General features: G+C 63.2%; 206 protein-coding genes, 2 tRNA genes and 1 other RNA gene (2 of these 209 cut by a window edge). 104 read left to right on the plus strand and 105 right to left on the minus strand.

Features of this window, described 5'->3' with window-relative positions:
- Positions 1 to 71, plus strand: the 3' portion of a protein-coding gene (locus JAB4_RS23855; protein WP_139143601.1) for an MHFG family PEP-CTERM protein. 865 nt of this gene lie to the left of the window's left edge; 71 of the gene's 936 nt are visible here — the last part of the coding sequence; the start codon falls outside the window, past its left edge; its stop codon occupies positions 69 to 71.
- A gap of 57 nt (positions 72 to 128) precedes the next feature.
- Positions 129 to 914, plus strand: a complete 786-nt coding sequence (locus JAB4_RS23860) for a hypothetical protein (RefSeq protein ID WP_070224553.1) — start codon at positions 129 to 131, stop codon at positions 912 to 914.
- Between the two features lie 27 nt (positions 915 to 941).
- Here JAB4_RS23860 and rmuC read toward each other — a convergent pair whose 3' ends face one another.
- Both rmuC and JAB4_RS23870 read right to left on the minus strand, forming a co-directional pair.
- Positions 942 to 2303 (minus strand): DNA recombination protein RmuC, encoded by a 1362-nt coding sequence (rmuC, locus tag JAB4_RS23865; protein WP_070224552.1) that lies wholly within the window; start codon positions 2301 to 2303, stop codon positions 942 to 944.
- 4 nt (positions 2304 to 2307) lie between these two features.
- Entirely contained in the window at positions 2308 to 2703 is a 396-nt protein-coding gene (locus JAB4_RS23870; RefSeq protein ID WP_070224562.1) for a group II truncated hemoglobin, read from the minus strand.
- Between the two features lie 132 nt (positions 2704 to 2835).
- Between JAB4_RS23870 and JAB4_RS23875 the strand changes: the two genes are divergently transcribed.
- The 3 genes from JAB4_RS23875 to JAB4_RS23885 are packed head-to-tail and all read left to right on the plus strand — an operon-like array spanning position 2836 to position 4989.
- Positions 2836 to 4104 (plus strand): MFS transporter, encoded by a 1269-nt coding sequence (locus tag JAB4_RS23875; protein ID WP_227742021.1) that lies wholly within the window; start codon positions 2836 to 2838, stop codon positions 4102 to 4104.
- A 12-nt stretch (positions 4105 to 4116) separates the two neighbouring features.
- On the plus strand, positions 4117 to 4464 hold the full coding sequence (locus JAB4_RS23880; RefSeq protein ID WP_070224550.1) for a GIY-YIG nuclease family protein: 348 nt from the start codon (positions 4117 to 4119) through the stop codon (positions 4462 to 4464).
- A 57-nt stretch (positions 4465 to 4521) separates the two neighbouring features.
- Positions 4522 to 4989: a MarR family winged helix-turn-helix transcriptional regulator gene (locus JAB4_RS23885; protein WP_205602278.1), complete on the plus strand. Its 468-nt coding sequence runs from the start codon at positions 4522 to 4524 to the stop codon at positions 4987 to 4989.
- A gap of 6 nt (positions 4990 to 4995) precedes the next feature.
- On the opposite strand, the gene cqsA is transcribed toward JAB4_RS23885, so the two are convergent.
- The gene (gene cqsA, locus JAB4_RS23890) at positions 4996 to 6240 is read right to left on the minus strand and encodes an alpha-hydroxyketone-type quorum-sensing autoinducer synthase (RefSeq protein ID WP_070224548.1); all 1245 of its coding nucleotides are present in this window, start codon (positions 6238 to 6240) and stop codon (positions 4996 to 4998) included.
- A gap of 132 nt (positions 6241 to 6372) precedes the next feature.
- On the opposite strand from cqsA, the gene JAB4_RS23895 reads away from it, so the two are divergent.
- Together JAB4_RS23895 and JAB4_RS23900 are read left to right on the plus strand one after the other, a co-directional pair.
- The gene (locus tag JAB4_RS23895; RefSeq protein ID WP_227742022.1) at positions 6373 to 7725 is read left to right on the plus strand and encodes a HAMP domain-containing sensor histidine kinase; all 1353 of its coding nucleotides are present in this window, start codon (positions 6373 to 6375) and stop codon (positions 7723 to 7725) included.
- 3 nt (positions 7726 to 7728) lie between these two features.
- Positions 7729 to 8736, plus strand: a complete 1008-nt coding sequence (locus tag JAB4_RS23900) for a response regulator (RefSeq protein WP_070224546.1) — start codon at positions 7729 to 7731, stop codon at positions 8734 to 8736.
- Here JAB4_RS23900 and JAB4_RS23905 read toward each other — a convergent pair.
- Both JAB4_RS23905 and JAB4_RS23910 read right to left on the minus strand, forming a co-directional pair.
- Complete coding sequence (locus JAB4_RS23905) at positions 8733 to 11264, minus strand: FtsX-like permease family protein (RefSeq protein WP_070224545.1); 2532 nt, start codon at positions 11262 to 11264, stop codon at positions 8733 to 8735. The genes JAB4_RS23900 and JAB4_RS23905 overlap by 4 nt on opposite strands.
- Positions 11265 to 11300: 36 nt before the next feature.
- Positions 11301 to 12332, minus strand: coding sequence for an adenosine deaminase (locus JAB4_RS23910; RefSeq protein ID WP_070224544.1), 1032 nt, complete (start codon positions 12330 to 12332; stop codon positions 11301 to 11303).
- Positions 12333 to 12902: 570 nt separating this feature from the next.
- On the opposite strand from JAB4_RS23910, the gene JAB4_RS23915 reads away from it, so the two are divergent.
- From JAB4_RS23915 to JAB4_RS23950, 8 genes are all read left to right on the plus strand, one after another.
- Entirely contained in the window at positions 12903 to 14825 is a 1923-nt protein-coding gene (locus JAB4_RS23915) for a PrkA family serine protein kinase (RefSeq protein ID WP_034754154.1), read from the plus strand.
- A gap of 72 nt (positions 14826 to 14897) precedes the next feature.
- Positions 14898 to 16166: a YeaH/YhbH family protein gene (locus JAB4_RS23920; protein ID WP_070224543.1), complete on the plus strand. Its 1269-nt coding sequence runs from the start codon at positions 14898 to 14900 to the stop codon at positions 16164 to 16166.
- Positions 16166 to 17767 carry a SpoVR family protein gene (locus JAB4_RS23925; RefSeq protein WP_070224542.1) on the plus strand — a complete coding sequence of 534 codons (1602 nt, stop codon included), beginning with the start codon at positions 16166 to 16168 and terminating at the stop codon, positions 17765 to 17767. Before JAB4_RS23920 ends, JAB4_RS23925 begins: the two co-directional genes overlap by 1 nt.
- Before the next feature lie 539 nt (positions 17768 to 18306).
- A complete protein-coding gene (locus tag JAB4_RS23930) occupies positions 18307 to 18963 on the plus strand; it encodes an energy transducer TonB (protein ID WP_034754161.1) in 657 nt (218 codons plus the stop codon).
- Between the two features lie 86 nt (positions 18964 to 19049).
- Positions 19050 to 19982, plus strand: coding sequence for a MotA/TolQ/ExbB proton channel family protein (locus JAB4_RS23935; RefSeq protein WP_166448878.1), 933 nt, complete (start codon positions 19050 to 19052; stop codon positions 19980 to 19982).
- A gap of 5 nt (positions 19983 to 19987) precedes the next feature.
- The gene (locus tag JAB4_RS23940; protein ID WP_034754165.1) at positions 19988 to 20416 is read left to right on the plus strand and encodes a biopolymer transporter ExbD; all 429 of its coding nucleotides are present in this window, start codon (positions 19988 to 19990) and stop codon (positions 20414 to 20416) included.
- A gap of 105 nt (positions 20417 to 20521) precedes the next feature.
- A complete protein-coding gene (locus JAB4_RS23945) occupies positions 20522 to 20953 on the plus strand; it encodes a biopolymer transporter ExbD (RefSeq protein ID WP_176741207.1) in 432 nt (143 codons plus the stop codon).
- A 78-nt stretch (positions 20954 to 21031) separates the two neighbouring features.
- Positions 21032 to 22243, plus strand: coding sequence for a hypothetical protein (locus JAB4_RS23950; RefSeq protein ID WP_070224541.1), 1212 nt, complete (start codon positions 21032 to 21034; stop codon positions 22241 to 22243).
- A 33-nt stretch (positions 22244 to 22276) separates the two neighbouring features.
- Here JAB4_RS23950 and JAB4_RS23955 read toward each other — a convergent pair whose 3' ends face one another.
- Positions 22277 to 22423: a hypothetical protein gene (locus JAB4_RS23955; protein WP_175444724.1), complete on the minus strand. Its 147-nt coding sequence runs from the start codon at positions 22421 to 22423 to the stop codon at positions 22277 to 22279.
- Positions 22424 to 22432: 9 nt separating this feature from the next.
- Here JAB4_RS23955 and JAB4_RS23960 point away from each other — a divergent pair, with 9 nt between their 5' ends.
- From JAB4_RS23960 to JAB4_RS23985, 6 genes are all read left to right on the plus strand, one after another.
- Positions 22433 to 23404 carry a bifunctional riboflavin kinase/FAD synthetase gene (locus JAB4_RS23960; protein ID WP_070224540.1) on the plus strand — a complete coding sequence of 324 codons (972 nt, stop codon included), beginning with the start codon at positions 22433 to 22435 and terminating at the stop codon, positions 23402 to 23404.
- A 67-nt stretch (positions 23405 to 23471) separates the two neighbouring features.
- Positions 23472 to 26372: an isoleucine--tRNA ligase gene (gene ileS / locus JAB4_RS23965; RefSeq protein ID WP_070224539.1), complete on the plus strand. Its 2901-nt coding sequence runs from the start codon at positions 23472 to 23474 to the stop codon at positions 26370 to 26372.
- A gap of 195 nt (positions 26373 to 26567) precedes the next feature.
- Complete coding sequence (gene lspA / locus JAB4_RS23970; protein WP_070224538.1) at positions 26568 to 27077, plus strand: signal peptidase II; 510 nt, start codon at positions 26568 to 26570, stop codon at positions 27075 to 27077.
- Positions 27078 to 27094: 17 nt separating this feature from the next.
- A complete protein-coding gene (coaBC, locus tag JAB4_RS23975) occupies positions 27095 to 28315 on the plus strand; it encodes a bifunctional phosphopantothenoylcysteine decarboxylase/phosphopantothenate--cysteine ligase CoaBC (RefSeq protein WP_070224537.1) in 1221 nt (406 codons plus the stop codon).
- 32 nt (positions 28316 to 28347) lie between these two features.
- Positions 28348 to 28797, plus strand: a complete 450-nt coding sequence (gene dut, locus JAB4_RS23980; RefSeq protein ID WP_070224536.1) for a dUTP diphosphatase — start codon at positions 28348 to 28350, stop codon at positions 28795 to 28797.
- 60 nt (positions 28798 to 28857) lie between these two features.
- Positions 28858 to 29913, plus strand: a complete 1056-nt coding sequence (locus tag JAB4_RS23985; RefSeq protein WP_343216237.1) for a M48 family metalloprotease — start codon at positions 28858 to 28860, stop codon at positions 29911 to 29913.
- A 31-nt stretch (positions 29914 to 29944) separates the two neighbouring features.
- Here JAB4_RS23985 and JAB4_RS23990 read toward each other — a convergent pair whose 3' ends face one another.
- The gene (locus tag JAB4_RS23990; protein ID WP_162995759.1) at positions 29945 to 30085 is read right to left on the minus strand and encodes a hypothetical protein; all 141 of its coding nucleotides are present in this window, start codon (positions 30083 to 30085) and stop codon (positions 29945 to 29947) included.
- Between the two features lie 98 nt (positions 30086 to 30183).
- On the opposite strand from JAB4_RS23990, the gene JAB4_RS23995 reads away from it, so the two are divergent.
- The 5 genes from JAB4_RS23995 to JAB4_RS24015 all read left to right on the plus strand — a co-directional run bounded on the left by JAB4_RS23995 (position 30184) and on the right by JAB4_RS24015 (position 33926).
- Complete coding sequence (locus tag JAB4_RS23995) at positions 30184 to 31191, plus strand: XdhC family protein (RefSeq protein ID WP_070224534.1); 1008 nt, start codon at positions 30184 to 30186, stop codon at positions 31189 to 31191.
- Between the two features lie 66 nt (positions 31192 to 31257).
- Positions 31258 to 32169: a DNA-3-methyladenine glycosylase 2 gene (locus JAB4_RS24000; protein ID WP_070224533.1), complete on the plus strand. Its 912-nt coding sequence runs from the start codon at positions 31258 to 31260 to the stop codon at positions 32167 to 32169.
- A 57-nt stretch (positions 32170 to 32226) separates the two neighbouring features.
- Positions 32227 to 32598: a hypothetical protein gene (locus JAB4_RS24005; RefSeq protein WP_070224532.1), complete on the plus strand. Its 372-nt coding sequence runs from the start codon at positions 32227 to 32229 to the stop codon at positions 32596 to 32598.
- Between the two features lie 21 nt (positions 32599 to 32619).
- Positions 32620 to 33141 carry an RNA polymerase sigma factor gene (locus JAB4_RS24010; protein WP_070224531.1) on the plus strand — a complete coding sequence of 174 codons (522 nt, stop codon included), beginning with the start codon at positions 32620 to 32622 and terminating at the stop codon, positions 33139 to 33141.
- The gene (locus tag JAB4_RS24015; RefSeq protein WP_070224530.1) at positions 33138 to 33926 is read left to right on the plus strand and encodes an anti-sigma factor; all 789 of its coding nucleotides are present in this window, start codon (positions 33138 to 33140) and stop codon (positions 33924 to 33926) included. Before JAB4_RS24010 ends, JAB4_RS24015 begins: the two co-directional genes overlap by 4 nt.
- Here JAB4_RS24015 and JAB4_RS24020 read toward each other — a convergent pair.
- Entirely contained in the window at positions 33923 to 35149 is a 1227-nt protein-coding gene (locus JAB4_RS24020) for an MFS transporter (RefSeq protein WP_070224529.1), read from the minus strand. The two genes, JAB4_RS24015 and JAB4_RS24020, sit on opposite strands and share 4 nt — an antisense overlap.
- Before the next feature lie 110 nt (positions 35150 to 35259).
- Between JAB4_RS24020 and JAB4_RS24025 the strand changes: the two genes are divergently transcribed.
- Complete coding sequence (locus JAB4_RS24025) at positions 35260 to 36060, plus strand: helix-turn-helix transcriptional regulator (RefSeq protein ID WP_070224528.1); 801 nt, start codon at positions 35260 to 35262, stop codon at positions 36058 to 36060.
- A 46-nt stretch (positions 36061 to 36106) separates the two neighbouring features.
- On the opposite strand, the gene JAB4_RS24030 is transcribed toward JAB4_RS24025, so the two are convergent.
- A tRNA-Met gene (locus JAB4_RS24030) sits at positions 36107 to 36183 on the minus strand.
- A 196-nt stretch (positions 36184 to 36379) separates the two neighbouring features.
- On the opposite strand from JAB4_RS24030, the gene JAB4_RS24035 reads away from it, so the two are divergent.
- The 3 genes from JAB4_RS24035 to JAB4_RS24045 all read left to right on the plus strand — a co-directional run bounded on the left by JAB4_RS24035 (position 36380) and on the right by JAB4_RS24045 (position 38500).
- Complete coding sequence (locus JAB4_RS24035; protein ID WP_070224527.1) at positions 36380 to 36958, plus strand: NUDIX hydrolase; 579 nt, start codon at positions 36380 to 36382, stop codon at positions 36956 to 36958.
- Between the two features lie 30 nt (positions 36959 to 36988).
- Positions 36989 to 37705, plus strand: coding sequence for a leucyl/phenylalanyl-tRNA--protein transferase (aat, locus tag JAB4_RS24040; protein WP_070224526.1), 717 nt, complete (start codon positions 36989 to 36991; stop codon positions 37703 to 37705).
- A 72-nt stretch (positions 37706 to 37777) separates the two neighbouring features.
- Complete coding sequence (locus JAB4_RS24045) at positions 37778 to 38500, plus strand: arginyltransferase (RefSeq protein WP_070224525.1); 723 nt, start codon at positions 37778 to 37780, stop codon at positions 38498 to 38500.
- Positions 38501 to 39086: 586 nt separating this feature from the next.
- Here the strand turns inward: JAB4_RS24045 and JAB4_RS24050 are convergent.
- Positions 39087 to 42410, minus strand: a complete 3324-nt coding sequence (locus JAB4_RS24050; RefSeq protein WP_070224524.1) for a S41 family peptidase — start codon at positions 42408 to 42410, stop codon at positions 39087 to 39089.
- A gap of 203 nt (positions 42411 to 42613) precedes the next feature.
- Here JAB4_RS24050 and JAB4_RS24055 point away from each other — a divergent pair, with 203 nt between their 5' ends.
- Positions 42614 to 43663 (plus strand): quinone-dependent dihydroorotate dehydrogenase, encoded by a 1050-nt coding sequence (locus JAB4_RS24055; RefSeq protein ID WP_070224523.1) that lies wholly within the window; start codon positions 42614 to 42616, stop codon positions 43661 to 43663.
- A 9-nt stretch (positions 43664 to 43672) separates the two neighbouring features.
- On the opposite strand, the gene JAB4_RS24060 is transcribed toward JAB4_RS24055, so the two are convergent.
- The 4 genes from JAB4_RS24060 to JAB4_RS24075 all read right to left on the minus strand — a co-directional run bounded on the left by JAB4_RS24060 (position 43673) and on the right by JAB4_RS24075 (position 47166).
- Positions 43673 to 44119: a cupin domain-containing protein gene (locus JAB4_RS24060; protein ID WP_070224522.1), complete on the minus strand. Its 447-nt coding sequence runs from the start codon at positions 44117 to 44119 to the stop codon at positions 43673 to 43675.
- Between the two features lie 127 nt (positions 44120 to 44246).
- Entirely contained in the window at positions 44247 to 44816 is a 570-nt protein-coding gene (locus JAB4_RS24065; RefSeq protein WP_175444723.1) for a cyclophilin-like fold protein, read from the minus strand.
- A gap of 25 nt (positions 44817 to 44841) precedes the next feature.
- Positions 44842 to 45984 (minus strand): MFS transporter, encoded by a 1143-nt coding sequence (locus JAB4_RS24070; RefSeq protein ID WP_070224521.1) that lies wholly within the window; start codon positions 45982 to 45984, stop codon positions 44842 to 44844.
- Between the two features lie 90 nt (positions 45985 to 46074).
- Positions 46075 to 47166 carry an alpha/beta hydrolase gene (locus JAB4_RS24075; RefSeq protein ID WP_070224520.1) on the minus strand — a complete coding sequence of 364 codons (1092 nt, stop codon included), beginning with the start codon at positions 47164 to 47166 and terminating at the stop codon, positions 46075 to 46077.
- Positions 47167 to 47387: 221 nt separating this feature from the next.
- On the opposite strand from JAB4_RS24075, the gene JAB4_RS24080 reads away from it, so the two are divergent.
- Positions 47388 to 48302, plus strand: a complete 915-nt coding sequence (locus JAB4_RS24080; protein ID WP_070224519.1) for a LysR family transcriptional regulator — start codon at positions 47388 to 47390, stop codon at positions 48300 to 48302.
- 289 nt (positions 48303 to 48591) lie between these two features.
- Complete coding sequence (locus JAB4_RS24085) at positions 48592 to 51015, plus strand: TonB-dependent receptor (RefSeq protein ID WP_070224518.1); 2424 nt, start codon at positions 48592 to 48594, stop codon at positions 51013 to 51015.
- A gap of 84 nt (positions 51016 to 51099) precedes the next feature.
- Here the strand turns inward: JAB4_RS24085 and JAB4_RS30795 are convergent, their stop codons facing one another.
- The gene (locus JAB4_RS30795; protein WP_227742023.1) at positions 51100 to 51657 is read right to left on the minus strand and encodes a PEP-CTERM sorting domain-containing protein; all 558 of its coding nucleotides are present in this window, start codon (positions 51655 to 51657) and stop codon (positions 51100 to 51102) included.
- Between the two features lie 338 nt (positions 51658 to 51995).
- Here JAB4_RS30795 and JAB4_RS24095 point away from each other — a divergent pair, with 338 nt between their 5' ends.
- Complete coding sequence (locus JAB4_RS24095; protein WP_070224516.1) at positions 51996 to 52607, plus strand: DUF2185 domain-containing protein; 612 nt, start codon at positions 51996 to 51998, stop codon at positions 52605 to 52607.
- A complete protein-coding gene (locus JAB4_RS24100; protein WP_070224515.1) occupies positions 52604 to 52957 on the plus strand; it encodes an MmcQ/YjbR family DNA-binding protein in 354 nt (117 codons plus the stop codon). Before JAB4_RS24095 ends, JAB4_RS24100 begins: the two co-directional genes overlap by 4 nt.
- Here the strand turns inward: JAB4_RS24100 and JAB4_RS24105 are convergent.
- From JAB4_RS24105 to JAB4_RS24140, 8 genes are all read right to left on the minus strand, one after another.
- Positions 52954 to 53886, minus strand: coding sequence for a CysB family HTH-type transcriptional regulator (locus JAB4_RS24105; RefSeq protein WP_070224514.1), 933 nt, complete (start codon positions 53884 to 53886; stop codon positions 52954 to 52956). The genes JAB4_RS24100 and JAB4_RS24105 overlap by 4 nt on opposite strands.
- 13 nt (positions 53887 to 53899) lie before the next feature.
- Positions 53900 to 54970 (minus strand): sulfate ABC transporter ATP-binding protein, encoded by a 1071-nt coding sequence (locus JAB4_RS24110; protein ID WP_034747519.1) that lies wholly within the window; start codon positions 54968 to 54970, stop codon positions 53900 to 53902.
- Position 54971: 1 nt separating this feature from the next.
- Complete coding sequence (cysW, locus tag JAB4_RS24115; RefSeq protein ID WP_070224560.1) at positions 54972 to 55898, minus strand: sulfate ABC transporter permease subunit CysW; 927 nt, start codon at positions 55896 to 55898, stop codon at positions 54972 to 54974.
- Positions 55895 to 56704, minus strand: coding sequence for a sulfate ABC transporter permease subunit CysT (gene cysT / locus JAB4_RS24120; protein WP_070224513.1), 810 nt, complete (start codon positions 56702 to 56704; stop codon positions 55895 to 55897). The genes cysW and cysT overlap by 4 nt, the downstream gene beginning before the upstream one ends.
- Before the next feature lie 279 nt (positions 56705 to 56983).
- Positions 56984 to 57622 carry a peroxiredoxin gene (locus tag JAB4_RS24125; RefSeq protein WP_070224512.1) on the minus strand — a complete coding sequence of 213 codons (639 nt, stop codon included), beginning with the start codon at positions 57620 to 57622 and terminating at the stop codon, positions 56984 to 56986.
- Between the two features lie 43 nt (positions 57623 to 57665).
- The gene (locus tag JAB4_RS24130) at positions 57666 to 58232 is read right to left on the minus strand and encodes an alpha/beta hydrolase (protein ID WP_070224511.1); all 567 of its coding nucleotides are present in this window, start codon (positions 58230 to 58232) and stop codon (positions 57666 to 57668) included.
- A gap of 44 nt (positions 58233 to 58276) precedes the next feature.
- On the minus strand, positions 58277 to 59281 hold the full coding sequence (locus tag JAB4_RS24135) for a sulfate ABC transporter substrate-binding protein (protein WP_070224510.1): 1005 nt from the start codon (positions 59279 to 59281) through the stop codon (positions 58277 to 58279).
- A gap of 130 nt (positions 59282 to 59411) precedes the next feature.
- Entirely contained in the window at positions 59412 to 59795 is a 384-nt protein-coding gene (locus JAB4_RS24140) for a diacylglycerol kinase (protein ID WP_070224509.1), read from the minus strand.
- Between the two features lie 153 nt (positions 59796 to 59948).
- Between JAB4_RS24140 and JAB4_RS24145 the strand changes: the two genes are divergently transcribed.
- Positions 59949 to 60728, plus strand: coding sequence for an IclR family transcriptional regulator (locus tag JAB4_RS24145; RefSeq protein ID WP_046685991.1), 780 nt, complete (start codon positions 59949 to 59951; stop codon positions 60726 to 60728).
- A gap of 104 nt (positions 60729 to 60832) precedes the next feature.
- Here the strand turns inward: JAB4_RS24145 and pbpG are convergent, their stop codons facing one another.
- The 3 genes from pbpG to JAB4_RS24160 form a co-directional block, all read right to left on the minus strand.
- Positions 60833 to 61906, minus strand: a complete 1074-nt coding sequence (gene pbpG, locus JAB4_RS24150; protein ID WP_070224508.1) for a D-alanyl-D-alanine endopeptidase — start codon at positions 61904 to 61906, stop codon at positions 60833 to 60835.
- 177 nt (positions 61907 to 62083) lie between these two features.
- Positions 62084 to 62803 (minus strand): nitroreductase, encoded by a 720-nt coding sequence (locus JAB4_RS24155; protein ID WP_070224507.1) that lies wholly within the window; start codon positions 62801 to 62803, stop codon positions 62084 to 62086.
- 14 nt (positions 62804 to 62817) lie between these two features.
- Entirely contained in the window at positions 62818 to 63669 is an 852-nt protein-coding gene (locus tag JAB4_RS24160) for a DMT family transporter (protein WP_070224559.1), read from the minus strand.
- Positions 63670 to 64095: 426 nt separating this feature from the next.
- Here JAB4_RS24160 and JAB4_RS24165 point away from each other — a divergent pair, with 426 nt between their 5' ends.
- Positions 64096 to 64662 carry a phasin family protein gene (locus JAB4_RS24165; RefSeq protein ID WP_070224506.1) on the plus strand — a complete coding sequence of 189 codons (567 nt, stop codon included), beginning with the start codon at positions 64096 to 64098 and terminating at the stop codon, positions 64660 to 64662.
- Between the two features lie 153 nt (positions 64663 to 64815).
- Here JAB4_RS24165 and JAB4_RS24170 read toward each other — a convergent pair whose 3' ends face one another.
- From JAB4_RS24170 to JAB4_RS24195, 6 genes are all read right to left on the minus strand, one after another.
- On the minus strand, positions 64816 to 65535 hold the full coding sequence (locus JAB4_RS24170; protein WP_070224505.1) for an ABC transporter ATP-binding protein: 720 nt from the start codon (positions 65533 to 65535) through the stop codon (positions 64816 to 64818).
- Complete coding sequence (locus tag JAB4_RS24175) at positions 65532 to 66305, minus strand: ABC transporter ATP-binding protein (RefSeq protein WP_034747484.1); 774 nt, start codon at positions 66303 to 66305, stop codon at positions 65532 to 65534. The genes JAB4_RS24170 and JAB4_RS24175 overlap by 4 nt, the downstream gene beginning before the upstream one ends.
- Positions 66306 to 66317: 12 nt before the next feature.
- Entirely contained in the window at positions 66318 to 67535 is a 1218-nt protein-coding gene (locus JAB4_RS24180; RefSeq protein WP_070224558.1) for an ABC transporter ATP-binding protein, read from the minus strand.
- 31 nt (positions 67536 to 67566) lie between these two features.
- Entirely contained in the window at positions 67567 to 68496 is a 930-nt protein-coding gene (locus JAB4_RS24185; protein ID WP_070224504.1) for a branched-chain amino acid ABC transporter permease, read from the minus strand.
- Positions 68497 to 68795: 299 nt separating this feature from the next.
- Positions 68796 to 69743 (minus strand): 4-hydroxy-3-methylbut-2-enyl diphosphate reductase, encoded by a 948-nt coding sequence (gene ispH, locus JAB4_RS24190; protein ID WP_070224502.1) that lies wholly within the window; start codon positions 69741 to 69743, stop codon positions 68796 to 68798.
- Between the two features lie 9 nt (positions 69744 to 69752).
- A complete protein-coding gene (locus tag JAB4_RS24195; RefSeq protein WP_070224501.1) occupies positions 69753 to 70208 on the minus strand; it encodes an FKBP-type peptidyl-prolyl cis-trans isomerase in 456 nt (151 codons plus the stop codon).
- A 120-nt stretch (positions 70209 to 70328) separates the two neighbouring features.
- On the opposite strand from JAB4_RS24195, the gene radC reads away from it, so the two are divergent.
- The 3 genes from radC (at position 70329) to rpmG (ending at position 71677) form a co-directional block, all read left to right on the plus strand.
- Positions 70329 to 71003 (plus strand): DNA repair protein RadC, encoded by a 675-nt coding sequence (radC, locus tag JAB4_RS24200; RefSeq protein WP_070224500.1) that lies wholly within the window; start codon positions 70329 to 70331, stop codon positions 71001 to 71003.
- Positions 71004 to 71250: 247 nt separating this feature from the next.
- Entirely contained in the window at positions 71251 to 71487 is a 237-nt protein-coding gene (rpmB, locus tag JAB4_RS24205; protein WP_010400928.1) for a 50S ribosomal protein L28, read from the plus strand.
- A 22-nt stretch (positions 71488 to 71509) separates the two neighbouring features.
- Positions 71510 to 71677 carry a 50S ribosomal protein L33 gene (gene rpmG, locus JAB4_RS24210; RefSeq protein ID WP_010400929.1) on the plus strand — a complete coding sequence of 56 codons (168 nt, stop codon included), beginning with the start codon at positions 71510 to 71512 and terminating at the stop codon, positions 71675 to 71677.
- A gap of 148 nt (positions 71678 to 71825) precedes the next feature.
- Here rpmG and JAB4_RS24215 read toward each other — a convergent pair whose 3' ends face one another.
- The 5 genes from JAB4_RS24215 to JAB4_RS24235 form a co-directional block, all read right to left on the minus strand.
- Positions 71826 to 73034, minus strand: coding sequence for a fatty acid desaturase (locus JAB4_RS24215; RefSeq protein WP_070224499.1), 1209 nt, complete (start codon positions 73032 to 73034; stop codon positions 71826 to 71828).
- 133 nt (positions 73035 to 73167) lie between these two features.
- Positions 73168 to 74526, minus strand: coding sequence for a mechanosensitive ion channel domain-containing protein (locus JAB4_RS24220; protein ID WP_070224498.1), 1359 nt, complete (start codon positions 74524 to 74526; stop codon positions 73168 to 73170).
- A 122-nt stretch (positions 74527 to 74648) separates the two neighbouring features.
- A complete protein-coding gene (locus JAB4_RS24225; protein ID WP_070224497.1) occupies positions 74649 to 75968 on the minus strand; it encodes an RsmB/NOP family class I SAM-dependent RNA methyltransferase in 1320 nt (439 codons plus the stop codon).
- Positions 75969 to 75989: 21 nt separating this feature from the next.
- Entirely contained in the window at positions 75990 to 76598 is a 609-nt protein-coding gene (gene purN / locus JAB4_RS24230) for a phosphoribosylglycinamide formyltransferase (protein ID WP_070224496.1), read from the minus strand.
- 156 nt (positions 76599 to 76754) lie between these two features.
- On the minus strand, positions 76755 to 77153 hold the full coding sequence (locus tag JAB4_RS24235) for a barstar family protein (protein ID WP_034747450.1): 399 nt from the start codon (positions 77151 to 77153) through the stop codon (positions 76755 to 76757).
- Between the two features lie 401 nt (positions 77154 to 77554).
- Here JAB4_RS24235 and JAB4_RS24240 point away from each other — a divergent pair, with 401 nt between their 5' ends.
- The 6 genes from JAB4_RS24240 (at position 77555) to JAB4_RS24265 (ending at position 84706) form a co-directional block, all read left to right on the plus strand.
- Entirely contained in the window at positions 77555 to 78067 is a 513-nt protein-coding gene (locus JAB4_RS24240) for a glycine zipper 2TM domain-containing protein (RefSeq protein WP_070224495.1), read from the plus strand.
- Positions 78068 to 78164: 97 nt separating this feature from the next.
- Entirely contained in the window at positions 78165 to 78953 is a 789-nt protein-coding gene (locus JAB4_RS24245) for a spermidine synthase (protein WP_070224494.1), read from the plus strand.
- Between the two features lie 47 nt (positions 78954 to 79000).
- Entirely contained in the window at positions 79001 to 80767 is a 1767-nt protein-coding gene (locus JAB4_RS24250; protein ID WP_070300276.1) for a GspE/PulE family protein, read from the plus strand.
- 68 nt (positions 80768 to 80835) lie between these two features.
- Positions 80836 to 80911 (plus strand) — tRNA-Lys (locus JAB4_RS24255).
- A 707-nt stretch (positions 80912 to 81618) separates the two neighbouring features.
- A complete protein-coding gene (locus JAB4_RS24260; RefSeq protein WP_139143598.1) occupies positions 81619 to 84006 on the plus strand; it encodes a BACON domain-containing protein in 2388 nt (795 codons plus the stop codon).
- A gap of 295 nt (positions 84007 to 84301) precedes the next feature.
- Positions 84302 to 84706 carry a hypothetical protein gene (locus tag JAB4_RS24265; protein ID WP_139143597.1) on the plus strand — a complete coding sequence of 135 codons (405 nt, stop codon included), beginning with the start codon at positions 84302 to 84304 and terminating at the stop codon, positions 84704 to 84706.
- 14 nt (positions 84707 to 84720) lie between these two features.
- On the opposite strand, the gene JAB4_RS24270 is transcribed toward JAB4_RS24265, so the two are convergent.
- Positions 84721 to 85224 carry a hypothetical protein gene (locus JAB4_RS24270; RefSeq protein WP_070223729.1) on the minus strand — a complete coding sequence of 168 codons (504 nt, stop codon included), beginning with the start codon at positions 85222 to 85224 and terminating at the stop codon, positions 84721 to 84723.
- Between the two features lie 3 nt (positions 85225 to 85227).
- On the minus strand, positions 85228 to 86274 hold the full coding sequence (locus JAB4_RS30800) for a lysozyme inhibitor LprI family protein (RefSeq protein WP_083287049.1): 1047 nt from the start codon (positions 86272 to 86274) through the stop codon (positions 85228 to 85230).
- A gap of 174 nt (positions 86275 to 86448) precedes the next feature.
- On the opposite strand from JAB4_RS30800, the gene JAB4_RS24280 reads away from it, so the two are divergent.
- Positions 86449 to 88608: a S9 family peptidase gene (locus JAB4_RS24280; protein WP_070223731.1), complete on the plus strand. Its 2160-nt coding sequence runs from the start codon at positions 86449 to 86451 to the stop codon at positions 88606 to 88608.
- Positions 88609 to 88666: 58 nt separating this feature from the next.
- Here JAB4_RS24280 and JAB4_RS24285 read toward each other — a convergent pair whose 3' ends face one another.
- The 5 genes from JAB4_RS24285 to JAB4_RS24305 form a co-directional block, all read right to left on the minus strand.
- Complete coding sequence (locus tag JAB4_RS24285; RefSeq protein WP_070223732.1) at positions 88667 to 89959, minus strand: MFS transporter; 1293 nt, start codon at positions 89957 to 89959, stop codon at positions 88667 to 88669.
- 154 nt (positions 89960 to 90113) lie between these two features.
- Positions 90114 to 90845, minus strand: coding sequence for a BON domain-containing protein (locus tag JAB4_RS24290; protein ID WP_070223733.1), 732 nt, complete (start codon positions 90843 to 90845; stop codon positions 90114 to 90116).
- Positions 90846 to 90949: 104 nt separating this feature from the next.
- Positions 90950 to 91654, minus strand: coding sequence for a hypothetical protein (locus tag JAB4_RS24295; RefSeq protein WP_070223734.1), 705 nt, complete (start codon positions 91652 to 91654; stop codon positions 90950 to 90952).
- 153 nt (positions 91655 to 91807) lie between these two features.
- Positions 91808 to 93538 carry a hypothetical protein gene (locus JAB4_RS24300; RefSeq protein WP_070223735.1) on the minus strand — a complete coding sequence of 577 codons (1731 nt, stop codon included), beginning with the start codon at positions 93536 to 93538 and terminating at the stop codon, positions 91808 to 91810.
- A 94-nt stretch (positions 93539 to 93632) separates the two neighbouring features.
- Positions 93633 to 94232, minus strand: coding sequence for a short chain dehydrogenase (locus tag JAB4_RS24305; RefSeq protein ID WP_070223736.1), 600 nt, complete (start codon positions 94230 to 94232; stop codon positions 93633 to 93635).
- 112 nt (positions 94233 to 94344) lie between these two features.
- Between JAB4_RS24305 and JAB4_RS24310 the strand changes: the two genes are divergently transcribed.
- Positions 94345 to 95262 carry a LysR family transcriptional regulator gene (locus JAB4_RS24310; protein WP_070223737.1) on the plus strand — a complete coding sequence of 306 codons (918 nt, stop codon included), beginning with the start codon at positions 94345 to 94347 and terminating at the stop codon, positions 95260 to 95262.
- 9 nt (positions 95263 to 95271) lie between these two features.
- Here JAB4_RS24310 and JAB4_RS24315 read toward each other — a convergent pair whose 3' ends face one another.
- The 3 genes from JAB4_RS24315 to JAB4_RS24325 form a co-directional block, all read right to left on the minus strand.
- The gene (locus tag JAB4_RS24315) at positions 95272 to 96732 is read right to left on the minus strand and encodes an efflux transporter outer membrane subunit (RefSeq protein WP_070223744.1); all 1461 of its coding nucleotides are present in this window, start codon (positions 96730 to 96732) and stop codon (positions 95272 to 95274) included.
- Between the two features lie 74 nt (positions 96733 to 96806).
- The gene (locus tag JAB4_RS24320; protein ID WP_070223738.1) at positions 96807 to 98405 is read right to left on the minus strand and encodes a DHA2 family efflux MFS transporter permease subunit; all 1599 of its coding nucleotides are present in this window, start codon (positions 98403 to 98405) and stop codon (positions 96807 to 96809) included.
- Positions 98406 to 98411: 6 nt separating this feature from the next.
- Positions 98412 to 99611, minus strand: a complete 1200-nt coding sequence (locus JAB4_RS24325; protein ID WP_070223739.1) for an HlyD family secretion protein — start codon at positions 99609 to 99611, stop codon at positions 98412 to 98414.
- Between the two features lie 144 nt (positions 99612 to 99755).
- On the opposite strand from JAB4_RS24325, the gene JAB4_RS24330 reads away from it, so the two are divergent.
- Entirely contained in the window at positions 99756 to 100475 is a 720-nt protein-coding gene (locus JAB4_RS24330) for a TetR/AcrR family transcriptional regulator (RefSeq protein WP_070223740.1), read from the plus strand.
- 23 nt (positions 100476 to 100498) lie between these two features.
- On the opposite strand, the gene JAB4_RS24335 is transcribed toward JAB4_RS24330, so the two are convergent.
- Complete coding sequence (locus tag JAB4_RS24335; RefSeq protein WP_139143596.1) at positions 100499 to 101668, minus strand: hypothetical protein; 1170 nt, start codon at positions 101666 to 101668, stop codon at positions 100499 to 100501.
- A gap of 858 nt (positions 101669 to 102526) precedes the next feature.
- Between JAB4_RS24335 and JAB4_RS24340 the strand changes: the two genes are divergently transcribed.
- A complete protein-coding gene (locus tag JAB4_RS24340) occupies positions 102527 to 103690 on the plus strand; it encodes a hypothetical protein (RefSeq protein WP_139143595.1) in 1164 nt (387 codons plus the stop codon).
- Positions 103691 to 103950: 260 nt separating this feature from the next.
- On the opposite strand, the gene lpdA is transcribed toward JAB4_RS24340, so the two are convergent.
- The 3 genes from lpdA to aceE form a co-directional block, all read right to left on the minus strand.
- A complete protein-coding gene (gene lpdA, locus JAB4_RS24345) occupies positions 103951 to 105738 on the minus strand; it encodes a dihydrolipoyl dehydrogenase (RefSeq protein ID WP_070300275.1) in 1788 nt (595 codons plus the stop codon).
- A gap of 10 nt (positions 105739 to 105748) precedes the next feature.
- The gene (gene aceF, locus JAB4_RS24350; RefSeq protein WP_070308424.1) at positions 105749 to 107431 is read right to left on the minus strand and encodes a dihydrolipoyllysine-residue acetyltransferase; all 1683 of its coding nucleotides are present in this window, start codon (positions 107429 to 107431) and stop codon (positions 105749 to 105751) included.
- A gap of 94 nt (positions 107432 to 107525) precedes the next feature.
- Positions 107526 to 110222: a pyruvate dehydrogenase (acetyl-transferring), homodimeric type gene (aceE, locus tag JAB4_RS24355; protein ID WP_070221909.1), complete on the minus strand. Its 2697-nt coding sequence runs from the start codon at positions 110220 to 110222 to the stop codon at positions 107526 to 107528.
- 651 nt (positions 110223 to 110873) lie between these two features.
- On the opposite strand from aceE, the gene folD reads away from it, so the two are divergent.
- From folD to JAB4_RS24380, 5 genes are all read left to right on the plus strand, one after another.
- A complete protein-coding gene (gene folD, locus JAB4_RS24360) occupies positions 110874 to 111719 on the plus strand; it encodes a bifunctional methylenetetrahydrofolate dehydrogenase/methenyltetrahydrofolate cyclohydrolase FolD (RefSeq protein WP_070221908.1) in 846 nt (281 codons plus the stop codon).
- Between the two features lie 94 nt (positions 111720 to 111813).
- On the plus strand, positions 111814 to 113883 hold the full coding sequence (locus JAB4_RS24365; protein WP_070221966.1) for a M3 family metallopeptidase: 2070 nt from the start codon (positions 111814 to 111816) through the stop codon (positions 113881 to 113883).
- Positions 113884 to 113891: 8 nt separating this feature from the next.
- Positions 113892 to 114317 (plus strand): DNA polymerase III subunit chi, encoded by a 426-nt coding sequence (locus tag JAB4_RS24370; RefSeq protein ID WP_070221964.1) that lies wholly within the window; start codon positions 113892 to 113894, stop codon positions 114315 to 114317.
- Positions 114314 to 114682, plus strand: coding sequence for a hypothetical protein (locus JAB4_RS24375; protein WP_070221907.1), 369 nt, complete (start codon positions 114314 to 114316; stop codon positions 114680 to 114682). Before JAB4_RS24370 ends, JAB4_RS24375 begins: the two co-directional genes overlap by 4 nt.
- A 391-nt stretch (positions 114683 to 115073) precedes the next feature.
- The gene (locus JAB4_RS24380) at positions 115074 to 116216 is read left to right on the plus strand and encodes a branched-chain amino acid ABC transporter substrate-binding protein (protein ID WP_070221906.1); all 1143 of its coding nucleotides are present in this window, start codon (positions 115074 to 115076) and stop codon (positions 116214 to 116216) included.
- Here JAB4_RS24380 and JAB4_RS24385 read toward each other — a convergent pair.
- Complete coding sequence (locus tag JAB4_RS24385) at positions 116209 to 117111, minus strand: LysR family transcriptional regulator (RefSeq protein WP_070221962.1); 903 nt, start codon at positions 117109 to 117111, stop codon at positions 116209 to 116211. The genes JAB4_RS24380 and JAB4_RS24385 overlap by 8 nt on opposite strands.
- A 108-nt stretch (positions 117112 to 117219) precedes the next feature.
- Here JAB4_RS24385 and JAB4_RS24390 point away from each other — a divergent pair, with 108 nt between their 5' ends.
- Entirely contained in the window at positions 117220 to 118227 is a 1008-nt protein-coding gene (locus tag JAB4_RS24390) for an NAD(P)H-binding protein (protein ID WP_070221960.1), read from the plus strand.
- 21 nt (positions 118228 to 118248) lie between these two features.
- Here the strand turns inward: JAB4_RS24390 and JAB4_RS24395 are convergent, their stop codons facing one another.
- Entirely contained in the window at positions 118249 to 118560 is a 312-nt protein-coding gene (locus JAB4_RS24395; protein ID WP_070221905.1) for a c-type cytochrome, read from the minus strand.
- Positions 118561 to 118780: 220 nt separating this feature from the next.
- Positions 118781 to 120646 carry a dihydroxy-acid dehydratase gene (ilvD, locus tag JAB4_RS24400; RefSeq protein WP_070221904.1) on the minus strand — a complete coding sequence of 622 codons (1866 nt, stop codon included), beginning with the start codon at positions 120644 to 120646 and terminating at the stop codon, positions 118781 to 118783.
- 173 nt (positions 120647 to 120819) lie between these two features.
- On the opposite strand from ilvD, the gene JAB4_RS24405 reads away from it, so the two are divergent.
- Together JAB4_RS24405 and lgt are read left to right on the plus strand one after the other, a co-directional pair.
- Entirely contained in the window at positions 120820 to 121731 is a 912-nt protein-coding gene (locus JAB4_RS24405) for a LysR family transcriptional regulator (RefSeq protein ID WP_070221903.1), read from the plus strand.
- Between the two features lie 79 nt (positions 121732 to 121810).
- Positions 121811 to 122635 carry a prolipoprotein diacylglyceryl transferase gene (gene lgt / locus JAB4_RS24410; RefSeq protein WP_070221902.1) on the plus strand — a complete coding sequence of 275 codons (825 nt, stop codon included), beginning with the start codon at positions 121811 to 121813 and terminating at the stop codon, positions 122633 to 122635.
- Positions 122636 to 122643: 8 nt separating this feature from the next.
- Here the strand turns inward: lgt and JAB4_RS24415 are convergent, their stop codons facing one another.
- The 5 genes from JAB4_RS24415 to JAB4_RS24435 form a co-directional block, all read right to left on the minus strand.
- Positions 122644 to 123108 carry an EVE domain-containing protein gene (locus JAB4_RS24415; protein WP_070221901.1) on the minus strand — a complete coding sequence of 155 codons (465 nt, stop codon included), beginning with the start codon at positions 123106 to 123108 and terminating at the stop codon, positions 122644 to 122646.
- Between the two features lie 91 nt (positions 123109 to 123199).
- Positions 123200 to 123377, minus strand: a non-coding RNA gene (gene ssrS / locus JAB4_RS24420) — 6S RNA.
- Between the two features lie 189 nt (positions 123378 to 123566).
- Positions 123567 to 123878, minus strand: a complete 312-nt coding sequence (locus tag JAB4_RS24425) for a cell division protein ZapA (protein ID WP_034747344.1) — start codon at positions 123876 to 123878, stop codon at positions 123567 to 123569.
- Entirely contained in the window at positions 123878 to 124141 is a 264-nt protein-coding gene (locus JAB4_RS24430) for a hypothetical protein (RefSeq protein ID WP_034747342.1), read from the minus strand. The genes JAB4_RS24425 and JAB4_RS24430 overlap by 1 nt, the downstream gene beginning before the upstream one ends.
- A gap of 156 nt (positions 124142 to 124297) precedes the next feature.
- A complete protein-coding gene (locus JAB4_RS24435; RefSeq protein WP_070221900.1) occupies positions 124298 to 125044 on the minus strand; it encodes a hypothetical protein in 747 nt (248 codons plus the stop codon).
- A 524-nt stretch (positions 125045 to 125568) separates the two neighbouring features.
- Between JAB4_RS24435 and groES the strand changes: the two genes are divergently transcribed.
- From groES to JAB4_RS24450, 3 genes are all read left to right on the plus strand, one after another.
- Positions 125569 to 125859, plus strand: a complete 291-nt coding sequence (groES, locus tag JAB4_RS24440; RefSeq protein WP_010400979.1) for a co-chaperone GroES — start codon at positions 125569 to 125571, stop codon at positions 125857 to 125859.
- A 50-nt stretch (positions 125860 to 125909) separates the two neighbouring features.
- Positions 125910 to 127559: a chaperonin GroEL gene (groL, locus tag JAB4_RS24445; protein ID WP_070221899.1), complete on the plus strand. Its 1650-nt coding sequence runs from the start codon at positions 125910 to 125912 to the stop codon at positions 127557 to 127559.
- A gap of 183 nt (positions 127560 to 127742) precedes the next feature.
- Positions 127743 to 128252 (plus strand): hypothetical protein, encoded by a 510-nt coding sequence (locus tag JAB4_RS24450; protein WP_227742024.1) that lies wholly within the window; start codon positions 127743 to 127745, stop codon positions 128250 to 128252.
- A gap of 4 nt (positions 128253 to 128256) precedes the next feature.
- Here the strand turns inward: JAB4_RS24450 and JAB4_RS24455 are convergent, their stop codons facing one another.
- Both JAB4_RS24455 and JAB4_RS24460 read right to left on the minus strand, forming a co-directional pair.
- Positions 128257 to 129495 (minus strand): MFS transporter, encoded by a 1239-nt coding sequence (locus JAB4_RS24455; protein ID WP_070221898.1) that lies wholly within the window; start codon positions 129493 to 129495, stop codon positions 128257 to 128259.
- Complete coding sequence (locus JAB4_RS24460; protein ID WP_070221897.1) at positions 129492 to 130031, minus strand: PadR family transcriptional regulator; 540 nt, start codon at positions 130029 to 130031, stop codon at positions 129492 to 129494. The genes JAB4_RS24455 and JAB4_RS24460 overlap by 4 nt, the downstream gene beginning before the upstream one ends.
- A 113-nt stretch (positions 130032 to 130144) precedes the next feature.
- On the opposite strand from JAB4_RS24460, the gene JAB4_RS24465 reads away from it, so the two are divergent.
- Both JAB4_RS24465 and JAB4_RS24470 read left to right on the plus strand, forming a co-directional pair.
- A complete protein-coding gene (locus tag JAB4_RS24465) occupies positions 130145 to 130702 on the plus strand; it encodes a GNAT family N-acetyltransferase (RefSeq protein WP_070221896.1) in 558 nt (185 codons plus the stop codon).
- 82 nt (positions 130703 to 130784) lie between these two features.
- Positions 130785 to 132359: an oligopeptide:H+ symporter gene (locus tag JAB4_RS24470; protein ID WP_070221895.1), complete on the plus strand. Its 1575-nt coding sequence runs from the start codon at positions 130785 to 130787 to the stop codon at positions 132357 to 132359.
- Positions 132360 to 132470: 111 nt separating this feature from the next.
- Here JAB4_RS24470 and JAB4_RS24475 read toward each other — a convergent pair whose 3' ends face one another.
- On the minus strand, positions 132471 to 134102 hold the full coding sequence (locus JAB4_RS24475; protein ID WP_070221894.1) for an alpha-D-glucose phosphate-specific phosphoglucomutase: 1632 nt from the start codon (positions 134100 to 134102) through the stop codon (positions 132471 to 132473).
- 168 nt (positions 134103 to 134270) lie between these two features.
- Here JAB4_RS24475 and JAB4_RS24480 point away from each other — a divergent pair, with 168 nt between their 5' ends.
- The 8 genes from JAB4_RS24480 (at position 134271) to JAB4_RS24515 (ending at position 144045) form a co-directional block, all read left to right on the plus strand.
- Positions 134271 to 134765: a sigma-70 family RNA polymerase sigma factor gene (locus tag JAB4_RS24480; RefSeq protein WP_175444722.1), complete on the plus strand. Its 495-nt coding sequence runs from the start codon at positions 134271 to 134273 to the stop codon at positions 134763 to 134765.
- An 8-nt stretch (positions 134766 to 134773) separates the two neighbouring features.
- Entirely contained in the window at positions 134774 to 135868 is a 1095-nt protein-coding gene (locus tag JAB4_RS24485; RefSeq protein ID WP_070221956.1) for a FecR domain-containing protein, read from the plus strand.
- An 85-nt stretch (positions 135869 to 135953) separates the two neighbouring features.
- The gene (locus tag JAB4_RS24490) at positions 135954 to 138377 is read left to right on the plus strand and encodes a TonB-dependent receptor (RefSeq protein ID WP_070221892.1); all 2424 of its coding nucleotides are present in this window, start codon (positions 135954 to 135956) and stop codon (positions 138375 to 138377) included.
- A gap of 275 nt (positions 138378 to 138652) precedes the next feature.
- Positions 138653 to 140914, plus strand: a complete 2262-nt coding sequence (locus tag JAB4_RS24495; protein WP_175444721.1) for a TonB-dependent siderophore receptor — start codon at positions 138653 to 138655, stop codon at positions 140912 to 140914.
- Between the two features lie 59 nt (positions 140915 to 140973).
- Positions 140974 to 141720 (plus strand): DUF4198 domain-containing protein, encoded by a 747-nt coding sequence (locus JAB4_RS24500; RefSeq protein ID WP_070221891.1) that lies wholly within the window; start codon positions 140974 to 140976, stop codon positions 141718 to 141720.
- Positions 141721 to 141722: 2 nt separating this feature from the next.
- The gene (locus JAB4_RS24505; RefSeq protein ID WP_083287045.1) at positions 141723 to 142058 is read left to right on the plus strand and encodes a DUF3649 domain-containing protein; all 336 of its coding nucleotides are present in this window, start codon (positions 141723 to 141725) and stop codon (positions 142056 to 142058) included.
- Complete coding sequence (locus JAB4_RS24510) at positions 142055 to 143677, plus strand: PepSY-associated TM helix domain-containing protein (protein ID WP_070221889.1); 1623 nt, start codon at positions 142055 to 142057, stop codon at positions 143675 to 143677. The genes JAB4_RS24505 and JAB4_RS24510 overlap by 4 nt, the downstream gene beginning before the upstream one ends.
- Positions 143677 to 144045, plus strand: a complete 369-nt coding sequence (locus JAB4_RS24515) for a DUF3325 domain-containing protein (RefSeq protein ID WP_070221888.1) — start codon at positions 143677 to 143679, stop codon at positions 144043 to 144045. The genes JAB4_RS24510 and JAB4_RS24515 overlap by 1 nt, the downstream gene beginning before the upstream one ends.
- Here the strand turns inward: JAB4_RS24515 and JAB4_RS24520 are convergent.
- The 12 genes from JAB4_RS24520 to JAB4_RS24575 form a co-directional block, all read right to left on the minus strand.
- Positions 144032 to 145840 carry an EAL domain-containing protein gene (locus JAB4_RS24520; RefSeq protein WP_083287044.1) on the minus strand — a complete coding sequence of 603 codons (1809 nt, stop codon included), beginning with the start codon at positions 145838 to 145840 and terminating at the stop codon, positions 144032 to 144034. The two genes, JAB4_RS24515 and JAB4_RS24520, sit on opposite strands and share 14 nt — an antisense overlap.
- A gap of 168 nt (positions 145841 to 146008) precedes the next feature.
- On the minus strand, positions 146009 to 147637 hold the full coding sequence (locus JAB4_RS24525; protein WP_070221887.1) for a methyl-accepting chemotaxis protein: 1629 nt from the start codon (positions 147635 to 147637) through the stop codon (positions 146009 to 146011).
- 226 nt (positions 147638 to 147863) lie between these two features.
- On the minus strand, positions 147864 to 149339 hold the full coding sequence (gene xylB / locus JAB4_RS24530; RefSeq protein WP_070221886.1) for a xylulokinase: 1476 nt from the start codon (positions 149337 to 149339) through the stop codon (positions 147864 to 147866).
- Positions 149340 to 149356: 17 nt separating this feature from the next.
- Positions 149357 to 150247: an AraC family transcriptional regulator gene (locus JAB4_RS24535; RefSeq protein WP_070221885.1), complete on the minus strand. Its 891-nt coding sequence runs from the start codon at positions 150245 to 150247 to the stop codon at positions 149357 to 149359.
- Positions 150248 to 150282: 35 nt separating this feature from the next.
- Positions 150283 to 151419 carry a sn-glycerol-3-phosphate ABC transporter ATP-binding protein UgpC gene (gene ugpC, locus JAB4_RS24540; protein WP_083287043.1) on the minus strand — a complete coding sequence of 379 codons (1137 nt, stop codon included), beginning with the start codon at positions 151417 to 151419 and terminating at the stop codon, positions 150283 to 150285.
- A gap of 2 nt (positions 151420 to 151421) precedes the next feature.
- Positions 151422 to 152462, minus strand: coding sequence for an NAD(P)-dependent alcohol dehydrogenase (locus JAB4_RS24545; protein ID WP_070221884.1), 1041 nt, complete (start codon positions 152460 to 152462; stop codon positions 151422 to 151424).
- 10 nt (positions 152463 to 152472) lie between these two features.
- On the minus strand, positions 152473 to 153300 hold the full coding sequence (locus tag JAB4_RS24550; RefSeq protein WP_070221883.1) for a carbohydrate ABC transporter permease: 828 nt from the start codon (positions 153298 to 153300) through the stop codon (positions 152473 to 152475).
- The gene (locus JAB4_RS24555) at positions 153288 to 154184 is read right to left on the minus strand and encodes a sugar ABC transporter permease (protein ID WP_217494571.1); all 897 of its coding nucleotides are present in this window, start codon (positions 154182 to 154184) and stop codon (positions 153288 to 153290) included. Before JAB4_RS24555 ends, JAB4_RS24550 begins: the two co-directional genes overlap by 13 nt.
- Before the next feature lie 114 nt (positions 154185 to 154298).
- A complete protein-coding gene (locus JAB4_RS24560; RefSeq protein ID WP_070221882.1) occupies positions 154299 to 155579 on the minus strand; it encodes a sugar ABC transporter substrate-binding protein in 1281 nt (426 codons plus the stop codon).
- Positions 155580 to 155716: 137 nt separating this feature from the next.
- Positions 155717 to 156247 carry a GNAT family N-acetyltransferase gene (locus JAB4_RS24565; protein ID WP_227742025.1) on the minus strand — a complete coding sequence of 177 codons (531 nt, stop codon included), beginning with the start codon at positions 156245 to 156247 and terminating at the stop codon, positions 155717 to 155719.
- Between the two features lie 8 nt (positions 156248 to 156255).
- On the minus strand, positions 156256 to 156774 hold the full coding sequence (locus tag JAB4_RS24570) for a GNAT family N-acetyltransferase (RefSeq protein ID WP_070221881.1): 519 nt from the start codon (positions 156772 to 156774) through the stop codon (positions 156256 to 156258).
- Positions 156775 to 156810: 36 nt separating this feature from the next.
- The gene (locus tag JAB4_RS24575) at positions 156811 to 158085 is read right to left on the minus strand and encodes an amidohydrolase family protein (protein WP_070221880.1); all 1275 of its coding nucleotides are present in this window, start codon (positions 158083 to 158085) and stop codon (positions 156811 to 156813) included.
- A 384-nt stretch (positions 158086 to 158469) separates the two neighbouring features.
- On the opposite strand from JAB4_RS24575, the gene phaP reads away from it, so the two are divergent.
- From phaP to JAB4_RS24600, 5 genes are all read left to right on the plus strand, one after another.
- The gene (phaP, locus tag JAB4_RS31045) at positions 158470 to 159330 is read left to right on the plus strand and encodes a TIGR01841 family phasin (protein ID WP_070300461.1); all 861 of its coding nucleotides are present in this window, start codon (positions 158470 to 158472) and stop codon (positions 159328 to 159330) included.
- 165 nt (positions 159331 to 159495) lie between these two features.
- Positions 159496 to 161247, plus strand: coding sequence for an ATP-binding cassette domain-containing protein (locus JAB4_RS24585; protein WP_070218015.1), 1752 nt, complete (start codon positions 159496 to 159498; stop codon positions 161245 to 161247).
- Complete coding sequence (locus JAB4_RS24590; protein ID WP_070218017.1) at positions 161237 to 163045, plus strand: ABC transporter transmembrane domain-containing protein; 1809 nt, start codon at positions 161237 to 161239, stop codon at positions 163043 to 163045. The genes JAB4_RS24585 and JAB4_RS24590 overlap by 11 nt, the downstream gene beginning before the upstream one ends.
- A 126-nt stretch (positions 163046 to 163171) precedes the next feature.
- Complete coding sequence (locus tag JAB4_RS24595; protein WP_070218019.1) at positions 163172 to 164872, plus strand: methyl-accepting chemotaxis protein; 1701 nt, start codon at positions 163172 to 163174, stop codon at positions 164870 to 164872.
- 173 nt (positions 164873 to 165045) lie between these two features.
- Complete coding sequence (locus JAB4_RS24600) at positions 165046 to 167109, plus strand: tetratricopeptide repeat-containing diguanylate cyclase (protein ID WP_306532449.1); 2064 nt, start codon at positions 165046 to 165048, stop codon at positions 167107 to 167109.
- Between the two features lie 57 nt (positions 167110 to 167166).
- On the opposite strand, the gene JAB4_RS24605 is transcribed toward JAB4_RS24600, so the two are convergent.
- Positions 167167 to 167496 (minus strand): hypothetical protein, encoded by a 330-nt coding sequence (locus JAB4_RS24605; protein ID WP_070218021.1) that lies wholly within the window; start codon positions 167494 to 167496, stop codon positions 167167 to 167169.
- A gap of 149 nt (positions 167497 to 167645) precedes the next feature.
- On the minus strand, positions 167646 to 168911 hold the full coding sequence (locus tag JAB4_RS24610) for a cytochrome c peroxidase (protein WP_070218029.1): 1266 nt from the start codon (positions 168909 to 168911) through the stop codon (positions 167646 to 167648).
- 167 nt (positions 168912 to 169078) lie between these two features.
- On the opposite strand from JAB4_RS24610, the gene acpA reads away from it, so the two are divergent.
- The gene (gene acpA, locus JAB4_RS24615; protein WP_070218023.1) at positions 169079 to 171199 is read left to right on the plus strand and encodes an acid phosphatase; all 2121 of its coding nucleotides are present in this window, start codon (positions 169079 to 169081) and stop codon (positions 171197 to 171199) included.
- Between the two features lie 56 nt (positions 171200 to 171255).
- On the opposite strand, the gene JAB4_RS24620 is transcribed toward acpA, so the two are convergent.
- Positions 171256 to 172047 carry a hypothetical protein gene (locus JAB4_RS24620; RefSeq protein WP_070308422.1) on the minus strand — a complete coding sequence of 264 codons (792 nt, stop codon included), beginning with the start codon at positions 172045 to 172047 and terminating at the stop codon, positions 171256 to 171258.
- Between the two features lie 294 nt (positions 172048 to 172341).
- Here JAB4_RS24620 and JAB4_RS24625 point away from each other — a divergent pair, with 294 nt between their 5' ends.
- Positions 172342 to 173214, plus strand: a complete 873-nt coding sequence (locus JAB4_RS24625) for a hypothetical protein (protein WP_070224414.1) — start codon at positions 172342 to 172344, stop codon at positions 173212 to 173214.
- Positions 173211 to 174713, plus strand: coding sequence for a hypothetical protein (locus JAB4_RS24630; RefSeq protein WP_070224415.1), 1503 nt, complete (start codon positions 173211 to 173213; stop codon positions 174711 to 174713). Before JAB4_RS24625 ends, JAB4_RS24630 begins: the two co-directional genes overlap by 4 nt.
- Positions 174714 to 175034: 321 nt before the next feature.
- On the opposite strand, the gene JAB4_RS24635 is transcribed toward JAB4_RS24630, so the two are convergent.
- Positions 175035 to 175481, minus strand: a complete 447-nt coding sequence (locus JAB4_RS24635; RefSeq protein WP_070224416.1) for a hypothetical protein — start codon at positions 175479 to 175481, stop codon at positions 175035 to 175037.
- A 276-nt stretch (positions 175482 to 175757) separates the two neighbouring features.
- On the opposite strand from JAB4_RS24635, the gene JAB4_RS24640 reads away from it, so the two are divergent.
- On the plus strand, positions 175758 to 176828 hold the full coding sequence (locus JAB4_RS24640; protein ID WP_070224417.1) for a hypothetical protein: 1071 nt from the start codon (positions 175758 to 175760) through the stop codon (positions 176826 to 176828).
- Positions 176829 to 176831: 3 nt separating this feature from the next.
- On the opposite strand, the gene JAB4_RS24645 is transcribed toward JAB4_RS24640, so the two are convergent.
- Positions 176832 to 177791: a LysR family transcriptional regulator gene (locus JAB4_RS24645; RefSeq protein ID WP_227742026.1), complete on the minus strand. Its 960-nt coding sequence runs from the start codon at positions 177789 to 177791 to the stop codon at positions 176832 to 176834.
- A gap of 109 nt (positions 177792 to 177900) precedes the next feature.
- Between JAB4_RS24645 and JAB4_RS24650 the strand changes: the two genes are divergently transcribed.
- Both JAB4_RS24650 and JAB4_RS24655 read left to right on the plus strand, forming a co-directional pair.
- Positions 177901 to 178740 (plus strand): phytanoyl-CoA dioxygenase family protein, encoded by an 840-nt coding sequence (locus tag JAB4_RS24650; protein ID WP_070224419.1) that lies wholly within the window; start codon positions 177901 to 177903, stop codon positions 178738 to 178740.
- Positions 178740 to 179561, plus strand: coding sequence for a xylose isomerase (locus JAB4_RS24655; protein WP_070224420.1), 822 nt, complete (start codon positions 178740 to 178742; stop codon positions 179559 to 179561). Before JAB4_RS24650 ends, JAB4_RS24655 begins: the two co-directional genes overlap by 1 nt.
- Here the strand turns inward: JAB4_RS24655 and JAB4_RS24660 are convergent.
- Positions 179546 to 180484, minus strand: coding sequence for a LysR family transcriptional regulator (locus JAB4_RS24660; protein ID WP_070224421.1), 939 nt, complete (start codon positions 180482 to 180484; stop codon positions 179546 to 179548). The two genes, JAB4_RS24655 and JAB4_RS24660, sit on opposite strands and share 16 nt — an antisense overlap.
- Before the next feature lie 130 nt (positions 180485 to 180614).
- Between JAB4_RS24660 and JAB4_RS24665 the strand changes: the two genes are divergently transcribed.
- The 12 genes from JAB4_RS24665 (at position 180615) to JAB4_RS24720 (ending at position 196071) form a co-directional block, all read left to right on the plus strand.
- Positions 180615 to 181490: an aldo/keto reductase family oxidoreductase gene (locus JAB4_RS24665; RefSeq protein ID WP_070224422.1), complete on the plus strand. Its 876-nt coding sequence runs from the start codon at positions 180615 to 180617 to the stop codon at positions 181488 to 181490.
- A 21-nt stretch (positions 181491 to 181511) separates the two neighbouring features.
- Positions 181512 to 181973, plus strand: coding sequence for a MarR family transcriptional regulator (locus JAB4_RS24670; RefSeq protein WP_070224423.1), 462 nt, complete (start codon positions 181512 to 181514; stop codon positions 181971 to 181973).
- Positions 181974 to 182148: 175 nt separating this feature from the next.
- The gene (locus tag JAB4_RS24675) at positions 182149 to 183117 is read left to right on the plus strand and encodes an IS1595 family transposase (protein WP_070223533.1); all 969 of its coding nucleotides are present in this window, start codon (positions 182149 to 182151) and stop codon (positions 183115 to 183117) included.
- Positions 183118 to 183381: 264 nt separating this feature from the next.
- A complete protein-coding gene (locus JAB4_RS24680) occupies positions 183382 to 183870 on the plus strand; it encodes a DUF6702 family protein (protein WP_070223486.1) in 489 nt (162 codons plus the stop codon).
- Positions 183871 to 183884: 14 nt separating this feature from the next.
- The gene (locus JAB4_RS24685) at positions 183885 to 185921 is read left to right on the plus strand and encodes a TonB-dependent receptor (protein WP_070223488.1); all 2037 of its coding nucleotides are present in this window, start codon (positions 183885 to 183887) and stop codon (positions 185919 to 185921) included.
- Between the two features lie 103 nt (positions 185922 to 186024).
- On the plus strand, positions 186025 to 186759 hold the full coding sequence (locus tag JAB4_RS24690; RefSeq protein ID WP_070223489.1) for a 2OG-Fe dioxygenase family protein: 735 nt from the start codon (positions 186025 to 186027) through the stop codon (positions 186757 to 186759).
- A 142-nt stretch (positions 186760 to 186901) separates the two neighbouring features.
- Entirely contained in the window at positions 186902 to 188263 is a 1362-nt protein-coding gene (locus JAB4_RS24695) for a response regulator (protein ID WP_070223490.1), read from the plus strand.
- Positions 188264 to 188525: 262 nt separating this feature from the next.
- The gene (locus JAB4_RS24700; protein WP_070223491.1) at positions 188526 to 189248 is read left to right on the plus strand and encodes a CerR family C-terminal domain-containing protein; all 723 of its coding nucleotides are present in this window, start codon (positions 188526 to 188528) and stop codon (positions 189246 to 189248) included.
- Entirely contained in the window at positions 189245 to 190660 is a 1416-nt protein-coding gene (locus tag JAB4_RS24705; protein ID WP_227742027.1) for an efflux transporter outer membrane subunit, read from the plus strand. Before JAB4_RS24700 ends, JAB4_RS24705 begins: the two co-directional genes overlap by 4 nt.
- A 13-nt stretch (positions 190661 to 190673) precedes the next feature.
- Positions 190674 to 191843: an efflux RND transporter periplasmic adaptor subunit gene (locus tag JAB4_RS24710; protein WP_070223492.1), complete on the plus strand. Its 1170-nt coding sequence runs from the start codon at positions 190674 to 190676 to the stop codon at positions 191841 to 191843.
- Between the two features lie 8 nt (positions 191844 to 191851).
- Entirely contained in the window at positions 191852 to 194968 is a 3117-nt protein-coding gene (locus JAB4_RS24715; RefSeq protein ID WP_070223493.1) for an efflux RND transporter permease subunit, read from the plus strand.
- Between the two features lie 131 nt (positions 194969 to 195099).
- The gene (locus JAB4_RS24720) at positions 195100 to 196071 is read left to right on the plus strand and encodes a hypothetical protein (RefSeq protein WP_070223494.1); all 972 of its coding nucleotides are present in this window, start codon (positions 195100 to 195102) and stop codon (positions 196069 to 196071) included.
- Between the two features lie 30 nt (positions 196072 to 196101).
- Here JAB4_RS24720 and JAB4_RS24725 read toward each other — a convergent pair whose 3' ends face one another.
- From JAB4_RS24725 to JAB4_RS24755, 7 genes are all read right to left on the minus strand, one after another.
- The gene (locus JAB4_RS24725; protein ID WP_070223495.1) at positions 196102 to 196842 is read right to left on the minus strand and encodes a hypothetical protein; all 741 of its coding nucleotides are present in this window, start codon (positions 196840 to 196842) and stop codon (positions 196102 to 196104) included.
- 95 nt (positions 196843 to 196937) lie between these two features.
- Positions 196938 to 198332, minus strand: a complete 1395-nt coding sequence (locus tag JAB4_RS24730) for an efflux transporter outer membrane subunit (protein WP_070223497.1) — start codon at positions 198330 to 198332, stop codon at positions 196938 to 196940.
- Positions 198329 to 199435: an HlyD family secretion protein gene (locus JAB4_RS24735; RefSeq protein ID WP_343216316.1), complete on the minus strand. Its 1107-nt coding sequence runs from the start codon at positions 199433 to 199435 to the stop codon at positions 198329 to 198331. Before JAB4_RS24735 ends, JAB4_RS24730 begins: the two co-directional genes overlap by 4 nt.
- A gap of 55 nt (positions 199436 to 199490) precedes the next feature.
- Positions 199491 to 201185, minus strand: a complete 1695-nt coding sequence (locus JAB4_RS24740) for an MFS transporter (protein ID WP_070223501.1) — start codon at positions 201183 to 201185, stop codon at positions 199491 to 199493.
- A 188-nt stretch (positions 201186 to 201373) separates the two neighbouring features.
- Complete coding sequence (locus JAB4_RS24745) at positions 201374 to 203785, minus strand: catalase (RefSeq protein ID WP_070223503.1); 2412 nt, start codon at positions 203783 to 203785, stop codon at positions 201374 to 201376.
- A 241-nt stretch (positions 203786 to 204026) separates the two neighbouring features.
- Positions 204027 to 204380, minus strand: coding sequence for a hypothetical protein (locus JAB4_RS24750; RefSeq protein WP_070223505.1), 354 nt, complete (start codon positions 204378 to 204380; stop codon positions 204027 to 204029).
- A gap of 332 nt (positions 204381 to 204712) precedes the next feature.
- Positions 204713 to 205126, minus strand: coding sequence for a DoxX family protein (locus tag JAB4_RS24755; RefSeq protein ID WP_217494569.1), 414 nt, complete (start codon positions 205124 to 205126; stop codon positions 204713 to 204715).
- Between the two features lie 184 nt (positions 205127 to 205310).
- Between JAB4_RS24755 and JAB4_RS24760 the strand changes: the two genes are divergently transcribed.
- From JAB4_RS24760 to JAB4_RS24770, 3 genes are all read left to right on the plus strand, one after another.
- Entirely contained in the window at positions 205311 to 206291 is a 981-nt protein-coding gene (locus tag JAB4_RS24760; RefSeq protein ID WP_083287040.1) for an alpha/beta hydrolase, read from the plus strand.
- Between the two features lie 156 nt (positions 206292 to 206447).
- Entirely contained in the window at positions 206448 to 207209 is a 762-nt protein-coding gene (locus tag JAB4_RS24765) for a sensor histidine kinase (RefSeq protein WP_070223507.1), read from the plus strand.
- Positions 207210 to 207217: 8 nt separating this feature from the next.
- Positions 207218 to 207862, plus strand: a complete 645-nt coding sequence (locus tag JAB4_RS24770; RefSeq protein WP_070223509.1) for a response regulator transcription factor — start codon at positions 207218 to 207220, stop codon at positions 207860 to 207862.
- A 23-nt stretch (positions 207863 to 207885) separates the two neighbouring features.
- Here the strand turns inward: JAB4_RS24770 and JAB4_RS24775 are convergent, their stop codons facing one another.
- Both JAB4_RS24775 and JAB4_RS24780 read right to left on the minus strand, forming a co-directional pair.
- On the minus strand, positions 207886 to 208167 hold the full coding sequence (locus tag JAB4_RS24775) for a XapX domain-containing protein (RefSeq protein WP_070223510.1): 282 nt from the start codon (positions 208165 to 208167) through the stop codon (positions 207886 to 207888).
- Positions 208168 to 208239: 72 nt separating this feature from the next.
- Positions 208240 to 208926 (minus strand): hydrolase, encoded by a 687-nt coding sequence (locus tag JAB4_RS24780; protein WP_035828118.1) that lies wholly within the window; start codon positions 208924 to 208926, stop codon positions 208240 to 208242.
- Positions 208927 to 209124: 198 nt separating this feature from the next.
- Here JAB4_RS24780 and JAB4_RS24785 point away from each other — a divergent pair, with 198 nt between their 5' ends.
- A complete protein-coding gene (locus tag JAB4_RS24785) occupies positions 209125 to 209757 on the plus strand; it encodes a response regulator transcription factor (RefSeq protein ID WP_070223512.1) in 633 nt (210 codons plus the stop codon).
- Here JAB4_RS24785 and JAB4_RS24790 read toward each other — a convergent pair.
- Complete coding sequence (locus JAB4_RS24790; RefSeq protein WP_070223514.1) at positions 209731 to 212805, minus strand: sensor histidine kinase; 3075 nt, start codon at positions 212803 to 212805, stop codon at positions 209731 to 209733. The two genes, JAB4_RS24785 and JAB4_RS24790, sit on opposite strands and share 27 nt — an antisense overlap.
- A gap of 8 nt (positions 212806 to 212813) precedes the next feature.
- On the minus strand, positions 212814 to 213512 hold the full coding sequence (locus JAB4_RS24795; protein WP_070223540.1) for a YoaK family protein: 699 nt from the start codon (positions 213510 to 213512) through the stop codon (positions 212814 to 212816).
- Positions 213513 to 213756: 244 nt separating this feature from the next.
- Here JAB4_RS24795 and JAB4_RS24800 point away from each other — a divergent pair, with 244 nt between their 5' ends.
- The 4 genes from JAB4_RS24800 to JAB4_RS24815 all read left to right on the plus strand — a co-directional run bounded on the left by JAB4_RS24800 (position 213757) and on the right by JAB4_RS24815 (position 218137).
- Entirely contained in the window at positions 213757 to 215631 is a 1875-nt protein-coding gene (locus JAB4_RS24800; RefSeq protein WP_070223517.1) for an amidohydrolase, read from the plus strand.
- Positions 215632 to 215640: 9 nt separating this feature from the next.
- Positions 215641 to 216729 (plus strand): porin, encoded by a 1089-nt coding sequence (locus JAB4_RS24805; protein WP_070223542.1) that lies wholly within the window; start codon positions 215641 to 215643, stop codon positions 216727 to 216729.
- Positions 216730 to 216827: 98 nt separating this feature from the next.
- On the plus strand, positions 216828 to 217649 hold the full coding sequence (locus JAB4_RS24810) for an AraC family ligand binding domain-containing protein (RefSeq protein WP_070223520.1): 822 nt from the start codon (positions 216828 to 216830) through the stop codon (positions 217647 to 217649).
- A gap of 77 nt (positions 217650 to 217726) precedes the next feature.
- Positions 217727 to 218137 carry a cupin domain-containing protein gene (locus JAB4_RS24815; protein WP_070223522.1) on the plus strand — a complete coding sequence of 137 codons (411 nt, stop codon included), beginning with the start codon at positions 217727 to 217729 and terminating at the stop codon, positions 218135 to 218137.
- Between the two features lie 261 nt (positions 218138 to 218398).
- Here JAB4_RS24815 and JAB4_RS24820 read toward each other — a convergent pair whose 3' ends face one another.
- A complete protein-coding gene (locus JAB4_RS24820) occupies positions 218399 to 218791 on the minus strand; it encodes a hypothetical protein (RefSeq protein WP_139143593.1) in 393 nt (130 codons plus the stop codon).
- Between the two features lie 572 nt (positions 218792 to 219363).
- Here JAB4_RS24820 and JAB4_RS24825 point away from each other — a divergent pair.
- Positions 219364 to 220245, plus strand: a complete 882-nt coding sequence (locus tag JAB4_RS24825) for a nucleotide-binding protein (protein WP_070308421.1) — start codon at positions 219364 to 219366, stop codon at positions 220243 to 220245.
- A gap of 552 nt (positions 220246 to 220797) precedes the next feature.
- On the opposite strand, the gene JAB4_RS24830 is transcribed toward JAB4_RS24825, so the two are convergent.
- The 3 genes from JAB4_RS24830 to JAB4_RS24840 form a co-directional block, all read right to left on the minus strand.
- A complete protein-coding gene (locus tag JAB4_RS24830; protein WP_070223523.1) occupies positions 220798 to 222099 on the minus strand; it encodes a Y-family DNA polymerase in 1302 nt (433 codons plus the stop codon).
- 1 nt (position 222100) lies between these two features.
- Entirely contained in the window at positions 222101 to 222574 is a 474-nt protein-coding gene (gene umuD / locus JAB4_RS24835; protein ID WP_070223525.1) for a translesion error-prone DNA polymerase V autoproteolytic subunit, read from the minus strand.
- A 71-nt stretch (positions 222575 to 222645) separates the two neighbouring features.
- Entirely contained in the window at positions 222646 to 223329 is a 684-nt protein-coding gene (locus tag JAB4_RS24840; RefSeq protein WP_070223527.1) for an SOS response-associated peptidase family protein, read from the minus strand.
- A gap of 174 nt (positions 223330 to 223503) precedes the next feature.
- Between JAB4_RS24840 and JAB4_RS24845 the strand changes: the two genes are divergently transcribed.
- Positions 223504 to 224580, plus strand: coding sequence for a ParA family protein (locus JAB4_RS24845; protein WP_071650250.1), 1077 nt, complete (start codon positions 223504 to 223506; stop codon positions 224578 to 224580).
- Between the two features lie 72 nt (positions 224581 to 224652).
- Here the strand turns inward: JAB4_RS24845 and JAB4_RS24850 are convergent, their stop codons facing one another.
- From JAB4_RS24850 to JAB4_RS24895, 10 genes are all read right to left on the minus strand, one after another.
- Positions 224653 to 224913: a hypothetical protein gene (locus JAB4_RS24850; protein WP_070223528.1), complete on the minus strand. Its 261-nt coding sequence runs from the start codon at positions 224911 to 224913 to the stop codon at positions 224653 to 224655.
- Entirely contained in the window at positions 224910 to 225221 is a 312-nt protein-coding gene (locus JAB4_RS24855; RefSeq protein WP_227742028.1) for a hypothetical protein, read from the minus strand. The genes JAB4_RS24850 and JAB4_RS24855 overlap by 4 nt, the downstream gene beginning before the upstream one ends.
- Before the next feature lie 80 nt (positions 225222 to 225301).
- Positions 225302 to 225742, minus strand: a complete 441-nt coding sequence (locus JAB4_RS24860; RefSeq protein ID WP_254670575.1) for a D-Ala-D-Ala carboxypeptidase family metallohydrolase — start codon at positions 225740 to 225742, stop codon at positions 225302 to 225304.
- A 20-nt stretch (positions 225743 to 225762) separates the two neighbouring features.
- Entirely contained in the window at positions 225763 to 226092 is a 330-nt protein-coding gene (locus JAB4_RS24865; RefSeq protein WP_227742029.1) for a hypothetical protein, read from the minus strand.
- A gap of 163 nt (positions 226093 to 226255) precedes the next feature.
- Positions 226256 to 226750 carry a hypothetical protein gene (locus JAB4_RS24870; protein WP_070217954.1) on the minus strand — a complete coding sequence of 165 codons (495 nt, stop codon included), beginning with the start codon at positions 226748 to 226750 and terminating at the stop codon, positions 226256 to 226258.
- 12 nt (positions 226751 to 226762) lie between these two features.
- Entirely contained in the window at positions 226763 to 227398 is a 636-nt protein-coding gene (locus JAB4_RS24875) for a hypothetical protein (RefSeq protein ID WP_070300232.1), read from the minus strand.
- 11 nt (positions 227399 to 227409) lie between these two features.
- Positions 227410 to 228003 carry a putative phage tail protein gene (locus JAB4_RS24880; RefSeq protein WP_071650128.1) on the minus strand — a complete coding sequence of 198 codons (594 nt, stop codon included), beginning with the start codon at positions 228001 to 228003 and terminating at the stop codon, positions 227410 to 227412.
- A 4-nt stretch (positions 228004 to 228007) separates the two neighbouring features.
- A complete protein-coding gene (locus tag JAB4_RS24885; protein WP_070217950.1) occupies positions 228008 to 229123 on the minus strand; it encodes a baseplate J/gp47 family protein in 1116 nt (371 codons plus the stop codon).
- A complete protein-coding gene (locus JAB4_RS24890) occupies positions 229123 to 229569 on the minus strand; it encodes a phage GP46 family protein (protein ID WP_070217948.1) in 447 nt (148 codons plus the stop codon). The genes JAB4_RS24885 and JAB4_RS24890 overlap by 1 nt, the downstream gene beginning before the upstream one ends.
- Positions 229566 to 229632, minus strand: partial view of a phage baseplate assembly protein V gene (locus JAB4_RS24895; RefSeq protein WP_070217946.1) — the 3' portion only. It continues 440 nt past the right edge of the window; the window shows 67 of its 507 coding nt (coding positions 441–507); the start codon falls outside the window, past its right edge — the gene reads right to left on this strand; its stop codon occupies positions 229566 to 229568. Before JAB4_RS24895 ends, JAB4_RS24890 begins: the two co-directional genes overlap by 4 nt.

Consider the following 229632-nt stretch of genomic DNA (forward strand, 5'->3'; position numbering starts at 1 on the left):
TGCTGCTGGCGGGACTGGCGCTGACGGCCTTCGCCGCCAGAAAACGCCGGGCCGGCAAGCATGCCGCCTGATGCGTAGCCAGCCGGGTGCGGACTTGTTACTATGATGCATTCCAGACAAGGACCGCCATGCCCGATATCGATAGCCGCTTAACACGTCTCATTGCGCTGCGCGCGGAAGGCCGGCATGCGCAAGCGCTGCCGCTGCTGCAACAGCTGTTCGCCGACGGCGGACGAGTCGTGAATCCGGCAAGGTCGAGCTATTTCATCCCCATGCTGGAGTGGAAGTTTTTGGCCGAGGCCTACGCGCCGGCGTACACCGCGCTGCAGGTGGAGCGTGACGCGCAAATACGGCTGCTGCTGTCAGGCGAGCACGTTTTCGGACGCCACGACAGTAGCGTGCCGCCGGCAAGCAACGCGTTCGGGCGCGCATCGCGTTTTTCTCTTATCGTCGAAATGAACGAGACGCTGGGCGATGTCCGCTCCACCGCCGACCTGTTCGCCCGGCTGGACGTCAGCGCCCCGGAACTGGCGCGCCGGTACGCCTGGCAAGCGCTGCCGGCCGTCGTCGAAGTGGGCAATTTTGCGCTGGCGGAGCGCTACCGCTGCCCCGCACCGCTGGCACACCTCGAGACTGTCAATACTCTGGCCGCCAGCCAGCCCCTGCTTCCTGCGCCGGGCACGGCACCGCGCCTGGCGGCGGAGTTGATGAATCTGGTGAAAGACGTGCGGATCGCCGCTGCCGTACTGCGCGGCCAGGGACAGGCCGCCGAGGCCGACGCGCTGTGCGCCGCCTTGCTGGCCGGCCTGGCGAATGACGCCATGCGCACGCTGGCGCAGCGCGAGCTCGATGCGCCCGGCAGCATCACCGCTGCCATCGTCAAGCGCCAGATGGATGAGGAACAACAGGCCTAGCCGGCCGCCGCGGCGAACAGGGCGGCGCTATTCGCCGTCCGCCTTACCCAGCAGCAAGGCGGCCGCCTCGCCCGGCAAGGCTTCCACGGATTTCAATTTGCGCGCCATCTGCCGGCTGCGCACTTCCGCGCTTTCGATATTCTTCGCCGCCTTTTCCAGGGTCAGCCGGGTTTGCGACAGCACGTCGCCGAACTTGCCGAACTCCGTCTTGACGGCGCCCAGCACTTGCCACACTTCGGACGAGCGCTTTTCCAGCGCCAGGGTGCGGAAACCCATCTGCAGACTGTTGAGCAAGGCCGTCAGGGTGGATGGCCCGGCAATGCTGACCCGGTGCACGCGCTGCAATTCGTCGGCCAGGCCCGGGCGGCGCAGCACTTCCGCATACAGGCCTTCCGTGGGCAGGAAGAGGATGGCGAAATCCGTCGTCAGCGGCGGCGCCAGGTATTTCTCGGCGATGGTTTTCGCTTCGCCCCGCACGGCCCGCTCCAGTTCGCGGCCGGCCAGGGCCACGGCGTCCGCATCGGCCCGCTCGGCCGCCTCGACCAGGCGCTCATACTGTTCCTTGGGAAATTTCGCGTCGATGGGCATCCACACGGGCGGACCGCCATCGACCATGCCCGGCAGTTTCAGGGCGAATTCCACGCGCGCGCCGCTGCCCGGCAACGTTTCCACGTTCTTCGCGTACTGGTCGACAGTGAGTACCTGCTCCAGCAGCATTTCCAGCTGCACTTCGCCCCAGGTCCCGCGCGTCTTGACGTTGGTAAGCACCCGCTTCAAATCGCCCACGCCCAGCGCCAGCTGCTGCATTTCGCCGAGACCCTGGTGGACTTTTTCCAGCCGCTCCGACACTTGCTGGAACGAGGCGGAAAGGCGCGTTTCCAGGGTGGCGTGCAGTTTCTCGTCGACCGTCTTGCGCATTTCTTCCAGCCGCGCGCCATTGTCGGCCTGCAAGTCGCGGATCTTGTTCTCCAGGGTGGCGCGCACTTCCAGCATGCGCTGCGCATTCGATTCCGTCAGCTGGGCCAGGGTCTGATTGGTGCTCTCGGCAAAGCGCGCCAGGCTTTGCGCCTGCTCTTCGCGCCCCACTTTCCCCTGCGCCTGCATCTGCGTGCGCAGGCTGTCGAGCTGCTGCAGGGTCGCCGCCTGGAATTGCGCCAGGCCGGCGGCCAGGTCTTGCCGCGTGGCTTGCGCCGATGCCTGCAGCTGCAGCCGCACTTCGCGCTCGACCCGGTCGATGCGTTCCAGGCTTTGCTGCTGGTGCTGCTGCACCAGCGCCAGGGTGGTGGCGCCATCGCCGGCCGCGCCACGGGGGCGCAGCAGCAACAAGAGCAACAGGACGATGGCGGCGATGGCGGCGCCCAGCAGGCTGTAGAACTCGATTGGGCTCATGGGATCAGTCAGCTTTGTTGCGCATCCAGTCGGCCGTCTGATAGAACGATTCCATCAGGCGCACGCGCAAGGATTCTTCGATGCCCGTGTCTTCCATGGCCCAGGCCATGGCGCGCAGCCACTGGTCGCGCTCGCTGGTGCCGATGGCATACGGCAAGTGACGGGCGCGCAGGCGCGGGTGGCCGAATTTCTCGATATACAAATCCGGGCCGCCCATCCAGCCCGTGAGGAAGAAATACAGCTTGTCGCGCGAGCCGTCCGTCGAGGGCGGATGCATGACGCGGATGCCGGCGAACTCGGCTTCGAGTTCCATCAAGTCATAAAAACGGTCGACCATTTCACGCAGCACGGGGGCGCCGCCGATGGTCTCGTACAGGGTGGGGGCAGTGGTATCAGTCATGGCCGCCATGATAGCGCAAGCATCGGCGCTCCATGCAGCGCCAGCGCTCCATGCCGCAATAAATGGCAATATACTTGACTGCTCAAGCTTTCATCAACTACTATGCAATTTTAAAACAGGGACAAGATGAATATGCCAACCGCCACAGACACTGATTTGCTACGCAATACCAACTTCCGCTGGCTGCTGGGCGGCGGACTCGTCTCCATGCTGGGCGACCAGTTCAGCATGCTGGCCCTGCCCTGGCTGGTGCTGAGCCTGACGGGCGATAGCCTCAGCCTCGGCATCGCCGTGGCCCTGATGGGGGCGCCGCGCGCCGTGCTCATCTTGCTGGGCGGCACCATCGCCGACCGTTATTCGCCCCGGCGCGTGCTGCTGCTGAGCAAATATGCGAACGCCGCCATCCTGCTGGCACTGGCGGGGCTGCTGGTGCTGGACCTGGCCAGCCTGGCGCTCGCGTATGCGGCCGCGCTGGCGCTCGGCGTCGCGTCCGCCTTCGGCATTCCGGCCGGCACGGCCATCCTGCCGCAAGCCGTGCCTGCACCTACGTTGCAGAAAGCCAATGGCTTGCAGATGGGTGCGCGCCAGTTGTCCTTGCTGGCCGGTCCGCTGCTGGCGGCGCTCGTGCTGGGTGCCCACGGTAACGGGCAGCACACCTCCATGGCGGCGCTGGCCGCCGCCTTTGCCATCGATGCGCTGACGTTTGTGTTTTCCGCGTGGACCTTGCGCCAAGTCAAGCTGCGGCCCCTGGCTGCGGCTGCGGCGCCGCAAGGCATGTGGCGCGACATGGCGGCGGGCCTGGCCATGGTGTGGCGCGACTTGCCCCTGCGCAGCTGTTATGCCTACTGGGCCGTGGTGGCATTCTTCGTCATGGGTCCGCTGCAAGTCGCCTTGCCCGTGCTGGCCAGCGAGCGCCTGCACGGCGCCGCGGCGCTGGGCATGCTGATGGGCGCGCACGGCGCCGGCACCCTGGCCGGCATGCTGGCGTCCAGCCTGGGCGGCGCCTGGCTGCGCCGCCATTTCGGCGCCACCCTGCTGGCCGCCGACGCCATCGTGGCTTGCCTGTTGATGGCGCTGGGACAAATCGGCGCGGCCTGGCACGGCGCGGCCCTGCTGGCCGTCACGGGAGTGCTGGGCGGCTATGTGCAGGTGGCCATCTTTACGTGGATACAGCAGCGCGTGGCGCCCGCCATGCTGGGCCGGGCGATGGCTGTGTTCATGGGCATCTTCCTGGGACTGGCGCCCCTGTCGGCGGCGGCCACGGGTGCGCTGCTGCGCCACGTGAGCGTTGGCGAGCTGTTCTGCGTCGGCGGCGCTCTGCTGCTGGCCGCCGCCATCGCCGCCGCCCTGTTCACGGATATTGCCCACATCGCAAGCACCGATTACGTCACCCAAGCTTAAGGAAATCACAACATGGATAAAACACAGCAAGCAGCCTTGAAAGCAGCTTACCGGCAACAAGCGCCCGCGCTGGGCATCATCGCGCTGCGCCACCTGCCCAGCGGATGCACCCTGCTCGAACGCAGCCGCAACGCGCCCGGCGCGCTGAACCGCCACCGCTTCGAACTGAACCTGGGCAAGCACCGCAACGCCCGCCTGCAGGCGGACTGGCGGCGCGACGGTGCGGCGGCTTTCCGCTTCGACATCATCGACACCGTCGATCAATCCGCCGATCCCGCCTTCGATGCGGATGCCGAACTGGACGCCCTGCTGGCGCTGCACCAGGCGCAGCTGCTGGAACAGGGACAGGCACGCTATTGAGCGGCCATGCTTTATACTTGCGCACTCACGCACTGCGCAGCAAATGAAAAGGATGTCATGACCGAACACACTCTCCCGATGCCGGACGGCGGCGGCGCGCTGGACTTTTGCCTGCGCCTGGCGCGCGCCCAGGCGCTCATCGTGCGCCGCTTCGACAGCATCCTGGGCAATCTGCACGGCCTGAGCTTCAGCGATTACCAATTGCTGTACCACTTGCAGCGGGCGCCCGGCGGACGCCTGCGCCGCATCGACCTGGCCGAGCGCCTGGCGCTGACGGCATCCGGCATCACGCGCTCGCTGATGCCGCTGGAAAAAATCGGCCTGGTGGCGCGCCAGGCCGATGCACGCGATGCGCGCGTCGGCTACGCCGCCATCACCGAGGCGGGACTGGCATTGCTGGCGCACGCGAATACGACGGCGCAGGCGCTGGGACAGGAATTGCTGGGCAATGCCAGCGCGGACCAGCTGGCGCCCCTGTCCATGCTGCTGGGCACGATCGCCGGCAACCAGCCCGCCAACGGCTGACGCGCGCTACACCAGCGCCAGCTTGCGCAGGCGCCGCGTCGAGGGCCAGCGCGCCATGCCCGTCTCGTCGCGGATGGCGGCGCAGGCGGCCAGCACTCTTGCGCACTCGTCCTCGCGCAAACCCGCATTCAGGGTCAGGCGCACCAGCGAACGGTTCTTCGGCGTGGCTGGCGCACAGAAGACGGCGCCGTAGATGCCGTGCCGTTCCAGCGCCTTGCGCAGGATCAAGGTATCGGGTTCGCTGCCCGCTTCCAGCGCGATGATCTGCTCGGTGCCGTCGCTGACGTTGTAGCCGAGATCCGTCAACCCCTGGCGCAGCTGCACGCTGTGGCGGTGCAGCGCGGCGCGGCGGCCATCGGCGGCGCGGATGAAGTCGAGCGCCGCATCGAACCACGCCAGCTCGTGTTCGAGCAGGCAGGAACTGAAGATGGCTGGCCGCGAAGCGGACAAAAAATAGCCCTTAAAACGGGCCGAACAGGTAATCAGCCCGGCCCGGCCCGCGAACGCCTTGGCCAGCGACGCCGTGCGGAAATGCACGCGCTCGGCCAGGCCCAGCTCCGCCACCAGCCCCGCGCCCTGCGGGCCGTGCGTGCCCAGCGAGTGCGACTCGTCGACGATCAGCATGCTGCCGCTGCGTTCGGCAATTTCCACCATGTCCAGCAGCGGCGCCACGCTGCCGTTGGTGCTGTACAGCGCATCGACGATGATGATGCCGGGGCCATGCTTGTCGAGCTGGCGCTGCAGGTGGGCGCCATCGTTGTGCAGGAAGGCGACGGGCACGGCTTGCGCCGATTGCACGCCTTCCCACAACGACGCATGCGCCTGCATGTCCAGATACACGGGAATGCCAGGTCCGGCCAGGCTTTGCAGCAAGCCCACGTTGGCAGCCCAGCCCGACTGCGCCAGCACGCACGCCTCGCTGCCGAGAAAATCCGCCAGCTTGTGTTCCAGCCGGTGCTGGCGGCTGCCTTCCTGCAGGAACACGGACGACATCAGCATGGCGCCGCCGCCCTGCAAGACGCGCGCCTGGGCCGCCAGCAGCGCCGCCTCGCCGGCGATGTTCAGGTAATCATTACCTGCCAGCATGACCGCACCGGCCGGCACGGCTTGCCATTCATGCAGGTGTTCGCCGCCGAGCAGCTTCTCGATGCGCTCGACATAGTGCTCATCCATGCGCGCGCGCACGAAGGCGGGCATCCTTTGCTCGGCATGGATGGCGCGGGACGACAGAGGGGAAAGGGCGTGTGACATAGGGACTCCTGATTGGTTGCGGTGGGAACTACCGCGTCCAACATGCGCGAGTCATCCGGCAAGAGTTTGATACAGCTCAACAGTTGTGCCGATATTGTGCTGATACAGAGGGAACCCGCCGATCATGTTGCATTGATAAGCCTCAACGAACACGCCCCCCTGATCATGATGCATGCGCAGTCCCCTTCCGGAAAACGGTGGCAAGGCAAGCTGCTCCAGCCTTTCCTGCATTTCCACGACGCCATCGAACACACGCCCGTGCGGCGTGCGCAGGTGCGCACCCTGGCGCTCATCGGTGCACTGGGCATGCCCCTGTACTACGCGCTGTGGCATTACTTCTTTCCGCAAGAATACGAATCGCCGCTGCTGCGCACGGTGGCGGCGCTGCTGTTCCTGCCCGCGCTGTGGCCCGGCCGCTTCAGCAATACCTGGTTCAGCGTCTACCTGTTCCTGGGGCTGACCTTCGAACTGCCGTTTTTCTTTACATATATGTTCCTGATGAACCACGCCTCGACGCTGTGGATGCATTCACTGCTGGTGGCGCTGGTCGTGCTGTTTCACTTCGATACGCGCATCGCCGTGCTGGCCTACCTGGGCGGCACCCTGCTGGCTTGCCTGGCGTTTGCCGTGGCCGGCGATCCCGCCTTCCTGCTCAGCCGCGACGTCTTGCAGCAATTGCCCGTGCACTGGTTCACGATTGCCGTGCTGTCCGTCGTCAAGGTGGGCCGCAACGTGGGCGCGCAGGAGAAACTGGCCGGGCTGGCGGCCGGCCTGGGCAGCGTGGCGCACGAATTGCGCACGCCCCTCGTCAGCGTCGAGGCAAACGTGCGCGGCCTGCAGCGCGGCCTGCAGCAAAACCTGCAAGGACAGCCGCCGGACGAGGCCAGCCGGGAAGCGCTGGCGCGCATCCAGTTCGAAGTGCGCCATATGCACCACATGATCGATCTGTTCCTGCTCAGCGCCAGCGCCGTCAACCGCAAGCTCGAAGCCAACGAGGCGGTGGCCATGCACGACAGCGTGACGGCCGTGCTGCGCCGCTACCCATTTACCAGCACGGCCCAGCGCGACATCGTCAAGGTCGACGTGCGCGCCGATTTCACGTTTCCCGGCCAGTCCGAGCTGTGCGTGGTCATCCTGCTGAACCTGCTGCGCAATGCCTTGAAAAGCATCCACCGCGCCGGCAAGGGAAGAGTGCGCATCATCATCGATGGCGCCCATCCCGTGCCGCGCCTGCTGTTCATCGATACGGGCTGCGGCATCGCGGCCAGCCGCTTGCCGCTGATCTTCGACCGCTTCTATTCGTATCCCTCGCATAACGGCAGCGGCATCGGCCTGGCCCTGTGCCGGCAAATCATGCAAGCCTGGCAGGCGCGCATCCGCTGCGTCGCGCGCGAAGGCGCCTACGCCATCTTCGTGCTGGAATTTCCCCAGCCCCTGCCCGTGCCCACGCACAACCGTTTTCCATCCATCCACCGCGCGAGGTGACGCATGCAACTGCCCGTCTACACCCATCCGACCCTGACCGTATTGATCGACGACAGCGATTCCTTCCTGAAAAGCCTGGCGTTCCAGCTCGATCCCGGCCTGGCGCGCAAGACTTTCCACGACACGAGCAGCGCGCTGCACTGGCTGCGCCAGAGTACGCAGCCGGGCGAGACGCCGCTGCACGTCAATTTCGACACGCAAAACCTGCCGCCCGACCAGTGCAACGTGGCACTCGACATCGAACGCATCTGGCGCATCAGCGGCCAAGCGCAGCGCTTTGCCGTGCCTTCCGTGCTGGTGGTCGATTATTCGATGCCGCAGATGAATGGCCTGGAATTCTGCCAGGCCGTGCGCGACTTGCCGTGCAAGAAGATTTTATTTACGGGCGCGGCCGATGAAAAGGTGGCCGTGACGGCCTTCAACCGGGGCTTGATCGACCGCTACATCAAGAAGAGCGACGACGATGCGCTCGACATCCTGGAACAGGAAATCGTTGCCCTGCAGCGCGAATTCTTCCTGCAGCAATCGGAAACCGTGCGCGATCTGCTGATGCTGCACGACTACAGTTTCCTGCAAGACGAGGCGCTGGCCGCCGTCGTGCACGAGCTGTGCCAGCGCCACGGCTTCGTCGAGTTTTATATTTTCCCCAATCCCAGCGGCATCCTGTTCTTCACGCGCGACGGCCACGCCAAGCTGATGATCATCGAGACGGAACGCAGCCTGCACACGCAGTATGAAATGGCGCGCGACAGCGACGCGCCCGATTCATTGCTGCAGGCCCTGCTGGAAATGCGCGTGATTCCCTACTTTTCCGACGCCGACAGCGACGGCATGTACGCAGCGCAGATAGGCGAGAACTGGTTTCGCTACTGCGCCGCGCCCACCATCTGCCTGGGCGGCGTGACCTATTTCTGGGCCCTGTTCGACGTGCCGGCGCACCAGCTGGGACAACCGGTGATGTCCTACGCGCAATTTCTACGCGCGGGCGCGGGCGACGGCGTCAGTGTTTAGCCTTCCCTTAAGGTCTGTAGCGGCGGATGTTTCAGGACATTGCGCAAGCCCAGCCAGCCGCCGGCGATCGCGCACAGGGCGCCGGCCAGCAGGCCGAAGGCCCACACGCCCGGCGCGAAGCTCCAGGCGAACTTGAACTGGTACGTCGCCAGCGCCCAGCCCATGGCCGCCGCGCCCGATGCCGCCAGCAAGCCGGCCAGCGCGCCGACGAGGGAAAACTCGATCAGCTGCGCCTGCGCCAGCTGGCGCCGCGTGGCGCCCAGGGCGCGCAGCAGTCCCGCTTCGCGCGTGCGCTCGTCCTGCGAGCCCATCAAGGCCGCATACAGCACCAGCAAGCCCGAGGCCAAGGTAAAGGCAAACAGGAATTCGACGGCCGTCACCACCTGGTCCAGCACGCCCTGAATTTGTTTGAGCACGCCGCCCACGTCGACCACCGTCAAATTCGGATAGTCGCGCAGCAGGGCGTTGCCCAGGTCCGCCTGCGCAGGCGGCAGGTGGAAGGCCGTGATCCACGTCTGCGGCGTGTCCGCCATGGCGGCCGGATTGATGATGACAAAGAAATTGACGCGCATCGAACCCCATTCCAGCTTGCGCAGACTCGTGATCGCCGCTTCGACGCTCTGGCCGGCGATGTCGAAGCGCAGCTTGTCGCCCAGCTTCAGCTTCAATGTCTTGGCGATGCCCTCCTCCACCGACGCTTCCGCCGGCGCGCCGGGCTTGTCGCTGAACCACTTGCCGGCCACGAGCTTGTTTTCTTCCTGCATCGTGGCCATCGTCGACAGATTGAATTCGCGGTCGGCCAGGCCCTTGGCGCGGTCATCCTCGTACGTGCTTTCCGTGATGGCGTTGCCGTTCACGGCCACCAGGCGCCCGCGTATCATCGGATACAAAGGCGCATTAGCCACGCCCGCCTGCGCCAGGCGCGCGGCGATCGGGTCTTTCTGCTCGGGCAAGATATTGATCATGAAGCGGTTCGGCGCATCGGGCGGCGTGGCGTTGCGCCAGGCCACCATCAGGTCGCCGCGCACCACGGTCAGCAGCAGCAAGGCCATCAGGCCCAGGGCCAGCGACACCACCTGGATGACGGTGGCGCCCGGGCGGCGCTGCAATGACGTGACGGCAAAGCGCCAGCCCTGATGCTTGAAGGCGCCGCGCAGGCTTTTCAGCGACTTGATGCCCAGCCAGCCGGCCAGGCCGAACAGGGCGAAGCCGCCGAGGAAGCCGGCCGCCGTCAGCAAGGCCAGTTTCACGTCGCCCGCCTGCCACAACAGCAGCACGACGAAGGCGGCAATGCCGAGGCCGTAGGTGGCCAGGGCCAGCGCCTGCGGCGGCTCCTGCTCGCGGCGGATCACCCGGTTATGGGGCACATTGCGCAACTGCAAAATCGGCGGCAAAGCAAAACCGAGTAACAGCAACATGCCGGTGGCCACGCCCTGCAGCGCGGGCAGCAGGGACACGGGCGGCAAGTCGCTCTGCACGAGCTTGCCCAACAGCTCCAGCAGCACCAGGTGGCCGCCGAAGCCCACCATCACGCCGATCAGGCTGCCCACCAAGCCCACCAATAAAAATTCGATCACGTACATGGCCGTGACCTGGTTTTGCGTCAGGCCCAGGCAGCGCAGCATGGCGCAGGCGTCGAGGTGGCGCAGCATGAAGCGGCGCGCCGCCATGGCCACGGCGACGGCCGCCAGCATGGCCGACAGCAAGCCGACGAGGGACAGGAAACGGTCGGCGCGGTCCAGGGTCGATTGCATCTGCGGGCTGCCCGATTCCAGCGATTCGATGCGCACGCCTTTGATGGACTGCGCCTTGATCTGGCTTTCCAGCAAGGTTTGATATTGCGCAAGCTCGGCCGCCTTGGCGGGCGGCGCCGACAGCAGCAGCCGGTACGACACGCGCGAGCCGTTCTGCACCAGCGCCGTGGCGGCCAAGTCGCCGAGGGGCAGCATCACTCTCGGGGCGAAATTGAGGAACGATGCGCCGCGGTCCGGTTCGCTGGCGATCAGTTGCGTGACCGTAAAGGCCTTGTCGCCCAGGGTCAGGGTGTCGCCCAGCTTCGCGTTCAGGCTGGACAGGATAGCCGCATCGACCCACACGGTGCCGGGCGCAGGCACCTGATCCGTGGGCCGCCCCACGGCATCCTGCGCTTCGCTCGGTTTGGTCGTGATTTTCAGCTTGCCCCGCTGCGGGTAGCCGGGCGAGACGGCCTTGATGGACGCCAGTTGCGACAGCGATCGCTCGCCCTCGCCCGCCTGCGCCATGCTGGGAAACGTCACCGTGTCGGCCAGGATAAAACCGCGCTTCTGCGCTTCGGCGCGCCAGGCCGCATTGACGGGCTGGTCGGCGCTGATGACGAGGTCGGCCCCCAGCAGCTGGTGCGCGTCGCGGTTCAGGCCCGCGCGCAGGCGGTCGACGAAGAAGCCGACGGCCGACAGGGCCGCCACGGCGACGATCAGCGCGACGAGCAGGAAACGCAGTTGCCCGGCGCGCCAGTCGCGGCCGGTCATTTTCAGGGAGAGGCGGAACATGGGCGGCGGGTCTTTATGCGAGTTGGTTGTGATGCGTTATTGCGCGATGCCGTGGGCGGCCGCGTGCTGCGCGAAATACGCATCGACGGTGGCAAGAAACGCGTCTTTTTGCGCCTGCGGCAGGAAGGCGGCGATGAAACCGTTGCGCGCCAGGCGTTGCGCGTGGGACAGGCCCAGCGGCAAGGCATCGAAGATGGCGTCGAAATTGTCATTCATGTAGCCGCCGAAATAGGCAGGATCGTCCGAGTTCACCGTCACCAGCAGACCGGCGTCGAGCAGTTGCACCAGGTTATGGTCATGCATCTGGTCGAACACGCGCAGCTTGGTGTTCGACAGGGGGCAGACGGTGAGCGCGATCTGTTCGCGCGCCAGGCGGGCCGTCAGTTCCGCGTCTTCCAGGCAGCGCACGCCATGGTCGATGCGCTCGACTTTCAAGTCGTCGAGCGCCGTGCGGATGTAGGCCGGCGGGCCTTCCTCGCCCGCGTGGGCCACCAAGTGCAGGCCCAGCTCGCGGCAACGGGCAAACACGCGCGAGAATTTCTCGGGCGGATTGCCCACTTCCGACGAATCGAGGCCGATGCCGATGAACTTGTCGCGGTGCGGCAGCGCGTCTTCCAGGGTCTCGAACGCCTCTGCCTCGCTCAGGTGGCGCAGGAAGCACAGGATCAGGGCCGCGCTGACGGGGCTATCCTGGCAGGCGCGGTGGATGCCGTTGATCACGTCGGCCATCGGCACGCCGCGCGCCGTGTGCGTCTGCGGGTCGAAGAAGATTTCCGTGTGCAAGACGTTATCGGCTTCGGCGCGGCGCAGGTAGGCTTGCGTCATGTCATAGAAATCCTGCTCTTTCAAGAGCACGCTTGCGCCAGCGTAATAAATGTCGAGAAAAGACTGTAAATCCGTAAAAGCATAGGCGCTGCGCAAGTGTTCCACAGATTCATAGCCCAGCGGCACGCCATTGCGCTCGGCCAGTGCGAAAATCAGTTCTGGCTCCAGCGAGCCTTCGATATGGATATGCAATTCGGCTTTCGGCATGCCGCGGACGATCGCGCGCAATTGGGGGTTCATCATGGGTGTTCCTTATAGGGTGACGATAAAAATGCTGGCGCGCGCGCGCGGCGCGCAGTGCCATCAGACATGCAGGCATCTTAGCGCAAGATGGCCGGCCTCACCGGCGCCCGGCCGCCGTGGCGCCGGCAACGGCAGCGCCACGGCACGCACCGGCACGCGCTGGCGAATTGTCGTATGATGATTTAAAAGGGACAAAAAGGTTCATTGAAATCGATGGAAAATTTGATGGTTTATCCAATTAAATCAACAATTTACAAACAAGTATTAAGGATATGCTGACATATCTTTTGACTTCCTGATCCTTTAGAGCAATAATAAATTTCATGGGGTAATGGTAGGTGCAACAAGCGCTATCAACAGTGAAAAAAAAGCCGGCTGGCCACGTCAGCGCACGGCATCAAGCGCCAGTTTTTTGGTCCGGGCAATCCGGACTCGCAAAGACAGCCGGGCTTGAAACAACAATAAAAATCGGTACGAGGTACAGGAAAAGTTCAGACGGCAAGCCCAGGCGAGTGCCAGGCGGGCGGCCATGGTGACTGGCAGTTCAGGTTTACATTAAAGGACATTGACATGACCATTTTTGATAACTATGCAGCACGCTACGAGCGCACCCGCGAAGAGGAAATGTCGCTCACCGAGTACCTGGCCCTGTGCAAGAAGGACAAGCTGACGTATGCCAGCGCGCCCGAACGCATGCTGGCCGCCATCGGCGAGCCGCAGCTGGTCGACACGCGCAACGACACGCGCCTGTCGCGCATCTTCGCCAACAAGGTGATCAAGATCTATCCCGCCTTCCGCGAGTTCTACGGCACCGAGGAAGTCATCGAACAAGTCGTCTCCTACTTCCGCCACGCGGCGCAAGGCCTGGAAGAACGCAAGCAGATCCTGTACTTGCTGGGGCCCGTCGGCGGCGGCAAGTCGTCGATCGCGGAAAAACTCAAGTCGCTGATGGAACACGTGCCCTTCTATTGCCTGAAAGGCTCGCCCGTCAATGAGTCGCCGCTGGGCCTGTTCAACGAGGAAGAGGACGGCACCATCCTCGAAGAGGATTACGGCATCCCGCGCCGCTACCTGCGCAACATCCCCAGCCCGTGGGCCGTGAAACGCCTGCATGAATACAATGGCGATATCAACCAGTTCCGCGTCGTCAAGCGCTATCCGTCCGTGCTCAAGCAAATTGCCATCTCGAAAACGGAGCCGGGCGACGAAAACAACCAGGATATTTCCTCGCTGGTGGGCAAGGTCGACATCCGCAAGCTGGAAGACTATGCGCAGGACGACCCCGACGCCTACAGCTATTCGGGCGGCCTGTGCCTGGCCAACCAGGGCTTGATGGAATTCGTGGAAATGTTCAAGGCGCCGATCAAGGTGCTGCATCCGCTGCTGACGGCCACGCAGGAAGGCAACTACAAGGGCACGGAAGGCTTCGGCGCGATACCGTTCGACGGCATCATCCTCGCGCACTCGAACGAGTCGGAATGGAAGACGTTCAAGAACAACCGCAACAACGAGGCATTTCTTGACCGTATCTATATCGTCAAGGTGCCGTACTGCCTGCGCGTCTCCGATGAAATCAAGATCTATGACAAGCTGGTGGCCAATTCCTCGCTGGTGAAAGCCCCGTGCGCGCCCGGCACCCTGCGCATGATGGCGCAGTTCGCCATCCTGTCGCGCCTGAAAGACCCGGAAAACTCGAGCATTTTCTCGAAGATGCTCGTCTACGATGGCGAAAACCTCAAGGATACGGACCCGAAAGCCAAGTCCATGCACGAATATGTCGATTACGCGGGCGTGGACGAGGGCATGAACGGGCTGTCGACGCGCTTTGCCTTCAAGATCCTGTCGAAAGTGTTCAACTTTGACAATTCCGAAGTGGCCGCCAATCCCGTGCACTTATTATATGTACTGGAACAGCAGGTAGAGCGCGAGCAGTTCGCGCCGGAACTCGAGCAGCGCTACTTCTCCTATATTAAAGAGCACCTGGCGCAGCGCTACGTGGAATTCATCGGCAAGGAGATCCAGACGGCGTACCTGGAAAGCTATTCGGAATACGGGCAGAATATTTTCGACCGCTATGTGACGTTCGCCGATTTCTGGATACAGGACCAGGAATACCGCGATCCAGACACGGGCGAAAGTTTTGATCGCGAATCGCTGAACAATGAGCTGGAAAAGATCGAGAAGCCGGCGGGTATTTCCAATCCGAAGGATTTCCGCAACGAAATCGTCAACTTCGGGCTGCGTGCGCGGGCCTCGAACGGCGGCAAGAATCCCGCCTGGACCAGTTATGAAAAGTTCCGTACGGTGATCGAAAAGAAAATGTTTTCGAATACGGAGGAATTGCTGCCCGTGATTTCCTTCAATGCCAAGGCCAGCGCCGACGATGCCAACAAGCACGCCGACTTCGTGGCCCGCATGGTGGAAAAAGGCTATACGGCCAAGCAGGTACGCCTGTTATGCGAATGGTACTTGCGAGTACGCAAGTCATCCTAGCGCGGACAGCGGAGGCGCGCTCCGGCCTGACGACCGGCGGGGCGCGCAAGACGAGAAGCAAGGAGGCACCCTTTGACATACCTTATCGACAGGCGCTTGCAAAGCAAGAATAAATCCGCCGTCAACCGCGAGCGTTTCCTGCGGCGTTACAAGGGCCAGATCAAGGATGCCGTGGGGCGCGCCATCAAGGGGCGCTCGATCACGGACGTCGAGAATGGCGAGAAGGTCAGCATCCCCGTCAAGGATGTGGGCGAACCGTCGTTTGGCCACGCGCATGGCGGCGTATGGGAAGTGGTCAATCCCGGCAACAAGGAATACCTGAAGGGCGACCAGATCGCCCGGCCGAAAGGCGGCGGTGGCGGCGGGCGGGGCAAGGCGGGCAATAGCGACGAGACGACGGAAGACGATTTCATCTTCGAATTGTCGCGCGAAGAATTCATGAATTATTTCTTCGAAGACTTGGAATTGCCGCACATGGTGAAAACCCAGCTGACGGCCACCACGGAATTCAAGAACCAGCGCGCCGGCTACAATATGTCGGGCACCCCATCGAACATCCACGTGCTGCGCTCCCTGCGCGGCGCGCTGGGCCGGCGCATCGCCGTCGGCGGCGGCGCCCGCAAGCAGCTGGCGCAGGCCGAGGAAGACCTGGCCGTCCTGCTGCACGAAGGCGCGCCCGACAGCGACCCGCTCGTCACGGAACTGCGCCGCCTGATCCACCACCTGCACACGCGCCTGCTGGCGATTCCCTTCATCGACCCGTTCGACTTGCGCTACAGCAACCGCATCAAGGTGCCCAAGCCGATGACGCAAGCCGTCATGTTCTGCATCATGGACGTCTCCGGCTCCATGGACGAATCGCGCAAGGACACGGCCAAGCGCTTCTTCATCCTGTTATATCTGTTCCTCAAGCGCGTCTACGACAAGATCGAGGTGGTCTTCATCCGCCACCATACGGCGGCGGCGGAGGTCGACGAGCATGAATTCTTCAATTCGCGCGAGTCCGGCGGCACCGTCGTGTCGTCCGCGCTGCACTTGCTCAACACCATCATCGACGAACGCTATGGCGCCGGGCAATGGAACAGCTATGTCGCGCAGGCGTCCGACGGCGACAACTGGGACAACGATTCCATGCTGTGCCGCCAGTTGCTGATCAATACCATCATGCCCAAGGTGCAGTACTACACCTATGTCGAGATCACCGACGGCCCGCAGCAAAACCTGTGGGAGCAATATGCGGGCGTGCTCGACCATCACGCCCATTTCGCCATGCAAAAGATCGTCACGCCGGCCGATATCTACCCGGTCTTCCGCGAACTGTTCAAGAAACAGGTGAAATGATGAGTGCAGCCTTTGACCGCGCCAGCAATACTCCGGGCGAACCGTTCGTGCGCCTGCGCCACCCGAACGCCCTGCCCGAGCAGTCGGAATGGACGTTCGAGCTGATCGAGCAAATCCACGAGGAAATCCGCCGCGTGGCGAAACAGTTTGGCCTCGACACCTATCCGAACCAGCTGGAAATCATTACGGCCGAACAGATGATGGATGCCTACACCTCGGTCGGCATGCCCGTCTCCTACAACCATTGGTCGTTCGGCAAGCATTTTTTATCTACCGAGAAAAGCTACAAGCGGGGCCAGATGGGCCTGGCCTACGAGATCGTCATCAACTCCAATCCGTGCATCGCCTATTTAATGGAGGAAAACAGCCTGACCATGCAGTCGCTGGTAATCGCGCATGCGGCCTACGGCCATAACTCCTTTTTTAAAGGCAATTACCTGTTCCGCGCCTGGACGGATGCGGACGCCATCATCGACTATATGGTGTTTGCCAAGAATTACATCGCCGAATGCGAGCAGCGCCATGGCGTCGATGCCGTGGAATTGCTGCTCGACTCGTGCCACGCCATCCAGAACTATGGCGTGGACCGCTACAAGCGCCCGGCGAAACTGTCGATGGCGAAGGAATATGCGCGCCAGAAAGAGCGCGAAGCCTATGTGCAGTCGCAGATCAACCAGCTGTGGCGCACCCTGCCCCGGCGCGACGAGGACGACGACGAGGACGACCAGCGCAAGGCCGCCGCCCGCTTTCCGCCCGAACCCGAGGAAAACCTGCTGTACTTTATCGAGAAGTACGCGCCGCTGCTGGAACCGTGGCAGCGCGAGATGGTGCGCATCGTGCGCAAGATTTCCCAGTATTTCTATCCGCAGCGGCAAACCCAGGTCATGAATGAAGGCTGGGCCACCTTCTGGCATTACACGATATTGAACCAGCTCTACGACGAAGGCGTGGTGGGCGACGGCTTCATGATGGAATTTCTGAAAAGCCATACCAACGTGGTCTACCAGCCGCCCATCGACAGCCCGTATTACAGCGGCATCAACCCGTATGCGCTGGGTTTTGCCATGATGAGCGACATCCGCCGCATCTGCGAGCATCCGACGGACGAAGACCGCGCCTGGTTTCCCGACATGGCCGGCAGCGACTGGCGCAAGAGCCTGGACTTTGCCATGCGTAATTTCAAGGATGAAAGCTTCATCGCCCAGTATTTATCGCCGCGGCTGATCCGCGAATTCCATTTCTTTGCCGTCCTCGACGACGACAAGAATGAAAAGCTGGCCATTTCCGCCATCCACGACGATGCCGGCTACCGCTACGTGCGCCAGCAGCTGGCCGAGCAGTACAACCTGGGCAACCGCGAGCCGAATATCCAGGTGTGGTCCGTCAATACGCGCGACGACCGCGCATTGACCTTGCGCCACACGCAATTCCAGCGCCGCCCGCTGAACCAGCAGGCGGCCGAGGTGCTCAAGCACGTGGCGCGGCTGTGGGGCTTTGATGTCCACCTCGATACGGTCGACCCGCAGGGCGTCGTCCTGGGCACTCTGAATTGCCGGCGGGAAAAGCGCAACCGGCGCGACGACCCTGCCGTCCGGCCATGAAATGATTTATTGATAATAATCAATGGCAAGAATATAAGCGTTTCCTATGCCTACATAGGAATTCCGTATGGCCTGGCGGCGTCAAAAGGGCCGCCGGGACCGCCTTTTTTGACCTGGATAAAGTCCCTTCCGCACCCGTTTGGTGCGCGCGCGCCGCTAAGTGGTCTGGTTCCGAGCTAAAACATTTCCAAAAGGAAAGATTTTCCTCCAAATTTAGCGGTTTCCATATTGAATATCACGAAATATAATTCCGCCAGATGGGCACATCGGAGAACTTAGCAGTGGTAGCCCAAAACGGCTGTAAAAAACCGATAAGACCGCCTTTTTTTATGTCCGAAAGCGTGCAAAGATGACATAAGCAAGTACGTTTTCAGGGCGCAAAAGCGCTAAAAATTTAACCGGTTTTAGGCGTTAAAAATCTGTGTAAAATAAAGAATTCGTATGTATAATTCGGCGACGTCCCGGATACGGCTGGAGCTTTGTGTCGTCATTTTGGGGTTCAGTTGCAAGACAAGAGATGGTATTTGGAGAAAGCAGGCATGAATTTTTCGAACGAGAAAAGTCCCAAGAACTACACAGGCATCACTATCGTTGTCCTGCTGCACGTTCTCGCGGCTTACGGGATCGTGACGGGCTTGGGCAAGCGGTTGGTCACCAAAATGATGGAACCGGTTGAAACCAAGATTATCGAGGAAGTCAAACCGCCTCCACCGAAGGATCTTCCACCGCCACCACCGCCGCCAGAAATGAAAGCGCCACCGCCGCCATTCATTCCGCCAGTCGAGGTGAACGTGCAGCAGCCGCCGCCACAGCAGAACGTGATTGCAAATACGACTGCCGTGAAGCCAGCCACGAATGTATTGGCACCGCCAGCACCGCCTGCACAGCCTGCGCCAACTCCTGGACCAGCCAAATCGGTGCGTACGCCGGCCGTGGTTGACTTCAGTGTCTGCGAAAAGCCGGCTTATCCAAAGTCGTCGCAGCGCAATGAGGAAACCGGTGTGGTGACACTGTCGTTCCTGATCGGTGTAGACGGCAAGGTCGCTGATTCGAAGATCGTGAAGTCCAGCGGCTTCAGAGACCTGGACAAAGCCGCAGTGCAAGGTATTAGCCGCTGTACATTTAAGCCGGCAACAGTTGACGGCAAGCCGGAACAAGGCTGGCAGCAAATGCAATACGTTTGGTCGCTGGATTAAAACCCGAGGCAGTTATCCCCTGTCTCACACTATGATTTCGTTGTCATTACGTTCAGCGATCTGTTATTTTTAATTTTGGAGGAAGCATGTTTAAGAATACCCGTTTGTCCGCATTTTTTGCCGCGGTTCTGTTGTCCGTTACCGCTACTACCGCTCTGGTAGCAGCTCCGGCATTCGCTGACGCGCCAGCATCGGCTGCCGCTTCGGCTCCAGCGGCAGACGCTGCAGCAGCACCAGCACCAGCTGCTGACGCAGCCGCTCCAGCAGCAGACGCAGCAGCTCCAGCCGCTGACGCAGCAGCTCCAGCCAAAACCGAAGAAGTCCACAACCCGTTCGGCCTGCAAGCAGTGTGGGACGGCGGCTTCGTGCCACGCGCCACCCTGATCATCCTGGCCATCATGTCGATCGGCAGCTGGTACATCATCATCACCAAGCTGATGGATCAAATGAAGATCTTCAAGCAAGCGAAAGAAACCGCTGCCAAATTCTGGAAAGCTCCTTCGATCGCTGCTGGTTCGGCAACCCTGACCGAAGGCTCGCCATTCCGCTTCATCGCTGAATCGGGCACCAAGGCAACGGCTCACCATGACGGCGCCCTGCTGGAACAAATCGACCTGTCGACCTGGGTGACGATGTCGATCCAGCGCGCTTCGGACAAAGTCCAGTCGCGTCTGCAAGATGGCCTGTCGTTCCTGGCAACCGTTGGTTCGACCGCACCGTTTATCGGTCTGTTCGGTACCGTTTGGGGTATTTATGGCGCGCTGACCAACATCGGCATGACCGGTAACGCGTCGATCGATAAAGTTGCAGGTCCAGTTGGTGAAGCACTGATCATGACCGCTTTCGGTCTGCTGGTCGCCGTTCCTGCCGTTCTGGGTTACAACTGGCTGGTGCGTCGTAACAAAACTGCAATGGAAGACGTACGCTCGTTCAGCGCCGACGTTCACTCGGTACTGATCTCCGGCGCAATGTCGACCAGCGAAGCTGGCCGTGCTGCCGGCGCTAAAAAGATCGGATAAGAATCATGTCGATGTCCGTCGGCTCCGACAGCGGAGATGAAGATCAAGTAATGTCAGAAATCAACACGACGCCGCTCGTCGACATCATGTTGGTTTTGCTGATCATTTTCTTGATCACCAGTCCGGTTGTCCTCAAATTGCAGAAAATCGATCTGCCGATCGAGGCCAACCAAGCCCTTCAAAGCAAGCCAGAAAACGTCAACATCGTTGTCAACAAGGATGGCGAGATTTATCTGGGCCAGAAGAAACTGAAAGATACGAGCGAACTGTTCGATTATCTGAAAGTTGAAGCAGTGAAAGTACCGCAGCCGGAAGTACACGTTCGTGGCGACCAAGAAACACGCTACGAATCGATCGGCCGGGTTATTTACACGACCCAACGTGCCGGGATCCAGAAGGTCGGCTTCATCACCGAACCACCTGACAAGGGCTGATAGCGACTGGCAGCGGCGTCCCGGCAACACGGGGACGCCACTGCCGGAAGCTGACCGGGCGGCAGTTTCGCCCGGTGCTTCGTTGGACTTCTTAAAGGAAACACTATGAGTATGAATGTCGGTTCGGGAAGCGCTCCAGGCGCGGATCCGGAACCAATGATGGAACTGAACATGACGCCCCTCATCGACGTGATGCTGGTGCTGATTATCATGTTGATCATCACGATTCCTAAGCAAAACCACTCGGTGAACTTGAACATGCCGGTCGGCACCCCGCCGCCACCGACAACCGAACCAGTGGTCGTCACGATCGATGTCGATTTTGACGGTACGATCTTGTGGGACAATCAGGTCGTTCCTGACCGCGCTTCGCTGGAAGCCAAGCTGAGCAACGTTGCTGCGCAAGCAGACCAGCCGGAAGTGCATCTGCGTCCGAACAAGCTGGTGGAATACAAAGTCGTCGCCGGTGTGATGGCGTCGGCGCAGCGTCTGGGCGTGACCAAAATCGGTCTGGTCGGCAACGAGCAATTCCAGTAAGCTGCAGCAATCAGGTTCTCTTTACATCCGAATAGGCAGGACTTCCTGCCTATTCGCTTTTTACTGAAAGACTTTCTTATGTCCAAGTTTCGTCTCGCTCATCTCGGCCTCGTCATGGCCGCTATCGGTTTTACCGCAGCAACTCCCGTAATCGGCCTGGGCTCGCTGGCATACGCCGCGGACACCGTGCGTGCCGAAGTGGGCAAGCCACTGCAAGAAGCGCAAAAACTCGCTAGCAGCGGCAAAAACAAGGAAGCGCTGGCCAAGCTGCGCGAAGCTGACAGCGTCGGCGGCAAGACCGCCTTTGAAAGCTACCAGATCGAGCGCGTGCGCGCCTCGGCCGCTGCTGCCGCCGGCGACAACGGCACCGCCATCAAGGCTTTTGAAGCCGTCATCAATTCCGGCCGCCTGAGCGCCGCCGAAGCTCCCAAATTCACGCAAGCGCTGGCAGGCATGTACTACCGCGCCAAGGATTGGCCGAATACCATCACCTGGATCAAACGTTCGCTGAAAGACCGCGAAGATCCACAGATGCGCGAACTGCTGATCCAGACCTACTACGTCAGCGGCAACTACGCCGAAGCGGCGAAAGAACTGCAAGCGCGCGGCGGCAACTCGGAAGCGAGCCTGCAAATGCTGGCCAACATCCAGTTGAAGCAAAACGACAAGGCCGGCTATGTGTCGACCCTGGAAAAACTGGCGTCGAGCTATCCGAAAACCAGCTACTGGGCCGACCTGCTGAACCGCGTTTCCGGCAAGCCTGGCTTCTCGCAACGCCTGGGCCTGGACGTCCAGCGCCTGCGCCTGGCCAACGGCCTGTTCACCAAGCCTTCCGAATACATGGAAATCAGCCAGTTGGCCTTGCAAGCAGGCAATCCTGGCGAAGCGCTGAGCATCATCGAGCAGGGCTACAAAAAAGGCGTGCTGGGCACCGGCGCCGATGCCGCCCGTCACCAGCGCCTGAAAGACCTGGCCCTGAAGACCCAGGCTGACCTGAAGGCCAACGCCGCCAAGTCGGAAGCGGAATACGTCAAGAACAAGGACGCCGACAGCTTGAGCAAGCTGGGCTTCGCCCTGGTCTACGATGGCCAGGCAGAAAAAGGCCTGGGCTTGATGAATGACGCCGTGAAACTGGGCACCGCCAAGTATCCGGAAGAAGCCAAGCTGCACCTGGGCATCGCCTACATCCACGCCGGCAAGAAAGCCAACGCATCGACAGCACTCAAAGCCGTCAAGGGCACGGATGGCGCGGCTGACCTGGCACGCTACTGGGCATTGATGAATAAATAAGATAATATCGTCAAGATATTGTCGGGCAGCTAGTCAATTGCCCATCACTAAAGCGTTGCCAGCACCCTTGCCGGCAACGCTTTTTATCATTTCAGCAGGGAAATTGCCCGTGCGGCCGCCCTGCCGGGTGTGCATCCCTGAAACAGTCCGTATAATCCCCCTTTTGGCACAGTTTTTCATCAGATTCCTATGAAGGTATTCCGCGGACTTCCCAATGCCCAGGCACGAGCGCCTTGCGCTCTGACCATCGGCAATTTTGACGGTGTCCACATCGGCCATCAGGCCTTGCTGGCGCGCGTGCGCGAAGCTGCCACTGAACTCGGCATCGAAGCGGCCGTGATGACGTTCGAACCGCACCCGCGCGAATTCTTCGCGCAGCGCGCGGGCGACCTGTCGAAGGCGCCGCAGCGCATCGCCAACCTGCGCGACAAGCTGCAGTCGCTGGATGACGCCGGCATCGACCGCGTGGTCGTCGAGCATTTCAGCGCCCAGTTCGCCGCCTTGACGCCGCAGGAATTCACGGAAAAAGTCCTCGTTGACGGCTTGCACGTGAAATGGCTGATGGTCGGCGACGACTTCTGCTATGGCGCCCGGCGCGCCGGCGACGTCGCCATGCTGCAGGAAGCGGGCCGCGAATACGGTTTCCACGTAGAAACTTTGCCGACGGTGATGAACGGCAGCACGCGCATCTCCTCGTCGGCCGTGCGCCTGGCCCTGGCCGCCGGTGATTTCCTGCTGGCCACGCAGTTGCTGGGCCATCCGTACGCCATTTCCGGCCACGTCATCCACGGCCAGAAGCTGGGCCGCACCCTCGGTTTTCCCACCCTGAACCTGCGCGTGGCGCACCGCCCCGCCCTGTCCGGCATCTTCATCGTGCAAGTGCACGGCCTGGGACCAGTACCGCTGCCCGCCGTGGCCAGCCTGGGTGTGCGCCCCACCGTCGACGACAGCGGCCGCGTCTTGCTGGAGGTGCATCTGTTCGATTTCGCCCAGTCCTGCTACGGCAAGCTGGTACGCGTGGAGTTCCTGGAAAAGCTGCGCGACGAAGAAAAGTACGACGACTTGCCCACCCTGACGGCCGCCATCGAGCGCGACTCGAACCAGGCGCGCGCCTATTTTGAGCAGCGCAGCGGCGCCATTACCGCCACCGACCGAATTTGACGCCGCCCAACTCCGTCGCCTGGCGGCTCCTGCCGCCGCAAACCATTCAATATCATTAAAGAAGACTATGTCCGATCAAAACAAGCCAGCCACGCCCAAGCAGAACAAGAAGCCTGAAAGCAAATACCCGGTCAACATGACGGAAACCCCATTCCCGATGCGCGGCGACATGGCCAAGCGCGAGCCGCAATGGGTACAGCAATGGCAAGACAAGAAGATTTATGAGCGCGTGCGCAAGGCTGCCGCCGGCCGTCCGAAATTCATCCTGCATGACGGCCCGCCGTACGCGAATGGCGACATTCACCTGGGCCACGCCGTCAACAAGATCCTGAAGGACATGGTCGTCAAGTCGCGCTCGCTGGCCGGCTTCGACGCGCCGTATGTGCCGGGCTGGGATTGCCACGGCATGCCGATCGAGATCCAGATCGAAAAACTGCACGGCAAGAACCTGCCGACGGCTGAAGTCCTGGAAAAGGCACGCGCCTACGCCAACGTGCAGGTCGAGCGCCAGAAGAAGGATTTCATTCGCCTAGGCGTGCTGGGCGAGTGGGACAACCCGTATTTGACGATGGCGCACGGCAATGAAGCGGACGAATTGCGCGCGCTGGGCAAGCTGCTGGAAAAAGGCTATGTCTACCGCGGCCTGAAACCGGTCAACTGGTGCTTCGACTGCCAGTCGGCGCTGGCCGAAGCGGAAGTGGAATACGCGGAAAAACGCGATCCCGCCATCGACGTCGGCTTCAAGTTCGCCGAGCCGGAAAAACTGGCGGCCGCCTTTGGCCTGCCGTCCCTGCCGACCGATAACGGCTTCATCGTCATCTGGACCACCACCCCGTGGACCATCCCGTCGAACCAGGCGCTCAACGTGCACCCGGAAGTCAAATATTCGCTGGTGAAGACCGAGCGCGATGGCCAGCCATTGCTGCTGATCCTGGCGCAAGACCTGGTCGTCGCCAGCCTGGCGCGCTTCAAGCTCGAAGGCACGACGATCGCCACCTGCGACGGCGCGGCCCTGGCCGGCATCAGCTTCCGCCACCCGCTGCACGCGAGCGACGCGTTCTACGACCGTTTGTCGCCCTTGTACCTGGCCGAATACGTGACCACGGAAAGCGGCACGGGCGTGGTGCACTCGGCGCCAGCCTACGGCCTGGACGACTTTATCTCGTGCAAGGCGCACGGCATGAAGGACGACGACATCATCAAGCCCGTCATGGGCGACGGCAAATTCGCCTCGACTCTGCCCCTGTTCGGCGGCATGACCATCTGGGAAGCGTCTAAGCCGATCTGCAACGCCTTGCGCGAAGCGGGCGCGCTGTTCGAAGTCAAGATGTTCGACCACAGCTACATGCACTGCTGGCGCCATAAGACGCCGATCATCTACCGCGCCACCTCGCAGTGGTTCGCCGGCATGGACGTGACGCCGAAGGACGGCGGCGCAACCCTGCGCGAGACGGCCTTGAAAGGCATCGCCGACACCGAGTTCTTCCCGGACTGGGGCCAGGCGCGCCTGCACGGCATGATCGCCAACCGTCCCGACTGGACCCTGTCGCGCCAGCGCCAGTGGGGCGTGCCGATGGCCTTCATCGTGCACAAGGAAACGGGCGACCTGCATCCGCGCACGCCGGAACTGCTGGAGCAAGTGGCCAAGCTGATCGAAAAGAACGGCATCGAGGCATGGCAGGCGCTGGACCTGAAAGACCTGATCGGCGACGAAGCGGCCATCTACGCCAAGAACAAGGATACCCTGGACGTGTGGTTCGATTCCGGCGCCACGCACCAGACGGTGCTGGGCGGCCCGCAGGCGCACGGTTCGCACTCGACGCAGCTGCAATTCCCGGCCGACCTGTACCTGGAAGGCTCGGACCAGCATCGCGGCTGGTTCCACTCGTCGCTGCTGGTGTCGTCGATGCTGAACGGCCGTCCGCCGTACAAGGCGCTGCTGACGCACGGCTTCACGGTCGATGGCGAAGGCAAGAAGATGTCCAAGTCGCTGGGCAACACGCTGGCACCGCAAAAGATCTCGGACACCCTGGGCGCGGACATCCTGCGCCTGTGGATCGCTTCGACCGACTACACGGGCGAGCTGTCGATCTCCGATGAAATCCTCAAACGCGTGACGGAATCGTACCGCCGCATCCGCAACACCCTGCGCTTCCTGCTGGCGAATACGTCGGACTTCAATCCGGCCACGGACGCCGTGCCGGTGGCGGAGATGTTCGAAATCGACCGCTATGCGCTGGCCAACATGGCATCGCTGCAGCAGCAGATCGAGAACAACTACGCGCGCTACGAGTTCCACCCCGTCGTGTCGAAGCTGCAGACGTACTGCTCGGAAGACCTGGGCGGCTTCTACCTGGACATCCTGAAGGACCGTCTGTACACCTCCGGTTTAACGTCGCACGCGCGCCGTTCGGCGCAGACGGCCCTGTGGCACATCACGCAAAGCCTGCTGCGCCTGATGGCCCCGGCCCTGTCGTTCACGGCCGAAGAAGCATGGGCAGTCTTCGCCGGCGCGGATGCATATGCCGCCAGCGATGAAACCATCTTCACGCAAACCTGGTGGCAGCTGCCGGAAGTGTCGGACGCGGCCGACCTGCTGGAGAAATACACGGCCCTGCGCGCCGTGCGCACGGACGTCACCAAACAGCTGGAAGACTTGCGCACCTCGGGCGCCATCGGTTCCTCGCTGCAGGCGGAACTGACGATCAAGGCCGCGCCGATGAAGTACAAGCTGTTGACCACCCTGGGCGACGACTTGAAATTCGTCTTCATCACCTCGCAGGCAACCGTGGCCGAAGTGGCAGACGAAGCAGCCGAGGAAGTGGTCGTGGCCGCGTCGACGGCGCCGAAGTGCGAGCGCTGCTGGCACTACCGCGCGGACGTGGGCACGGACGCCGCGCATGCTACCCTGTGCGGCCGCTGCGTCAGCAACCTGTTTGGCGCGGGCGAGAAACGCCGCTTCGCCTAACAACGTCGTCAAAATCTACTGCGCGTCGCGATTTGCGGCCTGCGATGCTCGCTGTACTAAAGTACAGCTGCGCGTCTCGGGCCAACGGGGGCGCCGAGCCTCGCTGCCGCTCGCTACGATTTTGCCCGTCGTTGTATGCTATGAGTCCAACCGCCGCCTGCTGCCAGGCGGCGGCTTTATCTTCCCTGGAAAAATATGGCCACTAAAAACCGTTTTTCATCGAAATCGTCCTCCTCGGCGTCGCTCGTGCCCTGGCTGGGCATCGCCGCCATCGTCATCCTGTTCGACCAGATCACCAAGATCACGATCCTGAAGACCTTCCGCTACGCGCAAGAGATGGTCATCACCTCGTATTTCAACCTGGTGCTCGCGTATAACAAGGGCGCCGCGTTCAGCTTCCTGTCCGACCAGGGCGGCTGGCAGCGCTATTTCTTCACCGGCATCGCCCTGGCGGCCGCCATCTACATCATCTATCTGCTGAAAAAGCACGCCGGCCAGCGCATGTTCTGCTGGGCCCTGGCGCTGATCCTCGGCGGCGCGCTGGGCAACGCCATCGACCGCCTGGTGTACGGTCACGTGGTCGATTTCCTCGACTTCCACTGGAAAAGCTGGGGCCATTTCCCCGCTTTCAATATCGCCGACAGCGCCATCTGCATCGGCGCGGCCCTGTTCATCATCGATGAACTGCGCCGGGTAAACAAATAAACACGCGGGAGAACGGCATGGAATTGTCCGGCAAAAAAATCGTCCTGGGACTTTCGGGCGGCGTCGCCTGCTACAAGGCGGCGGAACTGTGCCGCGCGCTGACGAAGGCCGGCGCCTCGGTGCAGGTGGTCATGACGGATGCCGCCAGCCACTTCATCACGGCCGTGACCATGCAGGCGCTGTCCGGCCACCCCGTGCACACGAGCCAGTGGGATGCGCGCATAGACAACAACATGGCGCATATCGATTTGACGCGCCACGCGGACGCCATCCTGATCGCGCCGTGCTCGGCCGATTTTCTGCGTAAACTCGCCCATGGCGTGTGCGACGACCTGCTGTCGACCCTGTGCCTGGCCCGTCCCTCCCACCTGCCCTTGCTCGTGGCGCCGGCCATGAACGTGGAAATGTGGCAGAACCCCGCCACGCAGCGCAATGTGCAGCAGCTGCGCGACGACGGCATCACCCTGTTCGGCCCGGCCGCCGGCGAACAGGCCTGCGGCGAAACTGGCCTGGGCCGCATGCTGGAGCCGGAACAGCTCTTGACGGAGCTGATCGCAGCCTTCCAGCCGAAAGTCCTGGCGGGCAAACGCGTGCTGGTCACGGCCGGCCCCACTTTCGAGGCCATCGACCCCGTGCGCGGCATCACCAATCTGTCCTCGGGCAAGATGGGCTATGCGGTGGCGCGCGCGGCGCGCGAAGCGGGCGCCGAGGTGCTGCTCATTTCCGGCCCGACGGCCCTGGACGCGCCGTTCGGCGTGCGCCGCATCGACGTGCAAAGCGCGCAACAGATGCATGATGCGGTACTGGCCCACGTCGACGGCCAGCATGTCTTCGTCGCCGTGGCCGCCGTGGCAGACTGGCGCGTGGCCAACGCCAGCGACCAGAAGATGAAAAAGCAGGCCGACGGCTCCGTGCCCGAACTGCAGTTCGTGCAAAATCCCGACATCCTGGCCACCGTGGCGGCGCGCACCAACCTGGCCGGCTATCCGTACTGCGTGGGCTTTGCCGCCGAATCGGAAAACCTCGTGGAATTCGGCTCGGTCAAGCGCGAGAAAAAAGGCATTCCCCTGCTGGTCGGCAATATCGGTCAGAACACGTTTGGCCAGGACGACAACACCATCATCCTGTTCGACGAGGAAGGCCATACCGTGCTGCCGCGCGCCCCGAAACTGAACCTGGCGCGCCAGCTGATTTCGGAAATCTCGAAGCGGATCGCCAGGAATTCGCTGCTCAAATAATCTTTTTTATACGCTTTAGCTCATTTAGATTCATGAAAAATATCGACATCAAGATCCTCGACGCCCGCATGCAAGAACTGCTGCCGGCCTACGCCACCCCGGGTAGCGCGGGACTCGACCTGCGCGCCTGCATAGCCGAATCCATCACCATCGAAGCGGGTCAGACGGTGCTCATTCCGACCGGCCTGGCCATCCACATCGGCGACCCGTCGTATGCGGCCATGATTTTGCCACGCAGCGGCATGGGCCACAAAAACGGCATCGTATTGGGGAATCTGGTAGGCTTGATCGACTCCGATTACCAGGGCCAGCTGATGATATCGACCTGGAACCGGGGCCAGAGCGCTTTCACGCTCAATCCCATGGAACGCCTGGCGCAACTGATTATCGTGCCGGTGCTGCAAGTGGGCTTTAACGTCGTCGAGGAATTCGGCGACAGCGAACGCGGTGTTGGCGGCTTTGGCAGCACCGGCAAACATTAAGGATTGACACTTATGCCAGGTTTCCGCCATCTGACCCCAGCCCCAACCTCGCTGCGCCGATTGGCCACTCCCCTCCTGTTGGCCGGCGCGGCCATTCTGGCCGGCTGCACCACGCCGGCGACGAATGTCAGCGGCCCGTTCAACGTCGTGCCGGCGCCCGATGCGCCCGGCCCGACGGCGCAGCAAAGGGCGGCGCAGGAAGAACTGGTGAAGATGGTGGCGCTGCAGGACCGCCTGTCGAAAGTGTCGGCGCCCCTGCTGATCAATAATGCGGACCTGTGCAAGACGTATGCGCGCAACCTGCTGGGCTTCACGGCGCAGAACAAGTATTCCTACCCCGGTATCTATGCCGACGCGGCGCAGGCGGCACTCGGCTACGGCGAGCAGATGCAGGTGTCCAGCGTCTTGCCGGGCAGCGGCGCCGCGCGCGCCGGCTTGCGCAAGGGCGACGGCTTGCTGGCCGCCGAAGGCAAGCCGCTGCCGGTCGGCCCGAAAGCGGAAGGCCCGTTCGGCGCCATCGTCGGCCCGCTGGCCTCGAAAAGCGCGAGCCTGAACATGACCATCGCCCGCGACGGCCAGCAGCAAGACCTCAAAATTCCCGTCACGCGCGCCTGCGCCTTCCGCGTCGCCCTGGGCAATGCGGACAATATCAACGCGTATTCGGACGGTTCGCGCATCATGCTCACGCGCGGCATGGTCAATGCGGCGCAAAACGATGAAGGCATCGCCTTCGTCATCGCCCGCGAAATGGCGCACAACATCCTCGACCACGCGCGCAGCCAGCGCACGCCAGGCACGGCCGGCAGCATCATCGACAGCCTGGGGGCCGTGCAGCCCGACGTATCGATGCTGACGGGCGCCGCCGGCATCAAGGCCATGCCGCAGGAACTCGACGTGCAAGCCGACACCCTGGCCATCTATCTGCTGGCGCGCGGCGGCTACAATGTCGACAACGCGGCCCGCTTCTGGCAGCGCCTGGCCACGCAAGTGCCGGCCACGGTCGCCAACGGCTACACGGCCCTGCACCCGGGCACCAACTCGCGCATGGCGGCGATCAACCGCGCCGTCACTGACGTGCGCGCCAAGCAGGCGGCGAAGAAACCGCTCAAGCCTTAAACGCCAAAGGCGCCTGATGCAGCAGGTTTGGTCAGGCGCCGGGGAAGTTCGGGAAGTAGGTGCCCATGACCCAGGTCAGAGCGCCGCAAAATACCACCGCCAGGAACAGGGCGATGAGCAGTTTGCCAAACTTGGGGATGCCGTCATCTTGCGTCTTTTGGTCGTTCGACATGAAAACTCTCCGCAGGCTGTTGGAGAGCGTAGTATAGCCACAATATTGAAGAATATTCCATACTTTGCCGCCTGCCTGCGGCTTTCCTTCCGCGCCCCATGGACAGCATCGACCTCGAAGTTCTGAAAACCAGCGCCGCCTGGCTCGCCGCCGGGCACCGCTGCGAACTCGTCACCGTCATCAAGACCTGGGGCTCCAGCCCCCGTCCCGTGGGCGCCACCCTGGCCATCTGCGACGATGGCACGGTGGTCGGCTCCGTCTCCGGTGGCTGCATCGAGGATGACCTGATCGACACCGTGCGCGTGCACGGTATCGTGCGCACCTTGCCGGAAATCGTCAGCTACGGCATCAGCGCCGACGAGGCGCACCGCTTCGGCCTGCCCTGCGGCGGCACCATCGAACTGGCCATCGAGCCGCTGCACGCGGACAGCAAGGTGGCCGAACTGCTGGCACGCCTGGAAGCGCATGAACTGGTCGAGCGCCGCCTCGACCTGCACAGCGGCGCCGTCACCCTGCAGCGCGCCACGCCGGGCGCCGTGCTGGCCCTGGAAGGCGCGGTGCTCACCACGCAGCACGGCCCGCGCTGGCGATTGCTGATCATCGGCGCCAGCCAGCTGTCGCGCTTCGTGGCGCAGATCGCCACGGCCATGGATTACCACGTCATCGTCTGCGACCCGCGCGAGGAATACCGGGGCGGCTGGAACGTACCGGGCGTGCCTCTGCTGCACGCCATGCCCGACGACCTCGTGCTGGAATTAAAACTCGACAGCCGCAGCGCCGTCGTCGCCCTCACGCACGACCCCAAGCTCGACGACCTGGCCCTGATGGAAGCATTGAAATCGCCGGCTTTTTATGTCGGCGCCATCGGCTCGCGCGCCAACAATGCCAAGCGCCGCGAGCGGCTGCTGCAGTTCGACGTCAGCGCCGAGCAGCTGGCGCGCCTGCATGGCCCCATCGGCCTGTACATCGGCAGCAAGACGCCGGCCGAAATCGCCATTTCCATCCTGGCCGAACTGACGGCCGTGAAAAATGGCGTGCCCGACGCGCTACAGATCCAGCACGCGGCGGCCCTGAGCCCGCCCACCACCGACATCTGCGCCCGCTAAGGACCGCAGCAAGAAACGCGGTGCGCCGGCGGCGCGCCCCTGCTACCTTCACTGAATTTGGCCACCATGACCCTGCTGCACTGGACCCTCCCCCTGCCCGCCGGCTACCGCCGCGACGACGTCATCGCCTTTCACAGCCGCGACGCGGAAGGCGTGGCCGAACAGGTCACCGCTACGGGACTGCGCAAGGGCATCCTGCTTGCCGGCGTGCCCGTGGTGCTGGACGTGGCCTTCACGGACGATACGGCCGTCTGCCGCGCCGAGATCGACGGCGGCGCCAGTGACGCCCTGCAAACGGCGCTGCACGGCGCGCTGCTCAACATCCTCGGCCTGCGCATCGACCCGCAGCCGTTCGCGCAGTTGGCCGCCGGCGACCCGCTGCTGGCGCCGTTGATCCGCATCAACCCGGGCTTGCGCATCGTGCAATCGGCCAGCCCTTTCGAGGCGCTGACCTGGGCCATCATCGGCCAGCAGATCAACCTGCCGTTCGCCATTTCCCTGCGCCGCACCTTCATTCTGCAGGCGGGGCGCCGGCATGGCAGCGGCTTGTGGTGCTACCCGGAGGCGCGCGACGTGGCGCGGCTGGACATCGAGGATTTGACCAGCCGCAAATTCTCGCGCGCCAAGGCGGAAACCGTGCTGCGCCTGGCGCGTCTCGTCGACGAGGAAGCGCTGACGCTGGAACTGCCCCCTTCCGGTGACGTGGCGGCCATTTCGCAGGCGCTGCTGGCCGTGAAGGGCATCGGCCCGTGGACCGTCAATTACGCGCTGCTGCGCGGCTACGGCTATGCCGACTGCTCGCTGCACGGCGACGTGGCGATCCGCGCCGCCCTGCAAAAGCTGCTCGGCGAAGAAACGAAGCCTGACATGGCGCGCACGGAACAGTGGCTGCGCCAGTACGCGCCGCACCGCACCATGGCGGCCGCCCACCTGTGGGCCAGCCTGCACCCGAAAAATAATCCGTCAGCGGTGGAATAAACGGGCCGCGCCGCGCGTCTATCCCTTGCAAGCCCACCAAACATCAAGGAGATCATCATGCGCTTTACCACTTTCGCCGCCACCGCCCTTTTCACCGCCTTGTCCGCCCCCCTGGCCTTCGCCGCCGACGTCATGCCCGCCAACGGCATGCTGGTCAATACCAGCGGCATGACCGTGTATGTGTTCGACAAGGATGTCGCCGACAGCGGCAAGAGCGCCTGCAGCGGCGGCTGCCTGGTGGCCTGGCCCGCCGTCATCGCCACCGACGCGGCGCCCGCCGCCCCGTATGGCAGCATCAAGCGCGAAGACAACGGCGCCATGCAGCTGACCTACAAGGGCAAGCCCCTGTACCTGTACAAGGAAGACAAGAAGCCTGGCGACGTGGCCGGCGACAATTTCAAGAACGTGTGGCACGTCGTCAAGCCGTAAGCCCCCCTGCCCGCCGCCACGATGACCACGCAAGAGGATAGCCGCCAGCTGCAAGCGTGCCTGCCCGGCCTGCGCCGCTATGCGCGCGCGCTGGCGGGCGCCCTGCACGCGGACGACCTGGTGCAGGACACCGTGGAACGGGCGTGGCGCAAGCTGGACCAGCGCGGTGGCGAGATGCGGCCCTGGCTGTTTTCCATCATGCATAACCTGCACGTGGACCAGCTGCGCCGTCCCGGCCTGGCGCTGCAGGAACTCGACGACGATACCGTGCTGCCCGCGCCGGAACACGCGCCCGGGCAAGCCATCGCCATCGGCGAAATGGATGCGGCGCTGGCCCGTTTGCCGCTGGAACAGCGCGAAGTCATCCTGCTCGTCGCGCTCGAACAGATGCCGTATGAGCAGGTGGCGGCCACCCTGGACATTCCCGTCGGCACCGTGATGTCGCGCCTGTCACGTGGGCGCGACAAGCTGCGCACCCTGCTCGACGGCTGCCCTGCCGGCAGCCAGGGCAGCGGCCCACCCACCCTGAAAGTCGTGAAATGACAACGCAAGCCATCAGCGAAGCGCAATTGCACGCCCTGGCCGACGGCGTCCTGCCCGAAGACCAGCGCGCGGCCGTCGACGCCCACCTGCGCGCACATCCCGGGGACACCGCCAGGGTCGATGCGTGGCGCGAGCAGAACCGGCAATTGCGCGCCCTGTTCGATCCCGTGCTGGACGAAGCCGTGCCGCCTGCCCTGCTGCAGGCGGCGGCCCCGCCGGCGGCGAACGGCGCCTGGCGCCGCCCCGCCATGCAGGCGGCAGCTGCCGTCGTGCTGGTGCTCGCTGGCGGCGCGGGCGGCTGGCTGCTGCGCGGCGATGGCGGTGACATGCGGAGCGCCAGCGCCAGCCCCATCTCCCTGGCGCGCAGCGCCGCCATCGCCCATGCCGTCTACACGCCGGAAGTGCGCCACCCCGTCGAGGTGGGGGCGGAACAGGAGGCCCACCTGGTGCAATGGCTGTCGAAACGCCTGGGCAGCAAATTGCAGCCGCCTGCGCTGTCGCCGCTCGGCTATCACCTGATCGGCGGGCGTTTGCTGCCCGGCGATGGCGACGGCCCCGTGGCGCAATTCATGTATGAAGATGGCAAAGGTCAGCGCCTGACCCTGTACGTGGCGAAAGAACGGGCCGGCAAGCAGGAAACGGCCTTCCGCTACACGCAGGAAAAGGACTTGAGCGTGTTTTACTGGATCGACGGCCAGCTCGGTTATGCCCTCTCGGCGAGCCTGCCCAAACAGGAACTGGGCAAGATCGCCGACGCCGTGTACGCGCAGCTGGAAAGTCACTAAACAGACTCTTCCATTTTCCGGAATTCTGCAATCCATTTCACGCCGCACCATTGCAGCAGCAACGCTGCGGCGGCGACCAGGGCGGCGCAGGCCGCCAGCAGCCACACGGGCCAGTCCAGCAGGAGCAGTACCCCGCCTGCTGCGGCGCCGATGGCGCTGCCCAGGTACAGCGCCGATTCGTTGAGGGCGATGGCCAGGTTGCCATCGCCCTGCCGCGCGCGCACGGCAAGCAACTGCTGGTTCTGCGGCACTTGCAGGGCCCAGCCGGCCGCGCCCCACAGCACGATAGGCGCCAGCATCAGCCAGGCCGACCAGCCGGCCGCCAGCGGCAGCGCGCACAAGGCCAGCGCCAGCAGCAGCAAGATGAGCCTAGTCAGCCTCGACGCCGCCACCTTGTCCGCCTGTGGTCCCACCAATACGCTGCCCGCGATGCCCCCCACGCCCCACGCCCACAGGAAGGGCGTGGTGGAAATTTCCGCGCCGTGCGCGGACCACGCCAGCAGCGGCGCGATAAACGTGTACATGCCCAGGCTGGCGATGGCCGCCAGCAGCGATACGAGCAAAATGGCCAGCACCTGCCCATCGGCCAGCAAGGCCAGCTTGCGGCGCAGCGAGGTCGCCGGTACTTCCGGCAGCGCGGGCAGTTTCCACAGCAAGCCCGCCAGCGCCAGCGCACCGAGGACGGCGACCAGCCACAGGGCCGCCGTCCAGCCCAGCTGCTGCGCCAGCAGCAAGCTCAATGGCACGCCCAGCACCGTGCCGCCCGCCATGCCGCCCATGATCGCGCCGATGGCCTTGCCCCGCTGCCGCGGCGCCGACACGCCCGCCGCCGCCGCGATGCCCAGGGCCAGGTAAACGCCCGCCCCGATGCCCGCAACGGCCCGCCATGCCAGCAAACTGCTGAATTCGGGCGCCAGCGCGCTGGCCCCGTTCGCCAGCACGAACACGCCCAGGGCGAGTAACAGGCCGGAGCGCTGCGCGCGCGCCGGCAGCAAGGCCACGGCCAGGGGCGAACCGAGGCCATAGGCCAACGTAAACGCCGTCACCAGCTGCGCGGCCATCGCCAGGGACACGGAAAAGGCGCCGGCGATCATCGGCATCAGGCCTGCCGTCACATACGACGCCATGCCCAGCGCGAACGCGCCCACGGCGATCAGGTAGACGGTGACAGGCAGCGCGGAGTCGGCAGGCACTGCGGCACGGGAGGAAAAATAGTCAGACATGGGCACGCTTTCGGGAAGAAAGCAGGCATTTTGGAATACAATATAAACAATTACAATTTAACTGTTTATGCTATTACTGGCAGCAACAGGCTCACCGGAAAACCCCCACCATGCGCACTTTGGCCCGCACCCGCCACGAACTGGCCGCCTACCTGCAGGCGCGCCGCGCGCGGCTGTCGCCCGAGGACGTAGGCTTGCCTGGCGGCGGGCGGCGCAGGACGCCGGGCTTGCGCCGCGAAGAAGTGGCGGCGCTGGCCGGCGTGGGGCTGACCTGGTACACCTGGCTGGAGCAGGGGCGCGACATCGGCGTCTCGAGCGCCTTTCTCGACAAGCTGGCCGAAGTACTGAGACTGGACGCGGGCGAGCGGCGCCACCTGTTCCTGCTGGCGCATGCGCGTCCGCCTGCCGAAGAGGGCAAGACCTTTTGCGTGGTGCCGCCGCCGGTGCGCCGATTGATGCACGAGCTGGCGCATCCGGCCTATGTCCTCAACCTGCGCTGGGACGTGCTGGCGTTCAATGCGGACGCGGACGCCCTGTTCGGCTTCGGCGCGCATGTGCCGGCGCGCCGCAACCTGCTGTGGCTGTTGTTTACCGACCCGCTGCTGCGCTCGCGCTTCACGGCCTGGGAAGAACAGGCGCCGCTGATGCTGTCGAGCTTTCGCCGCGACTACGCGCGCGCCACACAGGAAGCGGATATCCACGCGCTGGTGGAGGAACTGGAAAAGGTCTCGCCCGAGTTCAAGCAGTGGTGGCGCCGCCATGACGTGCATGCGCCGTGCGCCGGCGTGCGCCGCCTGGACGTCGGCGGCGAGCAGGTCGCCTACGAGCACACCTCGCTGACCATCGATGCGGACCGCCACTTGCGGCTGATCGTGTATGCGCGCCAGCAGGCAGAAGACCTCGCGCCGTAAACGAAAAAACCGCTGGCCCTCTTGCGAGGAACCAGCGGCTTCGAATTGGTTGCGGGGACAGGATTTGAACCTGTGACCTTCGGGTTATGAGCCCGACGAGCTGCCAGACTGCTCCACCCCGCACTCGAATTATAAGGGCAAACGGGTGGCTTAGGCAATAGCTATCTCAACTTCGACTGCAATAGAGCTATTAAATTAAAATACATTAAAAAAGGTCAGCCAATTACCAGGTGGCATTGTGTCCGCCCGTCACGCCACAGAGCGCGCAATCGGTGTACAGTAAGCATTACACTAGTCACCCATTTTCCGAAGCCAGCCCATGAAATTCTGCTCCGAATGCGCCCACCCTGTCAGCCTGTCCATTCCGGAAGGCGACAACCGTCCCCGCTATGTCTGCGCCAACTGCGACGCCATCCATTACCAGAACCCGAAAATGGTGGTCGGCTCGATTCCCGTCTGGGAAGAAGATGGCCAGCTGCAGGTCTTGCTGTGCAAGCGGGCCATCGAGCCGCGCCTGGGCTACTGGACTCTGCCGGCCGGCTTCATGGAAAACGACGAGACGACGTCGGACGCGGCCGAGCGCGAAACGGTGGAGGAAGCGGGCGCGCATATCGAACTGGGTCCCCTGTTTTCGCTGCTCAACGTGCAGCGCGTGCACCAGGTGCACCTGTTCTACCTGGCGCGCCTGCGCGACCTCGATTTCGCGCCCGGCATCGAAAGCCTGGACGTGCAGCTGTTTACGGAAGCGCAGATTCCTTGGGATGACCTGGCCTTCCCCACCATCCGCGCCACCTTGGAACTGTTCTTTGCCGACCGCGTGAAAATCCGCGAAGGCGGCAGCTATGGTGTGCATACGGGCGACATCACGCGCCCGATGGCGCGCGCGGATGCCGAGTAAGCCCCCACCACCTGCCATTTTTGACGCCGCATGATTCCCTGGCTCGACATCCACACCCCGTTCCCCGACGTCTCGCGCGCCCTGACCGACGAGGCACCCGGCCTGCTGGCGGCCGGCGCCGACCTGTCGCCCGCGCGCCTGCTCGACGCCTACAAGCACGGCATCTTCCCCTGGTTTTCCGAGGGCCAGCCCATTCTGTGGTGGAGCACCGATCCGCGCATGGTGCTGATGACGGCGGACTTCAAGGTCTCCGACAGCCTGGCCAAGGCCATCCGCAAGGTCGAGCGCAGCGCCGCCACGGACGGGCGCTGGCAGCTGCGCTTCGACGGCGATTTCGACGCCGTCATGCGCGCCTGCGCGGCGCCGCGCAAGGATGGCCCGGGCACCTGGATTTCCGACGACATCATCGCCGGCTACACGGGCTTACACAAGCTGGGCTACGCGCACTCGTCGGAACTGTGGCTGGACGGCGAACTGGTGGGCGGCGCATATGGCGTGTCGATCGGGCGCATGTTCTATGGCGAATCGATGTTCGCCCGCGTCTCGGATGGCTCGAAGATCGCGCTGGCCCACCTCGTGCGCTTTTTGCAGGCGCGCGGCGTGACGATGATTGACTGCCAGCAAGAAACGAAACACCTGGCCTCGCTGGGCGCGGCGCCCATTTCGCGCGCCCGCTTCCTGGCCCATGTGAGGAGCGCCATTGAAGCAGCGCAAATCACCGATTGGCATGCTGCGCCACCGGCGTAAAAAAGCTATGATATCTCCAGGCACACCGCCAGGCACATTTCCATTGCTGCGGACAGACCAGACAGGATCAGCATGACGCACCTGAACGAACTACCGTTTGCCACCCTGCAGTTCTACACGACGGCACCGTATCCGTGCAGCTACCTGGACGACCGCCAGGCCCGCTCGCAGGTGGCCACGCCTTCGCACCTGATCAACAGCGACGTGTATTCGGAACTGGTGCGCAACGGCTTTCGCCGCAGCGGCATTTTCACTTACCGCCCGTATTGCGACGGCTGCCAGGCCTGCATCCCCGTGCGCGTGGTGACGCAATCGTTCACGCCCAACCGCAACCAGCGCCGCGCCTGGAACCGCCACGCCAACCTGCAGGCGGGCGTGGCCACTTTGTCCTTCCTCGACGAGCACTACGAACTGTATCTGCGCTACCAGAGCACGCGCCACGCGGGCGGCGGCATGGACCAGGACAGCCGCGACCAGTACGCTCAATTTTTACTCCAAAGCCGGGTCAACACGCGCCTGGTGGAGTTCCGCGAGCCTGACGGCACCCTGCGCATGGTCAGCATCATCGACGTGCTGGCCGATGGCCTGTCGTCCGTCTACACGTTTTTCGATCCCGACGTGCCCGGCGCCTCGTACGGCACCTACAACGTGCTGTGGCAAATCGCCCAGGCTCGCGAACTGAACCTGCCTTACATCTACCTGGGCTACTGGATAGAACAAAGCCCGAAGATGGCGTATAAAATCAACTTCAAGCCGCTGGAAGCGCGGATCAAGGGGCAGTGGGTGATCATGTAAGGTAGGTCTGATTAGCGCGCAAGCGCATAATCCGACGCTGCAAAGCCAACAATGGTGTCGGATTACGCTGCGCTAATCCGACCTACCAGCGAACAATCGCGAGAGTGTGCCCCCTGCACTTCAGCTTACTTGCTTCTTACTTGCTCTTGTCCGGAAACACCGGACGCGCAGGCCGCACGGGCGGGTTCTTCGCCAGCGCTGGAAGCGCACGTCAAGGGACAGTGGGCGATCATGTAAGGTAGGTCGGATTAGCGCGCAAGCGCGTAATCCGACGCTGCAAAGCCAACAATGGTGTCGGATTACGCTGCGCTAATCCGACCTACCGGCGAACAATCGCGAGAGTGTGCCCCCTGCACTTCAGCTTACTTGCTCTTGTCCGGAAACGCCGGACGTGCAGGCCGCACGGGCGGGTTCTTCGCCAGCGCTGGAAGCGCGTCAAGGGACAGTGGGCGATCATGTAAGGTAGGTCGGATTAGCGCGCAAGCGCGTAATCCGACGCTGCAAAGCCAACAATGGTGTCGGATTACGCTGCGCTAATCCGACCTACCGGCGAACAATCGCGAGGGTCTGACCCCTGCACTTCAGCTTACTTGCTCTTGTCCGGAAACGCCGGACGCGCAGGCCGCACGGGCGGGTTTTTCGCCAGTTCGGCCTGGATCACCTCGATCGCCTTTTCCAGCTGCGGATCGCGGCCGGCGATGACGTCGGCCGGCGTTTGCTCGACTTCGATATCGGGCGGCACGCCTTCGTTTTCCACGCCCCAGCCGTTTTCGCGCGTCCAGAACGCCAGGTTCGGCGCCGTGATCGTGCCGCCATCCATCAGCACGGGGAAGCCGAGGATGCCCACCAGGCCACCCCACGTCGCCTTGCCGATCAGCGGACCCATGTTATTTTTGCGGAACATCCACGGCAGCAGGTCGCCGCCCGAGCCGGCCGTCTCGTCGATCAGCATGGCGCGCGGTCCCTGGATCGAGGCGGACGGCGTCTTCATGTCGGCGCCGTAGCGCATGGTCCACCAGGCGATTTCCTTCTTCTGCAGGATCTCGATGTAGTAATCGGCCACGCTGCCGCCGCCATTGAAACGCTCGTCGACGATGATGGCCTGCTTGTCCGCCTGCGGGAAGAAATAGCGCTTGAAGTAGGTGTGGCCCAGCCCCGCCGTATTGGGCACGTACACGTACGCCACCTTGCCGTTGGTGGCCGCATTAACCTTGCGCATATTGCCCTCGATCCAGTCGCGGTTGCGCAAGGCATCCTCGGCCGGCACGGGCACCACGGTGATCGTGCGCGCGCCCTTGCCGTCGGCCGAGGGTCCCACAGTCAGGTCGATGGCCTTGCCGGCCGTGTTCTCGAAGGCGCTGTAGATATTCGTCGGCGGCGCCAGCGGGCGGCTGTCGACGGCCAGCAGGTATTCGCCCGCCTTGACGTTCAGGCCCGGCTCCGTCAGCGGCGCGCGCAGGGCCGGATTCCAGTTCAATCCGCCATACACCTTCTTGAAGCGGTAATGGCCGTCGCTCACTTCATAGTCGGCGCCCAGCAGCCCGCCCGGCACCTTCTTCGCCTCGATAAAGTCGTCGCCGCCGCCGCCACGGTGGTGACCCACGGCCAGTTCGCTGCACATCCACTGGATCAGGCGGTTCAGGTCCGCGCGGCTGGACAGCTCGGGCAGGAACACGGCGTACTTGTCGCGCATGGCCTTCCAGTCCACGCCATGCATGCCCGGATCATAGAAATAATCGCGGTTGATGCGCCACACTTCATTGAAAATCTGCGTCCACTCGGCGCGCGGATCGGCTTTCACTTCGATGGCGTCGACCTTGATCTTGCCTTCGCCCGGCGCCAGCAGCTTGCCCGTGGCGGAGCCCATGGCCCAGTTGTCCTTCTGGCGGTACAGCAGCTTCTTGCCGTCGGCCGACACTTCGAAGTCGTCCGCTTCCGCCACCACGGTTTCCGCCTTGCGCTCCTTCAGGTCGAAGCGCTGCACGGCCTTCTTGCCGTCGCTTTCGCGCAGCAGGAATATCTGCCCCGCGGCGCCGGCCGTCAGGCTGGAAAACTGCGCGGCCGGCAGCGGCAGGTCGACGATGCGCGTGGCGATGCCGTCGAAGTCGATGCTGATCGGCGCCACGGGGGCCACCGTCACTTTCGGGTCGTCGCGGCCCGTCTTCGGATCGATCTTCGGCTCGCTCTTCGCGTCGTTTTTCGACTCGGCCTCGGCCTTCGCCGACTCCTTCCGGCTCTCCGCGCCGGCGGCCTTTTCCTCGTCGCTTTCCTTGATCAGCGGCGACGGCAAGTCGCGCCGCAGCACGGCCATCCACACGGTGCGCGTCACCAGGTTGTCTTCGTTCTGCTGCGAGAACCAGTTGTTGCTGGGGCCTGCGTTGGTCGACGCGAAGAAGTACAGGTATTTGCCGCTCTTGTCGAACACGGGCTGGGCCACGTCGGACAGGCCATCGGTCACGGGCATCGACTTGTTCTGCTCAACGGAATAGATGTAGGCGCTGCGCGTGTAGGTGGGCGAATTGAGCGTGTAGGCCAGCCAGCGCGAATCGGGCGCCCATGAGGCGCGCATGCTCTTGTCGACGCCATACATCGGCTCCGTGGCTATTTTTTGCACCTTGCCGTTGCCGACGTCGATCACGTACATGCTCCAGCCATTGTCGGCAAACGCGATCTTTTTGCTGTCGGGCGACCAGACGGCGTTGTCATAAAAGCCGCTGCCATTGAGCTTGAACTTGCGCACCGCGCCCTTGCCGTCCTGCGCCCGCACGTGCAGCTCGTATTCGCCCGACTCGTCCGAGAAATACGCGACCGAGCGGCCATCGGGCGACCAGATCGGCGTGCGCTCGTGGGCGCCGGCCGTCTGCGTCAGGTTGCGCACGTCGCCCTTGTCGGCGGGGATGGTGACGATCTCGCCCCGGTATTCAAACGCGATGCGCGCCCCAGACGGCGAAATCGACGCGTCGCGGATGTATTTCGCGTTCTTCACCCAGCGGGGCCGCGCCTGCCCCAGGTCGCTGGCCACGCCGATGGTGAGCTTGTGCGCCTGGCCGCTGGCGATGTCGAAAGAGTGCAGATACCCGGCCTGCTCGTAGACGATGGTGCCGTTCGCGGCCGACGCGTTGAGCACGGGGAAATCCGCGTGCCGCGTCAGCTGGCGCACGGCTTTCGTCTTGACGTCATACGCAAACAGGTTGAATTCGCCGTTGCGGTCCGAGCGGAAGTACACGCTGTCGCCTATCCATATCGGGTCGACGTCGTTCGAGCGCGTGGTCGGCTGGGGGATTTTTTCAATCGACTTGTCGCTGGACGAAAACAGCCACAGCCAGGAGTTGGTGCCGCCCCGGTAACGCTTCCACTGTTTGAAGGCCGGCGCCAGCGGGTTGTAGGCGATGCGCTTGCCATCGGGCGAATACGTGGCGCGCGAGGCATTCGGAATTTCCAGCTGCGTTTCCACGCCGCCCGCCACGGGCACCGTAAACAGCTTCTGGAAGCGGTTGTTGAAGGCGGCGCGGGGCGAGGTGAACATCACGGCATGGCCATCGGGCGTGAATGCTTGCGCCAGGTCCGCGCCCGGGTGGAAGGTCAGGCGGCGCGGCACGCCGCCCGCCGCCGCGATCACGTACACGTCGACATTGCCGTCGATGTTCGCGCTGTACGCGATCAGGCTGCCGTCGGGCGAAAACACGGGATTCGATTTGTCGCCCAGGTCGGACGTCAGGCGCCGCGCGCCGCCGCCGTCGAGGTTCGACAGCCACAGGTCGCCCGCATAGATGAAGGCGATATGGCGGCTGGAGACGGCCGGTTCGCTCAGCATGCGGGTGTCTTGGGTATTGGGCAGGGCCAGGGCCGGATGGCTCAGCAGCAGTGCGCTGGCGGCCGCGATGGCGGTCAGGATGCGTGTCTTTTTCAATCGATGTCTCGCTTATGAAGTCAACAGAACAGAGAAAAAACAGGAAGGTCCGCGGCCGAATGCGAATTAACAAGGAATCAATGTTGCATTAGACCAAAGAGAACTATACACCCGGCAGCCGCGCGGAACACGGTAAAATACGGCACTTATTTCGCGCGCCGCCAGCCCTTCCCGGCAGCCCGCACACCTACTCAAAGCGCCCCATGTCTGAAAAATTCCTGTACTCCCTCGCTCGCCCGCTGCTGTTTTCGATGGATGCCGAAGCGGCCCACCATTTCACCCTGCCCGCCCTGAAACGCGCCAGCGCGCTGGGCCTGACGAAGCTGGCCGGCAAACCGGCCGCTGATCCGCGCACGGTGATGGGCATCACCTTCCCGAACCCCGTCGGTCTGGCCGCCGGCCTGGACAAGGATGGCGCCTACATCGACGCGCTGGCCGACCTGGGTTTCGGCTCGATCGAAGTGGGCACCGTCACGCCGCGCGCGCAGGCGGGCAATCCGAAACCGCGCATGTTCCGCCTGCCGCAGGCGCAGGGCATCATCAACCGCATGGGTTTCAATAATGGCGGCGTGGACGCGTTTGTCGCCAACGTGCAGGCGTCGAAGTTTTACCAGAACCGCGCCGGCGTGCTGGGCCTGAACATCGGCAAGAACGCCGACACGCCCATCGAGCGCGCGGCCGACGACTATCTGCTGTGCCTGGAAAAAGTCTACCCCTACGCCAGCTATGTGACGGTGAATATCTCGTCGCCGAACACCAAGAATTTGCGCCAGCTGCAGGGCGCGTCGGAACTCGACGCCCTGCTGTCGCAACTGAAGGATGCCCAGGCGCGCCTGGCGGACAAGCACAAGCGCTACGTGCCGCTGGCCCTGAAGATCGCGCCGGACATGGATGGCGAGCAGGTGAAAAGCATCGCCGAGTCACTCACGCGCCACCAGATCGATGGCGTCATCGCCACCAACACGACCCTGTCGCGCAGTGCCGTCGAAGGCATGCCGCACGGCGCCGAAGCGGGCGGCCTGTCGGGCGCGCCCGTGTTCGAGCTGTCGAACAATGTCATCCGCTTGCTGAAGGCGGAACTGGGCGACGCGCTGCCCATCATCGGCGTGGGCGGCATCATGCAGGGCAAGGATGCTTTGGCCAAGCTCGAGGCGGGCGCGCAGCTGGTGCAGCTGTACAGCGGCCTGATTTATGCCGGTCCCGCGCTGATCAAGGATTGCGCGCGCGCGCTGCGCGGCAAACAGGCGGCATGATCAGCAAGATCAAGATGCCCGACAGGCGTTTTGCGGGGCTGCCAGCCGGTCTGATGGCAGTCCCGCCGCATATTCTTCGTCGGTCACTTTTTCCATCCAGATCACGTTGACGCCATCGAGCGCTTCCTGGATGGCGATGTGGGTCATCGCGGTGGTCGGGGTCGCACCGTGCCAGTGCTTGTGACCGGGCGGGCACCAGATCACATCGCCGGCCCGGATTTCAACGATGGCTTCGCCTTCGCATTGCGTCCAGCCGCAGCCGGCCGTGACGAGCAGGGTTTGGCCGAGTGGATGGGTGTGCCAGGCCGAACGCGCACCCGGTTCAAACGTGACGCTCGCGCACGATGCGCGCGCAGGTGCGGGTGGGAAGTTCAGTGGATCGATGCGAACCACGCCAGTAAAATATTCGGCTGGTCCTTTTTGGGATGGCTGTGTGCCGGCGCGCTTGAGTATCATGGTGTTTCCTTTCGAGGGTGAGTTTGGGTCAGCTGTCTGCGGCGATTCGAATCGGGCTATTCTGCGCCCTGCTCAGAAAGGGCCGTATCCGGGTTTCTTGTATAGCGAAGCCATGTTCGCTTCGATCTCAGGCTTCTACATCTGTGCTATCCAGGTGGCAAGCGCCACCACCGGGTATTGACTGGTATTGGATAAACTCGACCTGGGCCCCATGCCGGCCCAGTGCCTGGGCCAGACCTTCAGGATCGGCTACGCGGCCAATGGCCGAGTAGGCATACGGTGACGTAAATGTCTTGTAGAAAACCACGACGGTCTTCGTACCGTACAGCATGAGGTCGCCATTGCGTATGGTGCCTGGCCGCGATGCATTGACAGGCAGCGCCTTCGCCAGATCCGCATGCTTTTCGTTTCCGTTGAGTTCGGCCATATCCAGCGTCAGCGGCAGCATTGCGGCAAAGGCGTGCCCCGTCGCGTTGTCGGACAAGGTGACGGCGAAGCGGCGTTCGCCCACGCGCATCGATAAGCGCAACCGCTCGGGCTTGAGGGACGCGCCAGCGGCGACCGGGACCGGGACCGGAGCGTATGGCACGGAAGCGGGCTGCTGCCGGGCTTCCCAAGCGCCGAGGGAGAGCAGGCCCAGCAACAGGCCCAGTCCATGCCGGGTGCCGGTGGGAACTGCTGGCTTGCACGTGATCATAGTCTGCTCCTTCCTTGTAAAGGATTCAAGCTGCCCGCAACGCTTGCAGGCGCGAGGTCAGGAAGGCCGCCAGCAGCAGTAAGGCCGCACTGGCGATGAATGTGCTCTGGTAGCCACTTTTGTCGAATAGCAAGCCGCCGACCGTGGAGCCGAGGGCGATGGCGAGTTGCACGACAGCGACCATCAGGCCGCCACCCGCCTCTGCATCCCTGGGCAGCGTTGTTGCCAGCCATGACCACCAGCCTACCGGCGCGGCGGTCGCGACCAGGCCCCATATGCCCAGCAATACCGTCACGGCAGCGACCTTGCTGCCAAAGACGGTCAGCGCCACGGCGATCAGGGCCATCAGGATGGGAATGCCTACCAGCGTCCGGAAAAAATGCCACTTCAAGAACTTGCTGATGATGGTGGTGCCGATGAAGCCGCCTGCGCCGATTGCCAGCAGAATCAGCGGCAGCGTGGAGATGTCTACCCGCGTAACGCTTTCAAGGTAGGGGCGCAAATAGGTGAACAGGGCGAACTGTCCCATGAAAAACGTGCTGACAGCCAGCATGCCCAGGGCAACCTTCGGGTCCTGCAGCAGTTTGAAGACGTTGCGCGAACCGGCCGACCCGGCCTGAGGCGGCATGGAAGGCAGGCTGATCCACTGCCAGAGAAAGGCAATCAAGGCCACGGGCACCAGGCAGAAGAATGCGCCACGCCATCCGATGACGGAACCGAGGTAACTGCCCAGTGGCGCGGCAACAACGGTCGCCAGCGCATTGCCGCCATTGAAGATGGCCAGGGCACGCGGCACCTGATCCGATGGCACCAGGCGTATCGCGGTGGCGGCCGACAATGACCAGAAACCTCCCACCACCACGCCGATCAGTGCGCGGCCGACCATGTACAGGAAGTAATTCGGCGCCATCGCGACAACAGCCCCGGAGACGGCCATCAGTGCTGTCAGCCCCAGCAACAGGGTCTTGCGGTTCATGCTGCCAGTCATTGCTGAAATCGACAGGCTGGTGAGTACCGCAAACGCGCCGGAGATGGCGATCCCCTGCCCTGTCAGGCCTTCGCTGACCAGCAGATCCCTGGCCATCGGCGTCAACAGGCTGACCGGCATGAACTCCGAGGCGATCAGCGCGAAAACGCAGAGCGTCATCGCAAAGACACCGCCCCACATGGCCGCCTGCGCTCCGGTATTGCCGTGCCCGCGGACGCCATCTTGAGGCGCGCTGCTCGCGCTGCTTATCGGTACTGTCATGGTATGCGCCTATGCCAGATGCTGGTGGAAGAAGGCCTGCAGCTTTTCCCACGGGATGAGTTTCACGCGGTCATACAGGTCGACGTGTCCGGCGCCTGGCACGATCACCAGTTCCTTGGGCTGGGCCGAAAGCCGGTAGGCCTCTTCGCTGAATTCTTTGGAGTGCGCCTGGTCGCCCGTGATGAACAGCATGGGACGCGGGGAAATCGTCTCGATGTCGTTGAACGGATAAAAGTTCATGAACTTGACGTTGCTGGCCAGCGTCGGGTGCGTCGTCAGCTCGCGCGACGATCCTGCCGGCGTGAACTCTCCGCGCGGGGTGCGATAGAAGTCATAGAACTCGCGCTGGATCGGATGCGTATTGCCATCGCGCTTGTGCACGGTGCCGCCCGTGTACGCGATTGCGCCACCGGTAAATTCCACGTAGCGCTGTTGCGCCGCCTCGGCAATGATCTGCTTGCGTTGCTCGAGCGTCTGCGAGTGGTTCAGCGCATTGCGGTTGGCCGCGCCCATGTCGTACATGCTGACAGTGGCAACGGCCTTCATGCGCGGATCGATCTTGGCGGCGCTGATGACGAAACTGCCGCTGCCGCAAATGCCGAGAACGCCGATGCGTTCCCTGTCGACGAACGGCTGGGTGCCCAGATAGTCTACCGCCGCACTGAACGCTTCGGCATAGATGTCCGGCGCCACGGCATTGCGTGGCTGGCCTGCGCTTTCACCCCAGAACGACTGGTCGATGGCCAGCGTGACGAAGCCCTGTTCGGCCAGCTTTTGTGCATACAGGTTCGAGCTTTGCTCTTTCACCGCGCCCATCGGATGGCCGATGATGATCGCCGGATGCCTGGAATTCCGGTTGAGGTTCTTGGGCGTGAAGAGATTCCCGACCACCTTCATTTTGTACTGGTTGTCAAACGCGACCTTTTGCGCGACGACGGTTTCGCTCCGGTAGAAATTGTCAGCCTGGTTCGACATATCAGGCACGGGCTTGCTTTCGGCAGCGAACGCGGAACCACCTGCAAGGGACAGGCTGCCCAGCACGGCCATGCCGGTGCCAGCAGTCTTGAGGAAATCGCGGCGCGCTACATCATTGATGGTCATCTCTGTTCTCCAGTTCGTGCGTTTGTGATGGGTTGAATACCTTGGCGACATCGTACGGGGCACTTGCCGCATCGGCGCACCGGAAACCCGAACAGGTATATGCGCCACAGCCATGAATGTTCTGTATATTTATATGAAAATTCGCACACTCCCCCTTGGTATCATCGCTTGCAGGGCACTACCACGGGATACCCTTCACCGCCGGTTCAGGAATGATGCACATGGCCAGAGACAATATTATTGATATTCTGATATTTTTTGAGGTGGCCCGCCAACGCAGTTTCACGCGTGCCGCCGTCAAGCTCGGCATGTCCCAATCCACGCTCAGCCACATCATTCGTGACCTGGAAGCGCGGCTGGGCGTGCGGCTGCTCAATCGGACGACGCGCAGTGTTTCACCGACAGAAGCAGGCGAGCGCCTGCTGACCAACGTCGCGCCGCGACTGGAAGAGGTCAATGCCGAAATCGCTGCTGTCAGCGATTTGAATGGCAAGCCGGCGGGTACCGTGCGCATCACCGCCATCGACCATATTATCGATACGCTGCTGTGGCCAAGGCTTGCGCCAGTACTGCCCCAGTATCCCGATCTGCATATCGAGATTCAATCCGATTACAAGCTGGTCGATATCGCGGCGGACCGCTATGACATCGGCGTGCGCTACGGCGATCAAGTCGAGGAGGACATGATCGCCGTGCGGCTCACGCCCGACATTCCGACCATAATCGTCGGTTCGCCAGACTACTTCTCCTGGCATGCGCAACCGGCCAGCCTGCAAGAGCTGCTGAAACATAATTGCATCACGCTGCGCCTCGCCAGCAGTGGCGGCATTTACGCGTGGGAGCTCCAGCATGAGGGGCGCAATGTGGAAGCGCGGGTGCGTGGCCAGACCGTGTTTACCAGCGCCGTTCCCATGGTGCAAGCCGCCTTGAGCGGCAATGGCCTGGCCTTCGTGACGGCAGATATGGTGGCCGAGCATGTACGCGAAGGCCGCTTAATCAGCGTCATGCGTGACTGGTGTGGAAAGTTTCCTGGCCTCCATGCTTACTATCCCAGCCGCCGCCATGAATCGCGGGCGCTGCGGATCGTCGTCGAAGCGATCCGCCACCGGGAGTCCATTCCGGGTCAGCCGCATTGAGACTGCCAGTACCGCCCCGGCCGCCATCCAGCCCGATCCGGGGAATGCATAGTCGCATTTATACAACACTGAGCAATTTACTGCTGTGCAGCATTGCGGCCTTGCCGTGCCCGGTCGTATGCTGGAAACGAGGCCATATGCGCTACGCGCACCATGTTGACGTCTTTCAGATATTTATTGCATATCGATAGACAGAACGATTCGTAAGCACGCCGCGTGCCCACTGTTAATCTGATTGCATCACCGGACCGCCATGGTCCGCGCAACCACAACCGAAGAGATATCGTCGATGAGTTCAAGCACCGCCCGCTCCCAGCGTCCCGCCCTCCCCGTAAAAACCGTCATCGCCGCCAGCCTGGTGGCCTGCTTCAGCCTGCCGATGCAGGCGCAAGCGCAGCAAGAGCTGCCCGCCGAAGGCGAATTGCAATCGGTGGTCGTCACCGGCACCTTCGCCAAGAACCGCCGCACCATCGATTCCGAATCGCCGATCGACATCCTCACTTCGCGCGACCTGCAAAGCACGGGTTCGGGCGAACTGGCCACCGTGCTGGCGCGCCTGCTGCCATCGCTGAACTTTGCCCGCGCCACGGGCGCCGACGCCAGCGACGCCGTGCGTCCGGCGCAGTTGCGCGGCCTGTCGCCCGACCAGACCCTGGTACTGGTAAACGGCAAGCGCCGCTATACATCAGCCGTGGTCAACGTCAACGGCTCGCTGGGCCGCGGCTCGGCGCCGGTCGACCTGAACGCCATTCCCCTGGCCGCCATTGACCACGTGGAAGTGCTGCGCGATGGCGCAGCGGCCCAGTACGGTTCCGACGCGATTGCCGGCGTGATCAACATCATCCTGAAAAAAGGCGCGGCCGGCGGCGATATCGAAGTGGGCTATGGCCAGACGCAGGAACGCGACGGCAAGCAAAAATCCATCAAGGGTTCGGCCGGCTTCGCCCTGGGCGAGGACGGCTGGGTGCGCGTCTCGGCCGAAGTGGCGGAACGCGACCCGACCAACCGCGCCGGTGCCGATTTCCGCAACCCGCTGGAACCGCGCTACGGCAAGGTCAACCAGCGCTATGGCGACCCGGAAAGCAAGCCGGCAACGATTTTCCTCAACAGCGAATACCACATCAGCGACAACCTCGACTGGTATGCCTTCGGCAATTACGGCAAGCGCGACACGTCGGCCGCCGCCACCTGGCGCACGGCGCTGATCACGGACCCGAATAATTCGAAGCAGTTCGTCCAGCGCACGCCACTCTTCCCGGAAGGCTTTTTGCCATTGCAAAACAGCACCCTGACGGACCAATCCCTTGTCACGGGCTTGCGCGGCGAAGCGGCCGGCTGGCGCTGGGATGCCAGCCTCAATTACGGCAGCAACAAGTTCGAGCTGGACCTGGACAATACGGTCAACCAGTCGCTGGGCGCCAACAGCCCCACGCATTTCTATGCGGGCTCGCTGAAAAACGAACAAACGGTGTTCAACCTCGATGCGGCGCGCGAATTTCCCGTGTCTTACTTTACGGGCCCGCTGACGGTGGCCGTGGGCGCCGAAGCGCGCCATGAAAAGTACAGCATCGGCGCCGGCGATGAAGCATCGTACACGGGCGGCGGTTCGCAAGGCTTTGCCGGCTTCCGTCCTGTCAACGCGGGCAGCCACTCGCGCCACAACGAGTCGGTCTATGTGAACCTGGAAGCGGAAGCGACGAAGAAACTGTCGGGCGGCGTGGCCCTGCGCCATGAGCGCTACAGCGATTTCGGCAGCACCACCTCGGCCAAGGGTTCGGCCCGTTATGCGTTCACGGACGCGCTGTCCCTGCGCGGCACCGTGTCGAGCGGCTTCCGCGCGCCGTCGCTGGCGCAGCAGTACTACACCATCACCACCACCAATTTCCAGGTCGTCAACGGCGTCAACACGCCGATCGAGACGGGCACCTTCGCCGTCAACACGCCGCAGGCGCGCGCTCTGGGCGCACAGGATCTGAAACCGGAAAAGGCACGCAACTACAGCCTGGGCCTGCAGTTCCAGCCAACCCGCAACTTCACCACGACGGTGGACGCCTACCGCATCGACATCGACAACCGCATCCTGTTCTCGGCCAATCTGGTCCTCAACAATGCATTGAAAAACGTCCTGGCCGCACAAGGCACGCCTGTGGGCTCGGGACGCTATTTCACCAACGCCGTCGATACGCGCACGGAAGGCGTGGACATCGTCAGCACCTACCGCATCGACCTGCAGGACAAGGACCGCCTCGACCTCACCGTGGCGTACAACCACAACAAGAGCACGGTACAGAAAATCGCCGGCAATCCGGACATCCTGACGGCCAACAACCTGAAACTGATCGACCGCCAGAGCATCGACCGCATCACGGTGGCCTCGCCGAAGGACAAGTTCAGCCTGGCGGCCGACTACGGCTTCGGCATCTGGAATGCGCACGGCGTCGTAACGCGCTACGGCAGCTTCACCGTGCCGCAAAACGACGTCAAGCTCGACCAGACGTATGACCCGCAATGGGTGCTGGACGTGTCCGGTTCCGTGAAACTGGGCAAGAACTGGCGCCTGGTGGCCGGCATCGACAACGTCACCAACCGCTATCCGGCGCAAGTGACGAGCGCGGGCAACCTGAACGTCAACGGTACCCAGCCTTACAGCATCTTCGCGCCGAACGGTTTCAACGGCCGCTATTACTACGCCAAGGCTGGCTATAGCTGGTAAATACCGCTCCGCCATGCAAAAAGCCCGCGCATCTTCCGATGCGCGGGCTTTTTTTCATGTCTTGCGCCCGCAGGCGCTGCAGGCTCAGGCGCGGCGGCGGCGCGCGGCAAAACCGACCAGGCCCAGGCCCAGCATCAACATGCCGTAGGTCGCTGGCTCAGGCACGGCCGAGACGGAACTGTAGGCGCGGAAATTGCTCAGGCCGCGCGGCAGATTGCTGATGGTGATAAGCGTATTGGCGGCCAGCGGCGCGTCCCAGTGGAACAGCAGTTCGCCACGGCCATAGTGCACGGCCAGGTAGTCGAAGCTGGACTTGACGGTGAACGAACCGGACTTACCGCTTTCCAGGTCGCCCTGGGCGGCAAAGACCAGGGAACCGGTGCCGCTGGATGGCAGACCAAACTTGCTGCTGACCAAGCTCTGGATGGCGGCCGCGCTTTGCGGGCCAGACGGGTTGGCACCGTCAAACACCCAGACCGAGTCCGCTGCCACGCTGCCGTAGGTGACGGTCTTGCCGCCCACCAGGAAGCCGCTCATGGCGGGATCGGTGATTTCCACCCAGTTCGCCGCCTGGGCCAATGGCGCCAGGCAAGCCGAGACAGCAAGGCAGAGACCCAGCACAGCATGTTTAGTCGTGTTCATAATTTCCCCTATTGATAAATTTCAAAAAACACAATGTTGATTATATTTTTGTTATATTTTTTTGCGATTGAGCAAAAGATATCATTCAGGAAATCAAAATGCAATAAAAGAAACAAATTTTACCATTGGTATTTTCAATCGGTCTCATCAGTTTCTTGCCGAGTCCGGCTATGAAGGGGCTTGCCGCCCTCCTTGCCATGACCGGGCGCTGGTCGGGGAAGCAGGATTGTTGTAGATCAGCACATGCCAAGCGGCAATGGCAAGCCTGCAGGTATGCGTGGTCATCCTGACACGCAATCGGCTACCATGGGGTTTACTCTTCTTGATGACGGATAACCATGCCCAGCTGGCACCTGGCAGACGCCGCCGAACTGGCGGCGCGCCATCCCTACACATTCTATAAATCGCCGCCCGAAGCCATCGCCCAGGTGCGCCCCGGCGAGGTGGTCAAGCTGATCTTCGCCTTCCACAGCGACGATCCGCAGGCGCCGGGCGCCGAGCGCATGTGGGTGCTGGTCGACACGGTCGAGCCGCATGGGCACTTTACGGGCAAGCTCGACAACATGCCCGGCTACATCGCCGATTTGCGCGCCAAAGACCCCATCGCCTTCGCGGCGCGCCACATCATCAATACCCAGCACGACGATGACGATAACCTCGTCAACCGCTACGCGGGCCTGTGCTTCGTCACGAAACGCGTGCTGGAAGACGGCGCGCCCGTCGGCTACCTGTACCGCGAAGCGCCGGACAACGACGACGACAGCGGCTGGCGCTTCACGGCCAACGACGAGAGCGACGACTACATCAACGACAGCGCCAACGTGGCCCTCGTGTCGCTGGGCGCCGTGCTCAGCGTGGACGACCGTTTTATTGCGCTGCTGGACGCCCCTGCCGGCGCGGCCTATGCCTTCGACCGCAACACGCAACAATTCATGGCGGTGGACGAATGACAACAGATGAACTGAAGGAATTTTGCGCGGCCCTGCCCGGCGCGCAAGCCGTGCTGTACGGTGCGCCGTCGAACATCCTCGTGTATGAAGTGAGCGGCAAGAAGTTTGCCTATTTCAAGACCAGCGCACCGGAACAGTGGCGTTTCAGCCTGCGCGCCAGCGCCGGGCGTTTCATTGAACTGACGGACATGCCGGGCGTCAAACCGGCCCGCTACATGGGCCGCTTTCACTGGGTCACCATCGTCGATGTGGCGCGCTTCCCCACCGATTACCTGGCGGAACTGGTGCAGGATAGCTACGCGCGCGCCGTGGCCAGCCTGACGCGCGTGCAAAAGGCGGCCATCGCCTAGAGGGCTTCCTCGCCCGCCATGGCGCGGTCGATGTCTTCGCGCGTCAGGTCCGGCGCCAGCTGCAGGATGAACTCGTAGGCGTAGGCACGCAGGTAGGCGCCTCGGCGCACGGCCAGGCGCGTCGTGTTGGTGGCGAACAGATGCGACGCTTCCACCGCGCGCAACCCTTTGTCGCGGCCATGGTCGAAGGCCATCGAGGCGACGATGCCCACGCCCAGGCCCAGCGCCACGTATTGCTTGATGACGTCCGAATCCATGGCCGTGAGGATGATGTCCGTCGTCACGCCCGCCTTGGCGAACGCATCGTCGATATGGCCGCGTCCCGTGAACCCCTTGTCGTAAGTAATCAACGGATATTTCGCCAGGTCTTCCAGGCGGATCGGCGAATGTTCGAGCAGCGGGTGGCCGTCCGGCACGACGATCAGATGGCTCCAGCGGTAGCACGGGAACGACACGAGGTCGGGGAACTGGCTCAAGCCCTCCGTGGCGATGCCGATATCGGTCTTGCCCGACAGCACCCATTCCGCGATATGCTCGGGCGCGCTTTGCTGCAATGCGATGCGCACGTCAGGGAAGGCGGCGCGAAAGCCCTGCACCACTTTCGGCAACGCATAACGCGCCTGCGTGTGCGTGGCCGCCACCGACAGGGTGCCGCTGGTCTGGCCGCTGTATTCGAGGCTGGCCTGCTGCAGGTTTTCCGCCTCGATCAAGAGGCGGTCGACGATCTTCAAAATGCCCTTGCCCGGCTCCGTCAAGCCCGTCAAGCGCTTGCCGTTGCGCTCGAAAATCACCACGCCCAGCTCATCTTCCAGTTCGCGGATCTGCCGGCTCACGCCCGGCTGCGACGTGAACAGCGCATTCGCCACTTCCGTCAGGTTATAGCCGCGGCGGGCCGCTTCGCGGATCGAACGCAGTTGTTGAAAGTTCATATATTTTCAGCCTTTAGGTTCTTGTTGGTTCAACGAACACGTGGAGGCGTTTCGGGCGGACTACCAAGGTTTCGCCTTCCTTCAGCTGCAAATGAGTAAAACGCTCGTTCGACATCACCGCTTCAATCAGCTCGCTGTTATCGACGCGCTGCAAGTCCAGCTGGGCCAGCGGGCCGATCGCATGGGCGCGGCTCAACTTCACCACGATGCCTTCGGCGCCCTGCGTGTAACGGTCGATTTCCAGGTCGTGCGGACGCACATAGGCCGTGCCCTTGCTGTCACTCACGCCCGCATAATCGGGCACCTCGAAGCTGGCGTCGCCCGTCGCCATCACGCCGTCATGCACGCGGCCGTGGAACAGGTTGACGTTGCCGAGGAAGCCGTAGACAAACGGCGAGGCCGGGTGGTTATAGACTTGCTCTGGGGAACCGAGTTGCTCGACGGTACCCTTGTTCATCAGCACGACCTGGTCGGCCACTTCCAGCGCCTCTTCCTGGTCATGCGTGACGAAAATACTGGTCACGTGCAAGTCGTCATGCAGGCGGCGCAGCCAGCGGCGCAATTCCTTGCGTACCTTGGCGTCGAGCGCGCCGAACGGTTCGTCGAGCAGCAGCACGCGCGGCTCGACAGCGAGGGCGCGCGCCAGGGCGATGCGCTGGCGTTGCCCGCCCGACAGTTGCGGCGGATAGCGGTCGGCCAGCCAGTCCAGCTGCACCAGCTCCAGCAAATCTTTCACTTTACGGCGGATCTGGTCTTCCGACGGCCGCTCGCTGCGCGACTTCACGCGCAGGCCGAACGCCACGTTTTCGAACACCGTCATGTGCTTGAACAGCGCGTAATGCTGGAACACGAAGCCGACCTGCCGCTCGCGCACGTGGCGGTTCGACGCGTCTTCCGCATCGAGCAGCACCTGGCCGCTGTCCGGATGTTCCAGACCGGCTATGATGCGCAGCAAGGTGGTCTTGCCGCAACCCGACGGGCCCAGCAGGGCCGTCAATTCGCCGGCGGGAAAGTCCAGCGAGATATTGTCGAGGGCGACGAAATCGCCGAAGCGCTTGTGGATGTTTTTAACTGCGATGGTCATATCAGTGCTCCGTAGAACGTAAGGCGGAATCGTCGGCGTCGCTCTCGTTCAAACGCCACTCAATGAAAGCTTTCAGGGCCAAAGTCACCAGCGCCAGCAAGGCCAGCAGCGAGGCAACGGCAAACGCGGCGGCGAAGTTGTACTCGTTGTACAGAATCTCCACCTGCAGCGGCATGGTGTTGGTTTCGCCGCGGATATGGCCGGAGACGACGGACACGGCGCCGAACTCGCCCATGGCGCGGGCGTTACACAGGATCACGCCATACAGCAAGCCCCACTTGATATTCGGCAAAGTGACTCTACGGAAAGTGTTCCAGCCCGAGGCGCCCAGCACGATGGCGGCCTCTTCCTCTTCGCTGCCCTGCGACTGCATCAGCGGGATCAGTTCGCGCGCCACGAACGGGAAGGTGATGAAGATGGTGGCCAGCACGATGCCGGGCACGGCAAACAAAATCTTGATGTCGTGCGCCTGCAGCCACGGGCCGAACCAGCCCTGGGCGCCGAACATCAGCACATAGATCAGGCCGGAAATCACCGGGGAAACGGAAAACGGCAAGTCGATCAGGGTCAATAAAATGCTTTTGCCGCGGAACTCGAACTTGGCGATGCACCAGGAAGCGGCCACGCCGAATACCAGGTTCAGCGGCACGGCGATGGCGGCCGTGATCAGGGTCAACTTGATGGCGGAAATGGCGTCCGGATCGATGATGGCGGCGATATACGCTTCCCAGCCCTTCTTGAACGCTTCCGCAAACACGGCCACCAGGGGCACGATCAGGAAAGCCGTCAGGAACAGCAAGGCGATGGTGATCAATACCGTGCGCACCCACAGCGGTTCCAGCACCACGGGGCCGACGTTCGGCTCGAAGCGGCGCACTTTGGGCAGCGCAGTGTCCACGCCAGCGGCGGCAGTCGTATTCGTACTCATGATTTCTTCGCCTTTCCGCGCGTCCATGCTTGCAGCAGGTTAATCGTCAACAACAGCAGGAAAGACACCACCAGCATCACCACGGCGATGGCCGTGGCGCCTGCGTAATCGTATTGCTCCAGCTTGGTAATAATGAACAGCGGCGTGATTTCCGACACCATCGGCATGTTGCCGGCGATAAAGATCACGGAACCGTACTCGCCCGTGGCGCGGGCAAAGGCCAAGGCAAAGCCCGTCAGCAACGATGGCAGAATCGTGGGGAAGATAACGCGGATGAATGTTTGCAGGGAATTGGCGCCCAGGCTGGCGGCCGCTTCTTCGAGTTCCTTTTCCGCGTCTTCCAGCACTGGTTGCACGGTACGCACGACGAAGGGCAAGCCGATGAAGGTCAGCGCCACCACCACGCCCAGCGGCGTGAACGCCACCTTGATGCCCAGCACGCCTTCGATGAACTGGCCGAACCAGCCGTTCGACGAATACAGGGCCGTCAGGGTGATGCCGGCCACGGCCGTCGGCAAGGCGAACGGCAAGTCGACGAGCGCATCGATGATGCGCTTGCCGGGAAACTTGTAGCGCACCAGCACCCAGGCCAGGATGCCGCCAAACACCACATTCAGCAGGGCGGCGATCAGCGAAGCGCCAAACGTCAGGCGGTACGAGGCCATCACGCGCTCGGACGTGACGGCGCTGAAGAAGGCGTCCCATGTCATGGTGAAGGTTTTCAGGAACACCGAGGACAAGGGAATGAGGACGATCAAGGCCAGGTAAAAGAGCGTGAAGCCCAGTGACAGCTTAAACCCCGGCATGACCCGAAACGGCGCTCCGCGCGCCTTGGGCGGCGCTAGTGTTGCTTCAGACATGGAAACCCCTTCTTATTACATTTTTGAGTTATAGGGCGCAATAATCACATGCAATCGTTATAAAAAGAACTAACCATTTCTCATTTGCTTAGATGGATTTTGCATACTTGCCGGCAGAATCTGCAGACGAAAAAAAACGCACCGGCGAGGTGCGTTTTTGCTTCTTAGACATATTTATACCCGAGACAAATGCTGGGGTCAGACCCGACGGGTCTGACCCCGGAATTACTTGTTGGGCTGCGGCGTGAGGCGCAGATATGGCTTGGCGGCCGTAAAGCCCTTCGGATATTTCTGCTTGATCACGTCCGGGTCTTGCACGGTCAGTGGAATGATGACGTCGTCGCCATCGTTCCAGTTGCCGGGCGTGGCTACCGTGTAGCCGTCCGTCAGCTGCAGGGCATCGATGACGCGCAGGATTTCATTGAAGTTGCGGCCCGTACTGAGCGGATACGTGAGGATCAGCCGCACTTTCTTGTTCGGGTCGATGATGAAGACGGAGCGCACGGTGGCCGTGACGGACTGTTCCGGGTGGATCATGTCGTACAGCACCGACACTTTCTTGTCGACGTCGGCGATGATGGGAAAGCCCACGACCGTGTTTTGCGTCTCTTCGATATCCTTGATCCAGCTCTTGTGCGACTCGGCCGCGTCCACGGACAGGGCGATGGCCTTCACGTTGCGCTTGTCGAATTCCGGCTTGAGCTTGGCCGTCAGGCCCAGTTCCGTCGTGCACACGGGGGTAAAGTCGGCCGGATGGGAAAACAGCACCACCCAGGAATTGCCCGCCCACTCGTGGAACTTGAGCGGGCCGATCGAGCTGTCTTGTTCAAAATCAGGGGCGACATCGCCCAGGCGTAAAGTCATCGTGATCTCCTTCAGAAGTTGTGTGGCGAAGATGTTCGTCGTATCAGGCTGCCTGACGGTGGCGCTTGTCGCTTTGTGCCAGATCAAACAGTGTTTGCAGCTGCGCCTGGCCATAGACCCAGTCGCCAAGGCGCGATTCGGCGTTGATATGGCCCAGCGCACCGCCATCAATATACTTGCAATTCCAGCGCCGCGCCCACTGCGCCGCGTGCTCGGCCGTCATCCACGGGTCCGTCTGGCTGGCGATCAGGATGCCGGGGCAAGGCAGCCGCTTTTGCGGCAATGCCTTCGCCACGCCAAACTTGTCGGGGTCGGCCGGCCCCACCAGCAGCACGCCGGCCACGCCCTGCGGGTCGCGCGCCAGGCTGTGCGCCGTCGTCAGGCAGCCGAAGCTGTGGGCGACGATCAGGGTGGGGCGCGCATCCTGCCGCCGCACCTGGTCCAGGCGCGCCGACCAGGTCGCCAGGTCGGGTTCATTCCAGTCGTCCTGCTCGACCCGCTCGAATTGCGGATACAGGCGCTGCCAGCGGCTCTGCCAGTGCTCGGGACCGCTGTTATGCAAGCCCGGCACAATCAGTACCCGGTAATCGGAAAAGCTGCGCAGCGCCATGATGGTTCCTTTTAGTAACGGTCTGGCAATCGTGCCATCCGGTATTACTTAGGCTGGTAGATCTGGTCGAAGATGCCGCCGTCGGCAAAGTGCGCCTTCTGTGCCGCCGTCCAGCCGCCGGCCACCTGCTCGATGGTGAACAGGTTGACCTTGGCGAACTGCGACGCGTATTTCTTTGCCGCCTTGTCCGTTGCCGGACGGTAGTAATTCTTGGCGATGATGTCTTGCGCCTCGTCCGTGTACAGGTAGTTCAGGTAAGCCTCGGCCACCTTGCGCGTGCCATGCTTGTCGGCAAACTTGTCGACGACGGCGACGGGCGGCTCGGCCAGGATGCTGACGGACGGCGTGATGATGTCGAACTTGGTCGGACCCAGCTCCTTGACGGCGAGATACGCCTCGTTTTCCCAGGCGATCAGCACGTCGCCGATACCGCGCTCGACGAAGGTGGTGGTGGCGCCGCGCGCGCCGGAATCGAGCACGGGCACGTTTTTATACAGTTTGCCGAGGAAATCCTTGGCCTTCGCTTCGCTGCCGCCCGGCTGGCGCAAGGCATAGCCCCAGGCTGCCAAGTGGTTCCAGCGGGCGCCGCCCGAGGTTTTCGGATTCGGCGTGATGACGGACACGCCCGGCTTGATCAGGTCATTCCAATCCTTGATGCCTTTCGGGTTGCCCTTGCGCACCAAGAAGACGATGGTCGAGGTGTAAGGCGAGCTGTTGTGCGCCAGGCGCTTTTGCCAGTCGGCGGCCAGCAGCTTGTGCTCGGCCAGGGCGTCGATGTCATAGGCCAGGGCCAACGTCACCACGTCCGCTTCCAGGCCGTCGATGACGGCGCGCGCCTGCTTGCCGGAGCCGCCGTGCGATTGCTTGATCTTGACGTTGTCGCCCGTCTTGCCTTTCCATTCCTTGGCAAATGCCGTATTCACATCCTGGTACAGCTCGCGCGTCGGGTCGTACGACACGTTGAGCAGGGTGATATCGGCAGCCTGCGCCGTTTGCAGAATGGCAAACGCGCTGATGGCGGCGGCAATGATGATTTTTTTCGACAGCATCTAAGATCCCCGTATGGTTGAACTTTCAGAGCCACCAGATTACGGCGCAACGGCCGCAAAGAGAACGAAGCGTTTCGCCGTTTGATATGCGATTTTCGCATATGGACGGCGCGCAACGGGGATTTAGTGCTTAATAAAAACGGTTGAACAGCACCACGGACCATGTGGCAAAGGCCAGGATACACGTGAGCAGCACGGCGGCGCTGCCGAAGTCCTTGGCGTTTTTCGACAGCGGATGGCGCTCGAGCGAGATGCGGTCGACCACGGCTTCGATTGCCGAATTGATCAGTTCGACGATCAGCACCAGCAGCAGCACGCCGATCAGCACCAGCTTTTCAAAGGCGGAGATGCGCAGCAGCAAGGCGATCACGGTGCCGACGACGAACAGGCCCAGTTCCTGGCGGAACGCGTGTTCATGCCGCCAGGCCGCTTTCAAGCCGTCGAGCGAGTAGAAAAAGGCGGAAAAAATCCGTTTCAAGCCGCTTTTGCTCTTGAATTCATTGACAGGTTGCATAGTTTTCCATGGTTCAAAGTCCATCCAGCCGCCAATTATGACGGCCAACATGAGAATTGTGACAATTTATTCGCTGAATATCTCGGAACATTTCACTATTTTTTCACATCATGGTATAAAGATGCATGAATACTGCATTGCACCAAATCCATCATGAAAATTGAACCGGTCGCAGCCCCAAAGACGACGATCCAGGTGATCGAACGCATGGTCGCCCTGCTTGATGCCCTGGCCAAATATTCGGACCCGGTCAGCCTGAAGGAATTGTCAAAAGTGTCCGGCCTGCACCCCTCAACGGCGCACCGCATCCTCAACGACATGGTGCTCACACGCTTCGTCGACCGTATCGAACCGGGCACGTATCGGCTGGGCATGCGCCTGCTGGAACTGGGCAATGTGGTGAAAAGCCGCCTCAGCGTGCGCGAAGCGGCGCTGGATTTCATGCGCCAGCTGCACAAGAAAACCCAGCAAACGATCAACCTGTCCGTGCGCCAGGGCGACGAGATCGTCTACATCGACCGCGCCTTTTCCGAGCGCTCGGGCATGCAGGTGGTGCGCGCCATCGGCGGCCGCGGCCCGCTGCACCTGACATCGACGGGCAAGCTGTTCCTGTCCGTCGATGAACCGAAAGCCATCCGCGCGTATGCCACGCGCACGGGGCTGGCCGGGCACAACAAGAATTCCATCACGGATCTGCAAAAGCTCGAGCGTGAGCTGAGCCTGGTGCGTGAACGCGGCTATGCGCGCGACAATGAAGAGCTGGAACTGGGCGTGCGCTGCATGGCCGCCGGCATCCGCGACGATTCGGGCAAACTGATCGCCGGCCTGTCGATCTCCGCCCCCGCCGACCGCCTGCAGGATGAGTGGCTGGTGGACCTGGTGGAAACGGCGAATCAGATTTCCGTCACCCTGGGTTTTATTCCACAGGACTAAAGCTGGGGTCAGTCTTACAAGATCGGAATTTCCTCCGTTGAGGAAATTCCCCCGGCGGGTCTGACCCCAGTCGACGCCGCCATGGACATTCGCATTAAACTTAATTAACCGCCGGGCAGACTCATGTTGGCGGGTTTGAGTGCCTCCAGCCACTTGCGCATGCGTCCCGCATCGGCCGTACGCGACTGTTTCCCCTTGGAATCGAGGAAGACCATGATCACGGCCCGTCCTTCGATGACGGCCTGCATCATCAGACAACGTCCCGCCTCATTGATGAAGCCCGTCTTTTGCAAGCCGATTTCCCAGCCCGGGTTGGCCACCAGATGATTCGTATTGCCAAACTGCATAGGCTGGCCGCTGGCTTCGACGATGGCTTTCGGGTCCGTCGAGTACTCGCGCAGCAGCGGATGGCGGAAGGCGGCCATGGCCAGCTTGCCCAGGTCGCGCGCGCTGGCCACGTTCATTTTCGACAAGCCGCTGGAATCGACGTAATGCGTATCCATCATGCCCAGCTGGCGCGCCTTGCTGTTCATGGCGTCGACAAAGGCCGGCAAGCCGCCCGGATAATTGCGTCCCAGGGCCGAGGCGGCACGGTTTTCCGAGCTCATCAGGGCGATGTGCAGCATATTCGCGCGCGTCAATTGCGAACCCACTTTCAGGCGCGAGCTGCTGAACTTGGCACGGTCGACGTCCTCGTCCGTAATCGTCAGCACTTCATCCATGTCCTGGTGCGCTTCGACCACCACCAGGCCCGTCATCATCTTGGTGATGGAGGCGATGGGCAGGGCGACATTCGAATTCTTTTCAAACAGCACTTCCGAATTGTTCTGGTCCAGCACCAGCGCCACGCTCGACTTGAGATCGAGCGGATCGCGCGTGAGGTTCAGGCCCGCCAGGTCGCCCATGGTCGGCATCGGGGCGGCCATGGGCACGGCCACGCTGCTGACTTTTTGATAGATGACCTTGCGTTTGCCGCGCACCATGACGACCCGGCGCACGCTCTTTTCGCGTGGCGCGGCCGTCGCGCCCTTGCGCAGCACGATCTTGATTTTCTTGGTGTTGTGTTTCTTGGAGGCTGAGGATTTGCCGTTCGCTTCCCTGGCGTGCACGGCCGCAGCCGGCGCCAATGCAAACAGCAGGGAAGCCAGGATACCCAGCGCAAGTTTAAACTTAGCCATTCGATAATTCCCCGTGAAGCTGTTGCCTTATTGCAGTGTAGCGAAATGCAGAGTATTCGCAAGCCTATTTAACAGTTACGACAGTATTTATTGCAGCACTGAAATACAAATCGTTGGCGATCAGCAAACAAGCTCATCTTTGAGCGGCTGTTTGCCGGCGTCCATCGCCAGCAATGTCTATTTGTCCATGAATTTAACAAAACCGGCCAGCGGCTCGCGTTCCGTGCTCAGGCGGTTCTCGATCTTGTCCGGGTCGGCATGGCCGAGGGCCATGCCGCATACCACCATTTCGCTGGCCGGTACGCCCAGCTCGTCGCGGATGATGTCATGGTAATGGATGAAGGCCGCTTGCGGGCACGTGTCGAGCCCGCGCGCGCGCGCCGCCAGCATGATATTTTGCAAGAACATGCCGTAATCGAGCCAGGAACCCTGTTCCAGCACCCGCTCGATGGTAAAGATCAGGCCTACGGGCGCATCGAAAAACTGGAAATTGCGTCCATGCTGGGCCGCCATGCCGGCCGTGTCGCCCCGCTCCAGCCCCAGCAGCTGATACAGGTCCAGGCCGATCTTGCGGCGGCGCTCGATGAACGGCGCCGTCCACTGGCGCGGGTAATAGGTATACGACGCCGTGCGCGCGGGCGCATCGGGTGCCTTGGGCGCATCGTAGGCGGCCAGGATGCGGCGCGACAGGCGCAACCGCGCTTCGCCCGACAGCACGTAGACTTTCCACGGCTGCATATTGGCGCCCGAGGGCGCGCGCGCCGCCACTTCCAGGATGCGCGCGATATCGTCCTGCGCCACCGGCGTGGGTAAAAAGGCGCGGATCGAACGGCGCGACAGGATGACGCTATCGACGGCTTGCTGCGCCGCCTGTGTTTCAGATACTGGCTTGCTCACTGCGCTGCTCCCTGCTATTTCTTGACTACAAACACCACACCGACCACGGCCACCAGCATGCCGGCGATGCCCAGCATATTAAAGGCTTCGCCAAACATCAGCCAGGCCATCACGGCCGTCGTGGGCGGCGTCAGGTACAGCAAACCCGTCACTTTCGTCGCGTCGCTGCGGCGGATCAGGGCGAACAGCAGGAAGATGGCGCCGATCGACAGCACGAGTACCGACCACAGCAAGGCGCCAATAAAATTCGCCGTCCATTGGACGTTGCTGAAATGCAGGTCCAAGCCTTCGTAATACAAGGCGAATGGCAAGACCACGACGATGGAAGCGGCAAACTGCACCACCGTGCCGGTGCGCAAGTCGAACTGAGGACAGTGGCGTTTTTGATACATGGTGCCGGCCGTCATCGACAGCAGGGCGAACACGCACAGCAGCACGCTTTCCACCGTCAGGCCCACGAGGTTGATCTTCGCGTAGACGACCAGGGCCACGCCCAGCAAGCCAAAGAACAGGCCCAGCCACTGACGCGGGCGCACGGATTCGCCGATCAGCGGCGCGGCGCAGGCCGTCAGCACAGGCTGCATGCCGACGATCAGGGCCGACAGGCCGGCCGGCATGCCCAGCTTGATGGCACACCAGACACCAGCCAGGTAGCCGGCCTGCATCAGGATGCCGGCCACGGCGATCTGGCGGAACTGCCCCACGGGCCACGGCGCGCGCAACAGCAGCACCAGCGGCAGCAGGATCACCAGCACGCCCAGGAAGCGCAGCAGCAAAAAGGTCAGCGGCGGTGCGTACGGCAAGCCGAACTTGGCCACGATAAAACCTGTGCTCCATAACAACACGAAGAAACCAGGCAAGGCCATCGGTGCCAGGGTCGTCTGGAAAGGGGTTTTGGAGGCTTTGCCGCTGGCGCCAGCCGCGGCGGGAAGATTGGACATGGTATCAACTCGGGAAACAGGATCGGCACCGGAGAGCTGCGCCAGTGCGGGAGGCAAAGTCTAGCATGCTGCGCCGCGATCGTCCCCGCAGCCACTGGAAACGATAGTTTAGACATAAACCATTGACACGTAGAAATCAAATATTTCTCTTTAGAAACAATGACTTTTGATGCAAATCTATTCAATTGTTGCATCGCACAAGAAACGCTTGACTTCGTTTTTTTTCGCCGTAGAATAGGGTTTGTTGCGTTGCACAATTCTTGTTCAGCTTGAAAAATTTAGATTCACCTGCTTTCCCAAACGGTACACGCAGCATCAAATTAACCAGATTTCGATTTTTTGGAGATTTATATGTTTTCAATTCCTGAGCAATTTTCGTCCGCTACCAAAGCCAACCTGGAAGCCCAATTCGCCCTGTTCTCGTCGCTGACGGGCAAAGCCTTCGAAGGCATCGAAAAGATCGTCGAACTGAACCTGACCGCTGCCAAGGCAACGCTGGAAGAATCGACCGCCGCCGCCAAGCAATTGCTGTCGGCAAAAGATCCACAAGAATTCTTCTCGCTGAGCGCTGCTCAAGCCCAGCCTAGCGCCGAAAAAGCCATCGCTTACGGCCGTCACCTGGCTGCCATCACGTCGGGCACGCAAGCCGAGTTCAGCAAAGCTGCTGAAACGCAAATCGCTGAAACCAACCGTAAAGTCCTGTCCCTGGTGGAAGAAGTCACCAAGAACGCGCCAGCCGGTTCGGAAAACGCCGTTGCCATCCTGAAAAGCGCCATCGGCAACGCCAATGCAGGCTACGAGCAGTTCTCGAAAACCAGCAAGCAAGCCGTCGAAGCCATCGAAGCGAACCTGACCTCGGCCGTGAACCAGTTCACGCAAGCGGCTGAAAAAGTCGTTCCGCGCGCTGCCGCCAAGTAATTCCTGCGCGACCGCCACGGCGGTCCGCTAAGTAATCCTCGGGGGTTACTTTAGTACCAGCTCCTCCAGGCATCCATCCCGCACTTCCCTGACGGATGCCATTATGCCCCAGCCCTGCTGGGGCATTTTTTATGCGCTTTTACTTTCCCGCCCTTACTCTCCCAGATACGCCGCCTTCACGCGCGGATCGTCGAGCATGGCCGCCGCATTGCCGCCCATGGTGACCAGGCCGGAATCCATCACATAGCCGCGGTGCGCCGCCTGCAGGGCCAAACGGGCATTCTGTTCGACCAGCAAGATCGTGATGCCTTCGGACGACACCTTGCGGATCACCTCGAAGATTTTCTCGACCATGATGGGCGACAAGCCCATCGACGGCTCGTCGAGCAGCAGCAGCTTCGGATGGCTCATCAGGGCGCGCGCCATGGCCAGCATCTGCTGCTCGCCGCCCGACAGGGTGCCCGCCATCTGCGCCGCCCGCTCCTTGAGGCGTGGAAACACGTCGAACCACTTGGCAATGTCATCTTCGACACCAGCCTTGTCCGTGCGCGTGTAGGCGCCCATCATGAGGTTTTCGCGGATCGACATGCGGGTAAACACGCCCCGCCCTTCCGGCACCATGGCCAGCTTCCTTTCCACCAGGTGAAACGACTTCGTGCCCTTGAGCGATTCGCCCAGGTAACTGATCGTGCCTTCGATCTTGCACGCAGGCAAAGTGCCCGTGATGGCTTTCAAGGTCGTCGTCTTGCCGGCGCCGTTCGCGCCGATCAGGGCGATCAGCTCGCCCTGGTTGACTTCCAGGTCGATGCCTTTCACGGCCTTGATGCCGCCGTAAGCCACGTGCAGGCCCGCCACCTTCAATATATTGCTCATGCGTGCGATCCCCCCAGATAAGCCTCGATGACGGCCGGGTTTTGTTGTATTTCGGCCGGCAAGCCTTCCGCGATGCGCTTGCCATACTCGAGCACCGTGATGCGGTCGCACAGTCCCATCATCAGTTTCACGTCGTGCTCGATCAACAGCACGGTCTTTCCTTCAGCCTTGATTTTCACCAGCAACTCGCGCAGGGCCAGCTTTTCCGTGGCATTCATGCCGGCCGCCGGCTCGTCGAGTGCCAGCAGTTGCGGGTCGGTGGCCAGCGCGCGGGCGATTTCCAGGCGCCGTTGGTCGCCGTACGACAAGAAGCGCGCCGTGCGGCTGGCGAACTGGGCGATGCCGACGAAATCGAGCAGCTCCATCGCCCGCTTGCGGATCGATGCTTCTTCCTCGCGCGCCGCCTTGTGGCGGAAGATGGCGCCGAACACGCCCTGGTGCGAGCGCACGTGGCGCCCCACCATGACGTTTTCCAGCGCCGTCATGTCGCCAAACAGGCGGATGTTCTGAAACGTGCGCGCGATGCCCGCCTTGGCCACCTTGTGCGGCGCGGACGGCGAATACGGCTTGCCGGCCAGCTCGAAAGTGCCCGTGTCGGGCTGGTACAGGCCCGTGATCACGTTGAAGAAGGTCGTCTTGCCGGCGCCGTTCGGGCCGATCAAGCCATAGATCTGCCCTTGTCGGATGGTAATGCCCACATCGGTGAGCGCCTGCAAGCCGCCGAAACGTTTATTTACGCCAGCGATATTGAGAATGATCTGTTCGCTCATGCTATCCCTCCCTTACGCGGACACGACGCCGGTGGATTTGTTGGGCTGGTCGACATCGTGGTCGGGCCGGTCTTCGTGCTTCGGCGATGGCCACAAGCCGGCGGGACGTATAAGCATAATAAGTACCATGGCCAGACCGTACAGCAACTGGCGCAAGACTTCAGCGTCGATGATGATCTCGCCAAACAGCGCCTTCTGCGCCGGCTCGACGACATGGCGCAACACTTCGGGTATCGAAGCAAGGATCACGCCGCCGAGGATCACGCCAGGGATATGGCCGATGCCGCCCAGCACGACCATGGCCAGCACGGCGATCGATTCCGTCAAGGAGAACGATTCCGGCGCGACAAAGCCCTGGAACGAGGCGAACATGGCGCCCGCCACGCCGCCGAACGAGGCGCCCATGGAAAAGGCCAGCAATTTGACGTTGCGCGTATTGATGCCCATGGCCTTGGCGGCGATCTCGTCTTCGCGGATGGCCACCCAGGCGCGGCCCAAGCGCGAATGCTGGAGGCGCTTGGTGACGAACACGACGGCGATGCACAGGAAGAGGAATAGAAAATAATATGCATTTACGGACGGCATGGAAAAGCCGCCGACCACGACGGTGCTGTTGGTACCCGCCTCGCCCGCCAGGTTGACGCCGAAGATGCGGATGGGGTCAACCATGTTGATGCCTTGCACGCCATTCGTGAAATTGATGGGCTCATTCAAGTTGCCCATGAAAATACGGATGATCTCGCCAAAGCCCAGGGTCACGATAGCCAGATAGTCGCCGCGCAACTTCAAGGTTGGCGCGCCCAGCAGAGCACCGAACAGACCGGCCACGGCAGCGGCCAGGGGCACGATGATCCAGATCGACAGGTGGACGCCGTTTTCGCGGATTTCCGGCCCCATCAGTTGCACCAGGGTTTCACCCAGCACAGGATACTGATTTACCACCGATTCGAGCAGGATGGCGAACTGGGGCGACGCCAGCAAGGCCGTCAGGTAGGCGCCCACGGCGTAGAAGGCGATGTAGCCGAGGTCGAGCAGGCCGGCAAAGCCGACGACGATGTTCAAGCCCAGGGCCAGCATGATGTACAGCAAGGCCATGTCGACGATGCGCACCCACGAATTGCCGAACTGGGCGGCAAAAAACGGGAACACCATCAGCAGCGCGGCCAGGCCCAGCATGCCGGCGTAGGCTTTGGTCGGATTTTTCTTAGCGTCAAAATCGAGTAGTGCCATGATGGTCAACTCCTTGTTTTTATGGATGACGTCAGGCGCGGTCGGCCACGCGTTCGCCCATGATGCCGGACGGGCGCAGGGTCAGCACGATGATCAGCACGATGAAGGCAAAGATATCCTGGTAATTGCTACCGAGGAAACCAGCGGTGAGATAGGCGATATACCCGGCACCAAGGCTCTCGATGAGGCCCAGCAGGATGCCGCCCAGCATGGCGCCATAGATATTGCCGATGCCGCCCAGCACGGCCGCGCAAAATGCCTTCAGCCCGGGAAGCGCTCCCATCGAAAACTTTACCGAGGCATAGTTGGCGCCCCACATCACGCCCGCCACGGCGGCCAGCGCGGCGCCAATGGCGAACGTGGCGACGATGACCTTGTCGGAATCGACACCCATGAGGCCCGCCACGCGAGGATTCTCCGCCGTGGCCCGCATGGCGCGGCCCATCTTGGTTTTCTCAATAAGTAAGACCAGGGATCCCATGGAAATGGCGGCCAGGGCCAGCAGCAATACTTGCGTTTGGGAAATAACAGCGCCACCGATGTGCAGCGGGTCGGTCGACAGCAACTGGGGAAATGGCAGCGGATTGCGCGTCCAGATCATCATGGCGAAGGTTTGCAGCAGGATGGAGACGCCGATGGCGGTAATCAGGGGAGCGAGGCGGGGGGCGTTGCGCAGGCGGCGGTAGGCGACCCGCTCGATGAAGATGTTGACCAGAATACAAATGGGGATGGCGCCGAGGATGGCGGTGGCCAGTTTCAAATAGCCGGGCCAGTCCGGCACATAAATGCCCAGCAGCTTGAGAATGGTCAAGCCCACCATGGCGCCGATCATGAGCACGTCGCCGTGGGCGAAGTTGATCAGGTTCAACACGCCATACACCATGGTGTAACCGAGGGCGATCAAGGCATACATGCTGCCCAACACCAAGCCGTTGATGATTTGCTGGATGAATGTATCCATGGTCAGATTGCCCTATCAAATATGCATTTTTCGGGAACAACTTCCGCCGGAACATGTCGCTGATACAAAAACGGCACCGGAGGAAGAATTCCTGCAGTGCCATCCCTGGACCGTTCTCACCAGCATGGTGCACGCACTCAAAACGCGCGTGACCTTGCTTAGTCATAACGACAACATATTCAAGCTTGAGGCAATCATAACGATCTTTTGCAAAAACTAAACTTGGAATAAAACGATCATTTCCGAATTAAATTTTGTTTTGAGGTGACTCCTCATCGATACTCAATCGTCCCGCAGGCTCAGGCGACGTCGCGCTTGATGCCATCGAGGCCTTTCGGCATCGGGAACGTGACGGCTTCCTGCACGCCATCGAGGGGGCGCACGCTCTTCACGCCGCACTCTTTCAAGCGGTCGATGACGGCTTGCACCAGCACCTCGGGCGCCGAGGCGCCAGCCGTGACACCCACGCGCAGCTTGCCTTCCAGCCAGGCGGGGTCGATCTGCGAGGCATTGTCGACCATGTAGGCAGGCGTGCCCATCTTCTCGGCCACTTCGCGCAAGCGGTTCGAATTCGAGCTGTTCGGGCTGCCCACAACGATCACCACTTCCACTTGCGGCGCCATGAATTTCACGGCTTCCTGGCGGTTCGTGGTGGCGTAGCAAATGTCGCCTTTTTTCGGCTCGGCGATATTCGGATATTTCGCTTTCAAGGCCGCAATAATGTCGCTGGTGTCGTCAACTGACAACGTTGTTTGCGAAACATAGGCCAGGCTCTCCGGATTGGCGACCTGCAATTTCGCCACATCTTCGAGCGTTTCCACCAGATGCATGCCCATATCGGCCTGGCCCATCGTGCCTTCCACCTCGGGATGGCCGTCGTGGCCGATCATGATGATCTCGCGGCCTTCGCGGCGCATCTTGCCCACTTCCATGTGCACCTTGGTGACGAGCGGGCAAGTGGCATCAAAAATGCTCAGGCCGCGCGATTCCGCCTCGGCGCGTACGGCTTTCGACACGCCATGCGCGGAAAACACGAGCGTATTACCAGCAGGCACGTCGTCGAGGTCATCGATGAAGATGGCGCCCTTGTTGCGCAAGTCGGCCACCACATAGGCGTTGTGGACGATTTCATGGCGCACGTAGATCGGTGCGCCAAATTGCTGCAAGGCGCGCTCGACGATTTCGATCGCCCGGTCGACGCCAGCGCAGAAACCGCGGGGCTGGGCCAGTAACAGTTCTTTATCCATCGCAATTCCTTACAGGACCGAAATGAGCTTGACTTCAAAACGCAGCGGCTGGCCGGCCAGCGGATGGTTGAAATCGAACAGGGCGGAGTCCTCACGCATTTCGCGCAGCACGCCGGCAAAACGGCCGCCGCCCGGCGCGGCGAAGTCGACCAGGTCGCCGATCTTGTAGTCGGCGCCCGGCACGGAGTTTTCGTCCAGGGTCGCGCGCGAAACGGACTGCACCAGCTCGGGATTGCGCTCGCCAAAGCCTTCGCCGGCCGCCAGCTCGAACGTCTGGTGCGTGCCTTCAGGCAAGCCCAGCAGACGCTGCTCAAGGAATGGCGCCAGCTGGCCCTGTCCCAGCATCAAGGTAGCAGGATTTCCGCTGAAGGTAGTGACAATATCAGTACCGTCAACAGTAGCAAGACGATAATGCAGGGTGAGGTAAGCCGCTTCGGTGACGACTGCTGGTTGCTCGTTGGACATAGTAGTTTTCAGGTAACTGGTGCAAAACGATATTGTAAGCCACACTGGCCGCGCCTGCCCCATGGCTTCGTCAAAGAAGGCCACACTGGGGCGCGCGCCGGTGCCAAACAGGAGAACAGCATGGGCATCAAGGATTGGCCGGCCGGCGAACGGCCGCGCGAACGCCTGATCGAGGATGGCGCGCAATCGCTGTCGGACGCGGAATTGCTGGCCGTCTTCCTGCGCACGGGCGTGCGCGGCAAGAGCGCCGTCGAACTGGCGCGCGACACGGTCGAGCACTTCGGCTCCCTGCGGGGCCTGTTCGGCGCCAGCCTCGTGAGTTTTTCCGCCGTGCACGGCATGGGCAGCGCCAAGTTCGCGCAGCTACAAGCGGTGCTGGAACTGGCGCGGCGCGCCATCATCGAAGACTTGCAGGCGGGACAAGCCCTCAATTCGCCGCACGCCGTCAAAGACTATTTGCGCCTGACCCTGGGCAACCTCGCGCATGAAGCGTTTCACGTGTTGTTTTTGGACGTCAAGAACCGCCTGATCACGACACAGGAAATGTTTCGCGGCACCCTCACCCACACCAGCGTGTATCCACGCGAAGTGGTGAAACAGGCGCTGCTGCACAACGCGGCCAGCGTCATGCTGGCCCATAACCACCCGTCCGGCACGCCGGAACCGAGCGAGTCGGATCTATTACTGACGCGCGCGCTGGCGCAAGCGTTGTCGCTGGTGGACGTGCGCATCCTCGACCATTTCGTCGTGGCCGGGCGGCAAGTGCATTCCTTTGCGGAACACGGCCAGATCTAAGCCGGCGCCAGCCGATTCACAGTTAACCATGTGTAAACAAGGACATACGTGACAGCAGAGGGACTGTTATCTAGCAGTAAACGACGCGGTTTACCAGCGGTTTCCCTATGAAGAATAGGCAAACGTCAAATTGTTAAATTTTTTAAATACGACATGACACAATTGTTTTTCGCAAGTCATTGATAAATCTGCTTATTTTGGATATACTCTCGTTTTTCCAATTTGGAATATCTTTAAGGAGTGCGCCATGGCACGTGTTTGCCAAGTCACTGGGAAGAAGCCGATGGTCGGCAACAATGTTTCCCATGCAAACAACAAAACCAAACGTCGTTTTTTGCCTAACTTGCAGAATCGTCGTATTTTTGTTGAATCTGAAAACCGCTGGGTCTCCCTGCGTTTGTCCAACGCCGGTCTGCGCGTCATCGATAAAGTCGGCATCGACGCCGTATTGGTCGATATGCGCGCTCGTGGCGAAAAAGTCTAATTAGCAGAATAAGGGAGCTATCATGGCAAAATCAGGCCGCGACAAAATCAAGTTAGAATCGACCGCCGGTACGGGTCACTTCTACACGACTACCAAAAACAAGCGTACGACGCCTGCGAAAATGGAGATCATGAAATTCGATCCTAAAGCACGCAAGCACGTCACGTACAAAGAAACCAAAATCAAGTAATTGATCTTGTGTTCTGTAAAAAGAGCCGCTCCGATGAGCGGTTTTTTTTCGCCCTGATTTTCAGCCGGCTCCCCTCGCCTTGTGCCGGGACAAAAAAAGGCCCTGGAAACCAGGGCCTTGATATGCAGCAGCTTACTTATGCATAACTTTATGCATAACTGCGCAGGCGCAAGGAGAAGTCCTGCAGCGACTGGATACCCGACGCTTCGGCGCGCGCGCACCAGTCTTGCAGCTTCTGCAGCAATTGCTCGCGCGTAAAGTGCGAACGCTCCCAGATGGCGCCCAGTTCCACGCGCATGTGGTGCATGGTTTCCAGCGCCTTGCTGTGCTGGAACAGTTCCGACAACTGCTCATGGTGCGCATCGGCCAGCTTGCCCGGCTCGCGCTGCATCAGCTTGCGCGACGATTTCAGGAAGCGCTTTTCCAGCTCGGCCTTGTGCTTCAGGTGTTCCAGCTCTTCCTTCCAGGCATGCTTGATCGATTTCGCATACTTGGCCATCACGTCGTAGCGGTTGGCGATGACCGATTGCAAGGTCTCGAAGTCCGCTTCCAGCTTGCCGTGCGAGAACTTCGGTTCCGGCGCCAGCTTTTTCACCTTGGCCAGGCCCAGCATTTCCAGCGCGCGGATGTACGCCCAGCCGATATCGATTTCATACCATTTCGACGACAGCTTGGCCGACGTGGCATAGGTATGGTGATTGTTGTGCAACTCTTCGCCGCCGATCAGGATGCCGAACGGAATGATGTTGGTGGCCGCATCGGCGCAATCGTAGTTGCGGTAGCCCCAGTAGTGGCCGATGCCGTTGATGATGCCGGCCGCCGTGATGGGGATCCACATCATTTGCACAGCCCACACGGAAATGCCGATCACGCCGAACAACACGAAATTGATGACGAACAGCGACACCACGCCCAGCCAGCTGTACTTGGTGTACAGGTTGCGTTCGATCCAGTCCGTTGGCGTGCCGTGGCCATACTTGGCCATGGTTTCCATGTTCTTCGATTCAGCGCGATACAGCTCGGCGCCTTCCCAGAACACTTTCTTGATACCGCGCGTCACAGGGCTGTGCGGATCTTCTTCCGTATCGCACTTGGCGTGGTGCTTGCGGTGGATGGCCGCCCATTCCTTGGTCACCTGGCCCGTCGTCAGCCACAGCCAGAAACGGAAGAAATGGCTGGGAATCGCATGCAATTCCAGCGCCCGGTGGGCCTGGTGGCGATGCAGGTAAATCGTGACGCTGGCGATGGTGATATGCGTGACCACCATGGTGTACAGGAAAACTTGCCATGCGGACAGATCGGTAATGCCCGTGGCCATGAACTGCAAAACGTCGTGTAAAACGGAACTCAATGTCATTACTACTACTCCAAGTGGACAGGGCGTGCGCACGGTCGCTCCAGTGACTCTGGAGGTCCGGCAGAGTTAATTTTAGGCGTGATTGTACGCCCTAATGGGTGCTATCAGGCAAAAACGGAGGCAGGCAGCGAGGTTAAGGCTGGGTGCCGGATGGCGGGGACTCACCGTCTGCCGCGCTGGCGAGCGGGGCAGCAGGCGTACCAACAATACGCAATTCGCGTTGCGGAAACGGTACAGTAACCTTATGTTCCTGCAAGGTGCGCCAGATGGCGCGGTTCACATTCGACTTCACGCCGCCCGTGCCGTTTTCCGGATCCGCGATCCAGAAACCGATCTGCACATCGAGGCCGTCGGCGCCGAAACGCACGAGCGTCGCCGAGGGCGGATTGCTTTGCGACACGCGCGGCACCTTAGCCGTCGCCGCTTCCAGCAAGGGGAAGATCACATCGAGATCCGTTTCATAGCCCACCGACACGGCCGTCGACAGCCAGACCATGCGGTTGCTCAGCGACATGTTTTGCACGCCGCCCGAAATCAGCATTTCATTCGGCACGATGGATTCAACGCCATCGCCGCCCAATAACACAGTATAGCGCGTATTGATCTGCGTCACCTTACCCGTAAATTGGCCGACGGTGATCATGTCGCCGATGGTCAGGCTGCGGTCGAGCAGGATGATGAAGCCGGAGACGAAGTTCGCGGCGATCTTTTGCAAGCCGAAGCCCAGCGCCACGCCGAAGGCGCCGCCGAACACGGACAGCACCGTCAAGTCGATGCCCACCAGCGACAGGCTGACCAGCACGGAAACGAGGATCAGCACGGCGCGTCCCATGCGCGACAGCACCACGCGCAGGGAAGTGTGCAGACCCTGCATTTTCATCAGACGCTCGTCGAGCGAGGTGCCGGCCCACATGGCCAGTACCAGCAGCACGGCGACCGAAATAGCGGCTTGCAAGATGGCAGCCACGGAGACCTTGTTGCGTCCCAGCGGCACGACGATGCTTTCCAGGAAGGTATGCAGTTCCGGCCACAGGCCCGTGATGTACAGGGCCATGCCGGCCCACACCACCACCGTGAAAATCTTTTCCAGCAACAACATGGTGGGACTGATGTCGCCATGACGGGCAAAAATGCGGCGCAGCACATAAAAGCCGAAGCGCACCAGCGCCATCGACGTGCACAGGGGGATGGCAATGCTGAGCAGGTTCACCGACTGAAACTTGGCCAGGAAATGTTGCGCAATGCCCAGCAGCATGGCCGCCAGGACGGGCGTCAAAATGCGGATGAAACTGTCCGTGCGCTGCAAGGTTTCCGGCGTGGCGGGCGTGGCCGCCGCTTCCGCCCGCTTATGCAGGAACACGCGCAACTGCCGCACCAGCAGCCAGCTCAGCGCCAGGCAGGCAAGGATGACCAGCGCCTGCCACAGGATGGCCGGTTGGCGGAAATCGTCGACAAAATCAGTGATCAGGTTGAGCAGCGGGGTTTCATTCATGGCGGATGCGGTCCGGAAGGTGGGACGAAGATGGTACGGATGGGGAGTGATCCCATGCCGCCAGGCGGGCTGGCGGCATTGAAGGGCGCCGCTGCAGGGTGCAGCGGCGGCCCGTGACAGGCTTACTCGGCTGGTTCAGCGTCAACGTCGTCGGCCGGCTTTTCATCGGCGTAGACTTTTTTCGGCATGACCTTGCGCTCGAACACGGCGGCGAAGAAGCCGTCCGTCTGGTGCAGGTGCGGCAGCAGTTTCAGGTAGTCGCCCATTTCCAGCTCGATCTTCTGTTCGGCCAGCACCTTGCTCATCGGCACCAGGGTGAAGTCGGGGTTGGCCGCCAGGAATTGCTCGGCGATCTGATCGTTTTCTTCGTTCAGGAAGCTGCAGGTGGCGTACACGAGGCGGCCGCCGCCCTTGACCAGGCGCGCCGCGCCGGCCAGGATGGCTGCCTGCTTGGCTTGCAGCTCGACGATGGAGTTCGGCTGCTGGCGCCATTTGACGTCCGGATTGCGGCGCAGGGTGCCCAGGCCGCTGCACGGGGCATCGACCAGCACGCGGTCGATCTTGCCGGCCAAGCGCTTGATCTTGGCATCGCGCTCATGCGCGATCTGCACCGGATGCACGTTCGACAGGCCGCTGCGGGCCATGCGCGGCTTGAGCTTGGCCAGACGCTTTTCCGATACGTCGAACGCGTACAAGCGGCCCGTGTTGCGCATCAGCGCGCCCAATGCGAGCGTCTTGCCGCCCGCGCCGGCACAGAAATCGACCACCATCTCGCCGCGCTTGGCGCCGACGATCTGCGACAGGATCTGGCTGCCCTCATCCTGCACTTCGATGGCGCCGCTCTGGAACAATGGCAGGTTTTGCAGCGATGGCTTCTTGATCACGCGCAAACCCAGCGGCGCAAACGGCGTCGGCGTGCTGAGAATCGGCGCTTCGGCCAGGGCCAGCATCACGTCTTCGCGCGTGGCCTTGAGCGAATTGACGCGCAAGTCCAGCGGCGCCGGCGCGTTCAGCGCATCGGCCAGCTTCATGGTTTCCGCTTCGCCGAACTGGGCGATCAGCTTGTCGAACAGCCAGGTCGGCATATTGGCGCGCATGTTCGCCGGCATCAGGCTGCGGTCGATCTGCGTGATGCGTTCCAGCCATTCCACTTCTTCTTCCGTCAGGCCGCCCAAGGAGTCGGCGCCCACGGCTTCGGCCAGGCCGAGGATGGTCAGGCGGCGCATGGTGGGGCCGCTGCCCGCTTCGGCGAAATCGGTAAAGAACGATTTGTTGCGCAGCACGGCATAGATGCCTTCGGCGATGGCGCCGCGTTCGCGCGAACCGAGGCGCGGATGGTCGCGGAAATAGCGCGACAGGGTAGTGTCGGCCGGGGCCGTGAAACGTAAAATTTCGCGCAATACTTCTTCAGCATTGGCAAGTATCGCTGGTGGCAATCTCATTGTTATTCTTCCTGTAATATTTTATTGAGGGTCCACGCGGACCTGGCCATGCTCGACCGACAGTTTATCGTCAATGAACAGGCGGATGGCGCGCGGGTAAAGCAGATGTTCCTGTACCAGCACGCGCGCCGATAAGCTGTCTTCTGTGTCGCCCGGCAAGACGGGGACTTTCGCGCTCGCCACGGCCGGGCCATGATCGAGCTCGGCCGTCACGAAATGCACGGTCGCGCCGTGTTCCGTTACGCCCGCCTCGAGCGCCTGGCGGTGCGTCGCCATGCCCGGGAACAGCGGCAGCAGCGACGGGTGGATATTGAGCATGCGCCCCGCGTAATGCTCGACGAAGGGCGGCGTCAGGATGCGCATGAAACCGGCCAGCACGACCAGGTCGGGGGCGTAGCCGTCGATCACGGTTTGCAGCGCCGCATCGAACTGTTCGCGGCTGGCATAATCCTTGTTGGCAACGACAGCGGTCGCTATCCCATGTTCCGCGGCAAAAACCAGTCCCTGGGCATCGGCCCGGTTACTGATGACGGCGGCAATACGGGCTGGCCATTGCTCGGCTTGCGCCGCGCGCACGACCGCTTCCATGTTGCTGCCGCGTCCGGAAATGAGGATAACGATATTTTTCATAGCGCGCATTGTACCCGCTATGGCGATGCGAACCAAGAAAGGCCGCTATTATTGTTGCGGCGCAACATAGCGACCGGCCCCCCGCCGCTGCCCGATTACGCTGCCCGATCAGGGCATGAAAGGCTGGTTTGAGGCCGCCGCGGCGTGAGTAGGTGCTTACTCGAACGAATAGAAGACGCGGAACGGGACTTTCTTCTCGGCCCAGTAGTCGGCCGCGTCGCGGAATACGTCGAGCAGGATCTCGCGCGCTTCCTTGTCGAATTTTTGCGTATTTGGCAATTGCTCAAGCACCACCAGGAAGCCCGTCTGCGTGCCCGCCTTGAACATGGTGTCCGTCAGGCACAGGCGCAGGGCATCGAAATTCTTCGCCAGGTTTTTCGGAAACAGGAAGGCTTCCGCAATAATGCCGATGACTTGTTGTTTGGTCTGTCCAGCGTTGCAATGCGCATATAAAAAGTGCTGCCCGAGACGGATCGCCTCGTCTTGTAATTCGGTCACGCGAAAGGCACGGATGGACTGGACAAGGTTGGGCGGCACGGTTAGTAACAAACTCATTTTTCCCTCAAATCGACCTGTTATGTATGGATTTTTTCTAGCTGCTCGTCTTATTGCATCCCCGCACGCGGGTCAATGCGCACGCGGTGATTCGATCTGTATCAACTTTTATGCGATTCAGTGCGATTTTATATAAGCCATACGCGTATTAGGGTAACGTGTTGTCCTGCATGAATCAACCCGAATATGATGTCAAACGCAAGATTTGTTACAAACCGCTGGTTTCAAGTCACTTCAACATCTTGTATCGATTGAAAGTGCATGTTACAGACTGTGGGGCAAGGGGCTTGGGCTGTTACATTTTGTTGCCATGCGAAACACTTGCCCCGGTCTGGCGGGATTACTATAGTCCCAAGTTGTAAAAAATACCCTGAAAGATTCTCTAGATAACGAGGTTACAAATGAACTTGCAAGCCAAATTGATGTTGTCAGCCGTTTGTCTCGGCACATTGCCACTCGCCCAGGCCGCCGACTTTGAAGATTTCGGCAAGGTCGTACGCGTCGTGCCGCAAGTGGAACAGATCAATCGTCCACGCCAGGAATGCCGTACGGAATACGTGCAAGTGCAGGCGCCGCCGCAACAGCGCAGCGCTGGCGGCTCCATCGTCGGCGGTATCGCCGGCGCCCTGCTCGGCAGCCAGGTCGGTGGCGGCAATGGCCGCACGGCAGCAGCAGCGGCGGGCGCGATCGCCGGCGCCGTCGTAGGCGACCGTGTCGACAACCAGAACAATTACCAGGGCGGCATGCAGGAACAAGCCGTCAAGCAATGCCGTCAGGTCGACCACTGGGAATCGCGCAACAATGGCTACCAGGTCACCTACGACTACCGCGGCCGCAACTACACGAGCATCATGTCCTACGATCCGGGCGAGCGCATCCGTCTGCGCGTCTCGATCGAGCCAGCTCAGCAGTAAGCGTAACAACCGGCCCCTACCATGCCAGCCCCAGCGGCTGGCATTTTTTATGGCGCTCCGGCACGGGCTATAATGCGGCACACTTTCAGGCCGCCTTATGCTTATCAAACGAAAATCCATCGAACAAGTCGAATCCTCGCGCCCTGCGCGCAAGCCCCGCTACGCCCCTGTTACCCTGTCGGAAATGGATGGCGTGCGCTATCTGCATTTCGGCACGGAATGGGTGCAGGGCGCCATGCGCATCCGCAAGCCGGACTGGCCGGAACTCGAATATGCGCAGCAGATGATGGCGTGGATGCTGTGGATCGAGCAGCCGCAGCGCATCGCCCAGCTGGGCCTGGGCACGGCCGCGCTGACCAAGTTCTGCTACCGCCAGTTCCCGCAGGCGCAGGTCGAAGCCATCGAACTCAATCCTTCCGTCATCGCCATCTGCGCCTCGATGTTCAAACTGCCGCCCAACGACGAGCGTCTGCACGTGCGCGAGATGGATGCGCTCGACTACGTCAACGATGAAGCCAACCACGGCACCCTGGACGCCTTGCAGGTGGACCTGTACGACGCCACGGCGCGCGGTCCCGTGCTCGACAGCGCCGATTTCTATGCCGCCTGCTGCGCTTGCCTGGCGCCGCACGGCATCATGACGGTCAACCTGTTTGGCGACCATCCCAGCTACGCAAAGAACATCAAGGCGATGAAGTTTGCGTTTGCACAGGTGATCTGCCTGCCGGAAGTCCATGATGGGAACGTGGTGGCGATCGCGTTCAAGACGAAAGTGGCACTCGATGCCGACGCGCAAGCCGCCTTGCTCGAACGCGCCAAGCAGATCGTCGCCGAGACCAAGCTGCCCGCCAAGACCTGGGTCAAGGGCATCGTCAGCACCCTGTAAGCGCCGGCATTCCCAGACAAGGCCGGCAGTCCTGAAAGACGCCGGCCATGCCCGCCTCCCCGCCTTCCTCTCCCATCTCGCCCGACACGCCACTGGAACTGCCGCAACTGCTGGCCTGGCTGCAGGAAGACGGCTTGCTCGACGCGGTGCAAGCGGCCGCCATCGCCACCCAGACCGCCCTGCTGCCGGCGCCCGCCTTGCATCCGCTGTGCAGCATCGCCCACGGCGCACTGACGCTCGATACCCTGTGCGCCTGGCTGGCGCAACGCGCGAGCTTGCCGTATCTGCGCATCGATCCCCTGCACATCGATTTCAGCCAGGTGGCCGACGTCATGACGGCCGGCTATGCGGCCCGCTTCAACATCCTGCCAGTGGAAAGCACGCTTGACCGCATCGTCATCGCCACGGCCCAGCCCTACGCGCTCGCCTGGCAGGCGCAGCTGGGCAACCTGGCGCCGCGCAAGCTGAGCCTGGTCATCGCCAACCCGCTGCACATCGCCGACGCCATCGCGCAATTTTTCAGCCTGGCCACCTCCGTCAAGGTGGCCCGGCAAGCATCCACGCAAGACCTGGCGCTGCGCCACAATTTCGAGCAGCTGGTGGAACTGGGGCGCAACAAGACCAGCCTCGACGCCAACGACCAGCACGTGGTGCGCATCGTCGACTGGCTGTGGCAATACGCGTTTGCCCAGCGCGCGTCCGACATCCACCTGGAACCGAAGCGCGACGCGGGCCTCGTGCGCCTGCGCATCGACGGCCGCCTGCACCAGGCCTATCAATTGCCGCCCGTCGTCATGCTGGCCATGACGGCGCGCATCAAGTTGCTCGGGCGCATGGATGTGGTGGAAAAGCGCCGCCCCCAGGATGGCCGCATCAAAACGCGCAATGCGCAAGGGCAGGAAATCGAGCTGCGCCTGTCGACCTTGCCCACGGCCTTCGGCGAAAAGCTCGTCATGCGCATCTTCGATCCGGAAGTGGCCGTCAAGAGTCTGGCCGAACTGGGCTTTCCGCCCGCCGATGCCGAACGCTGGCGCCAGCTGACGACGCGCACGCACGGCATCGTGCTGGTGACGGGCCCCACGGGCTCGGGCAAGACCAGCACCCTGTACAGCACTTTGAAGGCGCTGGCCGGCAGCGAAGTCAATGTGTGCACGGTGGAAGACCCCATCGAAATGGTCGAGCCGGCCTTCAACCAGATGCAGGTGCAAACCCAGGCCGGCATCGAACTGTCGTTTGCCGATGGCGTGCGGGCGCTGATGCGGCAAGATCCCGACATCATCATGGTGGGAGAGATCCGCGACCTGGCCACGGCCGAGATGGCCATCCAGGCGGCGCTGACGGGCCACCTGGTGCTGTCGACCCTGCATACCAACGACGCCCCCTCGGCCGTCATGCGCCTGCTGGAACTGGGTTTGCCCGCCTATCTGCTGGAAGCGTGCCTGATCGGCGTGCTGGCGCAGCGCCTGCTGCGCTGCCTGTGTCCGGCCTGCAAACAGCCGGGCGGCGCCCCGGACGACGCGTCATGGCAGCGCCTGACGGGCGGCCAGCTGGAACGCCCCCGCGCCATGTACCGCCCCGCCGGCTGCCCCCTGTGCCGCCACAGCGGCTACCTGGGGCGGGCCGGCATTTATGAACTGCTGAGCGTGACGGAAACGTTCGGCCAGCTCATCAAGGCGGGCGCCGACCTGCACGCCTTGCGCCGCCAAAGCATCCTCGACGGCATGACGCCGCTGCGCCTCGCCGGCGCGCGCAAGATCATCGATGGCACGACCAGCATCGACGAAGTGTTGAAGCTCACGGCCGCCCTGCATTGAGCCATCTTCATTTTCGTGCAGGAATGCTTTGCATTCTTTTTCAACTGATATATAATGCGGCCTCTTTCGGGTCGTTAGCTCAGCTGGTAGAGCAGCGGACTTTTAATCCGTTGGTCGCAGGTTCGAATCCCGCACGGCCTACCACGAATACAGCAGTACAGATCAGGGTTAGCAAACTATCGTTTGCTAACCCTTTTTTGCGTCTTTATCCGTGATATTGCCCACATGGGGGAAATGTGCCCCGGTCACCGCCAAGTGCAGAAACTCTCCCGGCACTGCCTTAACCCATGTTTCTAAAGGACGGACAAGCAAGCATTGAGCCGCGCCTTGCGCAACACTCCCAAACCCGTGAGGAAATAAGACGCATGCCCATGGCAATGGCGCGCCACCGCGATGCCAACGTGCTCGTTGCAAATACAGCACGCGCTTCCTCCCCTCCAGCATATCCAGCTCGCCAGCTTCAACGATGCCATACAGGCAATGCGTCGAGAATGCCATTACTTGTAAAAAAGAAAATAAATAAAGGAAATTAATTATTGGCAACTAAATGCTATTCAAACAATTTAAAATAAGCAATAATGCCTCTCTCTTAATGATTACCTCCGACAAAAATGGCGTCCGTTCTTTTCAGGTACAGCATTTCGCGCGCACTGGCATACTTGCTCGCAACCACATTAATTGCTGGCTGTGGCGGCGGTGGTAGCCCAAGCGGTGGAGGCGACGGAAGCAGCGGCGTTGCCCCTCCGGTGCCAGTTACCCCGACGCCCACGCCAACATTGACATTCAGCGTGCCGACGGCCGCCGCTACCGCCGATGAGGGGAGCACGAAGGCATTGTCATTGCTAGCGACTGTGAACACGCCATCGGAATTTCAAAATGTAAACAGTGTGTTCGCCTACGTCATCGATACGACAGGCGTGATACTGCCGGAGGTACAATTTTCCCAGCTAAGCCCAGGCAGTTACAGCATTCTGCTCCAGACTGCGCCGACGCTGCCCATCGGAAAACATACAGGCACTTTTTCAGTCAAAGTTTGCAAGGATGCCGCTTGTACGCAACACTTCCCCGGTTCGCCGATGCAGTTGCCATATGCGATCACTGTCGTGCCGATACCCTTGTCACCAATGACAGTGGCGCCACTTGGCCTTCTCAACGCGACCATTTCTGAGGGAAATCCGGCGCCAGCGCCCGTCACTGTCAACGTCAGCGCGAAAAGTCGCACATGGACTGTGAACACGAACGCGGCATGGATCAAGCTCTCGACGGCAGCAGGTAACGGCGTCAGCTCGTTTACTGTCGGCTATGATGTTTCCGCGCTGACATTTGGCGTCCAGACAGGCACTATCGTAGTCACAAGCAGCGACGGGCAAATCGCCTCGCTGCCTGTCAGTGCCGAATTGCTGCCTGCCGCTTTTTCCATTGATCACGGCCAGATTACCTTCAATGGCATCAACGGCGCTCCCATTGCGGCAGCGCCCGTTAAATTTACGGCACCTAACCTAGCGGCGAACTGGAAAGCCACCGCCAGCGCGGCATGGCTAGGAGTGACCCCGACGAGCGGCACCACACCTGCCATTGCATCGGTATATGTCGACCCGGCGAACGGCAAGCTTGCCAGCGGCCGACACGATGCAATGTTAACGATTACCGCACCGAACGTCAGCGACAGCAAAGTTCCTGTCACGCTGAACTTGACGAAAGCCACCTTAACGTCCTCGATTGACAGCATCACGCTGGGAGGACCTTATGGCCGCTCGCCTGCGTCGACAGCAAGCCTGACGCTGAATCTCAACACCATGGCGAACGCTTATCTCTGGTCGTTCTCGGCACTGCCTGCATGGCTGGGCGCGAGCGCTACCAGCGGTACGGTGAATCAGGCTGGCAGCAGCATTATGCTTTCGCAAATCGGCGCCAACCAGCCCATCGGAACCAGTGCCACGACCTTGACCGCGAGCACGCAAGTCAATGGCGATACCATCTCGGTACCAGTCACCATCACCGCCCAGCGCGATACGCGCAAACTGCTGTTCTCGGAAGTCGGCGTCGGGCTGTCTTCCACCCCAGGCTGGTCACGCCTGTCGCGCAAGGTCACCGTGCGCGACAACTTCGGGCTAACCCCTGCATGGACTGCCAGTTCCGACAAGGCATGGCTGTCCGTGCAACGCAGCGGAAATGCGCTGACACTGACGGCCGATCCATCCACTTTACCGGTCGACGCCATCAGCTATGCCACCGTCAGCCTGGCCAGCGAGAATGGTATTCAGACTTCAGAGCAGCTGCATGTTGCGATCTGGAAAGGAAGCGTCACGCCGGCCGTCACGACGAAATTGACGAAGACCTACAGCCACCTCAAGACCGATCCGATCCGACCTTTGCTGTATGCAAACAACGGCACAGGCGATATCGATGTGTATAACATCTATTCCGCCACCCAAGTCGGCACCATCAGCAACCTCGGTGGCGCGATGGGAGACATGACCATCAGCCCGAATGGCCGGCATCTTTACACCTACGATACCGCCAATCGGAATATCATCGTCGTGGACCTGGCTACGCTGACGAAAAAAACCAGTTGGCCAATGGCAGCAGCAGTCCAGCAATCGTCGGCCTTGCTGGCCCTGCGGCCAAATGGCGTAGAGATTGTGGCAGCAGCCGACGGCAAGGCATACCTGGCCAGCACAGGTGCCGTGGCGGGCATGATCGGCAACGCCGACAGCATGGCAGCATCGAGCGACGGAAGCCGCCTCTACTTGCAAGATTCAGGCTATAGCCCGGCATCGGTAAGCGCAATTGTAGTTGACTACGCCGATATTGGTGGCGGTGCCCTGTTCAGCGCTTCGGCGGGCTCCGCCGGCTTCATCAACGGCGCATCGAATGGACAAGACATCGCGGTCAGCGCTGACGGCATGCGCCTGTATGTCGCGTCGGCTGCACCTTACCGCTGCAGCAGCGTAAAACCGTCGGACCTGAGCTTCATCGGCAGCCTCAGCGGCGGAGATGCCTACCCCAACAACGTCGAGGTGGGCAGCGATGATCGCGTTTACTGCGGCATCTCAGGCTGGTATTCGAGCGCCGACGTATGGGTGCACGACGCAAACGGCATGCTGCTCAAGAGTTTCAAGTTTGCCGGGTACGCGAGGAGCCTGATGACCCGCACCCTGGGTATTTCCGCTGATGGACTCATGATGGTGGGCCAGACAGACGACCCCCTGCTGGTATTTGTACCAGTAGGCCCATAAGGGGAGTGGCGGCGGAAATACTCCCTGCCTCGGCTGGTTGAGGTTCTTTTGAATATAGTATTCCTTGTCCATGGCAACGGGAACCATTAATCCCCTCCTGCCACGAAGACAGCAGTACGCACAGGGTTGGCAAACTAGCATTTTCCAACCCTTTTTTGCGTAAATTCGACCAGAGACAAGCTGAGCGAAAGCAGTGCGTGACGGATGCGGAAAGAATCTCCCCGCGAGCAATGCAATCGTGCGCCGCCAGTGCCGATATACTGGTGCATCTGCTGACGATACGGAAAGACGCACTGTGAAACTTGCCACCCTGCTATCCCCCCTGCTGTGCTCTTTGTTGCTGCCAGCCCAGGCGCAAACGCCCATCGTGCTCGACGGCCAGTACAGCGCGCGTACGGACGAGATGAGCCTGGAAATCATCGGCAACCGCGTCTGCTTCGCGCCCGACAAGGCGCAAAGGGGCCGCTTGCCCCGCCCTGCCGCCACGCACGATGCGTGGTTTTGTTTCAGCAACGACGCCGAGGCGCGCCGGCTACTGCGCGTGCCCGCGCGCCAGGCCGACAATTGCGGCTGGCAAGCGCGTGCGCGCATCGTCATCGATACCTATCAACCGTACGTCGAGCAAGGCGACGGCAACGACATGGCGCGCCTGGCGTCCGTAGTCAAAGTGGCGCAGCCGAACGCCATCGCCTGCGAGTAATCAGTTCAGTTCGATCAGTCCAGTTCATACTCCTGCAGATAGCGGGCGAACAGTTCCCCATCGGCCAGCGGACACGCAAACCCCGCGCCCCAATCGGCCAGCAGCAACTGCTCCTTCAAGGGCAGCAGCAACAGTTGCGGCATGCCATCGCTGCACCACAGGTCGCACACGATACCTTGCTCGTCCAGGCCCGCAAACAGGGTTTCCGTCTTGTCGCCGCCAAAGGCCAGCACGTTCTTGCATTCCACGCGGTAACTGCTGTAGCCCGTGTAGACGGCGTCATACGGCGGCATGGCATGGTCCAGCGCCAGGCGCAGCTGCTCGGCCGTCAGGCCCAGCGCGCGCAGTGGCGACGGTGGCGCCTTGATCACGTACATGTCCGTCCAGCCGGCGCCGCTGCGGTGCGCATCGGCGAACGCCTGCTGCTCGCCCATCTGCGTCAAGCAGTGCTGCAAATTATCCAGCGGCAGCAGTTCGATCATGCAATAGTCATCTTCGTGATAATACGCTTCGCGCATGCCTCAATTCCCCAGCAAATCTTGTAGTTGCGCATTGCGCCGCGCCGTCAGCAGGCCGGCCCAGGTCTCGCTGGTGACGGATGGATAGCGCACGGCGCCAAAATTCATCCAGGCATCGCGGTACGCCAGCCACAGGCGCTGGGTGGCGCGGATGCCCTCCTTGTCCACGGCGCCCGCATAGGTGGACGCGGGCTTTTTCATCAGCTTGCCGTAGATGGCGTTGAGCTCCTTGTCGAGTGCCGCCGCCTGCTCCTTCGTCATGCTGGCCGGCAACTTGCCCCCTTCGTACTCACGCAAGTCCTGCGCCAGCAAGTCGAGCTCGGCCGTGCGGGCCGCGATGCTCTGGGCGGCGCGCGCCGTGCCGCTCAAGTCCGTTTCATTGGCCGCGCGCGCGTCGGCAAACTTGCTTGCGGCCGCCTGCAGCTTTTGCAGCGACGCTTGCGCCACGGCAGGCATGCTTGCGCTGACCTTGCCTGTCGCCTGTGCGCGCACGCGCTGCTTTTGCCGCGCATCGATGGCGCTGCACACGCCCATCATGTAGCCGCTGGTAATGTCATCGCACAAGTCGATCATGCCGCGTCCGCTGGCATTGATCTTCTGCAAGTGTTCGATGCGGCCCTGCATCTCGGCCGGCGCCGCATCGATGCTGCACGCATACTTGAGGGCCAGCAGCGGGTCTTTCTGCACGCCTTGCCCATTCTGGTACAGCATCATCAGCACGGCGCTGTTCTGCGTTGCCATCGCGCAATGACGCACGGGACGCCAGTCGGCCGGCTTGGGCGAGGACATACTCTTGGTATCGTAATACAGGTCCGTCGCCTGGCATTGCTGCAAGGACGCCACGGCGGACGGCGCCGGCAGGTCGGCCGGCGGCGGCGCCGCATCCTTGACCTTCAGGCAGCCCGCATACCAGGCCGTGCTTTCCGCATGACCCACGCCCATGGCGCTGGTGTTCGGGTACGGTGCTGCGGCGGCGGCAAAAACCGGGGCCGCCAGCAGGCAGCTCACGCCCAGCAAGGCCGTTTTCAATAAGGGTAGACAAATTTTCATGTTCTATCAGCGCCAGCGTGAATAAAGCGGCAAGTTTAACTGATCGGATACGCGCTGCCCGCCCGATACGCGCCGCTTCCGCCTGGTAAGTAACGGTTCATGGCCTTGGCAGCGGCCGAATCGATGGGCAATAATGTTGCCCGCTGTACTTTTTTCACTACCCGGACCACGCCCATGACCTCACCCCGTCTTCGCCGTTCCCTCGGCTCTCTGCTGATCGCAGCAGCCTGCGCCTCGCTGGCTCACGCCGCCGATACCAAGGCCACGACCCCAGTTGCCGCCACGCAAACGCAAGCCAGACACGCCATCACGCATGAAGACGTGTGGCTGATGAAACGGGTGGGCGCGCCCGTCGCCAGCCCGGACGGGCGCTGGGCCGTGTTTTCCGTGGTCGACAGTGCATACGATAGCAAGGAGCAATGGTCGGACCTGTGGATCAAGTCCCTGCTTGATGACAGCCCCGCGCGTCGCCTGACGTATTCCAAGGGCGGCGAAAGCGCCGTGGCCTGGTCGCCGGACAGCCGCCAGCTGGTCTTCGTCGCCAAGCGCGACGGCGATGAAGCGGGACAGATCTACCGCCTCGACGTGGCCGCCGGCGGCGAAGCACAGCGCCTGACCTCGCTCACCCTGGGCGCGCGCATGCCGAAATGGAGCCCGGACGGCAAGCAATTGCTGTTCATCAGCGACATCTATCCAGGCAACAAGACTGAGGCCGACGTCAAGCAAAGCGCGAAAGAGCGCAAGGACCGCAAAGTCAGTGCCCGTTCGTATGAAACGACGGCGCCGCGCTATTTCGACAAATGGCTGACGGACAAGCATGTGCGCCTGTTCATCGTCGATGCGCAGCCTGAGACGAAAGGTGAAAACACGCCGCGCGACATCCTGTCGGGCACGCAACTGGTGGCGCTGCCCGGCTTTGGCGGCGGCCAGGGCGACGAGGGGCAATCCTTGGATGCCATCTGGACGCCGGACGGCAAGGCCGTCGTCTTCAACGCGGCCACCAACCACGATGCGGCGCAGCGCGAAGCCGTGGTTTCGCAACTGTATCTGCTGCCCGTGGCCGGCGGCGAAGCGCAGCGCTTGACGCAGGACAAGCACAGCTACGGTTCCCTGAAATTCGCGGCCGACGGCAAGACCCTGTTCGCCTTGAGCGACGCGCAAACGCCCGGTAAAGTGTATGACGTGAAACGCCTGGCCAGCTTCGCCTGGCCGATGAGCAACCCTGCGCCGACCATCCTGACAGCCAAGCTGGACCGGTCGATTTCGCGCTACGTGCTGCCCGAAGGCGGCAAGCGCGTCATTTTCAGCTATGAACATGCGGGCCTGGAAAAGCTGTACTCGATCGATGCCAAAGGCGGCGAGGTGCGCGAAGAGCCATCCTTGCCGACGGGCACCATCAACTCGCTGAGCAGCGGCGGCAAGGCCCTCGTCGGCGTGTGGGAGTCGTCGATCAATCCGCCGGAAATCTATGCCTTCAACGACAAGCAGCCGAAACGGCTGACGGCTTTCAATACGGACAAGGCAGACAAGATCGACTGGCAGGCGCCCGAGCACTTCTGGTTCACCACGGCCGACGGCCGCCGTATCCACAATATGCTCGTCAAGCCCGCGAATTTCGACCCGAACAAGAAATATCCGCTGTTTACCGTCATCCACGGCGGCGCGGCCAGCATGTGGCGCGACCAGTTCGTGCTGCGCTGGAACTATCACTTGCTGGCCAAGCCAGGTTATGTCGTGCTGCTGACCGACTACAAGGGTTCCACCGGCTATGGCGAGGAATTCTCGCGCTCGATCCAGTTCGACCCATTGAAAGGTCCGGGCGATGAAGTCAACCAGGGCGTCGATGAAGCCATCAAGAAATACCCGTTCATCGACAGCACGAAACTGGCCGCCGGCGGCGCCAGCTATGGCGGCCACCTGGCCAACTGGCTGCAGGCAACCACCACGCGCTACAAGGCCATCGTCTCGCACGCGGGCGAAATGGATTTGATCATGCAGTGGGGCACCAGCGATGGCGGTTTCGGCCGTGAAACGAATGCAGGCGGCCCCGTCTGGTCGAACCTGCCCGTGTGGCGCGACCAAAGCCCGGTCATGCAAGCGGGCAACCACGAAAAAGGCACAGGCTTTACCACCCCCATCCTGATCACCGTGGGCGAGCTCGACTACCGCGTGCCGGCCAACAATGCCCTGATGAACTTTGCCGTGCAACAGCGCCTGAACGTGCCGGCGAAATTGCTGGTGTTCCCGGACGAAAACCACTGGATTTTGAAGGGCGAGAACAGCCGTTTCTTCTACAGCGAAGTCGAGGGCTGGCTCGCCAAATACCTCAAGTAAATCCTGAAACGTTCTTGAAATGAAAAGCCAGGCTCCGCACATGCGGGCCTGGCTTTTTTCATGCGGGCTGGACGGCGGCCACGGCCGCCTTCTGCCGCTGGATCGCCAGCACCAGCAGCGCGGCCAGCAGGCAGGCGGCGCCGGCCGCGAACAGGGCCGGATTGTAGGTCAGCATCAGGGTGCGGATGCGGCCCGCGCCATACGCGGCCACGGCGGCGCCCAGCTGGTGGCCCGCGAAGATCCAGCCGAACACCATGCCCGCCCGCTCCCGGCCAAACGTGGCGCCCACCAGTTTCACGGTCGGCGGCACAGTGGCGATCCAGTCCAGGCCGTAAAACATGGCAAACAGGGACAGGCCGTACAGGGTGAATTCCGAATACGGCAGCCAGAACAGCGACAAGCCCCGCAAGCCGTAGTACCAGAACAGCAATTTGCGGTTGTCATAGCGGTCCGACAGCCAGCCGGACAAGATTGTGCCGAACAGATCGAAGGCGCCCATCATGGCCAGCACGGAGGCGGCCGGCACGGCGGACAGGCCCGAGTCGCCGCACAGGGAAATGAAGTGCGTCTGGATCAGGCCGTTGGTGCTGAGGCCGCAGATGAAGAAGGTGCCAAACAATATCCAGAAGGTACGATTGGAAGCCACGCTGCGCAGTATCAAAAAAGGCGTGGCGAACGTCATGGCGGCCGCCGGCGCCGCCATCAGGGGCGTGGCCGGGTCGGCGCCATACGGGCGCAAGGCCACGTCCTGCGGCCGGTTGCGCATGCACAGGAAGGCCAGCACGGCAACGATGGCGCAGCTGGCAAACACGGGCATGACGGCCGTGCGCCAGCCGAAATGCTCGATCAGCCAGGCACCCACGGGCAGGAACAGCAGCTGGCCCGTGGCCGAGCTGGCCGTCAGCACGCCCACCACCAGGCCCCGGTGCGTCTCGAACCAGCGGTTCGCCACCACGGCGCTCAAGACCAGCGCCGTCATGCCCGAACCCAGCCCCAGCAGGATGCCCCACAGGGCCACCAGCTGCCAGAACTGCGTCATGCGCGTGGCCAGCACCATGCCGCAAGCGATCAGCCCCAGCGCCACGCAGATGACATTGCGCAAGCCGAAGCGCTCCATCAGGATGGCGGCAAACGGCCCCATCAAGCCAAACAGCACGAAGCGCACGGCCAGGGCCGAGGAAATCTGCTCGGCATCCCAGCCGAACTCGCGGCTCAGCGGCTGCATCAGCGCGCCCGGCAAGCCCAGCGCGGCAGACGATGTCAGGGCCGTGAGGAAGGTGATGGCGACGATGACCCAGGCGAAATGGATGCCGCGCCGCTCCAGCCATTGCGAAAAGGGAAGAGAAAGCATGCTGTCCTCATGAGAAAAAATGGATGCCGGTCACTACCAGCCGGCGGGATTTTTCTCATGTTATATTATGATCGTAATTTATACAATCAAAAAACTGGAGCGGCACTGCCGCGTGCCGCTCCAGTCCTGGCTTTAACGCTGCGCAGAATGTGGCTTACTTGACCTTCAAGCCATTCTTCACATCCGTCACGCCTTCCACGCTGCGGGCCAGGTCGGCGGCTTTTTTCACTTGCGCCTGGGAAGGCACGAAGCCGCTGAGCATGACGACGCCATTCACCGTTTCCACGTGCACGTCGAGCGCCTTCAAGTCATTGTCCTTGACGAGGTCAGCCTTGATCTTGGTGGTGATGACGGAGTCGGCCACGGCCGTCTTGGTGCTGCCGGCCGCATTGCGCGTCACGCAGGCGGCCTTGGCCGTCGCATCCATGGCGTCGCAATTTTCCTTCGTCGTGGCGGGCGGATTCTGCGCCACGTTGGTGCCGGCCTTGGCGCCCGTATTGGCGTCGGCCAAAGCGGCCGTTTTCGCCGCCTTGGCATCGTTCATGCATGTGGTTTTATCGGCGCCCGTGCGGTCGCCGCACTTGGCCTTGGCCAGGTCATACTCGGCATTGGCGACATCCTTGCGGGCCTTGGTCAGCTCGCGCGGCGTGTTGCGGTATTGGGCCACGGCATCCGATTCGGCCTTGGCGCGCGCCACCTTGGCTTCTTCCACGCAGACTTTTTTCGCGTTGCCGCTGTGGCTGTCGCAGGCGGCCTTGGCCTGCTTGTACTCACTTGACGCCTTGTCCGTCAAACTCTTGTACGAGGCATCCTGCGCATACGCGGGCGCGGCGGCAAGCAGGGCGCTGGCACTGGCGGCCAGCATGAGTGCGATCATTTTGTTCATGATGGTTCCTCTCTGGTTAGTTGATGCCCAGATTAGACCCCTGCCGCGCGCAAAGCTCCGTGCGACAGCACACGCTGACAGTCCATTCGCTTAAAAATCAGCGTTTATTTGTCGCCGCTCAAACCCATCCGCCACAATACTTGCGCCTGTTCAAATGGTGAAACGGCCCCATCAAATGCGCCTGCGCCATCGGCCAGCGCCAGCCATGCCTGCGTGGCGTGGGAACTGCCTACACCGCCGCCCGCAGCCTCGCCTGCCGCGCGCACGCCGCGCATCCAGGCCAGCACATCCTGATACTGGCCGGGGTGGCGTCCATGCATCCAGGCCAGGGCCACCAGGTCCGCATACCCCTCTTCGCGGCGCGTCTCGCTCAGCTCCTGCGCCAGCGCAGCCAACTTGCCGCGCTGCCTGCTGCGCGGCTCGACAAAGCCGCGCGGCAAGGCATGCCAGTCGCCCTGCGCATAGCGCCGGCAATGGCCGATCTCATGCGCCGTCATCGCTTCCATCATCAGGCCCTGGCGCGCGGGCGGCACGCCCTGCAAGACACTGTCCGCCTGCGCATTGCCGCGCAAGGACAGCACCAGCTTGCAGCGCCCCCCTTCGTAGCCCAGCGCCAGCGGCACGGCGCCGGGCGCATCCTGCGGCTGCACGATGATATCGATGGGCAAACCTTGCGCACGCGCAAACGCGATGACGGGCTGGCCCGCCTGCAGCCAGCGCGTTTCCAAATCGGTCAGCTGGGCGGCAGCCACGGCAGGCAAAGGAGAGAAAGCGATGAGCAAGCTCATCAGCAATAGCGGATTCAGCATGAAATAGGCGGGAAGAAAGGAGGATTTACCACTGCAGAGTAAGCGGTGGATGTATTTCCACAAGGAAAAACTGGCAACTTTTCGCAAATAAAGACGAAAAAAAACCGGTGCGCAAGGCACCGGCTTTTCAGACTGATAATAATCAAGGTCAGCTTATTTCTTCGCCGCCTTATCCAGCGCGCGGGCCGTGACGAATTCCGGGCGGATATCGTTGGGCACGGCCTTCATCTTGTCGAGCGCCACCTGCACTTCAGGGCGGATGACCACGTATTTCGTCATCATCGCTTGCGCGCGCGCATAGTCGCCCGTCGCCTCGATGGTCAGAAATTCACGGTCCAGGTCGATCACGGCCTGCTTGATCTTCGCAAAATCGACGCCGAATTTGCCGTCGCCCAGCGAGACAAAACCGCCCTTGTCGAGGATGTAATTCATCTGGATGGCCATGCCGCGCGCATGCGAATCCGTCAGGCCGAAATGCAGCGTGCGGAAACCGGAGGCGAGGAAGGTGTTGTACAGCTTGCGTTCGGCCGCCTCGCCCTGGCCCAAGGTGTCGTTGAGCTGGCCCTTGTCCATCATGTAGCGCAGCGCGAACAGGCCCGTGATATCGGCCTTGGCTTCCTCGATGGTGGAATACGCTTCCTTCAAGTCCTGGCGCGGCGTCGACGGCTTGCCGTCAACCACGGTGGCGTGCGGGCCCAGGCCGTGCATGATTTCATGCGCGAGGATGTGCGTGAAGAAGGAATTGAAATCGACGTCCTGCTGCGCTTCCGGCGTGAGCACCAGTTTCGAGATCGGCGTCAGGGTAGCCTTGAACTTGGCTTCCTGCACGTTCTTCAGCATCACGCGCTTGGAGCCGCGCGCGCTGATGATGCGCTCGTCATTGGGCAAGTTGTAGGCGGCCGTCTGCACGGCCATGTTGCCGTCGCCGGCACCGTACACCTGGTTGACCACCACCATCGGCGCCAGCGCGCCCACTTTCGGGTTGCGGTACTGGGCGTCGAGCGGCAGGTTGTCTTCCAGCTCCTGCATGTGCTTGGCGAAGAAATTGAGCTTTTGCGTCTCGGCCTGGTCGCGGATGTTCACGTAGGCTTCGAACGCGGCCTTGTAGCCGAACAGTTCATCGTTATACGTTTCATACGGGCCGATGGTGATGTCGACGGGCGAATCGAGGTCCATCCAGGCGAAGTCGGACGGCAGATAGTCGTTGTCGAGGAAAGCCTTGGCGCGCAGGGTGAGGAATTTCTTCAGCGATGCATTGTCCGTGGCGGCCGCCGCTTCATCGAGCAATTTGGCCAGCTGTTTCAGCTCCACCTTGTATTCGTCCGAATACTTGACGGTCTGGTATTTGCCATCCTTGCCCGCGCGAATCGTCGTGAAGAACCATTGCGCCTGCTGCTTGTCCTCTGGCGACAAGCCATTCATCCACGTTTCCAGGCTGGCCTTGGTGGCGCCCTGCGGATAGAAGTTGCCCGCTTCCGGCTTGTGCGCGGGAATGGCGATGCCCGCATAGCTGGCCGGCATGAACGAGGCGTGCGCGTCGAGCACCGACCATGGCCCCTTGTTGATCCAGAAATAATTCAGGCGGGCCTGACCCAGGGCCGACTTGTCCTTCTTCAGGGCCGCCCACAGCGCTTCATTGCCGGACCAGCGCTGGCGCAGCTGCAGCACGTCGACCAGCTTGGCCGCCTCGACCAGTTTGGCGATGGCCTGGCGGTCGCCCGCGGACAGGTGGGTGACGTCGGCCGTCAGCGCGACGGGGGCGTAACGGGCGCTCATGGCCGTCAGTTGTTGCGCGGTGGCCGGGGTGGCCGGGGTGGCTGGCGTTGCGGCGCAGGCGCTGCCGACGGCGGCAGCCATCAGCAGGGGAATCAGGAGTTTTTTCATGGGGCCTCGGTTAAATTCTGGGGTCAGACCCGGCGGGTCTGACCCCAAGTGAGGCAAATTGTAATCCACCAATGCCCCCGCCTGCAGCGCTGGCTTACCAGACCTTGTACACCTGCCCCGTCTGCGCCCCTTCCACGCTGCGGCTGTAGGCGAGCGCCACGCGGCTGGCGGCGGCCGGCTCGAAGCCGTAGAAGAAGGGGCCGTACGACTCCAGCGATTCGGCCAGCACCGTCGGGCTGACGACATTGATGCGCACGCCGCGCTGCAACTCGATGGCGGCGCCCCTGACAAAACCTTCCACGGCCGCGTTGGTCATGCTGGCGGCCGTGCCGAAGCGGATCGGCTGCTCGGCCACGATGCCGCTGGTCAAGGTAATCGAGCCGCCGTCGTTCAGGTATTCCTGCGCCACCAGCGCCACATTGACCTGACCCATCAGCTTGCTGTCCAGGCCCAGGCGGAATTGCTCAGGAGTAAATTCGCTCAGCGGGCCGAAATGCAGCTTGCCGGCCGTCACGACAACGGCATCGACCTTGCCGATGCGCTTGAACAAGGCGCGCACTTGCGCGATGTCGCCCATGTCGGCCTGGTGCGTGCCGCTGCGGCTGCCCACTTCGATGATTTCATGGCGTTGCGCCAGTTGGGCGGCGACGGCCGTGCCGATGGTGCCGCTGGCGCCGATGATGACGATTTTCATGCTGCTTCCTTGTGTGGGTTGAACGATGGAGCCAGTATGCGCCGCTTACAAAAAGGAATAAATACGCTAGAATTTACAAGATTACTAATCTATAGTTTGCAATCGGGAAGCCATGGATAAATTGCGCAGCATGGAGATTTTTGTCACCGTCGTCGATGCAGGCAGTTTCACGGCCGCCGCCGAGGCGTTCCAGATTTCGCCCGTGATGGTGGGCAAGCACATCAAATACCTGGAAGAGCGGCTGGGCGCGCGGCTGCTGGCGCGCACCACGCGGCGGCAAAGCCTGACGGAAATCGGCCAGCAGTATGCGGAACAGTGCCGTCAGATCCTGGCCAGCATCCATGCGGCCGAACGGGGTGCGGAAGCCATGCGCGCGGCGCCGCGCGGCAAGCTGAAGATCACGGCGCCCGTGTCCTTCGGCAGCGAGTGCATCGCGCCGCTGATGGCCGACTACCTCGATGCGTATCCGGAAGTGAGCCTGGAACTGAACCTGAACGACAGGATGGTGGACCTAGTGGAAGAAGGGTTCGATGCGGCCATCCGCATCGGCAAGCTGGAAGATTCCGCCATGGTGGCGCGCGTGCTGCGGCCGTATGCGATGGTGATCTGCGCCGCGCCCGCCTACCTGGCCAGACACGGCACGCCGCGCACGCCGGCCGACCTGGCACGCCACGAATGCCTGGACTTCATGCAGTGGACGCGCCACGTGCGCTGGCGCCTGGCCAGGAGCGGCGACGATGATGGCAGCCCCGTGCGCGAAAGCCGCTTCCGCTCGAACAATGGTCAGGCGCTGCGCGTGGCAGCCCTGCACGGCTTCGGCATCGTCATGCAGGCGGAGATCCTGATGGTCGGCGATATCACCGCCGGCAGGCTGGTGCCGCTGCTGGCCGGCTACGTGCCGGCGCCCCGCCCCATGCACCTCGTGTATGCGCGCGACCGCCAGCCCACGCCGAAGCTGACGACCTTCATCGATTTTCTGCTGGAACGCTACGGGCCGGCGGCGACACCGCCACCGGCCACGCTCACGTAACCGTCGTACTTAGTTGGCCTTTGCGGCGGGCGCCGAGGCCAGCTTGGCCAGCTCGCCGTCCGGCTGCCAGCCGGCACCCAGCGAACGGGCAACGGCGACCGTCGCCAGCAGGCGCTGGGTCTTGATCTGCGCGGCGGCACGGTCCGCCGCCAGCGAACTGCGCTGGGCATCGGTGACGTCCAGGTAGGTCGAGATGCCGCGCTCGTAGCGCGTGCGCGCCACCAGGTAGGCGCGCGCCGCCGCTGCCTGCGACAGGGCCTGGGCATCGCCCTGCAACTGTCGCTGCTCCACGTCGGACAGCGCGTCTTCCACTTCGCGCAAGGCCGTCAGCAGCTTCGTTTCGTGGTTCGCCACGGCTTCCGCATAGCGCGCCTTGGACAGGTCCAGATTGGCCTGGTTGCGGCCGCCGTCGAAGATCGGCAGGGACAGGGCCAGCGGGCCAAAGCTGAACTGGCGCGAACCGCCCTGCGCCAGGTCGCGCAGTTTTTCCGAGGCGTAGCCGAAATTGCCCGTCAATTGCAGCGACGGGTAAAACGCGCCTTCTGCCACGCCCACTTGCGCGTTCGCCGCGCGCAGGCCCGCCACGCTGGACACGAGGTCCGGACGGTGCGCCAGCAGGCTGGCGGGCAAGCCGACAGGGATGGCGGGCGGCAGCGGCAAGCTGGAAGGCTCGGCGGCCACCGGCAATTGCAGCGCCGACGGCGGCTTGCCCGTCAGGGCGGCCAGGCTGTTTTCCAGCTGGTTGCGCTGGCGCTTGACTTCATGCAGGTCGGCCTGCGCGTTCGACAGTTCGACTTTCGCGCGCGCCAGGTCCAGCTCATTCGTCAGCCCTGCATTGAAGCGCGCCTCGACGAGCTGCGCCGACTCGCGGCGCGTGTCCAGGGCGCCATTCAGGATCGCCATTTCCGCGTCCAGCCCGCGCAGCTGCCAGTAATTGCTGGCCACTTGCGACGACAGCATCAGCAGCACGCCGTCGCGGTCCGCCTGCGCCGCCAGCGCCTGCGCGTCCGCCGCTTCGACCAGGCGTTTCACGCGGCCCAGCAAGTCGACTTCATACGACAGCGAGCCGCCCACGGAGAAGTTATTGCCGCTGATCGAGCGGTTGCCCAGGGCCAGGCCCTGCGAAGTATTGGCCGAGGTGCGCGAGTTCGAGATGCCCGTGCTGACGTTCACGCTCGGGCCCTGGTTGGCGCGCGCCGTGCCGCTTTGCGCCAGCGCCTGCAGCAGGCGCTCGCCGGCCGCTTTTACGCTGGGATTGTCCTGCAGCGCGCTCTGTTCCAGGCGGTTCAGGGTGGCGTCGCCGTAGATGCGCCACCACTCTTTGGGCAGCTGCGCGGCGTCGGCCGCGGCCGCACCATGGCGGAAGGTGTCGGCGCCGGCCACATTCGCCGGTGCCGTGAAATCCTGGCCCACGGTGCCGCAGGCGGACAGCGCCACGGCAAGGGAAGCGGCCAGCGCTATTTTCGTCATTACTGTTTGCATGATGGTTTGCATGATGATTACCTTCTTGTTCTTGAGGTGCTGCACGTGCGCGCTGTGCGCGGTCAATGACCGCCGCCACCGCCACCGGGAGCTTTGAGTTTGTCGGCCAGCCACAGGGGCACGATGCAGGCCAGCAGGATGGCGCCGATCAGGAAGAAGCCATCGTTGTAAGCCATCACATACGCCTCGCGGCGCACGATGCCGTCGATCGCCTGCAAGGCCTGGTTGCCGGCCGTGACGGCGTCATAGCCCTTGGCCATGAACGAGGACGTCAGCTGGTCGATGCGCAGCTGCGTGGCGCTGGAATAGGCATTGATCGCCTCGCCCAGGCGCTGCGAGTGGAAGTGTTCGCGGGTGCTCAGGGCCGTGGCCAGCAGGGCGATGCCGATCGAGCCGCCCAGGTTGCGCGTCATGTTGAACAGGCTCGATGCGGACGGCATGTCCTTCGGCGCGATGCCCTTCATGGCGAAGTTCGACAGGGTCAGCATGACGAAGGGCTGGCCCAGCGCGCGCACGACCTGCGACCACAGCAGCTGGTCGTAGCCGGTGGACGCATCCATGTAGGCATTCATCATGCACGAGCCGCCGAACAGCAAGAGACCGAACGAGCACAGGATGCGGTTGTCCACCACGGACGAGAGTTTGGCCACAAACGGCATGATGAACAGCTGCGGCAAGCCCACCCACATGATGACTTCACCGATCTGCATCGGCGAATAGCCGGCGATCTGGCCCAGGAACAAGGGCAGCAAAAAGGCCGAGCCGTACAGGCCCATGCCCGTCACGGCCGACAGCACGGTGGCGACCAAAAAGTTACGCTGGCCGTACAGGCCCAGGTTGACGAACGGTTCGGCGCGCGTGGCGCTGGTGACGACCCAGCCCAGGATGCCCGTCAGGGCCAGCGCGGCGAAGGTGATGATGAAACCCGAGTCGAACCAGTCCTTCGAATTGCCCTCTTCCAGGAAGATCGTCAGGCAGCCCAGGCCCAGGGCCATGAAGAAGATGCCCAGCCAGTCGGCCTTCCAGAACATCTCGAGCTTCATCGGCTCCTTGTCCAGGCCATAGATCATGCCGGCGATCAGCAGCACGCCCGGCACCCAGTTGATGTAGAAGATCGAGGGCCAGCCATACAGCTCGGAGAGGTAGCCGCCCAGGGTCGGGCCCATGGCCGGCGCCAGGGTCGCCGTCAGGCCGAAGATGGCCATGCCGACGGCACGCTTCGACGGCGGCAGCTTGAGCATCACCAGGGTGAACGCCATCGGTATCAGGGCGCCGCCCGTGAACCCCTGCAGCATGCGGAAGACGATCATGCTTTCCAGGTTCCAGGCCGTGCCGCACAGGGTGGAGAACAGCAGGAAGAAAGCGGTGGTGCCGATCATGTAGGTACGCAGTCCGAACACGCGCGCCAGCAGCGCGGTGAGGGGAATGACGATAATTTCCGCCACCAGGTAGGCCGTGGAAATCCACGAGCCCTCTTCCTGGGTGGCCGACAGCGAGCCAAGGATATCCTTGAGCGAGGAGTTGGTGATCTGGATGTCGAGCACCGCCATGAAGGCGCCCAGCATGCCGGCGGCGACCGCCAGCCAGGTGCGCCCGGAAACTTTCTCGTCAATCACGGGAAACGCTGGCGGCTTCGCCAGCGTGGTGGAGGAGCTGCTCATGGAAGCTTAGCGGGCGGTGGTCTGGGCGGCGGGAGCGGCGGCGTGGCGCGGGGCCTCGGCCTTGTCCGACGCAGGCTGGTTCACTTCCACTTCGGCAATCACCGACATGCCCGGCACCAGGCGGCCATTCATGGCCTTGATGTCTTCCGGCTGGAAGACGATTTTCACGGGTACGCGCTGGACGATCTTGGTGAAGTTGCCGGTGGCGTTATCGGCCGGCAGCAGGGCGAATTGCGCGCCCGAGGCAGGGGCGAAGCTGTCCACGGTGCCCACCAGTTTCTTGCCCGGCATGGCGTCGATGGTCACGTGCACGCTCTGGCCGCGGTGCAGGTCGGCCAGCTGGGTTTCCTTGAAGTTGGCGGTGACCCAAACGTTGTCCTGCACGATGGCCGTCAACTGCTGGCCAGGCTGCACGCGCATGCCCGTTTCCACGTTGCGCTTGCCGATGCGGCCGGCGACGGGCGCCAGGATGCGGTTGTATTGCAGCTGCTGTTCCGCGTCCTTCAATTGCACGCGCAGCACGGCCACTTGTGCCTTGGCCACGTCGCGCGCGGCTTGCGCCGCGCCGATCTGCGACTTGGCGGCCGAAGCGCTGTCGCGGCGGGCGGCCAGGTCGGCCACGGCACTCGAGCGGGCCGCGTTGGCCGCGTCGAGTTCCGCCTTCGAGACGGCTTTCATCTGGCTCGTGTACAGCTGGCCATAACGGTCCGCATCCTGTTTCGCGCGCAGCAATTGCGCATCGGCTTGCGCCACTTGCGCCTGGGCGGCACTCGCTTGCGCCTGCACCTGGGCGATCTGCGCGTCCGCTTGCAGCACTTGCTGCTCGGCGCTGGCGATCTGCGCGGCGATCTGCTCGGTTTTCACGCGCTGGTCGAACGGGTCGAGTTCGGCGATCACGTCGCCCTCTTTCACGATTTGATTGTCGTCGATGAAGACCTTGGTAACGACGCCGGAAATGCGCGCCGAGACGGGATGCACGTGGCCGGCCACATAGGCGTTTTCCGTTTCCACGAAATAGTGGCTGCGGTACCACATGCGCGCGCCGGCGCCCAGCGCCACGAGGACGATCAGGCCGGCGATGATTTTCACACGGTTATTCGGTGGTGCGGAGCTGGCGGAAGCGGCGGGCGTGGAAGGTGCGGCAGGGGCCGCGGGTGGGACGGCGCTCAGCACCTTGTGCTCTGCTTGGCCTGGCTGGTTGGACATACTCGCTCCGGAAATGAAATGATATAGGTTCATTATTGGGCAAAGAAAAGCCAAAGTCAAGAAATGAAACGATTGCATTTCATTTTAATTTGCACTACAGTGTGAGCCATCACTTACCTTCCACCTTATAAAGAGACCCAGACCATGTCCGATCCCGGCCTCAGCGATACCTTGCCCACCGATACAGCATCCGACGCCGCCGCCCAGGAGCTTTCCTGCTGCGGCAAGCCAGCCGGCCGCCCGCGCGCGGCCGACATGGAAGCGCGCATGGAAAACCTGCTGCACACGGCCGGCTGCCTGTTTCTGGAAAAGGGGTATGGGAAGGTCAGCCTGGAAATGATCGCCCGCGAAGCCCATGTGGCCGTGCGCACGATTTACGTGAAATTTGGCGGCAAGTCGGGCTTGTTCAATGCCGTGGTGGAATTGCGCCGCGCCGCCTACTTCTCGACCATGCCGGCGCTGGAAACGGATATGCGGCCCCTGCCCGCCATTTTGAGCGAGTTCGGCCTGCTGTTCGTGCAACTGGTCACCATGCCGGCGGCGATCCGCCTCAATCGCATGGTGGTGGCCGAAGCGGCCACGCACCCGGAACTGGCGGAAACGTTTTACAAGGTGGGACCGGGACAGACGCGCGAGATGCTGACCAAGTTTTTCAGCCGCCCCGACATCGCGCCCCTGTTTCGCGCAGAGCTGACGCCATCCATGCTGGCGCTGCACCTGCTCAATTGCCTGCTGGGCGACCAGATGTCGCGCCTGCTATTCCCGCCACAGGCGCAGCCGGATGTCGCACAGCTGCGCACCAAGGTTGCACTCAGCCTGGACCTGTTCCTGCGCGGCACCCTGCGCCAGCCGCTGGCGGACTGACGCGGCACGGCTGGCCCCGGAAGTCAGCCAGGGCGGCTGCAGTCTTCCGGCAGCGCCGCTTCGACCTGTTCATCGTTCAAGCCCAGCGCACGCAGGAAAGGCTGGGCCGCCGACGCGCCATCAACGCTGAGTGAAGACTCACTTCCATCGTAGCGGTCCGGGCCGTAGCGCATCAGGTCGAACGAGGTTTCAAAGCGTTGTGCCAGGAAATACGTGCGGAAGTAATCGAAGGAAAACGCCACCTGGCCATCAGCACACAGCAGCAAGCCATGCGCATACAGCGGCGCCAGCCAGTCCCCGACCGCCATGCTCCAGCCCTTCACGCCGCAATAGTCGCTGACAAAACGCTCGAGCTCCACCTCGCTGAGGAACACGCTCTTGGCTTCGAACATCACGAACGCCAGCTCGATGAGGAATTCGCGCGCATCGGCAGCGACGCCGGCGTCCTCGCGCCGTTGCGCGCCCGCCTTGCCCAGCAAGCCATCGAGATAGGCGCGATCGCCTGCCAGCTGCGGCAGCAAGGTGGCAAACACATACTCGGCATCCACCTGCCCCGTTTCCTGGCCGTTCGGCGTGTACAGCACCGACAGGGCGAAGTTCTTGCTCACGTCATCGAACTCGCGCAGCGACACCGTCCACTGCGTGCCTGGCCCGCCGCCATCCGCTTCGCCCGTGGCGAACTCGAGCACGGAAAATGCCGCCATCTGGCCATTCGCACCGTACAGGCTGCCCGGATTGCTCTTGAACAGAATGCCCAGCGACTTCATCAGCGAGCTGGCATCGCCCGTATGCTGGTGGCCATGGAACACGGCGTGGATATTCTTGTAATGCGCGCGCTGCTCGGCACTGGCGTGCTCGTCGGCAGAGAAAAAGCTGAAGCCGGCATTGCCCAGCGCCGCCGCGGCGACACCCTGCGCGCGGCTGCCCGGCACCAGGTAGAAGCGCGCACCGGGCAAGCTGGCCGCCTGCAGCAAGGGGCGCAGGAAGTATTCGTAGACGTACACGGGTGTCGTGCCGGCACAGGCGTCGGGCGCCACCAGCTGGCCCGTGAAGAAAATCGCATCGATCCTCTTGCCCGCCGCCAGGATAGCGGCCACATCCTGGTACAAGGCATGCAGCATCACGGCTTGCTCTTGCTCATCAGCCCGGCGCAAACGGACATCGGCGATATGAAGGGCGGTAAATTTTCTCATCGTTGCAAAACTTTCTTAGAGCCTATCCCAGTAGGGAGGGAGCGTCTTCTGCTGGCAGTTCATCAGGAGCGCTGACAAGGCGTGAGGAAGATGCGTAGCGAGCCACGCGACGACTACCCGCTTCCGAGGGGCGCCAGCAAGGGATGTATTCATCTGCTGGGACAGGCTCCTGGTACAGCGGAACTTGACCGACTCCCATGCTGGCAACATTGCTGGAAAAATCGCACGCGTCCATAGAAGCAAAACATGGTTACAGACCGCCATTCTGCCATTTTTTCCATACGGCAATACTCACCAATTTTCACATGGTGCGTATCCGCCACGGTCCGTCTGCGGTTTACTTCGCCAGGATCAAGGGATATAGGTGTAACCAAAAGACGTCGATCAGGCCACCTTTCGGGGTAAAAAGATGCAACACCAGTAGAATTCGCCGTTGTCTGTTCACTATACTTAGGCATCGTCAGCTCCATGACTTCAATCGCAACGTAACTGCAGCGCTGGCTTGTCCGACGCCCTATTCGCCGTACAGTAGACAATCTTCAGGAGTGGCAACTTGCAATCGACGAACACGGTTCCCGAGGTAAGCGAGAACCGCTTGCTGCGGCAAGTACATTTCCAGCGCAGTCCCTTTATGCCTTCAGTAATACTCGTCAATAGTGTCGCAGTCATTGCCTTTTAGAAAATATCAGTGCAATCTTCGTTAGTTACTAGACCTTACACAATTACTTTTCGAAGAACACAATGCGACATCGTTCACTTGTAGCCGTCATACTCTTCAGTTGGTGCGCACCAGCGTTCGCACGTAGCTCTGATAGCGGCGGCTTAGTCTTGTTTCTGGGAATCGGGGCTATAGTAGGCATGTATTGGCTGTTCTCAACCATGGTTGCAAACGCGGTTGAGCGCCGGATGACAAAGCGAATGCATGAGATAGAAACAAAGGAGCGAACGGAACGTACGGAGACGGCAAAATTTGCGGAGCAAGAGCGTTCGCGGATGGCAAAGCTTGCGGAGCAAGAGCGTGCGCACAACACGGCGTTGTTCAATCAACGTAAAACGGAACTGACCGCATTGACCGCAGCGTTTAACGTGAACTACATTACCGGCCGCACTTGGTTAGCAAATTTCATCGCAGAGGCTTTCCAAGCTACCGATGAAGCCTCGGCCCGAGCTTTAGAGCTTAAAAAGAATCCCGCCCATAAGGCTGCCGACGAAGTCCGACGCATTGGCCGCGAAAAGAAGGATATGACACAACGGCTTAAACACCTCGAATACGTCCTTAAGACCTATCACGAATATTATCCCGTACTGGAGCAATACCACGACGATATCCTTAATGAAGACGCTACGCTCAACTTAGATGATGAAGATGCGGAGAGTGACCATGTTTCTCGTTACATAAGTCAGCAAGAGTATGACAGGCTAAAGCCTTTGGAACGGAACCAATTGGCGCTTGAGAAATGGAAAGCTCGGCCAAAGTCCTCAGTCGAGATAGGACGGATGTACGAGCGTTACTTAGGCTATCTATATGAATGCGACGGCTGGACTGTAACGTATTTTGGCGCAAATGAAGGTCTGGAAGACATGGGGCGTGACCTCCTATGCATCAAAGGAAGCACGATGCATGTAGTGCAGGCGAAATACTGGGCAAAGCATAAGACTTTGCATGAAAAACATATCTTCCAGCTTTACGGCACGACTATTCTTTTACCGCTTACTCGGGCAGATTTAAAGAATATACGAGTCAAACCAGTTTTTGCTGCGACCACTAAACTATCGCCAACCGCCGAATTTGCAGCTAAGCAACTTGGCGTAGAGGTGCGCAACCTGGATATGAACAAAAATTACCCACTCATCAAATGCAACGTGAATGGGAAGAGCAAAATTTACCATTTGCCGTTCGATCAGCAATACGACCGAGTGCGCATCGACCCTTCACGTGGCGAAACCTATGTCCAGACAGTGCAGGAAGCAGAGAAGCTTGGATTCCGCCGAGCCATGCGCCACACCGCCAGCGCCGCCTGACTACGAATTCGCTTTGCTTCACCGACTCTCATTGTATATCTGCGAGATTATTCGCTATCGAAGGTTGTCAAGTCAGTCAGGCTCGACATGCACGTTCATGGAGCCTCTGCTACGGCGCCGAACCTAATTTCTCACTGTGTCGCAAGGAAAGCATCATAACCGATTGATTTTATTGTTAATTGGCCACCTGCTTATTAACACCCAGGGATAAAAAACCCCGCAATCGCTTGCGGGGTTTTTGGTGTCACAACGCTACAACATCAGCGCTTGCGCGGCGGCGGCAAGTCCGTGCACACGCCTTCGTACACTTCGGCTGCCATACCAATCGATTCGCCCAGGGTCGGGTGCGGGTGGATGGTCTTGCCGATGTCGGTGCCGTCGCAGCCCATTTCGATGGCCAGCGCGATTTCGCCGATCATGTCGCCCGCATGCGTGCCGACGATGGTGCCGCCGATGATGCGGTGCGTTTCCGCGTCGAACAGCAGCTTGGTGAAGCCTTCGGCGCGGCCGTTGGCCACGGCGCGGCCGGAAGCGGCCCATGGGAAGTGGCCCTTCTCGACCTTGATGCCCTTGGCTTTCGCTTCGTCTTCCGTGATGCCGGCCCATGCCACTTCCGGATCCGTGTAGGCGACCGACGGGATCACCTTGACGTCGAAGTGCGACTTCTGGCCGGAAGCCGCTTCGGCGGCCACGTGGGCTTCATGCACGGCCTTGTGCGCCAGCATCGGCTGGCCGACCAGGTCGCCGATGGCGAAGATGTTCGGCACGTTGGTGCGCATCTGGCTGTCGACTTCGATGAAGCCGCGGTCGGTGACGTTCACGCCGGCCTTGTCGGCAGCGACCTTCTTGCCGTTCGGGCTGCGGCCCACGGCGACGAGCACCAGGTCGTAGACTTGCGGTGCCGGTGCCGTGGCACCCGCTTCAGCCGCTTCGAACGTGACCTTGATGCCTTCCGGCAACGCCTCGACGGCGACCGTCTTGGTCTTGGTCATGATGTTGTCGAAGCGCTTCTCGTTGAACTTCTGCCATACCTTGACGGCGTCGCGGTCCGCGCCCTGCATCAGGCCATCCATCATTTCGACCACGTCGATGCGCGCGCCGAAGGTCGAGTAGACAGTCGCCATTTCCAGGCCGATGATGCCGCCGCCGATGACCAGCATGCGTTTCGGGATCTGGCGCAATTCCAGCGCGCCCGTCGAATCGACGATGCGCGGGTCTTCCGGCACGAACGGCAGCTTCACCACGGACGAACCGGCGGCGATGATGGCCTGCTTGAACTGCACGACCTTTTTAGAACCGTCGCCTGCCGTCACTTCGATGTGGTTCGCGGAGAGGAACTGGCCCACGCCGGTGACGACCTGCGTCTTGCGCGCCTTGGCCATGCCGGCCAGGCCGCCCGTCATGTTCGAGATCACGCCTTCCTTGTACTTGCGTACCTGGTCGATGTCGATCGTCGGCTTGGCGAACGTCACGCCCGTATTGGACATGTGCGCCGTTTCGTCGATGACGGATGCCACGTGCAGCAGCGCCTTGGACGGGATGCAGCCCACGTTCAGGCACACGCCGCCCAGGGTGGCGTAGCGCTCGACGATGACCGTCGACATGCCCAGGTCGGCCGCGCGGAACGCCGCCGAATAGCCGCCAGGACCGCCGCCAAGCACCATCATGTCGACGTCGATGTCGACCTGGCCGCTGTAATTGCCGGCCGGGATGGCGGCGGCAACTGGTGCCGCCGCAGGGGCCGCAGCGGCTGCCGGAGCGGCTGCCGCCGGTGCAGGAGCGGCAGCTGGCGCGGCAGCGGCCACGCCTTCCGACGCTTCCACCACCAGCAGCGCGCTGCCTTCGGCGATCTTGTCGCCGACCTTGACCTTGACTTCCTTGACGACGCCCGCGTGGGTCGACGGAATCTCCATGCTGGCCTTGTCCGATTCGACCGTGATCAGGGACTGGTCCACCTTGATGGTGTCGCCCACCTTGACCATCAGTTCGATGACTTCGACTTCCTTGAAGTCGCCGATATTCGGTACTTTTACCTCTACTGTGCTCATCAATCGCTCCTTACAGCAGAATTTTGCGCATGTCGGCCAGGACTTCGCCGAGGTACACGGAGAATCGCGCGCCCATCGCGCCATCGACCACGCGGTGGTCGTAGGACAGCGAGGTGCCCATCATCAAACGCGGCTGGAAGGCCTTGCCATCCCATACCGGCTTGATCGAGGCTTTCGACAGACCCAGAATCGCCACTTCCGGCGCATTGACGATAGGCGTGAAGTGCGTGCCGCCGATGCCGCCCAGGGACGAAATCGTGAAGCTGGCGCCCTGCATGTCGGCCGGTTTCAGCTTGCCTTCGCGCGCCTGCAGCGACAGTTCCGTCATTTCGCGGGCGATCTGCGAGACCGACTTCTGGTCCGCGCCCTTGATCACAGGTACCACCAGGCCGTTCGGCGTGTCGGCCGCGAAGCCGATGTTGTAGTACTGCTTGAGGATCAGGTTTTCGCCCTTGGCGTCGAGCGAGGCGTTAAACGCGGGGAATTTCTTCAGCGCGGCGACGGAGGCCTTGATGACGAATGCCAGCATGGTCAGCTTGGCCGCATCCTTGTTCTTCGCATTGGCCGCGTTGGTGTCGACGCGGAACGCTTCCAGATCCGTCACGTCCGCTTCGTCGAACTGCGTGACGTGCGGGATCATGACCCAGTTGCGGTGCAAATTCGGACCCGAGATTTTCTTAATGCGCGACAGCGGCAGCAATTCGGTCGTGCCGAACTTGCTGAAATCCAGCGACGGCCATGGCAGCAGATCCAGGCCCACGCCGGAACCGCCTTTGGCAGCGGCTGGAGCATTTGGTGCGGCAACGGCGCCCGACATCACGCCCTTGACGAAGTTCTGCACGTCTTCCTGGGTGATGCGGCCCTTCGGACCGGAACCGCCGACCAGCGCCAGTTCCACGCCCAGTTCGCGCGCGAACTTGCGGATCGATGGCGACGCGTGCGCCAGCTTGCCGTTCACGGCAGGTGCGGCGGCTGGAGCGGCAGGAGCGGCAGGAGCAGCAGCGACCGGCGCCGAAGCGACGGCGGCGGCAGGTGCGGCGGCAGCTTGCGCGGCCGGTGCAGGCGCGGCGGCAGGGGCTGCTGCTGGAGCGGCAGCACCACCGGTCGTTTCCACCACCAGCACCAGACTACCCTTGGCGACCTTGTCGCCGACCTTGACCTTCAATTCCTTGACGACACCGGCGTGGCTCGATGGAATTTCCATGCTGGCCTTGTCCGATTCGACCGTCAGCAGCGACTGGTCGACCTTGATCGTGTCGCCGACCTTGACCATCAGTTCGATGACTTCGACTTCCTTGAAGTCGCCGATATCGGGCACGGTCACGTCGACCAGGGCCGGCGCGCCGGCAGGGGCGGCAGGCGCTGGCGCGGCCGCAGGAGCGGCGGCCGGGGCGGCTTCAGCGGCAGGTGCCGGGGCGGCAGCGGCAGCAGCTGGCGCAGGGGCCGAGGCGTCGTCCGCCACTTCCAGCAGCAGGACCAGCGAACCTTCGGCGATCTTGTCGCCCACGTTGACTTTCAATTCCTTGACGACACCGGCGTGGCTCGATGGGATTTCCATGCTGGCCTTGTCCGATTCGACCGTGATGAGGGACTGGTCGACCTTGACCGTGTCGCCTGGCTTGACCATCAGTTCAATGATCTCGACTTCCTTGAAATCGCCGATATCCGGGACTTTGACTTCCACAATGCTCATAGCTTGCTCCGTTATTTTATTTGTCAGATGGACCCGCACACACGCCAGGGCGGCACTTTCGCACCGCCCTGGCATCATCGGGTCCGCACAACGATTACTGGGTCACCGGATTCGGTTTGTTCGCGTCGATGCCGTACTTGGCGATCGCCTGCTCCACCACCGACACGTCGATCTTGCCTTCGTCAGCCAGCGATTTGAGCGCGGCCACGGTGACATAATAACGGTTCACTTCGAAGAACTCGCGCAGCTTGGCGCGGCTGTCCGAGCGGCCAAAGCCATCGGTACCGAGCACTTTGTAGGTGCGGCCCTTCGGCATGAAGGCGCGGATCTGTTCTGCAAATGCGCGCATGTAGTCGGTCGTGGCAACGATCGGGCCATCCGTGTCCTGCATCAGCGACGTCACGTACGGCACGCGCTGCTGTTTCGACGGGTTGACCATGTTCCAGCGTTCGGCGTCCTGGCCATCGCGGGCCACCAGGGTCAGCGACGGCGCCGACCATACGTCCGCGGCCACGCCCCAGTCGTTTTCCAGCAATTCGGCGGCGAAGATCGATTCGCGCAGAATGGTGCCGCAACCGATCAGTTGTACGCGCAGCTTGGCATCCGTCTTGCCTTCTTGCAACTTATACATGCCTTTCAGGATGCCTTCTTCCTGGCCCGGCTTGATGCCTGGCTGGGCGTAGTTCTCGTTCATGATCGTGATGTAGTAGAACACATCTTCCTGGTTGGCGATCATGCGGCGCAGGCCGTCCTGGATGATGACGGCGACTTCATGGCTGAAGGTCGGGTCGTACGGCATGCAGGTCGGGATGGTCGCAGCGAAGATATGGCTGTGGCCATCTTCGTGCTGCAAGCCTTCGCCGTTCAGCGTCGTGCGGCCAGCCGTGCCGCCCATCAGGAAGCCGCGGGCGCGCATGTCGGCCGAAGCCCATACCTGGTCGCCGATGCGCTGGAAGCCGAACATCGAGTAGAAGGTGTAGAACGGGATCATGATGCGGTCGTTGGTCGAATACGACGTCGCCGCGGCGATCCACGAGCTCATGCCGCCCGCTTCGTTGATGCCTTCCTGCAGGATCTGGCCGGCCTTGTCTTCGCGGTAGTACATGACCTGGTCCTTGTCGACCGGCTCGTACAACTGGCCTTTCGGGTTGTAGATGCCGATCTGGCGGAACAGGCCTTCCATGCCGAAGGTACGCGATTCATCGACCAGGATAGGCACCACGCGCTGGCCCAGGTTCGGGTCTTTCAGCAGGGTCGAAATGACGCGCACGAACGCTTGCGTGGTCGAGATTTCGCGGCCTTCCGGCGTCGCTTCCAGCACGTTCTTGAACGCGTCCAGGCCAGGCACGGGCAGGGTTTCTTCCGCCTTCTGGCGGCGCTGCGGCAGGTAGCCGCCCAGGGCCTTGCGGCGCTCGTGCAGGTAGACCATTTCCGGCGCGTCGTCGGCAGGCTTGAAGAACGGGATATCGGCCAGCTTGTCGTCCGGGATAGGCAGCGAGAAGCGGTCGCGCATTTCGCGAATGGCTTCGTCGTCCAGTTTTTTCGTCTGGTGCGCCGTGTTGCGCGCTTCGCCCGACTTGCCCATGCCGTAGCCCTTGATGGTCTTCACCAGCAGGACGGTCGGCTGGCCCTTGTGTTCCTGGGCGATCTTGAAGGCCGCGTAGATCTTGTGCGGATCGTGGCCGCCACGGGTCAGGCGCCAGATGTCGTCGTCCGTCATGTTGGCAACCATTTCCAGCAGCTTCGGATGCTTGCCGAAGAAGTGCTTGCGCACGTAGGCGCCATCTTTCGCCTTGTAGTTCTGGTATTCGCCGTCGACGGTTTCCATCATGACGCGCTGCAGGATGCCTTCTTTATCTTGCGCCAGCAGGGCGTCCCAGCCCGGGCCCCAGATGACCTTGACGACGTTCCAGCCGGCGCCACGGAATTCGCCTTCCAGCTCCTGGATGATCTTGGTGTTGCCGCGCACGGGACCGTCCAGGCGCTGCAGGTTGCAGTTGACCACGATGACCAGATTGTCGAGCATGTCGCGTGCGGCCAGGCCGATCGCGCCCAGGGATTCCGGCTCGTCCATCTCGCCATCGCCGCAGAAGGCCCAGATCTTGCGGTTGTCGGTCTTGGCGATGCCGCGTGCGTGCAGGTATTTCAGGAAGCGCGCCTGGTAGATCGCCATGTGCGGGCCCAGGCCCATCGACACGGTCGGGAACTGCCAGAAGTCAGGCATCAGCTTTGGATGCGGGTACGAGGACAGGCCCTTGCCGTCGACTTCCTTGCGGAAGTTCAGCATTTGCTCTTCCGTCAAGCGGCCTTCGAGGAAGGCGCGCGCGTAGACGCCGGGCGAGGAGTGGCCCTGGATGTACAGCAGGTCGCCGCCGTGGTCGGCCGTCGGCGCGTGCCAGAAATGGTTGAAACCGATGCCCAGCATGTTCGCCAGCGAAGCGAATGAGGACAAGTGGCCGCCCAGGTCGCCGTCGGCGCGGTTGGCCTTGACCACCATGGCCATGGCGTTCCAGCGCATCCACGAGCGCAGGCGCTCTTCGTATTCCAGGTTGCCGGGGCAGTGTGCTTCTTGCTTGGTGGGGATGGTATTGACGTAGGCGGTGGTGCTGGAGAACGGGATCTGGGCGCCACGGCGGCGGGCCAGGTCAACCATGCGCTCCATCAGGTAATGCGCGCGTTCCGGACCTTCATTTTCCAGCACGGCTTCGAGCGCGTCCAGCCACTCCTTGGTTTCCTGCATATCCGGGTCGGTGCCGATCTGTGTCGTTACCTGGTTCAGTTGAGCTGACATCTGTTGAGTCTCCTTTGTGAACGCCCCACCCCGATTTTCCGGATCGCTGTCGGACGGTATTTCGCTGATTATTTACTATTAAGTCGGTTTAGTGTGGGGATTCTAACAGCGTATTTAGTATTTTTCAAATTACGATATAGCATTTCATATCATGAAATCGCCCTATGAAATTTATGCTGCACTGCCGCAAATTCTGTCCGGAAATTAGGGTGATCAAAGTGCCAAAAGCGGCGCCAAAAGAACCGCAGGCCCTTGCGCTCCCTAGGCCACCTGCACACCAGCAAAACGCATTAACGCCCCAGTCGTCCGCACAGGCATACCGGGCCAAGCGGGCCTGAAAAATGCCGAGGGCAAGGCGCAGCGACGCAGACAGTACGCCAGTACGGCAAGGAGCTGCAACGCCGCCATCGGCATTTTCTCAGGCCCGCGTCTCCGGCCCGCTTTTATGCCGGGCCAAGCGGGCCTGAAAAACGTCGAGGGCAAGGCGCGGCGACACAGACAGTACGCCAGTACGGCAAGGAGCTGCAACGCCGCCATCGGCATTTTCTCAGGCCCGCGTCTCTGGCCCGCTGTTGTTACGCCAAAACCGCCCCTTTGCGCCGCCCGGCTTTATAATCTGTCTTTTCCCTCCCACATCTCTCAGCCCCTACCATGCCAGCACAACTGATCGACGGAATCGCCCTCTCCCAAAAACTGCGCAGCGAGATCGCCACGCGCGCCGCCGCCCTCACGGCCAAGGGCACCCAGCCCGGCCTGGCCGTGATCCTCGTCGGCGAAGACCCGGCCAGCCAGGTGTACGTCCGCAACAAGGTCAAGGCGTGCGGCGACGTGGGTTTCCACTCGGTGCTGGAAAAATATGAAGCGGACCTGTCGGAAGCCGACTTGCTGGCACGCATCGCCAGCCTGAACGCCGATCCCGCCATCCACGGCATCCTCGTGCAAATGCCCTTGCCCAAGCACATCAACCCGCACAAGGTCATCGAAGCGATCGCCACGACGAAAGACGTGGATGGCTATTCCGTCCTGAGCGCCGGCGAACTGATGACGGGCTTGCCCGGCTTCCGCCCTTGCACGCCGTACGGCTGCATGAAACTGATCGAAAGCACGGGCGTCGACTTGCGCGGCAAGCACGCCGTCGTCATCGGCCGCAGCAACACGGTCGGCAAGCCGATGGCCCTGCTGCTCTTGCAAGCGAACGCTACCGTCACCATCTGCCATAGTGCGACCCCGGACCTGGGCCTGTACACGCGCCAGGCGGACGTGGTCGTGGCCGCCGTCGGCCGCCGCAACACCCTGACGGCCGACATGGTCAAGCCGGGCGCCATCGTCATCGACGTGGGCATGAACCGCGACGATGACGGCAAGCTGTGCGGCGACGTGGATTTTGCCGGAGTGAAAGAAATCGCCTCCCACATCACCCCGGTACCGGGTGGCGTGGGTCCGATGACGATCACCATGTTGCTCATGAATACCGTCGAGGCCGCAGAGCGCATTTAAGAGGAGCACCTGAGACAATGCTCATGGCGGCGTTGCCTGGCCTTGAACATTTTTCAGGCGCTCCATATATGAAGACAGAATGGACGAACCGACGATGAACACCAATCCCCTGCTTGATTTTTCCGGCCTGCCACGCTTCGACGCGATCACGCACGAGCATGTCACGCCGGCCATCGACACCCTCTTGGAACAGGCGCGCGCCACGGTGGCGCGGCTGGAAGCGCCCATGGAAGAAGTGAGCTGGGACAACTTCGTCGCGCCCCAGGACCAGATCGCCGAAACCCTGGGCCGCGCCTGGAGCATCGTCAACCATTTAAATAGCGTGATCGATACGCCGGAACTGCGCGCCGCCTACAATGCCAACCTGCCCAAGGTGACGGAGTTCTTGACCGAGCTGGGCCAGAACGAAATCCTCTTCGGCAAATACAAGCAATTGCAGGCCAGCCCCGCTTTCGCCAGCCTGTCGCCGGCGCGCCGGCGCATCGTTGAGAATGCCGTACGCGACTTCCGCCTGGGCGGCGCTGAGTTGCCCGAGGACAAGAAAGAGCGCTTCGGCGCCATCCAGGAAGAACACGCGGCCGTCTCGACGCGTTTTTCCGAAAACGTGCTCGACGCCACCAATGACTACAAGTTGCTGGTCGACAATGAAGCCGATCTCGCCGGCTTGCCCGACGACGTGAAGGCCGCCGCGCGCGCCGCGGCCGAAAAGGCCGGCAAGCAAGGCTATGAATTCTCGCTGCACTTCCCGTCCTATTACCCGATCCTGCAATTTGCCGACAATCGCGCGCTGCGCGAAACCATCTACCGCGCCAACGCCACCAAGGCATCGGACCAGGGCGAGGTCTTCAGCAAGAAAGAGGACTGGGACAATACGCACAACATCGTCACCTTGTTGCGTCTTCGCAACGAAGAGGCAAAACTGCTCGGCTACGCCAATTTCGCCGAAGTGTCGCTGGTCTCCAAGATGGCCACTTCGCCCGCGCAAGTCATCGCTTTCCTGGAAGACCTGGCCAAGCGCGCGCGCCCGTTCGCCGAGAAGGACCTGGCCGAACTGAAGCAATTCGCCCGCGAAGAGCTGGGCATCGACGAACTGCAGGCGTGGGACGTGCCGTACGCCTCCGAAAAACTGCAGGAACGCCGCTACGCGTTCTCGGCCCAGGAAGTCAAACAGTATTTCCCTGAACACAAGGTGATCGACGGCCTGTTCCGCCAGATCCAGAACCTGTTCGCGGTCGAGATCAAACTGGATACGGCGCCCGTCTGGCACCCGGACGTGCGTTTTTACCGCATCGAGCGCGACGGCCAGCTGGTGGGCCAGTTCTACCTGGACCTGTATGCGCGCGCCGGCAAGAGCGGCGGCGCCTGGATGGACGACGCGCGCGGCCGCCGTGCCGACGCACAGCACGTGCAAACGCCGATCGCCTACCTGACCTGCAATTTCACGGAACCGGCCGTGGTCGACGGCCAGGCACAGCCTGCATTGTTCACGCACGATGAAGTCATCACCCTGTTCCACGAGTTCGGCCACGGCCTGCACCATATGCTCACCGTCGTCGACGAACTGGGCGTGTCGGGCATCGCCGGCGTCGAATGGGATGCCGTCGAACTGCCGTCGCAATTCATGGAAAATTTCTGCTGGGAATGGGAAGTGCTCGAACACATGACGGCGCATGCCGTCACGGGCGAGCCGCTGCCGCGCGCGCTGTACGACAAGATGCTGGCGGCCAAGAATTTCCAGTCCGGCCTGCAAACCCTGCGCCAGGTGGAATTCTCCCTGCTCGACATGCATCTGCACTATGACTACGATGCCGGCACGGGCCAGAGCGTGCAGCAGCTGATCGACGGCGTGCGCGCCAAGTTCGCGCTGATCATCCCGCCCGCCTTCAACCGCTTCCAGAATTCCTTCGGGCATATCTTCTCCGGCGGCTACGCGGCTGGCTACTACAGCTACAAATGGGCCGAGGTGCTGTCCGCAGACGCCTATGCGGCATTCGAGGAAGCCAGGGCGCTGGGACCGGCCGCCACCACGGCGGCGGGCAAGCGTTATCTGCAGGAAATCCTGTCCGTCGGCGGCTCGCGCCCCGCGCTGGAATCGTTCACGGCCTTCCGCGGCCGCGAACCGAGCATCGACGCCCTGCTGCGCCACAGCGGCATGGCAGCGTGAAGGGCGACATGACGCGCGTCGACTTTCATACCAACGTGCCGGACAAGCTGGCCTACGCCTGCCGTCTGGCACGCAAGGCGTATATGGCCGGCAACAAGGTGGTCCTGCTGGTGCAAGATGGCGCCCAGCTCGACGCCTTGAACAGCGCCATGTGGACCATTTCCGCCACGGATTTCCTGCCGCACGTGCTGGCCGGCGACCCGCTGGCCCCGCAAACGCCCATCATCCTGACCGATGACGCGGCCGCCGAGCTGCCGCACCACGACATCCTCGTCAACCTGTCGCAGCTGCCGCCCGCCAATTACGCCGATTTCCAGCGCGTCTTCGAGATCGTCTCCATGGATGAACAGGATGCGCAGGCGGGCCGCCAGCGCTTCCTGCACTACCGCCAGCAGGACGTGCAGCCGACGCATTTCGTCGCGGGTAAAGCATGAGCCAGCAGCCATTCGACCAGGGCATCCCCCTGCTGACGGAGGTGCTGCTGGGACCGGAGGTGGTTCCCGCCAGCCCGGCGCACCCTGCTGTCGTCGAGGAAGCGCCGGCGTTGCCGCCAGCGGCGGCGCAGCCCGACTGGGACGCCATCGAACAGCGGCTCACGCAGCGCATCCTGCATCAAGTACAGGGCAAGATCGACCATCTGCTGGAAGAGCGCATCGCCCACGTCCTGCAGACGGCCCTGCAAAACGCCCTGATCGGCATGCGCGGCGCCCTGCGCGAAGACTTGCAGCAATCGCTGGAACAGATCGTCGCGCATGCGGTCAGCCATGAGCTGGGGCATCTGCATCCGCCGGCTCAGTAAGCACACACCTGTCGTTGCGACCATTTCATCACCGACAAAAATCTGGGGTCAGACCCGACGGGTCTGACCCCGGCATTCCCCGTCCTTGCCGTTGGGTTATGAGCATGCCGCGCAATGTCGGGTTACGCGCTGCGCGCTAACCCGACCTACCCCGACCTGCCCGACCTGCCCGACCTACCCTATTCTTTCCTCCAACGCCATTCTTTTGTGCGCTCGCGCCTGCGAAATCGGTGCATCGCGCCTCACTTTGGTGATTGTTGCGACAAAATGTAAAAAGCCCGAAATGCGGCTTTGCGCCGCCTGTTTTTTGTTGTACCTTTCTTCACACGTACCGCCTGTCGAAGCGGTTTTCACGAGACGCCGCCGTATCTTTATCCATTGGAGAATGTTTATGCTGCTCAAGACCAAAGTCCTTCCTCTCGCCCTCGCCCTCGCCTTTACCGGCCATGCGGGCGCGCAGGAAATCATCAAGATCGGCCACGTCGCCCCGGTCTCTGGCGCCAGCTCCCACCTGGGCAAGGATAACGAGAACGCGGCCAAGATGGCCATCGAGGATTTGAACGCCAAAGGCTTCAAGATCGACGGCAAAGCCGTGAAATTCGTGCTGGTGCCCGAAGATGACGCGGCCGATCCCAAACAGGGCACGGCCGTGGCGCAAAAGCTGGTCGATGCCAAGGTCAACGGCGTCGTCGGCCACCTGAACTCGGGCACGACGATTCCCGCCTCGCGCATTTACTTCAATGCCGGCATCCCGCAGATTTCGCCGGCCGCCACCAACCCGACCTATACCCAGCAAAAATTCAACACGGCCTTCCGCGTCGTGGCCAATGACAACAAGCTGGGGGGCACCCTGGGCGCATATGCCGTGGGCAAGCTGCAGGCGAAGAAAATCGCCGTCATCGACGACCGCACGGCCTACGGCCAGGGCGTGGCGGAACAGTTCGTCAAGGGCGCCAAGAAGGCGGCGCCCGGCGTGCAAATCGTCGGCAAGGAATTTACCAATGCCAACGCGACGGACTTCAATGCGATTTTGACCAGCATCAAGTCGAAAAATCCCGACCTGATCTTCTTCGGCGGCATGGATTCCGTGGGCGGCCCCATGCTGCGCCAGATGAAGGCGCTGGGCATCAAGGCCAAGTTCATGGGCGGCGACGGCCTGTGCACGGAACCGCTGGGCAAGCTGGCGGGCGACGCCGTCGGCGAAGACATGGTCACCTGCGCGGAAGCGGGCGGCGTGACGGGCGCGCAGCAAAAAGGCATGGACGATTTCCGCGCCCGCTACAAGCAGAAATACAATATGGAAGTGCAGCTGTACGCGCCATACGTCTACGATGCCGTGATGACCATGGCCACCGCCATGCAGGATGCGAAATCGTCGAAACCGTCCGTCTACCTGCCCTTCCTGGCCAAGGTGCACTACCAGGGCGTGACGGGGCCGATCTCGTTCGACGCCAACGGCGACATCAAGGATGGCGCGCTGACCTTGTTCACCTACCGGGATGGCAAGAAAACCAAGATGGAAGTCGTCAAGTAGGCGGCTGCCCGGCCACGTAAGCCAGTAAACCTTCGGCCAGCGCGTCGAAGGTGGCGCGGCAGCGCAGGCTGCCGCGCAAGTCTTCATGCATGGTGACCCAGGTTTCCATCGGCAGCGAAAACGCTTGCGGCAGCACGCGCCGCAGGGCTGGATCGCGCGCCGCAAGCCCTGCCTGGCACACGCCGATGCCGGCGCCCGCCCGTATCCATGCCAGTTGCGCCAGATCGCTGTCGCTGCGCCAGGCAAAGCTTTCCCGCGTAAATCCCTGAAAGGCCGCGCCCGCGTTGCGCACGAAGGGGCTCGCCTCGTCGTAGCCGATGACGGCGTGTTGCGCCAGATCAAGCAATCCCGCCGGCGTGCCATGACGCGCCAGGTAATCGGCGTGCGCATGCAGGCCAAGTTCGATCTCGCCCACCTTGCGCGCCACCAGCTGCTCCTGGCGCGGACGCAGCATGCGCACGGCGATATCCGCCTCGCGGCGCAGCAAATCCTGCACCTTGTTGCTTAATACTAATTCAATGGTCAGGCCCGGATGGCGCGCGCGCAGGCGGGCCAGGATGGGCGGCAGCACTTCCACGCCCACCACTTCACTGGCCGCGATGCGCACGACGCCGGCCACGCCCTGCCCCTGGCTGCTGGCGGCGCGTTCCATCAGGGCCGCCGTGTGCTCCATGGTTTCCGCATGGGGACGCAGCGCCAGGGCCACTTCCGTGGGCAGCAAGCCCTGCTGCGAGCGCGTAAACAGCGTCGCGCCCAGCGCCTGCTCCAGGGCGGCGATGTGCCGGCCGGCGGTGGGCTGCGTGATGCCCAGCGCGCGGGCGGCGCCGGAGAGCGAACCGTGCTTCAGCACGGCCAGCAAGGAGCGGTAGTATTCCCAGGCGATGGATGGGTTCATGGCGTCAACTTGGTCATACATAAATGTATAGCTTGTACGCGATGTTCGTCAATTCCCAATTAGCCTTGCGCGGCAGATACTGGCACCATCAACCACACGGAGGTCATGATGGAGAACACGAAAACAGTATTGGTACTGGGCGCCACAGGCGGCATCGGCGGCGAGATGGTGCGCCAGCTGCTGGCGGCGGGCTGGCAGGTGCGCGCCCTGACGCGGGGAGAAACGCCATCGCCACGGCGAGATAACATCGAGTGGCTGCGCGGCGACGCGCTGTCGCGCACGGACGTGCTGGCGGCCGCCAAAGGCTGCGTCGTCATCGTGCACGCCGTCAACCCGCCCGGCTACCGGAACTGGGGCCAGCTGGTGCTGCCCATGCTCGACAACACCATCGCCGCGGCGATGGCCGAAGGCGCCACCATCGTGCTGCCCGGCACCGTGTACAACTTCGGCCCGGACGCCTTTCCCGTGCTGTCGGAAGACGCGCCGCAACGTCCGCTCACGCGCAAGGGCACCATCCGCGTGGAACTGGAAGCACGGCTGGAACGGGCCAGCACGCAGGGCGCGCGCGTGCTGATCGTGCGCGCGGGCGACTTCTTCGGTCCCCGTGCCGGCAATAACTGGTTTTCGCAGGGACTGGTGAAACCGGGCCAACCCGTGCGCAAGGTGCTGTATCCGGGCGCACCCGGCGTGGGCCACCAGTGGTCCTACCTGCCCGACGTAGCGCGCACGATGGTGCAATTGCTGGCTTTACGCGCCACCTTGCCCGCGTTTGCGCGCTTTCACATGGCCGGCCACTGGGACCACGACGGCCGGCAAATGACGGGGGCGATTGTCCGCGTGGTGCAACAGGCGACAGGAGCGGCGCCCGCCATCCGGCGTTTTCCGTGGTGGCTGGTGGCGCTGGCGTCGCCGTTCGTGGCGACCTTGCGCGAAATGCGCGAGATGCGCTATCTGTGGCAAGCGCCCTTGTCCATGGACAATGCGCGGCTGCTGGCCGTGCTGGGCCAGGAGCCGCATACGCCGCTCGACGAGGCGGTGCGGGCGACACTGGAGGGCATGGGCAATCTGCATAAGGCAGCGGGCAAAAAAAACGCGCCGGGATTGCCGGCGCGCTAATTGCAGGTACTGCGGCACAGATTATTTCTGTGCCAGTACCCATTTAACCAGGGTATGGGCTTCCGCATCGCTCACTTGCGGGTTGGCTGGCATCGGGATCGCGCCCCAGGTGCCGGAACCGCCCTTCATGACTTTCGCCGCGAGCTTGGCTTCCGCGTCTTTCTGACCAGCGTACTTGGCAGCCACGTCCTTGAACGCAGGGCCCACCAGTTTCGTGCTCACCGCATGGCAAGCCATGCAGTTCTTTGCTTTCGCCAGGTCCGGATTGGCCAACGCTGCTTGCGATGCCAGAGCCGATACGGTCAATACACTCACCAACATAAAACGTTTCATTGTCTTTTCTCCAAAGTTACTTCCTGCGGCATTTTACTGTGTTTCCGCAGATGCACCACGAGCCCAGATCAAGCGTTTCAATGTAGTCACGCAATGTCGTCAGAAGGCATAGCTATTCTGCCCCATCTGCGCGCCCATGACCATGTTGTTTGTAAGGCGATGTAACGACAGGCGGCCCCGCATCGTCAAACGGGGCCGGCCGTCGTACTGACGCAACAGATCAGCGTTTTTTCAGCTGCGACAGATCCCGCACGGCGCCCCGGTCGGCCGACGTCGTCAGCGCGGCATACGCCTGCAGCGCCTGCGACACGTAGCGCTCGCGGTCGACGGGCAGCCAGGCCGCGTCGCCCTTCGCTTCCATGGCGGCGCGGCGCGCGGCCAGCTCGGCAGCCGTGATGCGCAGGTTGATGGTGCGCTCGGGGATGTCGATGTCGATGAAATCGCCCTCTTCCACCAGGCCGATGGCGCCGCCTTCGGCCGCTTCCGGCGAGGCGTGGCCGATCACCAGGCCCGAGGAGCCGCCCGAGAAGCGCCCGTCCGTGAACAGCGCGCACGCCTTGCCCAGGCCCTTCGACTTGATGTACGAGGTCGGATACAGCATTTCCTGCATGCCGGGCCCGCCTTTCGGGCCTTCGTAGCGGATGATGACGACGTCGCCTTCATGCACGGTATCGGCCAAAATCGCTTCAACAGCGGAATCCTGGCTTTCGAACACGCGCGCCTTGCCCGAGAATTTCAAGATGCTTTCGTCGACGCCCGCCGTCTTGACGATGCAGCCCTTTTCCGCCAGGTTGCCGTACAAGACGGCCAGGCCGCCATCCTGCGAGTAGGCGTGGGCCTTGTCGCGGATGCAGCCCGTGCTGCGGTCCGTGTCGACGGCCGCGAAGCGCTCGGACTGCGAAAACGCCGTCTGCGTCGGCACGCCGCCCGGCGCGGCGCGGAACAGTTCATGCACGGCAGGGTTGTCCGTGCACATGATGTCGTTTTGCGCGATGGCGTCGGCCAGGGTCGGCGCGTGGATCGTCGGCAAAGTCGTGTTGAGCAGGCCGGCGCGCGCCAGTTCGCCCAAAATGCCCACGATGCCACCGGCGCGGTGCACGTCTTCGATATGGTATTTGTCCGTCATCGGCGCCACCTTGCACAGGCAAGGCACCTTGCGCGAAATGCGGTCGATGTCGGCCATCGTGAATTCCACTTCCGCCTCGTGCGCGGCGGCCAGCAGGTGCAGCACGGTATTGGTCGAGCCGCCCATCGAGACGTCGAGCGCCATGGCGTTTTCGAACGCGGCCTTGGTGGCGATGGAACGGGGCAACACCGAATAATCGTCCTGCTCGTAATGGCGCTTGGCCAGTTCCACGATCAGGCGGCCCGCGCGCAGGAACAGCTGCTGGCGGTCCGAGTGCGTGGCCAAAATCGTGCCGTTGCCGGGCAGGGCCAGGCCCAGCGCTTCCGTCAGACAGTTCATCGAGTTGGCCGTAAACATGCCGGAACACGAACCGCAGGTCGGGCAGGCCGAGCGTTCGATCTCGGCCACGTCGGCGTCGGAGACGGTGCTGTCGCCCGCCTTGATCATGGCGTCGACCAGGTCCAGCTTGATGATCTTCTGCGTGCCGTTGACCACCTTGACGACCTTGCCCGCTTCCATCGGCCCGCCGGAAATAAACACGACGGGGATATTGATGCGCATGGCGGCCATCAGCATGCCCGGCGTGATCTTGTCGCAGTTCGAGATGCAGACCATGGCGTCGGCGCAGTGGGCGTTGACCATGTATTCGACGGAATCGGCGATCAGGTCGCGCGAAGGCAGCGAATACAGCATGCCGCCGTGGCCCATGGCGATGCCGTCATCGACGGCGATGGTGTTGAATTCCTTGGCCACGCCGCCGGCCGCCTCGATCTCGCGCGCCACCATCTGTCCCAGGTCTTTCAGGTGCACGTGACCGGGCACGAACTGGGTAAACGAGTTGACGACGGCGATGATCGGCTTGTCGAAGTCGCCGTCCTTCATGCCGGTGGCGCGCCACAGGGCGCGGGCGCCAGCCATGTTGCGGCCGTGGGTGGTGGTGCGGGAGCGGTATTGCGGCATGATGGGGTCCTTCCAAGGATGATTGATGCCTGACTGCGCGGATTTCCAGCAAAACCCTGCATACAGTGGGGGTACGCCAGATTGCCTTGCGCGCGCCCCACTGTCAAATATATGATGCACGTGCCTGTGAGTCGTTTTACATATCACAGCATTCAATCTGCATGGAAACGCATATGAACCTTGAACTGCGCCAGTTGCGCTATTTCGTCACCGTCGCCGAGGAGCTGCACTTCGGCCGCGCCGCCGCGCGCCTGCACATGACGCAACCACCCCTGTCGCAAACCATCATGGCCCTGGAAGAACTGCTGGGCGCACCGCTGTTCGTGCGCACGCGCCGCGAAGTGCAGCTGACGCCGGCCGGCACGGCCCTGCTGCCCGAGGCGCGCCGGCTGCTGGCGCAGGCGCAAGACTTGCCCGCCTTGGTGCGGCGCGCCGCGCAGGGCGAGGCGGGCCGCCTGAGCCTGGCGTTTGTCTCCTCGGCCGACTACAGCGTGCTGCCGCCCCTGCTGCGCGCGTATCAGACGGCCTATCCGCAGGTGCAGATCGCGCTGCAGGAAGCCACCTCGGACCTGCAGCTCGATGAACTGCTGGCCGCGCGCACGGATGCGGGCCTGTTGATCCCGCCCCTGCCCGAGAAGGCGAAAGGGGAGCTCGATTACCTGCCCGTGCTGGCCGAGCCGCTGGTGCTGGCCGCGCCGTCCGGCCTCGCCATCCTGAACACGCCGGGCCCCGTGCGCCTGCGCGACCTGCCGCCCCTGCCTTTGATCATTTTTCCGCGCGCGATCTCGCCTGCCCTGCACGACGCGATCCTCGGCGTGTTCCGCGCGGCCGGCATCACGCCGCAGATCGGCCAGGAAGCGATCCAGATGCAAACCATCGTCAGCCTCGTCTCGGCTGGCATGGGCATCGCGCTTGTGCCACAATCGGTATCGAATCTGATGCGCCCGGGCGTAGAATACAGGCCGCTGCAGGACGCCACGCCGCTGGTGGAAACGGGCCTGGCCTGGCGCCGCGACAATCCGTCCGCCGTGCTGCAAGGTTTCCTGGCGCTGCTGCGCAAGCAGATCAGCGCTGCTGCCGATTAAATTAAGTGGCCGCTAAGGCAAAAAACCGCCAGCGCCCCCATACTACGCAACCTTGGCTTTAAACAAAGAAAGAAACCCCATGCTGATACACCCGATGCCCGACCCGATAGCCATCCAGATCGGTCCGCTTGCCGTGCACTGGTACGGTCTGATGTATGTGCTGGCCTTTGCCCTGTTCATTATCCTGGGCCGCGTGCGCATCAAGCAGCCGCATATCGCCGTGCTGGGCTGGAAGAAGGAAGACCTCGACGACATGCTGTTCTACGGCATGCTGGGCGTGGTAATCGGCGGGCGCCTGGGCGAAGTACTGTTCTACCGTCCCGAATACTTCCTGCACAATCCGCTCGAGATCTTCATGGTCTGGCATGGCGGCATGTCCTTCCATGGCGGCTTCCTCGGCGTCATCCTGGCCATGTACTTGTGGAGCCGCAAGGCGGGCCGCAACCTGTTCGACGTGCTTGACTTCATCGCGCCGCTGGTGCCGCTCGGCTACGCGGCCGGTCGCCTGGGCAACTTCATCAATGCCGAACTGCCGGGCCGCATCGCCCCGGACACCCTGCCGTGGGCCATGCAATGGCCGGGCATTCCGTATCCCGTGCACCCGTCGCCGATCTACCAGATGCTGGTCGACGGCATTTTGGTGTTCATCATCCTGTGGCTGTATGCGCGCAAGCAGCGCCCGCGCATGGCCGTGGGCGCCATGTTCACCCTGCTGTACGGCTGCGCGCGCTTCTTCACGGAATACTTCCGCACGCCGGACTGGGAAGTCGTGTGGCTGGGCGTGCCGATCACGTCGGGCCAGATGCTGTCCTTGCCGATGATCGTCGGCGCCATCGCGCTGCTGGTGTGGGCATATAAAAGCCAGGTGATGGGCACGCCGCCCACCAAGGCCCGCGCTGCCTGATGAACAGCTTAAGCCTGTAACCTGCTTGTAATCACTTTCCATTGCGCCGGCGTTACCGGCGTGATGGACAGTCGGCTGCCCTTCTTGAGCAGCAGCATGTCTTCCAGCTCCGGCATCTGGCGCATCTCGGACAGCGGCAACAGCGCCGTCTTCTTCAGGCCCCGCACGTCGACGCTGATCCAGCGCGGCTGTTCCTGCGTGGCCTTGGCATCGAAATACTTGCCGCCCTCTTCAAACTGGCTGTGATCGGGATACGCGCCGCTGGCCACTTCGGCCACACCCGCCACGCCCGGCTGCGGGCAGCTCGAGTGATAGAACAGCACGCCATCGCCGACCTGCATGCCGTCGCGCATGAAGTTGCGCGCCTGGTAGTTGCGCACGCCGAACCAGGGCATGGTGTGCCCGGGCGCGGCCATCAGGTCGTCGATGCTCACTTCATCGGGTTCGGAGTTCATCAGCCAGTATTGTTTCATGCAGACTCCGTGTGAAAGCGCCAGACGTAAAAAAAACGGTTGCGCAGGATGCGGCAACCGTTTTCAGTTGTACTTACAAATGTAATGCAAATTGGGCCCCGCCTGTGCCGCTATGCCGGCATCCCGAACCAAACGGTTCAAGGTGGTCACGTTAGTTCAATTTCGGGTTCGTCGAACGAGCGACGCTCACTCCCATCAAACAAAATTCGCAACCGATGCGCATAAATGGTTCAAGGAATATATGGCAATCGCGAACACCGCAGGGTAGACCCAAGTTTACTCCTTTGATCGCGCATCGCAAAGACAAATCGTACCGTGTCCGCTTAAAATCCAATTAATAACACCGAACAAAGCCGTAGCGAGCGGCGATGAATTGTGGCTAAGAAGCGCAGCTGTGCTTGAGCACAGCGAGCATCGCAGGCCGCAAGTCGCGACGCGCAGTAGGTTTGGTTCGGTGTTTAAAAAAGGTTTTCCTGGGGCGTCAATGCGCTGTCCAGAACGGTGTGCATGGCCGAGATCTTTTGCTTCACTTCCAGGATCGTCAGTTCCGACAGCGGACCTTGCGGCGACTTCACGGAGAGGAATTCCGCGGCTACGCCCAGCGCGGCCAGCACGGCGATGCGGTCATTGCCCTTGACCTTGCCCGCGTCGCGGATGGCTTTCATTTTGCTATCGAGATAGATCGCCGCTTCGCGCAGCGCGCGCTCTTCGCCGTCGCGGCACACCATGCTGTAGGACTGGCCCATGATATTGACATCAACACGCGGCATTACGCTTCCTTCTCGTTCTCGGCAATATAGGCGCCCGCTTCCGAAGCGGCTTGCTCCAGACCGGCTTGCACCAGTTCGGGAATTTTTTCCAGCAACGCCTCGACCCGCTCCTGCGCCTCGCGCATGCGTTGCACATACAGGGCGTTCTCGGCGGCCAGCGCGGCATTGTCCTTGCGCAGTTGCGCGTTTTCACGACGCAGCGCATGGGTCATTTCGGCCAGCAGGCCTATTTTGTCGGATAATTCGTTGAATTCGGAAATCATCCCGCCACTATAGGGCGGACGCTCCATGGGCGTCAATCGAATCACGCCGCTGTCACACATATTTACATCAATGCAGGTCAGTTGCCGTGAAATACACGCTTTTTCCGGCGCGTTTCGCCATCTGCACGCATCCGCCGGCGCCGCGATGCCAGCGTTTTACTCGTCGACGTAATCGGGTTCGATATCGAGAGCGCCATAGCGGTTTTCGCACGAGCGGCGCGACAATTCCTGCTTGCCGCTCTTGCCATCAAGCACCATCGTCAAGTCGCGGCAAGTACGGTGGTAGCTGCCAGGTTTGGCGTCCGTCCGCGAGGGCGTCAAAGTGACGCGCAAGGGCACGGCATTGCCCAGCCCCTTGTTGCTCCATTCACGGCTCTTGCCATCCTCTTCATCTTTCAAGGTGCGCACGGCGGCCGTCAGCAAGGATTTCTGTTCCTTCGCATTCAGCTTGGCGATGGTCACGTCGGACAGGAAAGGCGGATACACGACGGGCGCCGGGTCCTTGCCCTGCACATCCCAACGGCCGCTGTTCTGCGAACACGTACGGCGGCTCAGGTCTTGCGACTTGTCGCCCGCCGTGACGACGAATTTCAGGTCGCGGCAGATGTGCGCCTTCAGGCTGTGTTCCGTCATGCCGGAGTTGCTGAAGTTATATGTGACTTTCACCCGCACGCCACGGTCGCCGCCGTTGTCCCACACATGCGCTTCCTGGTCGTCGTCGTCCTTGTTGAGGTCGTTGAACAGCTCGTTGAGCAGCATGTCCTTTTCCAGCGGCGTCAGGGTCGCCACGGTGATCTCGTCGAGAATCGTGGGCGTTTGCGCGGCGGCATTGCCCAGGCAGGCGAGGCCGACGAGGGCGGCACCGAGCAGGCGCAGGGCGGGACGGGAAAGAGTCGATGGCATGGTGTGCTTTCTGGTACAGGGGAATATTGATATGCAATTGCAATCATCTTATCAAAGTCCATAGCAAAACTCTGTTTCCTGTGCGTACAGGAACGCCGTTCGCCTGACGGGCATGCTAGAGTCGCGCCTGTTGCTGACGCCCGGGAACGAGGCTTGCGTTTGCGCAAACCCTGCGTAAATGCAGGCTGCGCAGAACGTCCAAGCTTATCTTCCCGGAGAATAAGCCCTTGAATAAGCCCCCTACCGTCCCTATAATTAGCACTCGTTAGTAGAGAGTGCTAACAAACTCTTTCGTAGCAATCCTCAAGACATGATGGTGTCTGCCGGGCAACAGCAGGGAACGCTACGCGGCGGGCGACGCCGCGATGCCACCACTGCCCAGCGCCGGCATGCACCCGATGCCATGGGGTTTGCTTGACCGTTGCGGGCTGCTTTCAACGGCGGTCACTGAAAGCACGCCTGGCGCTGTGCCAGGCATGTATTCATTTAGCAACACCTATCCATTGAACTTTAAGGAGTTTTGTATGAATCTGCGCCCATTGAACGATCGCGTCATCGTCAAACGCCTCGACCAGGAAACCAAGACTGCGTCCGGCCTCATCATTCCTGATGCAGCTGCTGAAAAACCGGATCAAGGCGAAGTCCTTGCCGTAGGCAATGGCAAGATTCTCGACGACGGCAAAGTCCGTCCTCTGGATGTCAAAGTGGGCGACCGCGTCCTGTTCGGCAAGTACGCCGGCCAAACCGTCAAAGTTGACGGCGATGAGCTGCTGGTCATGCGCGAAGAAGACATCATGGCGATCGTCGTCAAGTAATTGTTTCCACGTTGTAGACAGATACATCCCGAAACTCAGGAGAATTGAACATGGCAGCTAAAGAAGTAGTATTCGGCGACGCAGCGCGCGCCAAGATGGTCGAAGGCGTCAACATCCTCGCCAACGCAGTCAAAGTCACCTTGGGCCCGAAAGGCCGCAACGTCGTGCTGGAGCGCTCGTTCGGCGCCCCTACCGTCACCAAGGACGGCGTGTCGGTAGCGAAAGAAGTTGAACTCAAAGACAAGCTCATGAACATGGGCGCGCAAATGGTCAAGGAAGTGGCTTCCCGCACCAGCGACAACGCCGGCGACGGCACCACCACCGCGACCGTACTGGCCCAAGCCATCGTGCGCGAAGGCATGAAGTTCGTTGCCGCCGGCATGAACCCGATGGACCTGAAGCGCGGTATCGACAAAGCTGTTGCAGCGACCGTCGAAGAACTGGCGAAAATCGCCCGTCCTTGCACCACGACCAAGGAAATCGCCCAGGTTGGCGCGATCTCGGCAAACTCGGACTACTCGATCGGCGAGCGTATCGCTGAAGCGATGGAAAAAGTCGGCAAAGAAGGCGTCATCACGGTAGAAGACGGCAAGTCGCTGAACGACGAGCTGGACATCGTTGAAGGCATGCAGTTCGACCGCGGCTACCTGTCGCCATACTTCATCAACAACCCAGAGAAGCAAGTTGCCGTCCTGGACAGCCCATTCGTCCTGCTGTGCGACAAGAAAATCTCGAACATCCGTGACCTGCTGCCGGTACTGGAACAAGTCGCCAAGGCTGGCCGTCCACTGCTGATCATCGCGGAAGACATCGAAGGCGAAGCGCTGGCTACCCTGGTTGTGAACAACATCCGCGGCATCCTGAAAACCTGCGCAGTGAAAGCACCAGGCTTCGGCGACCGCCGCAAAGCCATGCTGGAAGACATCGCTGTCCTGACGGGCGGCCAGGTAATCGCTGAAGAAGTCGGCCTGACCCTGGAAAAAGTGACCCTGGCCGAACTGGGCCAGGCGAAACGCATCGAAGTGGGCAAGGAAAACACCATCGTCATCGATGGCGCCGGCGAAGCTGCCTCGATCGAAGCACGCGTGAAACAAGTGCGTGTACAGATCGAAGAAGCGACCTCGGACTACGACCGTGAAAAACTGCAAGAGCGCGTGGCCAAACTGGCTGGCGGCGTTGCCGTGATCAAGGTTGGCGCAGCCACCGAAGTCGAAATGAAAGAAAAGAAAGCCCGCGTTGAAGATGCACTGCACGCCACGCGCGCTGCCGTGGAAGAAGGCATCGTGCCAGGCGGCGGCGTAGCCCTGCTGCGCGCACGCGCCAACATCACGGTCAAGGGCGACAATCCTGATCAAGACGCTGGTATCAAGATCGTCCTGCGCGCAATGGAAGAGCCACTGCGCATGATCGTGCAAAACGCCGGCGAAGAAGCTTCGGTCGTCGTGGCAGCCGTCCTGGCTGGCGCGGGCAACTACGGCTACAACGCTGCCAACGGCACGTATGGCGACATGGTGGAAATGGGCGTTCTGGACCCAGCCAAAGTGACCCGTTCGGCGCTGCAAAACGCCGCTTCGATCGCTTCGCTGATGCTGACGACCGACTGCATGGTCTGCGAAATCGCTGACGACAAGGCAGCCGGCGGCATGGGCGGCGGCATGGGTGGTATGGGCGGCATGGGCGGCATGGACGGCATGATGTAATCCAGGCGGCCGCGCGCGCAGGCGACGGCGCGCGCAGCCGCCACGCCGGGACGGGACAGGCAGACCAAAAGCTGCTTGCGCCTGCCCGGCAGCCCCGAGAGCCATCTTCTACGGAAGGTGGCTTTTTTTCGTCTTGCTTTTTAGAAATTTCAACGATTGCCCGCCTGCACGTTTTGCTTTAGCATGGCCGCCATCGTCCCTCTTTCTCACGCCACCATCATGCAGCCACGCGCCTCTTCTTCCAAAACCACCATCATCGCCGGCATCCTGGCCGGCTTGCTGGCCGCCGGGCTCGGCGCTTTCTACCTGCACCAGCAAGGCGCGCCGCACGGCACCAATGTCCCGGCCGCGAGCAGCCAGGTGGCGCCAGAACAGAGCGCGCGCGCCGTCGATGCACTGATGGCATTGCCGGAAATCAAGGCCTGGTCGGCGCATATCGAAAAGGCTTCGGGCGGCCGCGCCCACGGCGCCGTGATGGAAACGTCGCCCGACGTGCGTCTCATCGATAGCAAGCCCTACTATGACCTGAGCTTTGTGGAAAACACGCCGGACGCGGCGCACCGCTGGGAGAGTTTCGTCGTCTCCCAGGATGGCAAGCGCATCCTCGTCGACGACGTCGTCAGCGGTGAGCTGATCAGCCTGGAACAATGGCGCAAGGACAATGCGCCCATGCAGCGCATCGCCACCCAGTAATCCCCTACGCCGGCGCCCCCTGCGGCGCCGCACCGCGCACGCGCGCCACCCACCACACCGTCCACAGCGACAAGCCCGCCGCCAGCCAGCCATTGATGCCGTAGCCGCTGATGTGGCCGGCCGCATCCGTCTGCAGGGTCAGGCCACCCAGCCAGGCGCCCAGGCCGCTGCCAAAGCTTTGCAGAGCCGAATTGGCGCTGAGAAACGCGCCCCGCTTGTGCGGTTCCGGGATGGTCGTCAGCAGCGCCTGCAGCGGCACCATGCGGCCCGACACCAAGGCCATAAAAAAGGGAAACGCCAGCATCAGCCCCAGCAGCGGCAGCTGGGGCAAGTGCGTCATGAACAGCAGCGGTGCAATCGACAGCAGGGAAACCCAGCGGTACACCTGCTGCTTGCCGGCCCGGTCCGCCCAGCGGCCGATCAGGCGCGCCGTAAAGATCGTGGCGCAGCCGCCCGCCAGATACACCCAGGTGACATCGGCCGGCGCCAGCCCCATATTGCCCACGAGCACGGGCGAAATGAAGGGGATGACCAGCATGCCGGCCGTCATGTTGACAATCGACAAGGAGAACGCTTGCAGGTGCCGCCTTTCCCGGAACAGCGCCAGCAGGTTCGGCAGCACCTGGCGCAGCGGCGTGGCAGCCGCCCCCATGTGCGCCGTGAGCGAGGGCAGCACGCGCGCCGCGCCCAGCCAGACCAGCAGCGACAGCACGACCAGCAGGAAAAACGGCGAAGCCCAGCCAAAGTACGCGGCCAGCACTACGCCGATGGGCACGCCGCCCACGGCCGCCATGGCAAACGAGGTCATGACGACGCCCGTGGCCGCGCCGCGCCGCTCGGAAGGAATCACGTCGCCGATGATAGCCATGACCATGGCGCCCAGCACGCCGCCCGTCAGCCCCGCAAACGCGCGCGACCACAGCAGCACGTGGAAGTTCGGCGCCAGCGCGCAAGCGAGGTTCGACAGGGTGAACAGGCAAAACATGGTCAGCAGCAGCTTCTTGCGGTCGAAGCGGTCGATATACGTGGCCGCCAGCAAGCCGGACAGGCCCGCGCACCAGGCGTAGGCGGAAACGGCGCCGGAAACGGCGGCCGGGCCGATATGAAAAGCCTGCATCAGCTGGGGCGCCAGCGGCATCATCACCATGAAATCCATGATGACGGTAAATTGCGTCAGCGCAAGCAGCCACAGCATCGTGCGCTCGCGCGCCGGCGTCAGCACGGGAACAGGCGCGGCCGTCATGCCAGCGCCTCGACAGCGCTGCGGGCCTGGCGCAGGATGGCGCGGATGGCATCGAGGCGCGCGGCATCCGGCTCGCCCGCGCGCCCGCGCGCCAGCACGGCCGCCTTCAGTTCATGCATCAGGTGGCGCAAATCGTCGTCCGCGCCGGCCGGCGCATCGACCCTGGCGGCAATCGCGTCGACATAGGCGCGGTTCGCCTCCAGGAAAGCCAGCCCTTCGGGCGTGATGTTGTGCAGCTTCTTGTTGCCATCGAGGCTGACGGCCACGTAGCCGTGCTCCACGAGGCCATGCATGAGCGGGTAGATGGCGCCGGGACTCGGGGCATACGCGCCGCCGGCGCGCTGTTCGATGGCCTTGATGATGTCGTAGCCGTGGCGCGGCTTGTCGGCGATCAATTGCAGCACCAGGTAGCGCAAGGTGCCCGCGTCAAACATTTTCGGCCCGCGGGCAACAGGATGGCCAGGCGTGCCTGGCGCATCGCCCTGGCCATGGGCTGCCGCGCGCACGGGGTGCATCCCGTGCAGAAGATGGAACATGATGATTCCTTAAGATATATCGCAATAAGATATATCTTATTGTCGAAAACGCAGCAACGCAAGGTTTACTTTCTGGCATCGAAGCCCGATACTCGCCCACATGTCCGCCATCATTGTCCGCCCCCCTGACGCCCGACGACGTTGCCGCCTACCGCGCGCTGCGCCTGGCCGGCATCGCCGAACTGCCCGCCGCCTTCTGCACGACGCATGCGGCGGAGAGCGGCTTGCCGCTGGCACGGATAGCCGAGCGCTTGCGCGCCACTTCCCACCAAATAATATTTGGCGCTTTCGACAAGGATCAATTGATCGGCATTGCCGGCCTGCGCCGCGAACCGATCGCCGTCGTGCATGACAAGGCCAGCCTGTGGGGCGTGTACGTGGCGCCGCAGGCACGCGGGCATGGCGCGGGACGGCAACTGCTGCAGGCAGCCATCGCCCATGCCTGCGCCATCCCCGAACTGGCCCGCCTGCGCCTGGCCGTGGCGCAGGACAACCACGCGGCATTGACCCTGTACCTGGGCTGCGGCTTTACCCTGGCGGACGGCCCCGCATCGGACGGCATGCTGCAAATGCAGCTGTGGCTGCCGCGCCCGGCGTGTGCAAGCGCAAGCGCAAGTGCCGAAAGTAATGTCTTTATGAAAATCAATACCTTACAAATCCCTGCGAAATAGCGGACAGGCCGTTTTTTCTGTTGCAAGCAAACGCGGCAGGCCTTAGCATCGCGGCTTACAAAAAAAACTTGGGGGAGAGCCAATGTCATCGGCCGAGACACAAACCGCCACGGGCAAAATGCCGCGGCAAATACCGTACATCATCGCCAACGAAGGCTGCGAACGCTTCAGCTTTTACGGCATGCGCAACATCCTGACGCCATTCCTCATCAGCACCCTGCTGCTGATGATCCCGATCGACCAGCGCACGGGCGAAGCCAAGCACGTGTTCCACACCTTCGTCATCGGCGTATATTTCTTCCCGCTGCTGGGCGGCTGGCTGGCCGACCGCTTCTTCGGCAAGTACAACACCATCTTCTGGCTCAGCCTCGTGTATTGCGCGGGCCACGCCTGCCTGGCCCTGTTTGAAAACAGCGTCAACGGCTTCTATTTCGGCCTGTTCCTGATCGCCTTCGGCTCCGGCGGCATCAAGCCGCTCGTCGCCTCGTTTGTCGGCGACCAGTTCGACCAGACCAACAAGCACAAGGCCAAGCTGGTGTTCGACCTGTTCTACTGGATCATCAACTTCGGCTCCTTCTTCGCCTCGCTGCTGATGCCGATGTTCCTGCGCGACTTCGGTCCCTCGATCGCTTTCGGCATCCCCGGCCTGATGATGCTGGCCGCCACCGTCGTCTTCTGGATGGGCGCCAAGAAATACGTGCACGTGCCGCCGGCGCCGCCGAATCCCGATTCGTTCACCCGCGTGGCCCGCACGGCCCTGCTGGCGCGCGTCCACGGCGGTTCGCGTCCTGGCCTGTACGTCGCCTACGTGGGCGTGATCGGCGCCCTGTACGCGTTCTACAGCATTCCCGAATGGGGCTTCGTGATTTCCGCGTGTACCGCGCTGGTCTTGCTGCTGGCCTTCGGCAGCATCGGCACGGCCATGCAGCTGGAACGCGCGCGCGGCATCCACCCGGACGAAGCCGTCGAAGGCGTGCGCGCCGTGCTGCGCATCCTCGTCATCTTCGCCCTCGTCACGCCGTTCTTCTCGCTGTTCGACCAGAAGGCCTCGACGTGGATCGTGCAGGCGAACACCATGGAAAAACCGAGCTGGTTCCTGCCGGCGCAGATGCAGGCGCTGAACCCGATGCTGGTGATGCTGCTGATCCCGTTCAACAACCTGGTGCTGTATCCGATGCTCAACCGCTTCGGCCTGGAAGCGACGGCCCTGCGCCGCATGACGGCCGGTATCGGCTTTTCCTCGCTGGCGTGGATCGTCATCGGCTTGCTGCAGCTGGCCCTCGACAGCGGCAACGCCGTCTCCATCATGTGGCAGATCCTGCCGTACGCCCTGCTGACGTTCGGCGAAGTGCTGGTCTCGGCCACGGGCCTGGAGTTTGCGTACAGCCAGGCGCCCGTCTCGATGAAGGGCGCCATCATGAGCTTCTGGAACCTGTCGACCACGGTGGGCAACCTGTGGGTGCTGATCGTCAACCGCAGCGTCATGAATGAAGGCGTGATCGGCAAGATCGCCGAGAGCGGCATCAGCGTGACGGCTTTCCAGATGTTCTTCTTCGCCGCCTTTGCCGCCGTCGCCATGCTGGCCTTCGGCCTGTATGCGAAGCGCTACAAGATGGTGGACAACTACCGCCAGGCGGCTGTCCCGGGCAAGGCGTAATCATACAAGTAGGTTGGATTAGCCCAAAGGGCGTAATCCGACAACGCTGCTGACAATGTCGTCGGATTACGCGTGGCGATGCCACGCTAATCCGACCTACGCGCCCTTTTTTTACGTCGTCACCGTCGGCGCGTCGCGCCCCGTGCGTGCGCGGATCTGCGCCACTTGCTCGGCCACGGCGATCAATCCCGCCAGCGCTTGCTGGGTCGGGATGTCATGCTGCGCGGGATCGGCCTCGTAGCGCTCCAGGTACAGGCGCAGGGTGGCGCCCTCGGTGCCCGTGCCGGACAGGCGCAGCACGATGCGCGCGCCGTCCGTCATGACGATGCGGATGCCCTGCTGCGTCGCCACGGAACCGTCGACGGGGTCCGTGTAGCTGAAATCGTCGGCCAGCGCCACCGTGTAGCCATCGAACTGCTGGCCCGGCAAGGCGGCCAGCTGGCCGCGCACGGCCGCCATCAGCTGCGCCGCGCCAGCGCTGTCGATGTCTTCATAGTCGTGGCGCGAGTAGTAGTTGCGGCCATACGTGGCCCAGTGCGCGCGCACGATGTCTTCCACCGACTGCTTTTTTTCCGCCAGCAGGTTAAGCCAGAACAGCACGGCCCACAGGCCATCCTTTTCACGCACGTGGTTCGAACCCGTGCCGTAGCTTTCCTCACCGCACAGGGTGGCCATGCCGGCGTCGAGCAGGGTGCCGAAGAATTTCCAGCCCGTGGGCGTCTCGTAGCAGGGGATGCCCAGCGCGCTGGCGACCCGGTCGGCCGCGCCCGACGTCGGCATCGAGCGGGCGATGCCGGACAAGCCCGCGCGGTAGCCGGGCGCCACGGCGGCGTTGGCGGCCAGGATGGCCAGGCTGTCCGAGGGCGTGACGTCGAAGCGCCGGCCGACGATCATGTTGCGGTCGCCGTCGCCGTCCGAAGCGGCGCCGAAGTCCGGCGCATCGTCGCCGGCCATGCGCGCGATCAGTTCCTGCGCGTTGACGGGATTCGGGTCCGGATGGCCGCCGCCGAAGTCTTCCAGCGGCACGCCGTTGATGACGCTGCCCTTCGGTGCGCCCAGCATGCCTTCCAGGATGGCCGTCGCATACGGGCCGGAAACGGCGTGCATGCCGTCAAAGCAGATGCGCAGGCCGCCTGCGAACAGGGCGCGGATGGCGTCGAAGTCGAACAGCTGCTGCATCAGTTCAGCGTAATCAAGCACCGGGTCGATCACTTCGACCGTCATCTGCTCGATGCGCACAGTGCCCAAGGCGTCGAGGTCGATGTCGGCCGCGTCGCTGATGCGGTATTCGATGATCGTTTGCGTGCGCGCAAACATGGCTTCCGTGACCTTTTCGGGCGCCGGGCCGCCATTGGCGATGTTGTACTTGATGCCGAAATCGCCATCGGGACCGCCCGGATTATGGCTGGCCGACAGGATGATGCCGCCGCTGGCGCCATGCTTGCGGATCACGCAGCTGACGGCCGGCGTCGACAGGATGCCGCCCTGCCCCAGCAGCACGCGCGCGTAGCCGTGCGCGGCCGCCATGCGCAGCACCGTCTGGATGGCCGCCCGGTTGTAGTAACGCCCGTCGCCGCCCAGCACCAGGGTCTGGCCGCGGCAGTCGCCGAGCGTGTCGAACACGCTTTGCACGAAGTCTTCCAGGTATTGCGGGGCGCTGAAGACCGCTACCTTCTTGCGCAAGCCCGAGGTGCCGGGCCGCTGGCCGGCCATCGGTGCCGTATTGATAATTTGAATAGCCATCTTGCCTCCCTATTAACTTCCCATGTTAACCGATGCCCGCCGCCCGACAAAGCGTTGTACGCCTGCCACGGTGCGGCAAGCCGCTTAACGCCGCATCCTGGCATATCGTATAATGAGAATCATTCTCATATGCGGCATTCCTGGCTGCGGACTCAGACATCGGACGCCGTGGTTGCACGCTATTACCAAGAACTGTTGAACTTTTGCTGGCGCAGCTTGCGCAACCGCGAGGCTGCCTTGGACCTGGTGCAGGAAAGCTATGCGCGCGTGCTGGGCGAACAGGCCGTGCGCGAACCGCGCGCGCTGCTGTACCGCACGGCGCGCAACCTGATGATCGACCAGCACCGCCGCGCCGCCCTGCGCCAGCACGAGGAACTTGACGCCCTGCCGGAAGCGGCGCATCCGGCAGGGCCGTTGCATTTGCAGCCGGAACAGGCGCTCGAAAGCAGCCGGGACTGGCAAGCCTGCGTGGCCGCCATCGACGCCCTGCCGCCCCGCTGCCGCGACGCCTTCGTGCTGCACGTCTTCGAGGAATTGCCGCACGCGCAGATCGCGGCGCGCATGGGCATATCCGTGAGCATGGTGGAAAAACATATCGCGCGCGGCATGCTCAGTTGCCGGGCGCAGTTGCTGCAGTTGCATTCCTTGCGCAAAGCCACATAATGGCGCCCATGACCGCCCGCCCGCCCCGCCATGAGTTCGGCCCGTCCGCCCAGGACGAGGCGGACTTGCGCGAGTACGCCGCTTTTACCGCCACACAAGACCCGGCAGCGCTGGCGGCCGCCACCTGGTTCAGCCGGCGCGGTAACCTCGATGCGCAACAACAGGCCGAGTTTGCCGCCTGGCTGGCGGCCGATGCGCGTCACGCCCAGGAGTATGCGCAGCTCAAAGACACGCACCGCGCCGTGCGCCGGATTCCCGCGCACGTCGCCGCGCGCTGGGCGGTGCCCCAGGCTTCCCCTGCGCCAGTGTCCGCTCCCCGCCGGCACTGGCTGCGCGCCTTGCCGTATGCGGCCGCCGCCATGCTGCTGCTCGGCGTGGGCGCGGGCGGCTACCAGTGGTGGCAGCAACCCACGTTCAGCCAGTCGTATGCCACGGCGCGGGGCCAGCGCCTGGCCGTCGCCCTGCCCGACGGCAGCAAGCTGCAGCTCGACACGGCCACGCAGCTGCACGTCACCGTGTACCGCCAGCGGCGCGAAGTGCGCCTGGCGCAGGGCGAAGCGCTGTTCCAGGTGCAATCAAAGCAAGGGCAGCCGTTCGACGTGCTCAGCGGCCCTTTGACGGTGACGGTGGTGGGCACACAGTTTGCCGTGCGCAACACCCTGGCCCAGGACGGCCAGCTGCGCGTGGCCGTGCAGCATGGCCACGTGCGCGTGGCGGGCGCGCGGCAAGAGCAAGTCGACCTGACGGCCGGCCAGGGCGTCAGCAGCGATGCCGGCGGCCGCCTGTCGGCCGTCGCCAGCCTGGCGCCCGGCAGCGTGGCGCCTTGGCGCGACGGCAGGATCACCTTCGACAACGTGCCGCTGGGCGCGGCGCTGGCCGAGTTCGAGCGCTATGGCGACACGGGCCTGCTCGTGCGCGATCCGGCCGTGGCGCGCCTGCGCATCGGCGGCAGCTTCAGCCTGACCCAGCTCGACCGCTTTGCCGCCGCCCTGCCCCAGCTGCTGCCCGTGCAGCTCGTGCACAGCGGCACTGCCAGCGAGATCCGCATGGCGGCAACAATGCCTGCGCAGGCGCCCGCCATGCATCTGCAACAAAATAAATGAAAATAAGTCGCATTCGCAGGTGAGGATTTTATCCACTGCCGCGTCTACCAGGTGTATCGACAACAAGTAACCTGGAGAATGCCGCATGTGGTCCCCCCGCTTCAATCTGCAACCTGCCCCCCTCGCCTTGGCCGCCATGCTGGCCCTGGGCACGCTCAGCGCCGCACAGGCGCAAACTTTGCCCACCGTCAAACTGTCCATCGCCGCCCAGCCGCTGGGGCAAGCCCTGAATGAACTGGCGCGGCAAGCCAATCTGCAACTGCTGTTTTCGCCCGACCTGGTGGCCGGCAAGACGGCGCCCGCCATCAACGCCACGCTCAGCGTGCGCGACGGCCTCGATCGTCTGCTGGCCGGCAGCGGGCTGCAGGCTTCGATCGACGGCAATGCGGTCATCATCAAGGCGGCGCCCAAGGCCACGGGCGAAACGGCGACCCTGTCGGAAATCACCGTGACGGCCAATGGCGAGCGCACGGCCACCAGCGAAGGCACGGGCGCCTACACGACGCGCGCCGTGACCCTGGCGGGCGCGGAACGCGCGCTGCGCGACACGCCGCAATCGGTGTCGGTGGTCACGCGCCAGCAGATGGATGACAAGAACCTGTTCACCCTGGACCAGGTGCTGGAGCAAAGCACGGGCCTGACGCGCATGAACCGCAGCTTCGGCTCGCATGAATTCCTGTCGCGCGGCAATGCCCTGTCTTACCTGATCGATGGCATGCCCGGCATTTCCGACAATGCCACGGGCTGGCTGATCCCCGACATGGCCGTGTATGACCGCGTCGAAATCCTGCGCGGTTCGGCCGGCCTGATCGTCGGCGCCGGCACGCCGGGCGGCGTGGCCAACCTGGTGCGCAAGCGCCCGCGCGCCGAAGCGCACGCGGACGTGACGGCCACCGTGGGCAGCTGGAACCAGCGCCGCATCGAACTCGACGCAGGCGCGCCGCTGAACGCGGCCGGCACCGTGCGCGGGCGCGCGCTGGTGGCCTATGAAGACCGCGATTACTTCTATGACGCGGCGCACAGCCGCATGCCCCTGTTCTACGGCATCGTCGAGGCGGACCTCGACGCCGCCACCACCGTGCGCGCCGGCGCGCGCCGCCAGCACACGGTGACGGACGGCTACTGGCTGTTCGGCCTGCCCCGCTACAGCGACGGCGCGACCTTGCCCGTGCGGCGCTCAACGTCGCTGGCGCAGGACTGGAACCGCCACGACGCCACCATCGGTGAACTGTTCGCCGACCTCGAACACCGTTTTGGCGGCGACTGGAAGGCCAAAGTTGCCCTCAACCGCACGTATGGGGCCTTCGACCAGCAGGCGGCCATCGTGCGCGGCAGCATAGCCCCCGCCACGCAGCAAGGGGCGCGCCTGTACACGGTCAACTACCGCAAGCAGGATATCGTCACCACGGGCGTGGATGCCAACGTGGGCGGCAGCTTCCAGGCCTGGGGCGGCAGGCATGAGGTACTGCTGGGCATGAATGCCTCGCGCGCCGTCACCGACGATCATGCGGCCTCGACCTCGCCCGGCCTGCCCTTCGACGTCTTCCATCCGAACAATACGCTGCTTGCCCGTCCCCCGCATCCGGCCTGGGACTCGCTGCCGCACCTGAACGAGCAGCACTACGGCGCCTACGCCAGCACGCGCTGGGAACTGCGGCCTGACCTGCATCTGCTGCTGGGCGGCCGCCTGAGCTGGTTCGACAAGCAGACCACGGGCAAGCTGGAGACCGACCCCGTCAGCCGTTACAAGGAAAGCCGCGAATTCACGCCGTACGCGGGCCTGGTGCTCGACCTCGACAAGCGCTGGTCCGTGTACGGCAGCTACGCCAGCATCTTCCAGCCGCAGAGCCTGTACTACACTCTGGGCGGACAACCGTTGAAACCCGTCGTCGGCGACACCTATGAAGCGGGCGTGAAGGGCGAGCTGTACGACGGCCGCCTGAACGTGGCGCTGGCCGCTTTCCGCATCGACAAGCGCGACACGGCCGTGTACGACGAGGCCAGCAACGACGATTGCCTGAAGTGGGACGTCACGGGCAGCTGCTACCGCAATGGCCGCCCCATCCGCAGCACGGGCATCGACGCGGACGCCAGCGGCGAAGTGCTGCCGGGCTGGCAGCTGTCGTCCGGCTACACCTACAATATCGCGCGCGGCGAAGGCGACGAAACGCCGCCCACCGTCACGCCCAAGCACATGCTGCGCGTATCGACCAGCTACCGCCTGCCCGGCGCGTGGAACCACTGGACGGTGGGCGGCGGCGTCTCGGCGCAAAGCGGTTATGTCTACCGGGCCGATGACAATCCCGACGTGCGTTTCCGCAATGGCGGGCGCACGGTCTGGGATGCGCGCGCCGCGTATATTTTCAACCGCCACTGGAGCGCCAACCTCAGCATCGCCAATGTAACGGACAAGACCTACTGGGCCGCCACGGGTGAATTGCGCCGTGGTAATTACTTCGGCGAACCGCGCAACATCATCCTCACCGTGCGCTACACGCCGGCGCTGTAAGCGCCCGCGCAGCCAGCATCGCGCGCCACGGCCGCCGCCAATACCGGGGCGGCCGTGCGCGTTTACAACATCGCACTCTTGCATGTCTCACAACCCCGCACTATAATAAGAATAGTTCTCATTCACATTTGGACTCGCCAGAGTCTGCACGCAGTCGCCTGACTGCCATATGGCTGGATGACACGCTGCGCCAGCCAGGCCACACCGCCAAGCAAGCCTCCCCTACCAAAAACGCCCGCCGTCCGACGGCGGGCATGCGAGAAGAAGGATGTTTCATGGCGCGAGCAGTTTCGCTGGCCGGCATGGTGGCCGGCCCGTTTTCCCCAACCGTTGGCAATACCGCCCTGCGTCCGCTGGCCGCCGCCGTGCAGGCGGCATTGCTGGCGGCGGCCCTGGGCGCAGGCACGGCGCTGGCCGCCGATACGAGCGCCAAGCCGGAGGAAGCCACCCTGAGCGAAATCAAGGTGCAAGCCCAGCAAGACAAGGCCTCGACGGAGCACACGGGTTCCTACACGACAAGGGAAATGGCCACGGCCACGCGCATGGGCCTGTCGATGCGCGAAACGCCGCAATCGATTTCCGTGGTGACGCGCCAGCGTATGGACGACATGGGATTGAACAGCCTGGCCGAGGTGCTGGTGCAGTCGACGGGCGTGACGGTGCAGGAAAACGACAGCGAACGCACGAGCTTTTCGGCGCGCGGCTTTTCCATCGGCAATTACCAGATCGATGGCGTGGCCGTCAATTCGGGCTCCAATGCGTTGTTCGACACGGCCATCTACGACCGCATCGAAATCGTGCGCGGCGCCACGGGCCTGGTCAGCGGCAATGGCGACCCGTCGGCCACCATCAACATGCTGCACAAGCGTCCCGGCAAGGAATTTTCCGCCTCGGCCGGACTGACCGTCGGTTCGTGGAGCAAGGTCCGGCTCGAAGGCGACATCAGCGCGCCGTTGAATGCGGACGGCAGCATCCGCGGGCGCGTCGTCGTGGCCGGCCAGAACCGCCATTCCTACATGGACCTGTACAAGGAACGCAAGCTGGCGGGCGCCGTCATCGTCGAGGCGGACCTGACGCCGGCAACGTTGCTCACGGCCGGCATCGACTATCAAAAGAACACGCCGAAAGGCACGAGCTGGGGCACCACGCCCCTGTTCTTCGCGGACGGCACGCCGGCCAACATGCCCCGCTCGTTCAATATGGCGGCCAAGTGGAGCAGCTGGGAACGCGAGTTCCAGAACAAGTACGTCTATCTCGAGCACCGCTTCGCCAGCGACTGGAAGCTCAAGGCCGCCTACGGGCGCCTGGACAGCTCCTCGAACGGCAAGCTGTTCTACGGCGGCAGCGGCTATCCGAAACGCGACGGCAGCGGCCTGGAAGTCTGGAGCGGCGCCTTCCCCTACGAGGAAAAACAGGACAATTTCGACCTGTCGGCCAATGGCAGCTTCCCCCTGTTCGGCCGCCGGCACGACCTGGTGCTGGGCGTGAACGGCTGGAAGCGAAAGGGCACGACGAATGAAACCTTGCTGCCCGATCCGCTGCCGTTCGCCACCACCATCCCCGACTTCCGCAACTGGACGGGCGACGTGCCCGAGCCGGCGCTCACACGCACGGGCGCGCGCGACGTCGCCACCACCAAACAGTCGGGCGCCTTCATCGCCACGCGCATCAACGTCGCCGACAGCGTCAAGGTGCTGGCCGGCGCGCGCGTGTCGAAGTGGGAAACGTATAACGACCGTTACGACACCCAAGGCCGTTTTGTGAAGCGCAGCTCCGCGTATAAAACAGACGACGTCGTCACGCCGTATGCGGGCCTTGTGCTCGACGTGAGCAAGAGCACGTCGCTGTACGCCAGCTATACCGACCTGTTCAAGCCGCAAAACCTGAAGGACAAGAACAACGCCTTCCTCGACCCGATCACGGGCAGCAACGTGGAAGCGGGCGTGAAGAGCGAATTCCTCGACGGCGCCGTCAATGCCTCGTTCGCCGTGTATGAAGCGAAGCAGGACAACCTGGGCGAGGAAGACAAGTCGGTGCCGCCGACCTTCGTGCTGCCGGATGGCAGCCGTCCGTATATATCCACGGGCAAGGGCACGAAAAGCAAAGGTTACGAAGCGGAAGTGTCGGGCAGCCCCTTGCGCGGCTGGCAGCTGTTCGCAGGCTACACGCACAGCAGCTCGAAGACGGGCAAGGGCGTGGTGACCAACACCATCCAGCCGACCAACATGCTGCGCGTCTCGACCACCTACCGCCTGCCGGGCGAGCTGCAGAACCTGACCATCGGCGGCGGCTTGAACTGGCAGAGCGAGATCTGGACGATGGCCACCCTGCCGAACAAGAGCAAGATCCGCGTCAGCCAGGGCAGCTACGTGCTGGCCAACCTGATGGCGCGCTACCAGATCAGCCCGAAACTGTCGGCCAGCCTGAACGTCAACAACCTGTTCGACAAGACGTATTTCCGCCGCGTGGGCTTCTATAACGGCGGCTATTACGGCGAGCCGCGCAACGTGGCGCTGAACCTGCGCTACCAGTACTGATGCACCGCCGGCCGCTTTTTCCACTCACATAACAAGATTAGCAAGATAAGGGATACACCATGCACATCGCTTCCATCGCGCGCCCCGGCGCCTTCGCCACCGCCCTGCTGGGCGCGGCCCTCGCCTGCGGCAGCGCCAGCGCGCACCAGATCTGGCTGCAGCAGGACGGCAAGGCGGCCAGCGTGTACTTCGGCGAATTCGGCGACAACCTGCGCGAAGCGTCGCCCGGCCTGCTGGACAAGTTCAGCATCAAGAACGTGACGTGGCTGTCGGCCAAGGGTGCGCAGCCGCTGCAGGCGAGCAAGACGGCGGGCGCCTTCCTCCTCAATGGCAAGGTGGGCGCCGGCGAAAGTATCATCGTCGAGGAAAACGCCTACCCGTCATGGGAAGAGAAAAAGGATGGCAAGACCACGCGCACCGTGTGGGTGCCGGCCGCGCGTCTGATCGCCGACGGCAAGGCGCAAGCACCCGCGCTGACCCTGGACCTGGTGCCGACCGGCACACCGGGCCAGTTCCAGGTCAGCTACCAGGGCAAGCCGCTGGCGCAGGCCAAGGTCAACGCCGTGGTGCAGTCGGGCTGGGGCAAGGAAGCGTGGAGCGATGCGCAAGGCCTGGTCAGCTTCCCGCTGCCATGGCAAGGCACGTATGTGCTGGAAGTGCAGCACACGGACAAGACGGCCGGACAGCGCGGCGCGCAAGCGTATGACAAAGCCATGTTCGTGACCACCCTGAGCCTGGTGCAGCCGCAAGGCGTGACGCCGCTGCCGGCCGGCCCGGCCCAGCCGCCGAGCAAGGATCACGACTGACCATGCAAGCGCCTGCCATCCTTAAAATGCCGCGCCTGCGGCTCTCCGCCGGGGTCATGTACCGCCTCGGCGTGGCGTCGCGCAGCGTGGCCGCCATCGCTGGCGGCTACGTGCTGGCCGCACTGATCACCATGCTGCTGTCGGTGAGCCTGCCCATGGCCCGTTCCGAAGCCGTCATGACGGCCACCCTGCTGTCGTTTGCCGTCTACACCTGCGCCGTGATGTGGGTCTTCGCCACGCGAAGCGCCCTGCGCGCGTGGCTGGGTCTCCTGATTCCGGCCGCCGTCATCGCCGCCATCCTGCAGTCGATGGGCGCACTATCCTGGAGTCTCGCATGAAAGAAGGTTTCCGCCAGTCGATGGCATGGCTGCACACCTGGTCCGGCCTGCTCGTCTGCTGGATCTTGCTGCTGGTGTTTTGCGCCGGCACGGCCAGCTACTACCGCAATGAAATCACCTTGTGGATGCAGCCCGAGCTGCACGGCGCCGCCGCCAGTCAGGTGAGCACCGAGGAAGCTGCCAAGGTCGCGCAGCAGGCGATGGAAGAACGGGCCAAAGGCGCCACGCGCTGGTTCATCAGCTTGCCCGGCGAGCGCAGCCCCGCCACGCAGCTGGGCTGGAGCAAGCCGTCGCAACCAGGCGAAAAGAAACGCGGACGGCGCGGCAATTTTCATAGCGAAAAAGCCGACCCGGCCACGGGCCAGGTGCTATCGAAGCCGCGCGAGACGCGCGGCGGCGAATTCCTCTACCGCCTGCATTTCGACCTGCACTACATGTCGGCCATCTGGGGCCGCTGGATCGTGGGTTTCTGCGCCATGTTCATGTTCGTCTCCATCATCAGCGGCATCGTCACGCACAAGCGCATCTTCAAGGACCTGTTTACCTTCCGGCCGAAGAAGGGCCAGCGTTCGTGGCTCGACGCGCATAACGTGACGGCCGTGCTGGCCCTGCCCTACCACATCATGATCACCTACACGGGCCTGGTCACCTTGATGTTCCTGTACATGCCGTCCGGCGTCACGGCCGCCTACAAGGGCGACCAGGACGCCTTCTTCGCCGAAGCCTTCCCGGGCCGCTCGGGCGACAGCAAGCCGGCCGGCGTGGCCGCGCCGCTGACGCCGATCGCGCCCCTCGTGCGCCAGGCGGAACAGCAGTGGGGCGGCAAGGTCGAACGCATCTCCGTCAACCACCCGGGCGACGCCAACGCCACCATCACGCTGACGCGCTCCGGCGGACGCGACATGTCGTCGAAGCAGCCGTCGATGGAATTCGACGGCGTGTCCGGCAAGCTGCTGTCGACCGACGGCGAGGCGCAGCCTGGCGCGGCCGCCACGCACGGCGTGATGGTCGGCCTGCACGTCGCGCATTTCGGCGGCCCGCTGCTGCGCGCCCTGTTCTTCCTCTCCGGCCTGGCCGGCTGCGCCATGGTCGCCACGGGCGCCCTGCTGTGGGCCGTCAAGACGCGCCAGAAGCAGGCCAAGGCGCTGGCCGCCGGCAAGCGCGCCAGCTTCGGCCTGCGCCTGGTCGAAGCGCTCAACATCGGCGCCATCGCCGGCATCCCGATCGCCTTCGGCGCCTACTTCTGGGCCAACCGCCTGCTGCCGGCGGCGATGGAGGAGCGCTCGAAAGAGGAAATCGCCTGCTTCTTCGGCGCCTGGGCCCTGGCCGCCATCATCGCCCAGCTGCGCCCGTCGCGCGCCATGTGGCGCATGCAGCTGGCCGCCGGCGCCTTCCTGCTCGCGGCGCTGCCCGTGCTGAACGTCTTCACCACCCATTCGCACCTGGGCGTGACCCTGTTCCTGGGGCGCGGCCCCGTGGCGGTGGCCGCCTTCGACCTGGTGGTGCTGGTGCTGGGCCTGGGCCTCGCGTATGCGGCGTTCAAATTGAAACCGCTGCCCGTGAAAGCCTCCAAACCAGCACCGGCCAAGCCGGCGTCGACGACGATGGAGGCCGCGTGATGGAACTGTTAGCCAATTTCCTCGTCTTCGCGCTGTGCTATGCGGGCCTGTCCTCGCTGTGCCTGGCCATGGACCGCCACTACGCCGACCTGCACGGGCGCGGCGCCGAACCGCCCGCCCCGCTGCGCCGCCGCCTGCAGTGGACGGGCTGGCTGGCACTGGCGGCCGGCCTGGCCTGGGCCATGCACATCGCCGGCGGCGGCTATGGCCTCGTCTACTGGGTCGGCAGCCTGACGGGCTGCGGCTTGCTGCTGATCTGGCTGCTGCCGTATGCGCCGCGCCAGGCCATGCGCCTGGCGCGCGTCATCGGCGGCGCGGCCGTGCTGGCCGCCGTGCTGCTGGCGGCGCTGTCCGTCAGGCCGGGCTAGGCGACTTGAGCAGCGCCTCGATGCCCTCGGGCGCCATGGCGCGGCCGAGAAAATAGCCGAACGCCTCGTCGCAGCCCATCTCGGCCAGCAGTTCCAGCTGCTCGCCGCTTTCCACGCCGCCGGCGATGGTGCGCAGTCCGAGCGTGCGCGCCATCGCCACGATGGCGCGCACCATGGCGCCATCGCCGCCCGGCTTGTCCAGGTCGTCGATGAAACACTTTTCGATCTTTACGGCATCCGTGGGAAAGCGTTTCAGGTAAGTGAGCGAAGCGTCGCCCGTGCCGAAATCGCTGATGGCAATCGCCATGCCCAGCTGGCGGAACTGGCGCAGTATCAGCTCGCAGTTCTGGTTGCTGTCGATCAGAATGCCGGCGGCGATTTCCAGTTCGATGCAATGGCCCGGCACGCCGGCCGCCTGCAGCGCGGCGGCGAAATTGCGCGCGATATCGCGCTGGTAGAACTGGCGCGCCGACAGGCTGACGGACACCGTCAGCATCTGCCCCTGCGCAATCCAGCCGCGCGCCTGCTCCACGGCCGTGGCCAGCACCCAGGCGCCCACCGGCAGGATCAAGGCACTCTCCTCCAGCACCGGCAAGAAGTCGAGCGGCATCATCAAGCCCAGTTCCGGGTGCTTCCAGCGCAGCAGCGCCTTCACGCCCGTGATCCTGCGCGTCTTCAAGTCCATGCGCGGCTGGTAGAACAGGGCGAATTCATCGCGTTCGAGCGCGTGGCGCAGGGCCGTCTCGAGGATGGTGCGTGAATACGACTGCGTCTGCATGCGCGGCGCATAGCGCTGGCAAGTACCGGGTGCGTGGCGCTTGGCCGCATACATGGCCAGGTCGGCCTTTTCGATCAGCGCATTGACGTCGTCGTCGTCGTCCGGATACAGGGCCACGCCCACGCTGGCCGCCACCGACAGGCTGTACTCGCCGATGACGAAGGGCGCGGCGATGGCGGCGACGATCTTTTCGGCCACCCGTTCGGCATCGTGCGCCGTGCGCAGTTCCGTCAGCAGGATGATGAATTCGTCGCCGCCCTGGCGCGCCACCGTATCGACCTTGCGCACGCACTGCTGCACCCGGCGCGCGAACTCCGTCAGCACCTGGTCGCCCACGTCGTGCCCCAGGCTGTCGTTGATGGATTTGAAACGGTCGATGTCGACAAACAGCACGGCCAGCAAACCCTGGTGGCGGCGCGCGTAGGCGATGCCGTGCTCGAAGCGGATCTGGAAATGCAGGCGGTTCGGCAGTCCCGTCAAGCCATCGTGGTGGGCGATGAATTCCAGCTGCTGCTCGGCGCGCCTGCGGGCCGACACATCGTGCAGCAGCAGCACCGCGCCGCCCTGCGCCAGCGGCGCGCAGCTGTACTGCACGTCGATGCGCTTGCCGTCGAGATGGCGCAGCAGCACGGCGCCGCGCGCCACTTCCAGCACCTCCTGCCGCGCCACGCAGTCACGCACCTGGCGCGCCGCATCGATGGGCGTGCCGTCATGGAACAGCGGCAGCAGCCCGGTCACGGGCTGGCCCAGGCCATCGTCGCCCAGCAGCCCGCCCATGGCGCTGGCGCGGGGATTCAGATACTGCACCACGCCGTCGTGGTCGGTGCCGATGACGGCCGCCGGCAAGGCGTGCAGCAGCGCCAGCGCATCCGCCATGCGCCGCGCCTGCGCCGCCTGCAGCACCGCGCCGGTCGCATGACGCATGCGCCACGTGCGCGCCGCGCGCCACTGGCAGGCCAGCAGCACGGCGAGCACCATGGTCAGGGTCAGGCACAGCGCCAGCAGCAGCGCCGTCATGCGTCACCCGGCAGGCGGAACGTAGGGAACATGGTTTTCCTTTGCAACGCGCGCCATGCGGCCGGGCGCAGATACATGCTGAAAGGAAATAGTATAAGAATTTTGGCGCGATATTTGCCTGATCGGGTGCCGCTTGACTGGCATCAAGCGGCGCAGGGCACGCCGGCTTCAGGCCAGCGACAGCTTCCGCGCCAGGGCGGCGCCGGCAGGTAGCGCCACGCCGGGCGTGCCGTGCAGCTTGAAGATGCTGACGGCGTCGGCCAGGCTGGCCGCCTGCTGCTGCAGCGCGTCCGCGGCGGCGGCGGCCTGCTCCACCAGGGCCGCGTTCTGCTGCGTCACGCCATCCATCTGGCTGATGGCGATGCTGATCTGCTCGATGCCGTCGCGCTGTTCCACGCTGGCCACGGCGATCTCGCCGATGATGGCGTTCACGCGCTGCACGCTGCTCACCACCTCATCCATTGTGCGCCCGGCCTGGCCGGCCAGCACGCTGCCCTCTTCCACCGTGCGCACGGATTCGCCGATCAGCTGCTTGATTTCCATGGCCGCCGCGGCCGAGCGGTGGGCCAGGCTGCGCACTTCGCTGGCCACGACGGCGAAACCGCGTCCCTGCTCGCCCGCGCGCGCCGCTTCCACGGCCGCATTCAGGGCCAGGATATTCGTCTGGAAGGCGATGCCGTCGATGACGGCGATGATATCGACGATGCGCTTCGAGGAGGCATTGATATGGTTCATGGTCTGCACCACCTGCGCCACGGCCGCGCCGCCGCGCTGCGCCACGTCGGACGCGCCGCCGGCCAGCTGGCGCGCCTGGTCGGCGTTGTCGTTATTCTGCCGCACGGTGGTGGTCAGCTCGATCATCGAGGCGGCCGTTTCTTCCAGCGAACTGGCTTGTTCTTCCGTGCGCGACGACAGGTCCATATTGCCGCTGGCAATTTCACCGGACGCCAGGGCGATGGCGTCCGTGCCGACGCGCACCCTGCCGACGATGGCGGCCAGATTGCCGCTCATCGCTTTCAGCGCACGCAACAGGTCGCCGATTTCATCGCGGCTGCCGCCGGCCACCACGGCGCGCAGGTCGCCGGCCGCCACTTGCTGGGCGATGCCGACGGCCGCGCCCAGCGGCACCGTGATGCTGCGGATCAGCCACCACACGGTGACGCTGCCGACGACCAGGGTCACCAGCACGGTGACGAGCATGGCGATGCTGGCGCTGCGGTGCGCGGCGTCATCCTGCTCCTTCATCTGCGCCATCAGGCTGTGCGACTGCTTGCCGATGGCCGCGACGATGGCGTCGATCTGCCGCGTCGGTTCGCGGTCCATGCCCTTGACCAGCGCATCGACCGTGTGGGCGCTGTCGGCGCGCGCGCCGTCAAATTTTTGCAGCGCCGCCAGGTAGCTCACGCCCAGCGCATCGTGCGCCTGCAGCGCACGCTCGACGGGCGCCGTATCGAGTTTCAATGCCTCCATCATGGCCTGCAGGCCTTTCAATTCCTTGCGCGTCTGCGCCCCGCTGGCGACGAACGCTTCGCGGTAGCGCTGGAAGGCGGCCGCGTCGCCGCCGCGCAGCAGGATGTTTTTCCATTCCTGCACCTGGATCTTGAATTCCACCTGCGCGCTGCGCGCCGCGTCGACGGCTTCCGTCAGTGCCACGGAGCGCTGCATGGCTTCGTTGCTGCGCACGCTGGCCGCGTCGAGCGCGCTCCAGCCGCGTGCGCCGACAAACACCAGCGCAAGAAAGAAGAAGGCGCCCAGCAGACCCAGGCGGACGGAGATTTTCAGATTCGCGAGTTGCATATGTTTCTCCCGGCGGCAAGAACAGGATGGCAACAAAGGCGTCGCCAAATCTATCCAATTCCCACCAAACAGGGAAATCATGCGGCCCGCCCCGCGAAAAACCAAGCGGCGCTTTCGCTAGAGAAACACTTTCAACATAGAAACAACAAATTACACGGGAAGATTGACTGTCTGGCCATATTCCCGCCGACGCAGCATGGCCGGGCCGGCAATCTTGCCGGCCACGTCAGCGCGTTGCCGCCGCCGCGCCCGCGAATTCTTCGCGCAACAGCGGATACAAACGCCGGTAGCGCGCCAGACGTTCGTCCAGCATGCCGGAGGCCTGCGGCGCCACCGTTTCCTGCACAGCCGGGCGCGTGCACACTTGCGCAGGCGGCAAGCCCGTCGCCGCCATCTGCGCCAGGCGCGCCGCGCCCAGGGTGCCGCCGGCCACGCCGTGATCGTGGCGCTGCACGTGCAAGCCCGAGGCATTTGCGCACAGCTGGGCCCAGAAGCGGCTGCGCGAGCCGCCGCCGACGAACGACGCTTCCTTCAGATGCGTGCCGGCGCTGCGCAGGGCCGCATTGCCGTCGGCCATGGCAAAGGCCACGCCTTCCATCACGCTGTAGGCCAGTTCTGCGCGCCCGTGTTCCGTCGACAATCCGAAAAACACGCCGCGCGCGGAAGCGTCGTTGTGCGGCGTGCGCTCCCCGCTCAAGTACGGCAGGAAGACGGGGGCCGTGCGCGCCTCGACGTTTTCCGCCAGCGTCACCAATTCGCCGATGTTGTTCGACTGCGTCAGCCGCGCCACCCAACTGAGGCTGGACGCGGCGCTGAGGATCACGCTCATCTGGTGCCAGCGCTCGGGCAGGCAATGGCAGAACGCGTGCACGCCCTGGCCCGGATTGGGCGCGAAGCCGTCGCTGCCGGCGAACAGCACGCCCGAAGTCCCCAGCGACAGCAGGCCGGCGCCCGGCTCCACCACGCCCAGCCCGACAGCCGCCGCGGCGTTGTCGCCCGCGCCGCCGGCCAGCACGACAGCATGCGCAATGCCCCATTCCTGGCACAGCGAGGGGCGCACCTGCGCGGCGGCATGGCTGCCTTCCACCAGGCGCGGCATGTGCTCACGCGTGAGGCCCGTGGCGGCCAGCATGCGCTCGGACCAGTCGCGTTTGGCCACGTCCAGCCACAGGGTGCCGGAAGCGTCGGACATGTCGGACACATACTCGCCCGTCAGGCGCAGGGCCACGTAATCCTTGGGCAGCAGGACCTTGGCCGTGGCGCGGAACAGCGATGGCTCGTACTTTTGCAGCCACAGCAGCTTGGGCGCCGTGAAACCGGGCATGGCCTGGTTGCCCGTGATGGCGCGCGACTCGGGCACCAGCGCTTCGAGTTCCACGCATTCGGCAAAGGCGCGCGTGTCGTTCCACAGCATGGCCGCGCGCAGCACGTGCTGCTGCTTGTCGAGCAGGGTGGCGCCATGCATCTGGCCCGACAGGGCGATGCCGCGCAAGCCGGAAAACGCCACCGGCTGCGCGGCGCGGATGGCGGCGATCACGTCCAGCGTGGCGTGCCACCAGTCTTCGGGATTCTGTTCCGACCAGCCGGGATGGGGGCTGGAGACGCGCAGGGTCACGCCGCTGCTGGCAAGGATGGTCTGCGCGTCATCGGTGAGGATGGCCTTGACTTCGGAAGTGCCGATATCGATACCGAGATAAGTCATTTGATTCCAAAAGAGAGTTAAGGATGGCCGTCGCCGGACGGCTCGGGCATGTTCATCAGCAGGCAGGAGCGGAACTTGGACGGCGACATCTGCTTGTGCGCCAAAAACTGGCGGTTGAAATTGGAAAGGTTGTTGAAGCCCGTGCGGTAGCAGATATCGGTGACCTTCATGTCCGTGTTCATCAGCAGTTCGCAGGCCAGCGCGATGCGCTCCTGGTTCACGTATTGAATGAACGAGGTGCCCGTATGCTTGCGAAAAAAGCGCGTGAATTTCAAGGTGTTCATCTCCGCCACGTCGGCCACGTCCTGCTCGCAAAAATCGAGCGTGATGTTCTGCTTGATGTAGGCCAGCACCAGGTTGATGGTCGACGACATGTAGCGGCCCGCCTGCGCCAGATAGGTCACGCTGGCCAGGGGCCGCCGCTCGCGGCACTCGCACAGCTCGCCGAACAAACGCGTAAACAGTTCGACCCGGCGCAAGCCCTGCGCCGTCGTCAATTCCTTCATCAGCGGCACCAGGCGCAGCCCCAGCGCATCGGGAAATTGCAAGCCCCTGGCGGCCTCGCCCAGCAGGCTTTTCAGGGGCGCCATTTCCGGGAACAGCAGCGCGCAACGTTCGATGAAATCGCTGGAAAACTGCAGCACCAGGTCGCGCTCGGGCAGCACCACGCCTTCCGGCAGTTCGCTGACCCAGTTATGCGGCAGGTTCGGCCCTGTCAGGATCAGATTGCCCGCCCCGTAACTGCCGATATGGTCGCCGATAAAAAATTTGCCGTTCGATGTGATGATGAAGTGCAGTTCGTACTCGGGATGAAAATGCCATTTCGCCACGGTGTGCGGAAAGCCGTGCGCCCACGCGCGAAACGATTCGTGGATCGGTTTGTGGATCAGTTCCAGGTCAGGCGTCACGGCAGTTCCCTTGCGCGGTCTCGTTGCCAGCTATTCTAACCACTTACCTGAGTACCGACCGCCACGGCCAGCCCGCTGTCGGCGTCGAACAGGTGCATGTGCTCCTCGTCGAAGGCCAGCGCCAGGGTCTGCCCCACCTGCGCCGCGCTGTTGGCCGCATTCGCCGGCAGCAGGGCCGACAGGCTCAAGGCGCCGCACTGAAAGCTGATCAGCGCTTCGGCCCCCAGCAGCTCGACCAGCTCGATCACGCACGCCAGGTCATGCGTACCTGACGGCTGCTGCGTTTGTGCCTGCGCTTGCGCCGCGCGCAAGTGGTTCGGGCGCAGGCCGAAGACCACGCGCGCACCCGCCTGCAGCGCCGCGAAGCGGGGCGACGTCAATGGCCAGCGGTAGCCGGCGCACACGAGCACCGTTTGCCCGCCGTCTTTTTCGACGATGCCGTCGATGAAGTTCATGGCCGGCGTGCCGATGAAGCCCGCCGCGAACAGGGTGCGCGGATGGTTGTACAGTTCCGCCGGCGTGCCGATCTGCTCGATATGCCCGCCCTTCATCAGCACCACGCGGTCGGCCAGAGTCATGGCCTCGAGCTGGTCGTGCGTGACGTACAGGGTGGTGGTGCGCAGACGCCGGTGCAATCGCTTGATGTCGGCGCGCAGCTGCGCGCGCAGCTTGGCGTCCAGATTCGACAGCGGTTCGTCGAACAGGAACACCTGCGGCGTCTTGATCATGGCGCGCGCGATGGCCGTGCGCTGCTGCTGGCCGCCCGACATGGCGCGCGGCTTGCGCTCCAGCAGGCTGTCCAGGCTGAGAATGGCCGCCACCTCGCGCACACGGCGCTCGATCTCGTCGTTCGGCACCTTCAGGCGGCGCAGGCCGAAGGCGATATTGTCGTACACCGTCATGTGCGGATACAGCGCGTAGTTCTGGAACACCATCGCCACGTTGCGCGCGCGGGGCGGCAAATCGTTGACGATGGCCCCGCCGATCAACAGCTCGCCGCCGCTGATGTCTTCCAGGCCCGCGATCATGCGCAGCAGGGTCGACTTGCCGCAGCCCGAAGGCCCCAGCAGGACGATGAATTCGCCGTCGGCGATCTCCAGGTCGAACGGCTGCAGCACGGCCGTCTTCTGGTCATAGGTCTTGTGCAGCTGCCTGCAGGCGATATTTGCCATGATCAGTCTCCTGCCAGTTCGATTTGTATCTTGACGTCGCGCGGATGACCCTTGGCCGCTTCCTCGAACGCCTGCACGCCGTCGGCAAAGCCGAAGGTGCGCGAAATGAAGGGTTTCACGTCGATCTTGCCCGAGGCGAGCAAGGCGATGGCGCGCGGGAAGATGTTCGCGTAGCGGAACACCGACTCGATGCGCACTTCCTTGGCCTGGATGGCGACGATATCGAAAGGCACCTTATCCGGCGGCATGCCGACCAGCACCAGGCAGCCGTTCGGGCACAGCAGGTCGACGATGTGCTCGTAGGCGCGCATGCTGCCGCTGGCCTCGAAGACGATGTCGGCGCCCCAGCCATCCGTCAGCACGCGCACCGTGTCGGCCAGGCTGGCCTGGCGCACGTCGACCATGGTCACGGCCGCGTTATCGGCGAACAGGGCCAGCTTTTCCGGCACCAGGTCGGCCAGGATCACGCGCGAGCAGCCGCCCGCCAGCGCCGCCAGCGCAGTCATCGCGCCAATGGTGCCGGCACCGATGACCACCGCCACGTCGCCCGGCTTGATGGCCGCCTTCTTGGCCGCCTGCAGGCCGATGGCCAGCGGCTCGACGATGGCGCCTTCGCCGAAGCTGACGTTGTCGGGCAGCCTGAAGGTGAATGCGGCAGGATGCACGACGTACGGCGTGAGGCAACCGTGGATGGGCGGCGTGGCCCAGAAGCGCACGGCCGGGTCCAGGTTGTACAGGCCGCGCATGGTGGCCGGCGAATCGAACCGCGGCACGCCCGGCTCCATGCAGACGCGGTCGCCCGCTTTCAAATGCGTCACCTCTCCCCCTACTTCCGCCACCACGCCGGACGCTTCGTGGCCGAGCACCATCGGCGCTTCCACGGCGAAGGGGCCGATCTTGCCGTGCTTGAAGTAATGCACGTCGCTGCCGCAGATGCCGACAGTATGAATCTTGATCTTCACGTCGCGCGGGCCGACGACGAGCGGCATGTCGATGTCGCGCAAGGTGATTTTTTCCGCCTGTTCCAGTACGAGTGCTTGCATGATGAATTCCTTATTTATGTTTGAGCATGGAGTTGAGCAGCCGTCCCAGGATGCCGACGAACAGCAGCGGCGGCAGCGCCAGCAGCACGGTGGAAGCGTTCACCACGCCCCACGGCACTTCCTGGCCCATCGAGGTAAACGCCGACGCCACCACGGGCAGGGTCATGCTTTTCGACGAGGTGAGCGCCAGCGCGATCATCAGTTCATTCCAGACCAGCACGAAGCTGAAGACGATGCCGCCCATCAGGGTCTTCGAGGCCACCGGCAGGGCCACGTGCCAGAACACCTGGTAGGGGCCGTAGCCGTCGAGCGCGGCCGCTTCCTCGATCTCCTTCGGGATGCGGGCAAAGGCGGGGATCGACAGCCAGATGATGGTCGACAGGGTCACCAGCAGATACGTCACCACCATCGACAGGCGCGAGTCGTACAGGCCCAGGTCGATCCAGATCGAGATCAGCGGAATGGCGACGGCCACGGGCGGCAAAAAGCGCAGGGACAGCAGGAAGAACTGGATATCCTTCTTCGCCGGAATCGGATAGCGGGCGATCGCATACGCGGCCGGCACGCCCAGCACGGCGCCCAGCAACACGGCCACGCCGACGATGGCCACGCTGTTGCCCAGTCCCGTGAGTACCTCGGGGCTGGCCAGCACCTGCTGGTAGTTGGCCAGGGTCGGGCTGAAGAAAAAGCGCGGCACGGGCGTGACGATGTCCATCAGCTCCTTGAAGGAATTGAGCACGGCCCACAGGATGGGAAACAGCGCCACCAGGATAATCACGGTGGTGATGGCGGTGGTGGTGACGGCGCCAGCGCCGCGCGTCAAAGTCAGTTTTCCCATTTGGCGACCCGCTTCCAGAGTAAGGTGAAGATGACAGTCGTGGCCAGCATCATCAGCACGGCCATGCTCGATGCGTACGACACCTTGCCCATCAGGCCGATGCCTTGCGCGTACGCATACATGTCCAGCGTTTCGGTGGAGATGCCGGGGCCGCCCTTGGTCATCACGTAGATCAGGTCGAACGAGCGCAGCGACTCGACCATCTTGATGAACACGAGGCTCATGATCGGCACCTTGAGCATCGGCAGCGCGATGTAGGCATACACCTGGAGCGTGCTGGCGTAATCGAGGCGCGCCGCTTCCAGCGGTTCGGCTGGCAGGGTTTCCAGCAGCTTCAGGATGACGGCGCCGAAGAACAGCCCCCACTGCCAGATATCGACCAGCGCCACCGCATACAGGGCCGTGACGGGGTCCGACAGCAGCGCCGTGCCGCCGAGGCCCACGCATTCGAGCAGCCAGTTGAGGATGCCCATCAGCGGCGAATACATGAACTTCCAGATGAAGGCGGCCGACACGCGCGGCAGCAGCACGGGCACGATCAAGAGCAGCGCGAGACGATCGCGCGTGCGTCCCTTGACTTTCTCGAACAGGAACACGGCCAGCAGCACGCCGACGAGCAGCGAGCCGGCCACGGTGACCACTTCCCAGATGGCCGATACCTGCACGGCATTGAGGAAGCGGCGGTCGCCGGACAGGCGGATGAAATTGGCGAAGCCGACGTAGTCGCTGTCGCTGTAGCGCAGCACGCGGTTTTGCAGGGCCAGGTTGATGGCGGCGATGCTGGGCACCAGGCCCAGGATCAGCAGGACCAGCAGCGGCAGCGTCAGGAACACGGCCGGCAGCCAGGTGTGGCGTTTTTTACGGATGGAGTGCGGCATGGTCATGGCTTTCAAACGAGAACGGACAAGCGCTGGCGTTACCCCAAAAGCAAGAGCTGGGGTCAGACCCGTCGGGTCTGACCCCTGGTTTTAGCTGGTGGAGTCGTTGGCGATATGGGCTTATTTACGCTTGCTGGCCCGTTGCATCACTTCCGTGGCGTACTCGTTGGCCTCATCGAGCGCGCTCTGCACGTCGCCGCGCGTGCCCGTAAACACTTCTTCCAGCACGACGCCCAGGTTGTCGCCGATGTCCGGCCACTCGGGGCTGGGCCAGATGGTGACGCGCGAGACGGGCGTGGTGTCCGTCAGGCCGGCCTGGATCTGCGGCTTGACGTGCTTGCGGAAGTACTCGCTGGCGATGGTGCTGCTGCGGTTGTAGTCGCTGAAGACATTGTCCTTCAGGCGCGCCTGTTCCTGCTCCTTGCCCGTGGCCCAGGCGATGAACTTGCCGGCCGCCTGGCGCGTGCATTCATCCTTCGCACCCGTGGCGGAGATGGCCAGGCCGTGGCCATACGCGGCCGATGGCAGCGGCGATGGCGGGCGCGCATAGCCCACCTTGTCGACCACCGAGGATTTTTTCTGGTCTTCCATCCAGTCGGCGAACGGCGTCGATTCGATCATGAAGGCCACCTTGCCCGACCTGAATGCTTCGAGCGCATTGCTCCAGTCGTAGGTGGCGCCGCCCGGCGGCGAGTACTTGAACAGCTCGCGGTACAGGGTGGTGGCCTTCACGGCCTGCGGCGAATTGAAGGCCGGCACGCCATTGTTTTCCCACTTGCCGCCGGCGGCCAGCATGAACGGCGCCCAGCGCCACACATTCATGCCCGAGCCGCGCTGGCCCCGCGCCGCCCAGCCATACACGTTCGGCGGGTTGTTGAGTTTTTTCACGGCGGCGACCAGTTCGTCGAGCGTCTTCGGCACGGCGATGCCGGCCTTTTCCAGCAGGTCGCGGCGGTAGAACAGGAAGTCGCTGCCGCCGATCAGGGGCGCGAAATACGCCACGCCCTTGTACGAGGCGACGGCGCGGCGGCCCGGCAGGAAGTCGTCGTAGTCGGCGTCCTTGGGCAGGTATTTGAGCAGGGGAACGACCCAGCCGGCCGTGGCGAATTCGGCCACGTTGGCTTCGTCGATGTAATAGATCTGGTAGGAGCCGGCCTTGGTGGAAGCGTCGAGGCGGGCTTTCGAGCGGCGGTCGTTCTCGCCGAAATAGCTGATCTGCAACTTGGTGCCGTTTTTCTTTTCATACTCGGCCAGGGTCTTTTCCATCACGGTCAGGCCCAGGCTTTTTTGCGCCAGCACCTTGAGGACGGGCACCGAGCAGCTTTGCGCCGATGCCGCCGGCATCGATGCACAGGCGGCGGACATGACGCCGCCCCATGCAATAGCAGTAACGATTTTCATCACGAGTCTCCAGTTTTTATAGTCCGGCGGTTTTCCACCGGTATGCCAACTATAAAAACAAAGACCGCGCGCCACCACTACAAAAGACGCGGCTTTCTAAATACTTTTTTTCACTTTTCCGATACGGATTTGCCGCGTCAATCCAAACGAAAATCGCGGCGGTAGACATTCGTATCCTTGCCGTCCGGCTGGCGGCGCGTAAAGCGCTCGAAGCGCAGCCCCAGCTTGTTGAGCAGATTGATCGACGCCTGGTTCTGCAGCGACGTGATGCCGTACAGGGTGGGCAGGCGCAGCACGTGCTGCGCATGCCGCACGATGGCCGCCGTCGCCTCCCAGGCATAGCCCTGGCCCCAGTAGGCGGGACGCATGGCGTAGCCGATATCGGGGCCGGGCAGGCTGTCGCGGCGCACCAGGCCGGCCATGCCCACGGGCGCGCCATCGCTGCGGCGCTCGACGATGTACAGCGAATAGCCATGGTCGCGGAACTGCGCCATCGGTCCCGACTCCAGCGCGGCACGGGACGCTTCCAGCGTGTCGATGTTGCGCTGGCCGATGTTGGCGATCCACGACGGGTCGTTGACCAGCTCCATGTAGAAGGCCGCATCGTCCAGGGTGGCGGTGCGCAGACGCAGACGGGGCGTCTCGATGACGATAATCGGCTCTGTCATGGCGCCGCTCATGCCGGCCACTGCATCGGGTCGGTCAGCAGCTGGTACATCACGTAGGCGTCGACATAGCCCAGCTGCGCGTGGCGGTAGGCCAGCGGCAGGGTGGCGACCACCGTGAAGCCCAGTTTTTTCCACAGGGTGACGGCGGCCAGGTTGGTGCTGACGACGAAGTTGAACTGCATCGCCAGGTAGCCCGCGCGGCGCGCCTCTTCCATGCAGTGCACTCCCATCAGGCGGCCCACGCCCACGCCTTGCGCGGCGGGATCGACCATGAACGAGGCATTGGCCACGTGCGATCCATGGCCCGGCTGGTTCGCCACCAGCTTGTACATGCCCAGCAGGCGCTCGCTGCCCATCACGGCGACGAAGCTTTGCACGCCGGGACCGAACCAGTAGGCGTGGCACTCTTCGCGCGTGGTCCCGGCTGGGAAGGTATAGGTGTCGCCGCCGGCGACCAGGGTCTGGAAGATCGGCCACATGGCGTCGAAATCGCCTTCATTGGCCGGACGGATATCAATTTCTTTCAAGGCGGTGCTCCCGATAACAAGTGATGGCCGATTGTATCAGCGCCCCAGGCGGAAGTTCACACTCTCGGGCCGCCCCGGCAGATGCAGGCGCGATTGCGCGCGCGGCGCCTCGCTGACGATTTTCCCGCGGCGCAGCACCAGGCGGCGCGCGGCGCGCAGGCGCAGCGCTTCCACCGTGGAGCCGCAATCGAGGATCAGCAAGTCCGCGTGGCAGCCGGGCGCAATGCCGTAGCCGTCCAGGCCCAGGATGCGCGCTGGCGTCTCCGTCACGGCCAAAAAACACTCGTGCATCGCCTGCTGGCCCGTCATCTGCGCCACGTGCAGTCCCATGTGCGCCACTTCCAGCATGTCGCCGGAACCGAGGCTGTACCACGGATCCATCACGCAGTCGTGGCCGAAGGCGACGGGAATGCCGGCGGCCAGCATCTCGGGCACGCGCGTCATGCCGCGCCGCTTCGGATACGTGTCGTGACGCGCCTGCAGGGTGATGTTGATGAGGGGGTTGGCGATGGCCGCCACGCCCGCCTCGCGGATCAGGGGCAGCAGTTTGCTCACATAATAATTGTCCATCGAATGCATGGACGTCAGGTGCGAGCCCGTCACCCTGCCCTGCAGCCCCAAGCGCTGGCTGTGGAAGGCCAGGGTTTCGATGTGGCGCGACAGCGGATCGTCCGATTCGTCGCAATGCATGTCGACCATCAGGCCACGCTCGCAGGCGAATTCGCACAGCAGGCGCACGGATTCCGCGCCGTCGGCCATGGTGCGCTCGAAATGCGGGATGCCGCCCACCACGTCGACGCCCATGGCGATCGCGCGTTTTAGATTATCGAAGGCGCCGGGACTGCGCAGGATACCGTCCTGCGGAAAGGCCACCAGCTGCAAATCGAGATACGGCGCCACTTGCCGCTTGACGTCGAGCAGCGCTTCGACGGCCAGCAGGCGCGGGTCGCAGATATCCACGTGCGAGCGGATCGCCAGCAGGCCGCGCGCCACGGCCCAGTCGCAATACTGCAGGGCGCGTTCGACCAGCGCGTCCTGCGTCAGTTGCGGTTTCAGCTCGCCCCACAGGGCGATGCCTTCGAGCAGGGTGCCGGAGGCGTTGACGCGCGGCAGGCCATAGCTGAGCGTGGCGTCCATGTGGAAATGGGCGTCGACGAAGGGCGGCGTGACGAGGTCGCCGGCGGCGTCGATCTCTTGCACGCCCGTCACGGGCAAGGCGGGGCCGACGGCGGCGATGCGGCCGCCCTCAATGGCGATATCGATGGCGCGGCGCCCGTCGGGCAGGCTGGCATTGCGGATGACTAGGTCCATGCGGACACTCCTTCGGTTGACGTCTGTGTCTGGCGCTTCCAGTTAATTATCATTTTATATATTTCCCGTGGATGTTGCAGTGCAAGAAACCAGCCACTGGCAAAAGCGTAGCCATAGATTCCTTGGCAACGCTTTGCGCGCGCGCAAACTTCCCGCAAATGCCGCCAGGCGCATGAATTGCGCAAAACATACGGCGCACGCCCTTGAGAAAATAACTTTCAACTAACTCGAATCACCGCTAGAATATTCATATTGCGTTGCATCATAAAAAGTCTATGATCAGCTATTCAGCACGCTACCCACTTTACAAAACGCGGCCAACTCTGGTTTTCGGGATTTTGCAGAGCGTTTTGCCAGCATTTTAATCCGTACAAAGGAGTAAATATGTTTCCGCTTCCTGAACAATTTTCCAGCGCCGCCAAGTCGCAACTGGAAAGCCAGCTGCAAATCTTCAGCCTTCTGACCAGCAAAGTCTTTGAAAGCGCCGAAAAAATCATCGCCCTGAACCTGAACGCCGGCAAGGCCGCCATCTCGCAGACGGCGGAAACGGCGCAGCACCTGCTCGTTACGCAGGACCCGCGCGACTTCTTCAGCTACAGCACCAGCCAGGCGCAGCCAAGCATCGAGAGCGTGCTGGCCTACAGCCGCCAGCTGTTCGGCATCGCCTCGGGCACGCAGGCGGAATTGCTGGCCTCGGCCAAGGCCCGCCTCGATGCGGTCGCGCCAGCCGCCGCAACGGCCCCGGCTCCTGCCGCAGCCAAACCTGTCCTGGCCGTCGCGGCGCCCGCGCCTGCCGCTGCGCCTGCACCAGCACCAGCACCGGCCGCGGCGCCTTCCCCCGTTGCCGCCAAGCCTGCTGAAGTAGCCAAACCTGCCGCCGCCCCGGCAGCCAAACCGGAAGCAGCACCTGCCAAGGCGGCCGAGAAGGTCGCCGACAAGCCCGCCGCCAAAGCGGTGGAAGCCAAGCCGGCGGCCAAACCGGCAGCCAAGCCTGAAGCAGCCAAGCACGCAGCGGCACCAGCGAAAGCCGCCGCGCCAGCCCCCGCCAAGCCAGCCGCGAAGTCATTTCCTTCGAGCAAACCCGCCGCCAAGCCGGCCAGCACCGCCGGCAAGACCGTGGCCAAGGCCGCCGTGCAGCACGCCGCTGCGCCAGCGGCCAAGCCGGCAGCCAAGGCAGCGCCCAAGGGCACGCCATCGAAACAGCTCGACATGCTGGGCGGCGGCAAAGGCAGCGGCCGCAAGTAAGCCGCGCGCACGGCACTGACGCAGCAAAACAACGGGCTACGGCCCGTTTTTTGCGTGCTCGTCCACAGCGCGCTTTTCCGCCTTGTTGTATCCTACGCGTACTTTCCGTCCGCGTGCCCGTCCTTCCGCCCCGCGACACCCCATTACTCAAAACAAAAGGTAACCATGAGTTTATCGAGGCTCATCGCCGGCTTCGTGCGTCAGCATTGGCCGGCGTATGCCGCCGCCGCCGTCATGCTGACAGGCGTGGCAACACTGACCGTCTGGATCCCGCGCCGCGTGGGCGCCATCATCGACGCGCTGGCCGCGCACCGCATGACGGCCGCCGAACTGTGGCTTGAACTGCTGACTCTGCTCGCCGTCGGCGTCGTCATCTACTTCCTGCGCGTGGGCTGGCGCATCACCCTGTTCAAGGCCGCCTACCAGCTGGGCGTGATGCTGCGCACGCGCTTCTACACGCGCATGTCGCAGCAGGGCGCGTCGTTCTACCAGAACCAGCGCACGGGCGACCTGATGGCGCTGGCGACGAACGATATCGACGCCATCGAAATGGCCGCCGGCGAAGCCATGCTGGCCGGTTTCGACGGCACTTTGACCCTGCTGATGGTGCTCGGCATCATGCTGCTGGGCGTGGACTGGCGCCTGGCCTGCATCGCCCTCTTGCCCTTCCCCCTGATGGGACTGGCCTTCTGGCGCATTTCCAGCCATATCCATACGGCGTCGACGGATTCGCTGCAACGCTTTTCCGCGCTGAACGACCATGTGCAAGAGTCCTTGTCGGGCGTGCGCACCCTGCGCGCGCTGGGCCTGGAAGAGCGCAGCAGCAAGCAGTTCTCCACCCTGGCCGGCCACGCGGCCAACGCCAGCCTGACGGCGCAGCGCTGGGAAGCGGCGTACGAACCGGCCGTCGGCCTGACCCTGACGGCGGCCACGGCGCTGACGCTGGGCCTGGGCGGCTACCTCGTGTGGCAAGACCAGCTGACCATCGGCGCGCTGACGAGCTTTTCCATGTACCTGGGCCAGCTGATCTGGCCCATGTTCGCCGCCGGCTGGGTGCTGTCATTGATCGAACGGGGCCGCGCCGCCTGGCAGCGCCTGCAGCCGATGCTCGACGCGCCGCTGGCCATCGACGACCATGGCAGCATCGCCACGCTGACGCCCGGCCCCCTGCAATTGCAGGACGTCGGCTTTGCGTATGCGGGCCAGACGGCGCCGGCCCTGTCCGGCATTTCGCTGCGCTTGCAGCCGGGCCAGACCCTGGGCCTGGTCGGCCCGACGGGCAGCGGCAAGTCGACCCTGCTGCGCGTGCTGCTGCGCCAGGTCACGCCGCAATCGGGCACGGCCACGTGGAATGGGCACGCGCTGGACGCCTACACCTTGCACGCGCTGCGCGCGGCGATCAGCTGGGTGCCGCAGGAGTCCTTTTTATTCTCCGCCACCATCGCCGACAATATCGCGCTGGCCCGTCCGGGCGCCACGCGCGAGGAAGTGGAGCGGGCGGCGCAACTGGCCGACATCCACGCGGACATTTTGCAGTTCCCCGAAGGCTATGCCACCCACGTGGGCGAAAAGGGCATCACCCTGTCCGGCGGCCAGCGCCAGCGCGTGGCGATTGCCCGCGCCCTGCTGGCCGACAACGGCTTGCTGCTGCTCGACGATGCGCTGTCCGCCGTCGACACGGGCACGGAAACGCGCATCCTGCAGCACCTGGAGGAATTGCGCCGCAAGCGCCCCGAGCGCAGCGCCATCATCGCCAGCCACCGCCTGAGCGCCGTCGTCAACGCGGACCTGATCCTCGTGCTGCGCGATGGCCACGTGACGGAAACGGGCAACCACGACGCGCTGATGCAGCGCGACGGCTGGTACGCCAGCCAGTGGCGCTATCAACAACTGGAGGCCAGCCTCGATGCCATCTAAGAACGACCAAGCCAACACCGCCACGCCATCCGTGCGCCGCCAGGCCGCGCAAGCGATCGGCCTGCTGCGCCGCGCCGCCGCGCCCGACCTGCGCCATTTGTACTGGGCCACGTTCTGGCTGATCCTCGCCGCCGCCCTGGAAGTCACGGGTCCCATTTTAGGCAAGGCCCTGATCGACCAGCACCTGCTGCCGCGCCACCTGGACTGGACGCGCATGTCGCTGCTGCTGGGCGGCTGCCTGCTGACGGGCTGGGTCGCTTCCGGCCTGCGCTATTTGCAGCTGGTGCGCCTGTCCGGCCTGGCCATGCGCTCGGTGCAGCGCCTGCGCGAAACCGTCTACCAGCACGTGCTGCGCCTGCCGATGAGTTTTTTCGACCGCGCCATCACGGGGCAGCTGGTCAGCCGCGTCACCAACGACACGGAAGCGGTGAAATCGCTGTACGTGCAGGTGCTGTTCGTCATCCTCGACAGCTCCATCGTCCTGGTCGGCACCATGGCCGCCATGGCCTTCCTCGACTGGCGATTGATGCTGATCGTGCTGGCCCTGCTGCCGGCCGTGCTGCTCATCGTCTTCCTGTACCAGCGCTGGAGCGCGCCGGCCGTCACGCGCGCGCGCGCCCTGCGCAGCGAGATCAACGGCCAGATCGCCGAATCGATCGGCGGCATGAGCGTGCTGCAGGCGAATAACGCGGAAAAGCGCTTCGGCGCGCGCTTCACGGGCATCAACCAGGACCACTACACGGCGCGCATGCAGGAATTGCGCGCCAACGCCTGGCTGCTGCGCCCCGCGCTCGACATGCTCAACATCGTGCTGCTGGCCGTCGTCATCTTCAGCTTCGGCCGCCGCGACATGGGTGCCGTGGAAGTGGGCGTGCTGTATGCATTCATCAGCTACATCGCGCGCGTGATCGAACCGCTGATCCAGATCACCATGCAATTCAGCCAGCTGCAGCAGTCGGTGGTGGCCACGGCGCGCGTCTCGGCCCTGCTCGACGAAGCGCAGGCGCTGGAACACGCACAGGGAAGGGCGACACCGGCCCTGCGGCAGGCGAAAACGGGCAGCGACGTGCCCGCCGTCGACATCGCCCGCCTGACCTTCGCCTACGTGGAAAACCAGCCCGTGCTGCACGACCTGTCGCTGCAGATCCCGCAAGGCGCCTTCTTCGGCATCGTCGGCCACACGGGCAGCGGCAAGTCGACCCTGCTCTCCTTGCTGCTGCGCTTCTACCCCGTCACGCAGGGCAGCATCGCCATCAACGGCGTCGCCCTCGACAGCATCGACAACGAGCACTTCCGCGCCGACGTGGGCCTGGTGCCGCAAGACCCCTTCCTGCTGGCCGCCTCGGCGCGCGAAAACATCGACATGGGCCGCGGCTACACGCAGCAGCAGATCGAGACGGCCGCGCGCGCCGCGCATGCGCACGACTTCATTGCGGCGCTGGAACACGGCTACGACACGCCGCTGGGCGAAGGCGGCTCGCGCCTGTCGTCGGGGCAGAAGCAGCTGATCGCCATCGCCCGCGCGCTGGCCGGCCAGCCGCGCATTTTGCTGCTCGACGAAGCGACGTCGCGCATCGATAGCCAGACGGAGCAGATCGTGCAGACGGCCCTCAACGAGTTGCGCGGCAAGGTCACCATCATCGCCATCGCCCACCGCCTGTCGACCATCCGCGAAGCGGACCGTATCATCGTGCTCAACCATGGCCGCATCACGGAAGCGGGACCGCACGAGGAACTGATGCAGATCGAAGGCGGCCTGTACCAGCGCCTCTACCTGCTGCAGCAACTGGCAATTTGATAGCCATGGGGCGCCGTTGCATGGCGCCACTTTTTTTCTGTACGGCATTAAAAATGCCGTACAGACGGGAGTATATTCATCTGGCGGGCAGCGCCAACGGCCCCAACCACACTTCCGGGGGATACCATGCGCAGCAAACTGTCGATCAGGAATATCTTTGCCGCCATTTTTCTGCTCAGCCTGGCGCTCTCCGTCATCAGCCTGTGGGCGCTGTTCCGCGTGGCGGGCAAGCAGGCCGAGGCGAACCGCGTCACTGAAACGCGCTACCAGTCCTACCTGCTGGCCGACGAACTGCGGCAAAGCTCGGACGACCTGACCCGGCTGGCCCGCACCTACGTCGTCACCGGCGACGCCAGGTACGAACAGCAATACCTGGACATCCTCGACATCCGCAATGGCAAGAAGCCGCGCCCCGCCCATTACGAGCGCATCTACTGGGACTTCGTGGCGGCAGGCGTGCCCGTGCCCGCATCGACGGGGCCCGCCGTGCCGCTGGCAGAACTGATGCGCAAGGCCGGCTTCAGCGAGCAGGAATTCGCCAAGCTGCGCGAAGCGCAAGCCAATTCGGACGGCCTGGTCAAGACCGAGGTGATCGCCATGAACGCCGTCAAGGGCCGCTTCGACGACGGCAGCGGCAACTTCACCAAAACCGGGCCGCCGGACCTGGAAATGGCCCGCGCCATCATGCACGATGCCCAATACCACAGCAACAAGGCGAAGATCATGCAGCCGGTGAATGAATTCCTCACCCTGCTCGACCAGCGCACGAGCGCGGCCGTGCAGACGGCGATGAGCGGCACTATGGCGGCCTATTCCGTGACGGTCGGCGTGCTGCTGGTATCCGTCATGGTCTCGCTGCTGTGCCTGTTCCTCGTGTACCGCCACATCAAGCGCAGCCTGGACCAGGCGATCGCCACGGCGCAGCTGATCGCCGGCGGCGACCTGAGCATCGACGCCGTCATCGAACGAGCCGATGAAATCGGCGTGCTGCTGCATGCGATGAACACCATTAACGCCAACCTGACGGGGCTGATCGGCGACATCCGCAGCGGCACCGGCGAAATGTCGGTGGCCACGCACGAAATCGCGCTGGGCAATGCGGACCTGTCCGCGCGCACGGAAGCGCAAGCCAGTTCCCTCGAAGAGACGGCCAGCTCGATGGAAACGCTGACGGCGACGGTGCGGCAAAACGCCAGCAACGCCGGCGAGGCGAACCAGCTGGCCGCCACCGCCTCGGCCGTCGCCGTGCAGGGCGGCGCCGTTGTCGCCCAAGTGGTCAGCACGATGGGCGCGATCAAGGAAAGCTCGAGCCAGATCGCCGACATCATCGGCGTCATTGACGGCATCGCCTTCCAGACCAACATCCTGGCCCTGAACGCGGCCGTCGAGGCGGCGCGGGCAGGCGAACAGGGACGCGGCTTCGCCGTCGTCGCCGGCGAGGTGCGCAGCCTGGCCCACCGCAGCGCTGCCGCCGCCCAGGAAATCAAGACCTTGATCGGCGCCTCCGTGGAACGGGTCGACGCCGGCAGCAAGCTCGTCGACGAGGCGGGACGCACCATGGCGCTGGTGGTGGAATCGATCCAGAAGGTGGCCGCCATCATGAGCGAAATCACCAGCGCCAGCCACGAGCAAAGCGCGGGAATCAGCGAGGTCAACCAGGCGGTCACGCAGATGGACAACATCACGCAACAGAACGCCGCCCTGGTCGAGCAGGCGGCCGCCGCGGCCGAAAGCCTGCAGGAACAGGCACAAGCCCTGATCGCGGCCGTCGCCATCTTCCGCCTGAAAGGCAGCCCGCCGGCCACGGCCGCCCTGCCCCTGCGCTGACGTGCGGCCAAAGTGTGCACTTTCGCAAATTTCCGCGCACTGCATGATATTTCTGGATTGCAACAGAATATAATCTGTTACAGACAGGTGGTCATTGCGGGAGCGGGACGTTGGCAGGCAGACAGAGACGGGCATCATGGCGAAAGGCGCATTGGCTGCTGGTATTGGCCTGCTTGCTGCCGCCTGCCGCACACGCCCAGGTCAGCGACCTTGAGCAGTATCTTGCCGCCGTGCGCGACGACGGCCGCTACGTGCCCGCGCGCGCGCTGCAACGGCTGCAGGAAGTCGAAACGCAGGCGCGCAGCGCTCCCCTGCCCGTGCGCGCGGAATTCCTTACCCAACTGAGCAACGCCCGCATGCGCCTGGGGCAGAACGACATCGCCATGCAGCTGGCCGAGGAACTGATTGCCTACGCCCGCATGAACAAGAGCGACGTGGCGCTGGCAAAAGGCATACTCAACAAGGCCTACATCACGTTTGCCCGCAACGAGCGCCGCGCCTCGCACCTGCTGGCCTTTGAGGCGGAAAAGATCGCCAATGGCACGGACGACTTGCCCGTGCGCGTGCAAGCGACCATCAGCGCGGGCCAGTCGTGGGCCGAGGAAGGCAATTTCCCGTTTGCGCTTGCCAAGCTGCAGGCAGCCGTCGACCTGGCGCGCCAGAGCAAATCCCCGTCCAGCCTGGCCGCCGCCCTGAATGCCCTCACCCTGCTGTACACGCAGATGCGCGAATACGACAAGGGCTTCGAAGTGCTCGACGAGTTGCTGGCAGTCTCCGCGAGACTGGCGTCACCGGGCCGCATGGCGCAGGCAAAGAATACGGAATACGGGCTGGCGCTCGACGCGCAGCAGCCGCAGCGGGGCCAGCGCGCCCTGCTGGCGGCCCTGGCGCTGGAACGCCAGCTGGGCGCGCGCGGCATGGTGGCCGTCACCCTCGTCAACCTGTCGGACAGCTACCTCAAGGAAGGCGACTACGCGCGCGCCTTGCGCTATGCAAATGAAGCGATCACGGCGGCGGACCTCGTCAACGATGAACAGGTGGAGGCGACGGCGCGGCTGAACATCGGCCAGGCGCTGATCGGCCAGGGACGGCTGCAGGAAGGCAAGCAAAGCGTGGCCACGGGCCTGGCCTACTACGAACGCACGGCCAACCAGCCGGAAATGCAGGCCGTGCTGCTGGAATACGGCATGGCGCTGGAAAAGGCGGGCGACCTGCGCGGCGCGGTCACTGCGTACCACCGCGAGCGCGGCATTTCCAACCAGCTGTTCGAAAAGCAGCGGCAAAAGGCCGTGTATGAACTGCAAGAAAAGTATGAGGCGGAAAAGAAACAGCGCCAGATCGAGCTGCTGAGCCGCGAAAATCAGCTGAAGAGCACCGAAATCGACAACCGCCGCCTGCAGCAGCGCGTGTGGTGGCTGCTGGCGCTGGTACTGGCCATGGCGTCCACCATCGTTGGCTTGCTGTACCGCAAGGTGCGTCATGCGAACGTGCAGCTGAAGGTGAAAAACCAGGAACTCAAGCGCCAGAGTTCGCGCGACCCGCTGACGGCCCTGTACAACCGCCGCCATTTCCAGGAATTCATGCGCAGCCATGCGGGCAAGCCGCAGCCCTCCTATGCCGGCGACGATGTCGTGGGCGCGCTGTTCCTGCTCGACGTCGACCACTTCAAGCACATCAACGACGCTTACGGCCATGCGGCGGGCGACCTGGTGCTGACGACGATCGCCGAAACCCTGCACGACGTGTTGCGCGAAACGGACATGATCGTGCGCTGGGGCGGCGAGGAATTCCTTGCCTTCCTGCCGGCCGTCGCGCGCGACGGGCTCGACGAGATCGCGCGGCGCATCCTCAACGGCATGGCGGCGCAACGCATCGACTACCAGGGCCAGACCATCGAAGTGCACGTGTCCGTGGGCTTTGCGCCCTATCCGCTGGCGCCGCTGGGACGGCCGCTCACATGGGAACGCAGCGTCAACCTGATCGACATGGCGCTGTACCTGGCCAAGGCGCACGGGCGCAACCGGGCGTATGGCTTGCGCGGTTTTCATCAGGTGGAAAGAACGACCCTGGAAGCGGTGGAGCAAGACCTGGAACGCGCGTGGCGCGACGGCTTTGTCGATTTGAGCGTGGTGCTGGGGGGGATGGACGAGGCGGACAGGACGGAGACGGCTGGAACGCAGACGTTGACGCCAGGCGGCCAAGCGGGCGATGGCGTCGCCGCAGCTGCCGTCACCTGACGACAGCTGCGGGAACCGGGCCGGCGTTAGCTGGTCCTGGCGCGGTGATGACGGTGATTACTTGTGCGCGGCGTCCTGCATCTTTTCACCGGCTTTTTCCACTTTCTTGCCGACGGCATCGGCCGCTTCGCTCATTTTCTTGTCGGCGTCAGCGGCGACCTGGTCCATCTTGGCGCCCGTATCAGAAGCGGCCTGGCTCACGGCGGCGTCAGCTTTGGTCGCGGCGGCCTTGATGTCGGCTTCAGCCTTGGCAGCGGCCGCATCGATCTTCTGGCCAGCTTGTTCCGCAGGACCGGCGGCGACATCGTCCTTCTTCTGGCAGGCAGCCAGTGCCACAACCATCATCCCGGCGGCGCACACGGTCATCCAATTTTTGCTTGCTTTCATGGTATTCCCTTTCATTGTTATCAAAAGACACAGATCAGTTCGCAATATACACCTGCCTAAAATTTTCTAGCGTGCGCTAACGCACATAAAAACAGGCTTTTGTAGCGTAGTTGTAAGCAATGGTATCTTGATATTTTTTTAGCATGCGTTCAATGTGCCGCAGAGGCCGGCCGATAGCCATCCGTCAAGGTATGCAGGAAGGCGATCACGTCGGCGATCTCCGCTTCGTTCAGGGCCGGCGCCTGGCCCGGCTGGCGGTCGAACGGCGCTTCCACGTTGACATTCGCCTCGAGCCCCGGCGGCAAATCGTCGTATTTGCGCACCTTGCCGTTTCGATCTGCCGGATACCATTTTTGCGGCGCCGTATCGCGCTGCACGTAAAAGCGCAGCACCTGCTCCAGACTGTCAAAACTGCCGTTGTGGAAAAACACCTTGCGCAGGGCGACATTGCGCAGGGACGGCGTCTTGAAGCTGCCGCAGTACTCCTTGTGCTCCATCAAGTCGGTGCGGTCCGGGCCGCACAAGCCCATGTCGAAGAACGCCGGGTCCGCATTGGCCGGCAGCTTGCCATTGCGCGGCACGCCGATATTGATCAAGCCGTAATCGGTAAATTGGGGAAAGGCGCCGCCGGAAGTGATCTGGCTGATGTGGCAGGACGCGCAATTGCCCTTGCGCTCATCGTTGAACAGGGCCAGGCCGCGCGCTTCCTGCGGACTCAAAACGGCCTGCTTGCGCAAGACGGCGTCATACTTGCTCGTGTACGGATAGAAATCTAGCGGGCTTTCCTGGAACACTTCCAGCGACATCAGCGCCCAACGCAAGGCCTGGCCCGGCTGCTCGAAAATGTCGGCGCCATACGTCTGGCGAAATTGCGCCGCCAGGGGGCCAGCGCGCAATTTGGCGACGACGGCCGCCGCGTCGCGGTTGCCCATCTCGCGTTGGGAGAGCAACGGCGCCAGCGCCTGCTCATGGCCGGACTGGGCGCGGCCATCCCAGTTGCGCCCGCCCGTGGGGCCCGCATCGACGCTGTCGTCGCCATCGTCGTCGTGATAGTGCTCGGTAAAGGCCGGTGCGGTCTGCAGGTAACGCAGCGAGGGCGCCGCGCGCGTGCCCGCATCTTTCAGCTCCGGGCCGCCCAGCTGTACCGCCAGCCCGTTCGGCGGGCCATACGCGTGCTCGGGACTGTGGCAGCTGGCGCACGACATCTTCCCCGACACGGACAGGCTGGGCTCGAAAAACATGGCGCGGCCCATGGCCGTCATCTGGGCCACGGAAGGCTGGCGTGGCAGGGTGGGCGCGTAGGCGCCCGCCAGATAGGCGGGCTTGGCCGCGGCTTCCTTTTGCGCTGCCGGATGGCAGGCGGCCAGCAGGCAAGCGGCTACAAAGGCGACCAGCAGTGAGGGCTTCGTTTTCATCATGGGCTGGCAGCGTAGCAACGGTATGTGACCGCTGCGTGACAAGTCCCTGCAAAACGTAATGTATCAAGTCCGTACATTACGTCATGTAACAGACGCTGACATGTCACGCAGCTGACATATTGCCTGCCTAGCATGCGACGTTTTCCACCCAGAAGGCATGAACAATGAAACCGTACGCTCGCCCTGTCTTACGTCCCCTGCCAATCTTGCTGTCGCTGGGCCTGGCCGCCTGCGGCAGCAATTATGCGATCACGCCCAGCACCACGGGCCAGGTGATCGGCAGCTACTATGAAAACGCCCAGGTATGCCTGGAAAGCGGCACCGCCAAGCTGACCTGCGACAGCGCTTCGACTCCCGTGCGCACGGCCGCCGACGGCAGCTACACGCTCGACGGCCAGGGCGCCGTGCTGGTGACCGTCGGCACGGACGCCATCCGCCATGAAGCCATCGGCGACAGCGGCAGCAAGGTGACGCAAAAACTGCTGCTGCGCGCCCCCGCCGGCCACAGCGCCTTCGTCAGCGCCCTGTCGACGGAACTGGCGCAAGTCATGGACGGCAATGGCGGCGACTTTGCGGCCGCCAGCAGCAAGCTGGCCGCGCGCATCGGCGTGTCCGAAGCGGGCCTGGCGTCCGACTTCAACAAGGCCAGCGGCGACGAGCTGGCGAAACTGAAGGCGGAAAACGCCAGCGTGACGGCCTTGATCGCCAGCGCCAGCGCGCAGGCGGCACCGGCCGACGCGCTGGCCGCCCTGAACGGCGCCCTGGCGCTGAACAATATCCAGACCATCGTCGTCATCTACGCGGAAAACCGCGGCTTCGACAATCTGTACGGCCTGTTCCCGGGCGCGAACGGCGTGCCGGGCGTCAATCCCACGTCGACTTCCGCCTACGTGCCGCAGAAAGACTATGACGGCAGCACCTTGCCCGTGCTGCCGCCCACCTGGGGCGGCATGACGGCGGCAGGCCAGAGCACCGTCATCACGCAGGCGCAATCGGCCAACCTGCCGAACAAGCCGTTCCAGATCGATGATGCCGGCAGCCCCCTGTACCTGCCGCAATCGGTGATCACGCGCGACCTCGTGCACCGTTTCTATAACAACCAGATGCAGATCAACGGCGGCGCCAACGACAAGTTCGCGGCCTATTCCGACGCGGGCGGCCTGTCGATGGGCTATTACGACGGCAGCAAGATGCAGCTGTGGGACATCGCCAAACAATATGCGCTGGCCGACAACCTGTTCATCGGCGCGTTTGGCGGCTCCTTCCTCACGCACCAGTATCTGATCTGCGCCTGCGCGCCCACGTATCCGAACGCCGACACCTCGGTGGCCAAGGGGACGATCGCCAAGATCGACGTCGACGCCAACGGCAACTTCGTGCGCCTGACGCCGTCCGCCACGGCGCCGACCACGGTGCTGAACGGCGCGCCCGCCTACGCCAACGACGGCGCGCTGACGCCGGCAGACGGCACGGGCATGTTCTACGCCGTCAACACCATGCAGCCGCCGTTCCAGCCCAGCAGCAACGCCCCGGCATCGGCCGACAGCAGCAAGCTGTATGCGGACACGGGCAAGGCCAACACGCTGCCGCCGCAGACGCAGACGAATATCGGCGACTTGCTCACAGGCAAAAATATCGACTGGGCCTGGTATGCGGGCGCCTGGAAGGACACGACGGCCCTGGCCACGGCCAGCGCGCGCGCCGGCAGCTTCCCGAATCCGCCGAATTTCCAGTTCCACCACCAGCCGTTCAACTATTTTGCCAACATGGACCCCGTGAAGGCGCCCGCCTACCGGGCCGCCCACCTGCGCGACTTCGACAGCCAGTTCCTGGCCGACGCGGGCGCCGGCAAGCTGCCGCCCGTGGCCTTCTACAAGCCGCAGGGCAATTTGAACCAGCACGCGGGCTACGCCAGCGTGGCCGACGGCGACGCGCACATCGCCAGCGTCATCGCCCAGCTGAAGAAAAGTCCGCAGTGGAAAAACATGCTGGTCATCGTCACCTACGATGAAAACGGCGGCTTCTATGATCACGCCGCGCCGCCGAAGGGCGACCGCTGGGGCCCGGGCACGCGCGTGCCGGCCATCCTCGTCTCGCCGTACGTGAAAAAGGGACTAGTTGACCATACGCAATACGATTCGGCTTCGATCCTGCGCGCCATCACGCACCGCTTCGCCCTGCCCGTGCTTGACGGCTTGAGCACGCGCGACAAGGCGCTGGTGGCCAACGGCGGCAAGCCGATGGGCGACTTCAGCGCCGCGCTGGCGCTGGTGCCGCAAGAGTAGGGCTGAGTAGGTGCACCCGCCCGGCCTGGCTGCGGCGGGCGTTTTAGCTGTTGGCGCTACTGGCCCGGGGATGCATCGAGCAGCGAGCGTTCGAGCAATTGCGACAAGGCCGCGCGCAGCGCCTGCGTGCGCGCCGCCAGTTCCGGCCGCTTGTAGCGCTCGGCGGCGATCAGGCTGTTTTCCAGGCAGACGCGGTCGCCCTTGGCCAGGCAGGCGTCGGCCAGGTCGAGCTGGGCGCTGGCTTGCGCCACTTTCACTTTGGCGTCGAGTTCCAGGGTGTCGGGATCGTCGCCCCAGCGCTTCACATAAGCGGCCAGGCGCGTGGCGGCCAGCTCCGGCTTGCCCGCGTCGAGGGCCTGATGGACGCTGCCTTGCAACGCCGTCCACGCCTGCGCCCGCTGCTGTTGCCTGTCGCAAGTAGCGGCGGACTTGCTGATATTCACCTGCAAGCGCTTGATCTGCGCGGCGGGCGCCTTGGCGCTTTTCAGCACGGCCAGCGCGCTGCGCGCCCCATCCAGGTCGCACTGCGCCGCCAGCGCGGTGGCGGCCTCGACCTGTTCCGCCACGCTGGCCGGCTTGTCGGCCGGCTTGTTATAAAACCAGATACCGGTCAGCACCACGGCCGCCGCGATCCACGTGCGCAAGCGCACGGGCGGGCGCGGCGGCGGCACCGAGACCCTGCCGGCAGGCTTGGCGGGCGGCGCCTTGGCCGGCGCGGCAGCCGGCGGCGGGGCCGGCTGGGGAGCGGAAGCTGGCTGAGGGGCGGGATGCGGCGGGGCTTGCGGCGTGAACACGGGCGGGGCGACGGGCTCCGGCAGCGGCATGCGCGGCACCGGGGGCGGCGCCACTACCTTCTCCAGAACAGGCGCTTGCGCCACCTGGCGCGCGCCGCAAAACGGACAATGCGCCACGCGTAGCGGCAAAGTCCGGCCGCAGGCGGCGTTGATGCAAACGTCATTCACTGTTTCAAGCACATTCCAACCTTTTCCTGGAGTCATTCCACTGCGTTCTGCCGCAATATTACCTTACGCAGCCAAGGCAACGGCGCACCGGCCCCGTGTTCCCTTGCCTTGATACCAATCAAAAAGCCTCCGCCGCCGCGGCCTAAGCTACAAGCACAGGCCAAGGACAAGGAGAACGCCATGTCAGCCCACCTGATCATCGAAGACGGCCAGCCCTGGTGGGACAGCGCCGATATCTGGGTCGTGCCCGGCAATGATCCGAATGGCCCGCCAGGGGCGCCCATTGCCGGCATCAGCAATTACGTGTGGGGCCGCGTGCACAACACGGGCAACAGCGCCTCGAACGGCGTGCGCGTGGACTTTTACTGGGCCGATCCTTCCGGCCAGATCGCCGTCGGCGCCGCCACGCAGATCGGCTCCGCGTTTGCCGACCTGCCACCCGGCGCCACGCAGGAAGTGCTGTGCCTGGTACCGTGGGTGCCCGTCATCGTCAATGGCGGCCACGAATGCCTGCTGGCCGTGGCCCACGGGCCTGGCGACGTCAACCCGCTGCCCGACCCGCTGCCCAACGGTTTTCCCTTCCAGCCCAAGCAGCATGACCAGATCGCCCAGCGCAACGTCAACGTGGTGCTGGCGGCCAGGCGCGCGCAGTTGCTGGCCATCGCGGTGGCGGCCCTGCCCCGCGAAACGAAAAAAGTGGAACTGCAGATCGAGTATGGCGGCGAGTTGCCGGAGCGCCTGCTGGCCACCCTCGGGCTTGAGCGATGGCAGCCGGCCAGGGACGCACACCTGGTCGCAGGCCTGGCGCGCACGCCCCATTGCAATGGCGACGCGCCCGGCGAGCAAACACTGGTGCTGGAAGTGCCGCGCGGCCAGGCGCAGGCCGTGTATCTGAGCGTGCGCGCCGAAGCCTTGCCGCCACGCCAGTATGCGCTGCTGCGCGTGCTGGAAACCCAGGATGGCAAGCTGCTGGGCGGCGTCACGTATGTCGTCACCGATCTGGAGAAAGAGCAAGCGCAAGACCAGCAAAGCCCCGAGGAGCAAGCATCATGAGCGACACACCCCTGCAGGTGCTGACGCGGCCGTTCGCGATCGAGCCCGTCACCAATATCATGCTGCCCGATGGCATCTTCGACAATGCCATCTATGGCTTGCGCATTGCCGCCCACGTCACCAATATGTCCGGCAGCGCCCTGACGAATGTCACGGTGTACCTGGAAAGCGTGGGCGACCCCGGCATCGTGCCCGTGGCGCGCACCTTTTTCTTTGCCAGCATTCCCGCCGGCGCGGCCATGCTGGTCATGTGGGATGCCGATTTCCAGCATGCGGCGCCCGGCAAGAGGCTCGTCAGCTTTGTCGCCAAGGCGGACGGCTACACGCCGCACCGCTCGATCCAGCAAATCTTCGTGTCGCAGACGCGCTTTGACAGCACGACCAACACCTACACGTGTACGGTCGAGGAAGGCACGCTGGAACTGTCCAAGCCGCAGGGCCATCTGCCGGGCAAGCGCTGGGGCAGCACGGGCACGGATGGGAAGGAGTGCCGCTGCCCGCCCGGCCTGGGCCCCATCGTACCGACCGGCATGACCCTCGTCTGGACGCCGAACCCCGCCTATGCGGGCACGCATGGCGAGCTGCCGTTTTCCGACCCGTGGTGGAAGGTTCTCGCCATCATCATCGCCATCATCGCCGCGCTGGTGGCCATCATTGCCGCCGCGCTCGGCTCCGGCAAGGCCAGCTTCAGCGTGGGCGGCAGTTTCGAGGAAACGGAACCCGACGTGCATTGCTGTTCGCTGGAAGGGGCCGGCTCCGGCCAGCCCGAGTTCACGGTGGCGGGCGTGGCCTCGGCCATCGCCTCGGGCGCCATCGCCGTCGCCTGCTCCGATATCGCAGACCCGTTCTGGCGTGGTCAGGAAGCAACACCACCGGCCGCAGGCGAACTGACCCTGGCCGAGCGCGTGGTGGCGAAATGGGTGTTGCCGGAAGCGCCGAATGCGGGCCTGCCCTACACGGCCGACATCAGCTGGGAGTACGATCGTTTCACCACGGGCGCCACCTACCAGCATGCGGTGACCGAAACGCAAGTCAACATCCACGTGGCGGGGCCGGTGGAAACGGATACGCCCGCCGTCGTGCAAGCCTACGAACCGTTGTGGCTGCGCGCCAGTTTCAAGCGCGACAACGGCAATGTCTTCCGCGGCACGGAGCTGTATGCGTTCGTGCTGTTCCAGGCGCCGCAGGGCCTGTATTTCGTCGAATCGCTGACCGACGACGGCCTGGGCTTCGACCCGGGTGCCAACGACGGCGTCTATGCAGGCAGCCTGGACTTGAAGCGCGCTTACCGCACCCTGCTGCAATATGATCAAAAAGTCTACGGCACCTGGAGAATCTTCGTCTTCGCCCAGGACGTCAACCTGACCAAGCCGGGCACGCCGCCCGAAATCGCCGCCCAGCACATCGGCGGCATGTTCGTCGCCAGCGCCATCGAAATCACCTTCGACGATACCCTGCCCTGCCCGCTCAAGGCGCAGGCGAATATCATCGTGGTGTAGCAAGGAGCGAGAAGCAAGAAGCGAAGTCAGGCGTAGGTCGCGTAGGTCGGATTAGCGGGGCAACGCCCCGCGTAATCCGACACATTGTTGACTCCAAGCCCACGCGACAGTGGCCGCGCAAGCATGCAGGGCCAAGCTCCGCCTCGAAGACAGTACGCCAGGACCGAGGGAAAGGCTACAAACTGTGGCCTTTCGTACAGCCATTCGTAAGCGCGCCAAGAGCGGCTGAGAAAATGCTCAGGGCTAGGCGCCGCCTCGAAGACAGTACGTCAGTACGGCGAGAGGCAGGCAACAACGCCTTGGGCGTTTTATCAGCCGCTCTTACACCTTGACCGCGTCGGCCTTGGCAATAACCGTGCGCGGAATGATATCCATCGCCGGACACGTATCCATCGCATCCGAATACGCGAGCCAGCGCTGCAGGCTTTCCATGCGGCGGATGGTGATGCCCTTGCCATTGATGTAGCCGATCTGCTCGAAATTGGCGGGGCTGGTGGTCAGTTTCGACACGGTAGGCGCATTGTCGACCAGGCGGTCGTAGGCCTTGCGCGCCTTGTGCTCCCACTTGGCCAGCGCGGGGTCGTCAAAGCGGTTGCTTTCAAAATACACGGTAATGGTGCGGTCGTGGTTGGCAAAGCCGACGATGGCCGCACCTTTGCGTATGGTCAACAGGACATCTTCCTTGACGCCTGTGACGGGAACGAACACGGCAGCACGGCCATCCGCATCCGGCCGCTCCATGGGAATATCTTGTCCGATTATGCTCATCACATCACACTCTTAGTCTTCGCCTGTTGGCTTGTTGTCCCTGCTTCACTGAAAGCATGCCACCGTGCGCATGCGCGCTTTTGCCGCTGCGCCGGGCCGCTGCCATGCCCTGTCATACCGGTTCATACCATTTTTCAAATAATACATTGCCGGAAAGCACTACACAAGATAATCAGGGGCGCGGCAGCCGCCTGTCCTCCGTCGGATGGGGAATGGTGACGGCCGGGGCAATCGCCTTATAATGCTGCGATTACTTCACGCCCCCACCTTCGCACCATGACGCTTCCCGAGAATGACACCAGCCGGCTCGACGCCATCAGCGCCGCCGCCACCGAAGTGGCCGCGCAAAACGTGGCCGACCTGCTGGCCATGGCCATCCGCCACCGCCCGGACGAACCGTCCCTGATCGTCTGCGACAAGCGCAGCTGGCTCAACGTGGTGCTGACGGAAGCGTACCGCCAGGCCTTGCCGGACGCCACCTTCATCGATTTCGACGAGGTCACGCCCGACGCCGTGCTGGCCGCGTTTGCCGAACTGCCGGCCGGCAGCCTCGTTGTGCTGATCCAGTCGACCAGCTTCCGCCTGGAAGCGTTCCGCATCCGCATCGAACTGTTCAAGCGGGGCCTGAAAGTGATCGAACACGTGCATCTGTCGCGCATGCCCGGCGTACAGGGGCTGCACTACATCGCCTCGCTGGCCTACGACCCGGCCTATTACCGCGGCGTCGGCCATGCACTGAAAGCACGCATCGACGGCGCCCGCCACGGCATGGTCGACAGTGGAGGCGAGCAGCTGGTGTTTGCTTCCCCGTTCGAACCGGCCAAGCTCAATATCGGCGACTACAGCGGCATGAACAATATCGGCGGCCAGTTCCCCCTGGGCGAAGTGTTCACGGAAGCGCAGGACCTGGAAGCGGTGAACGGGCGCGTGCGCATCTTCGTCTTCGGCGACACGCACTTCATGGTCAACCGCCCCGATACGCCGATCACCCTGATCATCGACAAGGGCAGAGTCACGGGCACGGAGCACGCCACGCCGGAATTTACCGCCATGCTCGAGATCATCCGCGCGCATGAAGGTGAAGTGTGGGTGCGCGAACTGGGCTTCGGCATGAACCGCGCCTTTTCGCGCGAGCAGCTGGTCAACGACATCGGCACGTATGAACGCATGTGCGGCATCCATCTGTCGCTGGGCGCCAAGCACGGCGTGTATACAAAACCGCAATTCAAGCGCAAGGATGCGCGCTACCACGTCGACATCTTCGCCGTCACCGAAGCCGTTTATCTCGACGACGAGCGCGTGTATGCCGATGGCGCCTGGACGGTGGAACCGGTCGCGTTCAATTGACCGTCAGCTGAAAACTCCGGCCGCTGCCAGCTCGCGGTCCCACGGCGGCACGGGCTGGTATTCGGCCACCAGGAAATCGATCAGCGCGCGCACCTTGGGCGAAGGCTGGCGGCTGGCCGGATACAGGGCGCTCAAGTGATTCAGGGGCAGGTCCCAGCCGGACAGCACGGGCAGCAGGCTGCCATCGAGCAGGTTGCGCCAGGCGAGAAACGTGGTGCTGTAGACGATGCCGAGTCCCCGCTGCGCCGCCTGGTGCAGCACCAGGCCGTTATTCGCCGTAAAACCCGCCTGCACGCGCACGCTCACTTCCTCGCGCTGTTCCCCGTCTCCTCGCTGGAAATGCCAGTTCGTGCCATCGGTCAAATGGCTGAAATGCAGGCACTGGTGCTTCAATAAATCCTGCGGCGTCTGCGGCACGCCCCATTGCGCCAGATAGGCGGGGCTGGCGCACAGCACGGCGCGGCACGGCGCCAAAGGCCGCATGGCCAGCGCGCTGCTGTCCGGGATGCCGCCCACGCGGATGGTCAAGTCAAAGCCGTGGCGTATCGGGTCGAGCAGCGCATCGTCGACAAACAGTTCGGCCCGCACCTGCGGGTGCAGCAAACTGAAACGGGCGACGGCATCGGCCAGCCACGCGCTGCCGAAGCTCGATGGCGCCTGGATGCGCAGCGGCCCGGCCAGCTCCGCCCCCGCTCCCGCCTGCGCCACGTGCGCCACCATGCGCGCCGCTTCCTGCGCCTGGCTGACGGTGGCCATGCACGGCGCCAGGTAGGCGCGGCCCGCGTCCGTCAAACTCACTTCGCGCGTGGAGCGGTGCAGCAAGCGCGCGTTCAGGCGCTCTTCCAGCTGCATGATGGTCTTGCTGACCATGGCACGCGTCAGCCCCAGGCGCTGCCCGGCCACCGTAAAGCTGCGCTGGCGCGCCACCTCGACAAAGATTTCCATCGCTTTTAGTTGATCCATGTCAAAGATTGTCTGCGTTTTAGCGACAATCTGTCAACCGCCGGGCGATTGTTTGCGCACTGTCCCCATCCTACAATGGCGCCTTCTACCAATCTCCGGAGCCGCCGCCATGCTGACGATCGAACAACAGGAACAATACCAACGCGACGGCTACATCATCCTGCCCGATTTCAAGGGCGCGGATGAAATCGCCGCCCTGCGCGCGCGCGCCGAGCAGATTGTCAACGAATTCGATCCCAGCGTCAGCCAGTCGATCTTCACCACGCGCGACCAGGCGAAGAACACCAACGAATATTTCCTCGCCTCCGACAACACCATCCGCTGCTTCTTCGAGGAAGAGGCGTTCGGCGCGGACGGCCAGCTGAAGCAGGCGAAATCGCTGTCGATCAACAAGATCGGCCACGCCATGCACGACCTGGACCCCGTCTTCCGCGCTTTTTCGGCCGACCCGAAACTGGCCGAAGTGGCGCGCGACCTGGGCCTGGCGGATGCGCAGGTATGGCAGTCGATGTATATATTTAAACAGCCCGGCATCGGCGGCGAAGTGCGCTGGCACCAGGACGCCACTTATTTCGAGACCACGCCGGTCAGCGTGACCACGTTCTGGTTCGCGCTGGAAGACGCGACCCTGGATAACGGCTGCCTGTGGGCCGAACCGGGCGGCCACCGCGGCCCCCTGCGCGAACGCTTCATCCGCAACGGCGACCAGGTAAGAGTGGAAAAGCTCGATGCCATGCCCTGGCCCGACGACAGCACGGCCGTGCCGTTGGAAGTGAAGGCGGGCGCCCTCGTCTGCTTCCACGGCTTGCTGCCCCACTACAGCGCGCCGAACCGCTCGCCCGTCTCGCGCCACGCCTACACCTTGCACGCCACCGACGGCCAGACCGAGTACGCGGCGCACAACTGGATACAGCGCGACGCGGCGTTCCCCGTGCGGGGCTTCGTCTGATGCGCATCGACGTCTTTGCCGCCCACTGGGGCAATAACGACCTGCCGCCCGACGTCTTCATCGACAAGGTACTGGCGGCCGGCTTCGACGGCATCGAGATGTCGCTGCCGCTGGACGCCGCCCTGCGCGAGGAGTGGACGGGGCGCATCGCCGATGCGGGCCTGGACCTGATCGCCGCGCAGTGGGAAACCGTGTTCCACGGCGACTTCGAACTGCACCGCGCCGCCCTGGCGGAACTGCTGGAAAACGCCTGCCTGGCGCGCCCCGTGCTGGTCAACACGCACACGGGCAAGGATTACTATACCCAGGCGCAGAACGCGGCATTGATCGACCTGGCCGCCGCCATCTCGGCAAAGCACGGCGTGCCCATCGTGCACGAGCTCCACCGCAGCCGCTTTTCCGGCCACCCGATGCTGCTGCTGCCGTATCTGCAGCAGTATCCCGAACTGCCTTTGACGGCCGACCTGTCGCACTGGTGCTGCGCCTGCGAATCGCTGCTGGAAGACCAGCCGCACACGCTGGCGCAAGTGCTGCCGCTGGTGCGCCACGTGCATGCGCGCGTGGGCCATGCGCAGGGTCCGCAGGTGGCCGACTTCCGCGCGCCGGAAGCCAAGCCAGCGCTCGACGCCCACCTGGCCTGGTGGGATGCCATCGTCGCGCTGCGCCGCGCGGCCGGTGCCGAGCGCATGACGTTCACGCCGGAATTCGGCCCAGCGCCGTACACGCAAACGCTGCCCTGGACGCAGCAGCCCGTGAGCGACGCGTGGGAGCAGAACGTCGCCATGTTGCAGCTTTTACGCCAGCGCTATCCTGCGGATTGAGCAAGCGGCGGAAGCTGCGCAAAATTGGCCTGCACGAAATCGATGAAGGCGCGCAGCGGGGCCGGCAGGTGGCGCCGGCCCGCATAGTATAAAAACGGGCCGGAAAAGGGCATCGCCCAGTCTTCCAGCACGGGCCGCAGCTGGCCCGCATCGATATACGGCTGCAACCACTCTTCAAACAGATACACCAGACCATGGCCGGCGATGGCCATGCTGACAGCGAAGTCGGCCGCCGTCGGCGTGACGATCACGGGGCCGTCCGGCTCCACGCTCACTTTTTGCCCATCGCGTTCGAACTCCCATGGGGGAATCGCGCCACTGAGGAATTTTCCCAGCAGGCAGGCGTGCTGCAGCAGCTCGCGCGGATGCACGGGCACGCCCCGCTGCGCCAGGTAGGACGGTGCGCCCGCCACCGCGAAGCGCTGCGTGCGCGGGCCGATCGGGATGGCGATCATGTCCTGCTCCAGCCGCTCGCCATAGCGGATGCCGGCGTCGCAGCCACTGGCGACGACATCGACAAAATTATTATCGACCACCAGCTCGACCCTGATCTGCGGATAGGCGCGCAGGAACTGGTCGACCATGGGCTGCAAAAAGAAGCGCGCGGCGTTGACCGGCACGTTCAGGCGCAAGGTGCCGCGCGGACTGTCGCGCAAGTCGTTCAGCACATCGAGCGCGCTGCTCACTTCCTCGAGCGCCGGACGCAAACGCGTCAGCAACAGCGCGCCGGCTGCCGTCGGCGTCACGCTGCGCGTGGTGCGTTCCAGCAGGCGGATGCCCAGTTGCTGCTCCAGCCGCCGCAGCGCCTCGCTCAGCGCCGACGCCGACTGCCCGCTGGCGCGCGCGGCCTGGCGAAAACCCCGGTGCCCGGCCACCAGGGCAAAGGCGGACAGGTCGGCCATGGAAGGGTTGTCTGCATGCATGAGGAGCGCTTTCACGGGATGAGATTGTGCGTAAATAAGTACAGCCTGTGCCGGATTGACCCGATTATCATACAGCGTATTCGCCCTTACGATGGCGGCTCCCGTCCCTTACCACTACACAGGAGCTCCCATGCACACGTATGACCCCGCCAGCGACCGATTCACGCCCGCCCATTGCGACATCGCATTCAACCGCCTCGGCTACGGCGCCATGCAACTGGCCGGCCCGCACGTCTGGGGCCCGCCGAAGGACCGCGCCGCCGCCGTTGCCGTGCTGCGCGACGCCATTGAACTGGGCATCAACCATATCGACACGTCGGACTTTTACGGCCCCCACGTCACCAACCAGATCATCCGCGAAGCGCTGCATCCATACCGCGACGGCTTGACCATCGTCACCAAGATCGGCTTCGTGCGCGGCGCCGACCAGTCCTGGCTGCCGGCCGCATCGCCGCAGCAACTGCGCGACGCCGTGCACGACAACCTGCGCAACCTGGGCCTGGACGTGCTCGATGTGGTCAACCTGCGCGCGCCGGGCATGGAAGGCGCCGACGGCTCGTCGCTTGCCGAGCCGCTGGCCGCCTTGGTGCAGCTGCAGCGGGAAGGCCTGGTGCGCCATATCGGCCTGTCCAATGTCGATGCCGGCCAGGTGGCCGAGGCCCAGCGCATCAGCCCCATCGTCTGCGTGCAGAACCACTACAATCTGGCACACCGCGCGGACGATGCGCTGATCGACACCCTGGCCGCGCAAGGCATCGCCTACGTGCCCTTCTTCCCCCTGGGCGGCTTTTCGCCGCTGCAGTCCGATACCTTGAACCAGGTGGCGGCCGCCCTGCAAGCCACGCCGATGCAGGTGGCGCTGGCCTGGCTGCTGCAGCGCGCGCCAAATATGCTGGTCATTCCCGGCACCTCGTCCATTGCGCATCTGCGCGAGAATGTCGCCGCCGGCGCGCTCAGGCTCGACGCGCAGGCTTTGGCGGCATTGGGGTCGCTTGCAACTAAGTAGCGCACTATATATACTGTGCCCATGGATACCACCACCGCCCCCAACCCCTTGCACCAGGTGCCGCGCCTGGACGGCCAGCTGTGCTTTGCGCTGTATTCGACCTCGCTTGCAATGAACAAGCTGTACCGCAAGCTCCTGCGCAAGCTCGGCCTGACCTATTCGCAGTACCTGGTGATGATGGTGTTGTGGGAGCGCGACGGCCTGACGGTGTCGGAAGTGGGCGAGCGCCTGTTCCTGGACTCGGCCACCCTGACGCCCTTGCTCAAGCGCATGGAGCAATCGGGTCTGCTGACGCGCACGCGCGCCGCCAGCGACGAGCGCCAGGTCATCATTTCCCTCACGCAGCAGGGCGACCAGCTGCGCCATCAAGCGGCCCTGCTGCCCGAAGCCATCCTGACGGCCAGCCACTGCAGCGTGGAACAGATTGTGGACATGAAACAACAACTGAACCAGTTGCGCGACAGCCTGATGAAAAGTGAGTAAAAGCGCTGCTTTCCCGAGCAAAATCAGATAAAGCATCCACCTGACGGCGCCCGGCAAAAGCCGGTCCATCATCCGCCTTTCTTTATGGCTCTGTCCCCGTTAAGTAGGGGAAGTTCAGGAATCTTCCTGTATCCCTGCTGTCTGACTGTGCATCGCGGACAAACGGGAGCCTTTCATGCAGATAGCTCAATGGAAAACCTTCATCGCCCAGTTCGCCGTACTGAACCGTCGCCAGCGCCTGGCGGGCATCGCTCTGCTGCGAGGAAGCGCACCGCAGGGCGCTGCCGCGGCACTGATCGAAAGCGTGGCCCGGCAGCGGTTGCACTGTCCTGCCTGCAATAGCAGTCATGCTCATCTGCATGGCCATGCGCACGGACTGCAGCGCTACCGTTGCGTGCCGTGCGGCCGCACCTTCAATGCACTCACCGGCACGCCGCTGGCGCGCTTGCGCCATAAATCACTGTGGCTCGACTACGCCGACTGCCTGCTCGAATCGGCTTCCGTGCGCAAGGCGGCAAGCCAGCTGGGCGTGCACCGCAACACCGCCTTTCGCTGGCGCCACCGGTTTTTAAGCCTGGCCAAGACGGACCGGCCCCATTGCCTGCATGGCATCGCCGAAGCGGACGAGCTGTATGTGCTGGAGTCGGAAAAGGGATCGCGGCATCTGACCCGTGCGGCGCGCCGCCGTGGCGGTCATGCCCGCCGGCGTGGCATTTCCAATGAGCAGGTCTGCATCCTGGTGGCGCGCGACCGTACGGGACAAACCCTCGATTTCGTCACCGGAAAAGGGGCGCTGACGAAGGCGCAGCTGCATGCTTGCCTGCCACCGGTGATCGACAAGGACATTTTGCTGATGACCGACGGCCACGCTGCCTATCGCGCCTTTGCCAAGGAAGCGGGGATCAGCCACCAGGCCGTCAATTTGCGTGCCGGCATCCGCGTGCAGGGCGCCGCGCATGTACAGAACGTCAATGCATATCACAGCCGCCTGCGGGCATGGCTACGCCCCTTTCACGGCGTGGCGACGCGCTACCTGCCGAATTACCTGGGCTGGCGCTGGATACTGGACGCCGGGCGCATCCGCTCCCCGGAAACATTATTGAAGGCAACACTGGGAGCATTCCCACATCTGATGGTGACATAGCCTTCTTTATTGCAAAGAGAAACAAGGACGGCCCCACCCTGCGTATAGAATAGTTGCCACTATTTCCTTACAACAACGTCAGGGTGACCATGCGCATACCTTTCTGCTCCCCCGAAGACCTACCGCACCGCCTCCTGCGCGCAAGGTCACGCCTTCGCGCGTGGAACTGTTCAAGAGCGAAAAATCACCCAAGGAGAAGCTGATGCGCGATTTTCATCCGCCGTTGAAAGACAAGAGCAATGGCTCGGCCAAGGGCGACGCGGCATGAAGCGCTGGCGTGCACTGACGGCCGTCACGCTGGCCTGCGCGAGCATGGCGGCAGGCGCCCATAACTTCCACATGGGCATCGCCGACATCAGCTATAACGCGGCCAGCGGCAGCACGGAAGTGGTGCACACCTACACGGGCCACGACGTCGAGGCGCTGCTGACGAATATGTACCAGCGCCGGTTCGACCTGGGCCAGGAAGACAGCGAAGCGGCGCTGCGCCGCTATGTCGAAAAACAGTTTTACCTCTTGGGGCCGGACGGCAGGCGATTGCGCCTGAACTGGGTCGGCATGAAGGTCGATGCCGACAACGTGGTGATCTTCCAGGAGATCGAACGCACGCGCCTGGCCCCCGCCACGCGCATTCATAACCAGTTGCTGATCGACTTCCTGCCCAGCCAGCGCAATACCCTCAACGTGCAGGACAGCGGCAGCATCCAGACGCTGATCTTCGACCGCCAGAACACGGAATGGCCGATCCGCTAATCCCCGGCATACCCATGACGCCACGCTCCCTTCCCCTCCTCCTCGCGGCCCTGTTTTCCACCACCGCCGCCCACGCCGACGACCTCTTCCAGCGCGTGCTGGTCGACGGTTCGCGCCTGAACCAGCTGGGCGTGGCCGATTCGGCCAACGCGGGCAGCGTCACGCAACAGCAGCTCGACGCGCGCACCAGCTACCGGCCCGGCGAATTGCTCGAAGCCGTGCCGGGGCTGATCGTCAGCCAGCATAGCGGCGAGGGCAAGGCCAACCAGTTCTACCTGCGCGGCTTCAACCTCGATCACGGCACGGACTTGCGCACCACGGTCGACGAGATGCCTGTCAACCAGCGCAGCCATGGCCACGGCCAGGGCTGGACGGACCTGAACTTTTTGATCCCCGAACTGGCCATGCGCCTCGATTACAAGAAGGGACCGTATGCGGCGGCGCAAGGCGATTTTTCCTCGGCGGGCGCGGCGTCCGTCGTCTACGCGAACCGCCTGACGCAAGGCATCGCCAGCGCCGGCATCGGGCAAAACGGCTTTCGCCGCGCCCTGCTGGCCGACTCCATCGATGCGGGCGACGGCAGCCTGCTGTACGCGCTCGAAGCGCAGCATAACGATGGCCCGTTCACGCAGCCGGACCGCTACCGCAAGCGCAATGGCGTGCTGCGCTACAGCGAAGGCTATGCCAACAACGGCTTCAACGTCACGGCCATGGCGTATGACGCCAGCTGGAACGCCACCGACCAGATTCCGCTGCGCGCCGTGCGCGACGGCAGCTTGGGCCGCTTCGACGTCGTCGATGCCAGCGACGGCGGCAAGGCGCAGCGCTACAGCCTGTCGGGCGCCTGGCACCAGACGACGGACGACGTGTCGTCCAGGGTCAGCGCGTACGTGATCGCCAACCGCCTGGCCCTGTTCTCGAACTTTACGTATGCGATGGACGATCCGCTCAACGGCGACCAGTTCGCCCAGCCCGACCGCCGCGTGACGGCCGGCCTCGACGCCAGCCACACCTGGCACCGCCACACGGACCGGGGCAGCAGCGACACCACCATCGGCCTGCAGCTACAGAACGACAATATCCACAATGGCCTGTACCACACGCGCCGGCGCCAGGTCCTGTCGACCACGCGGCAAGACCATCTCGTTGAAACGAGCATCGGCGTGTATGGCGAAAACAGCACGCGCTGGTCGCGATCGCTGCGCACCGTGGCCGGCCTGCGCGCGGATGCCTACCGCTTCGACGTGCGCAGCGACCGCGCCGTCAATTCGGGCACGGCCAGCGACCATTTGTTCAGCCCCAGCCTGAGCGTGATCGCGGGGCCGTGGCGCGACACGGAAGCGTATGTCAACATCGGCAACGGTTTTCACAGCAACGACGCGCGCGGCACGACCATCACGGTCGATCCGAAGACGGGCGAGGCGGCTGGCAAGGTCACGCCCCTGGTGCGCTCGCGCGGCCTGGAACTGGGCTTTCGCAGCGCCGCCATCGCCGGCCTGCAAACCTCGCTGTCGCTGTACCGCCTGGACTTCGATTCCGAGCTGCTGTTCATCGGCGACGCGGGCGCCACGCAGGCGGGCCGCCCCAGCCGCCGCTACGGCATCGAGTTTTCCAGCTACTACAAGGCGGCCCGCTGGCTGTCGCTGGACCTGGACCTCGCGTATGCGCGCGCACGCTCGCGCGGCAGCGACCCGGCGGGCGACTTCATTCCCGGCGCCATCGAAGGCGTGGCCCAGCTGGCCATGACGGTGACGCCGCCGGGACCGTGGTCGGGCTCCTTGCGCCTGCGCTACTTCGGTCCGCGCCCCCTGGTGGAAGACAACAGCGTACGCTCCGCCGCCAGCGTGGGCTTGAACGGACGCATCGCCTACCGGATCGACAAGACCCTGCACATGGAAGTGGAAGGCTACAACCTGGCCAACCGGCGCGACGCGGCCATCGATTACTACTATGCCTCGCGCCTGCCCGGCGAAGCGCAGCCCGTGGACGATATCCACTTCCATCCGGTGGAATCGCGCTCGCTGCGTCTGACCCTGGTAAAGAATTTTTAAGTAAACAAGAATAATTCCTGTTGCACTGCACAGGAAACGCCGCGAAGTCGTAGAATGCCAGGCTGGATAAACTGAGACAGGCCGCATTGCGGCCGGCACCGCCATGAGCACTTCCGCACCGATCTTTACCGCCCCGTCCCACGTCAAGGAAGCCTTGCGCGATGACGGCTATGCCGTCCTGCGCCCGCAGGACGTGGCCGCGCTGGCCGGCTGCCCGCTGGACGCGCTGCGCGCGCTGGAACCAAGCTGGGATACCCTGGCGCTGGACAACTACCTGAAGGATGGCGGCCGCTATCGGCGCCGGCGCCACTCGTGCTTCGTGCAGGATGGCGAGCGCCTGACTCAGACGGCGCACCGTCCGCACTGGCAGCCGGTGGAATACAACGCCCTGCACGGCGGCATGCACCGCCTGTTCGAACCGGTCGACCCGGCCATCGTCGCGCAAGCGGCCTGGCAGCAGCTGATTCGCGCACTGGGCGACGCCTGCTCGCAGGTCAAGGGCCGCCAGCCGTGGTTCATCGAGGCGCACCAGTTCCGCATCGATACGACCGACGGCATCGGCCGCCCCACGCCGGAAGGCGCGCACCGCGACGGCGTCGATTTCGTCGCCGTGCTGCTGATCGGGCGCGAACAGGTCAAGGGCGGCGAGACGCGCATCTTCGAAGCGGAGGGCCCCAACGGCAAGCGCTTTACCCTGACCGAGCCATGGTCGCTGCTGCTGCTCGACGACGCTGCCGTGATCCACGAATCGACGCCGATCCAGCCCATCGGCGAACACGGCCACCGCGACACCCTCGTGCTGACCTATCGCGCCGGCCAGTTCCAGGGCGAAAACTGACAGGCGGCCACAGCATTCCCTGTGGGCAAAATAGTTACTTGGAAGTTACTTTTACAGACCTAAATCCGATATAGTCATACGATGTCGATATTGCGCGCTCACCGCGCCCAGCATCACCACACTGAAATCCTAGGAGAGGTCTGTGGACTCCAACAACCAAATCAAGCCTGACGAAATCGAGATCCTGATCGTCGAGGACAGCCCGACCCAGGCGGAGCGCTTGCGCCGCCTGATCCAGTCGCTGCACTATAACGCGCGCGTGGCGGCGAATGGCCAGCTGGCCCTGGCCGCCATCCGCGAGCGCAAGCCGCACCTGGTGCTGTCCGATATCGTCATGCCTGAAATGAATGGCTACGACCTGTGCCGCGCCATCAAGTCCGACCCGACCCTGCGCGACATCCCCGTGATCCTCGTCACCTCGCTCAACGACCCGAAGGACATCATCCGCGGCATCGAGTGCGGCGCCGACAATTTCATCCGCAAGCCTTACGCGGAAGACTACCTGCTCAACCGCATCAGCCACATGCTGATGAACCAGAAGCTGCGCAAGAACCAGAATGTGGAAATCGGCATCGCCCTGTACCTGGGCGACCAGAAGCACTTCATCAATGCGGAGCGCCAGCAAATCCTCGATTTGCTCATTTCCACATATGAACAGGCGGTGCAGGTCAACGGCGAACTGCAGGCGCGCGAACGCCAGGTGATCGAGCTGAACATGCGCCTGGCGCACCATGCGGCCGAACTGGAAACCATCAACCGCGAAATCGCCCTGAAAAACCTGGAACTGGCCGAGGCGAGCCGCATGAAGTCCGCCTTCATCGCCAACATGTCGCATGAACTGCGCACGCCGCTCAACGCCATCATTGGATTCACGGGCGCGCTGCTGATGAAACTGCCCGGCCCCCTGACGTCGGACCAGGACAAGCAGCTCAACACCATCCGCGCCAGCGCGCGTCACCTGCTCTCGCTGATCAACGACATTCTCGACGTGGCCAAGATCGAGGCGGGCAAACTGACCCTGTCGATCGAACCCGTGCACTGCCAGGATCTGATGGCCGAAGTGGCCGACACCCTGCGCCCGCTGGCCCAGCAAAAGGGCCTGGCGCTGGAAATGGCGCTGGGCGAAGCGGGCCGGTCGCCCGCCATCATCGAGACGGACCGCCGCGCACTGACGCAAATCCTCATCAACCTGCTCAACAACGCCATCAAGTTCACGGAACAGGGCACGGTGCGCATCAGCCTGGCCCAGCGCGAGGAAGACGGCATGCTGGTGACGGAAATGAGCATCGCCGACAGCGGCGCCGGCATCAAGGAAGAAGACCAGGCCAAGCTGTTCCAGGCCTTCTCGCAACTCGATTCCACCTCCACGCGCCACGTGGAAGGCGCGGGACTGGGCCTGTACCTGTGCCAGAACCTGGCCAACGCCATCGGCGGCGCCTTGTTCTTCAACAGCGACTACGGCTCCGGCAGCACCTTCACGCTGGCACTGCGCAGCAAGGCCTGAGTTTCTGTGCGCCGCAGCATGAAATGCTGTTTTTCTGCCATAAACAAGAGATGAATACAGTAGTTCTACGGTATTGCACCGCACCATTTTCAGCGCTATAGTGGAACTGTCTCCTCCAATTCGTTCCCTGAACATTGGATTCAGCCCGCGCCAGTTCGCGGGCTTTTTTTTGCCCGCGTTTTACCGCATCTTCATCTTTCCTTAACTAAATCAAGCGATTTAGTTATATCAATCGTTTGAGATATATGATTAAATCTCCGACATGATTGAAAAAAACATTTCCCCAACACCAAGCGCCGACGACGGGCGCAAGCCCCGCTCCGATGGCGAGCAGTCGCGCGAGCGCCTGCTGCATAGCGCCATCCGCCTGTTTGCCGGGCAGGGCTACGCCAAGACGTCCACGCGCGAACTGGCGCAGGCGGCCGGCACCAACGCGGCGGCCATCCGCTATTATTTTGGCGACAAGGCGGGCCTGTACCGCGCCGCCTTCTCCCATCAACTATCGAATCCACAAGACAATATCGCCCTGTACGAGCAACCGCATTTCACCCTGCGCCAAAGTCTGGAAGGCTTTTATGCGCAATTGCTCGCCCCCATGCAGCAGGGAGAAATCGCGCGCGACTGCATGCGCCTGTGGTGCCGCGAGATGCTCGAACCGACGGGCCTGTGGGCGCGCGAGGTCGACCAGAACATCCGTGCCGAACACGAGGCGCTCACGCGCGTGCTGGCGCGCCACCTGGGCGCGCCCGCCAACAGCGACGACATGCACCGGCTGGCGTTTTCCATCGCCTCGCTGGCCCTGCAGCACATGGTGGGCGCCGACGTGCTGCACACCTTGCGCCCGCAACTGCTGGAATCGCCGCACGCGATCGACACCTGGCTGGCGCGCTTGACCGACTACGCGCTGGCCATGGCCGACGTGGAACGCCGGCGCCTGGCCACTCCCCCCTCTACCACTCAACGACAAGCAGAAGGACCAGCATGACGATTATTCGATGCACCGTTCAACGCGCCCTGGCCGCCGGCATCGTGCTGGCGCTGGGCGGTTGCGCCCTGCAAGGGCCGCCCGCCGCGGTGGCCGCCAGCGCACCCGCACAGTGGCAGGCGCCGCTGCCGCACAACGGCAAGCTGACGGACCTGGCCAGCTGGTGGCAGGGCCAGGGCGACAGCCTGCTGGTGGAATTGATCACCGAGGCGCAACAGGTCAGCCCCACCATCGCCGCCGCCGGCACGCGCATCGTGCAGGCGCGCGCGGACAGCATCGCCAGCGGCGCCGCGCTGGCGCCCAAGCTCGACGCGACGGGCAGCGTGGTGCGCACCAGCCAGCAATCGGCCCAGCCCAGCGGCACCACCTCGCAGGCGGCCTTGCAGGCGTCGTGGGAAATCGACGTGTTTGGGGCCAACCGCGCCACGCGCGACGCGGCGCAGGAGCGCTACGGCAGCGCGCGCGCGCTCTGGCATGAGGCCCGCGTCTCGGTGGCCGCCGAAGTGGCGAACCAGTACTACGCCTTGCGCACCTGCCAGCAGTTGCAGGCCGTGGCCGAACAGGATGCGGCCTCGCGCCGCGACTCGGCACGCCTGACGGAGCTGAGCGCCGGCGCCGGTTTCCAGCCGCCCGCCAACGCCGCCCTGGCCCGCGCCAGCGCCGCCGAAGGCGCCAGCCGCGCCATCGAACAGCGCGCCGCCTGCGACGTGAACATCAAGGCGCTGGTCGCCCTGTCGGCCATGCCGGAAGCGTCGCTGCGCCAGAAGCTGGCGGCCAGCCCTGCCATCCTGCCCTCGCCCGTGGCGATAGCGGAACTGCCGGCGCAAACCCTGGCCCAGCGTCCCGACATCTACAGCGCCGAACGCGAAGTGGCGGCCGCCAGCTTCGAAGTGCGCGGCGCGCAGGCGCAGCGCTATCCCCGCCTGAGCCTGGCAGGCTCGATCGGCAAGGGCAATATCCGCGCCGGCGGCACCAGCATCACGGCCAGCACCTGGAGCATCGGCCCGCTGGCCGTCAGCCTGCCCATCTTCGACGGCGGCACCCGCCGCGCCCAGGTCGACGCGGCCACGGCGCGCTACGACGAAGCCGTGGTGAAATACCGCGCCGGCGTGCGCCAGGCCGTGCGCGAAGTGGAAGAAGCATTGGTCAACCTGGCCAGCACGGACGCGCGCAGCGAGCATGCCAAAACCGCGCTGGAAGGCTACCGCGTGTCGTTCGTCGCCACCGAAGACCGCTACAGGAACGGCCTGGCCAGCCTGATCGAACTGGAAGACGCCCGCCGCACGCGCCTGGCCGCCGAAAACACGGTGGTCAACCTCGAGCGCGAACGCAGCGCCGCCTGGGTGGCGCTGTACCGCGCCGCCGGCGGCGGCTGGAACGGCAGCAGCGCCATCGCCAACAACGCACCTTGACGGATACGACAACATGAAAAAACTGATTTTGACACCCACGGCATTCGCCCTGGCCGCCCTTTGCGTAATGCTGGGCGCGGGCGTGGCCCTGTACCCATCTGCTTCCACGGCAGCCGACGAGGCGAAGGACAAGAAGGCGGCGCAAAAACCCGCGCTGACCGTCACCACGGCCAAGCCGCAGACGGCCAGCCTGCCCATCAAGCTGAGCGCCAACGGCAACGTCGCCGCCTGGCAGGAAGCCGTCATCGGCAGCGAGTCGAACGGCTTGCGCCTCACCGACGTGCGCGTGAATGTCGGCGACGTCGTGCGCGCCGGCCAGGTGCTGGCCGTGTTCTCGAACGACACGGTGAACGCCGACGTGGCGCAGGCCAGGGCCGCCGTGCTGGAAGCGGAAGCGAATGCGGCCGAGGCGGCAGCCAACGCACAGCGCGCCCGCTCGCTGCAAAGCACGGGCGCCATCAGCGCGCAGCAGATCAGCCAGTACCTGACGGCAGAACAGACGGCCAACGCGCGCATCGCGTCCGCCAGGGCGCAGCTGGCGTCGCAGCAGCTGCGCCTGAAATACACGCAGGTGGTGGCGCCCGACAGCGGCATCATTTCCTCGCGCTCGGCCACCGTGGGCTCGGTGGTGGGCGCCGGCACGGAATTGTTCCGCATGATCCGCCAGGGCCGCCTCGAATGGCGCGCCGAAGTGACGGCCACCGAGCTGCTCAATTTGAAACCAGGGACGCTGGCGCAAGTGAAGGCGGCCAATGGCAGCGTATTGACGGGCAAGGTGCGCATGATCGCCCCCACGGTCGACCCGCAGACGCGTTCCGCCCTCGTCTACGTGGACCTGCCGGCCAGCACGGGCAACAATGCGCCGTTCAAGGCCGGCATGTACGCCAGCGGCGAATTTGAACTGGGCACCTCGGGCGCGCTGACGGTGCCGCAGCAGGCGATTGCCGTGCGCGATGGTTTCAGCTATGTCTTCCGCCTCAATCCCGACCAGCGGGTCAGCCAGATCAAGGTGCAGGCCGGACGGCGCCTGAGCGACCGCATCGAGATTTTAGGCGGCATCACGGCCGACACGACCATCGTCGTCAGCGGCGCCGGCTTCCTCAATGACGGCGACCTGGTACGCAATGTCGCCACCCCGGTAGCGGCATCAACAGCAGCCAAGCCTGCCGCAGCGAAAAAGTAAGGCAAGCCATGAATTTTTCCTCCCTCTCGATCAAGAATCCGATCCCGGCCATCATGCTGTTCGCGCTGCTGACTTTGGCAGGCCTGCTGGCCTACAAGGCCAATCCGGTGCAGGATTTCCCCGACATCGAACTGCCCATCGTCACCGTCAGCGCGGTGCTGCCCGGCGCCGCGCCGGCCCAGCTGGAAACGGAAGTGGCGCGCAAGATCGAAGACTCCGTCGCCACCCTGCAAGGCGTGAAAAACATCTACACCAAGGTGCTCGATGGCGTCGTCACGGTGACCGTCGAATTCATCCTGGAAAAGCAGATCGCCGAAGCCGTCAACGACGTGCGCGACGCCGTCGCGCGGGTCAAGGCGGACATGCCGGCCGAGCTGCGCGATCCCACCGTCACCAAGGCGTCCACGGCCGGGCGCGTGGTGCTGACCTTTATCGCCACGGCAAAACCCGGCGTGGACAACCCGCTCGACTATCCCGACCTGTCGTGGTTCGTCGACAACACGGTCGCCAAGCGCCTCCTGACCGTGCCCGGCGTGGGCGCCGTCACCCGCGTGGGCGGCGTCTACCGCGAGATCCAGGTGGAACTCGACGAGGCGCGCATGGCGGCATTGAAGGTCTCGGCCCTCGACGTCTCGCGCCAGCTGCGCCTGGTGCAGCGCGAAGCACCGGGCGGCCGGGGCGACGTCAGCGGCGCCGAGCAATCGGTGCGCACCATCGCCACCGTGAAAACGGCCGATGAACTGTCGCGCGTGGAAGTGCCGCTGCCGGACGGCCGCCATGTGCGCCTGGACCAGGTGGCCACCGTGCGCGACACCATCGCCGAACCGCGCGCGCTGGCCGAGCAGGATGGCAAGACCGTGGTCGCCTTCGAGGTATTCCGCACCAAGGGTGCCAGCGAAGTGGCCGTCGCCAAGGGCGCGCGCGACGCCATCGCCGACCTGCAAAAGGAAAACCCGAATGTGGTGCTGCAGCAGTCGATCGACAATGCCTTCCCCGTCGAGGAAAACTTCGACGGTTCGATGGAACTGCTGTACGAAGGCGCGCTGCTGGCCGTGCTGGTGGTGTGGTGGTTCCTGCGCGACTGGCGCGCCACCCTGGTGGCCGCCGCCGCCCTGCCCCTGTCCGTGATGCCGGCCTTCCTCGGCATCTACTGGTTCGGCTACACGCTCAATACCGTCACGCTGCTGTCGCTGGCGCTGGTCGTCGGCGTGCTGGTCGACGATGCCATCGTGGAAATCGAAAACATCGAGCGCCATCTGCGCATGGGCAAGTCGCCCATGGAAGCGGCCATGGAAGCGGCCGACGAAATCGGCATGGCGGTGATCGCCACCACCTTCGCGCTGGTGGCCGTGTTCCTGCCGACGGCCTTCATGAGCGGCATTCCCGGCCTGTTCTTCAAGCAGTTCGGCTGGACGGCCGTGCTGGCCGTGCTGGCCTCGCTGGTGGTGGCGCGGCTGCTCACGCCGATGATGGCGGCCTACATATTGAAACCGCTGCCGCACAAGGAGGAACAGGACGGCTGGCTGATGACGCGCTATCTGCGCGTGATGCGCTGGTGCCTGAACCACCGCGGCATCACGGCCATCGCCGCGGCCCTGTTCTTTGTCGGCGCCATCGCGCTCGTGCCGCTGCTGCCGACCGGTTTCGTGCCGGCTGCCGACCGTGCGCAGACGCAGATCAACCTGGAACTGCCGCCCGGCTCCACCCTGGCGGAAACGCAGGCCGTGGCAGCGCTGGCGCGCGACGCGGCCATGCGCACACAAGGCATCCAGGGCGTCTTCAGTTCGATCGGCGGGGGTTCCAGCGGCGACGCCTTCGCCCCCGGCGCGGCGGCCGAGGCGCGCCGCGCCGTGCTGACCCTGACCACCGTGCACCGCACGGAGCGCAAGGAATCGATGGCGGACCTGGAAACGCAGCTGCGCCACAAGCTCGATACGATCCCCGGCGCCCGCTTCACGGTGGGGCCGCCCGACACGGGCGTCAAGATGCAGCTGGTGCTGCGCTCGGAAGACCCGGTGGCGCTGATGGCCGCGGCGCAAAAGGTCGAGCGTGAACTGCGCGGCCTGAAAGGCATCGGCAACGTCAATTCCAGCGCCTCGCTGGTGCGTCCGGAAATCATCGTGCGCCCCGATTTCGCCAAGGCGGCCGACCTGGGCGTGACGGCGGCAGCCATCGGCGAGACCGTGCGCGTGGCCACGGCCGGCGACTACGACACGGACCTGACAAAAATGAACCTGCCCGAGCGGCAGGTGCCGATCCGCGTCAAGCTGCCCAACAGCGTGCGCGCCGACCTGGCCGCCATCGAGCGCCTGACCGTGCCCGGCAAGAATGGCCCCGTGCGCCTGGCGAACGTGGCCACGGTGACGATGGAAAGCGGCCCGGCGCAGATCGACCGGTTGAACCGCAGCCGCAACGTCACCCTCGACGTGGAACTCGGTTCGCGCACGCTCGGCGAACTGAATGAAGAAGCGCGCGCGCTGCCGTCGATGAAGAATCTGCCGCCGTCCGTGAAGATCGCCGAACTGGGCGACGCGCAGGAAATGGCCTCGCTGTTCGCCAGCTTCGGCCTGGCCATGCTGATCGGCGTGCTGTGCATCTACTGCGTGCTGGTGCTGCTGTTCAAGGACTTCATGCAGCCGGTGACCATCCTGGCGGCGCTGCCGCTGTCGATCGGCGGCGCCTTCGTGGCGCTGCTGATCACGGGCAGCGCCCTGTCGATGCCGTCGATGATCGGCCTGATCATGCTGATGGGGATCGTCACAAAGAACTCCATCCTGCTGGTCGACTATGCGATCCTGGCGCGCCAGGCCGGCATGAACCGCTTCGACGCGCTGGTCGACGCCTGCCACAAGCGCAGCCGGCCCATCCTGATGACGACGATCGCCATGGGCGCCGGCATGATGCCGCTGGCGCTGGGCTGGGGCGCCGACCCCAGCTTCCGTTCGCCGATGGCCATTACCGTCATCGGCGGCCTGATCACCTCGACCTTATTGAGCCTGCTGGTGGTGCCGGCCGTGTTCACCTACATCGACGACCTGGAGCACCTGCTCAAGCGCGGCATGGCGAAACTGCGCAGCCAGAAGGCGCCGCTGCGGCGCGATGACAGGGTGGCGCTGGAAAAATAAGCGCCAAGGCTGATTGCAAAAACGCCCCCTGCGGGCAAGGAAGCGAGGGACGGGCCGCCAGGCCGCGCTCCCTCGCTTTCATCTATCTGGCATACTGCGCCCATTCTCCATGACCGCAATCTGCCCTGCCTATGAATTACCGCACCCCGCTCGTCCTGCTGATGGTCTCCGCACTGCTCGGCGCCTGCTCGGACAAGACCACCCCCGCCAACGCCGGCCTGGCAGCCGACGTGGCAGCCGCCGTCCCCGCCGCCGCCGATGCAACGGCATCGGTCGAACACGTGCCGCCGCCGTCCGCCACCGCGCCCAGGACGGAAGCGATGAACACGCCGCAGGCGCGCGAGCGCGAAGCGACCATGATGCGCGCCGTCTTCGGCAAGGCCTACCGCGACGACAGCGACGATGCGCTGGCCGACCTGCCCGATCCGGACAATCACGTCGACAAGCTCAGTTACGTGGTCAGCGCCGTCAGCCACAAGCTGCTGCCCGATGGCAGCGCCATCCTGGTGGCGAATGCGGAAACGGCCAACACGGAAGGCACGGCCGAATCGGCGCATGCCTCGCCGGGGCTGCTGAATGTCTTTTTCCTGGCGCCCAAGGGCACGCCGGAAGACGGCCAGTGGCAAGTCGTGAAACGCCTGGAAAACATCGCCGCCCTGGGCTCGTCGGGGCAGCTCGGCGAAGTCCACTGGGTCATGCTGGGCGCGAACAAGCCGGGACTGGCGATCCGCTACGGTTATACGGGCCAGGGCTACACCATCACGCAACTGGCCCTGTTTGAAATCGGCGACGGCAAGGTCACCTCACTCGATGGCGCCATCGATCTGTACTCGGACAATATGGGCGCCTGCGGTCCTGAAACGGACGAGTGCTGGATGGTCAAGGGGAACTGGCGCTTCGCGCCAGCGCGCAATGGCGGCGCCTACGATGACTTGCTGATCGATTTCAAGGGCGCCTCCGAAAAGATCAAGCCGGGCGTCAAGGTCAAGCCGGACGAAGACCCGCCGCGCATCGCCACGCCACTGAACGGCCACGCGCGCTATGGCTTCGATGGCAAGGGATACAAACTGCTTGAAGGGAAGAATCCAGTGCCAGGCGTGTAAGCGTATCCGCGCCAGGCACCGGCAAACCGGCTAGCGGCGCGCGGCCTCCAGGCGCGCCAGCAGCGGCGCATACATCGCCCGCGTATGGCTGCTCCAGCGGGCCATGGCGCTGTCGATATCGAGCAGCAGGCGCTCCGACAGCACCTTGTTGCCCTGCTGCAGCGCCCAGATCGCGCACTCGGCGCGGCACTCGAAGCTGTTGTAGCGCGTCAGCGCATCGTCGAATTCCGCCTTCGCTTCTTGCTGTCGCCCGCTTTGCGCCAGCGCGCGCGCCGTCAGCAGGGACACCATCTCGGGACGGAAATGGATATCCGTGCGGCGGATGAATTCCAGGTGCGTCAGCGCTTCGGCGCCGCGCGCGCATTCCAGATAGGCGCGCGCCGCGCCCAGGCGAATTTCCAGGTCCGATGAAAACGCGCCCCGCAGGCAGGCTTCGTACGTCGCTGCCGCTTCCTGCGCATCGCCCGCCTCCAGCTGCGCACTGGCCAGGCGCATCTGGTTTTGCGCCGTCGGCGTGTACTCGAAAGCCGCTTTCGCCTCGCGCAATTCGCGGTTCGGATCGAGCACCTGCACGGCCACCGAAGCGACCTTGCGCGCGCCTTGCGGCAGGCGCGAATTGGGCAGGTAGATGGCGAAAAAATACACCACGCTGCCCAGCAGCGGGAACATGAATAAAATAAGCAGCCAGTACAGCTGCTGCCCGTTGCGCACCACGTGGATCGCAAAAAATACCGCGATCAGGATGTGGATGCCTATGCCAAAAATCGTCATGCTGCGACCTCGTTCGTTCGTGACGGGAGCAGCTGGCACGGCGCCGCCGCTTTCCCTGCTCAGAATATTACACTGGCCGCACCGTGCACACGCATCTATTGCGTCTGGGCCGACCAGCCGCCGCCCATGGCGCGGTACAGGTCGACCGAGGCGACGAGGATGCGCGTCTTCAGCTGCAGCAGCCCCACGTCGGCGCTGTACAGGGTGCGCTGGGCGTCGAGTTCCTCCAGGTACGAGGCGTAGCCATTGCGGTAGCGGTTATGCGCGATGCGCAGGGTGTCTGCCGCCGCGGCGCGGCGCGCGTCGTTTTCCACGGCTTGCTGCTGGAGGCGGTAGAGGGCGCCCAGGCTGTTCTCCGTTTCGGCGAACGCGTTGCGCACCACGTTTTCATACGCGTACACGAGCTGGTCGCGCTGCGCGCCGGCCGCATCCGTCTGCGCCTGCACGCGCCCGCCATCGAACAGGGGGCCGGCCGCCAGCGCCGTCAGACGCCACAGGGCAGTGGGCGCATGCAGGAAATCGGTGAGCGTGGTCGCCTGCCCGCCGCCCACGGCCGTCAGCTTGAACGAGGGCAGCAGCTGGTCGCGCGTGGCGGCCAGGCTGGCGTTGGCGGCCGCCAGGTTGTGTTCCGCGCGCGCGATGTCGGGCCGCCGGCGCAGCAGTTCGGACGGCAAGCCGGCCGGCACGCCAGGCGCCGCCAGCCCGGCCAGCGGCAAGCCGCGCGCGATGGGGCCGGGATTGCCGCCGACGAGGATGGCCAGCGCGTTTTCCTGTTCGAAAATCTGCCGCTGCAGCTGCGGCACCTGCTCGGCCGCCGCGTGGTATTCCGATTGCGCCTGCAGCCATTCCAGGCGCGAGCTGTAGCCCACCTCGAACTGCTTGCGCGCCAGCTCGCGCGACTGTTCGCGCAGCTGCAGGGTCGATTGCGTCAACTCCAGCTGCGCGTCGAGGCCCCGCAGATTCAGGTAACTGGTCGCCACGCTGGCGGCGATCGACAGGGCTGCCGCATCGAGGCTGGCCTGCTCGGCGCGGTAACTCTCGCCGGCCGCGTCGCTCAGACTGGCCAGCCGGCCCCACACGTCGATTTCATAGCTGGCCTGCAGTTCGGCCTGGAAGACATTCGTCACATACGGCTTGCCGCTGGACGCCAGGGTGCGCGTGCGCGTGGGCGAACCGTCGAAGGCCAGATTGGGCGCGCGGTTCGCGTCGGCCTGCGCCAGGCGCGCGCGGTATTCCTGCACCCGGGCGCGCGCCACGCGCAAGTCGCCATTGCGCGCCAGCGCCTCGCCCACCAGGTCGCTCAAGACCGGATCGCCGAAGGCTTGCCACCACAGTTGCTCGACATGGGCACCCGTCGCCGCAGGTGCGCCGACGGCTTGCGCGCGCCAGCCGGACGGCAGCTGCAGTGCCGATGCGGGCTGCGGCGGCGCGTTGGCGGCGCAGCCGGCCAGCGCCAGCGCACCGGCCATCAGCAGGTGACGGCGCTTCATGGCTTGGCCTTCTTCGGTGCAGGCGGGGGCGCCGGATTGTCCGCCGAGTCGTTCAGCACGGCCGACGTGTCGACGCTGACCACCACCGACATGCCCGGCACGAGGCGGCGCGCATTCGCCTGGCCCGGATCGATGCGGATGCGCACGGGAATGCGCTGGGCAATTTTGAGGTAGTTGCCCGTCGCATTATCGGCCGGCAGCACGGAAAACTCGGACCCGGTGGCCGGCGAAACGCGCTCCACCTGGCCCGTCAGCACGGCGCCGTCGAGCGCGTCGACGTGGAAGGTGGCGCTTTGCCCTTCCTGCACGCCGTTCATCTGCGTTTCCTTGAAATTGGCGATGACCCACATCTGGCGCGGCACCAGCGCCATCAGCTGCGCGCCCGAATTCACATAGGCACCCTGGCGCACCGTCACCTGGCCCAGCTGGCCGTCGGAGGGCGCGACGATGCGCGTGTTATCGAGGTCGATCTTCGCCGCCTTGACGGCCGCCTGCGCGTTGGCCACGGCAGCCTCCAGCGCCTGCTTGTTGACCACCACGGAATGCACGCTTTGCTGAGCGATATCGAGATTGGCGCGGGCCTGTGCCAGCGCGGCCGCCATCTGCGCCTGCGTGGCGCGCGACTGGTCGTGTTCGCGCTGCGACAGCGAACCGTCGGCCACCAGCTGCTCCACCCGGCTCAAGTCCGCGCTGGCCTTGCGCGCCTGCGCTTCCGCGTTGGCCAGCGCCGCCTCGCTGACGGAAATGCCCGCCTGCGCGCTGGCCTTCTGCTGCGCCCAGTTCGACAGCGCCGCCTGCTGCGCGGCCAGCTGCGCCTGCGCCTGCTCGTAGCGCTGCTGGTAGATGCGGTCGTCGATGCGCACCAGCAGCTGGCCTTCCTTCACATCCATGAAGTCCTGCACCGTCACTTCCACCACATAGCCCGACAGCTGCGTGCCGATGATGGTCACCTGCCCCCGCACGGTGGCGTTTTCCGTCGTCACGATGGGGCTGGTGAACGGTGGCAAACGCCATGCATACAGCACGATCAGCACGCCCACCAGGGCCACGGCCGCAAAGGCCAGCGCGGACAGCCACTGGTGACGCCGGTCCGGCTGTGTCATGGAAGGCGCTGCGTGTGCGGATGGCGGTGCAGGCGTCGGTACTGGCGGCGGGGTGTTATTTTCTGTCATTGCTCGGTTCCGAATTGGTAATGGGGACGATGGCCATGGCCGTCTGCGCATCGCGCACGGGGCCGACCAGGCGGCGCGCGCCGGTGGTGATGCGGGTCCAGAACTGGCTGACCAGCATCCAGATCAGGGTGGCGACGGCGACGCCGGCGATCATCAAAAAGACGTCGTTGTAGGCGAGGACATTGGCTTCGCGCGTGGCGACGGCGCCCAGGCGGGCCACGCCCTGGGCGCTGCGCAGCGCCGGGTCCGTCAGCACGCCGCCATAGCTTGCGGCACCGGACTGTACGCGCGCGGCCACCTGCGGGTCGAGCATGGTGAGGTGCTCGACCAGATAGCTGGAATGGTATTTTTCGCGCGTCGTCTGGATGGTGCCGACGATGGCCGACCCGAGCAAGCCGCCCAGGTTCTGCGTCATGGTAAACATCACGGAAAAACTCACCAGGTTGCGCGGTTCGGCGATCACGGCGCCCATGCCGGCCACCATGGTGGGACCGAGGAAATACGTGCCGCCAAAGGCCAGCAGGAATTGGCTGACATACATGTTGACGGGGCGCGTCTGGCTGGTGGCGTGCGCGTCGATCAGGGCGCCGGCTGCGATCAGCAGCAGCGCGAACATCAGCGAGCGGTTCAGGGTGGCCGGATTGATCGTCAGCGCGCTGACCACCAGGCCCGCCACGCTGCCCAGCAGGACCACGATGAACAGGTTCTGCATCTGGTCCGTGTTCAGCCCCAGCGCCTGCAAAAAGCCCACGGCGCCCGTCGATTCGGACAGCACGATGCGAAACAGCAGCACCGATAAAAACAGCTTGGCGATCTTGCCCGTGGTGAGCCAGCGCGTGTTGAGCAGCGGGCGCGCGCGGTTATGCTCGATGGCCAGCGAGGCGGCGATCAGCACGATGGAGCCCGCCAGGCACACGCCCACCCACTCCGATTCCATCCACCACGCCGTGCGTCCCTGCGCCAGCACGGCGCACAGCAGGGCCACGCCGGGCGCGAACAGAATAAAGGTGAGGAAATCGAGCGGCTCGAACGTCTGCACGCGGTCGCCGGGCGGCAGCTTCAGGGCCAGCACGCAGCCCAGCGCCAGCAGGGCCAGTCCCAGCTCGAACAGGTACAGGCCGTGCCATTCGCCGATCTGCAGCAGTTCAGACGTGAAGATGCGCGCCAGCGGCAGCGCCAGCTGGGCAAAGCCCAGGCCCAGCACCACGCCTTTAAGGCGGTGCCGCGCGGGAAACGCCTGCAAGGTGTAGTACAGCCCCAGCACGCCCAGCGCGCCGCCCACCATGCCATGCGCGGCGCGCACGGCGATGGCCGACGGCAAGGTATTGGCATACAAGTGGGCGAACGTCACCAGCGCATACAGCACCAGGAACGCTTCCGTAAACAGGCGCAGGCCGAATTGCTGGCGGAACTTCACCAGCAGCAGATTCATGGACACGATGGTCATCACGTAGGCGGCCGGCAGCCACTGCATCTGGTAGGCATAGGCGGCCAGCGAACCTTGCAGGTTCAGCAAATTGGCCGTCACCAGGCCGTTACCGAGTCCCCCCGTCAGCGCGACGATCAGGCCGACGATGAAATACGCGACACGCTTGGGCGTCGAATGTTCGGGCATCGATGGCGACCCGGGCAAGGTCGGACGTTCGCCCGGCCCCCAGGTGCGAGGTGTGTACTTGTCCATGCGGTAATCGCGATCCGGTTTGCTGAAGCCGTTCTTTGCTGCAGTGATAGAAATAGTTGCAAATGAACAGTTCTAGTCAGCAGCATATCATCGCAGGACGTTTTTCTTGTTTACATTGTTGCGCACTGTTGCGCACGGTTACGCCAACGGGGCAAGCCAGGCCGGCCCCGCTGACGCTCAAACGGACATCACACGCGGGGCGGATCCGTTTCGCGCGCAAACGCCCGGTGCGCGGCCAGCGCCTTTTTAAAGGCCGCCACGCCTTTCGCCACGTCGCCCGCCGGCACGACGATGATGGCGGGGTCCGGCTTGCCGTCGGGCAGGGTCACCGGCACGCCAGCCTTGTCCAGCAAGCCCTTGCCCGCGCCGATGGCCAGCATCGGCTTGCAGTGCCGGTATTGCAGGCGCAGGAAGTCGAGCGCGTTGGCGTCGCTGCCCAGCTGCTGCACGGCGCCCTGGCCATCCGGTATCACGACGGCGTCGAACAGCACGGACGGTCCCGTTTCGAGCGAGATTTCCACGTCGAGCGGCGCGCCGCCGCTCGTGTCGACTTTCCCCAGATGGCTGCCCACGAGGCGCGGCACGGCGCCCTCGGCCAGCAAGGATGCATAGATGTTGCGCACCTGCGCCCCATCGCTGCCCGGCCCGACGAGGATGGCCACGCGCAGGGTATGAATGCCTGTCTTGCCGGGGCGGAAAAAGAGCGACAGGGCCGGCGACGGCGGATACGCAGGAATCGGCAGCATGGACACGGGCGGCATGACGGGCGGCAGCGCCAGGCCCAGCGCATCGGCCAGGCGCTGCGCCAGGGTCTCGTCGACATTGCGCAGCATGGCGACGATGCGCTTGCGAATCGCCACCGTCTGCACCTTGCTCAGTTCAAAGCGGAACGCATGCACGATATGGTCTTGCTCGACCGGCGTCTGGCTGATCCAGAACAGCCTCGCCTGGCCAAAGTGCTCGGCGAATTTCTCGGGCTTGCCGCGCACCTTGTCGCCCTCGGCGGAGGCGGGAAAACTGTTGAAGCCCCTGGCGCCGGCCTGGAACGGGCAGCCGCCCGCCAGCGAATTGGGCTCGTACGCGACCCGGCCCCGGTTGATGGCCTGGCGGTGGATGCCGTCGCGCTGGTTGTTGTGCACGGGTGCCAGCGGCGAGTTGATGGGGATTTCATGGAAGTTGGCGCCGCCCAGGCGCGTGATCTGCGTGTCGATATACGAGTGGATGCGACCCTGCAGCAGCGGATCATTGCTGAAATCGATGCCGGGCACGATGTGCGCCGTGCAAAAGGCCACCTGCTCCGTCTCGGCGAAAAAATTGTCGGGATTCCGGTTCAAGACCATTTTCCCGACGGGTATCAGGGGCACCACCTCTTCGGGAATCAGCTTGGTGGGGTCGAGCACGTCGAAGGGAAACGCTTCGGCCTGCGCTTCCGTGAAGACCTGGAACGACAGCTCGTATTCGGGATACTCGCCGCATTCAATCGATTCCCACAGGTCGCGCCGGTGGAAATCGGAATCGGCGCCGCTGATCTTGACGGCTTCGTCCCACACGAGCGAGTGCGTGCCGGCCATGGGCGACCAGTGGAATTTACAGAACACGGACTGGCCCTTGGCGTTCACGAGACGGAAGGTGTGCACGCCGAAGCCCTGCATCATGCGGTAGCTGCGCGGGATGGCGCGGTCGGACATGACCCACATCAGCATGTGCGTGATTTCCGGCGACAGCGAGGCGAAATCCCAGAAGGTGTCGTGCGCGCTGGCCGCCTGCGGCATGCCGTTGTGCGGCTCGGGCTTGACCGCATGGACCACGTCGGGAAATTTCATCGCATCCTGGATGAAGAAGACGGGGATGTTGTTGCCGACCAGGTCCCAGTTGCCCTCGTCCGTATAAAACTTCACGGCAAAGCCGCGCACGTCGCGCGCCGTGTCGGTCGAGCCGCGCTCGCCGGCCACGGTGGAAAAGCGCACGAAGACGGGCGTGCGCTTGCCCGCCTTGGCGAACGGCGCGGCGCGCGTCAGCTTGCTTTGTTCCTTGTAGCATTCGAAATAGCCGTGGGCGGCCGAACCGCGCGCATGCACGACGCGCTCGGGGATGCGCTCATGGTCGAAATGCGTGAGCTTTTCACGCAGGATGAAATCTTCCATCAGGGTGGGGCCGCGCAAGCCCGCCTTCAGCGAGTTCTGGTTGTCGCCCACGGGCACGCCCTGGTTGGTCGTCAGCACGCAGCCGCTGTCGTCGCTGCGGGCGCCATCCAGCGAGCTATTCAGCGCATTCTCGCCCAGCGCGGGCTGGCCATCGCCCGTCTTCGGCGACGCCAGCGTTTCGCCCGTGGTGCTGGCCGTGGCCAGCGGTTCGCCGGCCGCCACATGCACGCCTTCGATCGGCGTGCGCGCCGCCTCACCATACTGGCCATCTTCCTTGGGATTGTCGGCCATGGCGGCGGACAGCTGCTGGCTGGCGGCCGTCTTTTGCAGCAGCGCGCGGGTCACGTCATTGTCAGTGCCCAGGCTGTTTGGCGCATTGCTGTCGGATGGGCCGGACATGCTGCTCAATACGGAACCCGCACCGTCCGTGGACGGCGTTTTCTTGGTGGTAGCCATTACATCTCCTGTGAGTAGTTTGCCCCGGGAAGTAACGCTACAACTCCCTCATTCAGCGCACGAACAGGGCAATCAAAATAATGATGGGAATAGGTATGCCAATCAACCACAACAAAATGGAGCGCATCATCACTCTCCTTTACTGCTTGCTACTACCTTGTGTGCGTGGGCGCTGGCCCTCTCCGCCATGACGGCGAAGGGAACAGCGCCCACGACAAATGCTTCCAGGAAGGCGTAAAACTTATTTACGCGAACCCAGCAATTTCGACAGGCCATAGCCGGCCGCGGCCGCAATCAGCAGGGACATGGCCGGGCGCTCGCGCACATAATCGCGGCCCGTTTCGCCCGCGCGCTGGCAAGCGACGCCCAGTTGCTTGCCGCGCGCCATCAGGCGCTCCGAGGCCTTGCTGACGGTGTCGCTGACTTGCTCAATGCGGTCGCCCACCTGGTCCACGCTGTCATGCGCGCGCGTGGCGACCTTGTCGGCCAGAGGCTGTGCCTGGCTAGCCACCTTGTCGATGGTGCGGTGCAAATCCTGGCGGGTTTCCTGGGCGGTGCCGTTCATCTCGGAGCTGGTTTTTTCAATCGCGTTCATGATGGTTTCCTTTAATAGTGAATAAATCAACCATGCTCGATGCCGTGACCGAATCATGATTCTCCTCGCTTCTGGGAAAAAGAAGCGGCTAAACGCTGCCGGGCTGAGCCATATCAAACACTGGATCAGCAGCAAGCTGTTGGCACCACCTTAACCGCGCCCGCCGCGCGCCACCGTGCGCTGCCACACCTTGAGGCACAGACTTAAATTCCTGATGGAAATAACAATCCCCGCCGGCCTGGTGGGGCGGACGGGGATCGGGGTGAAATGGTGTTATTTAGGCGTAGGTCGGGTTAGCGGAGCGTAACCCGACACATCGTTGACATCACCGCTTACGCCCGCAACCGCGCATCGAGCGAATAGCGTCCCGCGCCACTGATGGCAATGGTGCCGAAGACGATGATCAGCAGCCAGCCGAACTGCCCGTCGGCGATGCTCCAGTCCGGATGCACGAGCAGCATCGACACGCCCAGCAGGAACAGCAGGGGCAGGCAGGCCAGGCGCGTCAGCAGGCCGGCGGCGACCAGCAACGGGCAGAGGATTTCCGCGAACAGCGCGCAGTACAAGGTGACGGCGCGGCCCAGGTGCAGCGGGTCGTCGATGTGCGCCAGTTCCTCGGAAAAATGCAGCAGCTTGGGCAAGCCGTGCACGTGCAGCACCAGCAGCACGCCCGCCACGCGCGCAAACAGCAGGCCGGCATCGGGTAAAAAGGGGCCGGCCAGCGCCGCCATCCAGTGTTTCTTCATCTTCGCTCCAGTGGGAAAGGCAAGCGGCGCGGCGCGCCGCCGCCAGCCATCATAGGCAGGCGGAAGACCCGGCGCGACTGGTCTTTTGGCAGAGGCGCCGGCGCGCGCGAAGGCCTAGACTGGCCGCTGCCATCACTGGTCCAGGCCGTAAGCGGCCCCTCCCCCATCCCCGAAGGAAAACATCATGTCGAAGAAAATCGAAGCCGAAGAAGTCAATTCCCGCCGCAAGCTGCTCGTCAGCGTCGCCGGTGTCGCCGCCGGTGCGGGCCTGCTGGCCGCCGGTGGCGCCAGCGCCGCCGCCAAGCCTGCCGCTGCCGCCGCCGCCGCGCCGGGCAAGCTCACCGTCAACAAGGTCACCGTGAAGGACGGCACCGTCATCCATTTCAAGGACTGGGGCACGGGCACGCCCGTCGTCTTCAGCCACGGCTGGCCATTGCAGGGCGACGCCTGGGAAGACCAGATGATGTTCCTGGCCAGCCACGGCTACCGCGTGATCGCGCACGACCGCCGCGGCCACGGCCTGTCGAGCCAGCCATGGCAGGGCAATGACATGGATACCTACGCCGACGACCTGGCCACCCTGCTCGACGCGCTCGACATCAAGGGCGCGACTCTGGTCGGCCATTCGACGGGCGGCGGCGAAGTGGCGCGCTATATCGGCCGGCATGGCGAAAAGCGCGTGGCCAAGGCCGTACTGGTGGGCGCCGTGCCGCCGCAGATGGTCAAGTCGGACACCAATCCCGGCGGCTTGCCGATGTCCGTCTTCGACGGCATCCGCGCCGGCGTGCTGGCCGACCGTTCGCAATTCTTCAAGGATCTGACCGTGCCCTTCTTCGGCGCCAACCGTCCCGGCAACAAGGTGTCGCAAGGCATGCGCGACACCTTCTGGCTGCAGGGCATGCAGTGCGGCATCAAGAACGCCTACGATTGCATCAAGCAGTTTTCCGAGACGGATTTCACTGCCGACCTGAAGAAAATCTCCGTGCCGACCCTGGTCGTGCACGGCGGCGACGACCAGATCGTGCCGATCGACGCTTCCGGCAAGGCTGCGGCCAAGCTCATCAAGAACGCCAGGCTGGTCATCTATGAAGGCGCGCCGCACGGCTTGCCGGCCACCCACAAGGACCGCCTGAACGAAGACTTGCTGGCCTTTATCAAGTCCTGATCCGCTCTTCGCACCGCCGGCCCGCCCGGCGGTGTTTCCCGCCCCTGCCTTGCAAAAAAACCGTCCGCCTCCCCCATTCGTATAAGTGCCCCGGCGACGATGCCATGCATACTTGTTGCAATACGGCATACGCCGCGACAGCACAGGAGCACGGCGATGGCCAGCATGCATTATTTCCCTCAACAGCAAGACCCCGGCCTGGCGCAGGCCCAGCGCATGGGCGGCATGGGCGGCATGGGCGGCATGGGCGGCATGGGCGAATTTGCCGCATCGGTCGCGCACGAGGTGCGCCAGCCGCTGGCGGCCATCGCGCTCAATGCCGATGCCGCCTTGCGCTGGCTCGACCACGATCCGCCCCGCCTCGACGAGGCGCGCGCGGCGCTGGCCCTGGTCGCCAGCGCCGGCAGCCATGCCAGCGCCGTGCTGCGCAGCGTGCATGGCCTGGCCTGCCATGCGCCGGGCAGCCATGTGCAGTTTGTCGCCGACGACGCCGTACAGGAGCTGCTGCCGCTGCTGCGCGCGCCGCTGCAACGCCACGCCATCGACCTGCAAACGCGGCTGGCGCCGGGCCGCCCGCTGCTGCATGCCGACCCGGTGCAATTCCGGCAAGTCCTCCTGAACCTGCTGATGAACGCCATCGAAGCCCTGCAGGGCACCCGTGGCCGGCCGCGCACGGTGCTGCTGTCCTCGCGCCTCGATGAGGGCGTGCAGCATTTCAGCATCGCCGACAATGGCGCCGGCATCGCGCCGCAGGCGGTCGGCCGCCTGTACCACGACCTGTATTCCAGCAAGCCGGACGGCATGGGCATGGGCCTGGCCATCTGCCGCCGCATCCTCGACGCGCATGGCGGCCGCCTGTGGCATGCGCCCGGCGCGCCCCATGGCACAGTCTTCCACTTCACCCTGCCAGCACCATGAGCACAAGCATGCACACGCCCCGCGACAACGCTGCCCCTATTTCGCTGCTGATCGCCGACGACCACCCGCTGATCCTGGCCGGCCTGGCCTCGCTGATCGCGTCACTGCCCGGCTTGCGCTTATTGGGCCAGGCCGGCACGGGCAGCGCCGCCGTGGCGTTGTACCGGGAGCTGCGTCCCGACGTGGTGCTGATGGATTTGAACATGCCGGAAATGCATGGCGTCGAAGCGATCGAGCGCATCTGCGCGGACGATGCGCAAGCGAAGATCGTCATCCTCACCACCTACCAGGGCGAGGACAGCGTGCACCGGGCCCTGCGCGCCGGCGCGCGCGGCTACCTGCTGAAGGATTCCGGCTTCCTGCAACTGACGCAATGCATCGGCCAGGTGGCCGCCGGCAGGCACTATCTGCCGCCGGAACTGGCGGCGCAGCAGGCCGGCCGCATCGAGGCGAACCGCCTGTCGAAACGCGAGCACGACATCCTGCTGCACCTGTCTGCGGGCAAGAGCAACAAGATGATCGCGCGCAGCGCCGGCATCGAGGTGGGCACCGTCAAATTTCACGTAAACAATATTTTGACCAAGCTCAACGTATCAAGCCGCACCGAGGCGGCCACGGTGGCCGCCCGGCGCGGCTTGCTGGGCGCGTTCTAGCGTTTTGACTCGGCAAACGGGGTTCAGGCGGCGCCGTCGTCCTGCTGCTGCGACCGGGCCTTGGCCACTGTCGGTTTCGCTTCCACGCCGCTGATCTTCGGCACGCATTCGCTGCGCAGCCACGATACCGTCACGGCTTCGCCCGCCATCAGGCGCTTGACGCTGGGGACGATCTGTTCGCCGATCAGCATGCCCAGCAGGCCGATCAGGGCAATGGCTGGCGGCGCCGGCGAGCGTACCTGCAGGACGGCATAGATGATGCCAACCAGCAAGCCCACGGCCAGCGAAATCACATATAACTTCATGGCGCATTCCTTTCAATAAAAAAAACGCCGCGCACGGTCAGGCGCGCGGCGCATGGCATGGCCGCGCGGCGTTTACTTGGCCGGCACCGGCGCCAGGGTGGCGTGTTCGCCATGGATGCGCTGCGGCGCCTTGTGCACCATCGTGTAGGCGTAGTCGACGCCCATGCCGTAGGCGCCCGAATGTTCGCGCACGATGGCCATGACGGCGTCATAGGTCGCCTTGTGGGCCCAGTCGCGCTGCCATTCCAGCAGCACCTGCTGCCACGTCACGGGCACCACGCCGGCCTGGATCATGCGCTGCATGGCGTAGTCGTGCGCTTCCTTCGAGGTGCCGCCCGATGCATCGGCCACCATGTAGATCTCGTAATCGCCTTCGAGCATCGCGCACAGGGCGAAGCTGTTGTTGCACACTTCCGTCCACAGGCCCGAGACGACGACTTTTTTCTTGCCGTTGGCGGCCAGCGCATCGCGCACCTTCTGGTCATCCCACGAATTCATCGAGCTGCGCTCGAGGATATCCTTGCCGGGGAAGACGTCCAGCAGTTCCGGATAGGTGTGGCCGGAGAAGCTTTCCGTTTCCACCGTGGTGATGATGGTGGGGATGTTGAACACCTTGGCGGCCTTGGCCAGGCCCACGGTATTGTTTTTCAGCGCCTGGCGGTCCATCGACTGCACGCCGAACGCCATTTGCGGCTGCTGGTCGATGAAGATGATCTGGCAATTGTCGGGGGTAAGGACTTCCAGTTTCGGATTGGTCATGATGTCATCCATGAAGAAAGGGTTGAGTGGGTACTGCCGTGCATCGTATGCCTGGCGGCGTGCCCGCACCACTATCTAAATATAGGCTCCCCCCGAGCAATCCCCCTCTGCAGGCTGGCGGGCGCTGCGGTAAAATACCTTTTGCTTACCATCTTCCGACGACTCTTGATCGATCACTCCTCTTTGCCAGGCAACGTCATGCGCAGCGATGCGGCACCGATACGCGTCCTCATCGCCGACGACCACCAGTTGCTGCTCGACGGCATCGCGGCCCTGCTGCGCGCCTTTCCCGGCGTGGCGCTGGTGGGTCAGGCCACCGATGGCCAGCAGGCGGTGCAGCAATTTGAGGCGCTGCAGCCCGATGTCACGCTGATGGATTTGCAGATGCCGCGCATGAGCGGTCTTGACGCCATCGGCGCCATCCGCGCGCGCCATCCGCAGGCGCGCATCATCGTGCTGACCACCTACAAGGGCGACACGCAAGTGTTGCGCGCCATCCGCGCGGGCGCGTGCGGCTATGTGCTGAAAAGCGCGCTGCGCCACGAATTGCTGGCGGCGATACAGAACGTGTACGCGGGACGGCGCCACATCACGCCCGAGATCGAGGCGGAGCTGGCCCTGTATGCCTGCAGCGACGTGCTGTCGAACCGCGAACTGGACGTGCTCAAGCAGGTCGCGCAAGGCAATTCCAACCGCGAAACGGGCGCCCTGCTGCAGATCAAGGAAGAAACCGTCAAAGCGCACATGAGCACCATCCTGGCCAAGCTGGGCGCCAGGGACCGCACCCATGCCGTCACCATCGCGCTACGGCGTGGCATCCTCGACGCCTGAACGGCGCCAGCGCTGCCACCAGCGGCGCAAGGGCCCGTGCGCCGCCGGCCAGGCGCGCCGCGCGGGTACCCGCAGGCGCCACTGCGTGCCGCCGCCGTCGCGCCCGCCCACGGACAGGCGCGCACCGAGCCTGGCGGCGCGCTCGCGCATGCCGGGCATGCCCCAGTGTCCGGGAATCTGTCCGTTCGCCGCGACCACCGGCGGCAAGCCCTGGCCATCGTCGCGCACGACCAGTTCGATGCCGCCGCGCGCATAGCGCACCGCCACCTCGACCACCTGCGCACGCGCGTGCTGGAAGGCATTGCGCAGCGCTTCGCTGGCGATGCGGTAGATTTCGTGCGCGGCGCGCGCATGCAGCATGCGCGCCTCGCCCTCCTCCGCATAGCGGAACACGATGCCGTGCTGCGCCGCCAGCCGTTCGCCTTCGCGCCGCAGGATGGCGCTCCAGCGCGCGCCGCCATCGTCGCCGGCGCGCAGGTCGTGCACATGGTCGCGCCCCTCGCCCAGCATGCGGTCGGCATCGTCGAGCGCGCGCAGCATGGCGGCGCGCGCGGGATCATCCTCGGCGATGGCCATGCTGGCATTGTGAAAGTGCAGGATCATCGCCTGCGTGCCCTGCAGCAGGGTATCGTGCAGCTCGCGCGCGATGCGTTCGCGCTCGGCCTGTTGCGCCTCCATCCGCACCTGCAGGCGCGCGGCGTGCTGGCGCAGCCGCCAGCGGTAGGCGCCGTACGCTGCGGCCAGCAGCAGCGCCGCGCACAGGCTGCGGAACCACCAGGTCTGGTAAAAGGCGGGCAGCACGCGGAACGGCAGTTGCGCCACAGCGCTGTCCACGCCGTCGCCATTCGCCGCTATTACTTCGAAGCGGTAGCTGCCCGGACCCAGGCCCGTGTACTGCGCCAGGCGCCGCCCGCCCGCCTGCTGCCACTGCGTATCGTAGCCGTCGAGCCGGTAGCGGAACTGCAAACGCTCCGGCGTGCCCAGACTGGCGGCGTTGTAATGAAATTGCACGTCGCGCGTGCCGGCCGCCAGCTGCAGGCCCGCGCTTGCGGGCGGATCGACGCGCCGGCCGTCTGCCAGCAGCGCGCCGATTTCCACGCGCGGCGCCGGCAAGGCCGCAAGCGCCTGGCGCGGATCGATCCAGAACGTCGCGCTCTGGCGCGAAAACCAGATCTTGCCATCGTCCGCTTCGGCCACCGAGCGGTTGTGCAGCATGCCGATGCTGCCGTTCAAGCCATCGACGGCGTCGTACGAGGTGGCGCGCATGGCATGGGCGGCGTCGCGCAGCGCCAGTTCCACTTGCGCGGCGGGAATCTGCGCGGCGCCGCTGCCATGATTGAGCCACAGGCTGCCGTCGCGCGCGCGCAGCAGGCCCACCACGCCCTCGGTGGCACTGGCCGGCTCGCTGCGCAGGGCGACGAAGCGGCCGCCGCGCCACAGCGCCACGCCACGCTGCCCGCCCGCCCACACCTGCCCGTGGTATTCGATCAGCATGGGAATCTTGCCCAGGTCCAGGCCCTGCGCGGGACCGAAGGCGTGCAGCCGCCCCTTTTCCAGCATGGCGACGCTGCCATCGGCATACGACAGCCACAGGCGCCCGGCCGCGTCGGCCAGCAGCGCCAGCGGCACTTTCGCGCCGCCATCGGGCAACAGCGGTTCGCGCCGCCAGGTCCCGTCGCGGTACTGGAACACCCCGGCGCCACTGAACACGCCCCAGATGCTGCCATCGGGCGCGAGCACGCCGGCGCGCATACGCTTGAGCGCGGCCGCGCCCAATGGATAGGCGATCGTGCGCAGCATGCGCCCATCCGCGCCGGCCAGCTGCTGCAGGCCGGCGCGGGCCGCCACCCACAGGCCGCCCGGCGCTGCCAGGATGGCGCTGACGGGCCCCAGGCGCGGCGCGCGCAGCACCGTGCCGTCGGCCCGCGCCAGCAGCAGCGGCCCCAGGACGTCGTCGCGCGACAGCCACATCGCGCCTGCCGGTCCGGTCAGCATTTCCTGGGTACGGAACACTTCGGCCACGCCGGGCGCGGCGCGCGTGCGCAGGACCACGGGCGCGGCCTGGCGGAAACGGTCCAGGCCGCCATACGTGGAAACCCAGACATTGCCTTCATTGTCGTCGCACATGGAGCCGACGAGGACATTGCTCAAGCCATCGCGCGGCAGGAACGATTCCGTGTCGCTGCTGATGCCCAGCTGCCCCGGCGCCAGCGCGCCGGCGCTGCGCGTGCGGTGCAAGCCGTACTGGCTGTCGAACCACAAGGTGCCCGCGCGGTCGACCAGCATGCTGCCGCTGGTGCCGCTGGTATCGCGGTAAATCCACCGATGATCGAGCTGCTCGTAGCGTTCCAGCGACTCGATGATGCGGATGCCGCGCATCTCCAGCAAATAGATGCGGCCGTCCGGTCCCTGCTGCGGCGGCGCGCGCAGATCGAGCCGGCCGATGGGCGGCGCGAAGCGCGACTGCGTCGCCTGCCATATGAACAGGCCTTTTTCACTGAACACGGCGACGCGGCCATCGCGGTCGGCAAACACGGCGGACGCCTTTTGCGCCGTGTAGCCCTGCGCCGCTCCCATCGTCTGCCAGCGCCGGCCATCGAAGCGCGAGATGCCGGACACGCCGGCCGCCCACACGGCGCCGTCGCCGCCGATGGCAAAGCCCCAGATGGCGCCCGCCTGCACGCCCTGCGGCTCGGCATAATTGCGCACCACGCCATCCTTGACGTGGCTGATGCCGCCCACTTGCCAGCCTATCCACATGCCGCCGTCGGCGGCGCGCTTGAGCGCCAGCGCCACCGTGTCGGGAAAGCTGCCCTGGCGCACACGCACGGGCTCGAAGCGCAAGCCGTCGAAACGGCGCACGCCCGCATGCGTGCCCAGCCACAGGAAACCGTCATGGCCCTGTGTCATGACGATGATATCGTCGGGCGCGCCGTCACTGGCCGTCCAGCGCGTGTGCTGCAGCTGATGGATACCGCGCGCGGCATCGATGGCCAGCCCGCAAGGACTGGCCAGCATGAACATCAGCCACAGCAGGAAGGCGCGCATGGCGGCCGTCAGGACACGGGCACGGCGGTCCGACCGCTACGCTGCTCCACCACGATCAGGCCGCCCAGCAGCACCAGCGGCACGGCCAGCGCCGCGAAACCGAAGACCAGGTAGCCAAAGCCGGCAGCGATGGCGCCCAGCGCAAAGGCCAGCAGCGGCCAGAAAAACTTCCCGCAGCGCGCACGCGTGCCGCCATCGGCCGCGCCGCGCAGCACGTCGACGGTGTCGAGCACGATCTGCGTCACGTTCCCCGTCATCATGGAGGTGGGCGCCAGATGCGCCAGCAGCAGACGGCTGGTGGCACTGTGCACGCCCATGGCGGCCGTGCCCAGCAAGCCGGCCAGCATCGCCAGCGTGCCCACTTCCTTGCCGAGCGGCTCGGCCAGCACGCCGAACACCATGAAACCGGCCAGCAAGATCCATTGCAGCAGGAAGGCCAAGGTCAGCGCCGGACCGCCACGGCGCTCGATGGCCAGCACCATCAGGCGCGTGACGACGATGCCGGCGATAAAGGCGGGAAAGGCGAGGATTTTCAGCAGGATGGGGATGCGCGTCGGTTCGGCCAGCGCGGCGCCGATCAGCACGAAGTTGCCCGTGACATGGGCGGTGAACAGGCCGAACAGGGCGATAAAGCCCAGCGTATCGACATACCCGGCCAAAAAGCCCAGGCTGGTGCCGTATAAACGGCTGTGTGGTGCTTGATCCATGAGGACTCCCTGCGATGCGGTAAACCGCGATAAAAAATGCATCCGGACGCATGCCCAGCCGCTACTGCCGGCATGGTAATCCATGTCGCGCGCCGCCGCACCCGCCCTTAGACCAGTCGGCGCGCCGCCATACCTGCCATACCTGATCTTTTGGCCCGTGTCCGCTCCCGGGCCCTGGGCTACACTGACCGCAGATCCTGGCCGCGCCCCGGCCTCCCCCGCATTGCCACCATGGAGCCGCATCATGACCGAACCGACCCTTTCCTCCGCCGCGCCGCTGATACTGATCAACGGCTGCTTCCACACCGTCGACAAGTCGTGCCCGCAGGCGAGCGCCGTGGCCATCGCCGACGGCAAATTCCTCGCTGTCGGCGATGCCGACGACGTCATGCGCCACCGCAAGCCGGACAGCCGCGTGATCGACCTCGGTGGCCGCACCGTCATTCCCGGCCTGAACGACTCGCACCTGCACCTGATCCGCGGCGGCTTGAACTACAACCTGGAACTGCGCTGGGAAGGCGTGCCCTCGCTGGCCGACGCCCTGCGCATGCTCAAGGATCAGGCCTTGCGCACGCCGAACCCGCAGTGGGTGCGCGTGGTCGGCGGCTGGAACGAATTCCAGTTCGCGGAAAAGCGCATGCCGACCTTGGATGAAATCAACGCGGCCGCGCCCGACACCCCCGTCTTCATCCTGCACCTGTACGACCGCGCCTTGCTGAACCGCGCGGCCCTGCGCGTGGTCGGCTACGACAAAAATACGCCGAACCCGCCCGGCGGCGAAATCGTGCGCGATGCTGCCGGCAACCCGACGGGCATGCTGATCGCGCGGCCGAACGCGATGATACTGTATGCGACCCTGGCCAAGGGCCCGACCTTGCCGCGCGAACTACAAGTCAATTCCACGCGCCAGTTCATGCGCGAACTGAACCGCCTCGGCATCACCAGCGCCATCGATGCGGGCGGCGGCTTCCAGAATTATCCGGAAGACTACGCGGTGGTCGAGGAACTGGCGCAAAAGGAGCAGCTGACCATCCGCATCGCCTACAACCTGTTCACGCAAAACAAGGGCCGCGAACTGGAGGATTTTGAAAAATGGACGGAGATGGTCACGCCGGGCCAGGGCGACGATTACTACCGCCATAACGGCGCCGGCGAAATGCTGGTGTTTTCCGCCGCCGACTTCGAGGATTTCCTTGAGCCGCGCCCGGACCTGGCGCCCGGCATGGACGACGAACTGGAAAAGGTGGTGCGCCACCTGGTCTCCAAACGCTGGCCCTTCCGTCTGCACGCCACCTACGACGAATCGATCGACCGCATGCTGACGGTCTTTGAAAAGGTCAACCGCGATATCCCATTCGACGGTCTGCACTGGATGTTCGACCACTGCGAAACCATCACGCCGAAAAACATCGACCGGGTCAAGGCGCTGGGCGGCGGCATCGCCATCCAGCACCGCATGGCCTTCCAGGGCGAATACTTCGTCGACCGCTACGGCGCGGAAGCGGCCAAGGCCACGCCGCCGATCGCCCGCATGCTGGCCTCGGGCGTGCCCGTGGGCGGCGGCACGGACGCCACCCGGGTCGCCAGCTACAACCCGTGGACGGCGCTGTACTGGCTGGTATCGGGCCGCACCGTGGGCGGCTTGCGCCTGTACGACGCGGGCAGCCGTTTGTCGCGCGACACGGCGCTGGAACTGTGGACGGCGGGCAGCGCCTGGTTCTCGAGCGAGCAAGGCAAGAAGGGCCGCATCCAGGAAGGCATGCTGGCCGACCTGGCCGTGCTGAGCGCGGATTTTTTCAGCATCGATGAAGAGGCGATCAAGTCGATCGAATCGGTGCTCACCATCGTCGGCGGCAAGATCGTCTACGGCCAGGCGGAATTTTCCCATCTGGCGCCGCCAGCCATCCCCGTGCTGCCCGACTGGTCGCCCGTGAAAAACGTGGCCGGCCACTACCGCGCCGCGCCGCCGCAAAAGACCAGCGCCATGCAACAGCACCAGTGCCAGGGCGCCTGCGGCGTGCACGCCCACGCCCACGACGTGGCGCGCAAGAGTTCCGTACCCGTCTCCAGCCACTCCGGTTTCTGGGGCGCGCTGGGGTGCAGCTGCTTTGCGTTTTGAGGCATGGTGATGCGTGTATTCTCATGCGCTGCCGGCGCCCTGGCGCTGGCGGCCGCCCTGCCCAGCCATGCGCAGGAAAACGTGCAGCTGTACGGCCGCCTGAACGTGGCGCTCGAAACGCTGCACTCGTCCGGCAGCGGCGACAGCGTGCAGCGCGTCTCCAACAACCGCTCCGTGCTCGGTTTTCGCGGCAGCGAAGACCTGGGCGGCGGCTGGCAGGCCCTGTTCCAGGTCGAGGGCACCCTGGCACCCGACTCGGGCGCCGGCAGCCTGGCCGCGCGCGACACGCGCGTCGGCATTGCCGGACCGTGGGGCACGCTGTTTGGCGGCAACTGGACCCTGCCCTACAACAGCGCCACATCCGCGCTCGACCCGTTCTACCCCACAACGGCCGGCTACATGAGCTTGATGGGCAATGGCTCCGCCTCGAACGATAGCAATACCAGCAACACCTACTCGTTCGACCGGCGCCAGCAGAATAGCCTGCATTACTGGTCGCCGCCATGGCAGGGCTGGTCGCTGCGCGTGGCGCGCGGCATGGGGGAAGAGCGGCCCGCCAGCGGCGCGCATCCGGCACTGACTTCGGCCGCATTGATCTACGACGGCGGCGCCCTGTACGCCACCCTGGCGCAGGAAGACCATCACGACTACCAGGGACGCGGGCTGACCGACCGTGGCAGCAAGCTGGCGATCGCCTGGCGGATCGACAGCGCCACGCAACTGGCGGTGGCAGTGGAAAGCCTGCGCTATGCGACGCCCACGGGTGAGCTGCGCCGCCGCACGGCCTACTTTTCCGCCACGCGCCAGTTCGGTCCCCATGGCTTGCGTTTCGGCCTGGCGCATGCCCAAAGCGCCAGCGGCGGCGCGCTGGAAACCATCGGCACGGTGCGCGCGGGAACCGGTACGGGCGCCACCCACGCCACCGCCGGCTACGACTACCAGCTGTCGAAACGCAGCAGCCTGTATGCCTACTACACGTGCCTGGCCAACGGCAGCAACGGCGTCGCCGACTTTGCCATCAACAGCCTGGGACGCGACGCAGCAACCAAGGGCGCCACCTTGTCGGGCGTGGCGCTGGGAATCCGGCACAATTTCTGAGCCACGATTTCCAATACGGCGGTTTTCGTGGACAACCCCGCGCGCGGCGGGTACAGTCAGCAATCGGCAACCAGGGCAGGCATCCAAAGACAAACACCATGAAGCGAGCACCAGCGCCAGCGCGCAGCGACTGGGTCAAGTGCGCCGAACCGGTACAAGGGGTCGAACGCATCGAGGCATGGTTCAAGGGCAAGGCCTATGCCATGCACCGCCACGACACTTACGCCATCGGCCGCACGCTGGCGGGCGTGCAGCGTTTCAGCTACCGCCGCGGCCAGCGCGACAGCCTGCCCGGCAATACCATGATCCTGCACCCGGACGAGGCGCACGATGGCCAGGCGGGCACCGACGCCGGCTTCCGCTACCGCATGCTGTATATCGAACCGGCGCTGTTCCAGGATGTGCTGGGCGGACGCGCGCTGCCCTTCATTGAAGGCGGCGTGTCGACCGATCCCCGCCTGGCGGCCGCCACGTCCGCCTTGCTGCCGCACGACGGCCACCCGCTCGAAGCGCTGGAACAGAGCGAGGCGCTGGCCGAGCTGGCGCATGCGCTGGCGGCGGCAGCCGGCACGCCGGCGCAACGTCCAAAAGGCGACTTCCTGGCGGCGCGGCGCGCGCGCGACTATTTGCAGGCGCACTGCACCCACGCCGTTACGCTGGCGCAGCTTGAAGCGGCAACGGGACGCGACCGCTGGAGCCTGTCGCACGACTTTCGCGTGTTCTATGGCACCAGCCCCTACCGCTATCTGACGATGCGGCGCCTGGAGAGGGTGCGGCGCCTGCTGCTGGCAGGCAGCACGCTCGCCTCGGCCGCCATGGCCGCGGGCTTTGCCGACCAGAGCCACATGACGCGACATTTCCTGAAAACCCATGGACTGACGCCTGGCCGCTGGCTGCGCTACGCCAGCGGCCAAGGCTGAAAACACCCACGATCGTTCAATACGGCCGGCAGGCGCCTGCGTATTCTGGCTGTATCGCCACTTGAACGGAGCACAGCATGACTATCACCACCACCACGCGCGGCCAGGGCCGGTCCATCGACCTGGCAGGCAAGGTCTCCCTGTTGGAGGGGCACTGGCAGCCGCGCGTCATCGCCGAAATGAATGACTACCAATTCAAGGTCGTCAAGGTACTGGGCCAATTCCAATGGCACCGGCACGCCGATACGGATGAAACCTTCATCGTGCTGGACGGCGAATTGCACATCGCCCTGCGCGGCCCTGGCTACGCGGAAGGACACGCCATCGTGCTCACTGCCGGCCAGATGGCCGTGGTGCCCAAGGGTGTCGAACATAAACCGTGCGCCCTCGCCGAAACCAGGCTGCTGCTGATCGAGCCGCGCGGCGTGGTCAACACGGGCGACGGCGACGCGGGCGAGCGCACTGTGGAGAACGATCAGTGGATTTGAAGCAGGAAAGATAACAGTGACAAAAACAAAAAACCCGCTGACTTTTGCAAGTCAGCGGGCTTTCTGATGAAACCTGGTGCCGTTGGCCGGAATCAATTCCCAAATAAAATCAATAACTTATATAAAAAATTGGTAAATTTATGTCAAAAATTATTAACCCACTACCGGCAACATACCAGATTAATCCGCAGAATACCGGCCATGCAACAGCTTCACTGGACTTATAAATATTTCATTTTTTATTCACGGTATTGCGGCACTTTAAAGGAAAAGCGTACGTGGAAGATAGATCAGAAGATGCCAATAGGCTATCATCACCGCTATTGTCTTAACACTAAAAAAAAATATCGTTGGCCAGTTAATCGCTGGGTGAACGACAAAATCTTGATCATCTTTAACACCTGAACGATCTTTTCGCCACTGCAAATTTCCCCACAATACTGTCGCAACTGCGTATTGCATAAAATCAATCGCTAGCGCAATTACAATACAAGTTAGTGGCCACACAAGCTCATCTGGAATTTTTGGAGCGCCATCCACGGTCTGCTTGAAAAGCCAAACAATAGCGATACCTCCCAGGCCAAGTTGCCTAACCAAGTCACTCGTCTTCCCTGAAAAGAAATAGTACTGATCACGTGCTTTTTCTAGTTTCATTTTTTTCGAGGTCCTCCACTACCTGTTCCCCCAGGGCCAGATGCGACTTTAGCGGCGGGCTTTGCTGCGGCCTTGGCCGCAGGCTTAGCCGCAGCCTTTGGACGTGCTTGAGCAAGTGCAGAGCCAGCTGCCGACTTTGCTGCCGTGCTTGTTCTTCCATCAGAAAGCACCTTAGAAGCAGCTGTAGCGGCCTTTGGAGATGTTACTTTGGAGTTGTTTGTCTGCGCCAAAGTGCTGCCCGCCGCTGTCTTTGACTTGGGACTGGTATCGCGACTTGAGAGAACTTTCGAAGCGGCAGTTGCCGCCTTAGGCCCGGTTGATTTAGTTACCATGAAAGCTCCAGAATGAGTATGTTACGTCCAAAAAGTTGCTCAGAAAATCATACCTCATTTTTGACGAATCGCTGAAAATACTCTGCTTCCGGTGGTTATCCCGCTTCCAATTGGTCCGTACTTACTGTGATTTCACGACGACGTAGAACCTTCCACAGCATCGCCAGCATGTCTAATGATGGCTATTTTTATTAGATTTTCGGGCATAATGAGTTTCGGAGCATTTACGGAACTTAAAATATGGCTACTCGCAAAGCACCTCCGCCTCCAGCGCAGGCTAACTTGACCCCAGAGCAAATGCGCAAGGGAGTCCTTCGCCTCAACCGTCTAATTGAAGATATTGAGAGCTTTGACGAGACGACATTGACGAAGCGCTGGGCACCAGAACTACGAAGCTTAGAAACCACAATCGAAGGAGCTTTGGCGTCGGTTTTCGGACATCAGACTGTTGAATATCGACGATACGCAGATGCAACCCAGTTGGACCATGGCCCAGTCTCTATAGTGTACAGCGACTACGACCAACAAAATGATGCTAGGAAGGCCCGCATTTACGTTGCGGAAGGTAAATCATCAGCAGTGCTAACCTTGAAATCTGCAATAAAATGGCTGCAAGATGAAATCAGCGACGCGTCCGAGTCTGAAGTAGCTTCCAATGGCTCACCTTCTATAAGCAACGTCTCTCGAAAGATTTTCATTGTTCACGGCCACGATGACGTTGCCCGACTGACTGTGGCACGGTTTATAGAAAAGATTGGCTTCGAAGCAATTATTTTGAGCGAGCAATCAAACCAGGGCAGAACCATCATTGAGAAAATAGAAGCACACGGCGATGTAGGTTTTGCCGTTGTTCTGTTGACCCCCGACGACGTAGGAGGGAAAACTGCTGACACATTACAACCACGTGCCCGTCAAAATGTTTTACTTGAACTTGGTTATTTTATGTGTCGGCTTGGGCGAAGCCGAGTCTGCACTCTGGCAAAAGGGAATTTAGAAATTCCAACAGACTTTGCTGGAATGGTATGGGAACCCTTGGACGATGCCGGTGCTTGGAAATTGGCTTTGGCACGCGAGCTTAAAGCCACGGGCTACAGTGTTGATTGGAATCTGATTATGGGTTGAAGGCACCAGGATTGTGATTCCTGTTGTCGTGGGTTCGAGCCCCATCAGCCACCCCACCGAATAAGTAGGAAAATCAAAGGGTTACATGCTTCGGCTTGTAACCCTTTTTTTGTATTTTCCAACGGTTTTTCAGACTTTCCAACGCGCCCCCCGCAACATTCATCTTTCCTTTGCGATTGCGCAGTGTGCCATTACCCCGCAAATGACACCTTAGTTACCTCATCAACTTACTGTATAAGGTGCCGTCTATGGCGTGCCCCACAAAATACTTAATTGCTTTCTCTGCATTATCTTGCAGTTCAGCGCCGGAGCTGCCTCAGCCAGCAGCGCTAGAAATTGGGCAAAATAGTTTCGTCGTTGCCGCTCGATACGGCACCCCGACAAGCTACCAACATCAAGGCGACTACCTGCAGCTGAACTATGGAAGCACCGCGGCTGACTGCCGACTCATTGTTCTGGTCGACCAACGGCAACGCGTAGTCGGCTGGGCATATTCAGGGACATCGTGCCCGATACGCTGATTGGATAATTACTTATGCGAAAAGGGTTTGCCTACTTCGCAAACACTTTCGGCAGCTCGGTCCAGCTGGTGGTATATCGCGGCGTACGATTCTCGGACAGCATCGCCCAGCGCCGGGCGACGCCAGCAGAGCCGAGGTGCACCGTGTCGCGTCCATAGCGGTCATTGATGGCATCGAGCGCAGCCATTGCGCGAACCGAGCGCGCCCTATCAGGAACAGCATCAAATAGCACCGCCTGACGCTGGGTATCCGGCTGCAGGTTCATCAACATGATCCCAGCCTTCTTGTATTTGAAACCTTCGCGATAAATCATGACCAGGCCGTGCAGTGCGGCGCCGGCCAACACGCGGTTGTCGGCACTGGGTTCGACCAGGGGGATGGTAATTCCGTTGCTGTATTGTTCGTCCTGGTTGCGGAACCGGTTCGTTTGAACGAAAACATGAACGGCACCGCAAAGGGAGCGCTGGCCGCGCAGCTTCTCGCCGGCGCGCGCTGCGTAGGTCGATATTGATTCGCCCAGTTCGGCCGCCGTCATGACCATGGAGCCGAAGGAGCGCGACGACACAATTTCTTTGCGCGGCGGCGCCACCTCTTCCAGCTCCAGGCAAGAAATGCCGCGCAGCTCGTTGCAAGTGCGCTCAAGCACGACGCCGAAGTGCGCCCGCATACTGCTGGGTGGCGCGTCTTTCAAGTCAAGTACGGTGTTGATGCCCATGGCCCGCAACTTGGCGCTGATGCGCCGCCCGACGCCCCACACCTCCCCGACATCGATGCGCTGCAGCAGCCAGGTAGTCCGGGCTTCCGACATGGTCGTGAAGTCGGCAACGCTGTCGAATAGAGGAAATTTCTTTGCCACGTGGTTGGCCAGCTTCGCCAATGTCTTCGACTGCCCTATGCCAACACACACGGGCAGGCTGGTCCACTGCGCCACCTTGGCGCGGATATCCTGCCCCATAACTGTCGGCGAAGCCCACAAGCCGCCCAGGCCGTTCAGACTTAGAAACGATTCATCGATCGAGTAGACCTCGACATTGGGGCTGTAGGTGCGCAGGATGGTCATGATGCGGTTGCTCATGTCCGCGTACAGGGTGTAATTGGAAGAAAGCCCCACGATGCCGTGCTGGCGCGCAAGGTCGCGCATCTGGAACCAGGGGGCGCCCATCGGCACGCCCAGGGCCTTCACCTCGTTCGACCTGGCGACGGCGCAGCCATCGTTGTTTGACAGGACAACCACCGGGCGGTCGCGCAAGCGGGGATTGAACGCGCGCTCGCAGCTGACGTACATATTGTTCACGTCGACAAGCGCAAAAATCTGCTTGGTCGGGTCGCTCATGTCACACCCGCAACTTACGCACGACGCCGGTAACCACGCCCCATATCTGCAGTTCGCTACCTTCGGCCAGGCAAATCGACTTGTATGCAGGGTTGTCCGGACGCAGCTCTACCCTGCCCCTCTGGCAGTAAAGGCGCTTGAGGGTATATTCGGCATCGATGACGGCGATGACAATGTGGCCGTGCAGAGGCGCGACGGAACGGTCGACCACCACCTTGTCACCATCTAGTATGCCCGCGTCGCGCATCGAGTCCCCCTCGACCGTGAAGAAGAACGATGCGGCCTTGTGCTGCACCAGCAGCGCGTTCAGGTCTAGGCCATCCTCGGTATAGTCGGCAGCCGGCGACGGAAAGCCGGCGGATATCCGATGGGAAATTTCCGGCCGCGCACTGGGGATTGGGTACTGCGCAAGCGGCAATGGCACCTGCGATACACCGGGCTGGCTAGGTTGAAGTATTAACAATGTTGCATTCATGGCTGGCCAATATACTGTGTTTTTATACAGTATATCGACCGAGGCAAGAAACAGGAAGTATAAAATTGTTTCTAGAAAAGTGATTCTGGCGGTGCAGCTTCAGCCTTCGCCGCCGGTTTCGCTCTTGTCCGAGGGGGCAAAGGATCGGACTGAGCGACGAGCAGGTCGGCGGGATACTGTCGATAAACGTCCTCCTCCGACACCAGCGAGCCATCTAACCAACCATGATACTGTTCCGGGTCCAGGATCATCACCATACGCTTTTCATCGTCTGGCTTGTGGAAGCGCTGCATCAGCGGGTGCCCGTCGGCGTTGATCGTCAGCATCGAAAACGACAGCAGCTGATCTGCCGGCCGGTATTCCCAAATTCCAGCGATGGCCACCGGCCCGCCGTCGGCGCGCTCGATTCGCCAGCGCACGGGCTTGCCGGTTTCGTAGTTGGGTTCGAAAAAATTGGCGGCCGGGATGATGCAGAACTGCTTGCGCTTCCAGGCGCTACGGAAGGAAGGCTTACTGGCCACCGTCTCGGTGCGGGCGTTGTAGGTCTGGCGAGCCAGCTTGTGGTCTGCCCAATGCGGCACCATACCGAACATGGCCGGGGCGACTTCCATCTCGCCAGGCGCCTCGTGCGGGCTGCGCAGGATTGGTGCCATGTAGCCTGGCCATGCCTCAGGCGGGAGGTCGAGCAAAGGGTATCCAGTTCGAAAGCTTTCTTCGATCTGCTCTTTACGGCTTGGCGTGTAATCGGCGCACATGTTTTTACTCTAATACACTATCGCCATGCGCGCAACTCTCTCCGACTGCAATTCCGGAAAAATATAACAATACCGCTTTTGCATGTAAGAACACGTCAAAATGTTGCATTTACACATACCAAAATTGATAATTTGCAATATAATATATTTTCGCCAATGAAAATTAGAACATCCATGACAACTACAATCTATTCTTTTTACAATAACAAAGGTGGGGTTGGCAAAACTACGCTTTGTCAAAATGCAGCAACCCTTTACGCTGAAAACAATCCAGAAAAACAAGTATTGGTAATCGACCTTTGCCCACAAGCTAATATTTCGCAATTCCTTCTGGGTGGCGGACATCAGGGCTACACGACTAACCAAAGGCTTCAATCACAAAGCACTCGCAGAAATATCGTCGGGTTTATGGATTGGATATTAAAAAGCAATTCTGGCTTTACAAGCATAAAAAGCTCATATGCAGTACAGGTTAATCCTGTAAATAATTCAATTCCAAAAAATGTATTTTTAATAGCTGGCGATTCTTTCTTAGAGTCGCTATCTCTTGCCCTAAATTACGCGGTTATTAATCCGGCAAATAAAAAAGCTTGGCCGGAATACATGACAGCCATTCGGCGCCTTTGCGAGCTAGAATTTGACTCTAACAACTTTGAGTCGTTAACAGTTTTTATTGATTGCAACCCAAGCTTTTCAATATACACACAAATGGGACTGGTATCGTCAGATTATCTCGTGGTGCCAATGATGGCAGATTTTAGCTCACTAGAGGGCATTAAAAGTTTGATGATGCTACTGTACGGACAATATCCATCTGCAGCACTAAAAACTTACGCTGAGGATGTCGTCACATTCAATGAATTAATCAATACCCACAATCTCCAACTACCTCAACTCTATGAATTCGTGTTTAACAACTTCACCACAAACGCGGGCGTAGCATATGCCTTTGATTCTGTCCGCGAAGAATTAATATCGTTCTGCCATCAGCAATTCATCAATCATGGTCAGCTTTTTGCACAAGTAGGCAATTCCATTACGTCGAAGGCAGAATGGGAAGAAAACTATGTATCAAATACAAAAGATTTCCACACTTCGGCGAAAGTATCAGCAAGTCTTGGAATTCCACTATATCAACTTCCAAGATCTAGCAGCTATATGATGCCAAATGGGCAAAGTATTAAGATGCCGCCAGCTAATTATGAAGAGTCGTTAGAAAATGTGAGAGAATTTGTCTCGAGACTTCGCTGACGCTTGTTTTAATTTTTTACACCGATCCTCTCTGCGGATCGGTGCGGCGGCGGTAGAGATGCCTCCGCCACATTATTCGACCGATTCTCCAGTTAAACAACCGGAGACAATTCCTCTCAGCGCCTCCTCGTACTTCCGCCCGCGCGGCCAATCTCGCGCCAGTGCCAGGACGATCTCGCCATCCATTGCCTCCGACGGCAACTTGTCGAATTCGTAGGCCGGGCGCTGCGGTACCACCTTTACACATGGTGTAAAGACGGGAACTTCGACCAGCTGCACCGTCGGAGGTGCGGTGCCGCAGCCGGCCAGCACCAATACAAGCATCCATTTCATCGCACGCCCTCCAGCAGCAGCCTGACGGCCGGCATCGCCTCGTCGCAGGTCGTAGCGCGCGCGCCCGCGATCTGCGCCAAGGCCGCGTCGTACTTCTTGCCCTTGGCAGCGGCGGCCACTTGCGCCGCCGCGCCGCGCTCCTGGGCTGCAAGCGTTGCCTTGGCCATGCCATCGATGGCGCGGTTTTGCTCGCTGATCGACGCGCGCAGCTGCTCGCTGACGCCCTGCTCCTGCACCAGCGCCGCGCGCGCGGCGGCACGGTCGCCGACGGCCAGCCACCAGCCCGTGCCGGTGGAGCTGGCGACCACCAGCAGCCCGGCAGCCAGCGCGATGGCGGTCGCCTTCCAGATCCCACTGACGGCGCCGGTCGCCAACGTGCCCAGGGCACTCACGAGCGCACCTGCAGGATGCCAGCGCGCGTGCCGTGGCGGTCGATGGTGATGATGCGGTTGATCGGCTTGGCCACCATCTTCGTGCTGACGTGCACCCAGGTCAACTCGTTGATGATCTGCCCGATGCCAAACTCGTCCAATTTCGGGAGCAGGGCCTGGCATACCTGGTACGGCGTCATGCCACGCGCCTTGAAGTCAGCCGCCATGCCGCGCACGTGATCGCTGCCATCGCTGCTGCCCACGCCACGATTGACTGGAATCGAGCGAAATCCGCTGATGTCGCTCATGGGTGTGTCGATGCCAGCGCAAGCCGTCAAGTAGTTGCGGATGCGCTGGAGCAGCTCGGCCGTGCGCTGAAGCTCGATCAGCACGCCAGGTGGTGGCGTGTTGTCAACGCGGTTGGTCGTTGCCCAGGCCGAGTCTGTCAATTCTTTCAACGTGAAATTCTTGGTCAGGTTCACAGGCCACCCCGCACATCCTTGACGACGGCGGCCGCGTCGCGCGCCAGCTCGCCGATGTCCTTGTCGCGGCGCTTGTCGAACCAGCGCACCGTGGCGCCCAGCACCCACCAAGCGGGCAAGCCGGCCGCCACCATCAGCGGCGCAGCGATGAACAAGAAGCCCAGGGCCGGGTCGCTGCCGTACAGCACGGCCACGGCGCGCGCGCTGTCGAATAGGCCCGGCATCCAGTTGCGCACGACCACGACCAGGGCAGGGCCCATCAGGGCGGAAAAGAGAATGGTGACGAAGAAACGCACGCCCGCTTCCTTGGCAGTTTTTGGCCACATAAACATGAATCCCAGTGAGGTTGCGGCAGCGCCGGCCAGGACCGGGAGGCCAAAAAATTTAATTAGTGCGCCGCCAGCGGCGGTCGTTTCGAGGGCCATGAATACCTTTCAGGTAGTTGAAATAAAAAAACCCGCCGAAGCGGGTAATTGGAGATGGGTTCGGTTAGATCGCAGCTGGATCGAACGCCTCGCGGATGACAGGGGGCGCTGCCGCGATGATTGCTGCATAGGCAGACTTCACTGCCGCCTTTAAGCTATCGAGGTCTGTCGCCCCCATCACATCGGGAACCACGGTGATGTCGAGCAGCGCCTGGCGGGCACTCGCAACTGCCTGAGCGGTCATGGTATCGGCGGCCAGCAATGCAGCCATCCCGATCCCTGCCAAGCGGTTGAGTACCTGTTCGCGGATGACGCGAACGGAGTCCAGGTATGCGGTTGCGATTGGCGCGAATGGGGGCGCTGGTGCGGGGGTAAAGGTAAACTTACCTTCGAAGAACGCGATTGCGTCGCCACGGCAAATTGCCGCACGCAGGTCTCCTTCGGTGACCGCATCATCAATCTCTACCGCATCCGCCGGCCATGTTCCAGCAACGTCATAGTCTTCCCGCAACTCCGAGGCATAAAAGCCTCCGGTTGCAACTGAGAAAAAGATACTCATTTAGCATTTCCTTTATTTGCCGATTGCAATGTATGACGGGGTAATTCCCCCAGAGATAGTTATGCCATTCCAGGTAAAAATCTTCGCCCCCGACAACGAAGTTATGCCAGCATTAATAACGGATGGATTCGCTGACGGAACGTTGCCACTGGATTCGTAGAATGTGAATATGTGTAAAAGTGCCGCGGGGAACGCCGTAGGGAATGTCACAGTTGAAGTACCAGACCCGTCTGAAGTTGAGCCATAACCCCACTGCATAATCTCGCCGCTTGGCAGTTTCCGCCACCCGTTCGGTGCGAGGGAAGCGCCAAAAATAGCGGCATAAACCGAGTTCCCCAATCCAAGCAGCTCGTTTCGTACTGCGGCCATTGTCGCCACTTTCGTGGTGTTGTCGAATTGCGCAGCAGTTTGAAAAACCCCAGCAGAGCGAAGCGCTTTGAGCAGCTGGGTATAGTCAGCTTTGGCCGGCACTACGCCAGCCGCCAGCACGATATTGCGCAGCTCCTCCTGAAGCATATTAAGAAAACTTGCACGTACCAGCGTGGCCTCTTTCACGCCGGGAACGCCCTCGGTAAAAAAACCCTCTCTGCCAGCCGCTTCCGGCTCTGGTAACGCCACTGCGGCGCTAGGATCATCAATACGGTACATAGAGTTCCTTGTTAGGTGTAAGTAAAAAAGACGACTGTGTGAGCTGGCGCGACCTTCCGGAGTTCGCACTCCAGCACTGCATTGGCAATCGATGTCAACGGCTCACCAGCCATCGACAAGCCCGCACGAAACGCAAACGAACTATGTAATGGCGTGCTCACGTGCCAGGCATGTGCGAAGGCATTTCCACATAGGGGCAGGCCAGCACGCAATATCCCAGCCCGCGCCGGGATGAACTGCGTAATATCAATGGCATACCCAAGGCTCAGGGCAAACGACTTCATGTAGTTAATGGACTGGCCTCCTGTCGCTGTAAAACGTGCGACCACCTGTGCCCGACGGCCTTGCAGCGTGGGAGCTGGCCCTGCGCATGGGTCGGGCAAACCGAGCGCGGCCTCCCATTCGGGCAGCAATTCAACGGTTGTCGTTGGAAATCCATCGACCAGGAGATGATTGGCGCGCAGGTTCTGTCGCGCATAGATCGGCGTCAGGCCGGCAAGTGCAGACGTCTGCACAGCATCAGGCGCGCGCGGCCAAGCAGGCCCGCGCGGCAATAGGGACTGCAACGCGCTGAGGTAATCAGCGGCGGTATATGCTGGTGCCATAGGATTATGAGTAGGTAATAACGCCGACAGTCGGCAGCGTGCCGGCAGCGTTGATGATGTCAGTCGTGGGCGCAACAATCACAAAGTCACTGACGCCTGCGACCGCAGCAATGGCGGACCAGGCGAACGCGATCGGCGTACTGCCTCCGGTAGCCTTCCCTGTACGAAAAAACACATCGGCAAGTGCGGCCCGGACAGCGGCTTGCTTCCCCACCGGAATACCAGACAGCGAAAAATTTACGGGGGCGGCCAATGGCGCAACCACGTAGACCAGCGCAGTGACGGGCTGCACTGGGAAAATATGATTGGCAACGACCAGCTGGTCACCGTTCGCCGCGACCGCCCGAGGCTCTTCCGAAGCCACACCATCCCCACCTTGAGGAAAGCCTGCTTGCGCTGCATTGGCGTTATCAAACATGACATACACAACGACCGTGCCAGCACCGAAAGAGTTAGGGGAGCACCATGCGCGCGTAACACCAGGCACCTCTTTGGCCCAGCCCACGTAATCGCTACGATCGCCGCCTTGCGGCGTGCTTTGGTAGGCTTCAAGCATGCGGCTACGAAAAGGGTCGTCTTTTTCAATATCAGCGCCGCCAGTGAAGGCTACACTCACCACGCCGTTGGCCTGAATGCCGGCGTGCGCTTGGCTAAGGGACATGACAACTCCCACCGCCGCATTGCCAAATGCCCCCGCGCTACCTGCTGGATCAGCAGTGATGGTGGCGCGGACCGTCACGCGCCCACCAATCTCCACCGCATCATCCAAGGTGTATGCAGTTGCGCCATCGCCGCGTACCAGAGTCGTCCCTGCCCCGATAACTGAGCCACTCGTGGCAGAGAAAGTCACCTTCCCTGTTGCCGACGTCGCCCCCTTACGGTAGATTCCTTTCAAGGCTGCCCAGCCTTCAAGATACTCGTCTGTGGCGGTAAATGGATTGGCCTGCAGGGCGATCCAGTCCAAATAGCCATAATGCAAATTAGCAAGGTTCGCCTGAGCAACTCCTATGATATTGAGGTTAGAGAAGCGCAGCAAGGCATCTGCGCCTGGCAACGCTGCGGAAATGTCCTGCGCGACCTGGCTACGCAGATCACTTAACGTGGGACGTGTATATGGCATCAGTTAATCACTTTCCAAACCCAGCTTGAGTTCATCGGAATTAATGAACCCTGGTCGTTGTAGGCCACAACATTGGCCGCGAGCATCGTGGGCGCCGACCATTGCGTCGTGATATCGAACCTGGCCACCACGCGATCAGCAATGAGCCATTGCAGCGCCTCAGCGATGTAGTCGTTTGCCCGCCGTAGCGTTTCCGTGGTTTGCTTGGCTCGATCGAGCAGCCACATGCGCGACCCCACCTTGAAGGGCTGGTCGACGTCGCCAATCCATCCCCGAGGATCGCGTGTTCCGTCAGCGATGACATCATCAGGATTTGCCTCCCGATCAGAGAAGAGACTGATGATGATGGCCGTCTCCAAATCGCTACCTGTCTGCAGCGCCAGGCCGTCCATCGCCCAGTCAGCGCGACCCAGGTCGCGCACCCAGATTGTTGCTGTATCACTCATGTTGGTATCGGCTTTCCTGATGTATCGCCGCCAGCCTTCACGCCAGCGGTCTGATGGTTGACC

It is taken from the genome of Janthinobacterium sp. HH102, assembly GCF_001758625.2.
Lineage (GTDB): Bacteria > Pseudomonadota > Gammaproteobacteria > Burkholderiales > Burkholderiaceae_D > Janthinobacterium.

What these genes read in the sequence shown, in the direction of transcription:
- JAB4_RS23860 (WP_070224553.1), top strand. Translation starts at nt 129, where the DNA reads ATGCCCGATATCGATAGCCGCTTAACACGTCTCATTGCGCTGCGCGCG.
- rmuC (WP_070224552.1), bottom strand. Translation starts at nt 2,303, where the DNA reads ATGAGCCCAATCGAGTTCTACAGCCTGCTGGGCGCCGCCATCGCCGCC.
- JAB4_RS23870 (WP_070224562.1), bottom strand. Translation starts at nt 2,703, where the DNA reads ATGACTGATACCACTGCCCCCACCCTGTACGAGACCATCGGCGGCGCC.
- JAB4_RS23875 (WP_227742021.1), top strand. Translation starts at nt 2,836, where the DNA reads ATGCCAACCGCCACAGACACTGATTTGCTACGCAATACCAACTTCCGC.
- JAB4_RS23880 (WP_070224550.1), top strand. Translation starts at nt 4,117, where the DNA reads ATGGATAAAACACAGCAAGCAGCCTTGAAAGCAGCTTACCGGCAACAA.
- JAB4_RS23885 (WP_205602278.1), top strand. Translation starts at nt 4,522, where the DNA reads ATGACCGAACACACTCTCCCGATGCCGGACGGCGGCGGCGCGCTGGAC.
- cqsA (WP_070224548.1), bottom strand. Translation starts at nt 6,240, where the DNA reads ATGTCACACGCCCTTTCCCCTCTGTCGTCCCGCGCCATCCATGCCGAG.
- JAB4_RS23900 (WP_070224546.1), top strand. Translation starts at nt 7,729, where the DNA reads ATGCAACTGCCCGTCTACACCCATCCGACCCTGACCGTATTGATCGAC.
- JAB4_RS23905 (WP_070224545.1), bottom strand. Translation starts at nt 11,264, where the DNA reads ATGTTCCGCCTCTCCCTGAAAATGACCGGCCGCGACTGGCGCGCCGGG.
- JAB4_RS23910 (WP_070224544.1), bottom strand. Translation starts at nt 12,332, where the DNA reads ATGATGAACCCCCAATTGCGCGCGATCGTCCGCGGCATGCCGAAAGCC.
- JAB4_RS23915 (WP_034754154.1), top strand. Translation starts at nt 12,903, where the DNA reads ATGACCATTTTTGATAACTATGCAGCACGCTACGAGCGCACCCGCGAA.
- JAB4_RS23925 (WP_070224542.1), top strand. Translation starts at nt 16,166, where the DNA reads ATGAGTGCAGCCTTTGACCGCGCCAGCAATACTCCGGGCGAACCGTTC.
- JAB4_RS23930 (WP_034754161.1), top strand. Translation starts at nt 18,307, where the DNA reads ATGAATTTTTCGAACGAGAAAAGTCCCAAGAACTACACAGGCATCACT.
- JAB4_RS23935 (WP_166448878.1), top strand. Translation starts at nt 19,050, where the DNA reads ATGTTTAAGAATACCCGTTTGTCCGCATTTTTTGCCGCGGTTCTGTTG.
- JAB4_RS23940 (WP_034754165.1), top strand. Translation starts at nt 19,988, where the DNA reads ATGTCGATGTCCGTCGGCTCCGACAGCGGAGATGAAGATCAAGTAATG.
- JAB4_RS23945 (WP_176741207.1), top strand. Translation starts at nt 20,522, where the DNA reads ATGAGTATGAATGTCGGTTCGGGAAGCGCTCCAGGCGCGGATCCGGAA.
- JAB4_RS23950 (WP_070224541.1), top strand. Translation starts at nt 21,032, where the DNA reads ATGTCCAAGTTTCGTCTCGCTCATCTCGGCCTCGTCATGGCCGCTATC.
- JAB4_RS23955 (WP_175444724.1), bottom strand. Translation starts at nt 22,423, where the DNA reads ATGAAAAACTGTGCCAAAAGGGGGATTATACGGACTGTTTCAGGGATG.
- JAB4_RS23960 (WP_070224540.1), top strand. Translation starts at nt 22,433, where the DNA reads ATGAAGGTATTCCGCGGACTTCCCAATGCCCAGGCACGAGCGCCTTGC.
- ileS (WP_070224539.1), top strand. Translation starts at nt 23,472, where the DNA reads ATGTCCGATCAAAACAAGCCAGCCACGCCCAAGCAGAACAAGAAGCCT.
- lspA (WP_070224538.1), top strand. Translation starts at nt 26,568, where the DNA reads ATGGCCACTAAAAACCGTTTTTCATCGAAATCGTCCTCCTCGGCGTCG.
- coaBC (WP_070224537.1), top strand. Translation starts at nt 27,095, where the DNA reads ATGGAATTGTCCGGCAAAAAAATCGTCCTGGGACTTTCGGGCGGCGTC.
- dut (WP_070224536.1), top strand. Translation starts at nt 28,348, where the DNA reads ATGAAAAATATCGACATCAAGATCCTCGACGCCCGCATGCAAGAACTG.
- JAB4_RS23990 (WP_162995759.1), bottom strand. Translation starts at nt 30,085, where the DNA reads ATGTCGAACGACCAAAAGACGCAAGATGACGGCATCCCCAAGTTTGGC.
- JAB4_RS23995 (WP_070224534.1), top strand. Translation starts at nt 30,184, where the DNA reads ATGGACAGCATCGACCTCGAAGTTCTGAAAACCAGCGCCGCCTGGCTC.
- JAB4_RS24000 (WP_070224533.1), top strand. Translation starts at nt 31,258, where the DNA reads ATGACCCTGCTGCACTGGACCCTCCCCCTGCCCGCCGGCTACCGCCGC.
- JAB4_RS24005 (WP_070224532.1), top strand. Translation starts at nt 32,227, where the DNA reads ATGCGCTTTACCACTTTCGCCGCCACCGCCCTTTTCACCGCCTTGTCC.
- JAB4_RS24010 (WP_070224531.1), top strand. Translation starts at nt 32,620, where the DNA reads ATGACCACGCAAGAGGATAGCCGCCAGCTGCAAGCGTGCCTGCCCGGC.
- JAB4_RS24015 (WP_070224530.1), top strand. Translation starts at nt 33,138, where the DNA reads ATGACAACGCAAGCCATCAGCGAAGCGCAATTGCACGCCCTGGCCGAC.
- JAB4_RS24020 (WP_070224529.1), bottom strand. Translation starts at nt 35,149, where the DNA reads ATGTCTGACTATTTTTCCTCCCGTGCCGCAGTGCCTGCCGACTCCGCG.
- JAB4_RS24025 (WP_070224528.1), top strand. Translation starts at nt 35,260, where the DNA reads ATGCGCACTTTGGCCCGCACCCGCCACGAACTGGCCGCCTACCTGCAG.
- JAB4_RS24035 (WP_070224527.1), top strand. Translation starts at nt 36,380, where the DNA reads ATGAAATTCTGCTCCGAATGCGCCCACCCTGTCAGCCTGTCCATTCCG.
- aat (WP_070224526.1), top strand. Translation starts at nt 36,989, where the DNA reads ATGATTCCCTGGCTCGACATCCACACCCCGTTCCCCGACGTCTCGCGC.
- JAB4_RS24045 (WP_070224525.1), top strand. Translation starts at nt 37,778, where the DNA reads ATGACGCACCTGAACGAACTACCGTTTGCCACCCTGCAGTTCTACACG.
- JAB4_RS24055 (WP_070224523.1), top strand. Translation starts at nt 42,614, where the DNA reads ATGTCTGAAAAATTCCTGTACTCCCTCGCTCGCCCGCTGCTGTTTTCG.
- JAB4_RS24060 (WP_070224522.1), bottom strand. Translation starts at nt 44,119, where the DNA reads ATGATACTCAAGCGCGCCGGCACACAGCCATCCCAAAAAGGACCAGCC.
- JAB4_RS24065 (WP_175444723.1), bottom strand. Translation starts at nt 44,816, where the DNA reads ATGATCACGTGCAAGCCAGCAGTTCCCACCGGCACCCGGCATGGACTG.
- JAB4_RS24070 (WP_070224521.1), bottom strand. Translation starts at nt 45,984, where the DNA reads ATGTGGGGCGGTGTCTTTGCGATGACGCTCTGCGTTTTCGCGCTGATC.
- JAB4_RS24075 (WP_070224520.1), bottom strand. Translation starts at nt 47,166, where the DNA reads ATGACCATCAATGATGTAGCGCGCCGCGATTTCCTCAAGACTGCTGGC.
- JAB4_RS24080 (WP_070224519.1), top strand. Translation starts at nt 47,388, where the DNA reads ATGGCCAGAGACAATATTATTGATATTCTGATATTTTTTGAGGTGGCC.
- JAB4_RS24085 (WP_070224518.1), top strand. Translation starts at nt 48,592, where the DNA reads ATGAGTTCAAGCACCGCCCGCTCCCAGCGTCCCGCCCTCCCCGTAAAA.
- JAB4_RS30795 (WP_227742023.1), bottom strand. Translation starts at nt 51,657, where the DNA reads ATGAACACGACTAAACATGCTGTGCTGGGTCTCTGCCTTGCTGTCTCG.
- JAB4_RS24095 (WP_070224516.1), top strand. Translation starts at nt 51,996, where the DNA reads ATGCCCAGCTGGCACCTGGCAGACGCCGCCGAACTGGCGGCGCGCCAT.
- JAB4_RS24100 (WP_070224515.1), top strand. Translation starts at nt 52,604, where the DNA reads ATGACAACAGATGAACTGAAGGAATTTTGCGCGGCCCTGCCCGGCGCG.
- JAB4_RS24105 (WP_070224514.1), bottom strand. Translation starts at nt 53,886, where the DNA reads ATGAACTTTCAACAACTGCGTTCGATCCGCGAAGCGGCCCGCCGCGGC.
- JAB4_RS24110 (WP_034747519.1), bottom strand. Translation starts at nt 54,970, where the DNA reads ATGACCATCGCAGTTAAAAACATCCACAAGCGCTTCGGCGATTTCGTC.
- cysW (WP_070224560.1), bottom strand. Translation starts at nt 55,898, where the DNA reads ATGAGTACGAATACGACTGCCGCCGCTGGCGTGGACACTGCGCTGCCC.
- cysT (WP_070224513.1), bottom strand. Translation starts at nt 56,704, where the DNA reads ATGCCGGGGTTTAAGCTGTCACTGGGCTTCACGCTCTTTTACCTGGCC.
- JAB4_RS24125 (WP_070224512.1), bottom strand. Translation starts at nt 57,622, where the DNA reads ATGACTTTACGCCTGGGCGATGTCGCCCCTGATTTTGAACAAGACAGC.
- JAB4_RS24130 (WP_070224511.1), bottom strand. Translation starts at nt 58,232, where the DNA reads ATGGCGCTGCGCAGCTTTTCCGATTACCGGGTACTGATTGTGCCGGGC.
- JAB4_RS24135 (WP_070224510.1), bottom strand. Translation starts at nt 59,281, where the DNA reads ATGCTGTCGAAAAAAATCATCATTGCCGCCGCCATCAGCGCGTTTGCC.
- JAB4_RS24140 (WP_070224509.1), bottom strand. Translation starts at nt 59,795, where the DNA reads ATGCAACCTGTCAATGAATTCAAGAGCAAAAGCGGCTTGAAACGGATT.
- JAB4_RS24145 (WP_046685991.1), top strand. Translation starts at nt 59,949, where the DNA reads ATGAAAATTGAACCGGTCGCAGCCCCAAAGACGACGATCCAGGTGATC.
- pbpG (WP_070224508.1), bottom strand. Translation starts at nt 61,906, where the DNA reads ATGGCTAAGTTTAAACTTGCGCTGGGTATCCTGGCTTCCCTGCTGTTT.
- JAB4_RS24160 (WP_070224559.1), bottom strand. Translation starts at nt 63,669, where the DNA reads ATGGCCTTGCCTGGTTTCTTCGTGTTGTTATGGAGCACAGGTTTTATC.
- JAB4_RS24165 (WP_070224506.1), top strand. Translation starts at nt 64,096, where the DNA reads ATGTTTTCAATTCCTGAGCAATTTTCGTCCGCTACCAAAGCCAACCTG.
- JAB4_RS24170 (WP_070224505.1), bottom strand. Translation starts at nt 65,535, where the DNA reads ATGAGCAATATATTGAAGGTGGCGGGCCTGCACGTGGCTTACGGCGGC.
- JAB4_RS24175 (WP_034747484.1), bottom strand. Translation starts at nt 66,305, where the DNA reads ATGAGCGAACAGATCATTCTCAATATCGCTGGCGTAAATAAACGTTTC.
- JAB4_RS24180 (WP_070224558.1), bottom strand. Translation starts at nt 67,535, where the DNA reads ATGGCACTACTCGATTTTGACGCTAAGAAAAATCCGACCAAAGCCTAC.
- JAB4_RS24185 (WP_070224504.1), bottom strand. Translation starts at nt 68,496, where the DNA reads ATGGATACATTCATCCAGCAAATCATCAACGGCTTGGTGTTGGGCAGC.
- ispH (WP_070224502.1), bottom strand. Translation starts at nt 69,743, where the DNA reads ATGGATAAAGAACTGTTACTGGCCCAGCCCCGCGGTTTCTGCGCTGGC.
- JAB4_RS24195 (WP_070224501.1), bottom strand. Translation starts at nt 70,208, where the DNA reads ATGTCCAACGAGCAACCAGCAGTCGTCACCGAAGCGGCTTACCTCACC.
- radC (WP_070224500.1), top strand. Translation starts at nt 70,329, where the DNA reads ATGGGCATCAAGGATTGGCCGGCCGGCGAACGGCCGCGCGAACGCCTG.
- rpmB (WP_010400928.1), top strand. Translation starts at nt 71,251, where the DNA reads ATGGCACGTGTTTGCCAAGTCACTGGGAAGAAGCCGATGGTCGGCAAC.
- rpmG (WP_010400929.1), top strand. Translation starts at nt 71,510, where the DNA reads ATGGCAAAATCAGGCCGCGACAAAATCAAGTTAGAATCGACCGCCGGT.
- JAB4_RS24215 (WP_070224499.1), bottom strand. Translation starts at nt 73,034, where the DNA reads ATGACATTGAGTTCCGTTTTACACGACGTTTTGCAGTTCATGGCCACG.
- JAB4_RS24220 (WP_070224498.1), bottom strand. Translation starts at nt 74,526, where the DNA reads ATGAATGAAACCCCGCTGCTCAACCTGATCACTGATTTTGTCGACGAT.
- JAB4_RS24225 (WP_070224497.1), bottom strand. Translation starts at nt 75,968, where the DNA reads ATGAGATTGCCACCAGCGATACTTGCCAATGCTGAAGAAGTATTGCGC.
- purN (WP_070224496.1), bottom strand. Translation starts at nt 76,598, where the DNA reads ATGAAAAATATCGTTATCCTCATTTCCGGACGCGGCAGCAACATGGAA.
- JAB4_RS24235 (WP_034747450.1), bottom strand. Translation starts at nt 77,153, where the DNA reads ATGAGTTTGTTACTAACCGTGCCGCCCAACCTTGTCCAGTCCATCCGT.
- JAB4_RS24240 (WP_070224495.1), top strand. Translation starts at nt 77,555, where the DNA reads ATGAACTTGCAAGCCAAATTGATGTTGTCAGCCGTTTGTCTCGGCACA.
- JAB4_RS24245 (WP_070224494.1), top strand. Translation starts at nt 78,165, where the DNA reads ATGCTTATCAAACGAAAATCCATCGAACAAGTCGAATCCTCGCGCCCT.
- JAB4_RS24250 (WP_070300276.1), top strand. Translation starts at nt 79,001, where the DNA reads ATGCCCGCCTCCCCGCCTTCCTCTCCCATCTCGCCCGACACGCCACTG.
- JAB4_RS24270 (WP_070223729.1), bottom strand. Translation starts at nt 85,224, where the DNA reads ATGCGCGAAGCGTATTATCACGAAGATGACTATTGCATGATCGAACTG.
- JAB4_RS30800 (WP_083287049.1), bottom strand. Translation starts at nt 86,274, where the DNA reads ATGAAAATTTGTCTACCCTTATTGAAAACGGCCTTGCTGGGCGTGAGC.
- JAB4_RS24280 (WP_070223731.1), top strand. Translation starts at nt 86,449, where the DNA reads ATGACCTCACCCCGTCTTCGCCGTTCCCTCGGCTCTCTGCTGATCGCA.
- JAB4_RS24285 (WP_070223732.1), bottom strand. Translation starts at nt 89,959, where the DNA reads ATGCTTTCTCTTCCCTTTTCGCAATGGCTGGAGCGGCGCGGCATCCAT.
- JAB4_RS24290 (WP_070223733.1), bottom strand. Translation starts at nt 90,845, where the DNA reads ATGAACAAAATGATCGCACTCATGCTGGCCGCCAGTGCCAGCGCCCTG.
- JAB4_RS24295 (WP_070223734.1), bottom strand. Translation starts at nt 91,654, where the DNA reads ATGCTGAATCCGCTATTGCTGATGAGCTTGCTCATCGCTTTCTCTCCT.
- JAB4_RS24300 (WP_070223735.1), bottom strand. Translation starts at nt 93,538, where the DNA reads ATGAAAAAACTCCTGATTCCCCTGCTGATGGCTGCCGCCGTCGGCAGC.
- JAB4_RS24305 (WP_070223736.1), bottom strand. Translation starts at nt 94,232, where the DNA reads ATGAAAATCGTCATCATCGGCGCCAGCGGCACCATCGGCACGGCCGTC.
- JAB4_RS24310 (WP_070223737.1), top strand. Translation starts at nt 94,345, where the DNA reads ATGGATAAATTGCGCAGCATGGAGATTTTTGTCACCGTCGTCGATGCA.
- JAB4_RS24315 (WP_070223744.1), bottom strand. Translation starts at nt 96,732, where the DNA reads ATGACGAAAATAGCGCTGGCCGCTTCCCTTGCCGTGGCGCTGTCCGCC.
- JAB4_RS24320 (WP_070223738.1), bottom strand. Translation starts at nt 98,405, where the DNA reads ATGAGCAGCTCCTCCACCACGCTGGCGAAGCCGCCAGCGTTTCCCGTG.
- JAB4_RS24325 (WP_070223739.1), bottom strand. Translation starts at nt 99,611, where the DNA reads ATGTCCAACCAGCCAGGCCAAGCAGAGCACAAGGTGCTGAGCGCCGTC.
- JAB4_RS24330 (WP_070223740.1), top strand. Translation starts at nt 99,756, where the DNA reads ATGTCCGATCCCGGCCTCAGCGATACCTTGCCCACCGATACAGCATCC.
- JAB4_RS24335 (WP_139143596.1), bottom strand. Translation starts at nt 101,668, where the DNA reads ATGAGAAAATTTACCGCCCTTCATATCGCCGATGTCCGTTTGCGCCGG.
- JAB4_RS24340 (WP_139143595.1), top strand. Translation starts at nt 102,527, where the DNA reads ATGTATTGGCTGTTCTCAACCATGGTTGCAAACGCGGTTGAGCGCCGG.
- lpdA (WP_070300275.1), bottom strand. Translation starts at nt 105,738, where the DNA reads ATGAGCACAGTAGAGGTAAAAGTACCGAATATCGGCGACTTCAAGGAA.
- aceF (WP_070308424.1), bottom strand. Translation starts at nt 107,431, where the DNA reads ATGAGCATTGTGGAAGTCAAAGTCCCGGATATCGGCGATTTCAAGGAA.
- aceE (WP_070221909.1), bottom strand. Translation starts at nt 110,222, where the DNA reads ATGTCAGCTCAACTGAACCAGGTAACGACACAGATCGGCACCGACCCG.
- folD (WP_070221908.1), top strand. Translation starts at nt 110,874, where the DNA reads ATGCCAGCACAACTGATCGACGGAATCGCCCTCTCCCAAAAACTGCGC.
- JAB4_RS24365 (WP_070221966.1), top strand. Translation starts at nt 111,814, where the DNA reads ATGAACACCAATCCCCTGCTTGATTTTTCCGGCCTGCCACGCTTCGAC.
- JAB4_RS24370 (WP_070221964.1), top strand. Translation starts at nt 113,892, where the DNA reads ATGACGCGCGTCGACTTTCATACCAACGTGCCGGACAAGCTGGCCTAC.
- JAB4_RS24375 (WP_070221907.1), top strand. Translation starts at nt 114,314, where the DNA reads ATGAGCCAGCAGCCATTCGACCAGGGCATCCCCCTGCTGACGGAGGTG.
- JAB4_RS24380 (WP_070221906.1), top strand. Translation starts at nt 115,074, where the DNA reads ATGCTGCTCAAGACCAAAGTCCTTCCTCTCGCCCTCGCCCTCGCCTTT.
- JAB4_RS24385 (WP_070221962.1), bottom strand. Translation starts at nt 117,111, where the DNA reads ATGAACCCATCCATCGCCTGGGAATACTACCGCTCCTTGCTGGCCGTG.
- JAB4_RS24390 (WP_070221960.1), top strand. Translation starts at nt 117,220, where the DNA reads ATGGAGAACACGAAAACAGTATTGGTACTGGGCGCCACAGGCGGCATC.
- JAB4_RS24395 (WP_070221905.1), bottom strand. Translation starts at nt 118,560, where the DNA reads ATGAAACGTTTTATGTTGGTGAGTGTATTGACCGTATCGGCTCTGGCA.
- ilvD (WP_070221904.1), bottom strand. Translation starts at nt 120,646, where the DNA reads ATGCCGCAATACCGCTCCCGCACCACCACCCACGGCCGCAACATGGCT.
- JAB4_RS24405 (WP_070221903.1), top strand. Translation starts at nt 120,820, where the DNA reads ATGAACCTTGAACTGCGCCAGTTGCGCTATTTCGTCACCGTCGCCGAG.
- lgt (WP_070221902.1), top strand. Translation starts at nt 121,811, where the DNA reads ATGCTGATACACCCGATGCCCGACCCGATAGCCATCCAGATCGGTCCG.
- JAB4_RS24415 (WP_070221901.1), bottom strand. Translation starts at nt 123,108, where the DNA reads ATGAAACAATACTGGCTGATGAACTCCGAACCCGATGAAGTGAGCATC.
- JAB4_RS24425 (WP_034747344.1), bottom strand. Translation starts at nt 123,878, where the DNA reads ATGCCGCGTGTTGATGTCAATATCATGGGCCAGTCCTACAGCATGGTG.
- JAB4_RS24430 (WP_034747342.1), bottom strand. Translation starts at nt 124,141, where the DNA reads ATGATTTCCGAATTCAACGAATTATCCGACAAAATAGGCCTGCTGGCC.
- JAB4_RS24435 (WP_070221900.1), bottom strand. Translation starts at nt 125,044, where the DNA reads ATGCCATCGACTCTTTCCCGTCCCGCCCTGCGCCTGCTCGGTGCCGCC.
- groES (WP_010400979.1), top strand. Translation starts at nt 125,569, where the DNA reads ATGAATCTGCGCCCATTGAACGATCGCGTCATCGTCAAACGCCTCGAC.
- groL (WP_070221899.1), top strand. Translation starts at nt 125,910, where the DNA reads ATGGCAGCTAAAGAAGTAGTATTCGGCGACGCAGCGCGCGCCAAGATG.
- JAB4_RS24450 (WP_227742024.1), top strand. Translation starts at nt 127,743, where the DNA reads ATGGCCGCCATCGTCCCTCTTTCTCACGCCACCATCATGCAGCCACGC.
- JAB4_RS24455 (WP_070221898.1), bottom strand. Translation starts at nt 129,495, where the DNA reads ATGACGGCCGCGCCTGTTCCCGTGCTGACGCCGGCGCGCGAGCGCACG.
- JAB4_RS24460 (WP_070221897.1), bottom strand. Translation starts at nt 130,031, where the DNA reads ATGTTCCATCTTCTGCACGGGATGCACCCCGTGCGCGCGGCAGCCCAT.
- JAB4_RS24470 (WP_070221895.1), top strand. Translation starts at nt 130,785, where the DNA reads ATGTCATCGGCCGAGACACAAACCGCCACGGGCAAAATGCCGCGGCAA.
- JAB4_RS24475 (WP_070221894.1), bottom strand. Translation starts at nt 134,102, where the DNA reads ATGGCTATTCAAATTATCAATACGGCACCGATGGCCGGCCAGCGGCCC.
- JAB4_RS24485 (WP_070221956.1), top strand. Translation starts at nt 134,774, where the DNA reads ATGACCGCCCGCCCGCCCCGCCATGAGTTCGGCCCGTCCGCCCAGGAC.
- JAB4_RS24490 (WP_070221892.1), top strand. Translation starts at nt 135,954, where the DNA reads ATGTGGTCCCCCCGCTTCAATCTGCAACCTGCCCCCCTCGCCTTGGCC.
- JAB4_RS24495 (WP_175444721.1), top strand. Translation starts at nt 138,653, where the DNA reads ATGGCGCGAGCAGTTTCGCTGGCCGGCATGGTGGCCGGCCCGTTTTCC.
- JAB4_RS24500 (WP_070221891.1), top strand. Translation starts at nt 140,974, where the DNA reads ATGCACATCGCTTCCATCGCGCGCCCCGGCGCCTTCGCCACCGCCCTG.
- JAB4_RS24505 (WP_083287045.1), top strand. Translation starts at nt 141,723, where the DNA reads ATGCAAGCGCCTGCCATCCTTAAAATGCCGCGCCTGCGGCTCTCCGCC.
- JAB4_RS24510 (WP_070221889.1), top strand. Translation starts at nt 142,055, where the DNA reads ATGAAAGAAGGTTTCCGCCAGTCGATGGCATGGCTGCACACCTGGTCC.
- JAB4_RS24515 (WP_070221888.1), top strand. Translation starts at nt 143,677, where the DNA reads ATGGAACTGTTAGCCAATTTCCTCGTCTTCGCGCTGTGCTATGCGGGC.
- JAB4_RS24520 (WP_083287044.1), bottom strand. Translation starts at nt 145,840, where the DNA reads ATGACGGCGCTGCTGCTGGCGCTGTGCCTGACCCTGACCATGGTGCTC.
- JAB4_RS24525 (WP_070221887.1), bottom strand. Translation starts at nt 147,637, where the DNA reads ATGCAACTCGCGAATCTGAAAATCTCCGTCCGCCTGGGTCTGCTGGGC.
- xylB (WP_070221886.1), bottom strand. Translation starts at nt 149,339, where the DNA reads ATGACTTATCTCGGTATCGATATCGGCACTTCCGAAGTCAAGGCCATC.
- ugpC (WP_083287043.1), bottom strand. Translation starts at nt 151,419, where the DNA reads ATGGCAAATATCGCCTGCAGGCAGCTGCACAAGACCTATGACCAGAAG.
- JAB4_RS24545 (WP_070221884.1), bottom strand. Translation starts at nt 152,462, where the DNA reads ATGCAAGCACTCGTACTGGAACAGGCGGAAAAAATCACCTTGCGCGAC.
- JAB4_RS24550 (WP_070221883.1), bottom strand. Translation starts at nt 153,300, where the DNA reads ATGGGAAAACTGACTTTGACGCGCGGCGCTGGCGCCGTCACCACCACC.
- JAB4_RS24555 (WP_217494571.1), bottom strand. Translation starts at nt 154,184, where the DNA reads ATGACCATGCCGCACTCCATCCGTAAAAAACGCCACACCTGGCTGCCG.
- JAB4_RS24560 (WP_070221882.1), bottom strand. Translation starts at nt 155,579, where the DNA reads ATGAAAATCGTTACTGCTATTGCATGGGGCGGCGTCATGTCCGCCGCC.
- JAB4_RS24565 (WP_227742025.1), bottom strand. Translation starts at nt 156,247, where the DNA reads ATGACAGAGCCGATTATCGTCATCGAGACGCCCCGTCTGCGTCTGCGC.
- JAB4_RS24575 (WP_070221880.1), bottom strand. Translation starts at nt 158,085, where the DNA reads ATGGACCTAGTCATCCGCAATGCCAGCCTGCCCGACGGGCGCCGCGCC.
- phaP (WP_070300461.1), top strand. Translation starts at nt 158,470, where the DNA reads ATGTTTCCGCTTCCTGAACAATTTTCCAGCGCCGCCAAGTCGCAACTG.
- JAB4_RS24585 (WP_070218015.1), top strand. Translation starts at nt 159,496, where the DNA reads ATGAGTTTATCGAGGCTCATCGCCGGCTTCGTGCGTCAGCATTGGCCG.
- JAB4_RS24590 (WP_070218017.1), top strand. Translation starts at nt 161,237, where the DNA reads ATGCCATCTAAGAACGACCAAGCCAACACCGCCACGCCATCCGTGCGC.
- JAB4_RS24595 (WP_070218019.1), top strand. Translation starts at nt 163,172, where the DNA reads ATGCGCAGCAAACTGTCGATCAGGAATATCTTTGCCGCCATTTTTCTG.
- JAB4_RS24605 (WP_070218021.1), bottom strand. Translation starts at nt 167,496, where the DNA reads ATGAAAGCAAGCAAAAATTGGATGACCGTGTGCGCCGCCGGGATGATG.
- JAB4_RS24610 (WP_070218029.1), bottom strand. Translation starts at nt 168,911, where the DNA reads ATGAAAACGAAGCCCTCACTGCTGGTCGCCTTTGTAGCCGCTTGCCTG.
- acpA (WP_070218023.1), top strand. Translation starts at nt 169,079, where the DNA reads ATGAAACCGTACGCTCGCCCTGTCTTACGTCCCCTGCCAATCTTGCTG.
- JAB4_RS24625 (WP_070224414.1), top strand. Translation starts at nt 172,342, where the DNA reads ATGTCAGCCCACCTGATCATCGAAGACGGCCAGCCCTGGTGGGACAGC.
- JAB4_RS24630 (WP_070224415.1), top strand. Translation starts at nt 173,211, where the DNA reads ATGAGCGACACACCCCTGCAGGTGCTGACGCGGCCGTTCGCGATCGAG.
- JAB4_RS24635 (WP_070224416.1), bottom strand. Translation starts at nt 175,481, where the DNA reads ATGAGCATAATCGGACAAGATATTCCCATGGAGCGGCCGGATGCGGAT.
- JAB4_RS24640 (WP_070224417.1), top strand. Translation starts at nt 175,758, where the DNA reads ATGACGCTTCCCGAGAATGACACCAGCCGGCTCGACGCCATCAGCGCC.
- JAB4_RS24645 (WP_227742026.1), bottom strand. Translation starts at nt 177,791, where the DNA reads ATGGATCAACTAAAAGCGATGGAAATCTTTGTCGAGGTGGCGCGCCAG.
- JAB4_RS24650 (WP_070224419.1), top strand. Translation starts at nt 177,901, where the DNA reads ATGCTGACGATCGAACAACAGGAACAATACCAACGCGACGGCTACATC.
- JAB4_RS24655 (WP_070224420.1), top strand. Translation starts at nt 178,740, where the DNA reads ATGCGCATCGACGTCTTTGCCGCCCACTGGGGCAATAACGACCTGCCG.
- JAB4_RS24660 (WP_070224421.1), bottom strand. Translation starts at nt 180,484, where the DNA reads ATGCATGCAGACAACCCTTCCATGGCCGACCTGTCCGCCTTTGCCCTG.
- JAB4_RS24665 (WP_070224422.1), top strand. Translation starts at nt 180,615, where the DNA reads ATGCACACGTATGACCCCGCCAGCGACCGATTCACGCCCGCCCATTGC.
- JAB4_RS24670 (WP_070224423.1), top strand. Translation starts at nt 181,512, where the DNA reads ATGGATACCACCACCGCCCCCAACCCCTTGCACCAGGTGCCGCGCCTG.
- JAB4_RS24675 (WP_070223533.1), top strand. Translation starts at nt 182,149, where the DNA reads ATGCAGATAGCTCAATGGAAAACCTTCATCGCCCAGTTCGCCGTACTG.
- JAB4_RS24680 (WP_070223486.1), top strand. Translation starts at nt 183,382, where the DNA reads ATGAAGCGCTGGCGTGCACTGACGGCCGTCACGCTGGCCTGCGCGAGC.
- JAB4_RS24685 (WP_070223488.1), top strand. Translation starts at nt 183,885, where the DNA reads ATGACGCCACGCTCCCTTCCCCTCCTCCTCGCGGCCCTGTTTTCCACC.
- JAB4_RS24690 (WP_070223489.1), top strand. Translation starts at nt 186,025, where the DNA reads ATGAGCACTTCCGCACCGATCTTTACCGCCCCGTCCCACGTCAAGGAA.
- JAB4_RS24700 (WP_070223491.1), top strand. Translation starts at nt 188,526, where the DNA reads ATGATTGAAAAAAACATTTCCCCAACACCAAGCGCCGACGACGGGCGC.
- JAB4_RS24705 (WP_227742027.1), top strand. Translation starts at nt 189,245, where the DNA reads ATGACGATTATTCGATGCACCGTTCAACGCGCCCTGGCCGCCGGCATC.
- JAB4_RS24710 (WP_070223492.1), top strand. Translation starts at nt 190,674, where the DNA reads ATGAAAAAACTGATTTTGACACCCACGGCATTCGCCCTGGCCGCCCTT.
- JAB4_RS24715 (WP_070223493.1), top strand. Translation starts at nt 191,852, where the DNA reads ATGAATTTTTCCTCCCTCTCGATCAAGAATCCGATCCCGGCCATCATG.
- JAB4_RS24720 (WP_070223494.1), top strand. Translation starts at nt 195,100, where the DNA reads ATGAATTACCGCACCCCGCTCGTCCTGCTGATGGTCTCCGCACTGCTC.
- JAB4_RS24725 (WP_070223495.1), bottom strand. Translation starts at nt 196,842, where the DNA reads ATGACGATTTTTGGCATAGGCATCCACATCCTGATCGCGGTATTTTTT.
- JAB4_RS24730 (WP_070223497.1), bottom strand. Translation starts at nt 198,332, where the DNA reads ATGAAGCGCCGTCACCTGCTGATGGCCGGTGCGCTGGCGCTGGCCGGC.
- JAB4_RS24735 (WP_343216316.1), bottom strand. Translation starts at nt 199,435, where the DNA reads ATGACACAGCCGGACCGGCGTCACCAGTGGCTGTCCGCGCTGGCCTTT.
- JAB4_RS24740 (WP_070223501.1), bottom strand. Translation starts at nt 201,185, where the DNA reads ATGGACAAGTACACACCTCGCACCTGGGGGCCGGGCGAACGTCCGACC.
- JAB4_RS24745 (WP_070223503.1), bottom strand. Translation starts at nt 203,785, where the DNA reads ATGGCTACCACCAAGAAAACGCCGTCCACGGACGGTGCGGGTTCCGTA.
- JAB4_RS24750 (WP_070223505.1), bottom strand. Translation starts at nt 204,380, where the DNA reads ATGAACGCGATTGAAAAAACCAGCTCCGAGATGAACGGCACCGCCCAG.
- JAB4_RS24755 (WP_217494569.1), bottom strand. Translation starts at nt 205,126, where the DNA reads ATGAAGAAACACTGGATGGCGGCGCTGGCCGGCCCCTTTTTACCCGAT.
- JAB4_RS24760 (WP_083287040.1), top strand. Translation starts at nt 205,311, where the DNA reads ATGTCGAAGAAAATCGAAGCCGAAGAAGTCAATTCCCGCCGCAAGCTG.
- JAB4_RS24765 (WP_070223507.1), top strand. Translation starts at nt 206,448, where the DNA reads ATGGCCAGCATGCATTATTTCCCTCAACAGCAAGACCCCGGCCTGGCG.
- JAB4_RS24770 (WP_070223509.1), top strand. Translation starts at nt 207,218, where the DNA reads ATGCACACGCCCCGCGACAACGCTGCCCCTATTTCGCTGCTGATCGCC.
- JAB4_RS24775 (WP_070223510.1), bottom strand. Translation starts at nt 208,167, where the DNA reads ATGAAGTTATATGTGATTTCGCTGGCCGTGGGCTTGCTGGTTGGCATC.
- JAB4_RS24780 (WP_035828118.1), bottom strand. Translation starts at nt 208,926, where the DNA reads ATGACCAATCCGAAACTGGAAGTCCTTACCCCCGACAATTGCCAGATC.
- JAB4_RS24785 (WP_070223512.1), top strand. Translation starts at nt 209,125, where the DNA reads ATGCGCAGCGATGCGGCACCGATACGCGTCCTCATCGCCGACGACCAC.
- JAB4_RS24790 (WP_070223514.1), bottom strand. Translation starts at nt 212,805, where the DNA reads ATGCGCGCCTTCCTGCTGTGGCTGATGTTCATGCTGGCCAGTCCTTGC.
- JAB4_RS24795 (WP_070223540.1), bottom strand. Translation starts at nt 213,512, where the DNA reads ATGGATCAAGCACCACACAGCCGTTTATACGGCACCAGCCTGGGCTTT.
- JAB4_RS24800 (WP_070223517.1), top strand. Translation starts at nt 213,757, where the DNA reads ATGACCGAACCGACCCTTTCCTCCGCCGCGCCGCTGATACTGATCAAC.
- JAB4_RS24805 (WP_070223542.1), top strand. Translation starts at nt 215,641, where the DNA reads ATGCGTGTATTCTCATGCGCTGCCGGCGCCCTGGCGCTGGCGGCCGCC.
- JAB4_RS24810 (WP_070223520.1), top strand. Translation starts at nt 216,828, where the DNA reads ATGAAGCGAGCACCAGCGCCAGCGCGCAGCGACTGGGTCAAGTGCGCC.
- JAB4_RS24815 (WP_070223522.1), top strand. Translation starts at nt 217,727, where the DNA reads ATGACTATCACCACCACCACGCGCGGCCAGGGCCGGTCCATCGACCTG.
- JAB4_RS24820 (WP_139143593.1), bottom strand. Translation starts at nt 218,791, where the DNA reads ATGAAACTAGAAAAAGCACGTGATCAGTACTATTTCTTTTCAGGGAAG.
- JAB4_RS24825 (WP_070308421.1), top strand. Translation starts at nt 219,364, where the DNA reads ATGGCTACTCGCAAAGCACCTCCGCCTCCAGCGCAGGCTAACTTGACC.
- JAB4_RS24830 (WP_070223523.1), bottom strand. Translation starts at nt 222,099, where the DNA reads ATGAGCGACCCGACCAAGCAGATTTTTGCGCTTGTCGACGTGAACAAT.
- umuD (WP_070223525.1), bottom strand. Translation starts at nt 222,574, where the DNA reads ATGAATGCAACATTGTTAATACTTCAACCTAGCCAGCCCGGTGTATCG.
- JAB4_RS24840 (WP_070223527.1), bottom strand. Translation starts at nt 223,329, where the DNA reads ATGTGCGCCGATTACACGCCAAGCCGTAAAGAGCAGATCGAAGAAAGC.
- JAB4_RS24845 (WP_071650250.1), top strand. Translation starts at nt 223,504, where the DNA reads ATGACAACTACAATCTATTCTTTTTACAATAACAAAGGTGGGGTTGGC.
- JAB4_RS24850 (WP_070223528.1), bottom strand. Translation starts at nt 224,913, where the DNA reads ATGAAATGGATGCTTGTATTGGTGCTGGCCGGCTGCGGCACCGCACCT.
- JAB4_RS24865 (WP_227742029.1), bottom strand. Translation starts at nt 226,092, where the DNA reads ATGTGGCCAAAAACTGCCAAGGAAGCGGGCGTGCGTTTCTTCGTCACC.
- JAB4_RS24870 (WP_070217954.1), bottom strand. Translation starts at nt 226,750, where the DNA reads ATGAGTATCTTTTTCTCAGTTGCAACCGGAGGCTTTTATGCCTCGGAG.
- JAB4_RS24875 (WP_070300232.1), bottom strand. Translation starts at nt 227,398, where the DNA reads ATGTACCGTATTGATGATCCTAGCGCCGCAGTGGCGTTACCAGAGCCG.
- JAB4_RS24880 (WP_071650128.1), bottom strand. Translation starts at nt 228,003, where the DNA reads ATGGCACCAGCATATACCGCCGCTGATTACCTCAGCGCGTTGCAGTCC.
- JAB4_RS24885 (WP_070217950.1), bottom strand. Translation starts at nt 229,123, where the DNA reads ATGCCATATACACGTCCCACGTTAAGTGATCTGCGTAGCCAGGTCGCG.
- JAB4_RS24890 (WP_070217948.1), bottom strand. Translation starts at nt 229,569, where the DNA reads ATGAGTGATACAGCAACAATCTGGGTGCGCGACCTGGGTCGCGCTGAC.